We start from the raw sequence: 164247 nt of genomic DNA on the forward strand, positions 1-164247 counted from the left end.
TGCGTCGTCTGGCCGGCCGCCAAAGGGTGCCTTCATTACCAGGCCGGTGTTGACGATGGCGCGAATGGGCGTGGAGTCGCCATCGGTGGCGCTGTAGCGCACAAAGCCATGCAGGCTGCACCCGGCTTCACCCTGCCACAGCTTGCCTTCCGCCAGGGCATAGGCACCGGCGCTGCGCCGCCGCAGGGGCAGGCCGTTGGCATCCAAATCGCGCAAATCGTCCACCTGCGCGCTATAGCCCCAGGCGCCGGCTGCAAACTTGGTGTCGGAGGCCTGCCCCGGCGCGGCGCCGGGCCGCCAGCCCATTTCCACTATGCCCATGACGCCGTCGTTTGGCCCCATGACCACGTGTGTGCCCTTGGGCTGATTGGGGTCACCGGCAATGCCATCCAATACCGCGACCAGCAGGTAGTTGCTTTGGTCGTTAGAGGCCCACTTGCCGCGCACGCCAAAGGCCGATGTGTTGAAGATGGACGGGCCCCGCGTCAACGACAAGTCCCCGCTGGCGCCATGGGACGGGTGAAGGAACAGCCCCGCCGTGTCCAGCACCTGGAACTCGGTGTCTATGGGGTATAGGCCCGCCAGCACCGAGTATTGGCCGTCGGCCCATTCCTTCTTGATCCAGGCTTGGAAGAGGCGCTCGGTGTCCACCGCCACCTCGATGTTGCTGACGCCGGTGAGGCTGCCCACGCGGTCGCGGTTGAACTTGTCGCCGTGGTCGTGCAGCAGGTTGAAGAACAGCGTGCTGCCGCTCCAACCCCAGGCTCTGTCCAGGTCGATGGTGAGCTTCAGGTCCAGGTGGCCCATGGCGCTGCCCCCGGGCTGCTGGCCGCCGCTGGCCAGGCGCAGCAGGTCGAGCTTGTAGGCGCCTTCGAACGCCAGGGCCGGTGTGGGTGGGGGGGGGTTGGCGTCTGGTGCCGAGGTTTGCGCCAGCGCGCCCACGCACAGGCCCGCACAGGCGAGCAGGCCAACGACGCGTTGGGCGGCCCGTGCCACGTTACATGGCCTTGAACAGGTGGGCGTAGAGACGGCTGACGACGAACTTCTCCTTGAGTCCTTGCACCGTTAGCGATACCTTGCCGGCTTCATCGCGGGTCACTGCTTCAATGGCCAGAGCCCGCACGATGGTGCCGCGGTGGATCTGCCAGAACACGGCGGTGTCCAACTGCTCCTGCAGCTCCTTCAGGGGCGTGCGTATCAGGTACTCACGCTCGGCGGTCAGCACCCGCACATACTTGTCGGCTGCTTCGAAGCACAGCACGTCGGCCACGGGCACCATGCGTATGGTGTTGCCCACGCTGGCCTGTATGACGGTCAAGGGCGTGGCAGGTGCAGCGGCCGGTGTGGTGATAGATGCGGCAGCGCCGGAAGCCATGGGGCTGGCGATCAAACCGCGCAGCTGGCACAGCGTTGCTTCAAAATCGATAGCGGCCTGCTTAGGTTTGGCGAGGGCTAGCTGCAGTTTTTCTATAGTCTTGTGCAGGCGAGGAGCCTGCACGGGCTTGAGCAGGTAGTCCACCGCCTGGGCTTCAAAAGCCTGCACTGCGTACTGGTCGTAGGCCGTCACAAACACCAGTTGCGGAAAGGGGCGTGCGCCGGGGCCGGTGGTGGGCCATTGCTCGGCCAGTTCGGTGGCCGCTTCCAGGCCGCTCATGCCGGGCATGCGGATATCGAAGAACAACACGTCGGGCAGCAGGGCCAGGGCCTGGCGCACGGCAGACGCGCCATCGCCCACGGTGGCCAGCACCTTCAGGCCGGGCCAGGCGCGGGCCAGGTCGGCTTGCAGGGCCTGGGCCAGCAGGTGTTCGTCTTCGGCAATGAGGGCTGTGGGTGCTGTTGTCGTCATCGTCATGGCGTCATGCATGGCTGGTGGGAGAGAGCGGCAGGTGTAGCAGCGTGATGGTGCCCTGCCCGGGGGCGGAGTGCTGGTCTATGCTGCCCCGGCTTTCGTAGGCGGTGGCCAGGCGTTCGCGCACCTGCGCCACGCCAAAGCCGTTGGATGGTGTGGCTGTGCTGTCAAAGCCCACGCCGGTGTCGCGCACTTCCAGGCACAGCAAGCCATGCTCACGCCGCGCACGAACGGTGATGGTCCCGCCTTCTACCTTGGGCTCCAGCCCATGCTTGATGCTGTTTTCCACCAGGGGCTGCAGCAGCAGCGTGGGCACGTTGTGTGCTGCCAGGTCTTCCGGCAAATCCAGTTCGTAGTGCAGGCGCGGGCCCATGCGCACGGCCATCAGTTCCAGGTAGTCGCGCAGGCGGTCAAACTCCAGGCTCAGCGCATGGTTGCTGGCGCGCGATGCGCTCAGCGTGGCACGCAGGTAGGCCACCATGCGGTCCAACATGTCCTGGGCGCGCGGCGGGTCTATGGCAATCAACACCCGCAGGTTGGCCAGCGTATTGAACAGCATATGGGGTTCCAGCTGTGTTTCCAGCAGCTTGAGGCGCGATTCGGTGGCCAGGCGGTTGGCCTCGTTGACCTGTTGTTCCAGGTAGGCGCTCTTGCCGCGGCTGTGAAAATAGTAGGTGACCACGGAACCCACGACGACCGACATCACCGCCGACAGCATCAACTGCTTGCGGGATGCATTGGCCCAGGTCGAGTGACCCAGCCACCAATCTCCCAACGTGGTGCCGATGGCAAAGCCCAGCACGATGGCCACCATGGGGAAGAGCTTGCCCCACACGCCTTCGGGCCATTGATGGTCGGTGGGGGCAATGTAGTGACGGCCAAAATCAACCAAGGCCCAGGTGCTGCAGCCAATCGCCAGCGAATAGGTCAGCGGCAGTTCGTAAGGCCGGTCGGGGCGAAAGACGTACTGGAGTGCGGCAATGCCTAGGCAAAAGGCCAGCGTTTGCAGAAAGTTCTGCAGCTTCTCAATCCAGTCGATCTTCATGGCCCGCTGCGCCCGTCTTGCTCACGCTGCAGGCGCTCGCGCTCCTTCTGCACCATGCGCTCGCGCACGCTGCCGCCCGCGCCCAATAGCCAGACCGACGCGCCATGTAGTGCCAGGCCCAGGCCCCAACCCAAAAAGGGTTTGATGGACCAGGGCCGGTCGCCAAAACCGTATTGCGATATGGAAAACACAAACAGGTTGACGAGTACGAAGGCCGTGGCGTGGAAATACCAGCCCAGCTTGGCACCGGCGCGTTTACGGGCCAGGCGGTCTAGCTCTTCGGCACTGCGTGGTGTGCCAATGGGTGGTTGGTCAGCCATGGAAGGTTTTTTCTGCGGCAACGTGGCGGGCCATCAAGGGTGAGATGCGGTAGCGGTCTTCGCCGTAACTGGTGCCCAGATGGGCCAGCACGGTGCGGATAGCGGGCAAGCCCACGGCGTCGGCCCAGGCCAGCGGCCCCTTGGGGTAATTCACACCCAGGCGCATGGCTGCGTCGGCCGCTGCGGCCGAGCACACGCCCTGGTTGACGGCGTCGGCCGCCTCATTGGCCAGCATGGCCACGGTGCGCATGACGGCCAAGCCGGGCACATCGGCCAGGTGCGAGACCTGGAACTTGGCGGCTTGCAGCAGGCCGATAGCGGCATCGGCAGCCGCATCGCTGCATTGCACCGCGCGGGTCAGGGCCAGGCGGGTTGCTGCACGGTAGTCCAGCGCCAGGTCCACCAGCACGGTGTTGGCAATGCCGGCATCGGCAGCGCGTTGGGTGGCACTGTGGCCATCGGTGACAAAGAGCACGGCGCCATTTACTTGGGCAATGCGTCCATCAATGGATGGGCTCTTGTCGAAGGGAATGGCGGCCTTGGACAGGCGCTCGGCCAGGGCCCGCGCCGCGTCGGAGTCACCGCACAGCATGATGCCGGTGGGCGCTTCACGTGCCGCCTCGGTTTGGGGAGCGGGTTTGCTGGCGCCTTCGCGGTAGTCAAAGAAGCCGCGACCACTCTTCTTGCCCAGAAAGCCCGCGTCCAGCAATTCCTTTTGCACCAGCGAGGGCACAAAGCGCGGGTCGTTGTAGAAGGCATTCCACACCGAGCAGGTGACGGCGTAGTTGACGTCGTGGCCGATCATGTCCATCAGCTCGAACGGGCCCATGCGAAAGCCACCGGCCTCGCGCATCACCGCGTCCAGCGTGGCGCAGTCGGCAGCGCCCTCGGTCAGCAGGCGCAGGGCCTCGCCATAGTAGGGGCGGGCGACGCGGTTGACGATGAAACCGGGGGTGGACTTGGCATGCACAGCCGTCTTGCCCCAGGCCGTGGCCGTGGCAAAGAGCGTGGCCGCCACGGCGGGGTCGGTGGCCAGGCCGGAGACGATCTCCACCAGCGCCATGACGGGCGCCGGGTTGAAGAAGTGCAGGCCGGCCAGGCGCTGGGGGCGCTTGAGCGCGGCGCCTATGGCGGTGACGGAGATGGACGAGGTGTTGGTGCCGAAGATGCAGTCATCGCCAACGATGCCTTCCAGTTCGGCATACAGGCTTTGTTTGGCCTGCAGGTTTTCGACAATGGCTTCGATGACCAGGCTGGCACCGGCCAGGTCTGACAGCTGCTGCACGGCCATCAAGTTGGCGCAGGCTTGTGCGGCCCGCTCGGGGGGCAGTTTGCCCTTGTCGGCCAGCTTGCTGATCTGGGCCTGGATGCTGCGGATGGCATCTGCCGCTGCGCCGGGCCGGTTGTCCAGCAACTGCACGGTATAGCCCGCTACAGCAGCCACCTGCGCTATGCCGGCCCCCATGGCGCCGGCTCCGATGACGGCAATGGTGGAGGTTGTTGGCAGGGCGGCAGCGGTCACGGTGGTCGTCTTTCTTGGCACGTATGGAGGGTGGGCGACGCAATGGTAATGGGATTTGCGGGCAGTGCCGTGACGGACGAGTCAACTTTGGCTCAGGCCAGCGAGGCTTGCTGCACACCGGCGTTGGCCTGGTCCAGGGCGATGCGCCACAGCTTGGTGGAGCGGGCGATGAAGATGCCGCTGAAGGCACCATACAGGCTGCTGACGATCAACGCGAACTGGCTGTTGTGAGCCAGTGCCGGTTGCACACCCAGGCTGACGCCCACGACGTACTTGGTGAAGAAGATGCCCATGAACAGGGCCAGGGGCACGACGCTGCCGGGCATCTGGAAGCTGCGGCTGGCCACGTCATAGCGGATCTGTGTCGAGGCGGGGATTTGCAGGTTCAGTGCGAAGCTCACTGCAGCGCCAACCAACCAGGTCAGCAGGGCCCGGGGGGTGTCGCCAAAGACCGAGGTCACCCCATACAAAGACAGGCCGGTCATGGCCAGCGACAGGATGGTGATGCGGTTCAGGCCCACGCGGCCGGGCAGCATTTGCTTGACGCCCAGCCAGACCAGGCCGAAGAACAGAACAAAGACCCACTTGGGCGTGCCGGCCAGAATTTGCATGAACATGGTGTTTCTCCTTGAGGGGTGGTGGTTGCGATGGCTGGACTTTGCCAGCGCCACCCTCTGTGGAGAACACCGTTGCGACGGGAGCTGCCGCCCCTGTCGCCAAATGAACCGTATGCGGCGCGAAATGCAGTGATTAGTAACGTACTAAGCTGCGGTACACCAGCTTGGTATTGCCCTCGGCGGGCACGCTGACCTTCCAGACAGCGGTGTTGCTGGCGCCCTTGGTGTAGGGGTGGCTGCTGGACAGCACTTGCCAGTCGCCGGGCATAGGTTCCTGCACGGTCACGACCACGGGCTCTTTTTTGGCGTTTTTCAGCACCACCTCGTAGGCGCTTTCAAAGACGTAGTTGTATTTGCCGGTGCCACCGATCTTCTTAAAGTCGGTTTGCTTCTTGTCGGCGGTCACGTCAAAGGCATCGCCCAGTTTCAGGCGCACGGTCTCGTTCTTGGGTGTGTGGTCCACGCGGTCTTCGCCAATGAACTGGGCGTTGCCGGATCGGTCTTTCTTGTAGACGCGGATCACGCCCTTGGGCAGGGGCATGCCCAACTGGGCGGCTTCCTTGTTGTCGAACTCCACAAACACACCCACCTTCATCTTTTGGCCCAGGTCGCCATAGCTGCTCTGGTAGTAGTAGTCATTGCCCTTGAGCAGCAGTTCCTTGCGGGCCGGCACGCCGGAGGCCGACAGCAGCGAGACCTGCTTGGTCTGGTTTTCGGCGATGGTGGTGGGGCGGGTCAGCGTGTAAAGGTGGTATTCGAACAGGGATTCTTCGACCATTTCTTTTTTGGCCATGGCCGGGGCGGCGGCCATAGCCATAACACGCCCCGGCTTTTGCATCAGCACGTCGGCAACCTGGTTCACATCGCCCGCCACCAGTTGCAGCTTGGCATTGCGGTAGGTGGCCCCACTGGTGTTGGTCAGCGTGACCCAGCCCGAGATATCAAGCTTGTCTTCTGCCGGGTTGAGCTCCACCACGTAGTCGGCTTTCCATGCCAGGCCGCCGGTCAGGTAGCTCAGCTCCAGGTCTTGTTGTTGCGCGCCGGCATTGTCCAGCGCCATGACCAGGGTGGGGCGGTCGCGCAAGTTGGCGGGCACGTCGCCATAGATGATGCGCCCTGGGATGCCGGTCTCGATGCGGTCACCAATTTTCAGCACCACGCCGCTGTTGGCGGACAGCACCTGGGCCTGCTCGGTGGTCTCTTGCCCGGTGGCGGTGTTGGTGCGGATGATGCTGACACTGCGGCCCACATATTTCTCCAGCAGCTTTTGCGGGGTCAGCAGGTCAAAGTCGAAGTTCTGCTCCAGCACCGAGATGCTGCCCGGTGCACTGGTGCTGCGCAACAGCGCGGTCTCGGGTCGCATACGGGCGCTGACATCACGAAACGCCAGGCTGGACGCGCCGCGCTGGAGCTGCAGCTTGCGCTGGTCTTTGACCAAAGCCAGGTTTTCGTTGTAGATGGTGACGGCCACCTCCTGCTGGTCGGCCAGTGTGCTGCGCTGTTCCTGCACCTGGGCATGGGCCATGCCGGTGGCGGCGGCAACAAGGGTCAGCGTGAACAGAGAGTTACGAAAAGGGCTGTGCATGGAGAGGGTCCCGGGCAATGTGGGTAGTGGAGAATAGGGGGCTTGACTGTATGCCAAGCCATGGAGTGAGGCAATGGCAGTTACAACATGCTACAAACATGAGAGCACTCTATGCAATTCGCACGAGGGCTAGCGGCGTTTTTTACTGAAGGAGTGGGTTTTGGATATCGCTTTGCTGATCAAGGTCACCATCATGGGTATTGTGGAGGGCCTGACCGAGTTCCTGCCCATTTCGTCCACTGGGCATTTGATTCTGACCGGCGCCCTGCTGGGCTTTGACGATGACAAGGCCAAGGTGTTTGACATCGCCATCCAGACCGGGGCCATTCTGGCGGTCATCATCGTCTACTGGCAAAAGATCCGCGACACGCTGGTGGGCCTGCCCTCCAGCCGCCAGGCCCAGCGCTTTGCCATCAACGTGGTAATTGGTTTCATGCCGGCCGGCATTCTGGGTTTTACCGTCTACAAAGCCATCAAGACCCATTTGTTCAACCCGGGAGTGGTGGCCGGCGCATTCATCGTCGGGGCCTTCATCATTTTGTGGGTGGAGAAGATCGCCAAGCCCGTGCCCCGCATCCACAGTGTGGACGACATGACGCCGCTGGACGCGCTGAAGGTGGGCCTGGTGCAGTGCCTGGGCATGATCCCCGGCACCAGCCGCAGCGGCGCCACCATCATCGGCGGCATGCTGCTGGGCCTGTCGCGCAAGGCGGCGGCCGAGTTTTCGTTCTTCCTGGCCATTCCCACACTGGTGGGTGCAGGTGTCTACAGCCTGTACAAGGAGCGCAGCATCCTGTCACTGGCCGATGCGCCGATGTTTGCCGTGGGTTTTGTGGTGTCGTTCATCAGCGCTTGGCTGTGCATACGCTGGCTGCTGCGCTTCATTGCCACGCACAGCTTCGTGGGTTTTGCCTACTACCGTATTGCTTTCGGCATCGTCGTGCTGGCCACCGCCTGGACCGGCACGGTGCACTGGGTGGCTTAGTCAGGGACTGGCGGTTGGCGGCTACGCTCGGCCACCATTGATGGCCAGCACGCCACCATGCGTGTCATTGGCTGTCTTGTTGTTGGCTTCGGTGGCTGCCAAGCTGGCAACGGTGTTGGCCTGGCCGCTGACGAGGTTGCCATTGGCGTCGAACTGGCGCAGGGCTTGGACCAGTTGTTGGGTTACGTTGTGGCTGCCACCGCCGGCGCCGCCTGTCTTCAGCGTGGCGGGCGATTCATCCGTCCCAAAGACGGCCTCTTCAGTCTTGAAGCTGTGCTTGTTGCCAAAGGTGGCCAAGGCGTCCACCATGCCGGCCACACCTTGCTGCAGTTCGGTGGGTTCCACCGCCAGTATGGTGGCGGGTGACGGTGGCGCCTCTGCGGCTGCAAAGGTCGGTGCGGCTGAGGTCTTTGGCTTGTTGTCGGCCACAAACCAGACGTCGGCCATGCGGTAGGACTGCTTGTCGCTACCCGCACCCACGTCGAAGTTGGAGACCAGACCCACGGTGTTTCCATGGTCCTTGGTGTTGGTGCCCACCGCGTTGAGGTTGAAATTGACAATGCCCAGATCGGCCAGGCTGTGCAGTTCGCCATCCTCGGTCACGCCGTTGGAGTTGCTGTCGGTCCACACCTTCAACTGGGAGAAGTTGATGTCGGCGTAGTTGATGGCACCGTCGTGGTTGCTGTCCAGGTCGGCCAAGGCCTCGTAGCCGTTTTGGGCTTTTTGGCCGTTGGACAGCACGGTGGCATCGCCAAACAGCTCGGTGCCGTCGTTGATGCGGCCGTCGCCATTGCGATCAAACACCAGGAAGCCGTCGCCGGGATCAGCCCAGCCGGTGGCTGATTGCTGGCCATTGGCAAACAGGTCGAAGTGCACGCCGGCTTCTATGCCCTGTGACAAGACGCCGTTGTTGTTGAGGTCCAGCACCAGCGGCGTGCCAAAGTGCAGTGCCTGGAACTGCGGCACGCTCATGGCGTTGATCTGCGTGGGGCTGAGGCCTTCCACCTGGAAGGGCGTCAGCGCAAAGACCTGGTCCGTGGACATGGCCTGGATGTTGTCGGTGTTGAAGCCCGCGACTGACGCCGTGGGCAGCGCAGCCAGGTCAGCCGTTTCCAGTGCCAATATCTGGTTGGTTGTGAAGGCCGCCACCTGGCTGGACTTCATGCCGCTGTACTGGGTGGTGGTCATCGCCACGATCTGGTCGGTGCTCAACACGGCGATGTCGCGCGTTTCGATGGCCGCGACCTGCTTGGTGCTGAGTACGCCAACCTGGTCGGTGGTCAGGGCGCGAACGGCGTCGCTGCTCAGGGCCACGATGGCGGCCGTGCTCAAGGCAGACAGGTCGGCCGTTTCAATGGCGGCAATCTGGTCGGTGTTCAAGGCGGCAACCTGCGAGGTCTTCAGTGCCGCCACCTGGGACGAGGTCAGTGCCGCGATCTGATCGGTGGTCAGTGCGCCAATGGCGTTGGAATTGAGTGCGGCAATAGCATTGGTGCTCAGCGCGGCCACACCAGCACCCAGCACCACAACGTCAGCCGTGGTCAGCGCGCCCATTTGCGCCGTGGACAGGGCACCGATCTGCGTGGTGCCCATGGCCAGGAACTGGTCGGTGCTCAGCACGGCGATGTCGCGGGTCTCGATCGCGGCAATCTGGCTGCTGGATAGTGCGCCCACCTGGTCGGTAGTGATGGCGGTGAATGCAGCCGTGCTCAATGCCACGATGGCCGCTGTGCTCAGCGCGCCAATGTCCGCAGTCTCGATTGCGGCGAGCTGGCTGCTGGACAGCGCGACAACTTGGTTGGTCTTCAGCGCCGCTATCTGCGAAGACCCCAGAGCCACGATCTGATCGGTGGTCAGCGCCGTGATGCCTGCGGTGCTCAGCGAGGCTGCCGCGGCGGTGCTCAGCGCGCCAATGCCTGCCGTGCCCAGTGCTACCACGCTGTTGGTGCTCAGCGCTCCAGCCTGCGTGCTACCCAGGGCACCTACTTGTGCAGTGCCCAGTGCGGCGATCTGGTCGGTGTTGAGCACGGCTATATCGCGGGTCTCGATGGCCGCAATCTGCTTGGTGCCCATGGCCACCACCTGGTCGGTAGTGAGCGCGCCCACACCCTGGGTGCTCAGCGCAATGACCTGTGCCGTGGTCAGGGCGGCAACCTGGTCGGTAGACAAAGAGGCAACCTGCGCGGTGCTCAGCGCAGCGACGGTTGCCGTGGGCAGGGCTGCAATAGCCGCTGTCGTGAAACTGGTCAGTGGCAGCCCGCCAGAGATGGTCAGCGTGGTCAATTGAGCCGGTGTCAGCGCGCTGATCTGGCCCGGCGTCATGGCGGTGACCTGGGTGGAACTGAGTGCGGCCAGGTCGCGGGTTTCTATGGCCACGATCTGCTGTGTGCCAAGAGCCCTGATCTGGTCGGTATTCAGAGCTACAAAGTCTGCGGTGTTCAATGCCACGATGGCGGCCGTGCTCAGCGCGGCGATGTCGGCGGTCTCGATGGCGGCCACCTGCGCAGTGCCCAGCGCGGCAATCTGGCTGGTCTTTAGCGCTGCAATCTGGGCTGTGTTCAGCGCCACGATCTGGTCGGTGCTCAGGGCTGCCGTGGTGGCGGTGCTCAGCGCGGCAACTGCTGCCGTGCCCAGCACCCCTATGCCGGTGGTGCCCAAGGCTGCCACGCCCCCTGCACTGAGAGCGGACAACTGCGACGAGGTCAGAGCACCGATCTGGTCGGTGTTCAGTGCCGCGATCTGGTTGGTGCCCATGGCGGCCACATCACGGGTTTCGATGGCTGCTACCTGCTGTGTGCCCAGCGCACCGATCTGGTCGGTATTCAGCGCCTTGATGGCTGCGGTGCTCAGCGCGACGATGGCGGCTGTGCCCAGCGTAGCCAGATCGCCGGTCTCTATGGCGGCGGCCTGGTCACTGCCGAGTGCGCCGATTTGATTGGTTTTGAGCGCTGCGAACTGGTCCGAATTCAGCGCGACGATCTGGTCGGTGGACAGGGCTGCAATGCCAGCGGTGCTCAGTGCGCCGATGGCTGCCGTGTTGAGCACCACCATGCCGGCGGTGCCCAGCGCCTTGACGTCTGCCGTGTTCAGCGCGCTCACCTGGGTCGTGCCCAGGGCAGCCAGCTGAGAGGGGGACAGGGCGGTGATCTGGTCCGTGCTCAGCACGGCAACATCCCGTGACTCCATGGCCGCTACCTGGTCGGTCGTCAGCGCGACGATCTGGTCGGTGGTCAACGCCTTGACACCACCGGTGGTCAGGGCCACGACCTGGTTGGTGGTGAGCGCAGCAATCTGGTCGGTATTGAGCGACGCGATCTGAGCCGTCGTCATGGCGGCGATGGTGGTCGTGGACAGGCCGGCAATGGCCGACGTCGATAAATTGGCGTAGGACAGCGCGCCAAAATTGGTCAGCGCTGACATCTGCGTGGGCGTCAGCGCCGCAATCTGGTCCGAGGTCAGTGCGCCCACCTGGGTGGTGTTCCACACGATCAGGTCGCGCGTTTCGATGGCGCCGATCTGGCCGGTTGCCAGGGCGGCAATCTGGTCGGTACTGAGCACCACAAAGTCTGCCGTATTCAGCGCGACGATGGCGGCCGTGCTGAGGGCGCCGATATCGGCCGTCTCAATGGCCACCACTTGGTCAGTGGACAGCACCGCAATCTGCGCCGAGGTCAACGCACCAATCTGCGCCGCGGAAAGGCCCGCGATCTGGCTGGTGCTGAGCGCCGCAATGGTCGCGGTGCTAAGGCCGGCAATGCCGCTGGGGGGCAATTGTGTAACGGTCAGTGCGCCGCTAGCCGTCAGCGCGGCCATCTGTGCCGTGGTCAGGGCCGCCAACTGCGCGGTGGACAGCGCCGCTACCTGGGCGCTGCTGAGCGTGGCGATGTCGCGGGTTTCTATCGCTGGAATCTGCTTGGTGGTCAACGCCGCCAATTGGCTGGTGCTCAGCGATGCCACATCTTCGGTATTGAGTGCGACGATGGCCGAGGTGCTGAGCGCAGCGATGTCGGCCGTATTGATGGCGGCAATCTGGCCGGTCGTCAGTGCATCGATTTGGGCCGTGGTCAGCGCACCAGCCTGTCCGGTGGTCAGCGCGGCAATCTGCCCAGTGGACAGCGCTGCGATGGCTGCGGTGCCGAGGGACGCAATGGCCGCGGTGCTGAGCCCGCTGACGCCGGCCGTACCCAGGGCCGTGATGGCGCTGGACCCCAGTGCGCCGATTTGCCCGGTGCCCAGTGCGCCGACCTGGTTGCTGGTCAAGGCTGCGATTTGCGACGACGCCAGCACCGCGACATCGCGGGTCTCGATGGCCGCTATCTGGCGGCTGGTCAGGGCACGGATTTGCTGGCTGGTCAGCGCAGCGATATCGGCCGTGCTCAGGGCCACGATGCCAGCCGTGCTCAGCGCAGCTATGTCGGCCGTCTCCATGGCGGCTACCTGGGCCGTGCTCAAGGCGGCCACCTGCTTGGTGGTCAGTGCGGCTATCTGCTCGGAAACCAGCGCCACGATCTGGTCGGTGGACAGTGCGGCAATGGCATCGGTACTCAGGGCGGCGGTGGCCGCCGTGCTGAGTGCACCAATGCCTGCTGTGCCCAGTGCCGCGACGTCGTCAGTACCCAGCATGGCCACTTCGGCGGTCGTCAGGGCTCTGATCTGGGCGGTGCCCAAAGAGCCAATCTGGCCCGAACTCAGCGCGTTGATCTGTGCGGTGCCCAATGCGGCCACATCGCGGGTCTCCAATGCGGCCACTTGGCTGGTCTGCAGAGCGCCCAGGTCGGCGGTTTCTATGGCTTTGACCTGGCCCGTGGTCAGGGCCACGATCTGGTCGGTGGTCAGGGCCTGGATCTGGTCCGAGTTGAGCCCGGCAATGGCGCCGGTGCTCAGCACCGCGACGTCGACCAGCTCAAAGGCGGCGATCTGGCTGCTGCTCAGCACGGCGATCTGGTCACTGGTCAGGCCGCTGACCTGGGCGGTGGTCAGCGCCGCGATCTCTGCCGTGGTCATGGCCGCCAATTGCGCGGTCGTCAGGGACGAGGCGGCATTCGTTGGCGTAGTGGTCTGCGAGGTGGGGGTGGGTGTAGAACCATCCGTCTCCGGCTTTGGCGCAGACTCGCGGTTCCGCTCATTGACGGCGAGGCCAACGACAGCAAGAACGAAGAGAAGAGCGAACACGGTAGGTCAGTGGTTGGTTTGCCTGGCTGGGTTTGGCACACTGCCGGAAAGGGTGAAGTCCAGCACTGCGCCAGCCGTACTGAATTAATAGTAGCGACTTTATGGGGTAGCGTGCATCTTTCGGCGGCGCCAAAGGCCGCTAAACCGGAACTGTCCGAAAACCCGGCCTATTTCGGGCTTTTAGGCCCCCACGCTCACGCACTTCGTGTCGATCGCTGCCCCCCGAGGGGGCTAACTCGCCTTGGGGCGGCCCGGCGGCGAGTTGTCCATATTGCGCAGCGCCGCCTCAATGGCGGCCCCGGTTGCCAGGGGTTTTTCCATGGGGAACAGGTGGCTGCCGTCCAGCATCAGGATGCGGCCCTTGGTGATTTTCTCGGTCATGGCCATGCCGACCTGCTTCATCTCATGCGAAGCCAATCCGCCGAGAAAGGCTACCGGGCATTTGACCGGGTGGCGGGCCAGCAGGCGCTCCAGGTTGTCGGGTAGCGTGTTGTAGAACTGGGTTTCGATCTCCCGGTCGAAGCTCAGTACGCGCTTGCCGTCGTCGGCCTCCAGCGTTCCATGGGTCACGTAATCCATCAGCACTGCGTCATCCCATTTGGCAAACGCCTTCTTGCTGCGGAAATGTTCGTAGGCAGCCTGGACGGATGGCCAGGCGTTGCGCCGCTTGCGGCTCACGGCACCCGGCGAGAAGGAGCCGAACATCGGCGTGGTCTTCATGACACCCAGGGCCGTGGAACGCCAGCCACCCACGATGGGCGAGTCGATCAGCACGACGCCACGGGCTAGCTCGGGCTTGCGGGCGGCGGCCATCAGGCTCAGAAAGCCGCCCAGCGAGTGGCCTACGAGCCACGCGGGCTCACCGGTCTTGGCCGTGACCTCCTGCGCAAAGTCCACCAGTTGCTGCACGACATGGGGCCAGTTGTTGCTGACCGGGTAGCGCGGGTCGTGGCCGTATTTCTCGATCGCCTTGACGGCAAAGCCGCGCGAACGCAGTTCTTTGAACAGAATCTTGTAAGTGCTGGCCGGGAAGCTGTTGGCGTGCGAAAAGATGATGGTCGACATGGTGGCAGTGGGCGGCGCCGCAGGGCGGCGTTTAGATGAGCTTTTCCTGTGGTGTTGTGATCTTGCGCAGCGGCAGGCTGCGGGCCGAGCCCACCATCAAGGGCACAAAAGTCTGGCCGCCATCCCAGGTCGGGTCTTCAATGCTGTCAAACACTTCGCGCAGCTTCTGGCCCCAACTGTCGTGCAGCATCTTGAAGTACGGGTTGTTTTCGTCGATGCAGGCAATGCGGTCGGTCTGGAAGGTGTTGGCCTCATACACCACCAAGTCCATGGGTAGGCCCACCGACAGGTTGGACTTCAGTGTGGAGTCCATCGATACCATGGCGCATTTGGCGGCCTCGTCCAGTGGCGTGTTGGGGGTGATGACGCGGTCCAGCACCGGCTTGCCATACTTGGATTCACCGACCTGGAAGTAGGGCGTCTCGGAGGTGGCTTCTATGAAGTTGCCGGCCGAATACACCTGGAACAGACGCATGCCCTCGCCATTGATCTGGCCGCCGAAGATCAGCGACACGTTGAAATCCACACCGGCCTGTTGCAGAGCCACGGCGTCGCGGTCGTGCACGCGGCGGATGGCGGACCCCAGCACGCGGGCCGCATCGAACATGCTTTTGGCGTTCCAGATCGTGATGCCTTCGTCGCTATCGTTGTCCTTGAGCCGCTCGACTTGCAGGATTTCGCGCACCGATTGCGAAATGCTGAGATTCCCCGCCGACAGCAGCACCATGAAGCGGTCGCCGGGGCGCTCGTAGACGATCATCTTGCGGAAGGTGCTGATCTGGTCCAACCCGGCGTTGGTGCGCGAGTCGGAGAGGAACACCAAACCGGCGTTGAGTTTGATGGCTACACAATAGGTCATGGTCTGTGGCTGGGCTGGGGGAAATACCTAGAGTGTATCGGGCGGTACCGTGGGCATCGGTGCCCGCAGTCCTTGGCAACCGCCATTGCAGTCCTTTGGCTAGGGCTTGTCAATGGCCCCGGGCCGTGCAATTGCGTTCATAATTTTGTGGTCAGGCATTGCATCTGGCATGTCGGCAGCCCATGCACCCACACTCTTTTTCGCCATGAATGCCAGCTTTGCACGCTTGGGCTTGGCTGCGCTGGTGTGGTTGTCGCTGCAGGGCCTGGTGGTGTCGGCATCCGCCCACGCGGCCAACTGCGTGAAGACCGTGGCCTGGGTGCTGTCACCGCCGTACTCCGTGAAGGACGACCAGGGCGCCTACCGCGGCCTGCACATCGACCTGGTGCGCGAAGCCTTGGGCCGCATGCAGTGCGAGACCCGTATTGTCGACATACCCTGGGCCAGGGCCTGGCGGGAGTTGCAGACCGGCGAGCTGGACATGATCCCCGGCGCCGCCAATACGCCGGAGCGCCAGGTCTTCACGCTGTTCTCTCGGCCCACCAACAGCGCGCGCAATGTGGTGTTTGTGCGGCTGGACGGCCGCAAAAAATACAAGCTCACCAAGCTGACCGACATCATCGGAACCGATTTCAAGCTGGCTGTGCGGCGCGATGCCTCCTATGGCGCGGAGTACGACGCGCTGGTCAACAACCCCGCCTTTGCAAGCCACCTGAGCTTCGTGCCATCGGCTAACTCGGGCCTGCAGATGATGGCCGCGGGGCGCTTGGACGGTTGGGTTGCGGACGAGTTGACCGGCTTGTTGACGATCGCGCAGCTGGGCGTGAGCCACCTCGTTGGGCGCAGCCAACTCATCACCTCGGAAGAGGCAGACATGGTGGCCTTCAGCAAGGCGACCAATGACGCCGCATTCGTGCAAAGATTCAACGACGCCCTGGGCACCATGGTGACAGATGGCAGTTACAAGAAGCTGTTGGAACACTACCTGCCGTGCCCGGTCAGCCTGGAGCGGCTGGGGTGCCGCTGACGCTGGGCCTCCCTGAGTGGAAGATGCGCAACTGGCGAGAGTGAGATCACCCTCCGTTGGCCAGCGCCTTCAACTGGTACAGCGCCTCCAGCGCCTCGCGCGGGCTCAATGCATCGGGATTGATGGCTGCAAGCCTCATATCCAAAGCGGATGCAGCTATGGTTTCGATAGTGGGAGGGGCTGCAAACAAATCCACTTGAGCCTGCGATTCCGATGCTTGTAGCTCTAGCGCATCCAGCGTGTGGCGGGCTTGGTTCAGCACCGCGGCCGGCATGCCGGCCAGGCGGGCGACCTGGATGCCGTAGCTCTTGCTGGCCGGGCCGCTCTGGATTTCGTGCAGGAAGACGATGTCGCGACCCGACTCAGTGGCGCTCACATGCACGTTGAGCGCGCTGTGGTGGGTGGCCGGGAACTCGGTCAGCTCAAAGTAGTGGGTGGCGAACAGCGTGAAAGCCTGGGTCTTGTCGTGCAGCTGCGTGGCAATGGCGCTGGCCAGGGCCAAGCCGTCAAAGGTGGAAGTGCCCCGGCCAATCTCGTCCATCAGCACCAGGCTGTGCGGGGTAGCGGCGTGCAATATTTGCGCGGCCTCGGTCATTTCCAGCATGAAGGTGGACTGGGCGTTGGCCAGATCGTCGGCAGCGCCGATGCGGGTGTGGATGGCGTCGATAGGCCCCAGGCGGCAGGCGGCCGCTGGCACATAGCTGCCGATGGATGCCAGCAACACAATCAGCGCGACCTGGCGCATATAGGTGGACTTACCACCCATATTGGGGCCGGTGATGATCTGTAGCCGCTGCTTAGGCCCCAGGCGTGTGTCGTTGGCGATGAAGTTGCCGCTGGAGAGTTCGGCCAATCGTGCCTGCACCACCGGGTGGCGGCCTTGGGTGATGTCGATGCAGGGCTCCACGGCAAACTGCGGTGCGCACCAGTCCAAGGTCAGCGAGCGCTCGGCCAGCGCGCATAGTGCGTCCAGCGCTGCCAGTGCGCGCGCCGTGCGAGTCAGCATGGGTACAAAGGCCTGCAGGCGGTCCAGAACCTGCTCGAACAGCCATTTCTCGCGAGCCAGCGCGCGCTCCTGGGCACTCAAGGCCTTGTCTTCAAAGGCCTTCAGCTCGGGGGTGATGAAGCGCTCGGCATTCTTCAGCGTCTGGCGGCGGCGGTAGTCGTCGGGCACCTTGTCGGCCTGGCCCTGGGTGACCTCGATGTAGAAGCCGTGGACCTTGTTGAACTGCACCCGCAGGTTGGCAATGCCGGTGCGGGCGCGCTCGCGGCCCTCCAGGTCCAGCAGAAAATCGTCGCAGTTGGTCTGGATGGCGCGCAGCTCGTCCAGCTCGGCATCGAAACCGGTGGCGATGACGCCCCCGTCGCGCACCAGGGCGGCGGGCTCGGCCGCAATGGCCTGCAGCAGCAGGGCCGCACAGCCGGTTGGGGGCTCCAAGTCCAGAGCGATGTTGGCCAAATAGGCCTCCAGCCCTCGCAAAGTCTGCGCGAGTAGCTCCGTTTTTTGTAGCGTCACGACCAGGGCGACCAGTTCGCGGGGGCGCACCTGGCGCAGCGCGGTGCGCGCCGTGATGCGTTCCACATCCGCGCTACCCTTGAGTTGCAGGCGCAGACCCTGCCACAGCGCCAGGGAGGATGACTGCAGCGTGCCGCTGCGCAGCGTGGCAATGGCGTCCAGCCGCGCTTGTGCCTGCGCACGGTCGCGCCGGGGCGCCAGCAGCCAGCTCTTGAGCATACGGCTGCCCATGCCGGTCATGCAGGTGTCCAACAGCGAGAAGAGGGTGGGCGAATCTTCGCCGCGCAACGTCTGCACCAGCTCCAGGTTGCGCCGCGTGGTGGGCGGCAAATCGATGAGCTCGCCATCGCGCTGCACCTGCACCGCACTGATGTGGGTCAGCGCGCGGCCCTGGGTGTGCTCGGCGTAGCCCAGCAGGGCTGCGCAGGCAGCGTGGGCCAGCGGCAGGTCTTGGGCGTTCCAGCTTGCCAGACTGGCGGCTTGCAGCGCGTCCAGCAGTTTGCGTTGGCCCAAGGCGGGGTCAAACTGCCATTCGGGCCGGGCCGTGGTGTACAGCGCACTGGTGCCGCTGGTGTTCAGGCGCAGGCGCTTGAGCCGGTCTTCAAAGGCCTGGGTGGCACCAGCGCTGTAGGCCAGCTCGCTGGGGCCGACGCGGGCCACCCATTCGGCCACGGCGTCGGGCGCGCACTCGGCCAGATGCACCACGCCCTGGGTCACACTGAGCCAGGCCAGGCCGCAGCGGTTGCGCGGACCCTGGTGCACGGCCATCAGCACGGATTCGGATTTTTCGCTGAGTAGTTCGGCGTCCACCAGCGTGCCAGGGGTTACGACCCGCACCACCTTGCGCTCCACCGGGCCCTTGCCGGTGACCTCGCCCACTTGTTCGCAGATGGCCACCGACTCGCCGTGGCGTATCAGCTTGGCCAGGTAGCCTTCCATGGCATGGAAGGGCACACCGGCCATGACAACGGGTGCGCCAGCGGACTGGCCACGCTGGGTCAGCGTGATGTCCAGCAGGCGGGCGGCCTTCTCGGCATCGGCGTAAAACATCTCATAGAAGTCACCCATGCGGTAGAAGAGCAGGGTGTTGGGGTGGGCCGCCTTGAGTGCAAGGTACTGGGCCATCATCGGGGTGTGTTGCTTGTCGGCGTCGCTCATCGCAGGGAGTCTATCAACAAGCGGCCGGGCTACGCCCTGGGCGGCAGGTGTAAGAAACACGGACTCCGCGCGACCTATGTCTGTAGCCGAATGGTTTGGCTGCACCGTATACCCCAGCCAAGCCCATGCCGCATGCGCACGTGTTGGCTAGCACCCTACCAGGAGACAAGTACATGAACCCACGCCAGGCCACCATGGCCCCAGCATCCGCCGCATCCGCTACCGTTTTACTTGCTAGTTTGGTGGCGCGGGTCATTGGCCTGTGCAAGGCGATTCCCGATTCGGCAATTGCCTTGCTGGCCCGCTTCTCCATCGCGGCCGTATTCTGGAAGTCCGGCCAGACCAAGGTCCAGGGCTTTGTGGTGGACATCGTCAGTGGTGACTTCCATTTGGGCTGGCCGCGGTTGTCGGACGCGGTGGTCCCCTTGTTCCATGATGAGTACCGCCTGCCACTGCTGTCGCCCGAGGTGGCCGCGCCGCTGGCGGCCTTTGGCGAGCATTTCTTCCCGCTCTTGGTGCTGATCGGGTTTGCAACCCGCTTCTCGGCGCTGGCCTTGCTGGGCATGACGCTAGTCATCCAGTTGCTGGTCTATCCGGACGCCTATCCCACCCACGGCACCTGGGCGGCAGTGCTGCTGTTCCTGGTGGCCCATGGCCCTGGCAGGATTTCGGTGGACCACTGGTTGGCCAAGCGCGCGGCCATGTAGCAGTGGGAGCCCCCAGGGGCTCCGGGATTCTCACGGTGTCCTTTCCGTGCAATCGGTGCTACGCTAGTGCCAGCCCGCCGCCGCCCGCGGCGGTGGCGCCTTTCACAGCAGGAGCCCGCATTGAAACCCTCCACACTGCAACTGGACGATGTGCTCAAGGCCGTGCGATCTGGTAGCGAGCCATGGCGGCGCAGAGTTGGCCGGGTGACGTTGAGCTGGGACGTATTGCAGCCGCGCCGGCCCGACTGAAAGCCTGCGGTGGACGCCCTGTTCCAAGCCATCTTCCTGGAGAGCCCCGAGGCCATTGCACTGACGCGGGCGCGCGATAGCTCCATCATTGCCGTCAACGAAGAATGGCTGCGGCTGACCGGATACAGCCGGGAGGAGGTATTGGGGCGCACCGCCGTGGAGATCGGCCATTGGGCCGATGCAGAGGCCCGCGCCCAGGCCCTGGCGCCACTGCAGACCAAGGGCCGGGTGCACGATCTGGACATCACCATGGGCCTGGCCAACGGGGTGCACCGCCTGATCTGCATGAACGCGGTCTTGGTGACCGTGAAGCACGAGTCTTACATCCTGTTCTACCTGCGCGATGTCACGGCCGAGCGCATGGCCCAGGCCGCGGTGCTGGCCGGTGAGCAGGCGTTGGCGCGTACCAACGAGAGGCTCAACCGCCAGATTGCGCTCTACCAGATGACCGAGTCCATGGCCAAGGTTGGCTATGGCGTGGTCTACCCGGGAGAAGACACCGTGCATGTGTCGCATGGTTACCGCGAAATTTGCCATATGGCCGCCGACCATGTGTCCAAGGTGGGCGAACACTTGCACGGTGTGCTGCCGCAGGATCTGGCCGTGGTCAAGAACGCCTTGGCCAATATGGATGGCGGCATCGTGGAGTACCGCTGGCGCCGGCCCGATGGCAAGGTGATCTGGCTGCGCTCACGCCTGCAGCGCCAGACCGAGGGCGGGGTGGTGCGGGCCGAGATCGGCATCGTGCAAGATATCTCGGGTGAGCGCGAGGCGCTGGAGTCTGCCGCTGCGCAGTTGCAGGCGGCGCAGCAGAGCGAGGCTCGCTTTCGCAGCCTCACCGCCCTCAGTTCCGACTGGTATTGGGAGCAGGATGCCCAGTACCGCTTTGTCCGCGTAGATGGCGACCTGGCCGGCCTGAACGCCATGCCGGCGGAGGATTTCATTGGCAAGACCCGTTGGGAGTCGGGTGTGGAGGGCATCAGCGATGCCCAATGGGCCGCGCACCGTGCGGCGCTGGATGCGCGCCAGACCTTCCAGGATTTTGAAATGCTGCGCCGCCGACCCGACGGCAGCCCCATGTGGGTGTCGATCAGCGGCGCGCCCATCTTCGACAGCCAGGGCGTGTTCACTGGCTACCGTGGTACCGGGCGCGAGATCAGTGCCCGCAAGCAGGCCGAGGCCGATATCGAACGCCTGGCCTTCTACGATGCGCTGACCGGCCTGCCCAACCGGCGCCTGCTGATCGACCGCCTGTCCCAGGCCGTGGCTTCCAGCGCCCGGCGGGGCTGCTTTGGTGCCTTGTTGTTCATAGACCTGGACAATTTCAAGGTGCTCAACGACACCCGTGGTCACCATATGGGCGACGAGTTGCTCAAGCAGGTGGCCACACGGCTGACCGACTGCGTGCGCGCCATCGACACGGTGGCCCGCCTGGGTGGCGATGAGTTCGTGGTCATGCTCGAAGACTTGGGCACGGTCGAGATGGACGCCGCAGGCCAGGCCGAGAGCATTGGCAAGAAGATCCTGGTGGCCATCAACAAGCACTTCATGCTGGGCGACCAGCCCCACCACAGTTCGCCCAGCATTGGTGTCACGCTGTTTTTCAACCACCAGCAGAGCGTAGACGAGTTGCTGCAGCGGGCCGACCTGGCCATGTACCAGTCCAAGGCGGCGGGGCGCAATACCTTGCGCTTCTTTGACCCGGTGATGCAGGCGGCGGCCAGCGCCCGCGCCGTGCTGGAGATCGACCTGCGCCACGCCCTGCAGCACCACGAGTTCAGCTTGCATTACCAGCCCGTGGTCGATGAGAACAGCCACATCACCGGCGTGGAGGCCTTGCTGCGCTGGCACCACCCGCAGCGCGGCATGGTGTCGCCGGCTGAATTTATCCCTGTGGCCGAGCAGGCTGGGTTGATCATTCCGCTGGGCCAGTGGGTCTTGCAGGCGGCCTGCGCGCAACTGGTGGCTTGGAACGGCAGCGCCGCGACGCGCCAGCTGACGATGGCCGTGAACGTGAGCGCACGCCAGTTCCGCCACCCCGATTTCACGGCCCAGTTGTTGGACTTGCTGCGCGTCAGCGGCGCCAACCCTTACCGCCTGAAGCTGGAGCTGACCGAGAGCATGCTGCTGAGCGATTTTGATGATGTCATCGTCAAGATGGGGGAGTTGCGCTCCATTGGCGTCAACTTTGCGCTGGATGACTTTGGCACCGGCTACTCGTCGCTGTCCTACCTGAAGCGGCTGCCGTTGGACCAGCTCAAGATCGACCAGTCTTTTGTGCGCGACGTGCTGACCGATCCCAACGATGCAGCCATTGCCCGCACGATCTTGAGTCTGGCCAGCAGTCTGGACTTGAGTGTGGTGGCGGAGGGGGTGGAGACGGCCGGGCAGCGCGATTTCCTGTTGAAAATCGGCTGCAAGGCCTTCCAGGGCTATTTCTTTGGCCGCCCCGGGGCCGTGGAGGATTTGGCGCTACCCAGCAGTTGACGGTAGACCGTCAAGCGGCGGTTTACAGGGGGGCGCTGTCTGTCTCGGGTGCTTCGGGCGCAGCAGTTTCGCTGGCCGCGTCTTCGGCGGTGGACGCAGCGGGTGCGTGGCGTGCTTGGCGCAAGGCAGCTTTTTCACCGGCGCTGGCGAACTTGCTGTACTTGCCCAGGATGCCGATCAACTGGCCATAGATGCGGGGATTGCCGGCCAGGCATTCTTGCTGGTCCAGAAAATCGGCTTCGCCGGTGAAGTTGCCGACCAGGCCACCGGCCTCGGTCACCAGCAGTGAACCGGCGGCCACATCCCAGGGCTGCAGGCCGGTTTCAAAAAATCCTTCGGTGTAACCGGCCGCCACATAAGCCAAGTCCAGGGCCGCGGCACCCGGACGGCGCAGGCCGGCGGTGCGCTTCATGACATCGCCCATCATCGTCAGGTAGTTGGCGAAGTTGTCACCGGGACGGAAGGGGAAGCCGGTGGACAGCAGTGCGTCCTTCAGGTAGATGCGCTTGGAGACGCGGATGCGGCGGTCATTCAAGAAGGCGCCGCGGCCCTTGGTGGCGGTGAACAGGTCGTTGCGGGTGGGGTCGTAGACCACGGCATGCTCGACCTTGCCGTTGACCGCCAGCGCGATGCTGACGCAGTACACGGGCAGGCCGTGGATGAAATTGGTGGTGCCGTCCAGCGGATCGATGATCCAGACGTATTCGGAGTCTTTGGCGCCATGGCTGCGCCCGGATTCTTCGGCCCAGATGCCGTGACCGGGGTAGGCGCCCAGCAGGGTTTCTATGATCGCCTGCTCTGCAGCATGGTCCACTTCGGTGACGAAGTCGTTGGCCTTCTTTTGGGAAATGCGGACGGATTCAATATCCAGCGCGGCGCGGTTGATGATGGAACCAGCAGCGCGGGCGGCCTTGACGGCCACGTTGATCATGGGGTGCAGATTGGACGACATAGATTTTTGGAAAGAACGGGGGAGGGCCGTCGGGCGATGCCGGCGGCGACAATAGGCATATTTTAGCCGCAGGGCCCTGGTTGCGCACCCTATAGTGTTCATATTGATCTCGGTCTAAGCCCCTTTTGCCGCCCTCGTTCCCTTTTTCCCCACCATGCAGACCCGCTTCATCCTGATCAACACCAGCCATGCCGGCAATGTGGGCGCCGCCGCTCGCGCCATGAAAACCATGGGCTTTGACGACCTGGTGCTGGTGGCGCCGCGCTGGACCAACGTGCTGCGCCGTGAGGAAACCATACAGCGGGCCAGCGGCGCGCTCGATGTTCTGGACAAATGCCGCATCGTAGACACGCTGGACGAGGCGTTGGACGGCATGACCCACCTGTGTGCCACCGCCATGACGCCGCGCGACTTCGGACCACCCACAGCCACGCCCCGCTCCCATTTTGAATTGCTATCAAAAACGGAGCTACTTGCGCATAACGGACGAGGGCTAGAGGCAGATTTGCCAAATGCGGATCTGGCTGAGGCACCCCTGGCGGCGGCCCAGCAGGGCATCGCCTTCCTGTTCGGCTCCGAGCGCTTTGGCATGCGCAATGAAGACGTATACCGCTGCCACGTCTGCCTCAGTATCCCCAGCAATCCTCAATTCGGCTCACTGAACATCGGTGCGGCTTTGCAGGTGATTGCCTATGAGTGGCGCTTGGCGCTGGGGGGCTTTGGGGCGGATGCCTCCGAGGCAATTGTTGAAGCGCTCCCTGCGGCCACCATGGCCGATGCCGCCCAGGTGGCCGGCATGCTCGGCCATTTGGAACAGTCGCTGGTGGCGCTGGGTTTTCTGGACCCTGCGGCCCCGAAGAAGCTGATGCCCCGGCTGAACCAGTTGTTCAACCGGGGTGGTGTCACGCAGGAAGAGATCCACATCCTGCGGGGCATTGCCAAGGCCATCCTGCAGCAATCGGCCGACAAAAATGGTCGCTAGGTATTGCCGCTGGGCCGCCCCGAGGCAATACGCGCTCCCTCGGGGGCAGCGCAGCACACGCAGTGGCAAGCGTGGGGGCTTGGTTTAGCCTGGGTGACAACAGGCTTACAGCGCAACAGGTAGACTCCCACGCATGTTTTCACGCCTACGCTCCGACATCCAATGCATCCTGGACCGCGACCCTGCTGCGCGAACCACCTGGGAGGTACTGACGTGTTATCCGGGCCTGCATGCTCTGGTGCTGCACCGCCGTGCGCACTGGTGCTGGACACATGGCTTCAAGTGGCTGGGGCGTTTCATCTCGCACATGGGGCGCTGGTTCACGGGTATTGAGATCCACCCCGGTGCCGTCATCGGCGAGCGGGTGTTCTTCGACCACGCCATGGGCACGGTGGTGGGTGAGACTGCCGAAATCGGCGACGGCTGCACGATTTACCAGGGTGTGACGCTGGGCGGCACGTCGCTGTACAAGGGCGCTAAACGCCACCCCACCTTGGGTAAGGACGTGGTGGTGAGTGCTGGCGCCAAGGTGCTGGGCGGTTTTGTCGTGGGTGACGGTGCCAAGATCGGCAGCAATGCGGTCGTCATCAAGCCCGTGCCACCCGGCGCCACGGCGGTGGGCATTCCGGCCCGCATCATTCCCAGCAAAGAGGGTGTGAGCGCGGATGTGACCACGGCCGATCGCAAGTTCTCGGCCTATGGCATCACGCTGGAGGACGACCCTGTCAGCCAGGCGTTGCGGGGTCTGGTGGACAGCGCCTCGGGGCAGGATCATCAGATCGCCTTGCTTTGGAAGGCCATCGAGCAGTTGTCGGCCAAAGGGGGTGCGGTGGGGGATTGTGTGCCCAGCGATGCCTCGCGTAGCGAGTGTTTTGAGGCTGAGAAGCTGAATCAGCTGATTGGGAAGTAGGGTATTTTGCTATCCTTGTGATAGCGTTGTAGGTATATTCGACGAGGGCTAGTGGCGAATTTTCCACTTGCTCTCGCCCGCCCAAGGGCTGGGGTACGTGCCGCCGTTCGAGTCCCCCGGCCTTCGGCCTCCTCCGTTACCTCACTTTGGCACGCACCCCAGCCCTTGGGCTGGAGGTGCTTGTTTTATGCCGCCGCTGGCGCCGGCCGAATGGCGCTCTTGGGACGGAAAGCCTTGCAGACGCTGTCTACGGTTTCCAGGTACGGCCCGCCGATCAGGTCGATGCAATAGGGCACGGCAGCAAAGATGCCGTTGACCAATTGCTGGCCGTTGGCGTCTTTCAGGCCTTCCAGTGTTTCGGCAATGGCCTTGGGTTGGCCGGGCAGGTTGATGATCAGGCTCTTGTCGCGTATCACGGCCACCTGGCGCGAGAGGATGGCCGTTGGTACAAACTTCAGGCTGATCTGGCGCATCTGTTCGCCAAAGCCTGGCATCTCTTTGTGGGCTACGGCCAGTGTGGCCTCGGGCGTCACATCGCGCAGCGCGGGACCGGTGCCGCCGGTGGTCAGTACCAGGCTGCAGCCGGCATCTACCAGTTCGATCAACGTGGCGCTGATCGTGGCTTGTTCGTCCGGGATCAAGCGGGCTTCAAATTGCAGCGGGTTTTGCAGCGCGCGGCCCAGCCACTCCTTTAGAGCGGGCAGGCCTTTGTCCTCATAGACGCCGGTGGAGGCGCGATCACTGATCGAGACAATGCCGATCTTTACGGTGTCGGACGCACTCACGCGTCGGCTCCCGGGTTGTCGGGGAAGTCGTCTTCCGGGCCAATCGGGTCGGGCACGTCGCTACCATGCAAGAGGTGTTCGCGAACGAGTTGGAAGATGTCGCGGTAGGCACGGCCATGGCGCAGGGCTTCGCCTGGTTTTTCGGGTTTTGCGTCCTTGCGCGCCTGGCGGATCAGGGCCCGCAGTTGCTGGATGTCGGTGGCGGGGTTGATGTTGACCCACTGGCCCACGGCATCGTCGTCGGCAATCAGGCGGTCACGCCATTGCTCGGCGGCATGCAGGGCCAGCGTTTCCTTGGCAGAGGGCTCATGCTGCTCCACCAGGGCCGTGCGGATGGCGTCCAGTGTCGCGGGCTCCAGTTGTCGCATCCGCTTGCCAATGAACTGCATCAGGCGGCGCCGGCCTTCGAAGTTGGTGATGCGCTTGTATTCGGCAATGGCTTCGAGCAGTTTGTCCGGCAGTTCCAGGCGTTTTAATAGTTCCGCGCGCAGCGTCAATAGGTCTTCACCCAGCTTTTGCAGCTCGGTGCTTTCGCGTTTGAGGTCGGTGCGGCTTTTATCGTCGGTTCCCTTGAGCTCGCGCTTGAGTTCCAGGTCAAGTTCACTGCCTTCCGCCACAAATTTGCCTTTGACGAAATAGCCTTTTTTTAGTTTGCTCATATAGACAAGTATCATAGCCTCCGCTATGAAGACCCCCCTCCCAACCTCCCAATCCTCGCCCTTGAGCGCCCCATCTGCATCCAACCAAGCCGCTGGCAGCGGTTTTGCCTACAGCCGGTCCTTTTTTGAGTCCCTGGCCGATACGGCACTGGCCCATGCCAAAAAGCTGGGTGCCACCGACGCCGGTGCCGAGGTGTCGGAAGGTTGCGGCCTGAGCGTGTCCGTGCGCAATGGCGAGCTGGAGAACGTGGAGCGCAACCGTGACAAGTCCTTGGGCGTCACCGTGTATGTGGGCCAGCGCCGGGGCAATGCCAGCACTTCGGATTTTTCGGAAGACGCCATCGCGCAGACCGTGCGCGCCGCCTACGACATCGCACGCTTCACCGCCGAAGATTCCTTTGCCAGCCTGCCCGATGTGAAGGACATCGCACCTGTGGCCGATCGTGAGCGTAATCTGGACTTGTTCTTCCCCTGGGCCCTGACCAGTGAAGATGCCATGCGCCTGGCACTGGAATGCGAGGCCGCGGCCTTGGGCACCAGCAAAAAGATCACCAACAGCGAAGGCGCGGCCGTTTCGGCCCAGCAATCGCATTTCTTCAGCGCACATACCCATGGCTTTCGCGGTGGCTACGCCAGCTCGCGCCACTCCATGTCGGTGTCGCCCATTGCTGGTAAGGGCAAGGACATGCAGCGCGACAGCTGGTACAGCTCCATGCGCCACCCGGATGCGCTGGCATCCCCCCAGGCCATTGGCCGCTACGCCGCCGAGCGCGCGCTGAGCCGCCTGAAGGCCCGCAAGATCGCCACGCTGGAATGCCCGGTGCTGTTTGAATCGCCACTGGCTGCGGGCCTTGTGGGTGGCCTGGTACAGGCGCTCAGCGGTGGTGCCCTGTACCGCAAGAGCAGCTTTTTGCTGGATTCCTTGGACAAGGTGATTCTGCCCAAGCACATCGACATGCAGGAAGACCCCTTTGTGCTGCGCGGCAAGGGCAGCTCGCCGTTTGATGACGAGGGCGTCAGTGTGAAGGCCCGCAAGGTGATCGACGCTGGCCGGGTCAAAGGGTACTTCCTGAGCAGTTATTCGGCCCGCAAACTGGGCATGCAAACCACGGGCAATGCCGGTGGCTCACACAACCTGACTTTCACCTCGCGCCAGACGCGCCCCGGAGACGATCTGGATGCCATGCTGCAGAAGCTCGGTACGGGCTTGTTCGTGACCGAGCTGATGGGGCAGGGCGTCAACTATGTAACCGGTGACTATTCACGCGGGGCCAGTGGGTTCTGGGTGGAGAAGGGGCGCATTGCCTACCCCGTGCATGAGATCACGATCGCCGGGAACATGAAGGCCATGCTCAAGGGAATTGAGGCGGTGGGGGCGGATATCTACAACTACGGTGCCAAGACTGTGGGGTCTGTCCTGATCAACCGCATGAAGGTCGCAGGGTCCTAATTCTGTTTTTGGGGAGGTTTCTCCCTGCGGGGTTTTTGTAGGCCCAGCAGGGAAAGACCTAAAAATCAACCAGCCAAAGCAGCCTTAACCGCCGCAGAAACCGCTGCCATCTCCGCCTTGCCAGCCAGGCGTGTCTTCACAACCCCCATCACCTTGCCCATATCCCCAGGCCCAGCAGCTCCCAGCTCCGTCACTATGGCCTTCACCTCTGCCAGCACCTCATCCGCCGACATGCGTTGCGGCAGGTAGGCCTGCAGCACCTTCATCTCGGCCTCTTCCTTGTCTGCCAGATCGGCGCGCTCTGCCTTGCGGTAGGCCTCGATGCTGTCCTTGCGCTGCTTGATCAGCTTGTCCACCAAGGCCACAACCATGGTGTCGTCCAGCACCACACGCTCGTCCACTTCCTTTTGCTTGCAGGCGGCCAGCAGCAGGCGGATGGTGCCCAGGCGCTCGCTGTCTTTGGCGCGCATGGCGGTTTTCATGTCTTCGGTGATTTGGTCTTTGAGTGATGACATTGCAGGGTTCCTAAAGAGGGATTGGCAAAAAGTGACGCCAGAAAATAAAAAAAGCCCGCCGGAGCGTCCCCAAGCGAGCTTTTTTTTGGGCCTTGGAAGGCTGTACGTTTAGTACATCTTCTTGGGCAATTGCATGCTGCGGATGCGCTTGTAGTTACGCTTGACGGCAGCGGCCTTCTTGCGCTTGCGCTCGGCAGTGGGCTTCTCGTAGAACTCGCGGGCGCGCAAGTCAGTCAGCAAACCCAATTTTTCGATAGTGCGCTTGAAGCGACGCAGGGCGACGTCAAACGGCTCGTTTTCTTTTACACGGATGGTTGTCATTACGTAATGTTGTCCAAAATGTGCTGTCGCCAGTCACGGGGGGAAGATCGGGCCCCGCCATGCCACGTTCAGCGATTTCCCCGTCTGTAACTAGTATTTGGCCGACGGGGGTTCTGCCAGAAAAGCCTTGGATTATAGCGTTTTTGCGTGTTGTGTACTGACTTATTGCATTCCTTGCTGTCTGTGGCTATGTAATTACATTTTGCGCGCATAAAAATTCACTTGGCGAAGGTTCATCACAGGCGCACGGTAAACGTGGTGCCTTGTCCCGGTGTGCTGGCCACGCTGATCGTGCCGCCATGCAAATCCACCGCGTTCTTGACGATAGCCAGGCCAAGGCCCGTGCCTTGTATGTCCCCCACATTGCTGGCCCGGTGAAAGGACTCGAACAGGTGTGGGATTTCGTCTTGCGGAATGCCAATGCCAGTATCGGACACCGCGAACAGGGTCTGGCCTGGTTCGGAAACCACTTTGAAGTCGACGGTACCCCCTTGGGGTGAGTACTTCAGTGCGTTGGACAGCAGATTGCTGAAGATGTGGTGCAGCAGCTTTTCGTCGAACAGGCCTTCGGTTGCGGTTTGTGAGAAATCCGTTGTGATCTCGCTGCGGGTTAGTGGGTGCTGGGTGCGGGTGTCCTCGACCAGGGCTTGGCAGAACTCGCGCAGATTGACCATCTGGGGCCGAAACTCCAGCATATGGGCCTCGACCTTGCCCAAGAGCAGCACGCGGTCCAGCATGCGCTTCATGCGCTGCACGCCGTCTTCAATGGTTTTCAAAATCTCCAGTTTCTCGGACTTGGGCAGGCGCTCATCGTAGTACTTGAGTAGTTCTGCCGAGGAAAGAATGGTCGACAGCGGCGTGCGGAATTCATGGCTGGTCATCGCGACAAAGCGGGAGCGCAAGGTGTTGAGTTCCTTTTGCTGCTCCAGCGCAGCCTGTGTGTCCTGTTCAGCCTTGAGCCGCTCGGTGATGTCCAGAAAGGTCCAGATCACGCCAGCGTCGGGGTCATTCTTGTGTACGCACTGGCCTTCCATCTGCACCCAAAACAGTTCGCCATTGCGCCGCTTGAGTTGGCGCACGCTGGTGCTGGTACCTGTGGTCTTCAGTGCGGCACGCTGCTCCTGCCCCAGCTTGATCCACAACTCCCGGTCCGGGTGCAGCATGGCCGATCCAACGCCGATCAGTTCTTCGCGGCTATAGCCCACCATTTCGGCAAATTTGTCATTGACCCACTGGTTGTGCCGGTCCACCGACAGCACGATGCCCACCAATGCGTTGTGCAAAATTGCTTCTCGTTCTGACGAGGCGCGTTGCAACTCCTCATGCGCCAGCTTGCGTTCGGTGACGTCGGAGAAGTAGGTCAGCGTGGCGGGGGCGCCGCCCCAGGGCATCATGGTCACGCCGATGTCCAGCCAGCGGACCGTGCCGTTGGGTAGTTGGGTCCGCACCTCGTAGCGGTTGGGCACTTCCAGGCCCGCCAGGCGCTGTTTGCGCCGCTCCTCGATCCAGGGGCGGTCGTCAGGGTGCACGCGGTACAGATAGCCTTCGGCCATCATCTCTTCGCGGGTGGTCTGCAACAGTTCGATGGCGCGGTCGTTAGCAAAGACGAACTGGTCGTTCTGAATGACCAGCAAGCCTTCTCCGCAGCGCTCCACAATGGCGCGCAACCGGCCCAGTTCTACCTGCTCAGGATTCATGCTCGAATTGCGGTGTGTACAGACAAATGCCAGCCGCCCTCCCGACCTTCATCTTACCCATTTCCGGGTCTCGGAAGGTCGCAAACGCGAAGGTCTTCCGATCGATACACGCTCAGTACAATCCGCCCAAACACCCAGTGGAATCACCATGAATGACACCTTGCTGAGCCGACGTGCCTTTGCCACCGTTGCCACCCTGTCAACGGCGTCGTTGGCGGCCCCTTCTGTGTGGGCGCAGGCCAAGTTGGAGAAGACCAAGATTGGCATCGCGGTGGGTGGCAAGGCGGCCTTCTACTACCTGCCCTTGACCATTGCCGAGCAATTGGGCTACTTCAAGGCAGAGGGCCTGGAGGTCGAGATCAGCGACTTTTCCGGCGGTTCGCGCGCCTTGCAGGCCGTGGTCGGCGGTTCGGCTGATGTGGTGTCGGGCGCCTTTGAGCACACCATCAATCTGCAATCCAAAGGCCAAAAATTCCAGGCCTTTGTGCTGCAGGGCCGCGCGCCCCAGATTTCCATGGGTATCTCGCCCAAGACCATGGCGGACTACAAGACCGTGGCCGACCTCAAAGGCAAGAAGATCGGTGTGTCGGCACCCGGCTCGTCCACCAATATGGTGGCCAATCTGATCCTGTCGCGCGCCGGCCTCAAGCCAACCGACGTCAGCTTCATCGGTGTAGGCACAGCCGCGGGTGCACTGGCGGCCTTTCGCTCGGGACAGATTGATGCCATGAGCAATACCGACCCGGTGATGACCATGCTGGAGCAAAAGGGTGAGATTCGCATCATTGCCGACACCCGCACGCTCAAAGGCACGGCCGATGTGTTTGGTGGCTCCATGCCCGCTGGTTGCTTGTACGCACCGCTGGAATTTGTGCAAAAAAATCCCAACACCGTCCAGGCCCTGACCCATGCCATGGTGCGCAGCTTGAAGTGGCTGCAGACCGCCGGCCCCAGCGATATCGTCAAGACCGTGCCGGAGGCTTATTTGCTCGGCGACCGCGCGTTGTACCTGGAAGCTTTTGCCAAGGTGCGCGAGGCCATGTCACCCGACGGCATCATTTCTGACGAGGGCGCCCGCACGGCGTTGCGCACACTGGCCAGCTTTGATCCTGCCATCAAGGCCGACAAGATTGACCTGGCCCAGACCTATACCAACACCTTCGCCCGCAAGGCCAAAGAGCGCTTCAAGGCTTGACATGCTATTTGGCAGGACACGGACCGCATGACCGATTACGCGCTGGAGTTTCTCAATGTGTCTTGCGTATTCCGCTCGCACGATGCCGGCGCCCCGCGCTACACCGCGGTAGCCGACACCACGCTGCGCATCGCAGCCGGAGAGTTTGTCTCGGTGGTCGGCCCTACAGGCTGCGGCAAGTCCACACTGCTCAATATGGCCGCCGGGCTGCTTGCCCCTTCGGGTGGAGAGGTTCGCGTGTTCGGCCAGCCGCTGGTGGGCATCAACGCGCGCGCGGGCTATATGTTCCAGTCCGATGCGCTGATGCCTTGGAGTACTGCGCTGCAAAACGTGATGCTGGGCCTGCAATACCGCGGCCTGCCGGATGCGCAGGCGCGTGAGCAGGCACTGCAATGGTTGCAGCGCGTGGGCCTGGCTGCGTTTGCCGACAGCTACCCGCACCAGTTATCTGGCGGCATGCGCAAGCGCACGGCACTGGCCCAGGTGCTGGCGCTGGACCCGGACATCATCCTGATGGACGAGCCCTTCAGCGCTCTCGATATCCAGACTCGCCAGTTGATGGAAAACGAAGTGCTGGCACTGTGGGCTGCGCGCAAGAAGGCCGTGCTGTTCATCACCCACGACCTGGACGAGGCTATTGCGCTCAGCGACCGTGTGGTCGTGCTTTCGGCGGGGCCCGCCACCCACCCCATAGGCGAATTTGCGATCGACCTGCCGCGCCCGCGCGATGTGGCTGAGCAGCGCCTGCACCCGCGCGCCCTGGAACTGCATGCCCAGATATGGGATGTGTTGCGCGAGGAGGTCTTGAAGGCCTATGCCCAACAATTGAAGAAGGTCGCATGAATACCCTGAGGCGTCTGCTGAAATATTTGCGCCCTTCGCAGACCAATCTGCGCGCCTGGCAGATTGCGGTGTTGGCCCTGGTTTTGCTGGCATGGCAACTGGCTTCGCGTGACCAGCAGGCGGCCTTCTTCATTGGCGAGCCGGTGCAGGTGTTGGGGCGCTTGTGGTCCTGGTTTCTGCCCATCGCACAACCAGCCAATGTGCTGTTCCCCGAAGGCTTGGCGGGGCGGGCCGATATCTACATCCACCTGGGCGTGACGCTGCTGGAGACGGTGCTCGCCTTTGGCATCGGCACGGCCCTGGGCCTGGCCTGTGGCCTGTGGTTGGCGCTGGCGCCGCTGGCCAGTGCCGTGCTGGAGCCCTATATCAAGGCGGCCAATTCCATGCCGCGCGTCATCCTGGCGCCCATTTTTGCGCTGTGGTTTGGGCTGGGTATCTGGAGCAAGGTGGCGCTGGCCATCACGCTGGTGTTCTTTGTCGTGTTTTTCAATGTGTACCAAGGCGTCAAAGAGGTCAGCCCCGTCGTGCTGGCCAATGCGCGCATGCTGGGCGCCAACGCACGACAGTTGTTGCGCACGGTGTATTTGCCCAGTGCCATGGCCTGGGTGTTCTCCAGCCTGCATACCTCGGTGGGCCTGGCCTTTGTGGGCGCGGTGGTGGGGGAATACCTGGGCTCGGCTCGGGGCGTGGGCTACCTGATCCTGCAGGCAGAGGGTACTTTTGACGTCAACACCGTCTTTGCCGGCATCGTGGTGCTGACGGCTTGTGCCCTGCTGCTGGATGGCGCGGTTGGCCGTTTGGAGCGGCGCCTGATGAAGTGGCAGCCGCGCCAAGGCGAGTCGGAAAAGCTATAGGGTCTTGGCCCACTGGGCCAGTTGCTCGACGGTGGCAGTCGCACCACCGCAAACCATGATCAGCACGGTCTCAAACGGCTGCAGCACGGCAGCATTCTCATACGCCAAAGCCAGGCTAGCGCCGCAGGCAGGCTCCACCAACACGCGGTGGTCAGCCAGAAAGCGCTGGCAGGCCAAGACGGCACTTTTGTCTGACACCAGGACGCTGTGGATGGGATGCTTTTGGGACCACAGCACCGCTTGCTCGCACACCCGCTTGGCGCCTAGCGAGGTGGCGATGCTGCTGATCTGCTCCAACTGAACCGCATGCCCGGCCTGGGCCGCGGCGTTGAAGGACGCTGCACCTTCTGTCTCTACCGCAATGATGGGGATCTGGCCCCAGCCATTGCGGTGCAGTCCTTCTACTACGCCGGATAAAAGACCACCGCCGCCCACAGATAACACCACGGCGTCGGGTTTGAGCCCCGCACGGGCCACTTCGTCGACGACACTGGCATGGCCTTCCCACAGCAGCGGATCGTCAAACGGGTGCAAAAACGCATCACTGGCGCCAACCAAGGACAAAGCCTTTTCATTGGCCTCCTGCCAGCTAGCACCATGGACGATGACCTCAGCCTCTTCCAGTCGCAGCAGTTCCTTGGCCCGCTCTGACGTGGTTTGTGGCACCACCACCGTCACGGGAACGCCCAGCTTGCGGCCGGCATAGGCCACGGCCAGGCCCGCGTTACCACCGGACGAGGACACGAAGCGCCGCGCGCCGCGGCTCACATGAAGGGTGCAGGCATGGCCTATGCCACGTATCTTGAACGAGCCCGGTGCCTGCAGCGCGTCCATCTTCAACCAGACGGAACGGCCCGACAGCTGGCTCAGTTGGCGCGAGGGGATGAGTGGGGTTTCGATGTGCAGTGGCATAGGCGGCGTGTGTGCGTCAGGGCTTGGGTATGCGGATGCGGCTGATCATCAGCGAGCCCGACAGGCCGAACAGCAGGGCCAGTGGGTGCAGCGTGAAACCACCCATCTTGACGGCACCAAACCACATGTTCGCGCCAATGGCATCGCAGTTGGCGGCCACGGCCAGCAGGATGACGAGCAGGAAGGAGGTGGGTATGGGCGTGCCTTCAAAGTAGGTGACCTTGCCGGTCTCTTGCGACATCTCTTCGGCCGTGATGTTGTAGCGGGCCAGACGCGACACCCCACAGGCCACGAAATAGGCCAGCAGTATGCGGTCATACAGGCCGCGCATGCCGCAGCCATAGGCCAGTATCGCGGGGGCCACGCCAAATGAGATCACGTCGGCGAGCGAATCCAGTTCGCGCCCCATAGCCGAGGACTTGTTGCGCCAGCGGGCGATACGGCCGTCCAGAATGTCAAACACCAGTGCGGAAAACACCAAGGCCGCGGCGTAATAGATGTGCGTGATGTCACCGCTGAGCACATAGGTCATCGTGGAAAAAATGGAGCCTATGCCGCTGACCGCGTTGCCCAGGGTGAACCAGTCGGCCAAGTGGAACTCACGAATCATGGAGAAGGGTTTTGTCATAGCAATCCTTTCGGTCTACGGGTCTGCGCGGCATGGCGAGCCGCGTATGGGAATAACTGCTTATCTGCCACAGTTGTCAGCCCTTGTCTATCTGCTGGCGCGCATAGGTTGCCCCCGAGCCATTGGGGGCGAGCTCCAGGTAGGTGCTAAAGGCCTTCTTGGCGTGGTCTGTCTGGCCGGCCTTGGCGTAAGCGTCGCCCAGGTTCAGGTAGGCGATGGCACGCGAAGGGTCGATCTTGATGGTGTTCTCAAACCAGCGCGCTGCCTCGGCAAACTTGTCCTGCTTGTAGAACACAAAACCCAGGTTGTTGGCGGCCAGCGCAAAGTCGGGGCGCAGCTTCAGGGCTTCGGTGAATTGGGCCTCGGCCTGCGCGTACTGCTTTTCCTTGTAGAGCTGCAGGCCGCGGTCATTGGCGCGCTGGGCCAGTTGGCGCGCTGAGCTGGGTATGGCCACGGGTGTCACGATCTTCTGCTCCCCGCCCTGCAGGTCCTTGACGACCACGGTGGTTGTAGCGGCGGGCACGGCAGGCTTGTCCGCGCCGGCAGGGGCAGCGGCTGTAGGTCGGGTGGCGTCCAGCTTGGTATTCATGGCGATGGCATCGCCCGAGAGTTGGCTGGACGTACCACTCAAGAATTCTTCACTGGCCGCCAGTTCAAACACAAAGTCGCCGCCTTCGGAGCCCGGCAGGCTGCCAAATGCTGGTGTCTGGCGCGACACGGCGGACACGGCGGGCGCCACATACGCAGCCAGCTCGGTGGCGGTGATGATGCCGTCGCCATTGAGGTCACCTTTACCCGATAGGCCCTGCAACAGCGTCCAAGTGAACACCGAGTGGCCATTAGGCCCGCCATCGGCCACCAATTGGTCGGCGCCGCCAGCGGTCAGCATCTGGCGGCCGGTGCGCTTGGCGTTGTCGCGCAGAAAGTTGCCCGATCCGCCGCCGCGCGTCAGGCCCAGGCCGCTGTAGCAGGCATCCATCACAAACAGCACATGCTTGGCGGTCAGGCTCTCGGCGATGTTCTGTAGCTCGGTCATGGGTATGGCATCGGTGGCAATCTGATTGGGATCGGAGTCCACAGGGATGATGTAGCCCAGGTCACGGCCCGAGCTGAGTTGGCGCGTGGCGCCATGGCCGGCAAAGAACACAAACAGGCGGTCGTTCTTCTTCATGCCGCTATGGGCCAGCTTGTCGTGGAAGGCGGCCAGAATGCCTGTGCGCGTGGCCTCCTTGTTGCTGAGCGAGACCACGTGGTCGGCGGAAAAGCTGAACTTCTGGATCAAGGTCTCGCGGATCGCCTGGGCATCGCGCGCCGCGTATTGCAGCTTGGGCCATTTGGCATAGTCATCAATGCCGATGACGATGGCCCAGGAATCACTGTAGCCGGGGCTGGTAGCCACCGGTGCGGCCGTTGCCGCTGCGCCTGTCGTGCCCTTGGGCACAGTGAAGCCCGTGCCGTCCCACCCGGCAAACTGGTAGCCCTCGGCCACCAGGCGGTCCAGGATGGCGGGCAGGGCTTTGACGGTGCGTTCGTGGATGTCGTGGAACAGTACGATGCCGCGGCCTTCTTTTTCCACCGTGCGCAACACGCGGTCGGCAATGGAGCTGGGCACGGGGTCGGCCCAATCCAGCGAGTCGATATTCCACATCACCGAGCGTAGATGTGCCGCGTCCAGCACGGCCAAGCCTTCGTCATTGCGTGCACCGTAGGGGAAGCGGAAGAGCGGTGAACGGCGCGCGTCCACGGCCTTCAGCAATTCGTCCGTACCCAGGATTTCAGTTTTGAGCGCATTGCCGGTTTGCTTGGACAGTTGCGCATGCGTCATGCTGTGGTTGGCCAGTGTGTAGCCTGCATCCAGCAGCTTGCGGCTGACGTCCGCCTTGGGCAGCAGCTTGGTTTTGCCGTCTGCACCCACGGCGCCCAGGTTGGTACCCACCTGGAAGAAGATGGCCGGCGCGCTGTACTGCTTGAGGATGGCCGCGATCTCGTTGGTATATGTGCCGTGCGGGCCGTCGTCAAAGGTCAGCACAATGGTCTTGGCCGGCAGGCTGTTGCCAAAGATCTCGCCCTCGTCTTCAGACTTGGTTTTGCGCACCACTTCCTTGGGCGCAGGGTAGGGCAGCACCACGCCATAGTCCTTGAGGATCTGGTCGCGGGTATACAGTTTTTTCAGGCTGACCAGGTAGTCTTGCCAGCGTTCGCGCTTGAGGTCTATGGCCCGTGTCTCGAAGCGGCCGAACACCAGGCGGATTTCTTTCTCGTAGTTGCGCTCGATCTCGGCCAGCGCGTCCAGGTCTTCACCGATGCGCTTGTGCAGTTTGATGGCCGGCAGGGAGGAATCGCGCGCCACGGTGGCCTGCAGGCTGCGCAGCAGTTCGCGAAAGGCCAGGCGGTCGGCATCGAACAGGTCGGCGCTGCTCTCCACATAGTCCAGCAGACCGGCAATCGCTTCCAGCCGCTGGGGGCTGTTGGAGGCGATCAAGGCATCCAGACGGCCCTCCAGGTCCGCTACGCGTTGGCGGTTTTCATGGAACAGGCTTTGGCCCACCTGGTTGGCCTGCGCACGTTCGTTGGCGGCCAGCGTCTTTTCATCGGCAAACAGCACGATGATTTTGCGGTAGGCACCCAGTACATCTTTGAAACCCTGCAACAGGGCGCTGGTGTCGGTCGGCGCAGGTGTTGCGGCAGATGCGCTGACTGGGGCGGAGGGCCGTTCGGTCTTGTTGCGAAAGTAGGCGAAGCCGGCGGCGGCGCTGAGGGCGGTGGCTACGACGGCCACGGCGATGAGGGTGCGTTGCTGGGTCATGGATGGGGCTTGTTTAGGCCTTCAGTGGGACTTCCGTAGGCCTTGCATTATCTGCGGGCCAGGACGGCCTTATGTGACAGCACGGGTGATAGTCACGCCGCGCTAGAACTTGCTGCTTTCGCTTCCTTCTTTGCCGCGTTGCAGGTTTTTCTGCAGTTCCATGCAGGTGGCGGTTGGCGCCAGTTCTGGTCGCTGGCATGCGCGGAACATGCACATGGGGCGACTCAGGAAGTTGGCGTCTGCGCACAGCTTTTCCGGTGTCACCGCTGGTGCTGCTGGCTTGGGTTCCGGTGGGGGGGGCGCCACGGCGGCGGGTGCCGGTGTGCTCGCGGGCTCGGCGACAACGGGTGCACGGGGCGGCTCGGGCTTTGCGGGCTTGGACGCCGCGCTACGGGGCTTGGCGGCCGAGGCGGCTGACGCAGGCCGAGCCGGTGTGCTGCTTTCGATGACGGTCTCTACGGGCTCGCTCTTGCGGGCTGGTTCGCCCAGAGCCTGTGCGGCGCTAGCGGCTTCGCTGGCGGTCAGCGCGGGTTTGCTGGTTTCCAGTATGGTCTCTTCCGGTTGTGCCGGAGCACTTTGGGTGACGGGTGTGGCGGCTTTTCCCTTGGCCGACCAGGTGCGCCATCCCCAGGCGGCGGCGATGACAGTCAGCAAGACCAGGCCAGCCACCAGTGTCCAGATGACAGCAGGGCGCAATTGGCGTGTGCCTCCCTGTTTGGACGAGCTGCTGCGTGTGCTTTTCTTGCGCCGTGCAACGGAGTCGCGTTCCAGTGGTGCGGGGGCACTGATGGGTTCGCGCGACCGTGCGCGCCGCTCAACGGGTTTGTCGTCGGGCACACCCGGTGTGCTGTCCGGCCCCCAATTGGCCACCACGGTGGCGTCTGCATCGTCGTCGGCCCCAATGAACTGGGTGGGTGCGTACTCGGGGTTGGTGTTGCTGGGGCGCGTTCTCTCCTCGGCATTGCGGGCGCTGGACAACTGCAGCACCTCGCCCGAGGGCAGGCAACCCGGTCCCAGTTCGGCACGCCAGTCGAACGACGACATGCCGTGCGGTGTGACCAGGCCCAGGCTACGGGCGAATTCACGCACCGACTGGGGGCGGTCTTGCGGCTGGATTTGCAAGGCCCAGGCGATGGCGCTGACAAATTGCTCGGAGTACTCTTGCTTGAATTCGTTGGCGACCGTCTTGGCCACGCTGGCGAAGGCCGGCATGCGGTCGTTGACGACGCGAATCATGGCCGGCATCGGGGGCTCGTTGCACAGCATGCCGTGCACCACGGCGGCTAGCGCGTACAGGTCGGTCCACGGGCCCTGGGGTACGCCCTGGGCATCGGCGTACTGCTCAATGGGGGCGTAGTTGATCTTCAGGATGGCGGTGTGCTGCTTGGCGTTGTCGCCAATAGCCAGCCGTGCGGCGCCCAGGTCCAGCAGCACCGGTGGCCCGGTGTCCTGCAAAAAGATGTTGTCGGGTGACACGTCGCGGTGCAGGGCGCTGCCCTTGTGCAGCATCTTGAGCGCGCCCAGGATGCACCATAGCACCTTGCGCAACCAGGCCTCGTTGGGTGGCATGCGCATGCACTGGCGGGCCTGCTTGAGTGTCATGCCCCGGTACAGCGGCATGACCATATAGGCTGTGCCATTGGCCTCCCAGAAACGGAAGACGCGCACCAGTGACGGGTGCTCGAACTTGGCCAGCATGCGGGCCTCGCCCACAAAGGAGCGCAGCCCCTTTTGGAAGGTCTCTTCGTCGTTGGAGGCGCGGACCGCGATTTGCATGCCGCCGTCGGTGCGGCTGGCCAGTGCGGTGGGCATGTATTCCTTGATGGCTACGTCGCGCTGCAGGGAATGGTCGTAGGCCCGGTAGACCATGCCGAAACCGCCCACGCCGACCAGGCCCCGGATTTCGAATTCGCCCAGCCGGGTGCCGTTTGCCAATGCGTCCACATGGCTTACGTCTGGTGCAGCAACACGAATCGGCAATTCAATCATGTGTCCTAAATCTGGAAACCACCTACTGAAACCTGCCAAGCAACTCGGCCATGGAGTTTTGCATTCTAGGGCTAAGCCCTTGGACGTGGCAGATGCAAGAGGTAACAAGTTGCTGACATTTGGGCTTGCGCGACACGGGCCGGGGCCAAGCACGGGCATACATGCATGGAGAGCCTCTGCCAACTCTCCGTTCTTTTTACGCTTTGTTGAACGCTACTATATGCATAGCAGCATATTTATATTTGACAAGGGCTAGCGGCAATTTCTAAAAATCATGAACGCCCAAACAGAGCAGCGACTAGGTGAAAACCCCATATTGGGTACACGGCGGTAGGGCTGCACTTGAGGGGGGGGGGCGCTGGGGATGCGCTGTCTTGTGGAACTGCCTAACCGGGACAACTGCCGTGCATCGCAACCGCGAAAAGCGGTCTACCATGTTGTTGGATAAACCCCACTCATTCTGGCGAATGAGAGCACAGAGTGCTCTATGGTGGCGAAGAGATGGGGGGGGGGCTGACCAAATGTGTGAAAACGGTCATTTCCTTCATATTCAGTTAAGGTGCGGGCCGTGCTTTATAAAATCCCGGTATGGCGATTGATCAAGCAACCGAACCCAACCCCAAGGCGGAAGCCATCCTGGATGCCGCCGAGCGCTTGTTTGTGCGCTATGGCTTTCGCAAGTCGTCGATGGATGATGTGGCCCGAGAGGCTGGCACCGCCAAAGGCACGGTCTACCTGTACTACGCTGGCAAGGAGGCGCTGTTTCGCGCACTGCTGGAGCGCATAGGCCGCACCGTGCTGCTGGCGTCCGGCGTGGCGGCGGGGGCGCTAGACCAGCCCCTGACTGAACGCCTCTTTGGCGTGCTCAACGCCTTTTATGGCTATTTCTACGAACGCTTCGGCGAATCGGGCCATCTGCAAGAACTGGGCGAGATACGCGGTAGCCTGGGCCATGACCTCAATGAGCAGTTGCGCCACAACCACCTGCAGATACTGGTCGGTGTGCTGGAGCGGGCCGAGGCGGATGGCGAGATTCTCCTGACTGCCCTGGGGCTGACGGCGCAAGACGTAGCGGCCACGCTGATCGCCGTCGCGTTGGGGGTTAAATCCACGCTACCGGCGGGCGCTGGCAATAAGGCCTATAGCGACGCGGTGCGCAGCAGCTGCCGGGTGCTCAGCCTTGCCCTGGCGCACCCGTGATGGACTGAGCTGGTATTCAGCCAAAAAATTTCTGGAACGCACCTGAGGCCATCATGTCCACTTCCACGGCCGGCATGGACGGCTGGGCCAGATCCACAATGTGTTCGTAGGGTATGCCGTAAAAGTCACGCAGATAGAGCACGGTGCTGTCTCCCTTGGCTTGGTAAGACTGCTCGATGCGGTCCATGACCTCGCGCGCCAGTTTGAAGGCCGCTTCGGACTCCATCAGCGTCACAAACACCCGCCCGCTCTTGGAAAAGCCCGCGGCCAGCATGCTGGTTTCTATGATGGACCATAGCTGCCGGCACGGAGCGATGGGGTGGGCTTCATAGTTCAAATGCAAAATGATGGCCGTTTTCATGCTGGGGATGCCTTGCTTGAATACTGTGTTTTTGTGTATGACCCTGAGACCCAAAAAAACCAACGTTGTAGTTTAACGCCCACCGCCCACGCGTTGCAAACCCAGCACCAGGCTGACACCATCTTCGTCGTTGCGGGCGGCAATCGTGCCCCCCATCTTGGCCATATAGGTCTTGGCCACAAAAAGGCCCTGGCCGCGGCTGCCGTTGGTGCCGGATTCGGCTTGGCCCGACACGCCGTATTCAAAAATCTGGTTCAGCAGTTCTGGTGGGATGTGGGGGCCGGCGTTGTGGATGGTGACCGTGGCGTCAGTTTCCGTGGTCTGCAGCGCCAGCGTGATGGCGCTGCCCGGAATGCGGTGGCGTTCGGCATTGCGCAGCACATGGGTCACAACGTCCTCGAGTGCATACTCCTCGGCGCGCACCAGCACGGCGCCATCCTCGCTCTCATAGCGCACGTCGCCCAGGCCCACACTGGCCGCATTCGCCGCGATGTTGCGCAGGAAGCCATTGACCTCCACGGTCTGCACCGCCAGCGTCGTGGACTGGAATGCTTCGCTGGGACTGGCGTTGCCGTACAGCACGCGCACCGCCTGCTGCATGCGGTGGATGTAGCGCAGGCTGGGGTCATCCTGGGCGTTGTGCAACACCATCAGCGACTGCAGCGGTGACATGATTTCGTGGCCCACGGCGTGCCACATGTCCTTCTCCTGTTCGGCGCGGATCTGCTCGCGCTCGGCGTCTTCCTTCACGCGGCGCAGCAGGTCGTTCAAGCAATTGGCCAAAATGCCCAGCTCGTCGCTGCCGCGCAGGTCGGCCAGGTCAAACTGCTCCAGCCCGGCTGTGGTCTTGACAGTCTTCGACAACTGGGTTGAGCGCTTGGTGAGCCGTGCGATGCGGCGGATGATGCCCACTTCGATGACCAACCACGCCAGCGCAATAGCCAGCAGCATGGCGGCCACAAACCACGACAGGCGCGTGGCCACCACGCTGAGGCTCTTGTTGACGCTGCGGGCGTCACCGTGGAGTTGGATCGTGTAGTTGCCCAGCGGCGTGGCCACGTCTTCAGTGAGTTCAATCGGTGCGTCGTAGCTGTCCACCGGCAGGCGGCGGATCAGGCGGGTGAGCAGTGGCGATGACTCGTCGGCCGCAGCCTCGCTGCCGCTCAGGCGGACCAGATCGGCGCCATGGGGTTGGCCACTCTTGCGGATGCGCAGCGTTTCGCCGGGGAGTAGTTGCGCGCGCAAATCGCCTAGCGAGAAGGGCGCTACCGCGCCCTCGGCGTTGCTGTCAAACAAGGCTGCACCGTCGCCCACGGGCAGCACCTCCACCCGCACCTGCACATCGTTCAGGTCGGTTGGCGGCCAGACGGGTTTTTCCTTCTGGAACAGCGCATCGCGCAGCACGTCCACCGGCAGGCGTAAAGAGAAGAAGGATTTTTTCTCACAGTCTTCGGCAAATGGGGTTTCTTGGGGGGCAGCTGAATGGAGGCAATTGGCGTTTTGCCACACCCAACCGCGGAAGTCGCGCACGGTGCGGGCATTGGTGTAGTCGCGGCTGCCGATGTCCACATAACCGGTGAAGCGGCCCCGCACGCCTTCGCGCTGCGGGTTGCCAGGCTGCGCTGGCGTCTCAAATGGCGCAATCCAGCGGTAGGTCTGGCCGCGCATCTTCACCTCGACGCGCAGGCGGTGGGCCGTATCCAGGTATTTGTCGCCGATGGCGTGCGGCACCAGTGCCGTGCTGGCAAAGGTGCCGGCGGCGTAGATGAATCCTCCGGCCCATGGGTTGCTGCCAATGGCCACGCACAGGCTACCGTAGTGCGGGTATTGCACCAGGCAGCCGGTCATCTCTACTGCGTTGCGCACCTTGCTCTGGTCGTCGAAGTCAATCGCGGAGAAGGGCAGCAGCACGGGGTGCAGCGGCGTGGTGGGAGCGGCTGCATCGCTGGGGTTTAGCAGCGCCAACTGACCAGTGGGGTGACGCAACTGGGCCGCAATTTGCTCCTTGGTCTTGGCAAAGCTTTGCTGGTAGTTGTCGTAGCTGCGCTGCTTTTCCTCCTGCAGCACATAGACCGTCATCACCAGGGTCGCCAGCGCCAGCAGGAAAAACGCGGTGCGGAACAGCACCCGCAACCGGAACGAGGCCAGCCAGGCCAGAGCGGTGTCTACCGAAGCGCCAGCGGCATTACTCACTTGCGCACCTGCGATGCGAGGTCGTCTGACCAACGGAAGCCTCGCATGGGGATGTTTTCGATGCGCTCGAAGTGTTCGTCCAGCTCTCTAAAGGCCTCGCGGATGGTGCTGATGTGCTTACGGATGTTGTCGCGGTTGCGGCCGCTCTTGACCACTTCAAACAGTTCGTCGTAGCTCACCACTTGGCCCCGCTTCTGGTACAGCGCGGCCAGGATGCGCTGGGCCGTCAGCGGCAGGTTGACGCGCTTCCCACGCCACAGTGCACTGCGTTGGCGCAGTGGGTCGATCGAAAGCTCGTCACTCGCGGGAGCCGTCGTGGGGGCGGGGTCGCGCGCTTTGGCCGCACGCAGTATTTCCAGAAACGTATCGACGAAATCGCTTTCTTCAAACGTGGTCTTTTGCAGATAGTCCCAGGCATCCAGCGCCTTCATGATGCTGCGGTAGATGGCGGCCGGCATGGCCGACACCACCAGCACCGGCGTGCCTTTGCGGCTCTTGTTGATGGCGTTGATGATGGCAATGCCGGCATTGCGTTCGCGGCCCAGTTCGATGTCCAGCACGACCACGTCGTAGGTCTCGCGGGCGATGGCGGCTTCTGCGTCGTCACGGGTGAACCAGTTGTCCACCTGGATGCCGGGGCGGGCACCCTGGATCCACGCGGTGAGCTGCTGGCTGGTGGGCGTGTCGTCTTCGATGACGGCGACCTTGAACATAGGTGTTTCCTTGGGGCTTGTCGGGGTAGCGGTGGCCCCGAGTATCCCCTGTTCGCATGGCTATGGCGCACCCGCGGTGTGAGTGTTTCTTCACGGCCGGTGAATGCTCCTTCCCCACGGCGCCATTGTTTGCTCGTGGGGTGGGCGTGCACGATTGCACCCATCCCAACCACCAACTAGGAAGCTACCATGTCAGAACGCCTCAACACCATTGCCCGTGCCATTGCCACCCAGTTTCGCCGTATCACCCGGCGCTCGGCCAGCCAGGTGGGTGCGCTGTCCCGCAGCACCGCGGCCCGCATGCCCGGCCGCGCCAGCCTGATCGCGCTGGGCCTGCTGGCAGCTGGCGGCTACGCACTCTACACCCACCCCCCCATGCAAAGCATTGCCCGCGGCGAAGTTGGCATGCGCATGAACCAGTTGACCGGCTCTTCCACCGAAGTGCGTGATGGCGCGGTGCTCATCATCCCCGGCCTGCACGAGTTGCGCCGCTTGTCGCTGCGGGACCAGGTCTATCGCCCAACAGCCAATGCCAGCGCCAATGGCGCGGCACCTTTCCAATCGGTAGAGGGTCTGTCCATCGGTGTGGACATTTCGGTGCGCTATGCATTGGACGCCAGCAAGATTTCCACGATGGCCCGTGACCTGCCCGAAGACATTGGCCACGAAATTGTCGAACCCGTGGTGCAGGGCGTGCTGTACAAGACGCTGGCCCGCTACACCGTGCGTGAAATCTTCAGCAGCAAGCGCCCCGAAATCCAGCAAACCATAGAAGCCGAACTGAAGCCCCGCCTGGCCAAAGACGGTATCAAGCTCGAAGCCGTGACCATGGGTAAGGTCGATCTGCCCCCCGACTACAAGGCCGGCATGGAACACCTGCTGGCCGAAGAGCTGGCCACTGAGAAGATGCGCTACACGCTGGAACTGAAGGAGAAGCAGGTCAAACAAACCGAGCTGGAAGCCCAGGCCGACAAAGTGCGTCGCGAGACATCGGCCCAGGCCGCAGGCGAAGAGCAGATCATCGCCGCCAAGGCACAGGCTGAGGCCATGAAACACGTGCTGCCCTTCAAGCAAAAGCAGATCGAACAGCGCGCGCTGGAAGCCGAGGCCGAAAAGGTCTCACGCATCAAGACCGCCGAAGGTTCCGCCCAGGCCCGCCGTATTGAAGCCTCCGGCGAGGCCGATTCGCGCAAGAACCTGGCCGATGCCGAAGCCTATCGCCAAGACCGCATCGGGAAGATCACCAGCGAACAGTTGGCGCGTGACGGCGCCCTGATATCGAAGAATCCGCTGCTGATCCAGAAGACCATGGCCGACAAGTTGTCGGACAAGATCAGCGTCATCATCGCGCCGACACCGGCAGACGGTGGCTTCATAGGCGCCGCACTGCTGGGTGCGGGCAAGAACAACACCGCACAGACTGTGCAGACCGCCAAGACAGCCGAAGCGCAGGGCGAACAAGCCCAGACCGAGCAAGACAGCACCAACACTGAAGGAGGCAAATAACATGCTCGCCGCCTCCCTATTGATGATTGCCATCGTCACCCAAGACCAGTCGTCGCTGCGCTCGGCACCGCGCGATTCCGCACCCCAGCAGGCCGTGCTGGCCCAGGGCGACAGCTTGGAGATACGCGGCCAGAAGGGCGACTACTTGCAGGTCTATGACCACCGCCGCGAGCGGGCCGGCTTTATCCGCGCCACCCAGGTGCGCAGCCAATCGCTGAAGCCCGAGGCCGCGCCCGAGTTGCTATCGGTGGTGCGCTTCCTGCGCGACACGCCCGGGTCTGAATCGCTGGGCATTGGCTACGCTGCCGCCTACCTGCGGGCCGCGCCCGCTGAGGCCATCAATGGCGAAGCATTTGATGCCTTGGGTGCCATGGCCGAACGCCTGGCACGCCGCGCATCCGCCCGCCAGGGCAAACCGGGTGGCGATGCTTTGGCCGCACACCTGGAAGTGGCCGCGGCCTATGGCGTGGAGATGCTGAGCTTTGAGCGCGATGGACAGGTCCAACTCTGCTACAACGGCGACGCCCACCGGCGCGTGCTGGCTTTGCCGGCCACTGACAGCCAAAAGGCCTTGGCCGCACTGGCCCTGACCAAGCATGAATGCGTAGCCCCCAATCTGAACCCGGTCGAGCGTTTTGCCCAGGACAACTGGCGTGCGGATGTGCTGGACCGTGTGGAAATACGCGACCTGCCCGAGGTGCTGAAAAACCGCATGCACTTGCGCAAGGCCGGCGTCTGGGCCAGCATCGCCTTCCAGCGTGCACGCCGCTCTGAGTTTGCGCCCGCCACGGTGCAGGCTGCTGCAACGCGCGCTCTACAGGAGCTGGCTGCGGTGAACAAAACCGAGCTGGCCGATACCGACGCCGCCACCTACAGCGATGCCGCCATCCGCGTCGGCGCGTCGCGCTGGGGCGCAGAGCCAGCCGTAGCGGGTGGTGAATCGGCTACCCAACCCATCACCAAATTGTCTGTGCGCCTGAGCACCGGCCAGCCCGGCGAAACTTGTGTGCACGTGGTCGATGCCAAGCACGACGTCAAAAACCCGCTGTTCACCCGCTGTACCTTTGGCGTGGTGTGGGCTGCCTCTGCCACCCCCAACCGCCAAGGCACCGCAATTGCACTGGCCGTGCAACCCTTGGACACTTGGCGTGAAATGTGGGTTTTCCAGCAGGGCCCTAAGGGTTGGGGTGTTGATGTGCTGCCGCCTGCGTTGGACAATCCCAACCTGGGGTACGTGGAATTCGCCGGCTGGGTACCCGGTACTACCCAGATGCTGGCCGCCCGCGAAGCCAAGGTTGACGGCCGCTACAAGACCAGCTTTGAAGTGCTGCGCACCGGGAATCTGGAGGTGGAGAAGCAGGCGGACCAGCCCAAGAATTTGAGTGTGTTCTACCGCTGGCAAGACCCGGTCTGGAAAGGCCAGACGGTGAGCTTGCGGTAAGGGGCCAATGGCCAGCCCGGTGCGCCTTCACCCCGTCGTTTGAAAGGCGCTGCGGTATTTGACAAACCCACGTTTCGCCGAGCCCACAAAGCCGGCCCGTTCAAAGAAGCGATGGGCTTGCTCGCGTTGCAGAGAGCTCAGCAGCATGATCTTGGAGCAGTCCTCGGTCAAGCAGAATGCCTCGATGTGGCGCAGCAATGCGGCGCCCAGACCCAGATTGCGCAACTGGCTGTTGACCACTACATTTTCGACCACGGCAAAGGGCTGTGCGCCAAACATCACGTCCGCGCACAGCGAAACCAGTGCCGTGCCTTCAACCTGGCCTAGATGCTCGCAGACAAACAAACCAGTGTGTGGGTCTGCCGAGATCGTTGCAATGCGCTCGGGCAACACGGCGACGGCCGGATTGTTGACGAGCTGGTGGTATAGCGCGGCGATGCGTTCGGCGTCGCTCGGGCGTGCAGGCCTGACCGTTGGCATGGCGAGTGGCGGCCTCAGGCCATCCGTGCCTTGTCCCCTTTGGAGCGCCACTTCTGTAACGAGATGGCTTCACCCGAAACGGGGTCTTGGATCAGCAAGCGTTTGCCGTCGGCTTCCACATAAAAAATGTGCCACAGCTCCATGCGCTCAGGCCGGTTGGCGTAGACGGACACGGACCAGTAGCAGCGCCCATCCGCGCCGCGCTCCTGCTTGTCAAAGGATTCGCCAAAGGCGACCGGAAAGGCGTGGCTGCGAGACCAGGCGGCGAGTTCCGGCAGATGGCGCACCGTGTCGATGGCCTGGGCGTATCCGGCGGAATTCAGAGCCTGGGCATTGCAATTCGGATTCGCCGCGCTGGCAGCGGTTGCGGCGGCGCACAGCAGCAGGGCCATGGTGGCTTGGCGAACATCGCGGCGGGGCTTCATCAGCATGGTCATTGTCTCCTGCATGCCGAATTTTGACACGCATCCGCTGGCGATGTGTCAGCTCCGCAGCTGAACCAATTGAACATAGGCATGCGCCGCGGCGCCCAGCACCAGGCTCACAAGTGCAACCCAATCGGCCATGACCACGCGCGCCAGCTGCGGATTGGTGCCACCCGCAGACCAAGCCAGCCACAGAAACGACACAACGCTGGCGAAGCCCGCCACAAAAGCCAGGGTCTGCAGCGCGGGTTGAAAGGCGGCGTACACCAGAAACAGGCCCAGCAGGCCGAACAACACCGCGCGGTGGCGCATCAGGATGGCGAGGTTGGGCTCGTCAAATGGCATGCCATAGAGCGCGGCCAGGCGCTCAGCCCCTAGCATGCCAGACAGTGGCAGCAGGTGGATGATGCCTGCGACGATCAGTGTGGCCGTGATGAGGTAGTGCATGGTTTGTAGCCGTTGGGTAGAGTCGGTCATGTTTTATAGGAAACCTGCAGCAGGCTTGCCAAGCGGGGCCACGCAAACCGCAGTTCTGGCACGCGATTGCCATCCGGTGCGTCCCATACCGACTCTTCGACCTGGCTTGCCCCCAGACGCTGGTAGAAGCCCTGTGCCGCCGTGTTGCCTGCCAGCACCCACAGGTGCATGGCGGTAGCCGTGTGGGCGCGCGCTGACCACTGGGCTATGTGGTTCACCAGTTTTGCGCCTATGCCCAAACCCTTGTGGCCCGGTGCGACATGCAAGTTTTCCAGCAGCGTGCCCCAGTGCTCCTCGTGGTCACCAAATGCGCAGGCAAGACCCACGACATTTCCATCGATTTCCGCGACCACAATGGTCTGGTTGGCGGCGGGTGCGTTGAAGCGCTGCTGCCACAAGGCCTTGCGCTCTGCGATCAAGTCGCTATCGAGGTAGGCGTCGCTCAGAATACCCCGGTACGCAAGCCGCCAACTTTGTGCGTGCAGGTTGGCAATGGCTTCAAGGTCTAGTGGAGTGGCTTCGCGTATTTGCATCGTGGCTTGACTGTAATCAACAAAACCCCTCTTGCGATCTGCCATGTCTTACCTGGAAGGTAATGGTCCCACGCACAAAACCGTGCAGCGCGAGTACACACTTGGGGGGCGCTGTCAATCCTGGTTCGGCGTGGCTTTGGCCACAGGAAACAACTCGGGAACGCATTGCACCCACTTAGGCACCCGTTTGCGAGCCAGGGCGTTCTCGTCCTCTTCGTGCGGGTACTCGTATTCAGCCATCAAGCTATTGCTTGCGATGCGGTGCTTTTCAAAGTGCTGGAAGTTGCTGCCATGTACCGTCGTCTGGGTGAATGCCACCTGGGCAGAGTTGGGGAGAAAGCACCATTCAAATACGGCGAGCCTGACGCCGTTGAAGCGGTGCAAACGCTGGGACCCATCGAGCACAACGAGGCTTAGCGGAATGGGGTAGGACGTGCAGCAATTGGGGTACAGCGCGAGCCAGCCCACGTACTTGCCGTCAGGCGAAATCCGCGGTTTGCCAAAGCCTACCTGGTCTGCGTAGCGGGGGGCGGTGATGGTGCTACCGTCTGATGCCTGGATGGTCAGACTGGCGCGGTCAGGCGACAGCATGAGGGACTGGAATGGACCTGCAAACACCATGCTGTGAAGCAGTAGCAGGGCTAAGCACAGCAGATACTTTTTCATGAAGGGTTGTCTGCCGATTGGGTCGCAGCCTCGGGGATTGCCAGGTGATTCCATGTCCGGCCGTTCACGCCGATAGGCGCGCCGCCAGACCCTGCGCGCACGCAAACCCGCTGGCCCAGGCCCATTGGAAGTTGTAGCCGCCCAGCCAGCCGGTCACGTCTACGACTTCGCCAATGAAGTACAGGCCGGGTTGCTTGGACTCCATGGTCTGCGACGACAGGTTGCGCGTGTCGACGCCGCCGGCGGTGACTTCGGCCTTCTTGTAACCTTCGGTACCGGTGGGGGCGAGCTCCCATTGGCTCAGGCGCTCCGCCAATGCGGTCAGGGCCTTGTCCGATGCCTCGTTGATGGGCCGTGCCCAGTTGTGGCCCAGTGCAGCGCCTTGCGCGACCCAGGTGTCCGCCAGGCGCGAGGGCACGAGGGCAGCCAGCTCGTTGGCAATCAGTTTGCGGGAGCTTGTGGCTTTGGCACGGCCTAGCACTTCTGCCACATCCGTGTCCGGTGCCAGGTTCAGGCGGATGGGCGTACCCGGCTGCCAGTAGCTCGATATCTGCAGCACGCCGGGGCCGCTCAGGCCGCGGTGGGTGAACAGCAGGTCTTCCAGAAAGGCCACACGCTCTTTCTTGCTGCCGGTTTCAATCTTGACCGGCAGCGACAGGCCGGACAGCTGCGCAAACGGTGCCCAGGCGGCCTCATCAAAGGTCAGTGGCACCAGGGCTGGGCGGGGTGTGACCACCGGCAGGTCAAACTGCTTGGCCACGCGGTAGCCAAAATCCGTGGCACCCATCTTGGGAATGGACAGGCCGCCTGTGGCAATGACGACCGCTCCGCATTGGATGGTCCCACGGTCACTATCAATTTCATAGCTGCTTGGCCAATTTCCACGAGGGCTAGAGGCCAATTTGCGTATGGCCGATACGGCGCAGGGCTGCCAGCGGGTGACATTGCCCGACGCCGCGCATTCGGCCAGCAGCATCTGGATGATGTCGTCGGCGGAGTGGTCGCAGAAGAGCTGGCCCTTGTGCTTCTCGTGGAAGGGGATCTTGTGTTTTTCCACCAGCGCGATGAAGTCGCGCGCGGTGTAGCGCGACAGCGCCGAGCGGCAGAAGCGCGGGTTGTCGCTGAGGAAGTTGGCAGGGCCGGCGTCGCGGTTGGTGAAGTTGCAGCGACCACCGCCTGAGATGCGGATCTTGTCCGCAACTTTCTCGCTGTGGTCCACCACCAAGACCTTCAGGCCCAACTGGCCGGCGACCCCGGCGCAGAACAAGCCGGCGGCGCCAGCGCCTACGATGACTACATCAAAGTCTTGCAATCTGGTCAGCCTGCGTGGAAGAAGCAGAGCTTGTTGCCATCGAGGTCACGAAAGTAACCCACGTAAAACCCTTTGCCGCGCGGGCCAGCGGGGCCTTCGTCCTTGGCGCCCAAGGCGATGGCTTTTGCGTACAACTGGTCCACCTGCTCAGTGGACTTTGCGACCAGGCCGACCATGACGCCGTTGCCCACGGTTGCTGCATTGCCGTCAAACGGTTTCATCAGGGCCAGGCTGGGTTGCTCTGGTGATGTGCCCCAGCCAATGCCGCCTGCGTAATCCCACAGGCGCTTGGCGCCCAGGTCGGCCAGCAGGGCGTCATAGAAGGCCCCGGCGCGGGGTAGGTCGTTGGTTCCCAGGGTGACATAGCCGATCATGGGTGTGCTCCTTGTGTTGGGTGGTTTGAAAAACGGTTAGTGTATGGCGCAAGCCGGTCAATAATAGGCAGCAAACGACAGCCCTGGCCGCCGAGACTGTGAGTAATGGAAATACTTGAGCAAATCCCGTTCGTACAGAAGAACCGCATAGGCCGGCGTCTGATTCTGTTGATCATTGCCTTCAGCACCGCCATCACCCTGCTGATCACCGTTGCCGAACTGGTGGTGGAGTACCGCACGCTGCGCAGTGACTTGGACAAGCAGCTCGACAGCGTCAGCATCTATGTACCCAATATCGCCGGCAGTGTGTGGGACTTTGACGAACGACAGGTACGCCTGGCCCTGGAAGCCCTGACGCAGTTGCCCAATATCGACCAGGCCAGCATCACGGCCCAAAGCAGCCGCACGCGCTGGGTAGCGGGCAAACCCCATACCAGCAACACCGTGGTGCGCAGCTACACGCTGCACCACGTCGCCCGCGGCAAGGATGTAGAGATTGGCCAACTGGACGTGGTGGCCAGCCTGAACGGCATCTACCAACAGGTGATCACCCGTGCCGTGGCGATTCTGATCAGCAATGGTTTGAAGACTTTCTTCGTTGCGATGTTCATGGTGTGGCTGTTTCGCCAGTTGGTCACCAACCGGCTGGCCAAGCTCGCCACCAAGGTCAGCGGCCTGCTACCGGCGCACAAGCCCGCACGCCGTTCAGGCGACACACCGGTGCCGGCCCCACCCGGCCATCTAGACGAACTGGGCACCGTGGAATGGACGCTGGACCACACCGCCAGCAACCTGGCTACCGCCGAGGCCGGCATGGCCGCGCTGAACCAGGAGCTGCAGCAACGCGTAGCCGAGCAAGACGCGCTGCTGCAAAACGCACTGGTCGGTATTGCGATGGTGCGCAAGCGTGTGATCATCAGCTGCAACCGGCGTCTGGAAGAGATTTTCGGCTATGGCCCCGGGGAACTGGTGGGGCATGCCACCAATGACTTCTACCAGGACCAGGCTGAATTCGCCACGGTGGGCCAGGTCGCTTACGGCAAGTTCGCGCAAGGCGAGAGCTTTCGCAACACGATGAAGCTGCTCAAGCGCGATGGCAGCGCCCTGTGGGCTGAGGTGGCGGGGCGCGTGGTGGACGCCGACAAGCCGCAGGACGGCAGCATCTGGGTGTTCACCGATGTGACCGAGCGCAAGCAGGCCGAACAAAAAATCAACTTCATCGCCTATCACGATGCGCTGACGGGTTTGCCCAATTGGCAGCTGGCCCAGGACCGGTTTGCGCAGGCCGTGGCCTATGCGGAACGCGCGGGGTCCAAAGTGGCGGTGCTGTGCCTGGACCTGGACAAGTTCAAGACCGTCAACGACTCGCTGGGCCACACCATTGGCGATGCCTTGATCAAACAGGTTGCGGCCCGCTTGACGGCCTGTGTGCGCGATACTGACACCGTCAGCCGCCAGGGCGGCGATGAGTTCATCATCGTGCTGCCCAACCTTGCCACGCCCGAGGCCACGGCCCCCGTGCTGGTCAATATGATGGACCGCCTGCGGGCACCTTACGACATCGACGGCCACGAGCTCAGCACTTCGGTATCCGTGGGCGTCGCCATCTACCCCGACGATGGCACCGATGCCGACACCCTGCGCACCAAGGCCGACATGGCCATGTACCAAGCCAAGGCTGCCGGACGCAATACCTACCACTTCTTCGACGCGCAGATGAATGTGGACGCCGTGGAGCGCTTGGGCATACGCAATGGCCTGCGCCGCGCGTTGGAGCGCCAGGAGTTTGTGCTGCACTACCAGCCGCAGATCGACTTGCGCACCGGTGCGGTGGACGGGGTGGAGGCGCTGATACGCTGGCAACACCCAGAGCTGGGCATGATTTCGCCGGCCCGCTTCATACCCATTGCCGAAGAGAGCGGCCTCATTGTGCCCATAGGGCAATGGGTGCTGCGCGAAGCCTGCCGCCAGGCCGCGGTGTGGCACAAGGCCGTGGGCGCCGACATCTCGGTAGCGGTCAACTTGTCGGCGTTGCAGTTCCGCCGCGACGACCTGGAGCAGTCCGTCACCAGCGCGCTGGAGGTGTCTGGTTTGCCGGCGGAGTTGCTGGAGCTGGAGCTGACCGAATCCATTCTGATCAACGACACGCAAACCGTACTGGCTACCGTCAAGCGGCTCAAGGCATTGGGCGTGCAGTTGTCGATTGACGACTTTGGCACCGGCTATTCGAGCCTCTCTTACCTCAAGCGCTTTGAGGTGGACCGCCTCAAGATTGACCAGTCCTTTGTGCGCGACCTGGCCACCGACCGCGAGGATGCCGCCATCGTGCACGCCATCATCCAGATGGCCGGCAGCCTGGACCTGACCACGGTGGCCGAAGGGGTGGAGAACGAGGAGGCGCTGGCGCGCTTGCGCGGCTATGGCTGCAGCTTGGCCCAGGGCTATTTCTTTGCGCGGCCCATGCCGGCTGACGAACTGCTGCGCTTTCTGGTCCAGCCGGCCTACGTGTTCAAGGACTGATCAGGCGCGGCGCGGACCACAGCCCTGCTATTGGCTCCAGCCCAGTTCTCTTTCCACCTGCTGGCGGTAGGCATCGACCAGGCCCTCGGCCTTCATCTGCTTGAGCACCGCCGCCATGCGCGGCGCCAGGTCGGCATGCCGCTTGTGCAGGTACGGGTAGGTGGGAATGCTCTTGCCGATATCGATCAGCTTGCGGACGCTGGTGACACCTGCCAACTCCGGTGTGTGCAGCGCCAGCAGGATGCCCAGGCTGAAGTCGCAATACACATCGGTGCGCTGGGCCACCAGCTTCTTGACACCCTGGTCATTGGTGGCTACATCGGACAAGCGCTCGGGCGGCACGATGGGCTTGAGCGCGTTCTCGCATAGCAGGATGCCGCGCCGGTATTCCACCATCAGGCCGTTGGAGACCAGCTCATCCAGGCGCTGCAGTTGCAGCTTGGGGTTGGCCGTGTACAGGGCCAGGTTCAGCTCGATGATGGACTCTTCCACGCGTACCAGCGTGGGCTGCGTTGCGGCGTAGCCGTAGGCGCGTTTGGCCTCGCCATCGATGGCGCCGCTCTCCATCTGCATGCCCAGGCGCTTGAGCGCAAAGCTCTCCATCTGCACCGACAGACCCATGCGCTTGAACAGCTCCCGGTAAATCAGCGCGAACCACTTGAAGGAGTAGGAGTCTTCGGCTGCGTCCGAACCGATGACAAACAGCTTTTGTGCGGTCACCGCTGGCGCTGGTGCGGTCTGCGCATACGCGACGCCGCTGCAAAGGCAGATGCCGACGGCGAGCGCCAGCACACCAGCAGCGTGCCATGGCCGGCGGGCATGGGATTCATGGTGTGGCGGTGGTTTCTTGCAGGGTGATAGGGGCCATTATGTTGACATGCCCATGGCTCCACAATCCCCAGAAATCGGGCTTGCGTGTCAATCCAAATAAACTTGATGAAGTTCAAAAATGCTACTATAGTGATATCACTTTGATCTCATTTCATCCGTTTGTGAAGGCGGTCAAAGCGGCGTCCAACACTATGGTTGGAGCCAACCCCTAGGAGGATGGATATGGACAAGAAGGCTTCCAACGAATATGTGGCAACCACGGCCAATGGCTTTGTGGCGGTATTGCTGGGTCTGGGTTTGCTGTTGCTGGCCGGGTTTATGGTCACGCGTGCACCCAGTGTGACGAACCTGGTATTGGCGGGCATCGCCGTGGTGGCCGGGCTGTGGTTTCTGTCTGGCCTGTACACGCTGAACCCCAACCAGGCGGCCGTGCTGAAGCTGTTTGGCAGCTACCGCGGCACCGACCGCAACGAAGGCTTGCGCTGGGCCAACCCGTTCTTGAGCCGCAGCAAGGTGTCGACCCGAGCGCGCAACTTCAACAGCGAAAAGCTCAAGGTCAACGACCTGCGCGGCAACCCCATCGAGATTGCCGCAGCCATCGTCTGGCGGGTCAACGACACGGCACGGGCCAGCTTTGATGTCGAAGATTTCGAGTCCTACGTGTTCACACAGGCCGAGGCCGCCGTGCGCCACTTGGCCTCCAGCTATGCCTATGACAACCTGGACGACACGGCCGGAGCAGTGCACAAGGAGGTCACGCTGCGTTCCGGTGCCGAGCAGGTTGGTGAGGCTCTGTTGGATGAATTGCAGGAGCGCTTTGCGCTGGCCGGCGTGGTGGTGGTCGATGCCAAACTCACGCACTTGGCCTACGCCCCCGAGATCGCCGGCGCCATGCTGCGCCGTCAGCAGGCCCAGGCCATCATCGCCGCACGCAGCCTGATTGTGCAGGGCGCTGTGGGCATGGTGGAGCAGGCTTTGATCGGCTTGCAGGAGCGCGGCCTGGTAGATCTGGATGATGAGCGCAAAGCCGCCATGGTGACCAATCTGCTGGTGGTGCTGTGCTCCGACCACGACGCCCAACCGGTGGTGAATACGGGTACGCTGTACAACTGACAATCTCCCGCCATGGCCAGTCCCGATAAGAAGTCCTTTGCGCTGCGCATAGACCCCGTGCTGTGGGCGCAGATTGAGCGCCTGGCCGCGTCGGAATTGCGCAGTGTGAATGCCCAAGTGGAGTACCTGCTGCGAGAAGCGGTGCGGGCCCGAGTCGGTGGGCAAAACCCGCCGGCCAAGCCCGGCGAAGAGGACAAGCCCGACGGCCCCTAAGAGTCTGTGCGCCAAGGCGTTTTGCGCAGGTAAAGGAGGAGCCCGCGCAGCGGGCGGGGGACACGGAGCAAAACGCCTTGGCGCACAGACTCGCCCTCACGCGCAGGACTTTCCCCGCGTTTTATGCAGCCCGGTGTTGCAGTTGCAGACTGCTGGATTCCATGCCCGCTGCCAACAAGCCCTGCAGCACATCCCCGACAACGATGACGCTGGGGCTGGCCAGTTGTTCACGGGCAATCGTGCTTTCCAGCTCCGCCAACGTGCACACGGCCTGGCGCTGCGTGGGCAAGCTGGCGTTCTGGATGATGGCCACCGGTGTATCGCCCGGCAGGCCATGCAGCAATTCGTTCTGGATGGTGGCCGCGCCACTGACACCCATGTAGACCACCAAGGTCAACCGGGCCTGGCGTGCCGTATTGGCCAATGCGCGCCAGTCGGTGCCGGCGGAACCGGGCTTGGCATGGCCGGTGACAAACACGACACCGTGCGCGTATTCGCGGTGGGTCAGCGGTACGCCTAGCGATGTGACCGCAGCCATCCCGGCGGTGATGCCGTTGATGACGCTGACGCGCACACCCGCAGCTTGCAGAGCCTCCATCTCTTCGCCGCCACGGCCAAAGATGAAGGGGTCGCCACCCTTGAGGCGCACGACGATTTCACCTTCCAGTGCGGCGGTCACCATCAGCTTTTCGATAAAGGACTGGGGCGTTGATTTGCAACCGCCGCGTTTGCCCACGTAGACGATGCGGGCGGTGGGTGGTGCGAAGGCAACGATGGCCTCGTTCACCAGATCGTCGACCAGCACCACGCTAGCTTGCTGGATGGCTTTTAGTGCCTTGAGGGTCAGCAGCTCGGGGTCGCCCGGGCCTGCGCCCACCAGGGTGACATGGCCCCGTGCGCTGGAGTTGGAAAGATCGTGTTTCATAGTAAATCCACCAAATGCAAGATGTGGGCCACTTGCTGGGCAATCGGCGTGGGCACGGGCTGTGTGCCGTCCAGCACACTGCGGATATAGGCTGCGGTGCTGGCGGCATCCGTACTGGCGGGCAGGTCGGGCAGGCTGGTCAGCGTGCCGTCCTGGTGGTCCTGGCGGTCCACGATCTGGCCGTTGATGAAACCCTGCATCTTGGGCGTGCGCCGGGGGTCGGCCACGGCCTCGCCTTCGGTGCCGCGCAGCAGCAGCGCGTTGCCATTCATTACGGCCAAGGTCTCGGCCATCGACACGGCGTACTCGGGGTGGGTGTAGCTGCTGACCAGCAGGCTCTTGCCCTTCACCGGGCTCATCAGCTTGACCAGACTATGGGCCGGGTTGCGCAGTCCGACGACGCGGCGCACATCCAGCAGGCGCTGCAGGCCGCCGTGCATCAGCGCGGTGGGTACAAAGGCCACCGTGCCAGGTGCTATGGATTCAATAGCTGCCTGTGCAGGAATGGCGAGGGCTAGCAGCACTTCTGACGTATAGACCCGGCGCGACTCGGTGGCCGTGCCGTGCACCAGCACCGGCAGGCCTTCACGCGCCAGCAGCAGGGCCAACAAAGGTGTCAGCACCGGCAGCTTGCGCGCGCCGTTGTAGCTGGGGATGACGATGGTGGGGCGTGGGGAGCTGGCCGGCAGGCGGCACAGGCGCTGGTGGGTGGCGTCCAGAAAACCCGCCATCTCCTGTGCGGTTTCACCCTTGATGCGCATGGCCAGGCAGAAGGCGCCCACTTCCAGGTCGGTTACTGCTCCATCCAGCACCTGGCCGAACAGATCGGCCGCCTGCTCGCGGTTCAGCGGCCGGGCGCCCTGGCTGCCGCGGCCGATTTCCTTGATGTAGTGTGCGATGCCCATGCTGCCATTGTCCCGCAGGCTTGATAACTTAGGGTAATGTACTAATGCCCCCACGCTCCGCCGCTGCGCGGGTCGCTGCCCCCCAAAGGGGGCTAACTCGCCTTGGGGCGGCCCGGCGGCGAGTTGTCGCTGCATATCTGCTAGGCCTGCAAGGCTGGGACGCCAGAGTTGGTCGGCATGGCCAACCGCACGATGCGCTTCACCTCGGGCAGACACGATCCGCAATTGGTGCCGCATTTCAACGCCCCCTGCAGCTGGGCCAGGCGCTGGTCTTCGTTGCCCTTGCATTGGCCCAACTGTGTGGTGATGTCCGACTCCGTCACGTTGAAGCAGGTGCAGACCTGCTTGCCGCGCGACTGCACCGCCACCGGGGGCTTGGCGCCCGGCACCAGCAGCATGCGGCCATAGGCCTGGGCGGGCAGTTCGTCTTGCAGCAGGGTCTTGATCCAGCTTTGGGCGCTGGTGTCGCCGGCCAGCAAGAAGGCATTGAGTCGGGTCTCACCCTTGGCGGTGCCGTCTTCTCTGGCGGGCACCACTTGCACGGCGCGGCGCTGGCCGCGTTTCTTGTCGGCATAACGCAGCACGTCGGCGCCACCCATGCCCAGCAGCGTCTCGATGCGGGCCAGCACGGCATCGTCCGGCGTTTCGTACGCCGCGGCGCGGAACAGCAGGCCGCTGCGCTCACGGCCAAAGGGCGTGCAGCTGGCGAAGGCAAATTTGCCCATCAGTTCCTTCAGCTCTTCGCGCGCCGTCAGTGCCGCGTCGTCCGGCAGCCAGGCAATACCCAGCAGCGACCACGGCAGCTCGGCCTTCAGCACTTTGATGGCCGTGTGTTTGAACTCGGGCTGTTTGGATGTAGGGCAGTAGACCGGCGTGGTCAGCGCGTTGACGCCGGCCAGGCGTTCACCGCTGCTGCTGGCGCCACTCAGGAATTCTTCGCCCCAGTGCATGGCGATGAAGGTCTGCTGCGGCGCCAGCGTGGCACTGGCCAGCACCGGCACGACGATGGAGCCGCGTTTGCCCGTCACGTGGACCAGGTCGCCGTCTTTCAGCAGGCGGCGCTCCATGTCCTGCGCGTTCATCTCGATGCAGGGCTCTGCCACGTGGCCAAACAGGCGGCCCAGCGTGCCGGTGCGGCTCATGCCGTGCCACTGGTCGCGCAGGCGGCCGGTGGTCAGCGACAGCGGGTAGCGTGCCTCGCGCGGCTCGGCCACGGGTTTGTATTCGGTGTTGACAAACTTGGCCTTGCCGTCCGCGGTGGGGAAGATGCCGTCCTCGTACAGGCGCGCCTTGCCGGTGGTCTGGCCCGCGGCCAGCGGCCATTGCTGTGGGCCCCGCGCGTCCAGCATGGAGTAAGACATGCCGGTGATGTCCAGGTCGCGGCCGCGGGTGGATTCGCGGTGCTCGTTCCACACCGATTCGGGCGTTGGGTAGGGGAACAGCGTGGGCCGGGCCGGTGCCAGCAGGGCTTCGAGCCGCTGTGCAAAGTCGACGGCGATGGACCAGTCGTGGCGCGGCCCGTTGTCCAGCGGACCGGGCGCGGGCACGGCCGGGCGCACGCGGCTGATGCGGCGTTCGCTGTTGGTGACCGTTCCATCCTTCTCGCCCCAGGTGGTGGCGGGCAACAGCAGGTCGGCATAACGCGCGGTGGCGGTGGTGGAGAAAGCCTCCTGCACGATGACCAGCTCGGCCCGCTCCAGCGCGCGGCGCACGGTGGCCTGGTCGGGCATGCTCTGGGCCGGGTTGGTGCAGGCAATCCACAGGGCCTTGATCTCGCCATCGGCCGCGGCCTGGAACATGTCCACGGCCGTCTTGCCGGGTTTGTCGGGCACCGCGGGCAGGCCCCACAGCGCGGCCACTTCGGCACGGTGCTCGGGGTTGGTCATGTCGCGGTGGGCGCTGATCAGGTTGGCCAGGCCACCCACTTCTCGCCCGCCCATGGCATTGGGCTGGCCGGTCAGCGAGAAGGGGCCGGCGCCCGCCTTGCCGATCTGGCCGGTGGCCAGGTGCAGGTTGATCAGCGCGGCATTTTTGGCCGTGCCACTGCTGGATTGGTTCAGCCCCTGGCAATACAGGCTCAGTGTGGGGGTGCGGGGCGCGCCGCCACTTTGCACACCGGCAAACAGGCGCGTGGCCTGCAGCAGCGTGTCCTTGCGAATGCCGCAGGCCTGGGCCACGGTGTCGGGCGTGTAGTCGCGTACGGTGGCCTTCAGCGCATCAAAACCCGCAGTGTGCTGGTCGATGAAGGCCTGGTCCAGCCAGCCTTCCCAGGCCATGATGTGCAGCATGCCGTTGAACAGCATCACGTCGGTGCCAGGCTGTATGGCAAGGTGCAGGTCGGCAATGCTGGCCGTGTCGGTGGCACGCGGGTCGCAGACGATGATTTTCAGCCGCGGGTTGGCCTTTTTTGCGTCTTCGATGCGGCGGAACAGGATGGGGTGGGCGAACGCCGTGTTGGAGCCGGTGATGAAGATGCACTGCGCGTGGTTGACATCGTCGTAGCAAGCCGGTGGTGCGTCGGCGCCCAGCGTCTGCTTGTAGCCGGCCACGGCGCTGCTCATGCACAAGCGCGAGTTGGTATCGATGTTGTTGGTGCCGATCAAGCCCTTGGTCAGCTTGTTGAAGACGTAATAGTCCTCGGTCAGCAACTGGCCTGACACGTAAAAGCCAACCGCGTCCGGCCCATGGTCGCGGATGATGCGGGCAAAGCCCTTGGCGGCCGTGTCCAGCGCGGCATCCCAGGTGATGGCCTGTGGCGCGGCGTTGCGTGTGAGGCGCTGCATCGGCTGCAGCAGGCGAGTCTGGACAGTCACCGCGGCGCTGGCGGTCAGGTGCAGCGTGGAGCCCTTGGTGCACAGCCGCCCGAAGTTGGCCGGGTGGTCCGGGTCGCCGCGCACGCCGGTGATCTGTGTCCCGGTCGATTCAATGATGACGCCACAGCCCACACCGCAATAGGGGCAGGTCGATTTTGTTTCTTGTGTGGCCGTCATGGGTGCGGTGCGCTGCGCTGAGGGGAGAGAGGGTTTAGGCGGTTGTGCAGCTGCGGCGGGCGGGGCCAGCAATGGGCCGTGTTTCGTCAACGGCGTGGCCGGCCAGCTCAGCAGTCTTCAGCGAGACCTGGCCATCGACCACCTGCACCGCGAATTTGGGCGTGCAGCCTTCGTCGGGGGCGGATGCCTGGCCATCGCACAGGCCAATCGTCCAGTTGTGCAGCGGGCAGGCCACGCTGGTGCCAAACACGATGCCCTGGCTCAAGGGGCCGCCCTTGTGCGGGCAACGGTCCAGCAGCGCAAACACACCATCGGCGTCGTTGCGGAACACGGCCACGTCCAGGCCCTGGCTGCGGGCTACGCGGCGCGCGCCCAGTACCGGGATGTCTTCGACTTTGCAGATGGGGGTCCATTCACTCATTTTGCTATTCCTTTTGTAGCGGTATGCTCAGGTTTTACGAGGGCTACCGCCCAGTTTTCTATATGCGTTCAGGTTTTCAGGGCCGAGTACATGCCGGTCACCCTGTCCATCACGGCCAGCAGGTTCTCGCTGGCGATGAAGACCTCGCCCAACGCGCGGGCGGATCCCGCGTCGTTGGCAGAGCCCCGTTTCAGCGCCGCGTCAAAAAACACCCATTGCCCGTCGGCCAGTTGCAACTGCTCCTGGATCGCGGTTGTGGTTTGCGGTGCGTCGCGCAGAAAGGCCAGGGCGCTGACAAACTCGCCGCGCGCCTTGGTGATCTCGGCCGCCGCCACCGGGGCCTCAACCGGCAGGCGGGCCGCCAGGTAGTACATGGCCATGCGCTGGCTCAGCATGCGCTGGCGCCCGGCCACATTGACCAGCTTGCCGGTCGGCTTGCCCTGGACCGCTTCAAACTGCTGCGTACCTTGGTGGGCCAGCGCCAGCACGCCAGCGTTGAGCTGCAACATGCTGGCCGCCTGCTCACGTGACGGCGGGTTGCCGACCAGGGCCGTCTTGTATGTGCCCCACGACGCCTCCAACTTGTTGTAGGTGGCCGCAATGTCGGGCGATGTGGCAAAGGCCTTGAGCTCGACCAGCTGGCGGTCAAACAGCGCCAGCGACTTGTCCAGCACTTGCTGGGCCATGGGCTTTTCCACGCCATGGACCAGGGCCAGCCAGGCCTTGCCCATGCGCTGGCTCAGCATGCGCTGGCGACCGGCCTTGTTGATGGCGTCGCCCATGTCGCTGACCTGCGCATGCGCAGCCGTCAGCAGCGGCAGGCCGGTGGTGGCCAGCAGCAGCGTTCTACGGTTGAACAGGATTGGTTTCATCATGGCGATCTCCCCAATGTGGGCGCGTTCAGACAGGCAGGGCGGTGAACTGGCGCGTGTCCACAGCCGCTTCCTTGAAGTCGAACCACGGGTCGGGCTCACCATCCAGCGCAAACTGCAACTGTTCCCACAGCGCCTTGCGGCCTTCGTGGTCTTCCAGGATGCGTTTCTTCACATAGTCCAGGCCCACGCGGTTCACGTAGTGCACGGTGCGCTCCAGGTACCAGCCCTCTTGGCGGTACAGCTCGCAGAAGGCGCCGGTGTACTCCAGCACCTCGGCGGCCGTCTTCACTTTCACCAAAAAGTGCGCCACCTCGGTCTTGATGCCGCCATTGCCGGCGATGTACATCTCCCAACCGCTGTCCACACCAATCACACCCACGTCCTTGATGCCGGACTCAGCGCAGTTGCGCGGGCAGCCGCTTACGGCGAACTTGACCTTGTGCGGGGCATACATGCGCCACATGGCTTTTTCCAGGTCCTTGCCCATCTGGGTGCTGTCCTGCGTGCCCATGCGGCACCATTCACTGCCCACACAGGTCTTGACCGTACGCAGGGCCTTGGCATAGGCGTGGCCGGATGGCATGCCGATGTCCTTCCACACGTTTTGCAGGTCTTCCTTCTTCACGCCCAGCAGGTCCAGGCGCTGGCCGCCGGTGACCTTGACGGTGGGGATGTTGTACTTGTCCACCACGTCGGCAATGCGGCGCAGTTCGGCGGCCGTGGTCTCACCGCCCCACATGCGCGGGATCACGCTGTAGGTGCCGTCCTTCTGGATGTTGGCGTGGCTGCGTTCGTTGATGAAGCGGCTTTGCGGGTCGTCCTTGGCGGCCTTGGGCCAGGTGCTGATCAGGTAGTAGTTGACGGCCGGGCGGCACGATGCACAACCATTGGGCGTCTTCCATTCCAGGAACTTGAAGGTGTCGGCAATCGTCAGCAGCTTGTTGTTGCGAATCGCATCGCGCACGGCCTGGTGGCCATGGTCGGTACAGGCGCACATGGCCTTGGTCTTGGGCGTGGCGGAGTAGTCGCCACCGGCGGTGAACATGATGATCTGTTCCACCAGCCCGGTGCAGGAGCCGCAAGACGCGCTGGCCTTGGTGTGTTTCTTGACCTCGTCCAGCGTGAACAAACCCTTCTCGCGGATGGCCTTGCAGATCGTGCCCTTGTTGACGCCGTTGCAGCCGCAGACCTCGGCATCGTCGGGCATGGTGGCAGCCTTGCTGTGGCCTTCGTGGCCGGTGTCGCCGATATTGGATTCGCCAAACATCAGCTTGTCGCGGATGTCGGCAATGCTGCGGCCATCGCGCAAGAGCTTGAAGTACCAGCTGCCGTCCACGGTGTCACCATACAGGCAGGCGCCGACCAGCTTGTCGTCCTTGATAACCAGCTTCTTGTAGACGCCGCCATAGGGGTCGCTCATGACCAGCTCTTCGGTGCCATCACCACCGGTGAAGTCGCCCGCGCTGAACAGGTCAATGCCGGTGACCTTGAGCTTGGTCGATGTGAGCGAACCCTGGTAGCGGCCAATGCCGTACTGCGCCAGGTGGTTGGCGGCCACCTTGGCCTGTTCAAACAACGGCGCCACCAGACCGTAGGCAATGCCGCGGTGGGCCGCGCATTCACCCACGCTGTAGATGCGGGCATCGGTGGTGGTCTGCATGGTGTCGTTGACCACGATGCCCTTGTTGCAATGCAGGCGCATGCTCTCGGCCAGCTCGGTGTTGGGGCGAATGCCCACGGCCATGACGACCAGATCGGCAGCCACCTCGGTGCCGTCCTTGAACTGGATGGCCTTGACGCGACCTGCCTCATTGCCAACCAAACCTTGTGTCTGTGCACCGATCAGGAACTTCAGGCCCCGGTCTTCCAGCGACTTCTGCAGCATCTTGCCGGCCACGGTGTCCAGCTGGCGTTCCATCAGCGTGGGCATCACATGCACCACGGTCACATTCATGCCGCGCAGCATGAGGCCGTTGGCCGCTTCCAGGCCCAACAGACCGCCGCCGATGACCACGGCGTTCTTGTATTGCGTGGCCGCTTCGATCATCGCGTTGGTGTCGGCAATGTCGCGGTAGGCGATGACGCCTTGCAGGTCTTTGCCCGGCACAGGCAATATGAAGGGGTTGGAGCCAGTGCACAGCAGCAGGCGGTCGTATTCGGCCTCGGTGATGGCGCCATTGGCATCCTTGGCGCGCACGATGCGCTTGACGCGGTCCACCTCATAGACCTTCTTGCCGGCGTGCAGTGTGATGTGGTTCTCGGTGTACCACTCCCAGGAGTTCAGCACGATCTCGTCCAGCGTCTGTTCGCCGGCCAGCACGGGCGACAGCAAAATGCGGTTGTAGTTGGGGTGTGGCTCCGCGCCGAAGACGGTGATGTCGTACAGATCGGGTGCAATCTTCAGCAATTCTTCCAGCGTGCGCACGCCCGCCATGCCATTGCCTATCATTACCAACTTGGATTTTTTCATTGCCGCCACTCCTGGTATCGGAAACCTTGGCACGTGGATATGCCACCTGCCAAACAAAAGAGAAAAGGGATAGTTCAAACACGGCCATGCGGCCGGTACACCAAACTCACACACATGCATACGTCGTTGTATGCAGAACCCGCAGTGCAATCGCTAAGGTTGTGGGCGCTCCGTTACGCCCGCTTGCTCTTATGCAAGAGCTGTGCCATATCATGGTGTTTACCCTTGTTTTTATGGCTGCTGCCCGACAAGCTGGTGCGTGTCTTGCATGCCCGGCACCTGTTCTCTCTCTCAAAACCGTGTTTTTATGACGTCTGCCCTGGTCCATGTGAATGGTTTGAAAACTGCGCAAGTGCTGCACGACGACCTGGCCGCGGCCGGCATTGCTGTACTCGCCACGGTGCAAGACCGCGCCCGGCTATTGCAGGAAGTGGTGCGCCATGCACCAGATGTGCTCATTTGTGATGTGCCCGTGCCGGACGAGGCCTTGTTCAAGGCCACGGCTGCCATTGCAGAAACCGCGCCCTGCGCCGTGGTCGTGTTCACGGCCGATGCCGATGTGGGCCATATGGACCGTGCCCTGGCGTCGGGCATCCACGGCTACGAGGTGAATGGCTACGGCGCCCACCGTCTGCGCGCCCTGGTGCACCTGGCCCAGGCCCGCTTTCGCCAGCAGCAGGCCCAGGCCCAGGCGCTGGCCGATATCTCCACCCGCTTTGAAGAGCGCAAGATGGTGGAACGGGCCAAGGGCATATTGATGCAGGCCCAGCACCTGTCAGACGACGACGCCTTCCACATCCTGCGCACCGCCTCCATGCACACCAACCAAAGGCTGGGCCAGGTGTCGCAGCACATCGTGCAGTCCGCTCGCAACGCGGAAGATGTGAACCGCTGCGGCCAGCTGCGCATGCTGTCGCAGCGCCTGGTAACACTGCAGCTGCTGCAGCAGGCCTTGCCACAAGCCGGCGCGCCGTGGGCGCAGCAGTTGCAGGAGTCCGTGCAGCGCATTGATGCCAACCTGGCCTACCTGGGGAAAAGCCTGTCGCAGGCCACGTATGGCGACTTGTTGGGCCAGGTGCAGCAAACTTGGGCGGAGCTGCAGCCCGTGCTGCATGGAAGCCCCGGCGCTGGGGACGCAGCATCGGCGTATGCCCGGCTGGACGAACTGGCCGAGCACCTGCTGCAGGGTGCCGAGCGCCTGACCACCCAGCTGGAAAGCGCCAGCCCCGCGCCGCCGCTGCGCGTGCTCAACCTGGCCGGCCGCCAGCGCATGCTGTCGCAGCGCTTTGCCAAGGATGCCGTGCTGGCGCTGCTGGGCGGGGCAGCTTTGCAAGAGCGCAGCGCAACGGGCATGGCCGCATCGCGTGCTGCGTTTGAAGAGGCGTTGACTTACCTGAATGGCCTGCCGCTGAGCACGCCCGATATCCACACCGCGCTGGAGGCGGCGGGCATTGGCTGGCTGACGCTGGTGGCCGCTACCAAGGCGGCGCCAGGCGCAGGTGACGCGGCGCAGTTGCATGGCTTGGCGCAGGCCAGTGAAAGCCTGTTGACGGTGCTGGAGCAGCTTTCCGCCCACTACGAACACAGCATGCAGATGCTCACCGGTGCGTAGGAGGGGCGCAGGAGCCTGAGTCGCAAAGCGTTTTGCTCCGTGTCCCCCGGCCTGCGGCCTCCTCCTTTACCTGCGCAAAACGCTTTGCGACTCAGGCTCCTGCACCCAAAGCACTGCAATAGCGCATACCGTGCTGCAATGCACCAAATCAGGGAAAACCCACCCAAAAGCTCCCCATGCACGGGCATCGATATTGCTTACCCTTGGTGCATATGGCATTTGAACTCGACATCGGCTTCGCATCCAGCGCCGGCACCAAGGACAGCAACGAGGACTTCTGTGGCGCCCTGATGCCCGAGCCCGGGCTGGAGGGCATGGGCGTCATCGCGGCGGTGGCCGATGGCGTGAGCCGCGGCGGTATGGGCAAGGAGGCGGCGCAGACCACCGTCGTCAGCCTGCTGCGCGACTACTTTGGCACCCCCGAGACCTGGGACGCCACCGTGGCCCTGGACCGCATCATCTGCAGCCAGAACGCCTGGTTGTGCGGCATCAACCGTCGCCGCCAGCCCGCGGTGGGCATGACCACGCTGACCGCCGTGGTGTTGCGCGGCCAGTCCTATGCGCTGGCCCATGTGGGCGACTCGCGCGCCTACCTGCTGCGCGGCGGGCAGATCCAGCAGATCACCCACGACCACGTGGTCAACCACCCCGACTTCAAACACCAGCTGGTGCGCGCCGTGGGGCTGGAAGAGCGGGTGGTGGTGGACTATGTGCAAGGCGACCTGCAGGTGGGTGACGTGTTTGTGCTGCTGACGGACGGTGTGTATGGCTCCTTGTCCGACAAGCGCCTGCAGGCCATGGCCGAGGGCGACAACGCGCAAGCTGCTTGCGAAGCCCTGCTGGACGCCGCGCTCAAGGCCGGCAGCAAAGACAATGTGACCGCCCTGGTGGTGCGCGTGCTGGGCCTGCTGGACGCCACGCTGCAAGACGAAAACCGTGCCGCCCAAAGCTTGCCCGTGCCGCCACTGATGAAAGTGGGTGAGGTGATCGACGGACTGACCATCACCGCTCCCGTGGCCGACAACGGCATCAATGTTGTTTACCAAGCCAAGGTAGCGGCCCCCACAGCGGGCGCAGACCCCGACAAACGCTACATCATCAAGGCCCTGCACCCCGCCCGCGCCCATGACCGCGAAGAGCTGGCCATGCTGGCCCACGAGGCCTGGCTGGCCAAACGCATGCAGTCGTCCCGCGTGGCGGACAACCTGGTCCAGATCCACACCGAACTGCCAGGGCTGCCAGAGGGCCGGCCGCGCAGCGCCTTTTACCTGGTCTATGACTGGCATGGCGGCGAGACACTGCAGCACGCGCTGGCCCAGCAAAAGCGCTTCAAGCTGCCGCAGGCGCTGGCTGTGGGCGTGCAGGCATTGAAGGCGCTGGGCCGCCTGCACCGCCAGGGCGTCATCCACCGCGACATCAAGCCCGCCAACCTGCACCAGGGCGAAGACGGCGTGTTGCGCCTGCTGGACCTGGGCGTGGCGCTGAGCGGGCGCGAACCAGCCTCCATGCGCGAGCTGCACGCCGGCACACCCAGCTATGTGAACCCCGAGCAGTGGGGCTTCAACTGCAAGACCAGCGCCCGCAGCGGCGGCCAGCGCACCGACGTGCCGCAGGAGCTGCCCGACCCGCAGAGCGACCTGTTCGCGCTGGGCGTCACGCTGTACCAGTTGCTGACTGGCAAGCTGCCCTATGGCGAGGTGCTGCCCTACCAGGTGGGCCGCTACTACCGCGACCCGGTAGCCCCCAGCCGCCACAACCCGGAGATACCGATCTGGCTGGACCATGTGCTGCTCAAAGCCGTGGCCCGCGACAAGCGCCAGCGCTTCGAGACGGCCGAAGAGTTCCGCTTGGCGCTGGAGCGCGGCGCGTCCCGCCCGCTGTCCGCTCCCTCGGCTACGCCGCTGCTGCAGCGCGACCCCACGGCGCTGTGGAAGGTGGGGTTGGCGGTGTCGGTGTTGCTTAATCTGTTGTTGGTCTACTGGCTGCTGTTTTTGCCGAAATAGCCGATAGTCCTCGTCGAATATGAGAATGGTGCTATCGATTCAGAAGCAAGTGCATCACTGCGCAGCGGTCAGGCGCAATGGGCCGTACCAGGCGCGTGCCTGGCTTTGGGTGTTGTCGGTGTCGGTCATGATGGCGATACCGATCAAGGGGCCGGCCGGTTCGCCAAAAGCTTTTTCAAAGTCTGCACGGATGTTGCGCTCGTAGTTCAGCCAGCGGCTGAGCCCTTGCGGCCCGGACTCCACGACGATGGTGCGGATGCGGTCGGTGCGCGGGTTGACGATGACGGAGCCCGGCGCCCGCTTGTTGCACCACACGTACATCAGCGTGGCATAGGGCAGGGGCTCGCCCGTCATCGCGTGGGACAGCTCGGACAGCATGGCGTTCTTCATCGAAAACGTGGACCGGTCACCGTCAAAGGCCAGCACCACCCGCACCGGCGAGTCATCCGCCTGGCGCAGGGCCATGTCGGCCTGCTCGATCAATTGCGGCACCATCCATGAAAATTCGATCTTGCCCAAGTCGGCCGCCTCCACCCGCAGGGGCTGGCGCAACATGCTGGCCGATGCTTTGGAAACCGCCGCAGCCACCAAGCGCCCATCCTGCCGCACAAAAGAGAACTCGGTGGCCTGCTTGCCGGGCAGGGGGTAATGCTGCCAAGTGTCAAACGGTGCCGCAGAGGCGGTGGGTTTGCCGGTTGGTGCGTCCGCCGACGCGTACGGGCCCTGTGCCACCTCGGGGTCGGTAGGGGCCGGCACCGACGTGCAGGCTGTCATCAGCAACAGCACAGCGGCGCTCAGCAAGCCGTGCAAGCTGGGGCTGCGGTTGTTGAAGGGAACAAAAACGGATGAGTTCAGCATGGCTCTGTGGCGTCGCGGCGGGGGCTGGTGTGCGGATGGACAACTATGCCCGATGTATATGACAAATTCTGCTTGACGTGAACTGTTTTATTGCTCAACCTCCCGATTGCGCGCAGCTTTGCATGCGGTACCAGAAGGGACAATATGGCAAACATCAGTTGGAAAGATTCGCCGACCCTGTACGTTGCACTGTCGGACGGTGTACCCGTCTGCGAGTTGAAATCCATGGATATCGGTGGCGTTTCCGCCAACTGGCTGAACGGCCGCCTATGGCCACCTCCCGCCCATATGCCCAAGGCCGCGCCGCAACCGACCCGCTTCTTCTTCGGGCTTGCGGAGGCGAAGACGGCGGTGGAGGAGGCGATGATGCAGGGGTGAGGGGACTCTCGTGTCGTTCGTGCGCCAGTATTACGCAGTGCGTGCGCGGCCTCCTTTTTCTGCCCACGTCCGAGTCCAGCGGATCTGCATCACGCGCAGCATGACCAGCATGGCCACGGCCAGGGTGGCGAACACGAAGAAGCCGCCGGAGTAGCTACCCATGTATTGCTTGGACAAGCCCATGGCGTTAGGCACCAGGCCGCCGCCCAAGGCACCAATCTCGCCGATCATGGAGCCGGCCACCGCAGTGGCCAGCGGCCAGCGCAGCGGCACCAACTGGAATACCGCGCCGTTGCCGGCACCCAAGGCCGCGAAGCACACAATCACCAAGAGTGTGGTCACGGCCAGCGAGCCGGTGGACAGGCCGCACAGCACCAGCGTGCCCGCCACCGTGCACAGCACCAGGTTCAGTGTGTTGACACCGCCCCAGCGGTCCGATATCCAGCCGCCCAGCACGCGCACGGCCGCGCCCATGAAGGCGGCCAGCATCGTCAATTGGCCGGCCTGGACCTTGCTGACACCGAACTGGTCGTAGTAGTAGGTGGGTAAGAAGGTGGCCAAGCCGATGAAGCCACCAAAGGTGACCGCGTAGATCAGGCTGAAGGCCCAGCCGTCTTTCTCAAACAGGCAGGCAATGTGCTCCTTGAAGGAGGCATGGGAGTCGACGTCGTTGGGTTCCTTGGCAAAGATGACCATTACCACCATGGGGATGGTGATGGCCACGGCCGCAATGCCGTACACCGTGACCCAGCCAAAGGCCTGGGCCAGCGGCGGCGCAATCAGCACCGACACGGCCGTGCCCACATTGCCCGCACCCACCAGACCCATGGCCAGGCCCTTGTGCCGGGGTGGGAACGAGCCCGAGCCCAGCGACAGAGCGACGCCGAAGCTGGCGCCGGCAATGCCCAGCAGCACGCCCATGGCCAGCAGGTCGTTGAAACTCTTGACGCAGAAAAAGCCAAACAGCATCGCCACCATGATCATGCCCATCTCGACGAGCGTGGCTTTCTTGCGGCCGATGTACTGCGACAGGATACCCAGCGGAAAACGCATCAGCGCGCCGGCGATGATGGGGATGGACAGCATCAGGCCCTTTTGTGCGGGGCTGAGGTTGAACGTCTCAGAAATAAAGGGCGCCATCGCGCCATTGAGCACCCAAATGCAGCAGGAAAACGAAAAGTACAAGAAGGAGGCGAACAGCGTGGGCGCGTGGCCGCTCTTCAGAAAACTGCGAAATCCCGACATGGTGCACAAATTCCTAAAAATGGGTTGAACCCATGCACCAAAGCGAAACCCGTGCCAGACCTACTCAAAACGGTGCGTACCTAGGGACGGGACACTAAATAGTTTTTGAATTGCTCGATGGGAACCGGGCTGCCGAACAAGAAGCCTTGGTAGGCGTGGCAGCCGATGTCGGCCAGGAAGTCGCGCTGGGCCTCGGTTTCCACCCCTTCAGCAACCACGGACAGGCCCAAAGTGGTGCCCAGCGCCACAATGGTGCGCGCTATGGCCGCGTCATTGGGGTCGTTGAGTACGTCGCGCACAAAGGAGCGGTCGATCTTCAGCAGGTCTAGCGGCAACTGCTTGAGGTAGCTCAGCGACGAATAACCGGTGCCGAAATCGTCCAGCGAGAAGCCCACGCCATGGGCCTTGAGCTCGTTCATCTTGCCGATGATGTCGTCCACGCGGTGGGCCAGCACGCTCTCGGTCAGCTCGATGCGCAGCCGATTGGGCGGCACCTTCCAGATTTGCAGAAACTTCAGCACGCCGGGCACAAATCCGGGTTCCCGCAATTCGCGTGCACTGACGTTGACGGCCAGGCTCAGGTGGGCGGTCTCTGGTGATTGGGCCCAGGCAGACAACTGCTCGCAGGCCATGTTCATGACCCAGCGGCCTAGCGGCACGATCAGCCCGGTGGACTCGGCCAGTGCGATGAAGTGCTCGGGCATGACCAGGCCACGCGTGGGCTGCAGCCAGCGCACCAGGGCCTCGGCCCCGGTGATATGGCCTGTGGCGCCCACCGTGGGCTGGAAATACAGTACCAGCTCCTCGCCGCCCTGCAGGCCATCGCGCAGGTCGAACTCCATCGCCACCCAGTCTTCCAGCTCGGTCTGCATGCTGAGGTCAAAGAAGCGCAAGGTGTTGCGGCCCGCGGCCTTGGCCTGGTACATGGCCAGGTCGGCCTGCTTGAGCAGGTCGTCCACGCTGTGGCTGCGGGCATCGAACAGCGTGATGCCCATGCTGGGTGAGCTGTGGTGTTCGCGCCCCACCAGGTCATAGGGTTGGTTCAGGTTGGCCAGGATTTTCTTGCCCACGCTGTCGGCCTGCAGGGCCGCGGCATGGGGGTCGGTCTCCAGGTCTTCGAGTACCAGCACAAACTCATCGCCGCCCAGGCGGGCCACGGTATCGGCCTCGCGCACGCAGTCCGACAGGCGCTGGCCCACCTGCTGCAGCAGCAGGTCGCCCACATCGTGGCCCAGCGTGTCGTTCAGCGTCTTGAAGTTGTCCAGGTCGATGAAGAGCAGGGCGCCGTGGCGGTGGTGGCGGGCATTGGTGTGCAGCGCGCGTTTGAGCTGCTCCAGCAGCAGGCGGCGGTTGGGCAGGCCGGTCAGAGCGTCGTAGAAGGCCAGACGGTGGATTTCTTCGCCGGCCTGCTTTTGCTGCGAAATGTCGCGCCCGATGCCGTGGTAGCCGCGGAAGCGCCCATCCCCATCAAACATGGGTGAGCCGCTGACGCTGGCCCAGTGGGCGGTGTTGTCGGTGTCGGGGCTGCGGATCTCCAGGTCGCGAAAGGGCTCATGGGCGGCCAGTACCTTGCGGTGCGCGTCCCAATCGGCCTCGGTCATGTTGAGGCAAGGAATCTCCCAGCGCGTCTTGCCCCGGTGCTGGTCCATGGTCAGGCCGGTGCTGTTGTAGACCTTGCCGCCCAGTATCGTGAAGCGGAAGTTTTCGTCCTGCTCCCAGTACCAGTCGGACGACAGCTCGGTCAGTGCGCGGAAGCGGGCCTCGCTCTCGCGCAACGTGGCCTCGCTCTTCTCCCGCTCGGTCACGTCCACAAAATTGACCTGGATGGCGGGGCGCCCTTTGTGCGTGATGGGTGAGGCCTGAATTTCCACGTCGATGGAGCGGCCGTCGCGGCGTATGAATTTTTCCACCTGTACCGGCAGCGGCGCGCCGCTGGCCAGGCCCTGGGCCACGCGCGCCGCCACCAGGCTGCGGTAGCGCGGGTCCACCAGGTCCATCATGGGCAGGCCGATCAGCTCGGCCTCGGTTCGCGCCCCGAGGATGCGGATGGCCGCCGCATTGGCATAGGCAACCAGGCCGTCCTGGTGCACGCCAATGCCGATGGGGGACCACTCCACCAGGGCGCGGTAGCGGGCCTCGCTATCTTGCAGTTGGGCCTCTACCTGTTTGCGTTCGGTCAGGTCGGTGTTGGTGCCCGACAGTCGCAGCGCCTGGCCCTGGTCATTGCGCTGGATATGGGCGCGCAACAGCACGGGCACATAGTGGCCCTGCTTGTGGCGCATGCGGCATTCGGTCTGCCAGGTCTCGCCACGGCCTTGCAGCGCGGCGGTGAAGCTCTGGTCGATGGCAGTGGCGTCGTCGGGGTGGAAGAAGCTGGCCATCAGGGACGAGTTGGCGGGCAGCTCCGCATTCACATAACCCAGCATGTTCCACCATGTGGATGACAGGTAGACCTCGCCGGTGGCCAGGTCCCAATCCCATGGCGCGGCGTCCATGCCGCGCAGGATCAGCTCCCAACGCTCATGCGAAAGTTTCTGCTGCTGCAGTTGTTGTTGCCCCGCCAGGGTGTTCTCCATAGCGTGACATTATGGCGTCTCCCGTAATGGGGTTTTAGCGGCCCAGAAGGCCGCCGCATGCCTTCAGGCTGCCTTTTCGACATGGGCCTGGCGCGTGTAGAGGAAGTCAATGACGGCCTTGCGGTAGCCCAGGTACTGCGGGCTGTCGGCCAGCGCCACGCGGTTGCGCGGGCGGGGCAGGTCCACGGCCAGCACCTCGCCGATGGTGGCGGCCGGCCCATTGGTCATCATGACGATCTTGTCGGAGAGCAGCACCGCCTCGTCCACATCGTGCGTGACCATGACGACCGTGCTTTGGGTGCGGGCCACGATCTCCAGCAGCTCGTCCTGCAGCTTGGCGCGGGTCAGCGCGTCCAGGGCGCCAAAGGGCTCGTCCATCAGTAGCACCTTGGGTTCCATGGCCAGGGCGCGGGCAATGCCCACGCGCTGCTTCATGCCGCCGCTGATTTCGCCGGGGCGCTTTTGCGCGGCGGCGGTCAGGCCCACCAAGGCCAGCGCGGCGTTGGTGCGCTCCATCAATTGGGCTTTGTTCTCGCTGGGCGCTCCAGTGCTCTTGGATGCCGCGCCGAACACGCGCTCCACGCCCAGGTAGACGTTCTCAAAGCAGGTGAGCCATGGCAGCAGTGAATGGTTCTGGAACACCACCGCGCGCTCGGGGCCGGGTCCGGCGATCTCGCGGTTGGCGCACAAGAGCGTACCCTCGGTCGGTGTGGTCAGGCCGGCGATCAGGTTCAACAGCGTGGACTTGCCGCAGCCGCTGTGCCCGATCAGCGCCACGAACTCGCCCTTGGCCACGGTGAGGTTGATGTCGCGCAGGGCGGGGAACAAACCCTTCTTGGTCTTGAAGGTTTGGGCGACGTTCTGGATCTCGATGTATTTCAGGCTGCTCATGATTTGACCTCTTCAAACGTAAATGCGGTTGCGATCTTGATCAGGGCATATTCCAGAATCAGCCCGACGATGCCGATCACGAAGATGGCGATGATGATGTGCTTGACATTGAGGTTGTTCCATTCGTCCCACACCCAGAAACCAATGCCCACGCCACCGGTCAGCATCTCGGCGGCCACGATCACCAACCAGGCCGTGCCCACGGCCAGGCGCACACCGGTCAGCATGTAGGGCAACACGGCGGGGAACAAAATCTTGGTGACGATCTTCCACTCGCTGAGGTTGAGCACGCGGGCCACGTTCATGTAGTCCTGCGGTACGCGTTGCACGCCGACCGCGGTGTTGATGACCATGGGCCAGATGGAGCAGATGAAGATGGTCCAGATGGCGGCCGGGTTGGCACCCTTGAACACCAAGAGGCCAATCGGTAGCCAGGCCAGTGGCGACACCGGGCGCAGCAGGCTGATCAGCGGATTGAACATGCGCCCCAGGAAGGCGAAGCGCCCGATGGCAAAGCCAGCCGGTATGCCCACGGCCGCCGCCAGGCCAAAGCCCACGGCCACGCGCTGCAGCGACATCAGCACGTTCCAGCCCACGCCCTGGTCATTGGGCCCCTTGCGGTAGAACGGGTCGGAGAACAGCGTCAGCGCCTCCTTCCAGGTCTCCCACGGGCTGGGGATGCTGCTGGCCGTACTGATGCTGACCAGCGCCCAGATGCCGACGAGCAGCCCCAGGCCCATGACGGGTGGCAGCACGGCCAGCAGCGCGGCGCGCGCGTCGAAGCTGGCGCGGCTGGCGTCGGGTGTGGCAACCGCGGCCGGGGCGGCTGCTTGGGCCAAAGGCTCTGAAGCTTTCATGGTGGTAGCCCTCGTGGAATATGCGTGAGGCGCTTCTGTTTTGGTAGCAATCTGTTCGGCGGCTGCCGACAGGGGCGAGTGGAATACGGCACTGACCATGGTGGTGGGTTCCTTTCTAATCCGTTGAGGACAGCGCTAAAGGGCTGCCCCGCAAATCTCAGGCCTTGATCTTGAAGCTGTCGGCGTATTTCTTGGGGTCCTTGCCGTCCCAGACCACACCGTCCATGAACTTGCTGCTGCGCATGGCGTCCTTGGGGATGGGCGCCTTGGCGGCAGTAGCAGCCTGTTTGTAGATGTCGATCTGGTTGATCTGCTTGGCGACCGCCAGATAGTCGGGGTGCTCCTTCAGCAAACCCCAGCGCTTGTGCTGCGTCATGAACCACATGCCGTCGGACAGGTAGGGGAAAGTCACCGTGCCGTCGTTGAAGAACTTCATGTGGTTGGGGTCGTCCCAGGTCTTGCCCAGGCCGTTCTGGTAGCGGCCCAGGATGCGCTGGTTGATGGCGTCCACGCTGGTGTTCACGTAGCTCTTGTCGGCAATGGTCTCGGCCATCTTGTTCTTGTTGGACAGGCTGGCATCGATCCACTGGCCGGCTTCGATGATGGCGGCCGTCACGGCGCGCGCGGTGTTGGGGTATTTCTTCACAAACTCGGCCGTGGTGCCCAGCACCTTTTCCGGGTGGTCCTTCCAGATGTCCTGCGTGGTGGTGGCGGTCACGCCGATGCCATCGATGATGGCGCGGTGGTTCCAGGGCTCGCCCACGCAGTAGCCGTCCATATTGCCCACGCGCATATTGGCCACCATCTGGGGCGGCGGCACGGTGATGACCTTGGCGTCCTTCATGGGGTCTATGCCGTTGGCCGCCAGCCAGTAGTACAGCCACATGGCGTGGGTGCCGGTGGGGAAGGTCTGGGCAAAGGTGTATTCGCGCTTTTCGGCCGCCATCAGCTTGGCCAGGCCGGCGCCGTCAACGGCACCCTTGTCGGCCAGCTTTTTCGACAGCGTGATGGCCTGGCCGTTGTGGTTCAGCGTCATCAGCACGGCCATGTCTTTCTTGGGGCCGCCCAGCCCTAAGTGCACGCCGTAGATCAGGCCGTATAGCGAGTGGGCAAAGTCCAGCTCGCCATTGACCAGCTTGTCGCGCACACCGGCCCAGCTGGCTTCCTTGCTGGGCACGATCTTCACGCCGTATTTCTTGTCCAGGCCCAGCACCGAAGCCATGACCACGCTGGCGCAGTCGGTCAGCGGGATGAAGCCGATCTTGACCTCGGTCTTCTCGGGTGCATCGGAGCCCGCGGCGTAGACAGCGGCGCGTAGCGCTGGCGTGATGCCGATGGCACCTATGGCGGCGGACTGCAATACCGTGCGGCGGCTGAGTTTGTTCTGCAAAAGGTCGGTCATGGTGGCCTGGGTCCTTCAATCAAAGTGGCACAAATTGCGGGCAATAAAAAAGGCGTCCTCACCGTGCAAGAGGCTTCGCAAAAAGCCGCGTGCAGGTGGGGACGCCTTTGTCCGGGTTGACCGGCACCACCCGCCGTTGGGTGGTGCATGTCAGTCAGTGACCATCGTTGGTCTCCACACGCTATACGCAATGTGTGTGCCAACCCCCAGTGCGCGGCAATGGTGCGTGTTGCGTGTGGGTAGTTGCTTTGTTTTTGATAGCGCTACAGCTATATTCCTAGAGGGCTAGGTGCCAATTATCCGAATGCGCATGCTGTGAGCGTGTGATGTGGGTCGCACTGGCACCAAGCCTGTGCACTGCACCCAAAGGAGTGCAGGACTTAAGAAATGCACAGCGCTTGCCGATACATGCAGCATGGCTACCAAGATTGAAACCCCCTCCAAGGTGCACACCACCAACCGCAATGTTCCGGTGGAGCAATGGCCCGAGTCGCTGGAAATACTGCGGCATCTGGCCACGCAAAACCGGGCGATGTCCATCAAGGAACTGGCCCATGATGTCAGCGCCCCTGAGATATCCACCCGCAACCGACTGGCGCGGCTGGAGGTCTTGGGTGCCGTGGTCGCATCCCGCGCGGCGGCCATCCTCGGCCCTGGCCGGCAGGTCACCTGTGCGCACTATGTGATCACCCAATACGGGCGCGATTGTGCTGTGTCGCGCGGATCCGAACAGTCCAACGCCATGTCCCACCTTTGCGTCAACAGCGTGTTTGCGTTGGCGCGGGCGATGAACCTCAGCATCTGAAGATCGCCCCCACGTTCGCCCACTGCGTGTGGCTCTCTGCCCCCCGAGGGAGCTAAATCCGCTTGGGGCGGCCCGGCGCGGATTTGTGGCCCTACGCCCGCCCATCACATGGGGCTGGACCAATCAACCCAACAGGTCGATGGCGTCCAGCATGCGCTGCGACACCTCCACCACCTTCAACCCCTTGTCCATAGCGGACTTGCGCAACTTCTCATAAGCAGCTTGCTCGCTGAGACCCTGGCGCTGCATCAGCAGGCCCTTGGCACGCTCGATGGTGCGGCGGTTCTTGAGTTCGGTGCTCAGGTCTTGCAATTCGGTTTTTGCCTCCGCCAGCTCGGAGCGCAGGGCTTGGTCCTGCTCAAAGCGGGCGATGGCCACGTCCAGAATGGGGCGTATGCGTTCGGGCGACAGGCCTGCCACGATGTAGGCGGATACGCCCGCCGCCACGGCCGCCCGTGCATTGGAGCGGTCGCTGTCGTTGGTGAACATGACGATGGGGCGACGCGCATCGCGCGTGGCCATGACCACGTGCTCCAGCGCGTCGCGGGCCTCGCTCTCGGCATCCAGAATGATCAGGTCGGGCTGCAATTGCGCCAGGCGCTCATGCAAAAAGGTGTCGGCGGGCAACACGGCGATCAGGTTGAAGCCGCTTTCCAGCAAACCAATACGCAGGCTGCGCGAGCGCTCGGCCTGGTCCAGCGCCCGGGTGTCGTCCGGGTCGGCAATGTCCAGATCCGGGGCAATAACGACGATGCGCAGGGCTTCTTGCATGGCGTTTGCCACGCAAAAATCGCGCCAACTGAGTTAGTGCCCTGAGCTACGGCGCCAATAGTGGTAGCGGCTATGGGTGGCAAAGCCTGCGCGCCGGTACAGGGCCAGCGCCGCGTCGTTGTCCTCTTCCACCTGCAAAAACACGCGTTTCAGGCCGTGTGCCTGCGCGGTGTTGGCCAAGCCGGCCAGGATGCGGGCGGCCAGGCCGCGCCCGCGCTGCTGCACCACCGTGCGCATGCCATGGATGCTGGCCCAGCCCTGGCTCAGCGAGGCCGTGCCGGCGGCAACGGGCTGGCCGGCTTCTTGCACCACGGCATACACCACATGGCGGCTGCGGCTGAGCGCCTGCACCCGATTGGCGCCATCGACGGGGTCAAACCCCGGCGCGGTGTAGACCGCAGCCCAGGCGGGTAGGGGTGTTTCGCTGACCTCAGCCGGAGTCGCCTGGCAAATACTGCGCATCTGTTGCACCGTGCCCACCTGCACCAGCGTGGGTTGGTCTGGGTGGTAGCCCAGGCGCCGCAGTTCGTCGTGGATAGCGGCCAAGCCGGGCACATCAGCCACGCGAAAGGCGGCCTGCAGACCACGCTGGGCGTACAGAGTCTCAATCTGGGCGATGTCGGCTACTTGTAGGCTGTGGTGGCGTGTGGGCACGGCGCTCTTGGCGCGGCCTATCGTGGAGTTGTCAAAGGGCAGCAGCCAGCCTTCGATGGCCTGCATGGCCGGTGGGGCCACGGCGTCGAGCGTGGCGCGCTCCAGGCTTTCAATGTCGCTGTCTGACAGATGGGGGGCAGAGGAGAGGGTTGATGTTTCCATGGCGCCTATTGTGCCGAGCGCCTACAGGCGACGGCTAAACTCCGTCCCTCAGAGGGGTAAACATGCTGGTATTGGGGATAGAGTCGTCGTGCGATGAAACGGGAGTGGCCCTGGTGCAAAGCCAGGGTCAGGCTACACCCACGCTGTTGGCGCATGCCCTGTACAGCCAGATCGACATGCACCAAGCCTTTGGCGGTGTGGTGCCTGAGTTGGCTAGCCGCGACCACATCCGCCGGGTGCTGCCGTTGACCCAGGAGGTGCTGCGGGACAGCGGTCGAGCGCTGGCCGATGTGGATGTGGTGGCCTATACCCGTGGTCCTGGCCTGGCCGGTGCCTTGTTGGTGGGAGCTGGCGTGGCCTGTGCGTTGGGCGCGGCGCTGGACAAGCCTGTGCTGGGCGTGCACCATCTGGAGGGCCACCTGCTGTCGCCGTTTTTGAGCGCAGACCCGCCGCAATTTCCGTTCGTGGCTCTGCTGGTTTCCGGCGGGCACACGCAGTTGATGCGGGTGGACGGGGTGGGGCGTTACGCGCTCCTGGGCGAGACGATTGACGATGCGGCCGGAGAGGCTTTTGACAAATCCGCCAAGCTGATGGGACTGGGTTACCCCGGTGGGCCGGCGCTGGCCAAGATGGCGGAACAGGGCGACCCTGCCGCCTACAAGTTGCCGCGCCCGCTGCTGCACAGCGGTGATCTGGATTTCTCGTTCGCGGGCTTGAAGACAGCCGTGCTGGTACAGGCCCAGCGCATGGTGGCGACCGAGGCGGCACGGGCGGCCGGCTTGCCGCCTGTCATTGCGCAGTCCAATGCGGGGACGACCGAGGGCTTTGACGCGCTGCCGTTGCAGCAGCGCAGCGACCTGGCGGCCTCTACGCAGGCGGCGATTGTGGAAGTGCTATTGAAGAAGGCCATGGCGGCCTTGAAACAAACCGGCTTGCAGCGGCTGGTGGTGGCTGGTGGTGTGGGGGCCAACCGCGACCTGCGCGCACAACTCAATGCGGCCTGCGCCAAGCGCAAGGTTCGGGTGCACTACCCCGAACTGCATCTGTGCACCGACAACGGTGCCATGATTGCCATGGCGGCAGCGATGCGTTTGCAAAGCGGCCTGCAACAGGCTACGACCACGTACGCGTTTGACGTCAAGCCGCGCTGGCCGCTCGACAGCCTTTGAGACGCTCCGTGTGAGGGTTCTCCACCGGTGCGCCGCGCTCCTCTGGAGGGAGGAGCGGCGAGCTGCACGCAGTGAGGAGGTACCGCTTTACTGGATGGTCAGTTCCGCGGCGTTGCTGACCGGCACTTTCTTGACCAGCTTCAGCGTCAACACACCGTTTTCCAGCTTGGCTTCACTGGTCGTGGTGTCGATGTCCAGCGGCAGCTCGTAAGCCGCGTTGTAGCGGCGGGGTGCGCCTTCCTTGCTGCTGATGCGCACGATGGCGCCTTCGATGGAAATGCCCAGTTGGTCCTTGGCAATGCCGGGCATGTCCAGGGTCAGCGTGAAGCTGGTCTCATCCTGGGTGTAGGTTACGGCCTTGTTGGTACTGGTGCGCAGGGCTTCATCCATGAAGCGCTCCAGCGAGCGGCCATAGCTGTGGCGGTGCAGGTGGGGGTGTGTGGTAGTGGCAAAAAACATGGTGGATCTCCTAGTACACTGCGCGGCTCTCACAGCGATCGCCGCATGGATCTAAGCTGCGACTCCTCTTCGATATTTCAAGCAAAAAATCACATGTTTATTCTTCTCAGGCGGGTCTTGAAAACCCTTTCGACAGCGCTATGTGTGTTGCCCCTTGCCGGTGGCATGGCTGCTGCGCAGACTGCCGCCGCGCCGGCCATCAAGCTGGCGATGGTGGAGGCGCTGAGTGGCCCCAATGCGGCCCCCGGCGAAGCCGTGTTCCGCAACCTGGCCTGGGCGGTGGAGCGTGTCAATGCGCGCGGCGGCGTGAAACTGTCGGGTGGCGGTAGCCAGTCGCTGGTGCTGGAACGCTACGACAGCAAGGGCCAGAACGAGGAAGCCTTGTCGGCGCTGCGCTCGGCCATCGACGGCGGCGCGCGCATCGTCTTGCAAGGCAATTCGTCGGCCAATGCTGCGGCGCTGATCGATGCCATCAACAAGCACAACGAGCGCGATCCAGCGCGCCGTGTGCTGTTCCTCAATTATTCGGCGGTGGACCCAACGCTGACCAATGAGAAGTGCAGCTTCTGGCATTTCCGCTTCGACGCCCATGCCGACATGCGCATGGCGGCGCTGATGGATGTCATCAAGGACGACAAGGCGCTCAAAGGGGTTTACCTGATCGGCCAGGACTACAGTTTTGGCCAGGCGGTGCTGCGCGAGGCGCGGCGCCAGTTGGGCGTGCAACGGCCCGATGTGGCCATCGTGGCCGAAGAGCTGCACCCGATGGCGCGCATCAAGGACTTTTTGCCCTACGCCAACAAGATCAAGGCCAGCGGCGCCGGGGCTGTGATCACCGGCAACTGGGGCAATGACCTGACGCTGTTGATCAAAGCCGCGAAGGAGGTGGGTTTTGAAGGCAAGTTCTACACCTTTTACGGCAATGCGCTGGGCGCGCCGGCCGCCATTGGCGATTCCGGCATCGGCAAGGTGGTGGCGGTAGCCGATTGGCTGCCCAATGTACAGACAAGCGGAAGCGAGGCGTTTTACAAATCCTTCCGTGCCCGCTACCCACAGCCCGCGGATGACTACGTGCACATGCGCATGCAGTTGCTGATCGAAGCCCTCGCCCAGTCTCTGGAAGCGGCCAAACCGGCCGCGAGTGGTGGTGTGGATATCGCAGCCGTTGCAACCCAGATGGAAAAGGCCAAGGTCAGCCTGGCGGGGCAGGGCGGCAGTATGCGCGCCAGCGACCACCAGTTCCAGCAGCCTCTGGTGATCGGTGTTATGGACCGCCAGGGTGCGCCCGGCGTCAAGTTTGACGTGGAGGGTTCGGGCTACGGCTTCAAGGTGGTCAAGACGCTGGCTCCCGAGGCGGCCGAGTTGCCGACCAGTTGCAAGATGCAGCGTCCCTAGGGCGCAGCCCGTTCATCAAAGAAAAAGAACTGGTTGCACGTACAGCTTGTATCGGGCTATAATCGACAGGCTTTGCATCGGGCAAGGCGCACGCCAGGAGCAGTTCCAGCACCTGGCGCAAGTTCAGAAACCTGGGGCACCGTCGGTACAGAACCGGCATGCGCCCCTATCCGACAGGAAATAGACATGATCGCATCCAGCATCAAAGCAGCAGTTGTCAAAGACAACGCCCGCACCCCCAACGACACCGGTAGTCCAGAAGTGCAAGTCGCTCTGCTGACTGCCCGCATCAACGAACTGATGCCTCACTTCAAGACCCACGCCAAGGACCACCACGGCCGCCGCGGCCTGGTTCGCATGGTCAACACCCGCAAGAGCCTGCTGGCCTACCTGAACCGCGTAGACCACGACCGTTACGTTGCTCTGATCACCAAGCTGGGTCTGCGTAAGTAAGCACTGCACCAAATGACAGACGCCTGAGTTAGTTCACTAGCTCAGGCGTTTTTTACTTCGGAGACGGCAAAAACAGAGCGAAGCTGTGTCATTCCAAGGAAATTGGCGGTTTTTCTGAACCGCGTCCCCAGTTTCTCTGGAATGGCATCGTGTTCTGCGTTGTTGCCTCCGGGCTTGGCAGGTGGCCTTTACCTGCCAGCGGGTTCCCGCATCTTCAGGAGATAAAACAATGAGTATTTTCAACAAAGTCACCAAAACTTTCCAATGGGGTCAACACACCGTCACGATGGAAACCGGCGAAATCGCACGCCAATCCACCGGCGCCGTGCTGCTGGACATGGACGGCACCGTTGTGCTGGCCACCGTCGTTGGCAAGACCGAAGGCAAACCCGGCCAGGATTTCTTCCCCCTGACCGTGGACTATCTGGAAAAGTCCTACGCCGCAGGCAAGATCCCCGGCAGCTTCTTCAAGCGTGAAGGCCGCCCCAGTGAATTCGAAACACTGACGAGCCGCCTGATCGACCGCCCGATCCGCCCGCTGTTCCCCGAAGGCTTCTTCAACGAAGTGCACGTGGTCATCCACACCGTGTCCTTGAACCCTGAAGTCGACGCCGACATCGCCGCTATGATCGCGGTCAGCGCAGCACTGTCTATCTCTGGCATCCCATTCAACGGCCCCATCGGCGCAGCCCGCGTGGGTTACGTCAATGGCGAATACGTGTTGAACCCCGGCCAGACACAACGCAAGGATTCCATCATGGATCTGGTCGTTGCCGGTACCGAAGCGGCCGTGCTGATGGTCGAATCCGAAGCCCAACAACTGTCCGAAGAAATCATGCTGGGCGCGGTGGTCTATGGCCATGAGCAAGGCAATATCGCCATCAACGCCATCCACGAACTGGTGCGCGATGCGGGCAAGCCCGTCTGGGACTGGAAAGCCCCCGCCAAGGACGAAGCCTTGATCGCAAAGATCGACGGCCTGGCCAAAGCTAAGCTGGAAGCTGCTTACCAGATCCGCAACAAGCAAGCCCGTACACAAGCCTGCCGCACTGCGTATGCTGACGTCATGGCCGCCCTGAAGGCCGACGGTGCTGCATTCGACAGCGTGGCCATCGAAGGTCTGCTGTTCGAAATCGAAGCCAAGATCGTGCGCGGCCAGATTCTGGCAGGCGAGCCCCGTATCGACGGCCGCGACACACGCACTGTGCGCGCCATCGAAATCCGCAACAGCGTGCTGCCCCGTACCCACGGTTCCGCCCTGTTCACACGCGGTGAAACACAGGCTTTGGTCGTCACCACGCTGGGTACCGAGCGCGATGCACAACGTATCGACGCCTTGAGCGGCGACTACGAAGACCGTTTCATGCTGCACTACAACATGCCTCCGTTCGCCACTGGCGAAACCGGTCGCGTGGGCACGCCCAAGCGCCGCGAAATCGGCCACGGCCGTCTGGCCAAGCGCGCTCTGGTCGCAGTGCTGCCAAGCAAGGAAGACTTCCCCTACACGATGCGTGTCGTGTCCGAAATCACGGAATCCAACGGTTCTTCGTCGATGGCTTCCGTTTGCGGCGGCTGCCTGTCGCTGATGGACGCTGGCGTGCCGATGAAGGCCCACGTGGCCGGTATCGCCATGGGCCTGATCAAGGAAGACAACCGCTTCGCCGTGCTGACCGACATCCTGGGTGACGAAGACCACCTGGGTGACATGGACTTCAAGGTGGCCGGTACCACCAACGGCATTACCGCTTTGCAGATGGACATCAAGATCCAGGGCATTACCAAGGAAATCATGCAAGTCGCTCTGGCCCAGGCCAAGGAAGCACGCATGCACATCCTGGGCAAGATGCAGGAAGCGATGTCCGAAGCCAAGACCGAAGTCTCCAACTTCGCACCTCGCCTGTTCACGATGAAGATCAACCCCGAGAAGATCCGCGACGTGATCGGCAAGGGCGGCGCCGTGATCCGTGCGCTGACCGAAGAAACCGGCACCCAGATCAACATCGAGGAAGACGGCACCATCACCATTGCATCTGCTGATCCCGCCAAGGCGGAAGAGGCCAAGAAGCGCATCGAGCAGATCACGGCCGAAGTCGAAATCGGCAAGGTCTACGAAGGCCCCATCACCAAGCTGTTGGACTTCGGTGCCCTTGTCAACCTGCTGCCCGGCAAGGACGGTCTGCTGCACATCAGCCAGATCGCTCATGAGCGCGTCGAGAAGGTTACGGACTACCTGTCCGAAGGCCAGATTGTCAAGGTCAAGGTCTTGGAAACCGACGAAAAGGGCCGTATCAAGCTGTCCATGAAGGCACTGCTGGATCGTCCTGTCCAAGCCGCTGAGCAGAACTGATTTCACAACCGCTAGCAATTTGATAGCCCTCTACCCAGCGCGGACGAGGGCTATCGGTTGAATCGGCTATGAGAGCTATCGAAATCCCATCCTTTGGCGGTCCTGACGTCTTGCGTCTGGGCGACAGGCCTCTGCCTGTCGCCGGTGCTGGCGAGGTGCTGATACGCGTGCGCGCGAGCGGCATCAACCGGCCGGACGTCTTGCAGCGCGCGGGCAAGTATCCTGCGCCTGTGGGAGCGTCGGATATTCCAGGACTGGAAATCGCCGGCACCGTTGAAGGCGGTGACGCGCAGGCCATGGTGCAAGCCGGGCTGCGTGTGGGTGACCGGGTTTGCGCTTTGGTGGCCGGTGGCGGCTACGCGGAGTACTGCGTGGCACCCATAGGCCAATGTCTGCCGGTTCCGCAAGGGCTGAGCGATGTGGAGGCCGCCTCCTTGCCGGAGACGTTTTTCACCGTCTGGAGCAATGTGTTTGACCGTGGCGACCTCCAAGCTGGTGAAACCCTGCTGGTACAGGGCGGCACCAGTGGCATTGGCGTGACTGCCATCCAGATCGCCAAGGCCTTGGGCGCCCGTGTCATTGCCACGGCTGGCAGCGATGAAAAGTGCGCAGCCTGCTTGGCTCTGGGTGCGGACCATGCCATCAACTACAAGACCCAGGACTTTGAGGTCGAGGCCCTGCGTCTGACCGATGGCCGCGGCGTCGACGTGGTGCTGGACATGGTGGCTGGCAGCTACGTTGCCAAAGAGGTGCAGTGCCTGGCGGAAGACGGGCGCTTGGTCATCATCGCCGTGCAAGGCGGTGTACAGGCAGAGTTCAACGCGGCGGTGCTGATGCGCAAGCGTTTGACCGTCACCGGCTCGACGCTGCGTGCACGCTCCGTCGCGTTCAAGGCGGCCATTGCCAAGGCCTGCTTGCAGCAGGTGTGGCCCTTGCTGGCGACACGGCGCATCAAACCCGTGGTGCACAGCGTGTTCCCGGCCGTGGACGCGGATCACGCCAGCGGCAGCGGCGCATCGCGCGCCCATGCGCTGATGGAGTCCAACCAGCATGTGGGCAAGATTGTTTTGACTTGGGGAGTACAAGCATGAAGAAACAACTGATTGCGGGTAACTGGAAGATGAACGGCTCGGCGCAGTCCAACGCCGCTTTGGTGTCTGCCATTGCCGCTGGTGCTGCCAACGCCCAGTGCCAAGTAGCGGTTTGCGTGCCCGCACCGTATTTGGCGCAGGTGCAATTGTTGGTGGCCGGAACCTCAATCGGCCTGGGTGCGCAGGATGTCTCTCAGCATGAATCGGGAGCCTTCACCGGTGAGGTGTCGGCGGGCATGTTGCGTGAATTTGCAACCCGCTATTGCCTCGTGGGTCATTCGGAGCGTCGCCAATACCACGGTGAAACCGATGTTGTAGTGGCCAACAAGGCGCAGCGTGCGCTGGCGGCGGGCATCACGCCCATCGTCTGCGTGGGCGAGACCCTGGCGGAACGCGAGGCAGGGCGTACCGAAGAAGTGGTTAAACGCCAACTGGCGGCCGTGATCCACACCAATGGTCACTGCATCAGTGAAATCGTCGTGGCGTATGAACCCGTATGGGCCATCGGTACCGGCAAGACGGCTAGTCCCGAGCAAGCCCAGCAAGTGCATGCCGTGCTGCGTGCCCAATTGCAGGCCGCCACCGCCCATGCGGACCGTGTGCAGATTTTGTACGGTGGCAGCATGAATGCGGCCAACGCGGCCGAATTGCTGTCCCAGCCGGATATCGACGGTGGGCTGGTTGGGGGGGCTTCCCTGAAATCTGCAGACTTTTTATCCATCATTGCCGCGGCGCGCTGATTGCGCAGCCGCTGTAGCAAGTTTCCCTTTTTTTGGAGTATTGAGAATGAATATTGTGTTGACGATGATTTTGACGGTTCAGATGCTGTCGGCCTTGGCCATGATTGGTCTGATTCTGGTGCAGCACGGCAAGGGTGCTGACATGGGCGCGGCCTTTGGTAGTGGTAGTTCCGGCAGCTTGTTTGGCGCCAGCGGTAGTGCCAATTTCCTGTCCCGCACCACGGCCGTAGCGGCCACCGTGTTCTTTGTCTGCACCTTGGCATTGGCCTATTTTGGCAATCTGCGTACCGCCACATCCAACAGCGTTCTGGAAGGCGCCGCAGTCGTTGCGCCCGCCGTGGCCGAGGCCGCTTCGGCTCCTGCCGTCGCCGCTTCTGGCGCCGCGCAAATCCCCGCCAAGTAAACCCTGCTTTAATTGCCTTGCCCCTCGGGGGCGAGGGGTAAATTCAGGGTAAACTCTATGCTTGTCTGAAAAGCGAAATACCTTACATCTTGGATCTTAGGGTTCCTCATGCAAAGCAGACAACAAAAAGCCGCCGTCGTGGTGAAATTGGTAGACACGCTATCTTGAGGGGGTAGTGGCGAGAGCTGTGCGAGTTCGAGTCTCGCCGACGGCACCAAATTGGTATTGGACCTGCTAGGCAGTCTCAGCAGGCCTGAAATGGTGATAAGAAAAGCATAAGATGAACCTCGATCAATATCTTCCTGCACTCTTGTTCATCTTGGTTGGCGTCGGTTTTGGCGTTGCACCACAAGTCATCGGATACATCTTGGGGCCCAATCGCCCCGATCCAGCCAAAAACTCCCCTTACGAATGCGGCTTCGAGGCGTTTGAAGACGCCCGCATGAAGTTCGACGTTCGCTACTACCTGATCGCGATTCTGTTCATCCTGTTCGACCTCGAAACAGCATTCCTGTTTCCGTGGGCGGTGGCGCTCAAGGAGTTGGGCTTCTTTGGTTTCTTGATCGGTGTGGAGTTCGTGGGCGTGCTGACCATTGGTTTTGTGTACATGTGGAAAAAAGGTGCCCTGGACTGGGAGTAGCAAATGATTGAAGGTGTTCTACGAGAAGGCTTTGTCACCACCAGCTATGACTCGGTGATGAACTGGGCCAGAACCGGTTCGGTATGGCCCATGACATTTGGTCTGGCCTGCTGCGCGGTCGAGATGATGCATGCAGCCACCGCGCGCTACGACTTGGCGCGCTTTGGCGCCGAGGTGTTCCGTGCCAGCCCGCGTCAATCCGATTTGATGATCGTGGCTGGGACGTTGTGCAACAAGATGGCCCCTGCGCTGCGCAAGGTCTATGACCAGATGGCGGAGCCACGCCGCGTGATCAGCATGGGTTCGTGCGCCAATGGTGGCGGCTACTACCACTACAGCTATTCCGTCGTGCGCGGCTGCGACCGCATCGTGCCGGTGGACGTGTATGTGCCGGGCTGTCCGCCCACTGCCGAAGCACTGATCTACGGCATCATGCAATTGCAACTCAAGATTCGCCGCACCGAAACCATCGCGCGGGCCTGAAGGGGTTTATGACAACATTTTCCGTTACGCCTGAGACCATTCAGGCGGCCGTTGTTGCGGCCTTGGGCGACAAATTGAAGCGCAGCTCCATTTCGCTGGGTGAGGTTGAGGCGGTGGTGTCTGCTGAGGACTACCACGCCGCCGCGTGCATCTTGCGCGATGCATCCGGTTGCAAGTTCGAGCAAATGGTGGACCTCTGTGGCTTGGACTATTCCGACTACAAGGCCGGTGCCTACGACGGTCCGCGTTTCTGCGTAGTCCTCCAGTTGTTGTCCGTCAGCCTGAACCAACGCCTGCGTCTCAAGGTGTTCGCAACTGATGACGCCATGCCCGTATTGAAGTCGCTGACCGATGTCTGGGCAGCCGCAGACTGGTACGAGCGCGAGGCCTTTGATCTGTTCGGCATCATGTTCGACGGCCACAACGACCTGCGTCGCATCCTGACCGACTACGGTTTCATTGGCCACCCCTTCCGCAAAGACTTCCCCACCAGCGGCTATGTAGAGATGCGTTACGACGCAGCGCAAGCCCGCGTGGTGTACCAGCCCGTCACCATCGAGAGCCGCGAGATCACACCGCGCATCATCCGTGAAGACAACTACGGGGGGCTGCACTAGGTGCTTTGATCCATGGCTGAAATAAAGAACTACACCCTCAATTTTGGACCGCAACACCCGGCAGCACACGGCGTGTTGCGCCTGGTGTTGGAGCTGGATGGCGAGGTGATCCAGCGCGCCGATCCGCACATTGGCAATCTGCACCGCGCCACCGAAAAGCTGGCCGAGAGCAAGACCTACATCCAGAGTCTGCCTTACATGGACCGGCTGGACTATGTGTCCATGATGTGCAGCGAGCATGCCTATTGCCTGGCGTTGGAGCGCTTGCTGGGTATCGAAGTGCCCATCCGTGCGCAGTACATCCGTGTGATGTACGCCGAGATCACGCGTTTGCTGAACCATTTGATGTACCTGGGTTCGCATGGCAATGATTGCGGCAGTTCCACGATTCTGATCTACACCTTCCGCGAGCGCGAAGACCTGTTCGATATGTACGAGGCTGCCAGTGGCGCCCGCATGCACGCCGCGTATTTCCGACCTGGTGGCGTCTACCGCGACCTGCCGGAAACCATGAACCAGCACAAGGCCAGCAAGGTGCGCAACGCCAAGGCGGTGGAGGTGTTGAACCGCAACCGCCAGGGCTCGTTGCTGGACTTCATCGAAGACTTCACCCAGCGTTTCCCCAAGTGCCTGGAGGAATACCACACGCTGCTGACCGAAAACCGCATCTGGAAGCAGCGTTGCGTTGGTATCAGCCCCATTTCGACCGAGCGTGCGCTGAATCTGGGTTTTAGCGGCGCCATGCTGCGCGCCACCGGGCTGGCCTGGGACCTGCGCAAGCAACAGCCTTACGATGTCTACGACAAGCTGGACTTCGACATACCGGTCGGCAGCACCGGCGACGTGTACGACCGCTACCTTGTCCGCATGGAAGAGATGAAGCAGTCCAACCGCATCATCAAACAGTGCGTGGACTGGCTGCGGGTCAACCCTGGTCCGGTGATCACGGACAACCACAAGGTTGCGCCGCCATCGCGCGAGTCCATGAAGACCAGCATGGAAGAGCTGATCCACCATTTCAAGCTGTTCACCGAAGGCTTCCATGTGCCCGAGGGCCAGGCCTATTCGGCGGTTGAACACCCCAAGGGCGAATTTGGCGTCTACATCGTGAGCGACGGTGCCAACAAGCCCTATCGCCTGAAGATTCGGGCGCCCGGTTTCCCGCATCTGGCGGGTCTGAATGAACTGGCCAAGGGCCACATGATTGCCGATGTGGTGTCCATCATCGGTACCCTGGATATCGTTTTTGGAGAGATTGATCGATGATCTCTGAATCAACCAAGGCACGCTTTGCCAAAGAAGTGGCAAAGTACCCTGCCGACCAAGCGCAGTCTGCTGTGATGGCGTGCTTGGCCATCGTCCAACAAGAGTTGGGTTATGTCAGCACGGACAGCGAGAAGGTGGTCGCCGAGTATTTGGGCATGGCTCCCATGGCTGTGCACGAAGTCACAACCTTCTACAACATGTACAACCAACGCCCCGTTGGCAAGTACAAGCTCAACGTCTGCACCAATCTGCCTTGCCAATTGCGCGAAGGGCAGAGCACGCTGCATTACCTGGAAAAGAAGCTCGGCATTACCATGGGCCAAACCACGGCTGATGGCCTGTTCACCTTGCAACAAAGTGAGTGCCTGGGGGCTTGTGCAGACTCTCCTGTGATGCTGGTCAATGACCGCTCCATGTGTAGCTTCATGACACCAGAGAAGCTGGATCAACTGGTTGATGGCCTGCGTGCGGCGGGGGGCAAGTGATGACAGCCGAGCAGATCCTTTCTCAATTCCGCGCCTCTGGCGTGCAAACCTGTTTCCACGACCGCCACATCAATCCGCAAATCTTTGCTGGCTTGAATGGTTCGAATTGGCGCCTGAAAGACTACGAAGCCCGCGGCGGCTACCAGGCCCTGCGCAAGGTCCTGGGCATTGGTGGCGGCGAGCCCATGACGCAAGACCAGGTGATTGCCACGGTCAAGGAGTCGGCCCTGCGCGGACGCGGTGGCGCCGGTTTTCCGACCGGACTGAAGTGGAGCTTCATGCCCCGCCAGTTCCCGGGCCAAAAGTACTTGGTCTGCAATTCGGACGAAGGTGAACCCGGTACCTGCAAGGACCGGGACATCATGGAATACAACCCCCATATCGTCATCGAAGGCATGGCCATCGCTGCATTTGCCATGGGCATATCGGTGGGCTACAACTACATCCACGGCGAGATCTTCTCGACCTACGACCGCTTTGAAGAAGCCTTGGAAGAAGCCCGTGCGGCAGGCCTGCTGGGCAACAACATCCTGGGCAGCAATTTCAGCTTCCAGTTGCATGCTGCCCATGGTTTTGGCGCCTATATTTGCGGCGAAGAAACAGCCCTGCTGGAATCGCTGGAAGGCAAGAAGGGCCAGCCCCGCTTCAAGCCGCCGTTCCCGGCCAGTTTTGGCCTGTACGGCAAGCCCACGACCATCAACAATACGGAAACCTTTGCAGCGGTTCCATGGATCATCCGCAATGGTGGGCAAGCCTACCTGGAGTGCGGCAAACCCAACAACGGCGGTACCAAGATCTACTCGGTGAGCGGTGATGTGGAGCGCCCCGGCAACTATGAAATCCCGATGGGAACGCCCTTTGCCAAGCTGCTGGAACTGGCCGGTGGAGTGCGTGGCGGTAAAGCGCTGAAGGCAGTGATCCCTGGCGGATCTTCCTCGCCCGTGCTGCCGGCCTCCATCATGATGGAATGCACGATGGACTACGACTCCATCGCCAAGGCTGGCTCGATGCTGGGCTCTGGCGCCGTGATCGTCATGGACGAAACGCGCTGCATGGTCAAGGCACTGCAACGCCTGAGCTACTTCTACATGCACGAGTCCTGCGGCCAGTGCACCCCCTGCCGTGAAGGCACGGGATGGTTGTCGCGTGTGGTGGATCGTATCGAAACCGGCCATGGTCGGCCGGCTGACATGGATTTGCTGGACAGCGTTGCCAACGACATCATGGGCCGCACGATCTGCGCATTGGGCGACGCCGCGGCCATGCCCGTGCGCGCCATGATCAAACACTTCCGACATGAATTTGAGCACCACGTTGCGCACAAGACCTGCATGGTCCCTGCCTACGTCTAAACGAGTGACAAGATGATAGAAATCGAACTCGACGGCAAGAAGGTCGACATTGTCGAAGGCAGCATGATCATGCATGCGGCCGAAAAGGCTGGCACCTACATTCCCCACTTCTGCTACCACAAGAAGCTCAGCATTGCGGCCAATTGCCGTATGTGCCTGGTCGATGTGGAGAAGATGCCCAAACCCATGCCCGCCTGCGCAACGCCTGTTACGCAGGGCATGATTGTCCGCACCAAGAGCGACAAGGCGATCAAGGCGCAGAAGTCCGTGATGGAATTCCTGCTGATCAACCACCCGCTGGATTGCCCGATTTGCGACCAGGGTGGCGAGTGTCAATTGCAGGATTTGGCTGTGGGTTATGGTGGTTCTTCGTCGCGCTACGAGGAAGAGAAGCGTGTGGTCTTCCACAAGGACATCGGCCCGCTGATTTCCATGGAGGAAATGAGCCGCTGCATCCATTGCACACGTTGCGTGCGCTTTGGGCAGGAAATTGCTGGTGCCATGGAATTGGGCATGTCCCATCGGGGTGAGCACGCCGAGATCGAGGCCTTTGTAGGGTTGTCCGTTGATTCGGAATTGTCGGGCAACATGATCGATATCTGCCCGGTGGGTGCGCTGACCAGCAAACCGTTCCGCTACAGCGCCCGTACCTGGGAACTGTCGCGCCGCAAGTCGGTTAGCCCCCATGATTCCACGGGCTCTAACCTGGTGGTCCAGGTCAAGAACAACACCGTGATGCGGGTTGTGCCACTGGAAAATGAAGCCGTCAATGAATGCTGGATCGCCGACCGCGACCGCTTCTCGTACGAAGCTTTGAACGGTCCTGAACGCTTGACCGCGCCCATGCTCAAGCAGGGTGGCGAGTGGAAGACGGTGGACTGGCAGACGGCATTGGAATACGTGGCCCACGGTTTGCAGAGTATCAAGTCGTCACACGGTGGGGCTTCCATCGGCGCTCTGGTCAGCCCGCACAGCACGCTGGAAGAGCTTTATCTGGCTGGAGCCTTGGTGCGCGGCCTGGGTAGCGAAAACATCGACTACCGCCTGCGCAACGCCGAATTTACACGGGGCCACACAGGTGCCCGTTACCTGGGTATGCCCATTGCCGAGCTCTCCAACCTGGAGCGTGTGCTGGTGGTGGGTTCCAATCTGCGCAAAGACCATCCCCTGTTCGCCCAGCGCGTTCGCCAGGCGAACAAGCGTGGATGCGTTGTCAACACCATCAACGCCAAGTCCGCAGATTGGGGTATGCCTGTACGCAACAGCCTGCTGGCTCCTGCCGCGGAATGGGTGCAAGCCCTGGCCGATATTGCATCGGTCATTGCCACAGAGAAAGGCTCCGCTGCGCCTCTCGGCGGTCAAGCCACGGCGACAGCGAAAGAGATTGCCCAATCCCTGCTGGGTGGTGAGCGCAAAGCCATTTTGTTGGGGAATGCTGCCGCCCACCATGCACAGGCCAACCAAATTTTGGCTCTTGCGGACTGGATTGCTGCACAAACCGGTGCGAGCTTTGGCTACCTGACGGAAGCCGCCAATACCGTAGGCGCACAGTTGGCCGGAGCCCTGCCGGGTGAGAAGGGCTTGCACGCCGGTCAAATGCTGTCTGGTGGTCTGAAGGCCGCCATTCTGCTGAATACCGAACCCGAATTTGATTCGGCCGGTGCCGCGGCCTCTGTGGCGGCCTTGAAGCAGTCCGAGATGGTTGTGACGCTGAGCCCCTTCAAGGCCAATATGGAATGCAGCGATGTGCTGCTGCCCATCGCACCGTTCACAGAAACGCCGGGCACCTTTGTGAATGCTGAAGGCCGGGTGCAGAGCTTCTATGCCGTGGTGAAGCCTTTGGGCGAAGCCCGTCCAGCTTGGAAAGTGTTGCGCGCATTGGCGAATATTCTGTCTCTGCCAGGCTTTGGCTTCGAGTCCGCGCAAGAGGTCTTGCAGCACATGCATGCCGACGGCGTGCCGGCGCAGGTGCCAGCCCATCGCTTGAACAATAGCTGCGCCTTCCAGGCAGCGCCTGCGGCGAATGGAGCAGAGCCCTGTGTGGTCAGTATCTACCAGTTGGACAGCATTGTGCGACGGGCGCCATCCTTGCAAATGACAGCCGACGGCCGTGCGGGTGCCCAGTCTCAAGCGGCCCAGGAGGTGTTGGCATGATCGACGCACTGTTCAACGGGGGCCAGGGATTGATTGCTCAGGCTTGGTGGGCCGAGTTGGCTTGGCCCGTCATTTGGGCCCTGATCAAAATCATGGCGGTTGTATTGCCCTTGGTGATCGCGGTTGCCTTTACCACGCTGTGGGAGCGCAAGCTGCTGGGCTATGTGCAAGTGCGCCTTGGCCCCAACCGTGTTGGTCCCTGGGGCCTGCTACAGCCTATCGCAGACTCCTTGAAACTGATGACCAAGGAGATATTGGTTCCGACCAAGGCCAACAAGGGATTGTTCCTGTTGGGCCCTGTACTCACCATCATGCCGTCGTTGGCGGCGTGGGCCGTGATCCCGTTTGGTCCCGATGTTGCATTGGCCAACGTCAATGCCGGTCTGCTGTTTGTGATGGCGATTGCGGGTATGGAGGTCTACGGCATCATCATTTCGGGTTGGGCATCCAACTCCAAGTACGCATTCCTGGGTTCTCTGCGCGCATCCGCACAGATGGTCAGCTATGAAATCGCCATCGGCTTCTGCCTGGTGGTCGTGCTGATGATTTCCTCCAGCCTGAATTTGACGGATATCGTTGTCGGCCAAGGCAAGGGACAGTTCGCGTCCGCGGGCTTGAACTTCCTGTCGTGGAACTGGCTGCCGCTACTGCCTATTTTTGTGGTCTATGTCGTGTCCAGCTTGGCTGAAACCAATCGCCACCCTTTTGACGTCGTCGAAGGCGAGGCGGAAATTGTGGCCGGCCACATGGTGGAGTATTCGGGCATGTCCTGGGCCATGTTCCAGCTCGCCGAATACGCCAACATGTTCCTGGTGTCCTTGCTGGCAACCGTGATGTTCTTGGGCGGCTGGATGTCGCCTGTGGACTGGGCTCCCTTCAACCTGATCCCAGGTTGGATTTGGCTGGGCCTGAAGGCCTTCATGATCGTGAATTTCTTCATCTGGATCCGCGCAACCTTCCCGCGTTTCCGCTATGACCAGATCATGCGCCTGGGCTGGAAAGTATTTATCCCCGTTACCTTGGTCTGGTTGCTCGTTGTGGGTGCCTGGATGCAAACACCCCTCAACATCTGGAAGTAAGGGGCACATCTATGTCTTCAAATACCGTTGCCCACAAACCGCCAGCGTTTTCGCTGAAAGATTTTCTGCACAGTTTTCTGCTGGCGGAGTTGTTCAAGGGATTGGCCTTGACGGGGCGCTATGCCTTCCGCCGCAAAGTCACGCTGCAATACCCCGAGGAAAAAACGCCTCTGTCGCCACGCTTCCGTGGCCTGCATGCTTTGCGCCGCTATGAGAATGGTGAAGAGCGCTGCATTGCCTGCAAGCTGTGCGAGGCCGTGTGCCCGGCGATGGCCATCACCATCGAGTCCGAAATGCGCGACGACGGTTCACGCCGCACCACGCGCTATGACATCGATCTGAACAAATGCATCTTCTGCGGTTTCTGCGAAGAGAGCTGCCCGGTGGACTCGATCGTGGAAACCCACATCTTTGAATACCACGGGGAGTCCCGCGCGGATCTGTATTTCACCAAAGACATGCTGCTGGCGGTGGGTGACCGCTACGAAAGCCAGATTGCGGCCAATCGGCAGGTCGATGCCAAGTACCGCTGATCCGTCGCCAGAAAGAATTTGAACCATGAGTGTCACGACTGCACTGTTTTATGTGTTCTCCGCGATCATGCTGTTTGCGGCATTTCGCGTGATCACGGCCCGAAATCCCATCCATTCCGTACTGTTCCTGGTGCTGACGTTCTTCCAGGCCGCGATGGTCTGGATGCTGCTTAAGGCGGAATTCCTGTCCATCACCTTGGTCTTGGTCTATGTGGGCGCGGTGATGGTGCTCTTCCTCTTCGTGGTGATGATGATGGACATCAACATCGAGAACTTGCGCCGCGGCTTCTGGAAGCATTTCCCCATGGCCGCCTTCGTTGGCGTGGTGATCGCGCTGGAAATGTCTGCCGTGCTGATGGGCGGCTTTACCAAGGTCGAGGAATCCAATACAGCGGCAGTTGCCGCCCCCGTGGTGGCCAATGCGTCCAATACCAAGGACCTGGGCAAACTGCTGTACACCCAGTACCTGTACCCGCTGGAAGTCGCTGCTGCCATTTTGTTGGTCGCCATGATTGCCGCCATTGCGCTGACTTTGCGTGCCCGCAAGGATTCGAAATTCATCAGCGCGTCGGATCAGGTGCGCGTCAAGGCCAAGGATCGCCTGTCGGTGGTCAAATACGCCGCGACGACCCAGGCCCCTGTTGCAGCAGAGACTGCTGCACCCGTGGAGAAAAAAGCATGATATTGACTCTAGGCCACTTTTTGTCCCTGGGCGCAATTCTGTTTGCGCTGTCGGTAGTGGGCATATTTCTGAATCGTCGCAACCTGATCGTATTGCTGATGGCGATCGAATTGATGCTGTTAGCGGTGAACACGAACTTCGTCGCCTGCTCGCATTTCCTGCATGACATGCACGGCCAGATTTTTGTGTTTTTCATCTTGACAGTGGCTGCCGCCGAATCGGCCATTGGCTTGGCGATTCTGGTGCTGTTGTTCCGCAACAAGTCCAGCATCAGCGTGGACGAACTCAATACGCTCAAGGGTTAATAAGAATATGAGTCAAACCCTGTCTGCCTCTACTTTGCTATGGGTGCCCTTGGCACCGCTGGTGGGCTCCATCCTCGCCGGCGTACTGGGGACCCAATTCGGTGGTAATGTGATCGGTCGCCGTGCCAGCCATTCCGTCACCATCCTGGGCGTCTTGATTGCCTTCATCGTGTCGGCAATGACACTGAAGTCGGTTGCCGTGGATGGGGCACGACTGAACGAAACCCTCTACACCTGGATGGTCGTTGGCGGCCTGAAAATGGAGATTGGTTTCCTGGTCGATGGCCTGACCGCGATGATGATGTGCGTCGTCACCTTCGTGTCCTTGATGGTGCACTTGTACACCATCGGCTACATGGAAGAGGATGAGGGCTATAACCGCTTCTTCTCCTACATCTCGCTGTTCACCTTCTCCATGTTGATGCTGGTCATGAGCAACAACATGTTGCAACTGTTCTTCGGCTGGGAGGCTGTGGGCCTGGTGTCCTATCTGCTGATCGGCTTCTGGTTCAACAAGCCGACGGCGATCTTTGCCAACATGAAGGCCTTTCTGGTCAACCGCGTGGGCGACTTCGGCTTCATCCTTGGCATCGGCCTGATTGCGGCATTCGCCGGAACCCTGAACTACACCGAGGCTTTCGCCAAGTCATCTGAGTTGGCGGCCTTGCATCTGCCAGGTACGGATTGGATGCTGATCACCGTCATCTGCATTTGCCTGTTCATTGGTGCCATGGGCAAGTCGGCCCAATTCCCCTTGCACGTGTGGTTGCCGGATTCGATGGAAGGCCCAACACCGATCTCCGCGCTGATCCACGCGGCGACGATGGTGACGGCCGGCATCTTCATGGTGACCCGCATGTCGCCGTTGTTTGAACTCAGCGATACCGCCTTGAGCTTCATCATGGTCGTGGGAGCCATCACCGCTCTGTTCATGGGTTTCCTGGGCATCATCCAGAACGACATCAAGCGCGTGGTTGCGTACTCCACGCTGTCCCAGTTGGGCTATATGACCGTTGCCCTGGGCGCCTCGGCCTACTCCGTTGCGGTCTTCCACTTGATGACCCACGCGTTCTTCAAGGCCCTGTTGTTCCTCGGCGCCGGCTCAGTGATCATGGGTTGCCACCACAACCAGGACATCCGCTGGATGGGCGGCCTGCGAAAGTACATGCCCATCACTTGGATCACCTCTCTGCTCGGTTCCTTGGCACTGATCGGAACCCCCTTGTTTTCGGGTTTCTACTCCAAGGACAGCATCATCGAAGCGGTGATGGAAAGCCATCTGCCGGGCGCTGGCTTTGCAAAATTCGCCGTCTTGGCCGGTGTCTTCGTGACGGCGTTCTATTCTTTCCGCATGTACTTCCTGGTGTTCCACGGCAAGGAGCGCTTCGACCAGAACCCGGATGCGCACCACGACGATCACCATGGCGATGACCATGGACACCACGGTGATGACCACCACCATGGTCCGCATGAGTCTCCGTGGGTGGTGACCGTGCCCTTGGTGCTGCTGGCGATTCCATCGGTGCTGATTGGCTACTGGACGATTGAGCCCATGCTATTCGGTGAGTTCTTTAAGGACGCGATTGCCGTCAATGCTGAATTGCACCCGGCGATGGAAGAGTTGGGCCATGCGTTCCATACTCCTTGGCAAATGGCTGTCCACGCGCTGTTGAGCCTGCCGTTACTACTGGCCGCGTTGGGTGTCGGCTTGTCCTACGTCTTCTACATGGTCAAGCCCGAGTGGCCTGCAGCCATCAAGAAGACCTTCATGCCAATCTTCAATCTGCTGGAAAACAAGTACTACCTCGACTGGATCAACGAAAACATCCTCGCTCGTGGCGCACGCATGTTGGGTACCGGCCTGTGGAAGGGCGGCGATCAGGCCATCATCGATGGAGCCTTAGTCAATGGCTCTTGGAAGCTGGTGGGTTGGATCTCCAGCGTGGTGCGCAAGTTGCAAACCGGTTTCCTGTACCACTACGCCTTGGTCATGATCTTGGGCATGTTTGTCTTGATTTCGTATTTCGTGTCCGGCCCCTCAATCCGCGAATGGCTTAACAAATAAGGAGAAGAAGAAAATGGGATTGTTGAGCCTGGCGATTTGGACGCCTATCGCGTTCGGTCTTGTCTTGCTGGCGCTGGGGCGCGATGAGCAAGCAACGGCCGTGCGTTGGGTTGCCCTGATTGGCGCGGTGATCAGCTTCTTGATCACGATTCCGCTGTACACGCAATTCGATGCGTCGAGCGCTGCGATGCAGTTCGTGGAGAACACAGCTTGGATTGACCGCTTCAATGTGAAGTACCACCTGGGTGTCGATGGCATCTCGCTGTGGTTTGTGCTGTTGACCGCTTTCATCAACGTTATCGTGGTGATAGCCGGCTGGGAGGCCATCACGCGCCGCGTCAACCAATACATGGCTGCCTTCCTGATTCTGAGCGGTTTGATGATCGGCGTCTTTTCCACGTTGGACGGCCTGCTGTTCTATGTGTTCTTTGAAGCCACGTTGATCCCGATGTACCTGATCATCGGTATCTGGGGCGGTCCGAACAAAATCTACGCCGCTTTCAAGTTCTTCCTGTACACCTTGCTCGGCTCGCTGCTAATGTTGCTGGCCCTGATCTTCCTGTATACCAAATCCGGTGGCAGCTTTGACCTGGCTACTTGGCATGCTCTGCGCTTGGACAGCAGCAGCCAGACCCTTCTGTTCTTTGCTTTCTTTGCGGCATTTGCCGTCAAGGTGCCGATGTGGCCGGTTCACACTTGGTTGCCGGATGTTCACGTGGAGGCGCCTACCGGTGGCTCCGCCGTGCTGGCCGCCATCATGCTGAAGCTGGGGGCTTACGGTTTTCTGCGTTTCTCGTTGCCGATCGCGCCCGATGCGGCGCATGAGTGGGCATGGTTGATGATTGCCTTGTCGCTGACCGCCGTTGTCTACGTGGGCTTGGTGGCCATGGTCCAACAGGACATGAAGAAGCTGGTGGCCTACTCTTCGGTGGCACACATGGGCTTTGTGACGCTGGGCTTCTTTATCTTTATCGACCTGGGTATGTCCGGTGGTCTGGTGCAAATGATTGCCCACGGTTTTGTATCGGGTGCCATGTTCCTGTCCATTGGCGTGTTGTACGACCGCGTGCACTCGCGCGAAATTGCAAGCTACGGCGGTGTGGTCAACACCATGCCCAAATTCGCTGCATTTGCCCTGTTCTTTGCAATGGCCAATTGCGGTTTGCCAGGAACAGCCGGCTTTGTGGGGGAGTGGATGGTTATTCTGGCTGCCGTGAAGTTTAATTTCTGGGTCGGTTTTGCGGCTGCCTCTGCGCTGATTTTCGGCGCTGCTTACACGCTGTGGATGTTCAAACGGGTCTATTTGGGCCCCGTCGCTAATGACGATGTGAAGGCACTGAAAGACATCAACCCCCGCGAGTTTCTGACCATGGCGTTGCTGGCGGCGGCGGTGCTGTGGATGGGTGTGTACCCCAAAATCTTCACCGATGTCATGGACCCCTCGGTGGCGCAGTTGCTCAAGCATGTAGCAGTGTCCAAATTGAACTGATCAAACTGAATTGAGAGACGAAAGATGATTGACAAAATCAGTTGGATCACGACTTACCCTGATGCGGTTTTGCTGGCGATGGCATGTGTCATTGCCTTGCTGGACCTGGGCGTCAAGACGCCGCTGCGCGGCCTGACCTATGCCATCACGATGCTGACATTGGCCGTTGTGGCCTTGATGCAGGCCGATCTGGCAATGGGTGGTGCCACCTACTACGGCTTCGGCAATATGGTGGTCAGCGACCCCATGGGCAACTGGCTCAAGTGCTTTGCAACCGTTGCTGTCATGGTGACCCTGGTCTATGCCCGTCCCTATTCGGCACACCGGGGCATGTTGCGCGGTGGTGAACTGTTCACGCTGAGTATTTTTGCCTTGCTGGGAATGTCGGTGATGATTTCCGGCAACAACCTGCTTGTCATCTATCTGGGCCTGGAGTTGCTGACGCTGTCCAGCTATGCATTGGTTGCCTTGCGCCGTGACAATGCGACCGCCACCGAAGCAGCGATGAAATATTTCGTGCTGGGCGCCATGGCATCCGGCTTCTTGCTGTATGGCATGTCCATGCTGTATGGGGCGACCGGTTCCTTGGACATCACAGCCATCTTCAAGGCCATCGCCTCAGGGCAGGTTCGCCACCAGGTGTTGGTGTTTGGCGTGGTGTTCATCGTGGCGGGCTTGGCGTTCAAGCTGGGCGCCGTGCCTTTCCACATGTGGATTCCTGACGTCTACCAAGGCGCTCCAACAGCCATCACGCTGATGATTGGTGGCGCACCCAAGTTGGCAGCGTTTGCCATGACCATGCGTTTGCTGGTCGAAGGCATGCTCCCCTTGGCCTTAGACTGGCAACAGATGTTGCTGATGCTCTCGGTGGGGTCTTTGCTGGTCGGTAATCTGGCCGCCATTGCACAAACCAACGTCAAGCGCATGCTAGCGTTCTCCACGATTTCGCAGATGGGCTTTGTACTGCTGGGCGTGATGTCGGGCGTTGTCAGCGGAGACTCCCTGAGCTTCACGGCCAATGCCTACAGCTCGTCCATGTTCTACGTCATCACCTATGTGCTGACCACGTTGGCAAGCTTCGGCATCTTGCTGCTGCTGTCCCAAGAAGGTTTTGAAACCGAAGAGATTGCCGACTTGGCTGGCCTGAACCAACGCAGCCCTCTGTATGCCGGTGTCATGGCTGTGTGCCTGTTGTCGCTGGCCGGTATCCCCCCCTTGGTCGGTTTCTATGCCAAGCTGGCGGTGTTGCAGGCACTGGTGGCTTCCGGTCAAGCCTTCCACATGGGCATTGCGGTGTTTGCGGTGCTGATGTCGCTGATTGGCGCCTTCTACTATTTGCGTGTCATCAAGGTCATGTACTTCGATGAACCCATCACTGCTAGCAGTGTGGTGGCCCCGTTGGATGTGCGCTTGGTCCTGTGCGTCAACGGCGCTCTGGTCCTGGTGTTGGGCATGTTCCCTGGTGGCTTGTTGCTGCTCTGCGGCAATGCCATCCGCCAGATGCTGGGAACCTGATAGCGCGTTAGGGAGATTCGGTGGCCTTGCGGCAACTGTCCCCTGACTCCCTCACGATCTGAACCTATGAAAGTCCTGGACCTGCAATGCGCAACAGGCCACGTATTCGAGGGCTGGTTTGGGTCTGAGGCTGACTATGTGGATCAGAGTCAGCGCTCGCTGGTTCAGTGCCCTATTTGTGGGGATCCGTCCGTCACCAAGAAACTCAGCGCGCCGCGTCTATCTTTGTCGGGCCTGCGCGGCGCCCCAATAGCGGGTCGCGCAGAGGAGTCGTCCGCCCAGGGGCAGGGCGTGGCGGTTAACGCCCCAACTACGACGCCAGCCGAGGCATTTTTGACGATGGTGCGCAAGGTGTTGGCAGAGACCACTGATGTGGGCGGCCAGTTTGCCGAAGAGGCCCGCAAGATGCACTATGGCGAAAAAGAAGCGCAGAGTATTCGGGGAACGGCTACGCTGGAAGAAACCCATGCACTGGCTGATGAAGGTATCGACGTGCTAGCCTTCCCACTGCCTGCAGCCTTGAAGGGCCCTCTGCAATAGCCATTAACAGCTGCCCTCCGTGGTGGGTAGGGTAGCTAAGCGGTGACGTTCACAATGCGGCCCGTGCTCTGGCCTTGGATGTTGACGACGGGAGCGGCCTTGGCATCCACCTTGAGCGGGTTGCCGCTCTTGGCACGCTGCTCGCTGGTCGCAGCGTACATCTTTTCAATTAAATTCTGGACTTTCAGCGGCACCTCGGATGTACTGCTGGTTCGTGGTGCAGAGTAGGTCGCTTCGTCGCGCCGATTGCGGTCCGCCACCTTGCGCACATTCTCCTGGCTATCTTGCGCCTGGCGTTCCGCGTCATCCGCTTGCGCCCGCAAGTCTTTGGCTGCTGCCTCGGCCTGGTCCGCTTCCCGGCGCGCCTGCTCCAAGCGCGCACGTCCCAGGCTGAGCTGGAGAGATTGCGTTGTGCTGTTGGTGGCGGTGATGGCGACCATGCCCCTCGCTCCGGTCTGCGACGAATTCGGCTAAGCCGTGACGTTCAAATGGCGCCCAGTAGTATGCCCTTGGGTGTTAATTACCGGCTTGTTTTGCTGGGCCAGCGCCGCTTTGCGGGCGGATTCGTTTTCCTGAGGTTTGGCGCTGTTTTCACGCTCTGGCTTGTGCTGGGCTTCAGCCGTGCGCTTGGGCGCAGCTGCCGGCTGGACCGCTGGTTTGCTGACTGCATTGATGTCCATGGCGAACTCCCAGTGTGGATAAGTCCATTCTACGGGTGCGGTGCAGCATTTTCAAGCCCGTGGCCAAGAGGTGATCAGGCGTTGAACTGCAGGGCTGCCAGGCCCGCATAGACTCCGCCGTGGGTCACCAGTTCGGCGTGGGTGCCTTGCTCCACCAGCCGCCCATGGTCCAGCACCACGATGCGGTCGGCCTTCTGCACGGTGGCTAGCCGGTGCGCAATGACCAGCGTGGTGCGGCCCCGCATCGCGGATTCCAGTGCGGCTTGCACCATCCGTTCGCTCTCGGCATCCAAGGCGCTGGTGGCTTCGTCCAGCAGCAGCAGGGGCGGATTCTTCAGCATGGCGCGTGCGATCGCGATGCGCTGGCGCTGCCCGCCCGACAGACGCACGCCCCGTTCGCCCAGGAAGGTGTTGTAGCCCTCGGGCAGGGCGTTGATGAAATCGTCGGCAAACGCGGCCTTGGCGGCGGCTTTCACCTCGTCATCCGTTGCCAAAGGTTTGCCATAGCGAATGTTCTCCATCGCGCTGCTGGAAAAAATGACCGCGTCCTGCGGCACGATGCCGATGCGCTGGCGCAACGATTCCAGCGACATCTCCCGTGTGCTGACGCCGTCCAGCACGATGCGCCCCTGCGCTGGATCGTAGAAGCGCAGCAGCAACTGGAACACCGTGCTCTTGCCCGCACCGCTGGGGCCCACAATGGCCACGGTCTGGCCGGCCTGCACGTCCAGCGTGAAGTCAGTCAAGGCCTTTTGCAGCGGGCGCGATGGGTAGTTGAAATCGATTGCTTCGAATTTGATAGCGCTTCCAGTAGCGGGGACGAGGGCTAGCGCCGGATTCTTTGGAGAGCTTATGGGCGATTGGGTCTCCAGCAGCTCGACCAGCCGTTCGGTTGCACCAGCTGCGCGCAGCAGGTCGCCATAGACCTCGCCCAGGATCGCGAAGGCGCTGGCCAGGATGATGACGTAGACCACCGTTTGCCCCAAGTGCCCGGCCGTGATGCGCCCCGCCACAACGGCCTGCGTACCCTGAAACAAGCCCCACAGCAGCGCTGCCGAGGTGGCAATGATGATGAAGGCCACCAGCACCGAGCGTGCCCGTGCGCGACGCACGGCCGTGTCAAAGGCACTGTCAGTCGAGGCAGTAAAACGCTGCGTCTCCCGCCCTTCAGCGGTGTAACTCTGCACCACCGGAATGGCGTTGAGAATCTCGGCGGCGATGGAGCTGGAGTCGGCAATCCGGTCTTGGCTGGCTCGGGAGAGTTTGCGCACCCGCCGGCCGAACCACACGCTGGGCAGCACGATGAGCACCAACACCCCCAGCACCTGGAACATCACATAGGGGTTGGTCCAGACCAGCACGCCCAAGGCGCCGATGCCCATCACCAGGTTGCGCAAGCCCATGCTCAGGGAGGAGCCGACCACGGTCTGCACCAGCGTGGTATCGGCGCTCAGGCGCGACAACACTTCCCCGGTTTGCGTGGTTTCAAAGAATTCCGGACTTTGCTGCAGCACGTGGCTGTAGACCGCGTTGCGCAGGTCGGCTGTGACCCGCTCACCCAGCCAGCTCACCATGTAGAAGCGTGCCGCGGAAGTGATCCCCAGTGCGACCGCCACGCCGAAAAGCATGCCAAAGTGTTCGCGCATGGCCATGAGCTGATCGCCCCGGTCGCCCTGGACCAGGCCGCCATCAATGAGGCTTCGCAGGGCAATGGGAAAGGCCAGCGTTGCCATGGCGGCCAGCACCAGGAACACAAAGGCTAGTGCAATGCGGCCGCGGTAGGGGCGTAGAAAGGGGAGCAGGCCCGATAGTGATTTAGGGGTTTGCGATTTGGGGCGTTCGGTGGTCATGGCGGGGTAAGTGGGGGCTAAGGCGCAAGAGGCAAGCGAAAATGCAAGCCCGAATCATAGGCGGCGCGGGGCGTTTACCCGGCGCTTCTGCTATTCTTTACAGGTGTCGTGGTCAACCACGAAACCCCCAAGCCCGTTCAGAACTTGCGGCGCATCCGCAAGAGCACCCCACAAACCTCAAGGAAAAGACATGAAACATAGTATCTTGGCTGTTTTGACCGTCGCTGCCACGCTGGCGGCCGCCGGCCCAGCATTTGCGGATGAGGCACTGGCCAAGGCCAAGAATTGCATGGCCTGCCACGCAATCGATAAGAAAGTGGTAGGCCCCGCCTACAAAGACGTGGCCAAGAAGTATGCCGGCGATGCCAAGGCTGCCGATGCCTTGGCTGCCAAGGTTATCAAGGGCGGCTCTGGCGTATGGGGCCCCGTGCCGATGCCTGCCAATGCCCAGGTCAACGATGCCGAAGCCAAGAAGCTGGTCGCCTGGGTGCTGTCTCTGAAGTAACAGAAACCCGGTTGCTTCCCCCAAAAGCAAAAACCCGCCTCGTGCGGGTTTTTGCTTTTGGGCCTCCGGTTTACAGACGGATCGCCGCAGCGTAACCCGTCATCTCCAGGTAGCCGCGGCCCACCAGTTTCTGGTTGCTGTCCCACACCTCGCACAGCCCTTCCCAGTAGATGGCACCGGTCGAGGCGCGGCTGTCCAGCTCCTGGTTGTCCAGCATGGCGCGCACGGTGTAGAAATCCGCCGGTGTGCGCACCATCCACTCCACCGGGTAGCTGGCCCGGCTCAACGGACTTTTCCATACCCGCAGGGGTTGGAACACCACCTCGCCGCGTTTGAAGTTGAACAGCTTGTCCTTGGCTCGGAAGGAGCCTCCATCCCACAGCGCGCCACCGGTTTTGTCGCGCAGGCGAAAGGCGGTCAGCGCGCTGCCGTCGAACAGGTTGATGCCTATCCAGTCCCAACCCACCGCCTGCGGGTGCAGCATCTCCTGGCTCCATTCGTGGTCCAACCAGGCCGTGCTGCCGGCGCCCACGGCGTAGCGCTTGCCCTGTAGGGCCACGGTGCCTCCCACGTGCAAATGCGGCAGGCTGTAGTAGTAGCTGGTTTGCCGAGGGTCCGGCCCCTTGCGCGACAGGCCTTGTTCCCCTTGCAGCAGCACCGGCTGGCGGGCACCCAGCGTCAACGCCAGCGAAAAGTCCGCAGATGCCACCTCCGCGCGCAGATCGCTGCCTTGGCGTTGCAACAGCCAATCCTTCAACACCAAGCCGGTGTCTTCCAGACTGGCAGACGCCGTGTCCAATGCATTGGCACCCGGTGCCTCTCCCGATGCACGGGCCATGCGCTGGTCGTGCCAGAGTTTCTTGCCGCGCAGGTCGCTCAATGCCGCGTGGGCAAAAATCAGTTGGCGGGCTGCCAGCCGCGACTGCATGGCCTGGGTCTTGGCAATGCGGCTGCGAAAGAAGGTGACCTGGAAGCCAAACAATGGTGGCGCATCGGCACCGGCACCTTCCGCCTGGATATAGCCGGTGACATACCACCACTCGGTGGCGAATTGGGGATGTGCGCCGGCATCCCGTGGAAAGACCAGGCGGGTTGCCGCCGGTTCGGCACCCGCCAGTGGATGCAATGCCAGGCCAACGCCGCCCGCCATCGTGCTGAGAAAGCGGCGGCGTAGGAGCCGGGTAGGGGGCCAAGGCATCGCCATCTTGCTTCAGGGAACGGCTTGCGCCGGACCTTGGTTGTGCCCCTGCATGAAGGTTTCAAAAGCCTCCGCCGACATGGGTTTGGCAAACCAGTAGCCCTGGCCAAAATCACAACCGGCCGCCATCAGCAGGTCGCGCTGCTGTTCGGTTTCCACCCCTTCGGCCACCACCTGCATGCCCAGGTCGTGGGCCAGCAATATCACGGCCTTGCACAGGGCGAGATCGGTCGAGGCGGGCGTGAGGTTGCGGACAAAAGACTGGTCGATCTTGATGAAGTCGATGTCGAATTTCTGCAAATAGGTCAGCGACGCATAGCCCGTGCCAAAGTCATCCAGCGATATGGCCATGCCCGCGGCACGCAGCGCATGCAACTGCTGCCGCACGTCGTCATTGGTGTCCAGCAGCAGGCCCTCGGTGATTTCGATGGCGATGCTGGAGCCATCCAGGTCCATGGCCTGCAATTGCGCACCCCAGGCGTCCTGGCTTTTATCCAGTCTATGGAACTGCACCGGCGACTTGTTGACGCTGATCTGAAAGTCCGCCGCAAAGCGCTGGCGCCACTGCGCCACCTGCTGGGCCGCTTGCTGGAACACCCATTCACCAATCCCAATGATCAGCCCCGTGGATTCCGCAATAGGTATGAACTGCGCCGGGCTCACGGGGCCCCGGTGCGGGTGTTGCCAGCGCAGCAAGGCCTCGGCTTTGTGAACGCGGCCGCTGGCCAAGTGCACGATGGGTTGGTAGGCCAAGGCGAATTGCTGCTGGGGCAGGGCTAGCCGCAGGTCAGCCGCCAGCCGGGCCCGCAGTTGCGCCGCCTCTTGCAGGGATGGGGTGTAGCGGCTGAACCGATTGCGCCCCGCGCCCTTGGCCACATAAAGGGCCTGGTCGGCATGCTTGAGCAATTCCTCGGCAAGGGCCGCATGCTGCGGGTACAAGGCCACGCCTATGCTGGCCGATACAAAGACTTGCTCGCTCCCCAGCAGGAAGCCACTGGAGAGGCTATCCAGAATGCCGTGCAGCACTGCCTCTACCGCGTCGGATCCCTGCGCGCCGCACAGCACCACGGTGAACTCATCGCCGCCCATGCGGGCCACGGTGTCGTTAGCCCCCACGCAGGCCAGGATACGCTGGGCCGCCTGCACCAGCAGCAGGTCGCCGTTGTCGTGGCCCAGTGTGTCATTGACTTCCTTGAAATGGTCCAGGTCAATGAATAGCACCGCCAGTTCATGGCGGGTCTGCCGGCTGGCGGCGATGGCTTCGTCCAGGCGCTGGCGCAGCATGCGCCGGTTGGGCAGGCCGGTCAGCGTGTCAAAGTGGGCTTGCTTCCACACCTGAGCCTCAGCGTTCTTGCGGTCCGATATGTCAGTGTGTGTGCCTATCATGCGCAGCGGCCGGCCCTGCGTGTCGCGGCTGATGACCATGCCGCGGGTCAACACCCATTTCCAGCTACCGTCCTTGCACAGGATGCGGTGCTCGTTGGTATAGGTCTCGGTCTCGCCGTTGAAATGCGCCTCGCGGTCGCGCTGCATCTGGGCCAGGTCCTCAGGGTGGGTGCGCCCATCCAACGCGTCGGACCGGTCGGCAATCTCGTCCTCGGCAAAGCCATAGATTTCTTTGCAGCGGCGCGAGTAGAACTCCACGCCTGTCTGCACATACCAGTCCCACACGCCGTCGCCTGTGCTTTCCAGCGCCAGCTTCCATCGCTCCTCGCTGTGCGTCAGCGCCTGTTGGGCCAGGTGGTGGGCCGTGATGTCCTCTATCGTGCCCTCGTAATACAGCAAGACGCCATCCGCGTCGCGCACCGCGTGGGCGGCTTCGCGCACCCACATGCGGCCGTCGCGCCGGGCGCTGTGGACCTCGGAGACGAAATTGATGACCGCGTTGTCCCGGTCCAGCAAGTCGCGCAACTGCTGGCGTCGCGTAGGGTCCACATACCAGGCCTGGGCGTTGGCATTGATGACGGCCAGCCACTCGGCCTCGGTGGTGTAGCCATTCATGCGCACCAGGGCCGCATTGGCGCGCAGCACCACGCCCTGCGGGTTGGTACGGTAGGCGCCTATGGGCAAAAACTCAAACAGTGTGGACATGACCTTGCTTACCAATCCTCCTTGACAGCCAGCACGGCATCGCGCCCTGCGGCCGCGCGGCCTGCCAGCCAGGCCGTAAGTGTGCCAGCGACGATGACCGCCGCGCCCAGGGCCACCAGGCGCAGGCCGGGCAGTGTCAATTCCATGCTCCAGTGGAAGCTCTGCGGGTTCACCACATGCACCAACACCACGGCCACGGCCAGGCCCAGGCCTATGCCGGCCAGGGCACCCAGCGTCGTCCAGGCCATGCCCTCGGCGGCGACCACGCGCAGCACCTGGCGACGTGTCAGGCCCAGGTGGACCAGCAGGCCAAACTCCTTGCGCCGCGCCAGCACCTGGGCGCTGAAGGACGCCGCCACACCGAAGAGGCCAATGCCAATGGCCACGGCCTGCAGCCAATAGGTCACGGCAAAGCTGCGGTCAAAAATGCGCAGCGTGGTGGCGCGTATCTCGCCTGCCGAGCCAAAGTCCATCAACCGCCCGGCCTCGCCACCCGGCGTATGCGCCTGCTGGTTGGCCAGTTGGCGCAGCGCCTGCTCCAGCGCGGGCAGGTCCGTGCCGGGCTCCAGCCACAGCGACAAGTCGTTGACGCGCAGGTCCCCGGTCAGGCGCTCGAAGTCGGCCTGCTCCATGGCGATGCTGCCAAACTGCCGGGCATAGTCCCGCCATACGCCTGCTATGAAAAAAGTAGCTGTACTGTTATATTTTTCGAGGGCCAGCGCCTTGAAATGCTCAGACAGGGGTGCGTAGACCGTGCCCGGGCGGGCGCCATGCAGGTCGACCATGGCCTCGCTGACATAGATGCCGATCTGGCCGGGTGGCACGGGCAGCGGGTCGCCCACCAGCGGCAGGCCAAGCACGCCCTCCCGCTTGCCACTGCGTGTGCTGGGCTGCCCCCCAAGTGGGCCGTCCTCGCCTTGGGGTGGTCTGGCGGCGAGGGGGCGGGCGATCAGCGTGACGGCCGGTTGGGTGGGGTCGGGCAGAAACTGCTGGTTGCGCTGCGTGGCAATGCGCTGCACACCGGGCAGGCGCGCGGCGGCTTGCACAAAGGCGGGCTCGAAGTAGGCCGTGTCCTGCGTGCTGGCACTGCTGGCGCTGCGCACATACAAGGCAGCGGGCAGCACGGTGTCCAGCCACTGGGTGATCGAGGTTCGGAAGCTGGCCACCATCACCGTCAAGGCCACGGCCAGGCTCAGCGCGGCTACCACGCCGCTCACCGCCACGGCGGCGCTGCCGCGCACCCGCCGGGCCCGTTCAACCGCCAGCAAGGGCAGGGGCTGCCGGGCCACCCAGGGCGCCACGCGGTCGAGCACCACGCCCACCAGCCATGGCAGGCCCGCAATGCCGCCTACCAGGATCAGGCCCACGCTGGCATAGGCGGCCAGCGGCACACCCCACACGGGCGGCGCCATTGCCAACAGACCGCCACCAACCATCAGGACTGCTGCCAGCAGCCCATGGGTTTGCGTGGTCTGCGCGCTGCCCAGGCCTTTCAGTGTTTGCGCAGCCGGCAGGCCCTGCGCCCAACGGGCCGGCCACCAGGCGCCCACCAGCGCGGCCAGAACGCCCAAGGCCGCAAACACCACAGCCGCCCCGGGGCTCCATTGCAGGGCTGGCGTTGCGCCGGAGAAATAGCCACCCCCCAGGTCACCCCCCAGCAGGCGCAAGGCCAGGGCCGCCAGCCCGGTGCCCAGGGCAATGCCCAGCGCACTGCCAACCAATCCCAGCGCCAAGGCCTCCAGCAAGACCAGATGCAGGCGTTGGCGACCGGTCAGGCCCAGCACACCCAGCAAGGCCAACTGTGGTGCACGCCGGCTCACACTCAGTGCCAGCACCGAAAACACCAAAAAACTGCCGGTGAACAAGGCCACCAGTGCCAGCACCGTCAGGTTGACGCGGTAGGCCCGCGACAGTGTGGACATGCGTTCCAGTGTGTCGCCCGGCTCGACTAGTTGGGCATTGGCCGGCCAGTCTGAAGCCGCCTGCACTGAGCGCACAAAGGCCGCACGGTCCACGCCCGCGCGCAGGCGCAGGTCTACGCGGCTCAGGCGTCCCGCCTTTTCAAACAGATCTTGCGCGGCGGCAATGTCCATCACGGCTAGCGGCGGCCCCGCAGCCCGCACCGTACCGGCCACGCGCACGGTCTTGATCTGCAGGCCCCACTGCAATTGCACGGTGTCGCCCACGATGCGGCGGCGCGCGCTGGCATTCAGGAACACGGCGTCGGGCGCAAAGATGTCCAGGCGGTCGGCGTTGGCATCGGGCAGGGGTAACAAGTCCGGGCTGAGTTGGCCCACTTGCAGGGCATCCACGCCAACCAGGCGTAGCAGCAACCGCGGTGACGGGTTCATGCCACTGGTTGTGGCGGGCGGTGTGTTCGTGTTCAGCGCGTGGGAGCTGATTTCCAACACGGGGCTGGCCAGTGCCACATCGGGATGGTGCAGCATGCGGGCCAGCAGCGCCTGGTCCAGGCCGGCCATGGGGCCGGCGCGGGCGCGTAGCTCCAGGTCTGGCTGGCCACCGACCGAGCGCACCGCCTGCGCGAACTCGTCCAGGGCCGAGGCGTTGATGGCATGCACCGCAAATGCCAGCGCCACGCCCAGCATCACCGACACCACGGCCGCAGCGCTGCGCCACGGGTGTTGGCGCAGCTCCTGCCAGGAAAAAGTGAGCAGCAAAGGCCCTAGCGGTGAATACATGGCCTGATTGTGATGGGATTCGCCGCAGCGCCCGGCCTGTAGTGTTGGCAATTTGGAACAGGCTCTTAGAGGGACAATACAGCGATGAACGTCATGGTGTTGGGGGGCTACGGAAATTTTGGCGCGCGCATCTGCCGCGCGCTGGCCGGTGATGCACGCATCCAGTTGCTGGTGGCCGGGCGTGATGGGACGCAAGCCGCCGCCTTTGCCGCGGCGCTGCCGGGCGGCAGTGCGCGGGGTGTTGCGGTGGATATGCACGGCGTGGGCTTTGTGCGGTCGCTGCGCGACCAGGGTGTGGGCCTGCTGATCCATACGGCGGGGCCGTTCCAGGGCCAGGACTATGGTGTTGCAAAGGCCTGCGCAGAGGCTGGTGTGCACTACATCGACCTGGCCGATGGCCGGCGGTTTGTTTGTGACTTTTCTGCAGCTCTACACAGAGCCTTCACCGCAGCAGGCCGCGTCGCCATTACCGGCGCCAGCACGGTGCCAGCCCTGTCGTCGGCCGTAGTGGATGCGCTGTGCGCCGGCTGGCAGCGCATGGATACGCTAGACATCTGCATAGGCCCGGCCCAGACCGCCCCACGCGGCGTGGCCACCTTGCGCGCGGTGCTCAGCTACTGCGGTGGTCCCATCCAGGTTTGGCGGGGCGGGCAGTGGCAAACGCAGATTGGATGGGCCCGCCCGACGCGGGTGGCGTTCCAGCGCCTTCGGCCACGGCTGGCGGCGCTGTGCGATATCCCCGATCTAGAGCTGTTCCCCACGCACTACCGCGTGCGTGACCGCGTGGACTTCAGGGCCGCGCTGGAGGTTGGGCTGTCGCAGCGTGCGTTCGCCTTTTTGGCGTGGCTGCGCCGCATAGGCTTGCTGAAAAACCCTGCGGCGCTGGCGGGTGTGCTGAATGCTAGCGCCAAGCTGTTCGACCCCTTGGGCTCGGCGCTGGGCGGCATGGTGGTGCGTGTGTCGGGGTTGGATGCTGCCGGCAAAGCCGCCAAGCGCGCATGGCATATTGCGGCCGACAATGGCCACGGCCCCGAGATCCCCTGCATGGCCGCCACCCTGCTGGCACGGCGCTTGGCCGGTGGCGAGCCCATGACCAGCGGCGCCTACCCCTGCGTAAGCCTGCATGCACTGGCCGACTTTGCGCCCGAGTTTGCGAAATGGGGCATGGTGACGGACGTGGTGGAAGAAGCATGATGCCTTTGCGCCGACCCAACATGAAAAGTGGAACCCAATGAAAAAAGGAATGATTGTGTTGGTAGGCAAGGCCATCGTTGGCTTGCTGGTTGCGCTGAACGGGGCTGCAGTTCACGCTGCCGAGCTGCGCGTACTGGCCCACGCGTCCTTCGCGCTGCCCAAGCCCTTGCTGGCCCAGTTCGAGAAAGACGCCGGCGTCACACTGCGCATCACCAAGGCGGGCGATGCGGGGGAGATGCTGAACAAGCTGATACTGACCCGCGCCAACCCGATTGCCGATGTGGTGTTTGGCATCGACAACGTGCTGGCGGGCAAGGCCCTGGGCGCGCAGGTGCTGGATGCGTACGAAGGTCCGTCGGCAAAGCCTGCCCCAGGTGCCTCCAATGTCAGCCTGCCCACGGGCCTGGTGCCGGTGGACTATGGCTATGTCACGCTCAACTACGACAAGGCCTGGTTTGCGAAGAAGGGTCTGGCCCTGCCCAAATCGCTGGATGACTTGGTGCAACCTGCCTATGCCAAGTTGTTAGTCGTTCAGAACCCCGCTACTTCCAGCCCCGGCAACGCCTTTTTGCTGGCCACGGTGGGCGCCTTGGGCGAGGAAAAAGCCTTTGCCTGGTGGGCCCGCATGCGCTCCAATGGCGTCAAAGTCGCCAAGGGTTGGAGCGAGGCTTATTACACCGACTTCACCCACAGCGGCGGTGCCTATCCGCTGGTGGTCAGCTACGCCAGCAGCCCGGCCGCCGAGCTGTTCTTCAGCAAGACCAAGCTGGCCGAGCCACCCACGGCCAGCCTGTCGCTGCCTGGTGGCGTATTCCGCCAAGTGGAGGGCGTGGCTCTGGTCAAGGGTGGCAAGGAGCGCGCAGCGGCCGTCCGTTTCATTGAATTCTTGCGCTCACCCGCGGCGCAGCAGGGCCTGCAGACCGAGATGTGGATGTTTCCCGCTGACCCTGCGGTCTCGCGCGTGGATGCGCTGCGCCACGCAGTCGAGCCCAGCACCCACGACAGTCCGCCCGGGCAGGCGATGGCTGACAAGAACGTAGAGTGGGTGCAGCGCTGGACCAAAGTGGTGTTGAAGTAGCCATCGTGACCCACCGCGCACGCTGGGCTGTTGCCGCCGTTCCACTGGGCTTTTTGCTGGTGGTGCTGGTGGCGCCTGCGCTGCGCTTGCTGCTGGAGGGTGGGCAGGTCTCGCTGTTGGCGCCGCTGCAAGACGACTACCTGCGCTGGCGCCTGGGCTGGTCTTTGCTGCAGGCGGCCGTGTGCTGCGTGGCCGCATTGGCCTTGGGCCTGCCCGTGGCCTGGATCTTGGCGCGGTTTGAATTTGCCGGCCGCACCCTGGTGCTGCGCGCACTGATGCTGCCCTTTGTCGTCCCCACGCTGGTGGCTGCCATGGGTGTGCTGGCCCTGTTGGGGCCGCAAGGCCTGCTGCATACCTGGGGTGGCCCCGACCTGCAAGGCGGCCCCTGGCTACTGGTCTACGGCAACCTGTTCTTCAACCTGTGCCTGGTGGTGCGTGCGGCCACCGAAGCGCTGGGCCAGGTCAGCGCCTCCCGCATGGCTGCGGCGCGCACGCTGGGTGCTACGCCGTGGCGGGTGTTTGTGCGCATCGAGTGGCCGGCCATTGCGCCGTGGCTGGCGTCGGCTATGTGCCTGGTGTTCTTGTACTGCGCCTGCGGCTTTGGCCTGGCACTGGTGCTGGGCGGGCAGACCTATGCCACGGTGGAGGTGGAGATATACACACTGGTCGCGCACGAGTTGCAACTGGCGCAGGCCGCATCGCTGGCGCTGTGGATGGTTGGGCTGACCGGCCTGGTCGCCCTGGCCTATGCCGCCATTGAACGGCGTCTGGCCACACCGGCGCGTGCAGACACCATGGCTCGGCGCAGGCCCCAGGGTGTCTGGCAGTGGATCAGCCTGTGGGCGGCTTTGCTGGTGTTGGGATTGTTCTGCGCAGCGCCCCTGCTGGCCATCGTCTGGCGTGCTGTGGCAGCGGGTGCCATGGCCTGGAGCGTGCTGTGGGATGCGGACACGCTGGCCGCGCTGTGGAACAGCCTGCGCTTTACCACGCTGGCCGTAGCCCTGGCCACGGTGCTGGGTGTGGCCCATGCTATGGCCGCGCGACGGTCCCTGCTGCTGCGCACACTGGTGTTTTTGCCCTTCGTGGTGTCACCCGTCATGGTGGCCTTCGGCCTTTTGCTGCTGTACCCGCAGTGGACGGCCAGCCTGGGCTTGCTGGTGTGTGCCTATGCCTTGCTGGCCTATCCCTTCGTCGCCAAGTCCCTGGCCGCAGGTTTGGACAGCATGCCGGTGCATCTGGCACAGGCTGCGCGCGTGCTGGGTGCCTCGCCATGGCGTGTGTTCTGGCGCGTGACGCTGCCGCTGCTGCGCCCAGCGCTGCGTCGCGGCATGGCGTTTGCGGCGGCCACTGCCGTCGGCGAGTTTGCCGTCACGCTGTTTTTGTCGCGCCCTGAGTGGGCCACGCTGACCACGCTGGTCTATGAGCATCTGGGGCGCCCTGGCGCCACCAACCGCGATGCGGCGCTGGTGCTGTCTTGTCTGCTGATGGCGCTGGCGCTGCTGGCCTTTGTGGTGATTGAGTGGGCTGCGCCTGTGGCGGGCGACGCCAGCGATCCCGATGCCAAGGATTTTCTCCATGCTTGAGTTGCACACACTTTCCAAAAACTGGCATGCACGGGCTCTGCTGCGCGACGTCAGCCTCTGCGTTGCTCCGGGCGAGACCGTGGCCATCCTGGGGCCGTCGGGCAGCGGCAAGAGCACGCTGCTCAAGATTGTGGCGGGCTTGGAGCCCGCAGATGCGGGCCGCGTGTGCTTCGACGGGCAAGACATCACCACCCAGGCCCCTGAGCGCCGCCACTTTGCGCTGATGTTTCAGGACTTCGCGCTCTTCCCCCACTTGGACGTGCAAGACAACGTGGCCTTTGGCCTGGTGGAGCAGGGCCTTCGCAAGCCCGACGCGCGCGCGCAGGCCTGCGCCATGCTGGAACGCTTCGGCCTGCAGGCCTTTGCCCGCGCCCGTGTGACCCAGCTATCGGGCGGCGAGCAGCAGCGCGTAGCCCTGGCCCGTGCACTGATCACCCGCCCGCGCGTGCTGCTGCTGGACGAGCCCTTCTCGGCGCTAGACGCCGAGATGCGCCTGCAACTGCGTGAAGAGTTTCGCCAGCGCATTGCTGAGTTCAACATGGCCGCACTCTTGGTCACCCACGACGAGGCGGAAGCACGCGCCATGGGCACGCGGGGTTACCGGGTGGTGCAGGGCTCGCTGCAGGTGCTGTGGTGAGGGTGCACTTTAGGGAATTTGTCGCTAGCCCTCGTGAAATAAAGGGTTGGTGCTAGCTATTTGATAGTATCCAGGTAGTGCTGGCGCATCGGCCCCGTACTAGGGTGAACGCGCTCTGGGCGGCGTGAGCCATAGGTATTGGCGTAGATCCATGTGAACTCCGCGCCGATCAGAAATATCTGTGCCGAGTAGTACACCCACAACATCACGACCACCAGTGAACCCGCCGCGCCGAAGCCAGAGACCACCCAGCTATGGCCAATATAGAGTCCGATCAGGTATTTACCGATTGTGAAAAGCGTGGCCGTCACCACAGCGCCAACCCATACGTCGCCCCAGCGGATATGTACATTGGGCATGGCCTTGTAGATGAACGCAAACAACGCGGCAACCACGGCAAAGCTGCTCACCGCATTGACGGTCTGGGCCAAGACAACCCATTGGCCGAAGGCCGGCCCCCACCACCGCCCAGCCACCGCCAGAGCGGCGCTGGCCAATAGCGAGACGATCAACAGAAAGCTCAGCGCCAGCACCATGCCAAACGACAACAAGCGCGTGCGCACCAGCTTGATCCAGCCCCCCACCTTGCTGGGCACGGAAACTTTCCAGATGCGGTTGAGGCTGTCTTGCAGTTCGCCAAAGACCGTTGTCGCACCGACCAGCAACAGCCCCAGGCCCACCAGCGTCGCCGCCACACCGGGTGCCGGTCTGCGTACGCTTTTGAGCAGCTCTTGCACCGCCACGGCGCTGCCTTCGCCGACCAGGGAGCGCAGCTGCGCCTCTATCTCGCCCCGCGCGGCATCCTGGCCAAAGACGAATCCCGCTATTGCAACCACAATCAGCAGCAGCGGTGCCAGCGAAAACATGGTGTAGTAGGCTAGCGCTGCGCCCATGCTGGGCACGTAGTCATCTGACCAGGCGCGGAAGGTTTGCACGCACATCGCCGCAACCGAAGACAGCGCACCGCGCCCTGACAAGCTATTTACCATGGGGACCGATCATCTGCCAGGCGGGCACCCACCTCCGTGCTGCGGCGCACACACCGGCGATGCCGTCTTCAGCTAGCCAGAAAACAAACGGATCAGCTCCGACTGGTCTTGTCCATTGCGGCCTTGCCACCCATGGCGGCCGCAGCGCTGACCAAGGCGCCCCACACCATGTCGATCAGTGCCAGGTCCATCGGCCAGTCTTTCAGTGTGGCCAGGTTGGTCAGGTCGTAGGTTGCGTAGGTGAAGAAGCCAAATAGCGCAGCCTGTGCCATCGTCGGGCCCCAGCCCGCACCGCCCGTTTGCGGTTTGATGGCAAAGATGACCAGGCCCAACGGATACACCATGTAGAACGAGGCCGCTGCGGCAACTTTGGGCTGCCCGGCCATCAGGTGCCCAATGCCTTCTTGGTACCAGGGTTTGGCAATCAACCCCAGCCACAGCGCGTCCAGTGCCACCATCGCGACCAAGGCGCCGGCGTAAGCTGCTACATACTTAGTGCTGTTGTTCATTGCAGGTTCCTCGGTTCACCCCATTCTGGTACAACTGCGGCACCTTCGCACCACATGCCCCATGTATACCCAGCCTCTCATCATTCGCCAAGCCACACTGAACGACGTGGATGCGCTGGTGGAGTTGGCAAGCGACACCTTTCGCGATGCCTACCGCCTGCTCGACAACGCGGACGACATAGAGGCCTATGTGGCAGAGGCCTTCAGGCCGGAGACCGTCGCGCGCATGGTGCAAGACCCGGCGTCTGTATTGCTGGTGGCCTTGGCCGAGGGCGATGGGCAGTACGTGGGGTATGCACATGTCACGCGTTCCGAGCCTCCACCCTGCGTCAGCGGTCCTGCGCCCATTGAGCTAGCCCGGCTGTACCTGCGCCAAGCTGTTGTTGGTAAGGGCTATGGCGCAGCCCTGATGCGCGCCGCGCATGCGGTGGCGCGGCAGGCGGATTGCCAAACGATCTGGCTGGGTGTCTACGACCGCAACGAGGTTGCACGCAATTTTTATCAGCGCTGGGGTTTCGTGGACGTGGGCACCAAAGACTTCTGGTTTGGCGGTGTGGCGTATGCGGACCCGGTGATGGCGGCTGCGGTGCCTTTGGAGCGCTAGATATTGCCGCTTGCCGACAGCTCCATGCTGATCAACACCTGAGAACGATCAAGATGCCAACACTCACTTTGCCCACCTCTCCCATCCCAGACCTCAGCGTCATCGAGCTGTCGGCCGATCAGGCACCGCTTCTACAAACATTCTTCGACGACAACCCGGCCTACTTCCTAAGCACTTGCGGTGAGCCCGCGGGTCCGGGCGAGGCTCTGGAAGAAATCACGCGTGAGTTGCCAGCGGGGATGCAGTTCACGAAAAAATGGGTTGTCGGTTATGCGGATCGCCAAGGCGCACTGGTCGCCATGGCAAACGTCGTCACGGATCTGTTGGCCGTCTCTGTGTTTCATATCGGAACCTTAATCGTGGCGACCGCGCGCCATGGCTCCGGCGATGCGCAGACCCTTTACGCGGGGCTGGAGCAGTGGGCGGTAGAAGGCGGTGCGGCCTGGATGCGCCTGGGCGTTGTCGTGGGTAACACGCGGGCCGAGCGCTTTTGGGCGGCGCAGGGCTATGTGCCTTTGCGTGACCGGCCGGGCACGCAAATGGGCGCGCGGGTGGTCACCGTGCGGGTCATGGTGAAGCCACTTGGAGGCAACACCGTTGAAAGCTACTTGGCCCTGGTTGCCAGAGACCGGCCTGAGGGTGAGACTGTCCCTCAATCCACTGACCAAGGCAGGCCTACAACACCCACCGAGTTCCAGCGTTTCGGCGCACCGGATGCAAGCGCCCTAGAAGCCAGCATCCGAGAAATGCGCACCCAATTGGCCGCAGCTGTCGAGGCCGGTGCGTCGGTGGCTATCGTGGACCACGCGGGCGACTTGGGCGGCATGCTCACCACGGCCCGGCAAGAGGCCCAGGCGCTGCAGGTCATGCAGCAGCATTGCGCCTTGGCCGAGTCACTTCCTGCCGAGGAGCCCGCTGGCTGGTTTTGGAATGCCTACGCGACCGCTTTGCAGTACTTGGGCCGCCGGGACGAGGCCGACAATATCTTCGCCAAGGCTTTGGCGCTGAGCTGCGCGGGAGGCTGGCTGCGCCTGCAATCCTTTGTCTTGCAGCACTGGGGTCGTAGCTTGGTCGAACAAGGTCGCTGGGACCAAGCCCACGCCCACTTCTCCGAGGCGCTCAGCATCCGGCAACAGTTGAATGACCCGCGCCAAGCGTCCAGCCAGCGGGCATTGGATGGGCTTGCGCAGTTGCGCCGGCAGTCCGGTGCGTCTGAGGCCGCCAGCACGGGTGTTGGCGACGCCTGACCCGACGCGCCTACTGCACCAGCTCAGACACCTGGTACGCCCCCAGTTGGCTATCCAACAGTGCCCTCAGCTTCTGGATCGTCAGCTCAGTCTTTTCCCGGTAGTCGTCGATCTCGTACTGGTCTATGCCTCTTTGTGGGTTGACCAAGCCAGCTTGACCGGTGCGCAGGACGAGGCGGGTGCGGTGGTTGTTCAGTGTGTGGCGCACATGGTCCACCAGCTCCAGGCCGGCCCGGTCGCGTTCCATCACCACGTCTACGAGGGCCACGGCAATGTCATCGCGGTCTTCGAAAACCTGTCGGCCTTCTTCGCCAGAGAAGGCGCTGATGAATTCGAGTGATCGGCCCCGGAATTCGTAGCCGCGCAGGGCCAGTCGGGTTACGGTGTGCACGACGGCATCGTCGTCGACCATCAGCACGCACCAAGTGTCCTTGGGCCGCCAATCGGGAGAGACCAGCAGCGTGGAATCGTCTTCGTCGGCAAATAGCATCATGTTATTGCCCCCCGAGCCGTAAGCCGCACACCATCTGCCGCCGTGGCATGGTCTGCACGAGCCTACTGGATCACATTCTGCGACAGTTTTTGCCAGACTGCTACTACTTATTCTGATAGGGGAGCGCCTGCCGAAAGCAGGCGTCTATTCAGGGGTTCAGCAGGATGGCCGCTACCCCAAAAGGCACGACGGAGCCGTCGGTGATGGTCAGGTAGCCCACCTGCAGGTCCAGGCTGCCGGTGGGCGCCAGGAAGTGGTAGTCGTCGATATAGCCCTCGGCCCGGTCGTCCAGCTTGGTGCCGTCCGGCCACAGAAAGTGGATGTCGCGCGAGGCAGTCTGGGCTTCCCAATCCTCAAACTCCACCGTAGCATCGGCCCCCGTGCCACTACCGTCGGCGTACATCAGCTTTTTGGGCCCCAGGAAGGGTAGGCTGGAGCCAGTGACCTTGCCCGCCATGATGGACGGGTCGCCGCAATACATCTTGTAGCGCGCGCCGCCCAGGTGCATCGGCAGGCAGGCCTGGGCGCTGGTGAACAGCTTGGGGCAACCGTCGGCGCGGTAGCGCACGTTCCAGCGCGTGCCGTCCCAAACCGCGTAGCCATGGTTTTGCTGCACTGCACTACAGTTGCTCACACTGTCGGTCGTGAACACCATGAAGGCGCCGGGCGCGCCATCCCAGCGCCAGTCGGCCTGCGTGGGGAAGGCGACCTTGTTCTGGCGCGCATTCTTGATGCGCAAGTTGCTCACGCCGTTGGCATCACCTTCCACGCCGATCACCAGCGTGGGCGCGCAGCCGCCAGTGCTGGCGTAATCGGCGTCGGTGGCGCAGGTCAGCGCCGCGCCGCTGTTGAAGTCCTGACCCACAAAGCCGTCTTTGCTATCGATGGAAAAGATGCGTGTCTTGTTGTCACTGCCAGTCGCTTCAAAAAACAGGCGGATTTTGTTGCCCAGGTTGGCTGCCAGTGGCACGCCCTGGCCGGTGGCGATGCTGGCAATGTCGCGCGGCGCGGAAGATGCAGCCGGCGTGACCAGGCCGGAGCTACCTACTTTGCTGGTAAAGCTGAGGTAGCTGCTGGGCGTGGCGGCGGTGGCCACCGCACTGCCCACCGCGACCGACAACGAGGGGCTGGCCATGGGTCCGTAGTAGAACTGCACCCGCCCTGCATTGGCCGTGCCGGCGTCGCCGCCAATGCGCGTGGCGCTGAGGCGGGCGTTGCTGTCGGCTACCACTTTGGTCAGGCCGCCGACGCTGGCGCCGCTGCCTTGCAGTTGCCAGTATTCGGTGGCCGTGGTGGCGCTCACCGGTGCCGCGGCGCCATAGAGGCTGCAGGCGGCGTTCTGGCAGGCCCGGACCATGACGCGGTAGGCGGTGGCGGCCTTGAGCCCGGTCAGCGTGGCAGACGTGTCGCCCGCGTTGGCGCTGACACTGGTGCGTGTGCCGCCCACGGACTCCGTGCCTATGACCTCGAAGTGGTGCACGGTAAAGCCGGTAGGCGCGGTCCAGGTGGCGCTGAGCTTGCTGGACGATCCAAAGCTGAAAGCGCCCACGGTTTGCACATTGGGGTTGCTGGCGGCCACACCGGTGGGCGGGGCCAGTGTGTTGGACGTGGCCACCACGGCCACCGAGCTGGGCACCACACTCCACTGCGTCAGGTTGGTGCTGCTGAGGCTTGCGCTGTAGGCCGGGGCCAAGCCATCCACCTCTACGTAGGGAAAGGCCAGCACATAGGTGCTGCCGCTTTGCTGCAGCGTGGTGGAGTTGCTGATGCCGGCTTGCACGGCGACGGACGCGACCGAGCCCGCATCGGCGCTAAAGCTGGACAAATCGGTGGTCGTGGCCTTGGCCGTGTAGGCCTGCTTGGTGCCGCCGGGGCTGAATTCCAGGTAGGGAATCCTGAGGGTGTAGCCCGTGCTGTTCTGGATGAGGGTGGGCATTGTCTGCGCCATACCGTCTGCGCACGGAAGCAGCAGCCCAATCAGCAGCGAACGTGCGACGGTCGTATGCATGGTGAGTACCTCCGTGGCGAGGCGCGTTACGTGCCGCGCGGGTGTCTGCAGCCGAAGGCCAGTGTACGCCTGGGGCGCCACCAGGGCAACTGCGTTTTGCGCCCAGTCACATTTGGAAAACTGGCCGCTAGCCCTCGTGGAACATGCCTATTGCGCTACCTAATTGATAGCGCCTCTAAAGCCTTTGGTTATCAGGCTGCCAAGGGCAGTCGCCGCACCCTCTTGCCCGTCAGTACAAACAGCGCGTTCGCCACAGCCGGCGCCAGCGGCGGCACGCCGGGCTCGCCCACACCGGCGGGCGCGCGGGTGCTGGGGACGATCCAGGTCTCCACCACCGGGGCTTGGTCCAGCATCACCATGGGGTAGCTGGGAAAGCTGGTCTGCTGCACTGCACCGTCCTTGATGTCGATCTTGCTGTACAGCGCGGCGGTGAGGCCAAAGATGACCGCGCTTTCCATCTGCTGCGCCACGGTGTTGGGGTTGACCACGGTGCCGCAGTCCACGGCCACCACGACGCGGTGCACGCGCGGCTTGCCGTCTTGCAGCGACACCTCGGCCACCTCGGCGACGATGCTGCCGAAGGATTCGTGCAAGGCCACGCCGCGGGCGCGGCCTGCGGGCAGGGGCGTGCCCCATTGCGCTTTCTCCGCCGCCAGCTTCAGCACGGCCAGGTAGCGGGGCGCGTCCTTGAGCAGCGCGCTGCGGAAGGCCACCGGGTCCTGCTTGGTCTCGGCGGCCAGCTCGTCCATAAAGCTTTCCGAGAAGAAGGCGTTGTGCGAATGGCCGACCGAGCGCCAAAAACCCACTGGCACGCCCATGCGCGTAGCCACGTGCGACATGTGCTGGTTGGCAAAGCCATAGGGCAGGTCGAACAGGCCTTCGGACGCCGTCTTGTCCGGCATGTCGATGGGGCCGGACAGGGCGGGCAGGCCGCGCTCCATCCAGCGCGGGCTGATGGCGTCGCCGGCAGATTGGATGCGCAGGCTGCTGACGGCGCCTTGGGCATCCACCGCCGCCAGCAGCTTGGCCACATGCATGGGGCGGTAGAAGTCGTGCGTGGTGTCCTCTTCGCGCGACCAGGCCAGTTGCACCGGCTTGCCGCCGCATTCCATGGCGACGCGCACTGCCTGGGCGACAAAGTCGACATCCAGGCGGCGGCCAAAGCCGCCACCCAGCAGCGTGGTGTGCAGCGTGACCTTGTCAATGTCCACGCCTGCAACCTTGGCGGCCATGGCGCGGGCCATATTGGGGACCTGGGTCGGGGCCCATATCTCCACCTTGCCATCCTTGACCTGGGCCGTGCAGTTCATGGGCTCCATCGTGGCATGGGCCAGATAGGGCGCGTAGTAGGTGGCCTCCACCTTGCGCGCGGCCGAGGCTTCTGCATCGGCTGCCTTGCCTTTCTCAAAGAAGGTGTTGCCTGCGCCGGGTTGCAGGACGGCCAGCAGTTGGGCCTCAATCTGCGCAGTGTCGAGTGCACCTTGGGCGCGCTGCTGCCATTTGGCGTCCACCGCCTGCACGGCCTGGCGGGCATGCCAAGTGGTCTTGCCCACGATGGCAAAGCCGGCGGTGGAGCCGCCCGCCGCGTCCAACTGCACCAGGCGTTCCACACCGGGCATGGCCAGCGCGGCCTTGGAGTCGATGCTGGCCACCGTGCCACCCAGCATGGGTGCCATACGCACCTGGGCATACAGCATGCCGGGCAGGCGCACGTCCAGCCCAAATTGGGCGGTGCCGTTGGTCTTGGCGGGTATGTCGGTGCGCGGCGCGGGCTTGCCGATCAGCTTCCAATCCTTGCGGTCCTTGGGTGTAACGGTGCCGGGCGCCGTGCCGGCAGCAGCGCTCGCCAGTGCACCGTAGTGCGCAGTCTTGCCGGATGCGTGCGACACCACGCCATCCTTGATACTCAATTCCTGGGCCGGAAGCTTCCACTCTGCAGCGGCGGCGCCCACCAGGCTGGCGCGAGCGGTGGCTGCTGCGTTGCGCAGGGGCTCCCAGGCATCGGCTATCGTGGACGAGCCGCCGGTGGCGTCAATGCCCAACTCGCGGGCGATCTTGCCAACCACCCAATGGCCGACCTTGACGGTAGTGGTCTGATGACCTTCTTCGGAGTCGAGTGGATGGAAGGGCAGGCTGCCCAGCAGCATGGCCACATTGCCATAAATCTTGTCGGCACCGGCCTGCTCCAACCGCACGCGGGCCAGGGGCACATCCAGCTCCTCGGCCACCAGCATGGCCAGCGCGGTGTGCACGCCCTGGCCCATTTCGCTGCGCGGCATGGCCAGCACCACGCTGCCGTCTGCCGCAATCTTGATCCAGCCATTCAGGGCTACGTCGCCCTGCGTGGGCAGCATCATGTCGGGCGTGCCCAGGCGCGAGCGGGCGGGCAGCACGCCCCAGCCTACGACCAAGGCACTGATGCCACCAACGGCACCCAGCGCGCTCAAGAGCAGTGTGCGGCGCTTCATGCTGCGGCTCCTGTTGTTGCGCCGGCGGCGCGGTGGATGGCGGCGCGCACACGTTGGTAGGTGCCACAGCGGCAGATGTTGCGCATGGCCTCGTCGATGTCGGCATCGGTGGGTTTGGGTTTGGCCTCCAACAGCGCGGCGGCGGCCATCAGCATGCCGCTCTGGCAGTAGCCGCATTGCGGCACTTGCTCGGCGATCCATGCGGCCTGCAGTGCATGGGGTTTGTCGGGCGTGCCCAGGGATTCAATGGTCTGGATGCGTTTGCCCTCCACCGCAGACACCGGCATCACGCAGGATCGGGTGGCTTCGCCGTCTATGCGCACCGTGCAGGCGCCGCAGGCGGCCACGCCGCAGCCGAACTTGGTGCCGGTCATGTTGAGCACATCGCGCAGCACCCACAGCAAGGGCATATTGGGGTCGGCGTCCACCGGGGTGGGTTTGCCGTTGATGTTGAGTTCCATGGCGGGTCTCCGTTTTTATGGGTTTTGGGGTTTGAGTTGTTTGGGGTCGTAGAAGAATTGTTCTTCGGCAATCTGGTCACCATCCCAGCGCTGGTAGGCCAGCTCTTCCAGGCGGGTGCGGCTGCCGTCCAGGTATTCGAACTGGAAAATCCAGCGTATGACCACATGGTCGCCGTTCACGAAAACGGGGTGCACGCAGGTGGAATGCACGGAGCGGGCCTTGGCCAGGGTGGCGGCCTCGCCTGCCATCAGCGTGTCGCGGCCTACGCGCGGCGGGTTGTTGTTCTCGCGCATGGATGCATTGGGTGTGTAGAAGGCGGCAATGGCCTCGACATGGGCGTTGGATTCGACCTGGGCAATGAATCGGTTCAATGCATCCGCAGATGGCATGGTGTCTCCTGGAAACGGGCTTGGTGTTCGGCGCACGCGATGGTGCATTAAAAACCATTTCCTTGCCAGTCAGGTCTTTTGCGCGACTTGTTGTTGGATCAGGTATTTGGTGATCAGGCTCTGCAGGTAGTCTTGCATGCGGGGCAGGGTGTTGGGGCGGCTCAGGGCCTGGTTGCTGCCCACAATCGCGAGATAAAACAACAGCGCCAATTCGGTGGCCGCGTTGGTGTCGCCGGTGATGCGCTGAAACTTTTGCTGGAACAAGGACATGCGGGCCTGGTCCACCGCGCTGAGCATGGCGGCCAGGTCTGCGTCATGCCGGCCCTGCGCACGCAGCGCCATCTCAAAACGTATGTTCTCGCGGTTGGGCCCCGCGTGCGCCAGGGCCGCTTCCAGCAAACGGTCCAGATCGGCCACGGGGTCGTCGGTGGACTGGGCGCGCACGTCCTTGTCGATCTCGGTCTCACGCAGCCGCCAGCGCTCCAGCAGGGCGCGCATCAGCTCGGCATGGTCGGCGAAGTGCCAGTAGAAGCTGCCGCGTGACACGCCCAAGGTCTGGGCGAGCAGCAGCACGCGCACGCTGTCCAGGCCGCCGTCGACGACGGCGTCAAAGGCGGCGTCCAGCCAATCGTCGCGACCCAGGCGGGGCGCGGTGGCCCGCTTGCGAGTCTTCTTGGCGACAGTCATAGGCCCTCCCTTGGTTTTAAATTGCAAATCAATACACAAGTGTACTGATGCTTGAGGGCTTATGAAAAATACTTTGAAACTGGCGTGTCTGGTGATTTACGGGTTGGGCGTTGTGGCGTGGGTGGGCTTGTTGCCTCCGGGTGTTGGTACAGCGATGCAATGGCTGGCGCTAGCGTTACTGGTCGCGCACGCGGTGGAAGCGGTGCTGATGTTCCGCTACGTGCGCCGCTATGCCGGGCCGCTATGGGTCAGCGTCGTGCTGACCCTGCTATTCGGCTTGTTGCACTGGAAGCCCTTGGCACGCAAAGCAGCCCGGTAGCCTTAGGGCCTGTTCACACTATTTTTGCGAGATGCGTTGCGGATCAAAAAGGCTGTGCGCAAGGCGCGAAACGCAGCCGGGGTTTCCCCCGGCAAGGCTTCGCAACGCCGCGCACAGCCTTTTTGGCCGCAACCCGAAGGGAATGGGGGTTAAAACAGCGCCACCCGTCGTTGCGCTTCTAGCCCAGACGGCCAGTCTGGGCGTCGTCGCACGCCTAGATTGGTGCCGTTTTAACCCCATTCGCACTCGCAAAAATAGTGTGAACAGGCCCTAGCTACCAGGGCTCTCAGGCCAGCGTTCCCAGGGGCTGGAAAGCGGCCCAGTCAAATTGCGACAGCGCCTTGCGGAAGCGGAACGTGAAGTCCGGCCACAGGGCCCGGTTCTTGCCATCGGCACCCAGGTACCAGCTTTTGCAGCCGCCGGTGTTCCATACGCTGCCTTGCAAGCGTGCTTGCAGGCTGTGGTTGAAGCGCTGCTGTTTGTCGACCTTCACATCAAAGGCCGCTACGCCTTGGGTCCGCAGCGCTTGGATGGCGGCCATCACAAAGCGGGTCTGGGATTCGATGATGTAGACCATGGAGTTGTGGCCCAGGCCCGTGTTGGGGCCTGTCATCAAAAACAGATTGGGAAAGCCGTGGACCACGGTGCCCAGATAGGCCTGCGGGCCCTTGGCCCACACGGCGTTCAGGTCTGTGCCGTTGCTGCCTACGATGTCAAACGGCGTGCCCGCATCGGCCACTTGAAAGCCGGTGGCGGCAATCAGCACATCCAGTTCGTGGTGGCTGCCGTCGGCCGTTACCACGCCGGTGGGGGTGGCGCGCACCACGCCGTGGTTGACCAGGCTGACATTGGGGCGTTGCAGTGCGGGGTAGAAGTTGTCGGACAGCAGGATGCGCTTGCAGCCCAAGCGGTAACTGGGAGTCAGGTGCTGGCGCAGCGCAGGGTCTTTCACCTGGTGGGCGATGTAGCGATGTACTTTTTTCTCGGAGTGGCGCAGCAAAACCTGCGCGCGGGTGAATGCAAACATGCGCGACTCCAGCCGGATGTAGGTCAGCGCCCGGTTCAGGCGCTGGCGCCAAGGGCTGCGCCGGTACAAGGCCTGGGTCTCGGGGCTCACCGCCTCATCGTTGCGGGGGATGACCCAGGCCGCCGTGCGCTGGAACAGGCTCAGGTGCCCACAGTTGGGCGCAATGGCCGGCACGATTTGTATGCTGCTGGCACCCGTGCCGATGACGCCCACGCGCTTGCCCGTCAGTGGCACGTCGTGTCGCCAGCGCGCGGAGTGGAACACCGTGCCCTGGTATTGGTCCAGCCCCTCTATGACCGGCATTTGCGGGCGGCTCAGCCCACCCGTGCCGACGGCCAGGGTGCGGGTATGGAGCACGCTGCCGTCCTCCAGATGCACGGCCCACAGATGCTCGCGGGCCAGCCACTCGGCCCGCACCACGCGGGCATTGAACTGCATGCCGTGGCGGATATTGCCCTGGTCCGCACAGCGGTTCATATAGGCCGCTATCTCGGCTTGTGGTGGGTATAGGCGGCTCCAGTCTGGGTTGGGCATGAAGGAGAAGGAATACAGGTTGGACGGGATGTCGCAAGCGGCCCCCGGGTAGTGGTTGTCGCGCCAGGTTCCGCCCAGCGCGGGCGCTTGTTCCAGCAGCCGCCAGCGCAGGCTTTTTTGCTGCGCGTGCAAGGCCAGACACAAGCCCGAGAAGCCGCTGCCCACCACCAGAAGATCCAGCGCGGAGTGACCAGGCGCCATAGTGAAACCCCCTTAAAAATCGATTGAAACCAACAAACAATACACTAGTGTATGTTATTGCGTTATGCTCTGTCCAGTGCATTTGTTCTGCCGCGCTTTGAAACGGAGTGGATATGGAAAAAAATTTGGGTTCAGAGTTACTCGCCCGGCGTGCCGGCTGAGATTGATGTGCATGCCCTGGGCTCTATCGCCGACTACTTTGACGATGCCGTGGGCCAGCACGCATCACGTGCGGCCTTCATCAGCGGGGCCACGGGTGTGGCGATCAGTTACCAGCGCCTGGATGAACTGTCGGGCCACTTGGCGGCCTATTTCCAATCGGTACTGGGCCTGCCACAGGGCGCGCGGGTTGCATTGATGATGCCCAATGTGCTGCAGTACCCGGTGTGCCTGTTTGGCCTGTTGCGGGCCGGTTATGTGGTGGTCAACGTGAACCCCATGTACACCGCGCGTGAGTTGGAGCACCAGCTCATCGACTCGGGTGCAGAGGCCATGGTGGTCATCGAGCTGTTTGCGCATACGCTGGCCAAGGTCATCGCCAAAACGCCGGTGCGGCATGTGGTGGTTACCGGTGTGGCCGACATGATGCCCTGGGCCAAGCGCTTGCTTGGCAACTTCCTGGTACGCACCGTCAAGAAGGCCGTGCCGCCCTACCACTTGCCCGGCAGCGTGGGTCTGCTGGAGGCGCTGGAGCAGGGCGCACGGGCGCCGTTTCTGCCTGTGGACATTGCGCCTGAGGATCTGGCCTTTTTGCAGTACACGGGTGGCACCACCGGCGTGTCCAAGGGGGCCATGCTGACCCACCGCAACATCATGGCCAATGTCAAACAGGTGCAGGTCTGGAGCGAGCCGTTTCTGGACCGCAGCGTGGACCTGATCAGCATCACGGCCATTCCGCTGTACCACATCTTCGCGCTGGGCAACTGCCTGGGATTCATCGGGCTGGGTGGCACCAATGTGCTGGTGTCCGACCCGCGTGACATCCCGGGCTTTGTGCGGGTGCTGGCCAAGTACCGTTTTGTGTCGCTGCCGGCGGTCAACACGCTGTTCAATGGCCTGCTCAACGATCCGAATTTTGCGAAGGTGGATTTCAGCCAACTCAAACTGGCGGTTGGCGGCGGGGCGGCTGTGCAGCGGGCGATTGCCGAGCGCTGGCAGGCCACCACCAAGGCCCCGCTGGTGGAAGGCTATGGCTTGACCGAATGCTCGCCTACGGTCACCGTCAACCCCTTCCACCTGACGGACTACAGCGGCAGCATAGGTCTGCCTGTGCCTTCGACTGACGTATCGATACGGGATGGCCAAGGTCGGCCGCTACCGGTGGGCGAATCGGGCGAATTGTGCGTGCGCGGCCCGCAGGTGATGAAGGGCTACTGGAACCGCCCGCAAGAGACCGCCAAGGTGATGACGGCCGACGGCTTCTTGCGCACCGGTGACGTGGCCGTCATGGACGCGCGCGGTTTTCTGAAAATCGTGGACCGCTTGAAGGACATGATCCTGGTGTCCGGCTTCAACGTCTACCCCAACGAGATTGAAGACGTCGTGATGATGCACCCCGAGGTGCTGGAAGTGGCTGCAGTGGGCAAGCCCAGCGTCAGCACGGGTGAGGCGGTCAAACTCTTTGTCGTCAAGAAATCACCCACGCTGACACGGGACGCGTTGATTGCCCACTGCCGCCAGAACCTGACGGCCTACAAGGTCCCACGTGAGGTGGAGTTCATGGCCGAACTGCCCAAGAGCAATGTCGGCAAGATACTGCGCCGCGAACTGCGAGACCGCGCCTGATCAGCCGGCAAGCTGCTTGCTCTGACGCCTGCGAAGGGCCCAAGCCAGCAGTAGCAAGCCAAGGCCGACCGCATAGGGCAGGGCGGCTCTCAATTTAGGCAGGGCGTAAGCATGCAGCGCATAGCGCAAGCCGGCGGCTTGCAGGTCAAAGCCCTCGGGTATCGGCAACACGCGGTTGGCTTTGGCATAGGCGGCGTAGTCGGCCTTCAGGTCAGTCACGACATCCGGCAACTGCGCTGCCAAGTCATTGGCCTCGCCGGGGTCTTTGTCCAGGTCGTACAAGTGCCACTGGCCATCGCCCAGCGGCGCGATGTTCTTCACCAGCTTGTAGCTGCCTTTGAACACCACCTGGCAGCCCGATAGTTCATAGCCCACCGCATCCTGCGATCCGTACACGGCAGCGGTCTTGCCCTGCAGCAGCGACAGCATGCTGCGCCCATCCATGGGCTCCACTGGGCGGCCTTGGTACACACCCTGGTGGGCTGCAACACCCGCGGCTTCCAGCAGCGTGGGTACGATGTCCTTGACCTGAGTCAGCGCGCCACTCTGCTGGTCGGGCACACCGCCTGGTACGCCCGAGATGATCAGCGGCACCCGCAACCCGCCTTCGCTGCCAAAGTATTTGTAGCCGCTCAAAGGGGCGACGGTGGCGCTGGCCCAGCTGGGGCCATTGGCCGAGAACGTGCCTTTCTCACCCAGGGGGTTGGTGTCGGTGGCGTAGTTCATGCGCAGCCAGGCTTTGGCGATGGGTATGTTCAGCGGATCGGCGGGGTCGGAGCCGTTGTCGGACAAGAACACGAAAATGGTGTTGTCGAACTGCCCGTTCTTTTTCAGCTGCGCGACCAGTCGCCCGATGTGGAAGTCCATGGCTTCGGCCATGGCGGCATAGACCTCCATGTGGTGGGCCTGCTGCTGTTTCTCGGTGGGGCTTAGCGCGTTCCAGTCGGTGGTGCTGGCCAGCGTAGCCATGCCGGTTGTGGGTGGCACCAAGCCCAGCTCCACCGCCCGGTTGCGCCGTGCCGCGCGCAGGGCGTGCCAGCCCATGTCGTACTTCCCCTTGTACTTGGAGACGAATTGCGCAGGTGCTTGCAGCGGAATATGGTTGGCCTGGAAGCCGATGTAGGCGAAGAAGGGTTTGCCGTCTTGCTGGTTGGCGGCAATGTATTCCTGGGCCTTGTCGATGACGAACTTGGAAGAGTAGAAATCGTCGGGCAGCGTAGTCACCTCGCGGTCTTGATCAAACCAATAGGCCTTGTCGTACAGCATCATGTAGGTGCGGTGCTCCCAGTTGTCGGAGCCGCTGTCGGCCTGGATGAAGGAGCGCTCGAACCCGCGATTGCCCGGCAACTGGTTGGGCGCCTTGCCCAGGTGCCATTTGCCGGTGATGTAGGTGTGGTAGCCGCTGTCTTTCAGCATCGTGGCCAGCGTGACGGCGTTGTCGTTGAGCACACCTTCATAGCCGGGCTTGCCTTCCTGCTCGGCGGGCATGGTCTCGGGCATATTGCCCACGCCATTGCGGTGGTTGTCCACACCGGTCATCAGCATGGAGCGGGTGGGTGCGCAGGTGGCCGCAACATGGAAGTTGGAGAAGCGCGTGCCGCGGCGGGCCAGAGCGTCGATGGACGGTGTGGCAATCTCGCTGCCGTAGACGCCCACATCACTGAAGCCCCAGTCATCGGCTACCAGCACGACGATATTGGGGCGCGGTGCAGCCCAGGCGCAGGGCGCGGCGATCAGTAATAGTGCCGCCAGCGCGGTGGGCAGCAGGCGGTCAAACCGTTTCATCAGTGCATCTCCGCGCGGTCGGTTGGTGGGGTGCGTTGCGCGGGCCGGCGCTGCGCAGGAATTGTGCGATCTTTTCAAACGCTTCTTCAGCCTGTGGCAGTTCGGGATTGAAGATCTGCCACACATGCATCATGCCCGGCCAGGTCTGCAGCGTGACGGACGATCCTGCCGCCACCGCCTTGCTGGCGAAGCGGCGCGCGTCGTCCAGCAAGACCTCGCTCTCGCTGGCTTGTATCAGCACCGGCGGCAGTCCGTGCAGATCGGCGTAGAGCGGCGAGAGCAGCGGGTTGCTGGGCAGCATGCCATGGCGGTATAGGTTGATCAGGGGCCACGCGGCGCGCGGAAGCCACAGCAGCCGTTTGAAGATAGGCCCCAGAATAGCGTCGGTCTTCAGGTTGCTGCGCAGGCTGGGGCTGCGCAGGCACAAATCAGTCACGGGGGATAGCGCGATGGCCGCATCCGGCAGGCGCAGGCCCTGGTCGCGCAGCCAGAGCAGCAGGCCCAGAGTGAGGTTGCCGCCGGCCGAGTCACCCGCCACATAGACGGCCTGCGCAGCGGTCTTGCGGTGCTTGTCGCCAGGGCCGTTGTGCAGCATCCATTGGTAGCCCGTGCGCGTATCGGCAATGCCGTCTTGCCGGTGGTGCTCGGGCAGCAGCCGGTAGTCAATGGCCAACACCGCGCAGCCGGTCACGGCAGATAGCTTGGCGGTGATGGTGCGATGGCTTTTGGCGCTGCCGACATAAAAGCCACCGCCGTGGATGTAGAGCAGGCGACGGTTTTCGTCCGAACCGGGCGCTTGCACCCATTGCGCCGGCACGCCACCGGCATCCACCGGGCGAAACCAGGCGTCCAGTTGTCGGTCGGCAAACATGGCATCCATTTGCTGGCGTATGGCTTGCAGCCGCTGGCGGCGGGGCACATTGCGCAGTGCCTCGCGGGCGCCACGCAGCAAGGCCATGGCTTGTGCCATGCCGTGGTCTGTTGCGGTGCTGCTCAATGTAATTCTCCGGTGGCACGGCGCGGCTCGGCATCTGGCGAGGGGTGGGGAAGGGCATGGGCGACCAAGCGGTTCTCGTAGTCGGCACGGGCCTGCTTGTCCAGACCGGTCATCATGCGGTCGGCCTTGATCCAGGTGCGGAAGGCGCGCATCCAGGCCCGTGGCACGATGGCCATCCACAGGTCGTACCAAGCCAGATAGCCAGGCACTGGGATCTCGGCCTTGCGCGACTCGCAGCTGGCCAGCACGGCCCGTGCGATGGTGCGGGGCGACACCACGGGCAGGCCGCGGCCCAGCGGAATGCCGTGTATCAACTCGGTGCGCACGGCAGTCGGCAGCACCGAGGACACGCTGACACCGGTGTGGGCCACTTCGTCACGCACCACCACGCTCAGGCCCACCGCGCCAAACTTGCTGGCGGCATAGACGGCCGCGCCGGGGATGGGGAATTTGCCCGCCATGGAGGTGATGTTGACGATGTGGCCGCGCCCGCGCGCCACCATGGCCGGCAGCGCCAGGCGCATGCCGTGGATGGGGCCCCACAGGTTGACGTCAATCATGGCGCGGCTCTTGGCGTCGGTCTCTTCCATGAACGGTCCCGCGGCCATGACGCCCGCGTTGTTGACCAGGATGTCGATGGGGCCAATCTGGCGTTCTACTGCACGCAGGAATGCTGCAAACGAGGCCTTCTCGGTTACATCCACCTGGAAGGGAAATGCGGTTGCACCGATCTCCGCCGCCACCTGCGTGACCTGGTCCAAATCCAGATCGCCCATGCAGACCTTGGCCCCTTTGGCGACAAAGGCCTCGGCCGTTGCGCGCCCTATGCCACGCCCCGCACCGGTGATGACGACCACCGCGCCGTCGAGGCGGATCGCCGGAAATTTCTCTGACCCTGAAAACAAGCCCATGTCTCTCTTCGTCCTCTAACGTGTTGTTGACACCCGCGCGGCCTGGCCTGCGAACGATGTTGTGGTGGTGTGGTAGTTATGCATATCAAAACCACGCATGTGCCGCTGCAGTGCGCGCATGGACCAGGGCCAGGCAAAGGTGTTGCGGCCATGGGCGTCCATGTAGTAGCTGGCGCAGCCGCCGGCGTTGTAGACCGTGGTGGTCAAGGCCTTTTGCAGGCGCGTGTTGAAGGCGGTCTGCACGTCGGCGCGTATGTCTATGGTGGCCAGTTGTCCGTGGCGCATTTGCTGCACAGCATCGACCATGTAGCGCAACTGCGCTTCCACAACGGTGAAGGCCGAGGAGTGGCCAGTGCCCAGGTTGGGGCCGAGCATCAGGAAGAGGTTGGGATAGCCCGCGATGGTGGTTCCCAGGTAGGCGCTGGCGCCTTGCTTCCACGCATCCGACAGCTTGCGCCCTGCGCCATCGTGCAGATGCTGGGCAATGGGCAGGTCTGAGACATGGAAGCCCGTGGCGAAGATGATGGCGTCGACCTCGGCCACCGATCCATCGGCCCCCACTACGGCGTTGGGCAATATCTTGCTGACGGCAGTCGCGTGGACTTGCACATTGTCTTGTGTCAGTGCCCGCAGGTAGGTGTTGGACATCAGCATGCGCTTGCAACCCAAAGCAAACTTGGGCGTCAGCGCCGCGCGCAGTGCTGGGTCTGGCACCTGCTTGTGCAGGTAGCGCAGAGCCGAGCGCTCCAGCCGCTTGAGGATGGCCGGGTGGCGAAAGCCTATGCCTATCAGCTCAAACCAGGCTGCCTCCAAACGGCGCAAGACCTTCTGCGCCAGCGGAAAGCGCGCAAACAGACTGCGCATGCCGGGCGAGATGGCCGGGTCGGGCTTGGGCAATACCCACGACGGCGTGCGCTGGAACAAATGCAGTTGGCTCACCTCGGGCTGTATCTTGGGAATGAACTGCACGGCCGATGCACCGGTGCCCACCACGGCCACGCGTTTGCCCAGCAATGGGTAGTTGTGGTTCCAGTGGCTGGAGTGGAAGACCGTGCCCTGGAATTGCGCCAGGCCCGGCAGGTCTGGAATATTGGGCACGTGGATAGGGCCGGTGGCGCAGACCAACACCTTGGCATGGAACTGGCCCACATTGGTTTCAATGTCCCAATGCAGGGCCTTGGTATTCCATTGCGCGGCCAACAGCTCCACGCCGTAGTGGATGTGGCGACCCACGGCGTGTTGGGACGCCACTTGGCCCAGGTAGGCCAGGATCTCGGGCTGACGCGCAAAGGTGCGCGACCACTGGGGGTTGGGCGCGAACGAGTAGGAGTACAACCTTGAGGGGATGTCGCAGGCGCAGCCGGGGTAGGTGTTCTCGCGCCAGGCGCCACCCAACTGGTCGGCTTTTTCCAGAACCAGGAAGTCGGCGATGCCCGCATCTTGCAGGCGTATGGCGGCGCCAATGCCGGCCATGCCGGCGCCCACGATGATGACCTCCCAAAGCTTGGGCCCGCTGGCGGGCAGGTGGCCGTCCAGGTGGGGCATGTCGTTCATTTTCATGCAAATACGCCTTTCAAATACCATTGGTATCTGAATACTAATGGTTAAACTAAAACCCTGTCAAACGTTTTTTGTGCCTTTGCCATGCCACGCCTCAGCCGCCCCGAAAGCCAAGCCCTCACCCGCGAACGCCTCTTGGACACCGCCAAGACCCTGTTCCTGCGCGATGGCTACCACCCCACCTCCATCGAGAAAGTGGCCGATGCCGCAGGCTTCTCCAAGGGCGCCGTCTATTCCAACTTCCGCAACAAGGACGAGCTGTGCATGGCCGTGCTAGACGCCATTCGCCTGGAAGAGTCCAAGGCCTTGATGCTGGCCTTTTCCCAGGCCAAGTCGGTGGAGGGCCGCATTGAGGCCTTGCAGCGCTGGGCCGAGCAGCGCATCGGCGATGGGCAATGGACGCCACTGGAAATGGAGTTCTCGGCCCATGCCCGGCGCGACCCGGCCCTGCGCGCCGTGCTGGCCGACCACAACGCCAAGCTGATGCGCGCCGCCACGGCTTTGGTAGAGGTGCAGCTTGCCGAGCTGGATGCCAAACCCGCCATGGCCGCAGCCCAGATTGCATCCGCCATCGTCACCATGGGCATAGGCCTGGGCTTTCAGCGCAGCATCGATCCCACGGTTTCTATTGCCGGCTTCATCGCGGCCTACCGGGCTTTGCTGACTGGCACGCGTTCCGTCGAAGCGGCCCCTGGCTAAACGGGCTTGCAAGCCTGCGATAATCCAACCCCATGCAAACCCTGCGCAACGCCCACCTCCTTGCCCGCTTCGTGCTGGTGTGGTTTGCGTTGTCGATTGGCGTGGCCATCGCCTCGCCGCTGGTCAAACCGCAGAGCGTGCAACTGGTGTGCTCGGCATCGGGCGCGGTCAAGATCGTTGCCGATGGTGGTGACGATGACACCGGTGCACTGCGCAACACGCTGGATTGCCCGCTGTGCGCGGCCGTCGGAGCACCACCTCCACAGGCGCTGGTGCCGCCCATCGGCCCCATGGGCCTGGGCTATGCACTGCCCCAGCAGGTGGACGCGCCCCAGGCACAGCGCGCCGCCGCTGCGCTACCGCCGCGCGGCCCCCCTGCATCTGTTTGAAACGACCGGCCCTGGCGGCCGGTGATTTTGCGGCGAAGTCTGCGCGTGGCGCAGGCAGTGCCACACCGTTTTCTCAGAGACAGGTTTTATTCCATGAAGCATTCAAATGCTATCCATTTCATAGCGGCTTGCGCAATGTTCGCGGGAGCTAGCAGCGCTTTTTCTCACATCGTCTTGCAGGATGGCGCGGCTGCGGCCGGCGCCAGCTACCGTGCCACCTTCCGTGTCGGCCATGGCTGCGACGGCGCGGCCACCACCGGCATCGCGGTCAGCATCCCAGCCGGCTTCAACGGGGCGCAACCCATGCCCAAGGCTGGTTGGACCGTGCGCACGGTGAGCGGCAAGCTGGCCCAACCCTATACCTCCCACGGCAAGACCTTCGACGAAGGCGTAGTCGAGATCAGTTGGTCCGCCAACACCGCCGCCGATGCACTGCCCAGCGACTTTTATGACGAATTCGTGCTGCGCGGCACTACGCCGGCCAAGCCCGGCCCGCTGTGGTTCAAAGTCGTGCAGACCTGCACCCAGGGCAGCATGGCCTGGACCGAAGTGCCCACCAGCGGCATATCCACCAAGGGCCTGAAGAGCCCCGCCGCACTCTTGGAAGTGCTAGACATCCAGGCCGCAACTGGCGGCCACAACCATTGAATTCCGGAGTCACCGTATGACCACGACAAAGACACTGCACCGTTTCGCCCCTGCAACCCTGGTATCTGCCCTGATCCTTTCTCTGCTGTCCACCGCTGCCTTTGCGCAGACGGTTGTTGACGTCAAGGGTGCATGGGCCCGCGCCACCGTACAGGGCCAAAAGGCCACCGGCGCCTTCATGACCCTCACCGCCAAGGACAAGACCCAACTGGTAAGCGTCAGCTCGTCCGTGGCCGGTGTGGCCGAAGTCCATGAGATGAAGATGGACGGCGACGTCATGAAGATGCGCGCCCTGTCCAGCGGTCTGGACCTGCCCGCTGGCAAGGCCGTGGCACTCAAACCCGGCGGCTACCACGTGATGCTGATGGACCTGAAGCTGCCCTTGCAGAAAGACACCACCATCCCCCTGACGCTGGTGTTCAAAGACGCCAAGGGTGCGGTGAGCAACCTTGCCATCATGGTGCCCGTGTCCACGACAGCGCCGGCAGATGCTGGCGCGGCCGGCCACGCCGACCACAAGCACTAAGCCAGGAATCGGTTCATGAACAAGCACCCCCTGACGGTGCTGGCCGCTGCATTGGCCTGCACATCCCTACTGACCCACACCAGCGCCCACGCAACACACGAAGACGAGACCAACAAACCCGCCAAGAGCCTGGGCGTGGTCACCATCAGCACCAGCGGTGGGCAGCCCACGTCCCTACCCACGCAGATCCCCACCACCATCGAGGGCATCAGCAAGGAGCAGATCGAGCAATCTATCAACGCCACCGACAGCGAAGACGCCATCCGCTACCTGCCCAGCCTGCTGGTGCGCAAGCGCTACATCGCCGACTACAACCATGCCGTGTTGTCCAGCCGCGCATCCGGCACGGGTAACAGCGCGCGCTCGGCCGTCTATGCCGATGGCATTTTGCTCAGCAACTACCTGGGCAATGGTGCCACCTATGCGCCGCGCTGGGGGTTGGTCACGCCGGAAGAAATTGCCCGGGTTGATGTGATGTATGGTCCGTTCTCCGCCGCATACCCCGGTAACTCGGTCGGTGCGGTGGTGGACTATGTGACGCGCATGCCCAAGGAATTTGAAGCCCATGTGAAGGCGGGTTACGTCTCACAGCCCTTTGACCTCTACAACACGCACGAGACCTACAAGGCCTGGCAGACCAGTGCGTCCATGGGGAGCAGGGAAGGGGACTGGTCCTGGTTCGTCAACCTGAACCACACCAACAGCCACGGCCAGCCGCTGACCTTTCCCACTCGGCTCAAGAGCGCGGGCGTGGCCGGTAATGCTGGCACGGCCGTGACCGGCGCTGTGCTGGACGCCAACAATGCCAACCAGCCCTGGTACAACCTGGGCACGGGCACCGAATACACCACGGTGCAGGACCATGCGAAAGTCAAGGTCGCCTACGACATCACACCCAGCCTGCGCGCCAGCTACACCTATGGGTTGTGGAAGAACACCTCTGAAGGCCGGCCCACCACCTACCTGCGCGACGCCAATGGCCAGCCGGTTTATAGCGGTGCCATCAACATCGGTGGCCTGGCCTTTACCGGTGCGAACGCGCTGACGGGCGCTGACTTTCCGCTGACCAACGAAGACATCACGCACAGCATGCACGGCCTGTCGGTCAAGAGCCACAGCCAGGGCGTCTTTGACTGGGAAGTGGCCGCCAGCCAGTACGGCTATGGCAGCGACACCAACCGCCGCAACGCTGCCAACAACTTCCTGCCCGCTGCGCAGTTCGGTGGTGCCGGCACCATCGCCGATGCGGGCGGCACGGGCTGGAGCGCGTTGGCGCTCAAGGGCATCTGGCGTCCTGAAGGTGTGAAGGGGCCCCACGTGGTGGACTTCGGCCTGCAACAAGACCGCTACACCTTCCGCACGGTCACGTCCAACATCACCGGCAATTGGCTCACCGATGCACCAGGTTCGCTGGTCAACGACGTGGGCGGCAATGCGACCACGCGCGCACTGTATGTGCAAGACAGCTGGGCCTTTGCCCCACAGTGGAAGACCGTGCTGGGCGTGCGGCTGGAGAACTGGACCACCGCCGACGGTTTCACGACCTTTGGTGTGGGCAACACGGCGAACACACGTTACGCGGGTCGTGACGAAAGCTTTGCATCGCCCAAGGCGGCCCTGTCCTACCAGGCGGCGCCCGGTTTGGTACTGAAGGGCTCGCTGGGCCGCGCGGTGCGCTTCCCCACCGTGACCGAGTTGTATGGCGCCACCAGCACCACCAACTCGCAGTACATCAACGACCCGAATCTGAAGCCCGAGAAGTCGTGGACATCCGAGCTGAGCGCCGAGAAAGACTACGGCCACGCCAGCCTGCGCCTGACCTACTTTGCCGAAGACACGCAGGAGGCGCTGTATTCGCAGACCACGTTTGACGCGGTGGCGAATAAAAACATCAGCCGTGTGCAAAACGTCAACCGGATCCAGACCCAGGGGCTGGAGCTGTCCTTCAATGGCGAGGACGTGGCGGTGCATGGGCTGGATATCAACGCCAGCATCACCTACACCGACTCCACCATCAAGGCCAACGACGGCTTTGTGGTAGCTCCCGGTGACACAGTGGGCAAGCGCCAGCCCAATATCCCCGCATGGCGCGCGTCGACCCTGTTGAGCTACAAGCTGGACGACCACTGGAGCACCAGCCTGGGCCTGCGCTACAGCGGCCCCCAGTTCCGCACGCTGAACAATGCGGATGTGAATGGCTATACCTACCAGGGCGTCAGCGAGTTCTTCACCGCCGATGTGCGTGTGCGCTACAAGCAGGGCAAGAACTGGAGCGCGTCGTTTGGCATCGACAACCTCAACAACTACCAGTACTGGAATTTCCACCCCTACACGCAGCGCAGCTATGTGGCGGAGGTGAAGTTCGATCTGTAGGGAAGAGCGAAACGGGATACCATTCGCGCCACCATTCACGTTGTTGAAAGAGGTGGCAATGCGAACTCTGCTTCCGGTACTGGCCTCGGCGTTGGTGGCAGTGTCCGCTCATGCTGCGGACATCGTGACGCCCATCTATGCTTCGCCACCGAAGTTCTTTGTCTCGGGCGGTGAAGCCAAAGGCCTCTGCATCGATGTGCTCAAGGCAATTGAGAAAATCGCGCCCGATGTCCGGTTTGTGGTGCAAGGCGGCGTTCCTTTGAAGCGGGTTGAGTTGGGTGTCCGTGATGGCACCTATGACCTGCTTCTCTGCGCCACGCCCACCAAGGAGCGGGCAGCGCAACTGATGGTAGTGGACGTGCCCATCTATTCCTCGCGTGACGTGTTGATCGTGCGCGCCGACGATCCTATCAAGGACGCAACGCTGGACGACATCCGCAAGATGAAGACGGGCAATGTCATGCTGACCTATGCAGGGTCCGGTCAACACGCTTGGCTGTCCGAGCAAGACGGTCTCATGCTGGATGTGCCGGCACCCAATCCCGAGGCCAATCTCATGAAGCTGGAATCCAACAGGGGACGATTTGTTTTTTCCAGCGAGGCGGTAGGCGCCAGCACGATGGCGCAAACCAAATTTGCCGGAAAGTTTCGCATGCTGCCGACCCCCGTTCGCACCATGGGCCGGTACTTCTACTTCTCTAAGAAAACACCGCCCGACGTCGTCCTCAGTGTCGAGGCTGCGCTGCGCAAGTTGGCAGCCAGTGGCGAGCTGAAGAAAATCGCCGACCGCTATCTGGCCGATCTCGCCGCTAAGTAGTCTTTAGAGAACTGCAACTGCGCAGTGGCCTCAGCCTCGGCCGCAACGAATCACTGCTCCCGTTTTTTGTCCCGCAAATACAGCAACTGCGCCTTGGCCTCGGGCCACTCGCCACTGCGCATGCTGTACATCACGGTGTCGCGTATCGTGCCGTCGCGGCGGATAGCGTGACCGCGGATGACGCCGTCCTTCTTGGCACCCAGCCGCTCAATCGCAGCCTGGGACGCGAAGTTGAAGTTGTCCGTGCGCCAGCCGACCACATGGCAGCCCAAGGTCTCGAATGCGTGGGTCAGTAGTAGCAGCTTGCACGTGGTGTTCACATGCGTGCGCTGGCTGCTCTTGCCGTACCAGGTCCAGCCAATTTCCACGCGTTTGATGGCCGGCACGATGTCGTGGTAGCTGGTGCAACCCAGCACCTTGCCCGTGGCATCGTCTACCACGGCGAAGGCAAAGCGGTGGCCGGCCTCGCGCCCGGTTAGTGCGGTTTCGATGTAGGCGCGCATATTGTGTGGCTCGGGCACCGACGTGATGCGGATATTCCACAGTTCACCATCGGCTGCCGCGGCTTGCAGGCCGGCCTCGTGCTGCAGGCCTAAGGGTTCCAGGTGGATGCCGCGGTCGGCCAGGGTGATGGGTTCTACGAATGCCATAGGTGAAAAATCCCTTGCTTTAGTTGATTGGAGTCAAAGCCACGGTGGCATCCAGCTCCACCGCGGCGTTTTTGGGTAACTGGAAGACGCCCACCGAGGTGCGGGCATGTGGGCCGCTCTCGTTGCCCAGCACGGCCGCCAATAGGTTGGACGCGGCATCGGCCACTTCGCTCTGTTGCGTGAAGTCGGCCGCGCTTTGTGTGAACACATTGATCTTCAAGACCTTGGCAATGCGGTCCAAGCCAAATTGCTGCTCCAGTATGGCCAGTACGCGCAGCGCGCACACCTCGGCTGCGGCCTGGGCCTGCTGCAGGCTGACGGACTCTCCCACGCGCCCCGTGGCGGTCACCGTAGTGACCACACGGGGCACCTGGCCGCTGACATAGACCACACCGTTGTGCTCGGTGGCCGATACGTAGTTGCCACCAATCACCAGTGGTGCAAGCAGGTCCATGCCGTGTTTTTCGGCGAGCTGGCGGGCAATGTCGAGGCGGGAAGGTGCCATGGTATGTGTGCGTTTTGCAAGTGGAACGGAAGCGGTTTGGCTGTGACAGGTCTCCAGTCTAAAGTTAAGATTGGTTTGTTGAAAGTACCAATTAGCTTAATTTCAGGCATACCAATATAAAACGTCCCCACCATGAAGCCAGCTGCCTCCTTGCCGGAATTACGCTTGGACAAGGCGTCGAACGTGCCGCTGTTCCGCCAACTCTATGCGGCGATCAAAGATGCCATTCTGGGCGGGCAGATTCGGCCCGGCGCGCAGTTGCCACCCTCGCGCAACCTGGCCAACACGCTGGCTGTGTCTCGGCAAACCGTGGTGAATGCCTATGCCCAACTGCTGGCCGAGGGTTACTTCACCTGCACCGTGGGCAAGGGCAGTTTTGTCAGCGAAAGTCTGCCAGTGCGGGTGGAGCGCGCCCGCAAGCGCGAGCCGCAGCCAGCCGCACCGCCGGAGCCACCGCGCCTGTCGGAGCGTGCCAAGGCCTTTGTCGAACCCCGCATGGCCCTGGCTGCACAAGAGGGTGCGCCGCGCGCGTTTCGCACCGGCATGCCGGCGCTGGACGCGTTTCCGTTTGATGTGTGGACGCGGCTGAACGCACGCCGCTGGCGCCGCCCCGGTTTGCCCCTGGGCTATGGCGACCCTTCGGGCTTTGCACCGCTGCGCGAGCTGCTGGCCACGCACTTGCAGGTGTCACGCGGCATGCGCTGTGCACCCGAACAAATCATTGTGACCACGGGTGCGCAGCAGGCCCTGAGCCTGGCGGCCCTGATGCTGGGCAATGTGGGTGACAAGGTGTGGGTGGAGAGCCCGGGTTACCGGGGTGCCGCTGCCGCCTTCCATTCAGCAGGCCTGGTGACCTGCCCGGTGGTGGTGGACAGCGAAGGGCTGAGCGTGGAGCAGGGCGTGGCCCAGTACCCGGGCGCCCGGCTGGCCTATGTGACGCCCTCCCACCAGTACCCGCTGGGCGTGACCATGGGTCTGGAGCGGCGCATGGCGCTGATCGCCTGGGCGGCGCAGCACAAGGCCTGGATCGTGGAGGACGATTACGACAGCGAATACCGCTACGCCGGCCCGGTGTTGGCCTCGCTGCAAAGCCTGGACCGGTCGGGCTCGGTGCTCTACATCGGCACGCTGTCCAAGATCTTGTTCCCCGGCCTGCGCCTGGGCTATCTGGTGGTGCCGCCGGCCTTGGTGGACGCCTTTCGCCGCGGCAAGGCCGCGATGGACCGCAGCACCGCGATGATGCCCCAGGTGGTGCTGGCGGACTTCATCGCGGGCGGGCACTTCCACCGCCACATCAAGCGTACCCACGCGCTGTACGACGAACGCCGCGGCGTGCTGGTGGATGCCTTGCAGCACGAGCTGGGCCAGCAAGTCGCCATTGGCCCATCGAACGCGGGGCTGCAAATGGCGGTGGCTTTTCAGCGCACGGTGGACGACCAGGCCTTTGCCGAGCGGGCTGCGGCAAAGGGCATTGAGGTGCGTGCGCTGTCTTCGTTCTACTTGGACCATGCCCTGCAGACCAGGGCGTCGGGCTTGCTACTGGGCTACTCTTGCGTGGCCCCTGCGGATATTCGGCGCGGGGTTGCGGCGCTACGGGACCTGTTGTAGGCACCCTAGCCATACATAGATGCTATGTTTTGTATAGCGCTATGTGTATACCCGACGAGGGCTATGTGCCAATTTGATTGGCAATGACTTCCAAGATACCTGTATTGGGTATTTTTTTGGAACATTGACAGCATATTTGGTATCAGCGCCGGCTCGCCAGGTAGTCGTCCAGACGGGCCAGCGTCTGCTTGCCACCCTCCAATGCGCCGAACTCGGCCACCACATAGTTGCGATCTGCATCGGTAGGGAAAAGGCCGTGTATGGTCACCAGCGTGCCGCCTTCGACCTCGTCAAAGGTCCAGGTGGCGACAAAGCTGGCGCCCTTGGTGCCCACGCGGCTGCCGCCGTGGTTGAACACCAGGCGCTCGAAGGGCACGACGTCGCGGAAGGTGCTTTTGTTGGGGTATTGGGCGCCGTCTGGCCCGACCATGGTGTGCTTCCACACGCCGCCGGGGCGCACGTCCATGACTTCAATCGTGGTGCTGAAGCCGGTAGGCCCCCACCATTTGACGACTTGTTGGGGGTCGGTCATGGCATGCCAGACCATCTCGCGCGGGGCCTTGACGGTGCGCCGAATCAGCATGCGCCGGGATGCAAAGCCGGCTTGCGTGGCAGTCAGGGTATCCAGCTTCTCCAGGCTCTCGGACCAGCCCACCTCCATGCCCAGCTGGACCATGGCATTGCGGATGGCCATCTGCTCGAAGCGGGTGCAGACGCTGACGCGGGTGGAGTCGCCCAGGTCTTCCAGCGTGACGGTCTGCACCATGATGCCGGGCGCGTTGTGGTCGCCCGGCGCGCGGTGGGGGCGAACCATGTCGTGCCAGGCGGCGGGGTGCTCGGTGCAGTCCACAGTCATGACCAGGCGCTCTTGGGGTTGCACCTCCAGGTAGCTGCCGCGCAGGGGATAGGCCGTGCCGTCGGGCATGACCATGGTCTCGCGGTGCGTGCCGCCCACGCGCACATCCAGCGTGCATTCGCAACGCGTCAGTGCATGCGGGCCCCACCACTGGGCCAGCAACTGCGGCTCGGTCCAGGCCTGCCACACCAGCGCACGCGGCGCGTGGATGGTGCGGACGATCAGAAACTCGTTGCTGGCTGCAGCGCTCATGCCATCACTCCTTGCTGGCGCAGTTGACCATCCAGTGGATGCCGAATTTGTCGGTCAGGCTGCCAAAGTAGGCACCCCAGAACATGTCTTGCAGCGGCATGTCAACCTTGCCGCCGGCGGATAGCGCGCGGAACAGGCGGTCGGCCTCAGTGCGGGTGTCGGGCTCCAGGTTGATGTGCACGTTGTTGCCGGCGTTGACGGCGAAGCCCATGGACTCGGGCGCATCGGTGCCCATCAGTACGTGGCCGCCCAGCAGCGCCAATTCCACATGCACGACCATGTTGGCCGTGTCTGCGGGCAGTGGCGGCTGGTCGGGGCTGGCGGGCATGCTGCTGAAGCGCTGTATGCCGCCTATGAATTCACCACCAAAGACCGAGCGGTAGAACATGAATGCCTGTTCGGTGTTGCCGTTGAAATTGAGGTAGGTGCTGACGCGTGCCATGGAAGACTCCTTGTGGGGGTGAACGGGGCTATAGAAACCGCGCGGGTATGGCGCTTTGGAAGGGGTACATGTGGAAATAGGGTCTGGCCTCGGCCAGCACGCGCTGTACCGAGGGGCGGTCCATCAGCTTGTCGAAGTAGGCACGCAGGTGCACATGCTGCTCGGGGAAGGCTTCCACGATGTGGGCGTAGAACAGGGCGGGTGCGGCGGCGCAGTCGGCCATGCTGAAGGCCTGGCCCGCGGCCCAGGGCGATGTGGCCAGGTGCTGGTCCAGCAGACCGTAGGCGGTCTGTATGGTGGCCCGGGTACGGCCCATGTCGCCCTTGGCGCCGAAGATGTGGTCCAGCACGATGTCTTGCATGGGCCGGTGCACGTAATTGTCAAAGACGCGGTCCCACAGGCGGACCTCCAGCGCGGCGTTGAAGTCTTTGGGGATCAGGGGGTGTTGGACGCCCGCGACCTGGTCCAGGTACTCGATGATGATGGACGATTCCGGCACATTGCGCTGGTTGGTGTGGTCGTGCAGCACGGGGAACTTGCAAAACGGCCACAGCGCACCCAGCTCGGCCCGGTCCTTCTCGGCACCCAGGTCGATCAGGCGCGTCTCGAAGGCAACGCCGTGCTCGTAGAGGGCAACCAGCACCTTGTGGCAGAAGGATGACAGGGGGTGGTAATACAGGGTCAATGGCATAGAGAGGCCTCGCAGTGGTTTACGGTGTTTGCAGCAAAGACAGGTAGTCGTCCAGCACGTCGAAGTTGCCACTCCAGCCCTGGTTCATGCTGGCGTGGGCGGCATCGAAGGCGGCCTGCTCGTCGGCGTTGGCTTCGTAGGCGGACCACTCCAGGTGGAGCAGGGTCTGGTTGCTGCCTTGCTCGGTGAGCGTGGTCGTGGACAGGGTTTGCAGCGGCCACACGGGTGACCAGGGGTTGCGCGTGAGGCCGCCTTGGGCGTCCGAAAAGTGCTGGATTAACACGATGCGTTCGGGCGGTGTGATCTCGCGCAGCAGCCACTTGCCCCACAGCGCCATGCCGCCTTCGACCGTCATCGCGTAGTGGTAGGTACCGCCCACGCGGAAGTCCATCTGGCTGTGCGTCACCCGGCTGCCCTTGGGGCCCAGCCAGTGGGCCAAGTGCTCGGGTTGGGAATAGACATCCCACACCAGTTGGCGGGGGGCTTTGAGCAGGCGGCTGATGGTGAAGGGGGCGCTCATGGTTGGTTCTCCTTGGGTGGTTCTGAGGTATTGGCTTGCAGGGTTTCCAAATAGTCTTCCAGCCGGTCCAGGCGCTCTTCCCAGTGCTGGCGGTACTGGGCCACCCAGTCGGCGGCCTCCATCAGCGGTTGGGCCTGCAGCTTGCAGGGCCGCCACTGCGCCTGGCGGCCCTGGCTGATCAGGCCGGCGCGCTGCAAGACCTTGAGGTGCTTGGTGACGGCGGGCGCGCTCATCGCAAAGGGTTGGGACAGGTCCCCTACCGAGGCCTCACCCAGCGCCAAGCGGGCCAGTATGGCGCGGCGGGTGGGGTCCGCCAAGGCGGCAAAGGTGGTGCTCAAGGTGTCGGGCATGGGGACAACGGGTTGGGGATATTATTTATTTAACCAAATGGTGAATTAAAGCGTAAATGCGGAGGGCCGTCAAATGCTTGTGACAAAAATCGTGGGGATTGGCCCGCGTATCGGCGTAAAAAAAGGGAGCCTAAGCTCCCTTTGAGACCATCTAGGAAACAGGTCGTCGCAGCGATCAGGCCTTGTTGGCAGCCTTGCGGCGGCGGGCCACGGCGCCCATCAGGCCCAGACCGGCCAGCATCAGCGCATAGGACTCGGGTTCTGGTACGGCGGACACGTTGTGGAACACCAGGTGGTCCACATCGTGGGTTTCAGCGGAGCCGCTGAAGCTACCGGCGTGCACCGACACCTGGGTGAAGGCGGTGGTGGAGACCAAACCGAAGAAGCCACCGGTGTAGGTGTTGGCGATCTGGGGGGTGATCAATGCACCGTCTGCGAACAATTGCAGGCCTTGGCCAGCGCCGCCGGGGGTCAAATCCCAATTGGCGCCGAAAGCGTTGATCAGCGAGCCGAAGTGGTAGTTGGTGTAGCTGTCATCCAGGACGACGCGGTCGTGGAATACGCCACCAGCGATACCTGCGGTGGTGTGGCCGCTACCGACTTGCTCAATGGTGAAGCCCGTGGTACTGGTGGAATTGAAGTTTTCTTCCGAGAACGAACCACTGACAGCAGCTTCCCAGGCAGCGCGGTCGGTGTAGGTGACGAAGGATGCGTGGGCATTGGATGCCAGCACAACAGCAGTCACTGCGGCGGCTACGAGCGATTTGATTTTCATAGGATGACAGTCGTGGTTGAGGTTGCAGGATTGATTTCATTGTGAATTGGCAGTTGCTGCACCGCAATAGTCCAAATGGACTAATCCCCGGCACGAGACGGCGCCATTCCGTTCTATTACCTGCTGTTAATAAATCAACACGGCCTTGCCGCAACACGGTGCGTCGGATCAGGGCTAAGCGTCGTCCACCGACGCACTCCAACGGTCACCCCATGTCTTCTCCAGATCTCTGCGGTCCCGTTTGGTGGGGCGGCCATGCGCCATGGCCAAGGCAGGCTCGGGGCTTAGTCGGTGTTGTTCGGCCGCCTTGGCCCTTTGCTCCACGCTTTCCGGTGTCTCGGCATACAACTGCTGTGCCACCGGTGCGGGGCCGCGTTGGTCGCTGATGCCCATGACCACGACTGTGCGTGGCACCTTGGCCTGCCAGATGGTCAGCACATCGCCCACGCGCACATCGCGGGCGGGTTTGACATTCTGCTGGTCGATCTGCACATGGCCGCGGTTGACGGCCTCCGTGGCCAAGGAGCGTGTCTTGAAAAAGCGTGCGGCCCATAGCCACTTGTCGATTCGGGTCTTGTCCATTAGGGAGATGGTTTACTGATCGGGAGCGTGATACAGGCGTCCAAGCCTACAACGCCTTCGCCCTGCACTCGGTTGTTCAACTGGATGGCCCCGCCCAGGGCCTGGACAATCTCCCGCGCGATGGTCAGCCCCAACCCGGTGCCGGACTTGGCGTCGCCAGTAGCAAAGGGTTGGAACAGACGCTGGCGCATGTCTTCGCTGATACCCGTGCCGGTGTCGGCCACGACCAACTGCGCGTTGTCGCCCACAGGCGCTATGCGCACCGACAGTTGCCCACCCGCAGGGGTGTGGCGCGCGGCATTGTGCAGCAGGTTGCGGGTCAGCTCGCGCAGCATCCAGTCGTGGGCGTGTACGGTACAGGGCAGGGTGGTGAGTTCGAAATCGATGTCCTTCTCGGCGATCAGCGGCGACACATCCAGTGCCACGGCCCGCACGACCTCGGCCCAGTCGATGTGCGCAAAATCCTGCATCTGCCGCACCTGCTCCACCTTGGCCAGCGACAGCATTTGGTTGGCCAGCGCCGTGGCGCGGTCCACGGTGACCTGAATCTCTTGGAGCGCCAAGGGTGCCGCCACGTCGCCGCGCAGGGCCGATTGCACTTGTACCTTGAGTACGGCCAGCGGCGTGCGCAATTGGTGGGCTGCGTCGCGCACAAAGCGCTTCTGGTGGTCCAGCACGTGCTGCAGGCGCTGCATCACCTGGTTGGTGGCATCGGTCAGCGGCTGGATCTCGCGGGGTATGTCGGAGGCCTCGATGGGCGTCAGATCGTCCTCCGCCCGCTGGCGCAGGTTTTCGCTCAGGCGGCGCACCGGGCGGGTCACGCGGTGCACGACGACAAATACCACTGAGGTAATGACGGTGATCAGCAGTAGCTGGCGCAAGAGCGTGTCCAGCAGAATCTGCCGTGCCAGCGTGTGGCGCAGCTCCAGGGTCTCGGCCACCTGCACCGTGGCCATGGCGTGGCCGCGGGTGCTGGCCACGGGTTGCAGCAGCACGGCCACCCGTACCGCATCGCCGCGGAAGCTGTCGTCGTAAAAATCGACCAGGGCCGCATACGGCCCCTGGTTGGGCAACGTGCCGGTCCACAGCGGCAGGTCTTTGGCACCGTCTATCCATTGGCCCCGGCTGTCGGAGACGCGGTAGTTCATGCGGCTGCGGTTGTCGGCCTCAAAAGCCTCCAAGGCCAGGTAGGGGATTTGCGCCCGTATCGTGGCCTGGTCGCCCACGCCATCCACTTCGAGCTGCTCGCCAATGGCCTTGGCCGATGCCAGCAGCGTGCGGTCATAGGCCACATTCACGGCGCTCAGCGCCTGGCGGTACAGGCTGAAGGTGTCAACGACGACGAACAGCACGATGGGCAGCAGAATGCCCACCAGCAGATGGCGGCGCAACGACAGCGGGACGCGGTGCTCTGCTGGCTGGTTGACCATGTCAGGCGCTGGCCTTGAGCAGATAACCCAGGCCCCGCAGCGTCATCAGCGTGGCGCCGGTGCCCACCAGCTTCTTGCGCAGCCGGTAGACGACAACTTCAATGGCCTCGTACTGAACCTGGGCCTCACCGGGGAAGACGATTTCAAACAAGCGCTCCTTGGCCACGGCATGGCCGGGCCTGGCAAGCAATGCACCCAGCAACGCCAGTTCGCGCGGGGTCAGGTCCAGCACCTGGCTGTGGTGGTAGACGGCGCCACTGTCGCGGTCGTAGCGCAGGGCGCCGACGGCGCTGAGGTTCTCAGGCTCATCGCGCACGGCGGGCCCGGCGCGGCGGCGGTGCAGGGCGCGCACACGGGCCTCCAGCTCGTCCAGGTCAAAGGGCTTGGGCAGGTAGTCGTCGGCGCCGGCGTTAAGCCCCAGAATGCGGTCGCCTACCGTGCCCCGCGCCGTCAGTATCAGCACCGGTGTATGCAGGCCGGCCTTGCGCGCCTGCTGCAGGATGTCCAGCCCGTCCTTGCCGGGCAGGCTCAGGTCCAGCAGCACCACATCGGGCTGTAGTGCGGTCCAGGCTTGCAGCGCCTGGGCTCCATCACCACACACATCCACGCGCATGGATGCGCGCACCAAGCTGCGCTGCAGGGCCGTGCGCAGGGCCAGGTCGTCTTCAATCAGCAGCAGGTGCATGGGCTATAGGGTGGGGGTGATGCTCGGGTTTTCCCTAGGAAATTGGACAGCCGTTTGACAGCCTGTCCGCGCATCATAGGGTGGATTTCAATACCAATAGGAGACGTCCATGCGCCGCGATACCTTCCTCAAATCCATGCTGGCCCTGACCGCTACGGCCGGTCTGCCGTTGACGGCCCATGCCGGTGCCAATATCAAGATGATGATCCCCGCCAACCCCGGCGGCGGCTGGGACGGCACGGGCCGCGCCTTCGGCAAGGCCATGCTGGATGCCAAGGTGGTGGACACCGTGCAGTACGACAACAAGGGCGGTGCGGCCGGCGTCATCGGCCTGGCGCAGTTCGTCAACTCCAGCAAGGGCGACCCCAATGCGCTGATCGTCATGGGTGCCGTCATGCTGGGCGGCATCATCACCGGCAAACCCCAGGTCTCGCTGGACAAGGCCACACCGATCGCACGCCTGACCAGCGAGTACAACGTCTTCGTCGTACCCGCCAGTTCCCCGATCAAGACCATGAAGGAAGTGGTGGACATGCTGCAAAAAGACCCCGGCAGCGTGAAGTGGGGCGGCGGCTCGCGCGGCACTACCGAGCACATCTGCGCGTCTATGCTGGCCACCAAGGTTGGTGTGGACCCCAAGAAAGTCAACTACGTGGCCTTCCGCGGCGGCGGCGAGGCCACGGCGGCCATCCTGGGCGGTAACGTGACCGTGGGCGGTGGCGGCTACAGCGAGATGGCCGAATACATCACCGCCGGCAAGATGCGTCCCATCGGCGTGACATCCGAGAAGCGCCTGCCCGGCGTCAACGTGCCCACGCTGAAGGAGATGGGTTACGACGTGGTGCTGGGCAACTGGCGCGGCCTGTACGGCGGCCCAGGCCTGACGCCCGAGCAGCGCGCGGGCCTGACCGACATCGTCACCAAGGCCAGCAAGAGCAAGTCCTGGACCGAGTCCATGGAAAAAAATGGCTGGACGCCGGCCCTGCTGACCGGCAAGGCGTTTGACGATTTCGTCGATGCAGAGTTCTCCAACCTGCGCGGCATCATGCACCTGGCGGGCATGGTATGAGTGCCCAAAACAGCATGAGCCGTCTGTACCAGACTCTGGTAGGCCTGGGGGTATGCGCCGTGGCCATAGCCATGGGCGTGGGCGCAGTGGACATTCCATCGGACGCAGGCTACTCGGGCGTTGGCCCCAACTTTTTGCCCTGGCTGGTGACCACCGCCTTGATGGTGTGTGGCGCCTTCCTGGTCTATGAGGCCCGTACCGGAGGCTTTAGAGATATGGAAGAGGGCGGTGGTGACGAGACGCCCTTTTGGCCCGGCTTTGTGTGGATGTCGGCCGGCCTGTTGCTGAACGCGGCGCTGATCACCACGATTGGCTTCATCTTCAGCTGCGCCCTGTGCTTCGTGTTCGCGTCGCGCGGGCTGCGCAGCGCGCAAGGTGCCTCGGGCGTTGACCCGCGCTCTTGGGGGCTGGACGCGGTGGTGGGCTTGCTGATTGCCGCGCCGGTGTACTGGATGTTTACCAAGTTCCTGGCCATCGGCTTGCCGGGCCTGACACAAACGGGATGGCTGTGATGGAAATCTGGAACCAATTACTGCAAGGCTTTGCCACTGCTGGCACGCCGGTCAATCTGATGTGGGCCTTTGTGGGCTGCGCACTGGGCACAGCCGTGGGCGTGCTGCCCGGCATCGGCCCGGCCACTGCGGTAGCCATGCTGCTGCCCATCACCGCCAAGGTGGATGCCACCGCGTCGATGATCTTTTTTGCCGGCATCTACTACGGCGCCATGTACGGTGGTTCCACCACCTCCATTCTGCTGAACACGCCGGGCGAAACCGCCAGCATGGTGACGGCCATGGAAGGCAACAAGATGGCCAAGAGCGGGCGCGCGGGCGCGGCGTTGGCCACGTCGGCCATTGGCTCTTTCTTTGCCGGTACGGTGGCCACGGTCATGGTGACGCTGTTTGCACCCTTGGTGGCCGAGTTTGCCGTCAAGCTGGGGCCACCCGAATACTTTTGCCTGATGCTGCTGGCCTTCACCACCGTCAGCGCGGTGCTGGGCCAAAGCACGGTGCGCGGCCTGACCGCCTTGTTTGTGGGGCTGGCGGTGGGCCTGATCGGTATGGATCAGATCACCGGCCAGGCCCGCTATGCCGGCAATGTGCCGGAGCTACTGGATGGCGTGGAGATCGTGCTGGTGGCCGTGGGCTTGTTCGCTGTGTCCGAGGCACTGCATGCCGTGCTGTTCGAGGGCAAGGTGGTCGAGTCCGAGAACAAGATGAGCCGTGTGACGATGACCCGCTCCGACTGGCGCCGTTCCATCCCGGCCTGGATACGCGGCACGTTGATCGGCACGCCCTTTGGCTGCATCCCAGCCGGCGGCACCGAGATACCTACTTTCTTGAGCTACGCCACCGAGAAGAAGCTGGCCAAGGGTGAAAACCTGGCCGAGTTCGGCACCAAGGGCGCGATCGAAGGCGTGGCCGGCCCCGAGGCCGCCAACAATGCCACGGTGACCGCGGCGCTGATTCCGCTGCTGACGCTGGGCATTCCGGTGTCCAACACCACCGCCATCCTGCTGGGCGCGTTCCAGAACTACGGCATCCAGCCGGGGCCGCAGTTGTTCAGCAGCTCGGCCGCCCTGGTCTGGGCGCTGATTGCCTCGTTGTACATCGGCAATGTGATGCTGCTGGTGCTGAACCTGCCGCTGGTAGGCCTGTGGGTCAAGCTGTTGAAGGTGCCCAAGCCTCAGTTGTATGCCGGCATTTTGATCTTCGCCACGGTGGGTGCCTATGGCATGCGCCAGAGTGCGTTTGATCTGTTCCTGCTGTACGGCATTGGCGTGCTGGGGCTGGTGATGCGGCGCTTCAGCTTCCCCACGGCACCCGTCGTCGTGGGCATGATCCTGGGGCCTCTGGCCGAAGCGCAGCTGCGCAACGCCATTGCCATCGGCGAGGGCAGCCCGCTGATCTTCCTGCAGCGGCCGATGTCGGCCACGCTGCTGGTCATCGTGGTGCTGGTGCTGGTGATGCCACGCGTGGTCAAGCATTTCTCCAAGCGTTCGGAACCGGCGATGGGTTGATAAACGGTACTCACTGATAGCAATTCATCGGTGGTATATCAGGCGTACACTGTTTTCCATTGCTTGCGGGTCCAGTCGCCTGACCTGCCCTTGTCGTTGAGCAACGGGAGTTCCTGTGAACATTCGCGCTTGGCTGATGGCATGTGCTTGTGTCGCGTCCGCCGGACCCGCCCAGTCCGACACTTATGACCCTACCACAGGGCAACTGAGCATCTCGTCCATCACCGTTGCGGGAGTGACTTACCGCGCGGTGGTGACGGTGGGCACAGTGTTGGGCTTTAACACCGGTGTGCCAGGCACGGTGGATACCTACGATGTGGCGAGCAATGTATTGACGATTCCCCGCATCGTCGTGGGTGGGGTGACCTACACCAACGCCAAGGGTACGGTGGCCAATGTGGTGAGCGCCAGTGTCATCAGCCCCGGCCCAACGGGGGCGATGAAGCTCTTTTTCAACGCCGAAATACTCGGTCCCAAGGCGGCGGGCGATGCGCAGATCAATCTGCGCAGTGCCAGCTCTACCGACGGCTTCAACTTCACGTTGGACCCTGACATCTGGGCCACTTCGGACACCCTGTCAGACCCTGTCGTTTACCGTACCCGCAGCGGGCGCTGGTTTGTCGCCGGATTCAGCGAGAAGGAGGGTATTCGCGTTGCATCCCATGCCGATTCCCCTAACTTTGCGACTTCCAGTTTCACCATCGCTGTTAGCAAGGGCCAGGTGCCCGCACTGCTGGAATTTGATGATGGGCTGCGCCTGTACTACTTCGGGGACGGCGGCATCTTGAGCGCCTTTTCCAAAGACGGTTCTGTTTGGACCGCAGAAGCCGGTGTACGGGTAGGCACGCCGGCTGGCAGCAACCTGGTGTTGATCGCCGACCCCGCACCGGCACGTCGCAAAGACGGCAGCATCGTGATGTATTTCAAGGCCGCAGGCCCACCGGGGGCCAATCCCTCACCCTATGACCACATGATCTACCGCGCCACCAGCACGGACGGTCTCAACTTCACCCATGAAAACAAGCTGCTGGTGAACCATGCCAGTGTGCCGCAGGCGTTCAACGATGCGTCTGGCAGGGTGGGCGTGTATTTTTTAGACTTCCGCAAGTACCCGGCCTCCAAAGAAGTGATCGCAGCGGTCTACGAGCAGGACGATTTCAGCTTGACAGATCCGCGGGTGGTGAGCTTTGACAAATTGCCCGCCAATACCTGGGCGAATGACCCGACGCCAGTGCTGATGCCCTAGTGGCGCGAACCAAGTTTTTTTGTTGGGGTTGGCTGAAGTCGTCAGAGATTAGTCAGCCTCTAGCTCCCGTGAAATGGGCTTGTGAAGCTATCAAATAAATAGCGTATCAATAGAAGGAAATTGTTCGCTGTGGTTTGGAAATCGCGGGGTTAATATGCGTCCATGGAAAATTTGGACTCCCTGCCGCGTGATGCCCAAAGCATTCTGGAGCTGGCCGCACGCTCCATGTTTGACCTGTTTGCCAACGCCAGCGAGGGCATGATGCTGGTGGACCGCGCGGCGCGGGTGGTCTGGATCAACGACCAATACAAGCGCTTTTTGCCGGCCCTGGGTTTCGAGCGCGAAGAAGATTTTGTCGGCCATCCGGTCTCTGCAGTGGTGCACAACACGCAGATGCACCAGGTGCTGGAGACCGGCAAGCCCATCCTCATCGACCTGCTGTCCAACCGGGCGGGTACCTTTGTCGTCAGCCGCATTCCGCTGCGCGATGCGGCGGGCAATGTCATAGGCGCGTTGGGTATTGTGCTGTTCGACCATGCCGAGACCACGTTGCAGCCCTTGATCGAAAAATTCTCACTCTTGCAACGCGACCTGGACGACGCGCGGCGCGAGCTAGCCACACAGCGTCTGCGCCAGACGGCGGGGCAGCGCCAGTCCAAATACACCTTCGCCAGTTTCATCGGGCTCAGTCCCGCCGCGGTCGAGGTCAAGCGCCAGGCCCGGCGCGCGGCGCAATCCTCCAGCCCGGTGCTGCTGTTGGGCGAGACGGGCACGGGCAAGGAACTGCTGGCCCATGCCATCCATGCCGCTTCGGCGCGGGCTAGCGGCCCTTTCATTAGCGTCAACATCGCCGCTGTGCCCGATACGTTGCTGGAGGCCGAGTTCTTTGGCTTTGCGCCCGGCGCTTTCACCGGGGCCGACCGCAAGGGGCGCGACGGCAAGTTCCGCCTGGCTCACGGGGGCACGCTGTTCCTGGACGAAATTGGCGACATGCCACTGGCCCTGCAATCCAAGCTACTGCGCGCCTTGCAAGAGGGCGAGATCGAGCCCCTGGGCTCCAACAAACTCATCCCCTTTGACGTGCGGGTCATCGCCGCCACGTCGCGTGACCTGTCGCGCCTGGTGCGCGAGGGGGGCTTTCGCGAAGACTTGTTTTACCGGCTCAATGTGCTGCCCATCCGCGTGCCACCGCTACGCGAGCGCCGGGGCGACATTGCAGCCCTGCTGGAGGCCCTGGGTGAGGATGTGGCCCTGCGCAACGGCCTGCCGCCGCCCGAGCTGTCGCCCCAGGCCATGGCCCTGCTAGAGGCCCAGCCCTGGCGCGGCAATATCCGCGAACTGCGCAATGTGCTGGAGCAGGCTGCCATGCGCAGCGACTCCCCCCGTATTGAGGTGGAGCAACTGGAGGCCGTACTGCGCGAATCGGGTGTGCAGCCCGTGGCCATGGCCGAGGCGCTGGCCCGGCCAGGTTTGGCGGCTGACGCGACGGCGGCCGGTGGCGGCACCACGGATGCCCTGTTGCGACCCCTGTCGGTGCAAGTGGCGGAATTGGAGCGGCAGGCCATTGCCGCTGCGCTGCAGGCCAACCGGGGCAACAAGGCCGCCGCGGCCAAGATGCTGGGCATGGCCAGGGCTACGCTGTACGATAGGCTCGAGAGTGCCTGAAATTTATGCGATTCGTCTAAATTTTAGGCATTGTGATTTGTATTAATTTCAGGCATTTTCACCGCAATCCTCAAACGGGTGCATAAAAAGCCCAATGAAATCAATGCCATGGCGGTTGGCACGCTTTGTGCGCACCAATCTGGATTCGAATACCAATTAGGAGACAAGACAGATGTACCAACGTCGCTGGATTTTCAAGGCCACGCTGATCACCACCGGGCTGGCTGCCGCATTGGCGGGCTCTGCCGCCTTTGCCGACTCCAAGGAAGTCAAGATCGCCCACATCTACAGCAAGACCGGCCCGCTGGAAGCCTATGGCAAGCAGACGGCGGTGGGCTTCATGATGGGCCTGGACTACGCCACTGGCGGCACCATGATGGTGGCAGGCAAGAAGATCGTGGTCATTGAAAAAGACGACCAGGGCAAGCCAGACATCGGCAAGAGCCTGTTGGCCGCAGCCTATGGCGACGACAAGGTTGATCTGGCGGTAGGCCCCACGGCATCACCCGTGGCGCTGGCCATGCTGCCCGTGGCCGAAGAGTACAAAAAGATCCTGCTGGTGGAGCCCGCCGTGGCCGACTCCATCACCGGTGACAAGTGGAACAAGTACATCTTCCGCACCGGCCGCAATTCCAGCCAGGACGCCGCAGCCAATGCCGTTGCGCTGGACAAGCCGGGCAATGTGGTCGCCACGCTGGCCAATGACAATGCCTTCGGCCGCGATGGCGTCAGGGCCACCCGCGATGCGCTGAAAAACGCCAAGATCGTCCACGAGGAATACCTGCCCGTGGGTACGACCGATTTCACCGCCGGCCTGCAGCGCATCGTCGACAAACTCAAGGACCAGCCCGGCAACAAATACATCTCCGTGGGCTGGTCTGGCGCACCCACACCGTTCAGCAAGATCGCCGATCTGGATCTGAAGAAGCGCTACGGCATTGAGCTGGCCACGGGTGGCAACATCCTGCCGGCCATGGTGGCCTATAAGCAGTTTCCCGGCATGGAAGGCGCGCTGTACTACTACTTCGGCATTCCCAAGAACGCGGTCAACGAAGCCATGGTGGCGCGCCATTACAAAGAGTTCAAGGCACCACCAGACTTCTTCACCGCCGGTGGTTTCTCGGCCGCCATGGCCGTGGTGACCGCGCTGAACGCCAGCAAGGGTGACACCTCTGCCAATACGCTGATCAAGACCATGGAGGGCATGAGCTTTGACACCCCCAAGGGCAAGATGACCTTCCGCAAGGAAGACCACCAGGCCATGCAGAGCATGTACCACTTCAAGATCAAGGCCGACCCCGCATTCGCCTGGGGCGTGCCTGAGCTGGTGCGCGAGATCAAGCCGGAAGAGATGAACATCCCTATCCGGAACAAGCGCTAGACACAGCGCGGCTATTGCAGGGCTGTCATACAGCCAGTCCTGCCCCCTCCGAATTCAGTTTTTTAACCCCCGGGTACACGGGGGCCAGGGATGTTTTTCGCCCAAAAAAACCAGGAGACAAATCGTATGAACCGTTTTTCCGTTCGTGTGTGTGTATCGGCCGTGGCGCTCGCCATGGCCGGTGTGGGTGCCAGTGCCGCGGTGAACTTGCCGCAACTCAATATCGACAAGACCCAGACGACAGTCTCGGGCCTGTCATCGGGCGGCTTCATGGCCGTGCAATTGCATGTGGGCTATTCGGCCACGTTTGCCAAGGGCGCAGGCGTAGTGGCCGGTGGACCGTTTTACTGTGCCGAGGGCTCCATCACCAATGCCACGGGGCGGTGCATGGCCAGCCCGTCGGGCATACCGACCAGCAGCCTGGTCAGCACCACCAATAGCTGGGCCAACGCGGGCAGCATAGACCCGGTGGCCAATCTGCAGAATTCCAAGGTCTACCTGTTCTCGGGCTCCATTGACAGCACCGTCAAGCAGGGTGTCATGGACGCGCTCAAGACCTACTACAACAGCTTTGTGCCGGCTGCCAATGTGGTCTACAAAAACAACATCGCCGCCGAGCACGCGATGATCACCGATGACTACGGCAGCAGTTGCTCCACCAAGGGCTCGCCCTACATCAACAACTGCAATTTCGACCTGGCCGGCGCCATGCTGGCCCACCTCTACGGCACACTGAACGCCCGTAACAACGCAACACTGCCCGAGGGCAATTTTGTGGAGTTCAACCAAAGCCAGTTCATCACCAACCACGGCATGGCGCCCACCGGCTGGGCCTACATCCCACAGGCCTGCACATCCGGCACGCAATGCCGCCTGCACGTGGTGCTGCACGGCTGCCAGCAAAACGTGACGCTGGTGCAGCAGCAGTATGTGCGCAACACCGGCTACAACCGCTGGGCCGATACCAACAACATCGTCGTGCTGTACCCGCAGACCAGCACGGCCGCCACCAACAGCTGCTGGGACTGGTGGGGCTATGACAACGCCAACTACGCCAAGAAGTCCGGCCCGCAAATGGCGGCCATCAAGGCCATGGTGGACCAGGTCTCTTCCGGTAGCACCACGCCACCACCGGCATCGCTGCCCGCGCCAACCAATGTGGTGACTTCCAACGCCACGGCCAGCGCCATGACCATCAGCTGGAACGCGGTCACCGGTGCCGCCAGCTACAACGTCTACCGCAATGGCAACAAGACCAATGCACTGCCCGTCACGACCCTGAACTTTACCGACACGGGGCTTACCGCAGCCACCACCTATAGCTGGACGGTCAAAGCCGCAGACGCCAATGGTGCCGAAGGCACAGCGTCCGCTGCGGTGAATGGCACGACCACCGGCACACCGCCGCCGACTGCCACCTGCTACACCGCGTCCAACTACGCCCACACCATGGCAGGACGTGCGTACGCCCTGTATGGCTACACCTATGCCAACGGCTCCAACCAAAGCATGGGTTTGTGGAACATCTACGCTACGACTACGCTGAAAATGACTGGAACCAACTACTACGTCATCGGCACCTGCCCCTGACCGTAGCAGCCCATTGATGGATTGACTGAACCGGAGAGAACGAGATTGCTAGTAACAAAAGACCTGACCGTGCGCTTTGGCGGCCATGTGGCGGTGAACGGGGTGAGCTGCACCTTCCGGCCCGGCACGCTGACCGCGATCGTCGGCCCCAATGGGGCGGGCAAAACCACGTTTTTCAATCTCATCTCCGGCCAGATCAAGGCCACCAGTGGCGAGGTGCATCTCAATGGCAATAGTCTGGCCGGCCTGAGCCCGTCGGCCCGCACCCGTGCGGGCCTGGGCCGGGCCTTCCAGCTCACCAATTTGTTCCCCAACCTCACGGTGCTGGAGAACGTGCGCCTGGCCGTGCAGGCCGCACGCTCGGGTGCGCACCTGCGCGGGCTCAATCTGTGGAGTGTGTGGAGCGATCACAAGGCGCTGACGCAATTGGCCACCGAGGTGCTGGACGCCGTAGCCATGAACGGCCAGCACGAGACGCCCGTGGCCAGCCTGCCGCATGGCGACCAGCGCAAGCTGGAGGTAGCACTGTTGATGGCGCTGGAGCCCGATGTATTCATGTTCGACGAACCCACAGCCGGCATGTCGGCGGACGAGGCGCCCGTCATCCTCAACCTGATCCGCAAGCTCAAAGACGATAAGCGCAAGACCATCCTACTGGTGGAGCACAAGATGGACGTCGTGCGCGAGCTGGCCGACCGCATCATCGTGCTGCACAACGGAACGCTGGTGGCCGACGGCGATCCGGCCACGGTGATTGCATCGCCTGTTGTTCAGGAAGCGTATCTGGGTGTTACCCCCAAAGCTGCAGCGGTGGAGGAGGGCGCATGAACCAAAGCAGCCACACAAACGCATTGCTGACGCTGTCGGGTGTCCACACCCATATCGGCGCGTACCACATCCTCCATGGTGTCGACCTCTCCGTGCCCCGCGGGCAGCTCACCATGCTGCTGGGACGCAATGGCGCCGGCAAGACGACGACGCTGCGCACCATCATGGGTCTGTGGCGCGCGTCACAAGGCACCGTGGTGTTTGACGGCCAGGACATCACAGCCGCCGAGACCCCCAGCATTGCCGGCCTGGACATCGCCTATGTGCCCGAGAACATGGGCATCTTTGCCGACCTCACAGTGAAAGAGAACATGCTCTTGGCCGCGCGCAGCGCCAAGCGCGCGCAGCAGATGGACAGCAAGCGCCTGGAGTGGATCTTTCTGCTGTTCCCCGCAGTGGAGAAATTCTGGAACCACCCCGCAGGCAAGCTCTCGGGCGGCCAAAAGCAGATGCTGGCCGTGGCCCGCGCCATCGTGGAGCCGCGCAAGCTGCTGATCGTCGATGAGCCCAGCAAGGGCCTGGCGCCCGCCATCATCAACAACATGATCGATGCGTTCGCGCAGCTCAAGCAGACCGGAACAACCATTGTGCTGGTGGAGCAGAACATCAGCTTCGCCAAACGCCTGGGTGACCACGTGGCGGTGATGGACAACGGCAAGATCGTCCACGCTGGCACCATGCAGGCGCTAGCCGACAACGAAGACCTGCAACACGCACTGTTGGGGTTGGCGATATGAGCGCCGCCGGACCGCTCCAAGGCGCGAAGGCCCCCTTGGGGGCAGCGCAGTACGCGCAGCGACAAGCGTGGGGGGCACAAACACTATGAAAACTTTAAATTTCGACTGGAAGCCGCTGGTCTTGGTGCCCGCGCTGGCCCTGTTGGTGCTGCCCTTCATCGGCTCCACCTCCACCTGGGTGACATTGACGGTGGCCGGGCTGGCCATGGGCATGATCGTCTTCATCATCGCCTCGGGCCTGACCCTGGTGTTTGGCCTGATGGACGTGCTGAACTTTGGCCATGGCGTCTTCATTGCGTTGGGGGCCTTTGTGGCCACCACGGTCATGGGCGTGATGGGCGACTGGACCGGCTCCGACCAACTGTGGCGCAATCTGGTGGCGGTATTCCCGGCCATGCTGGTGGCTATGGCCGTGGCCGGCGCGCTGGGCCTGGTGTTTGAGCGCTTCATCGTGCGGCCGGTCTATGGCCAGCACCTCAAGCAGATCCTCATCACCATGGGCGGCATGATCATTGGCGAAGAGCTGATCAAGGTGATCTGGGGCCCGGCGCAGATTGCACTACCCCTACCTGAGGCCATGCGGGGCTCGCTCTACATGGGCGATGCAGCCGTCGAGAAATACCGCCTGATGGCGGTGGTGGTGGGGCTGGCGGTGTTTGCCGCCTTGGCCTGGGTGCTGGGGCGCACCAAGGTCGGCCTGCTGATACGCGCTGGCGTGCAAGACCGCGAGATGGTGGAGAGCCTGGGCTACCGCATCAAGCGCCTGTTCATCGGCGTGTTTGTCGTGGGCAGCGCCTTGGCAGGCCTGGGCGGCGTGATGTGGGGCCTGTACCAGCAGACGGTCACGCCGCAGATGGGCGCGCAGGTCAATGTGCTGATCTTCATCGTCATCATCATCGGAGGCCTGGGGTCCACGGGTGGCGCCTTGATCGGCGCGCTGCTGGTGGGCCTGATGGCCAACTACACCGGCTTTCTGGCACCCAAGGTGGCGCTGTTTTCCAACATCGCGCTGATGGTGGCGATATTGCTGTGGCGCCCCCAGGGCGTTTACCCCGTCACCAGCCGCTAGAGGACACGCTAAATGCTCAACAGAATCCTCTCCCACGATCTGCCGCGCAGCCGCTGGCTGGCCGGCCTGCTGGTGGTGCTGGTGCTGGCACTGGCTTTCACACCCTTCATCTTCCCCGGCGTCAAGGCACTCAATGTGGCGGCCAAGGTGCTGGTCTTCATCGTGCTGGTGGCCAGCTTCGACTTGCTGTTGGGCTACACCGGCATCGTCAGCTTTGCCCACACCATGTTCTTCGGCATCGGCGCCTACGGCATAGCCGTGGCGACGACGCGCATGGGCCCAACCTGGGAGGCCTTGGCGGTGGGCCTGGGCGGGTCCTTGCTGCTGTCCTTTGTGCTGGCCCTGGTGGTGGGGCTGTTCTCACTGCGGGTGCGGGCTATCTTCTTCGCGATGATCACGTTGGCTGTGGCCTCGGCGTTTTTGACGTTGGCCTCGCAGTTGCACGATGTCACCGGCGGTGAAGACGGCTTGTCGTTCAAGGTACCCGAGATCTTGACGCCCAGCTACGAGTTCAGCGAGCAGCCCTTCCTGGGTGTCTCGCTGGATGGCCGTTTGCTGTGCTACTACCTGCTGTTTGTAGCCGCGGTGCTGCTGTTCCTGGCGCTGCTGCGCATCGTCAACTCGCCGTTCGGCCGCGTGCTGCAGGCCATACGCGAAAACGAATTCCGTGCCGAAGCCATTGGCTACCGGGTCGTGGTGTACCGCACCGTGTCGGCCATCTTGTCGGCACTGTTTGCCAGCCTGGCCGGAGCCATGCTGGCGCTCTGGCTGCGCTACAACGGGCCGGATACATCGTTGTCCTTCGAGATCATGATGGACGTGCTGCTCATTGTCGTCATCGGTGGCATGGGCACCATGTATGGCGCCATCGTGGGTGCCGCGCTCTTCCTGTTTGCCCAGAGCTATCTGCAAGACCTGCTGCGCCTGGCCAGCGAGGCCGCCAGTGGCCTGCCCTGGCTGGCTGCACTGCTGTCACCCGACCGCTGGCTGCTGTGGCTGGGTGTGCTCTTCGTTCTGTCCGTCTATTACTTCCCCACTGGCGTGGTGGGGAGACTGCGGGCGCCCAAGGCCCCGTCATGACCCTGCCCAACTGATAGGGCTAGTACCGGCTAGCACCCACGCCCCCTCATTCGCCCATCCGAATTCCACAACAGGAGACAAGCATGCAAAAGAAGACATTCGCGCTACGACGCGGCAAACCCAACACGCTGGCAGCATCGCTGGCGTTGGCCGGCGCCACCTTGCTGGCGGGCTGTGGCGGCGCATCCATTTCATACGATGACGTGAACGTGTTGCCCAGCGGCGTGACCGACCTGGGCGCCAAGGCCTACCGGGCCACGGCCACCGGTGCGGCCAGCACCGCAGCCGGCCAAGACCTGCTGACAGCAGGCCTGGGCAAGAGCGGCATCGCCAGCACGGCTGCCGCCACACTGACCGCCTTTGCCGACCCCGCCAACCCCACGGCCGACGAGATGCGGCGCAACACCATACAGTCCAACTACCGCGGCCTGGTGGACAACACGGCCAATGGCGGCTATGGCGTGCTGTATGGTCCCAACATCGACCTGTCGGGCAAGGCCACATTGGGCGAGGGCCTGGTACCTGGCCTGGAGTACGTGGGCGTGCTCGACGATGGCACGGGCCGCAAGCGCGTGACGATGGCGGTGCAAGTGCCCGACAGCTTTGACACCAGCGCACCCTGCATCGTCGTGGGCCCATCCTCGGGTTCGCGCGGTGTGTATGGCGCCATCGCCACGGCGGGTGACTGGGGCCTCAAGCGCGGCTGCGCTGTGGCACTGACCGACGCCGGCAAGGGCATGGGCCTGTACGACCTGGGTGACGACACCGTGCACCGCATCGATGGCACCCGGGCCACGCGCACCGCGGCAGGCACGCTGTCCAACTTCGCTGCCAACATCACCGACGCGGTGCGCACGGCCTACAACACCGCCTTCCCCAACCGCGTGGCCCTCAAGCATGCCCACTCGCAGGTCAACCCCGAGAAGGACTGGGGCAATGACACGCTGAGCGCGGTGTCGTATGCGCTGTATGTGCTCAACCAGCAGTACGCCCCCAATGCCGCGGGTAGCACAGCCAAGACGCGCCGCTTCACCGCGGCCAACACCCTGGTCATAGCGGCATCGGTCTCCAACGGTGGCGCGGCTGTGCTGCGCGCCGCCGAGCAAGACACTAGCGGCCTGATCGACGGCGTGGTGGCCGGTGAGCCCAGCGCCCAGCCCAGCAGCACCGCCGGTTATGGCGTGCAACTGGGCGGTGTGCCTGTAGCAGGTTTTGGCAAATCGGTAATGGACTACTTCACGGTGGCCAACCTCTACCAACCCTGTGCTGCGCTGGCGCCGGCAGCTGCGCTGACCGAAGCCTCCATCTACAACTACATCGGCCTCACGCTGCAGACCACTACGGCCGCCAACCGCTGCACGCAGTTGGCGGCCAAGGGCCTGGTCACTGGTAGCACCACGGCCGACCAGGCCACCGACGCCCTGGCCAAGCTGCGCGCCGCGGGCTGGAGCGCCGACAACGACACCATGCACAACGCCCACTACGCGCTGGGCAATGCGGTGATCATCTCCATGATGTACACCAATGCCTATGGCCGCTTCTCGGTGGTGGACAACGTCTGCGGCATGAGTGCTGCGGCCGTGGTAGCCGGCGCACCGACTGCCATGGCGGCCAACACCAAGGCAGCCAGCTTTGCCACCGGTAATGGCACCGTCAATGGCACACCCGCTACCGTCATTTACAACGATTCGGTCGGTGGCGCCAAGGCCTGGAACCTGGGCGTGTCCCCCAGCACCGGCGTGGCCGATTTCTCGCTGGACGCGGCGCTGTGCCAGCGCGCGCTGTTAACCGGTGCGGACGCCGTGACAGGTGCCGCATTGACGGCTACCACCACGCCGACCAAGGCGCAAAGCGATGCGGTGCGCGCCGGTGTGGCCGAGGTTCTGCTCAACGGCAACCTGCGCGGCAAGCCCACGCTGATGCTGGCCGGCCGTAGCGATGCCTTGCTGCCGGTCAACAACTCGGAGCGCGCCTATGCCGCCTACAACCGCCTGGTGGAGGGCGCCAGCACCAAGCTGCGCTATATCGAGGTCGCCAATGGCCAGCACTTTGACACGTTCAACTCGCTGTCGGGCTTCGACACCCGCTTCGTGCCGCTGCACACCTATTTCGTGCAGGCCATGAATGCCATGTATGCCAACCTCAAGAGCGGCACGGCCCTGCCGCCCAGCCAGGTGGTGCGCACCACGGCGC

General features: G+C 62.8%; 148 protein-coding genes and 1 tRNA gene (1 of these 149 cut by a window edge). 72 read left to right on the forward strand and 77 right to left on the reverse strand.

The features are described 5' to 3' along the window. From AC07OO_RS18605 to AC07OO_RS18635, 7 genes are all read right to left on the reverse strand, one after another. A protein-coding gene (locus tag AC07OO_RS18605; RefSeq protein ID WP_495083628.1) for a carbohydrate porin crosses the window boundary here: on the reverse strand, nucleotides 1–996 show its 5' portion. The gene continues 231 nt to the left of window position 1, outside the view; only the first 996 of its 1227 coding nucleotides appear in the window; it begins with the start codon at nucleotides 994–996; the stop codon falls past the left edge of the window. 1 nt (nucleotide 997) lies between these two features. Then, nucleotides 998–1846, reverse strand: coding sequence for a LytR/AlgR family response regulator transcription factor (locus tag AC07OO_RS18610; RefSeq protein WP_495083776.1), 849 nt, complete (start codon nucleotides 1844–1846; stop codon nucleotides 998–1000). A gap of 10 nt (nucleotides 1847–1856) precedes the next feature. Continuing rightward, complete coding sequence (locus AC07OO_RS18615) at nucleotides 1857–2894, reverse strand: sensor histidine kinase (RefSeq protein WP_495083629.1); 1038 nt, start codon at nucleotides 2892–2894, stop codon at nucleotides 1857–1859. After that, on the reverse strand, nucleotides 2891–3214 hold the full coding sequence (locus tag AC07OO_RS18620) for a 2TM domain-containing protein (RefSeq protein WP_495083630.1): 324 nt from the start codon (nucleotides 3212–3214) through the stop codon (nucleotides 2891–2893). The genes AC07OO_RS18615 and AC07OO_RS18620 overlap by 4 nt, the downstream gene beginning before the upstream one ends. Next, nucleotides 3207–4736 (reverse strand): 3-hydroxyacyl-CoA dehydrogenase PaaH, encoded by a 1530-nt coding sequence (gene paaH, locus AC07OO_RS18625; RefSeq protein WP_495083631.1) that lies wholly within the window; start codon nucleotides 4734–4736, stop codon nucleotides 3207–3209. Before paaH ends, AC07OO_RS18620 begins: the two co-directional genes overlap by 8 nt. Before the next feature lie 92 nt (nucleotides 4737–4828). Continuing rightward, nucleotides 4829–5353: a DUF6622 family protein gene (locus AC07OO_RS18630; protein ID WP_495083632.1), complete on the reverse strand. Its 525-nt coding sequence runs from the start codon at nucleotides 5351–5353 to the stop codon at nucleotides 4829–4831. 133 nt (nucleotides 5354–5486) lie between these two features. Beyond that, a complete protein-coding gene (locus AC07OO_RS18635; protein WP_495083633.1) occupies nucleotides 5487–6938 on the reverse strand; it encodes a DUF4139 domain-containing protein in 1452 nt (483 codons plus the stop codon). A gap of 160 nt (nucleotides 6939–7098) precedes the next feature. Between AC07OO_RS18635 and AC07OO_RS18640 the strand changes: the two genes are divergently transcribed. Beyond that, the gene (locus AC07OO_RS18640; protein WP_495083634.1) at nucleotides 7099–7923 is read left to right on the forward strand and encodes an undecaprenyl-diphosphate phosphatase; all 825 of its coding nucleotides are present in this window, start codon (nucleotides 7099–7101) and stop codon (nucleotides 7921–7923) included. 21 nt (nucleotides 7924–7944) lie between these two features. On the opposite strand, the gene AC07OO_RS18645 is transcribed toward AC07OO_RS18640, so the two are convergent. The 3 genes from AC07OO_RS18645 to AC07OO_RS18655 all read right to left on the reverse strand — a co-directional run bounded on the left by AC07OO_RS18645 (nucleotide 7945) and on the right by AC07OO_RS18655 (nucleotide 15019). Then, nucleotides 7945–13095 (reverse strand): beta strand repeat-containing protein, encoded by a 5151-nt coding sequence (locus tag AC07OO_RS18645; protein ID WP_495083635.1) that lies wholly within the window; start codon nucleotides 13093–13095, stop codon nucleotides 7945–7947. A 231-nt stretch (nucleotides 13096–13326) separates the two neighbouring features. Beyond that, complete coding sequence (locus tag AC07OO_RS18650; RefSeq protein ID WP_495083636.1) at nucleotides 13327–14160, reverse strand: alpha/beta fold hydrolase; 834 nt, start codon at nucleotides 14158–14160, stop codon at nucleotides 13327–13329. A gap of 31 nt (nucleotides 14161–14191) precedes the next feature. After that, the gene (locus AC07OO_RS18655; protein WP_495083637.1) at nucleotides 14192–15019 is read right to left on the reverse strand and encodes a proteasome-type protease; all 828 of its coding nucleotides are present in this window, start codon (nucleotides 15017–15019) and stop codon (nucleotides 14192–14194) included. 205 nt (nucleotides 15020–15224) lie between these two features. Between AC07OO_RS18655 and AC07OO_RS18660 the strand changes: the two genes are divergently transcribed. Continuing rightward, a complete protein-coding gene (locus AC07OO_RS18660) occupies nucleotides 15225–16046 on the forward strand; it encodes a substrate-binding periplasmic protein (RefSeq protein WP_495083638.1) in 822 nt (273 codons plus the stop codon). 46 nt (nucleotides 16047–16092) lie between these two features. Here AC07OO_RS18660 and mutS read toward each other — a convergent pair whose 3' ends face one another. After that, complete coding sequence (gene mutS, locus AC07OO_RS18665; protein ID WP_495083639.1) at nucleotides 16093–18720, reverse strand: DNA mismatch repair protein MutS; 2628 nt, start codon at nucleotides 18718–18720, stop codon at nucleotides 16093–16095. A 194-nt stretch (nucleotides 18721–18914) separates the two neighbouring features. On the opposite strand from mutS, the gene AC07OO_RS18670 reads away from it, so the two are divergent. The 3 genes from AC07OO_RS18670 (at nucleotide 18915) to AC07OO_RS18680 (ending at nucleotide 22163) form a co-directional block, all read left to right on the forward strand. After that, complete coding sequence (locus AC07OO_RS18670) at nucleotides 18915–19427, forward strand: DoxX family protein (RefSeq protein WP_495083777.1); 513 nt, start codon at nucleotides 18915–18917, stop codon at nucleotides 19425–19427. 120 nt (nucleotides 19428–19547) lie between these two features. Beyond that, the gene (locus tag AC07OO_RS18675) at nucleotides 19548–19676 is read left to right on the forward strand and encodes a hypothetical protein (RefSeq protein WP_495083640.1); all 129 of its coding nucleotides are present in this window, start codon (nucleotides 19548–19550) and stop codon (nucleotides 19674–19676) included. Nucleotides 19677–19685: 9 nt separating this feature from the next. Continuing rightward, on the forward strand, nucleotides 19686–22163 hold the full coding sequence (locus AC07OO_RS18680; protein WP_495083641.1) for a sensor domain-containing protein: 2478 nt from the start codon (nucleotides 19686–19688) through the stop codon (nucleotides 22161–22163). Between the two features lie 22 nt (nucleotides 22164–22185). On the opposite strand, the gene AC07OO_RS18685 is transcribed toward AC07OO_RS18680, so the two are convergent. Next, nucleotides 22186–23115 carry an inositol monophosphatase family protein gene (locus tag AC07OO_RS18685; RefSeq protein WP_495083642.1) on the reverse strand — a complete coding sequence of 310 codons (930 nt, stop codon included), beginning with the start codon at nucleotides 23113–23115 and terminating at the stop codon, nucleotides 22186–22188. Nucleotides 23116–23269: 154 nt separating this feature from the next. Here AC07OO_RS18685 and AC07OO_RS18690 point away from each other — a divergent pair, with 154 nt between their 5' ends. Beyond that, nucleotides 23270–24097, forward strand: a complete 828-nt coding sequence (locus AC07OO_RS18690) for an RNA methyltransferase (RefSeq protein ID WP_495083643.1) — start codon at nucleotides 23270–23272, stop codon at nucleotides 24095–24097. A gap of 133 nt (nucleotides 24098–24230) precedes the next feature. Continuing rightward, the gene (gene cysE, locus AC07OO_RS18695; RefSeq protein WP_495083644.1) at nucleotides 24231–25007 is read left to right on the forward strand and encodes a serine O-acetyltransferase; all 777 of its coding nucleotides are present in this window, start codon (nucleotides 24231–24233) and stop codon (nucleotides 25005–25007) included. 185 nt (nucleotides 25008–25192) lie between these two features. On the opposite strand, the gene mog is transcribed toward cysE, so the two are convergent. Together mog and yjgA are read right to left on the reverse strand one after the other, a co-directional pair. Next, nucleotides 25193–25792 (reverse strand): molybdopterin adenylyltransferase, encoded by a 600-nt coding sequence (gene mog, locus AC07OO_RS18700; protein ID WP_495083645.1) that lies wholly within the window; start codon nucleotides 25790–25792, stop codon nucleotides 25193–25195. Further along, nucleotides 25789–26451, reverse strand: a complete 663-nt coding sequence (gene yjgA / locus AC07OO_RS18705; protein ID WP_495083646.1) for a ribosome biogenesis factor YjgA — start codon at nucleotides 26449–26451, stop codon at nucleotides 25789–25791. Before yjgA ends, mog begins: the two co-directional genes overlap by 4 nt. 25 nt (nucleotides 26452–26476) lie before the next feature. Between yjgA and pmbA the strand changes: the two genes are divergently transcribed. Beyond that, nucleotides 26477–27901 carry a metalloprotease PmbA gene (gene pmbA, locus AC07OO_RS18710; protein ID WP_495083647.1) on the forward strand — a complete coding sequence of 475 codons (1425 nt, stop codon included), beginning with the start codon at nucleotides 26477–26479 and terminating at the stop codon, nucleotides 27899–27901. 65 nt (nucleotides 27902–27966) lie between these two features. Here the strand turns inward: pmbA and AC07OO_RS18715 are convergent, their stop codons facing one another. The 3 genes from AC07OO_RS18715 to AC07OO_RS18725 form a co-directional block, all read right to left on the reverse strand. Beyond that, entirely contained in the window at nucleotides 27967–28416 is a 450-nt protein-coding gene (locus AC07OO_RS18715) for a GatB/YqeY domain-containing protein (protein WP_495083648.1), read from the reverse strand. Between the two features lie 108 nt (nucleotides 28417–28524). After that, nucleotides 28525–28737, reverse strand: a complete 213-nt coding sequence (gene rpsU, locus AC07OO_RS18720) for a 30S ribosomal protein S21 (RefSeq protein WP_094477962.1) — start codon at nucleotides 28735–28737, stop codon at nucleotides 28525–28527. A gap of 236 nt (nucleotides 28738–28973) precedes the next feature. After that, on the reverse strand, nucleotides 28974–30434 hold the full coding sequence (locus AC07OO_RS18725; RefSeq protein WP_495083649.1) for a sensor histidine kinase: 1461 nt from the start codon (nucleotides 30432–30434) through the stop codon (nucleotides 28974–28976). A gap of 148 nt (nucleotides 30435–30582) precedes the next feature. Between AC07OO_RS18725 and AC07OO_RS18730 the strand changes: the two genes are divergently transcribed. From AC07OO_RS18730 to AC07OO_RS18740, 3 genes are read left to right on the forward strand one after another with little or no spacing between them, the layout of a single operon-like run. Beyond that, complete coding sequence (locus AC07OO_RS18730; RefSeq protein WP_495083650.1) at nucleotides 30583–31629, forward strand: ABC transporter substrate-binding protein; 1047 nt, start codon at nucleotides 30583–30585, stop codon at nucleotides 31627–31629. Between the two features lie 27 nt (nucleotides 31630–31656). Further along, the gene (locus AC07OO_RS18735; protein ID WP_495083651.1) at nucleotides 31657–32472 is read left to right on the forward strand and encodes an ABC transporter ATP-binding protein; all 816 of its coding nucleotides are present in this window, start codon (nucleotides 31657–31659) and stop codon (nucleotides 32470–32472) included. Continuing rightward, entirely contained in the window at nucleotides 32469–33326 is an 858-nt protein-coding gene (locus AC07OO_RS18740; protein WP_495083652.1) for an ABC transporter permease, read from the forward strand. Before AC07OO_RS18735 ends, AC07OO_RS18740 begins: the two co-directional genes overlap by 4 nt. On the opposite strand, the gene AC07OO_RS18745 is transcribed toward AC07OO_RS18740, so the two are convergent. The 4 genes from AC07OO_RS18745 to AC07OO_RS18760 all read right to left on the reverse strand — a co-directional run bounded on the left by AC07OO_RS18745 (nucleotide 33321) and on the right by AC07OO_RS18760 (nucleotide 39661). Then, nucleotides 33321–34238, reverse strand: coding sequence for a pyridoxal-phosphate dependent enzyme (locus AC07OO_RS18745; protein ID WP_495083653.1), 918 nt, complete (start codon nucleotides 34236–34238; stop codon nucleotides 33321–33323). The genes AC07OO_RS18740 and AC07OO_RS18745 overlap by 6 nt on opposite strands. A 16-nt stretch (nucleotides 34239–34254) precedes the next feature. Further along, the gene (pssA, locus tag AC07OO_RS18750; RefSeq protein ID WP_495083654.1) at nucleotides 34255–34866 is read right to left on the reverse strand and encodes a CDP-diacylglycerol--serine O-phosphatidyltransferase; all 612 of its coding nucleotides are present in this window, start codon (nucleotides 34864–34866) and stop codon (nucleotides 34255–34257) included. A gap of 76 nt (nucleotides 34867–34942) precedes the next feature. Beyond that, on the reverse strand, nucleotides 34943–37672 hold the full coding sequence (locus tag AC07OO_RS18755) for a polysaccharide deacetylase family protein (protein WP_495083655.1): 2730 nt from the start codon (nucleotides 37670–37672) through the stop codon (nucleotides 34943–34945). A gap of 102 nt (nucleotides 37673–37774) precedes the next feature. Continuing rightward, complete coding sequence (locus tag AC07OO_RS18760; RefSeq protein WP_495083656.1) at nucleotides 37775–39661, reverse strand: serine/threonine protein kinase; 1887 nt, start codon at nucleotides 39659–39661, stop codon at nucleotides 37775–37777. A 588-nt stretch (nucleotides 39662–40249) separates the two neighbouring features. Between AC07OO_RS18760 and AC07OO_RS18765 the strand changes: the two genes are divergently transcribed. After that, complete coding sequence (locus tag AC07OO_RS18765; protein WP_495083657.1) at nucleotides 40250–40861, forward strand: TetR/AcrR family transcriptional regulator; 612 nt, start codon at nucleotides 40250–40252, stop codon at nucleotides 40859–40861. A 16-nt stretch (nucleotides 40862–40877) separates the two neighbouring features. On the opposite strand, the gene AC07OO_RS18770 is transcribed toward AC07OO_RS18765, so the two are convergent. The 3 genes from AC07OO_RS18770 to AC07OO_RS18780 all read right to left on the reverse strand — a co-directional run bounded on the left by AC07OO_RS18770 (nucleotide 40878) and on the right by AC07OO_RS18780 (nucleotide 44128). Continuing rightward, nucleotides 40878–41222, reverse strand: a complete 345-nt coding sequence (locus tag AC07OO_RS18770; RefSeq protein WP_495083658.1) for a hypothetical protein — start codon at nucleotides 41220–41222, stop codon at nucleotides 40878–40880. A 72-nt stretch (nucleotides 41223–41294) separates the two neighbouring features. Next, nucleotides 41295–43415 carry a sensor histidine kinase gene (locus tag AC07OO_RS18775; RefSeq protein WP_495083659.1) on the reverse strand — a complete coding sequence of 707 codons (2121 nt, stop codon included), beginning with the start codon at nucleotides 43413–43415 and terminating at the stop codon, nucleotides 41295–41297. After that, complete coding sequence (locus AC07OO_RS18780; protein ID WP_495083660.1) at nucleotides 43412–44128, reverse strand: response regulator transcription factor; 717 nt, start codon at nucleotides 44126–44128, stop codon at nucleotides 43412–43414. The genes AC07OO_RS18775 and AC07OO_RS18780 overlap by 4 nt, the downstream gene beginning before the upstream one ends. Before the next feature lie 189 nt (nucleotides 44129–44317). On the opposite strand from AC07OO_RS18780, the gene AC07OO_RS18785 reads away from it, so the two are divergent. Beyond that, a complete protein-coding gene (locus AC07OO_RS18785) occupies nucleotides 44318–45634 on the forward strand; it encodes a prohibitin family protein (RefSeq protein WP_495083661.1) in 1317 nt (438 codons plus the stop codon). Nucleotide 45635: 1 nt separating this feature from the next. After that, complete coding sequence (locus AC07OO_RS18790) at nucleotides 45636–47075, forward strand: SH3 domain-containing protein (protein ID WP_495083662.1); 1440 nt, start codon at nucleotides 45636–45638, stop codon at nucleotides 47073–47075. 27 nt (nucleotides 47076–47102) lie between these two features. Here AC07OO_RS18790 and AC07OO_RS18795 read toward each other — a convergent pair whose 3' ends face one another. The 7 genes from AC07OO_RS18795 to AC07OO_RS18825 form a co-directional block, all read right to left on the reverse strand. Then, a complete protein-coding gene (locus tag AC07OO_RS18795) occupies nucleotides 47103–47555 on the reverse strand; it encodes a GNAT family N-acetyltransferase (RefSeq protein ID WP_495083663.1) in 453 nt (150 codons plus the stop codon). 14 nt (nucleotides 47556–47569) lie between these two features. Further along, nucleotides 47570–47986 (reverse strand): hypothetical protein, encoded by a 417-nt coding sequence (locus AC07OO_RS18800; RefSeq protein WP_495083664.1) that lies wholly within the window; start codon nucleotides 47984–47986, stop codon nucleotides 47570–47572. A 51-nt stretch (nucleotides 47987–48037) separates the two neighbouring features. Next, nucleotides 48038–48457, reverse strand: coding sequence for a phosphopantetheine adenylyltransferase (locus AC07OO_RS18805; RefSeq protein ID WP_495083665.1), 420 nt, complete (start codon nucleotides 48455–48457; stop codon nucleotides 48038–48040). After that, nucleotides 48454–48990, reverse strand: a complete 537-nt coding sequence (locus tag AC07OO_RS18810) for a GNAT family N-acetyltransferase (RefSeq protein WP_495083666.1) — start codon at nucleotides 48988–48990, stop codon at nucleotides 48454–48456. Before AC07OO_RS18810 ends, AC07OO_RS18805 begins: the two co-directional genes overlap by 4 nt. 114 nt (nucleotides 48991–49104) lie before the next feature. Next, a complete protein-coding gene (locus AC07OO_RS18815; RefSeq protein ID WP_495083667.1) occupies nucleotides 49105–49656 on the reverse strand; it encodes a hypothetical protein in 552 nt (183 codons plus the stop codon). A gap of 64 nt (nucleotides 49657–49720) precedes the next feature. Then, nucleotides 49721–50968 carry a BaiN/RdsA family NAD(P)/FAD-dependent oxidoreductase gene (locus AC07OO_RS18820; RefSeq protein ID WP_495083668.1) on the reverse strand — a complete coding sequence of 416 codons (1248 nt, stop codon included), beginning with the start codon at nucleotides 50966–50968 and terminating at the stop codon, nucleotides 49721–49723. A 5-nt stretch (nucleotides 50969–50973) separates the two neighbouring features. After that, the gene (locus AC07OO_RS18825) at nucleotides 50974–51342 is read right to left on the reverse strand and encodes a VOC family protein (protein WP_495083669.1); all 369 of its coding nucleotides are present in this window, start codon (nucleotides 51340–51342) and stop codon (nucleotides 50974–50976) included. A 105-nt stretch (nucleotides 51343–51447) separates the two neighbouring features. Here AC07OO_RS18825 and AC07OO_RS18830 point away from each other — a divergent pair, with 105 nt between their 5' ends. Further along, nucleotides 51448–53862 (forward strand): bifunctional diguanylate cyclase/phosphodiesterase, encoded by a 2415-nt coding sequence (locus AC07OO_RS18830; protein ID WP_495083670.1) that lies wholly within the window; start codon nucleotides 51448–51450, stop codon nucleotides 53860–53862. A gap of 27 nt (nucleotides 53863–53889) precedes the next feature. Here AC07OO_RS18830 and AC07OO_RS18835 read toward each other — a convergent pair whose 3' ends face one another. Further along, on the reverse strand, nucleotides 53890–54582 hold the full coding sequence (locus AC07OO_RS18835; protein ID WP_495083671.1) for a hypothetical protein: 693 nt from the start codon (nucleotides 54580–54582) through the stop codon (nucleotides 53890–53892). Between the two features lie 333 nt (nucleotides 54583–54915). On the opposite strand from AC07OO_RS18835, the gene AC07OO_RS18840 reads away from it, so the two are divergent. Together AC07OO_RS18840 and AC07OO_RS18845 are read left to right on the forward strand one after the other, a co-directional pair. Continuing rightward, a complete protein-coding gene (locus AC07OO_RS18840) occupies nucleotides 54916–55806 on the forward strand; it encodes an SPFH domain-containing protein (RefSeq protein WP_495083672.1) in 891 nt (296 codons plus the stop codon). 12 nt (nucleotides 55807–55818) lie between these two features. Next, a complete protein-coding gene (locus AC07OO_RS18845) occupies nucleotides 55819–56019 on the forward strand; it encodes a type II toxin-antitoxin system antitoxin (protein WP_495083673.1) in 201 nt (66 codons plus the stop codon). 121 nt (nucleotides 56020–56140) lie between these two features. Here AC07OO_RS18845 and cobA read toward each other — a convergent pair whose 3' ends face one another. The 6 genes from cobA to nirB form a co-directional block, all read right to left on the reverse strand. Then, entirely contained in the window at nucleotides 56141–56944 is an 804-nt protein-coding gene (cobA, locus tag AC07OO_RS18850) for a uroporphyrinogen-III C-methyltransferase (RefSeq protein WP_495083674.1), read from the reverse strand. After that, complete coding sequence (ybiB, locus tag AC07OO_RS18855) at nucleotides 56941–57849, reverse strand: DNA-binding protein YbiB (protein ID WP_495083675.1); 909 nt, start codon at nucleotides 57847–57849, stop codon at nucleotides 56941–56943. Before ybiB ends, cobA begins: the two co-directional genes overlap by 4 nt. 140 nt (nucleotides 57850–57989) lie before the next feature. Then, nucleotides 57990–60839, reverse strand: coding sequence for a nitrate reductase (locus AC07OO_RS18860; RefSeq protein ID WP_495083676.1), 2850 nt, complete (start codon nucleotides 60837–60839; stop codon nucleotides 57990–57992). Between the two features lie 34 nt (nucleotides 60840–60873). Then, a complete protein-coding gene (nirD, locus tag AC07OO_RS18865; RefSeq protein ID WP_495083677.1) occupies nucleotides 60874–61260 on the reverse strand; it encodes a nitrite reductase small subunit NirD in 387 nt (128 codons plus the stop codon). Nucleotides 61261–61328: 68 nt separating this feature from the next. Then, nucleotides 61329–62135, reverse strand: a complete 807-nt coding sequence (locus AC07OO_RS18870) for a type IV pili methyl-accepting chemotaxis transducer N-terminal domain-containing protein (RefSeq protein WP_495083678.1) — start codon at nucleotides 62133–62135, stop codon at nucleotides 61329–61331. A 25-nt stretch (nucleotides 62136–62160) separates the two neighbouring features. After that, complete coding sequence (gene nirB, locus AC07OO_RS18875) at nucleotides 62161–64605, reverse strand: nitrite reductase large subunit NirB (RefSeq protein ID WP_495083679.1); 2445 nt, start codon at nucleotides 64603–64605, stop codon at nucleotides 62161–62163. A 307-nt stretch (nucleotides 64606–64912) separates the two neighbouring features. Between nirB and AC07OO_RS18880 the strand changes: the two genes are divergently transcribed. Next, nucleotides 64913–66217, forward strand: coding sequence for an ANTAR domain-containing protein (locus AC07OO_RS18880; protein WP_495083680.1), 1305 nt, complete (start codon nucleotides 64913–64915; stop codon nucleotides 66215–66217). 212 nt (nucleotides 66218–66429) lie between these two features. Then, nucleotides 66430–68220, forward strand: coding sequence for a bifunctional protein-serine/threonine kinase/phosphatase (locus AC07OO_RS18885; RefSeq protein ID WP_495083681.1), 1791 nt, complete (start codon nucleotides 66430–66432; stop codon nucleotides 68218–68220). 54 nt (nucleotides 68221–68274) lie between these two features. Here AC07OO_RS18885 and AC07OO_RS18890 read toward each other — a convergent pair whose 3' ends face one another. Next, nucleotides 68275–69078: a DUF3047 domain-containing protein gene (locus tag AC07OO_RS18890; RefSeq protein ID WP_495083682.1), complete on the reverse strand. Its 804-nt coding sequence runs from the start codon at nucleotides 69076–69078 to the stop codon at nucleotides 68275–68277. 144 nt (nucleotides 69079–69222) lie between these two features. Between AC07OO_RS18890 and AC07OO_RS18895 the strand changes: the two genes are divergently transcribed. Beyond that, nucleotides 69223–69456 carry a hypothetical protein gene (locus AC07OO_RS18895; RefSeq protein WP_495083683.1) on the forward strand — a complete coding sequence of 78 codons (234 nt, stop codon included), beginning with the start codon at nucleotides 69223–69225 and terminating at the stop codon, nucleotides 69454–69456. 30 nt (nucleotides 69457–69486) lie between these two features. Here AC07OO_RS18895 and AC07OO_RS18900 read toward each other — a convergent pair whose 3' ends face one another. The 5 genes from AC07OO_RS18900 to AC07OO_RS18920 form a co-directional block, all read right to left on the reverse strand. Continuing rightward, complete coding sequence (locus AC07OO_RS18900) at nucleotides 69487–70701, reverse strand: MFS transporter (protein ID WP_495083684.1); 1215 nt, start codon at nucleotides 70699–70701, stop codon at nucleotides 69487–69489. 80 nt (nucleotides 70702–70781) lie between these two features. After that, entirely contained in the window at nucleotides 70782–73277 is a 2496-nt protein-coding gene (locus AC07OO_RS18905; RefSeq protein ID WP_495083685.1) for a sensor domain-containing protein, read from the reverse strand. Nucleotides 73278–73340: 63 nt separating this feature from the next. Further along, the gene (locus tag AC07OO_RS18910; RefSeq protein ID WP_495083686.1) at nucleotides 73341–74168 is read right to left on the reverse strand and encodes an ABC transporter ATP-binding protein; all 828 of its coding nucleotides are present in this window, start codon (nucleotides 74166–74168) and stop codon (nucleotides 73341–73343) included. Further along, a complete protein-coding gene (ntrB, locus tag AC07OO_RS18915; protein WP_495083687.1) occupies nucleotides 74165–75124 on the reverse strand; it encodes a nitrate ABC transporter permease in 960 nt (319 codons plus the stop codon). Before ntrB ends, AC07OO_RS18910 begins: the two co-directional genes overlap by 4 nt. A gap of 58 nt (nucleotides 75125–75182) precedes the next feature. Continuing rightward, a complete protein-coding gene (locus AC07OO_RS18920; protein ID WP_495083688.1) occupies nucleotides 75183–76427 on the reverse strand; it encodes a CmpA/NrtA family ABC transporter substrate-binding protein in 1245 nt (414 codons plus the stop codon). 415 nt (nucleotides 76428–76842) lie between these two features. Between AC07OO_RS18920 and AC07OO_RS18925 the strand changes: the two genes are divergently transcribed. Continuing rightward, nucleotides 76843–77232: a helix-turn-helix domain-containing protein gene (locus tag AC07OO_RS18925; protein ID WP_495083689.1), complete on the forward strand. Its 390-nt coding sequence runs from the start codon at nucleotides 76843–76845 to the stop codon at nucleotides 77230–77232. A 123-nt stretch (nucleotides 77233–77355) separates the two neighbouring features. Here AC07OO_RS18925 and AC07OO_RS18930 read toward each other — a convergent pair whose 3' ends face one another. Beyond that, a complete protein-coding gene (locus tag AC07OO_RS18930; RefSeq protein WP_495083690.1) occupies nucleotides 77356–78003 on the reverse strand; it encodes an ANTAR domain-containing response regulator in 648 nt (215 codons plus the stop codon). Nucleotides 78004–78036: 33 nt separating this feature from the next. Continuing rightward, nucleotides 78037–78819 (reverse strand): GNAT family N-acetyltransferase, encoded by a 783-nt coding sequence (locus AC07OO_RS18935; protein ID WP_495083691.1) that lies wholly within the window; start codon nucleotides 78817–78819, stop codon nucleotides 78037–78039. A gap of 62 nt (nucleotides 78820–78881) precedes the next feature. Here AC07OO_RS18935 and tsaD point away from each other — a divergent pair, with 62 nt between their 5' ends. Beyond that, the gene (gene tsaD, locus AC07OO_RS18940; RefSeq protein ID WP_495083692.1) at nucleotides 78882–79988 is read left to right on the forward strand and encodes a tRNA (adenosine(37)-N6)-threonylcarbamoyltransferase complex transferase subunit TsaD; all 1107 of its coding nucleotides are present in this window, start codon (nucleotides 78882–78884) and stop codon (nucleotides 79986–79988) included. 87 nt (nucleotides 79989–80075) lie between these two features. Here tsaD and AC07OO_RS18945 read toward each other — a convergent pair whose 3' ends face one another. Further along, the gene (locus AC07OO_RS18945) at nucleotides 80076–80447 is read right to left on the reverse strand and encodes an Hsp20/alpha crystallin family protein (protein WP_495083693.1); all 372 of its coding nucleotides are present in this window, start codon (nucleotides 80445–80447) and stop codon (nucleotides 80076–80078) included. Between the two features lie 93 nt (nucleotides 80448–80540). On the opposite strand from AC07OO_RS18945, the gene AC07OO_RS18950 reads away from it, so the two are divergent. From AC07OO_RS18950 to AC07OO_RS19055, 22 genes are all read left to right on the forward strand, one after another. Then, nucleotides 80541–81842, forward strand: coding sequence for a branched-chain amino acid ABC transporter substrate-binding protein (locus AC07OO_RS18950; RefSeq protein ID WP_495083694.1), 1302 nt, complete (start codon nucleotides 80541–80543; stop codon nucleotides 81840–81842). A gap of 186 nt (nucleotides 81843–82028) precedes the next feature. Next, on the forward strand, nucleotides 82029–82295 hold the full coding sequence (rpsO, locus tag AC07OO_RS18955; RefSeq protein WP_495083695.1) for a 30S ribosomal protein S15: 267 nt from the start codon (nucleotides 82029–82031) through the stop codon (nucleotides 82293–82295). 229 nt (nucleotides 82296–82524) lie between these two features. Then, on the forward strand, nucleotides 82525–84642 hold the full coding sequence (gene pnp / locus AC07OO_RS18960; RefSeq protein ID WP_495083696.1) for a polyribonucleotide nucleotidyltransferase: 2118 nt from the start codon (nucleotides 82525–82527) through the stop codon (nucleotides 84640–84642). Nucleotides 84643–84710: 68 nt separating this feature from the next. Continuing rightward, nucleotides 84711–85733, forward strand: coding sequence for an NAD(P)H-quinone oxidoreductase (locus tag AC07OO_RS18965; protein WP_495083697.1), 1023 nt, complete (start codon nucleotides 84711–84713; stop codon nucleotides 85731–85733). After that, complete coding sequence (gene tpiA, locus AC07OO_RS18970) at nucleotides 85730–86473, forward strand: triose-phosphate isomerase (RefSeq protein WP_495083698.1); 744 nt, start codon at nucleotides 85730–85732, stop codon at nucleotides 86471–86473. The genes AC07OO_RS18965 and tpiA overlap by 4 nt, the downstream gene beginning before the upstream one ends. 46 nt (nucleotides 86474–86519) lie before the next feature. Next, a complete protein-coding gene (gene secG / locus AC07OO_RS18975) occupies nucleotides 86520–86876 on the forward strand; it encodes a preprotein translocase subunit SecG (RefSeq protein ID WP_495083699.1) in 357 nt (118 codons plus the stop codon). A 132-nt stretch (nucleotides 86877–87008) separates the two neighbouring features. Then, nucleotides 87009–87093, forward strand: a tRNA-Leu gene (locus AC07OO_RS18980). Nucleotides 87094–87156: 63 nt separating this feature from the next. Next, nucleotides 87157–87516, forward strand: a complete 360-nt coding sequence (locus AC07OO_RS18985) for an NADH-quinone oxidoreductase subunit A (RefSeq protein WP_495083700.1) — start codon at nucleotides 87157–87159, stop codon at nucleotides 87514–87516. A 3-nt stretch (nucleotides 87517–87519) separates the two neighbouring features. Continuing rightward, nucleotides 87520–87999 carry a NuoB/complex I 20 kDa subunit family protein gene (locus AC07OO_RS18990; RefSeq protein ID WP_495083701.1) on the forward strand — a complete coding sequence of 160 codons (480 nt, stop codon included), beginning with the start codon at nucleotides 87520–87522 and terminating at the stop codon, nucleotides 87997–87999. An 8-nt stretch (nucleotides 88000–88007) separates the two neighbouring features. Beyond that, nucleotides 88008–88616 (forward strand): NADH-quinone oxidoreductase subunit C, encoded by a 609-nt coding sequence (locus tag AC07OO_RS18995; protein WP_495083702.1) that lies wholly within the window; start codon nucleotides 88008–88010, stop codon nucleotides 88614–88616. A gap of 12 nt (nucleotides 88617–88628) precedes the next feature. Beyond that, nucleotides 88629–89882, forward strand: coding sequence for an NADH-quinone oxidoreductase subunit D (locus AC07OO_RS19000; protein ID WP_495083703.1), 1254 nt, complete (start codon nucleotides 88629–88631; stop codon nucleotides 89880–89882). Then, the gene (gene nuoE / locus AC07OO_RS19005) at nucleotides 89879–90367 is read left to right on the forward strand and encodes an NADH-quinone oxidoreductase subunit NuoE (protein ID WP_495083704.1); all 489 of its coding nucleotides are present in this window, start codon (nucleotides 89879–89881) and stop codon (nucleotides 90365–90367) included. Before AC07OO_RS19000 ends, nuoE begins: the two co-directional genes overlap by 4 nt. Further along, nucleotides 90367–91719: an NADH-quinone oxidoreductase subunit NuoF gene (gene nuoF / locus AC07OO_RS19010; RefSeq protein WP_495083705.1), complete on the forward strand. Its 1353-nt coding sequence runs from the start codon at nucleotides 90367–90369 to the stop codon at nucleotides 91717–91719. The genes nuoE and nuoF overlap by 1 nt, the downstream gene beginning before the upstream one ends. Before the next feature lie 12 nt (nucleotides 91720–91731). After that, nucleotides 91732–93873: an NADH-quinone oxidoreductase subunit NuoG gene (gene nuoG / locus AC07OO_RS19015; protein ID WP_495083706.1), complete on the forward strand. Its 2142-nt coding sequence runs from the start codon at nucleotides 91732–91734 to the stop codon at nucleotides 93871–93873. Further along, nucleotides 93870–94952, forward strand: a complete 1083-nt coding sequence (gene nuoH / locus AC07OO_RS19020) for an NADH-quinone oxidoreductase subunit NuoH (RefSeq protein WP_495083707.1) — start codon at nucleotides 93870–93872, stop codon at nucleotides 94950–94952. Before nuoG ends, nuoH begins: the two co-directional genes overlap by 4 nt. Before the next feature lie 11 nt (nucleotides 94953–94963). After that, nucleotides 94964–95485: an NADH-quinone oxidoreductase subunit NuoI gene (nuoI, locus tag AC07OO_RS19025; RefSeq protein ID WP_495083708.1), complete on the forward strand. Its 522-nt coding sequence runs from the start codon at nucleotides 94964–94966 to the stop codon at nucleotides 95483–95485. 25 nt (nucleotides 95486–95510) lie between these two features. After that, nucleotides 95511–96167 carry an NADH-quinone oxidoreductase subunit J gene (locus AC07OO_RS19030; protein ID WP_495083709.1) on the forward strand — a complete coding sequence of 219 codons (657 nt, stop codon included), beginning with the start codon at nucleotides 95511–95513 and terminating at the stop codon, nucleotides 96165–96167. After that, the gene (gene nuoK / locus AC07OO_RS19035) at nucleotides 96164–96472 is read left to right on the forward strand and encodes an NADH-quinone oxidoreductase subunit NuoK (protein WP_495083710.1); all 309 of its coding nucleotides are present in this window, start codon (nucleotides 96164–96166) and stop codon (nucleotides 96470–96472) included. The genes AC07OO_RS19030 and nuoK overlap by 4 nt, the downstream gene beginning before the upstream one ends. A gap of 7 nt (nucleotides 96473–96479) precedes the next feature. Next, nucleotides 96480–98537, forward strand: a complete 2058-nt coding sequence (nuoL, locus tag AC07OO_RS19040; protein ID WP_495083711.1) for an NADH-quinone oxidoreductase subunit L — start codon at nucleotides 96480–96482, stop codon at nucleotides 98535–98537. A 13-nt stretch (nucleotides 98538–98550) separates the two neighbouring features. Further along, nucleotides 98551–100026, forward strand: a complete 1476-nt coding sequence (locus tag AC07OO_RS19045) for an NADH-quinone oxidoreductase subunit M (RefSeq protein WP_495083712.1) — start codon at nucleotides 98551–98553, stop codon at nucleotides 100024–100026. A gap of 24 nt (nucleotides 100027–100050) precedes the next feature. Next, nucleotides 100051–101541 (forward strand): NADH-quinone oxidoreductase subunit NuoN, encoded by a 1491-nt coding sequence (gene nuoN, locus AC07OO_RS19050; protein WP_495083713.1) that lies wholly within the window; start codon nucleotides 100051–100053, stop codon nucleotides 101539–101541. 66 nt (nucleotides 101542–101607) lie between these two features. Then, nucleotides 101608–102081 (forward strand): DUF1178 family protein, encoded by a 474-nt coding sequence (locus tag AC07OO_RS19055; RefSeq protein WP_495083714.1) that lies wholly within the window; start codon nucleotides 101608–101610, stop codon nucleotides 102079–102081. Nucleotides 102082–102116: 35 nt separating this feature from the next. On the opposite strand, the gene AC07OO_RS19060 is transcribed toward AC07OO_RS19055, so the two are convergent. The 3 genes from AC07OO_RS19060 to AC07OO_RS19070 form a co-directional block, all read right to left on the reverse strand. Further along, nucleotides 102117–102521 carry a hypothetical protein gene (locus tag AC07OO_RS19060; protein WP_495083715.1) on the reverse strand — a complete coding sequence of 135 codons (405 nt, stop codon included), beginning with the start codon at nucleotides 102519–102521 and terminating at the stop codon, nucleotides 102117–102119. A gap of 30 nt (nucleotides 102522–102551) precedes the next feature. After that, nucleotides 102552–102761: a hypothetical protein gene (locus tag AC07OO_RS19065; protein ID WP_495083716.1), complete on the reverse strand. Its 210-nt coding sequence runs from the start codon at nucleotides 102759–102761 to the stop codon at nucleotides 102552–102554. A gap of 74 nt (nucleotides 102762–102835) precedes the next feature. Beyond that, a complete protein-coding gene (locus AC07OO_RS19070) occupies nucleotides 102836–104611 on the reverse strand; it encodes an ABC transporter transmembrane domain-containing protein (RefSeq protein ID WP_495083717.1) in 1776 nt (591 codons plus the stop codon). Nucleotides 104612–104801: 190 nt separating this feature from the next. Here AC07OO_RS19070 and AC07OO_RS19075 point away from each other — a divergent pair, with 190 nt between their 5' ends. Then, the gene (locus tag AC07OO_RS19075) at nucleotides 104802–105116 is read left to right on the forward strand and encodes a c-type cytochrome (protein WP_495083718.1); all 315 of its coding nucleotides are present in this window, start codon (nucleotides 104802–104804) and stop codon (nucleotides 105114–105116) included. A 70-nt stretch (nucleotides 105117–105186) separates the two neighbouring features. On the opposite strand, the gene AC07OO_RS19080 is transcribed toward AC07OO_RS19075, so the two are convergent. The 3 genes from AC07OO_RS19080 to AC07OO_RS19090 are packed head-to-tail and all read right to left on the reverse strand — an operon-like array spanning nucleotide 105187 to nucleotide 111104. Further along, entirely contained in the window at nucleotides 105187–106314 is a 1128-nt protein-coding gene (locus AC07OO_RS19080; RefSeq protein ID WP_495083719.1) for a lipocalin-like domain-containing protein, read from the reverse strand. A gap of 12 nt (nucleotides 106315–106326) precedes the next feature. Beyond that, complete coding sequence (locus AC07OO_RS19085; protein ID WP_495083720.1) at nucleotides 106327–108405, reverse strand: putative bifunctional diguanylate cyclase/phosphodiesterase; 2079 nt, start codon at nucleotides 108403–108405, stop codon at nucleotides 106327–106329. Between the two features lie 8 nt (nucleotides 108406–108413). Then, nucleotides 108414–111104, reverse strand: a complete 2691-nt coding sequence (locus AC07OO_RS19090; protein WP_495083721.1) for an FtsX-like permease family protein — start codon at nucleotides 111102–111104, stop codon at nucleotides 108414–108416. An 84-nt stretch (nucleotides 111105–111188) separates the two neighbouring features. Between AC07OO_RS19090 and AC07OO_RS19095 the strand changes: the two genes are divergently transcribed. Genes AC07OO_RS19095 through AC07OO_RS19110 form a run of 4 tightly spaced genes read left to right on the forward strand, consistent with a single transcriptional unit; the run spans nucleotide 111189 to nucleotide 115596 of the window. After that, complete coding sequence (locus tag AC07OO_RS19095; protein ID WP_495083722.1) at nucleotides 111189–112298, forward strand: saccharopine dehydrogenase family protein; 1110 nt, start codon at nucleotides 111189–111191, stop codon at nucleotides 112296–112298. A 37-nt stretch (nucleotides 112299–112335) separates the two neighbouring features. Further along, nucleotides 112336–113376, forward strand: a complete 1041-nt coding sequence (locus AC07OO_RS19100; protein ID WP_495083723.1) for a thiamine ABC transporter substrate-binding protein — start codon at nucleotides 112336–112338, stop codon at nucleotides 113374–113376. After that, on the forward strand, nucleotides 113340–114959 hold the full coding sequence (locus tag AC07OO_RS19105; protein WP_495083724.1) for an ABC transporter permease: 1620 nt from the start codon (nucleotides 113340–113342) through the stop codon (nucleotides 114957–114959). Before AC07OO_RS19100 ends, AC07OO_RS19105 begins: the two co-directional genes overlap by 37 nt. Continuing rightward, the gene (locus tag AC07OO_RS19110) at nucleotides 114952–115596 is read left to right on the forward strand and encodes an ABC transporter ATP-binding protein (protein WP_495083725.1); all 645 of its coding nucleotides are present in this window, start codon (nucleotides 114952–114954) and stop codon (nucleotides 115594–115596) included. Before AC07OO_RS19105 ends, AC07OO_RS19110 begins: the two co-directional genes overlap by 8 nt. 56 nt (nucleotides 115597–115652) lie before the next feature. On the opposite strand, the gene AC07OO_RS19115 is transcribed toward AC07OO_RS19110, so the two are convergent. Both AC07OO_RS19115 and AC07OO_RS19120 read right to left on the reverse strand, forming a co-directional pair. Continuing rightward, nucleotides 115653–116585 carry a YihY/virulence factor BrkB family protein gene (locus tag AC07OO_RS19115; RefSeq protein WP_495083726.1) on the reverse strand — a complete coding sequence of 311 codons (933 nt, stop codon included), beginning with the start codon at nucleotides 116583–116585 and terminating at the stop codon, nucleotides 115653–115655. A 92-nt stretch (nucleotides 116586–116677) separates the two neighbouring features. Next, nucleotides 116678–117094, reverse strand: coding sequence for a DUF2177 family protein (locus AC07OO_RS19120; RefSeq protein WP_495083727.1), 417 nt, complete (start codon nucleotides 117092–117094; stop codon nucleotides 116678–116680). Nucleotides 117095–117155: 61 nt separating this feature from the next. Between AC07OO_RS19120 and AC07OO_RS19125 the strand changes: the two genes are divergently transcribed. Both AC07OO_RS19125 and AC07OO_RS19130 read left to right on the forward strand, forming a co-directional pair. Then, nucleotides 117156–117698, forward strand: a complete 543-nt coding sequence (locus AC07OO_RS19125; RefSeq protein ID WP_495083728.1) for a GNAT family N-acetyltransferase — start codon at nucleotides 117156–117158, stop codon at nucleotides 117696–117698. Nucleotides 117699–117751: 53 nt separating this feature from the next. Next, complete coding sequence (locus AC07OO_RS19130; protein WP_495083729.1) at nucleotides 117752–118945, forward strand: GNAT family N-acetyltransferase; 1194 nt, start codon at nucleotides 117752–117754, stop codon at nucleotides 118943–118945. A gap of 10 nt (nucleotides 118946–118955) precedes the next feature. Here AC07OO_RS19130 and AC07OO_RS19135 read toward each other — a convergent pair whose 3' ends face one another. From AC07OO_RS19135 to AC07OO_RS19160, 6 genes are all read right to left on the reverse strand, one after another. Further along, nucleotides 118956–119438, reverse strand: a complete 483-nt coding sequence (locus AC07OO_RS19135) for a hypothetical protein (protein WP_495083730.1) — start codon at nucleotides 119436–119438, stop codon at nucleotides 118956–118958. A gap of 148 nt (nucleotides 119439–119586) precedes the next feature. Next, complete coding sequence (locus AC07OO_RS19140) at nucleotides 119587–121446, reverse strand: fibronectin type III domain-containing protein (protein ID WP_495083731.1); 1860 nt, start codon at nucleotides 121444–121446, stop codon at nucleotides 119587–119589. A 191-nt stretch (nucleotides 121447–121637) separates the two neighbouring features. Beyond that, nucleotides 121638–123914: a xanthine dehydrogenase family protein molybdopterin-binding subunit gene (locus AC07OO_RS19145; protein ID WP_495083732.1), complete on the reverse strand. Its 2277-nt coding sequence runs from the start codon at nucleotides 123912–123914 to the stop codon at nucleotides 121638–121640. Next, on the reverse strand, nucleotides 123911–124375 hold the full coding sequence (locus AC07OO_RS19150) for a (2Fe-2S)-binding protein (RefSeq protein ID WP_495083733.1): 465 nt from the start codon (nucleotides 124373–124375) through the stop codon (nucleotides 123911–123913). Before AC07OO_RS19150 ends, AC07OO_RS19145 begins: the two co-directional genes overlap by 4 nt. 15 nt (nucleotides 124376–124390) lie before the next feature. Then, a complete protein-coding gene (locus AC07OO_RS19155) occupies nucleotides 124391–124765 on the reverse strand; it encodes a nuclear transport factor 2 family protein (protein ID WP_495083734.1) in 375 nt (124 codons plus the stop codon). Between the two features lie 69 nt (nucleotides 124766–124834). Then, nucleotides 124835–125452 carry a TetR/AcrR family transcriptional regulator gene (locus AC07OO_RS19160; protein ID WP_495083735.1) on the reverse strand — a complete coding sequence of 206 codons (618 nt, stop codon included), beginning with the start codon at nucleotides 125450–125452 and terminating at the stop codon, nucleotides 124835–124837. A gap of 61 nt (nucleotides 125453–125513) precedes the next feature. Between AC07OO_RS19160 and AC07OO_RS19165 the strand changes: the two genes are divergently transcribed. Next, nucleotides 125514–125771: a hypothetical protein gene (locus tag AC07OO_RS19165; protein ID WP_495083736.1), complete on the forward strand. Its 258-nt coding sequence runs from the start codon at nucleotides 125514–125516 to the stop codon at nucleotides 125769–125771. A 286-nt stretch (nucleotides 125772–126057) separates the two neighbouring features. Here AC07OO_RS19165 and AC07OO_RS19170 read toward each other — a convergent pair whose 3' ends face one another. Continuing rightward, on the reverse strand, nucleotides 126058–127533 hold the full coding sequence (locus tag AC07OO_RS19170) for a flavin-containing monooxygenase (protein WP_495083737.1): 1476 nt from the start codon (nucleotides 127531–127533) through the stop codon (nucleotides 126058–126060). A gap of 111 nt (nucleotides 127534–127644) precedes the next feature. Here AC07OO_RS19170 and AC07OO_RS19175 point away from each other — a divergent pair, with 111 nt between their 5' ends. Next, a complete protein-coding gene (locus tag AC07OO_RS19175) occupies nucleotides 127645–129318 on the forward strand; it encodes an AMP-binding protein (protein ID WP_495083778.1) in 1674 nt (557 codons plus the stop codon). On the opposite strand, the gene AC07OO_RS19180 is transcribed toward AC07OO_RS19175, so the two are convergent. Genes AC07OO_RS19180 through AC07OO_RS19195 form a run of 4 tightly spaced genes read right to left on the reverse strand, consistent with a single transcriptional unit; the run spans nucleotide 129319 to nucleotide 134571 of the window. Beyond that, complete coding sequence (locus AC07OO_RS19180; RefSeq protein ID WP_495083738.1) at nucleotides 129319–131103, reverse strand: arylsulfatase; 1785 nt, start codon at nucleotides 131101–131103, stop codon at nucleotides 129319–129321. It abuts the gene before it with no gap. After that, nucleotides 131090–132100 carry an alpha/beta hydrolase gene (locus AC07OO_RS19185; RefSeq protein ID WP_495083739.1) on the reverse strand — a complete coding sequence of 337 codons (1011 nt, stop codon included), beginning with the start codon at nucleotides 132098–132100 and terminating at the stop codon, nucleotides 131090–131092. Before AC07OO_RS19185 ends, AC07OO_RS19180 begins: the two co-directional genes overlap by 14 nt. Further along, nucleotides 132097–133011: an SDR family oxidoreductase gene (locus AC07OO_RS19190; protein WP_495083740.1), complete on the reverse strand. Its 915-nt coding sequence runs from the start codon at nucleotides 133009–133011 to the stop codon at nucleotides 132097–132099. Before AC07OO_RS19190 ends, AC07OO_RS19185 begins: the two co-directional genes overlap by 4 nt. A gap of 15 nt (nucleotides 133012–133026) precedes the next feature. Next, nucleotides 133027–134571 (reverse strand): flavin-containing monooxygenase, encoded by a 1545-nt coding sequence (locus AC07OO_RS19195; protein WP_495083741.1) that lies wholly within the window; start codon nucleotides 134569–134571, stop codon nucleotides 133027–133029. An 84-nt stretch (nucleotides 134572–134655) separates the two neighbouring features. On the opposite strand from AC07OO_RS19195, the gene AC07OO_RS19200 reads away from it, so the two are divergent. From AC07OO_RS19200 to AC07OO_RS19225, 6 genes are all read left to right on the forward strand, one after another. Next, nucleotides 134656–135270: a TetR/AcrR family transcriptional regulator gene (locus tag AC07OO_RS19200; RefSeq protein WP_495083742.1), complete on the forward strand. Its 615-nt coding sequence runs from the start codon at nucleotides 134656–134658 to the stop codon at nucleotides 135268–135270. 32 nt (nucleotides 135271–135302) lie between these two features. After that, nucleotides 135303–135659, forward strand: coding sequence for a DUF2946 family protein (locus AC07OO_RS19205; protein WP_495083743.1), 357 nt, complete (start codon nucleotides 135303–135305; stop codon nucleotides 135657–135659). Between the two features lie 135 nt (nucleotides 135660–135794). After that, nucleotides 135795–136307, forward strand: a complete 513-nt coding sequence (locus AC07OO_RS19210) for a YcnI family copper-binding membrane protein (RefSeq protein ID WP_495083744.1) — start codon at nucleotides 135795–135797, stop codon at nucleotides 136305–136307. Nucleotides 136308–136323: 16 nt separating this feature from the next. Further along, nucleotides 136324–136833 carry a copper chaperone PCu(A)C gene (locus tag AC07OO_RS19215; RefSeq protein WP_495083745.1) on the forward strand — a complete coding sequence of 170 codons (510 nt, stop codon included), beginning with the start codon at nucleotides 136324–136326 and terminating at the stop codon, nucleotides 136831–136833. Between the two features lie 15 nt (nucleotides 136834–136848). Continuing rightward, complete coding sequence (locus AC07OO_RS19220; RefSeq protein ID WP_495083746.1) at nucleotides 136849–139206, forward strand: TonB-dependent receptor; 2358 nt, start codon at nucleotides 136849–136851, stop codon at nucleotides 139204–139206. A gap of 40 nt (nucleotides 139207–139246) precedes the next feature. Beyond that, on the forward strand, nucleotides 139247–140023 hold the full coding sequence (locus tag AC07OO_RS19225; protein ID WP_495083747.1) for a substrate-binding periplasmic protein: 777 nt from the start codon (nucleotides 139247–139249) through the stop codon (nucleotides 140021–140023). Nucleotides 140024–140073: 50 nt separating this feature from the next. Here AC07OO_RS19225 and AC07OO_RS19230 read toward each other — a convergent pair whose 3' ends face one another. Together AC07OO_RS19230 and AC07OO_RS19235 are read right to left on the reverse strand one after the other, a co-directional pair. Beyond that, the gene (locus AC07OO_RS19230; protein WP_495083748.1) at nucleotides 140074–140673 is read right to left on the reverse strand and encodes a GNAT family N-acetyltransferase; all 600 of its coding nucleotides are present in this window, start codon (nucleotides 140671–140673) and stop codon (nucleotides 140074–140076) included. Between the two features lie 19 nt (nucleotides 140674–140692). After that, nucleotides 140693–141178, reverse strand: a complete 486-nt coding sequence (locus AC07OO_RS19235; protein ID WP_495083749.1) for a RidA family protein — start codon at nucleotides 141176–141178, stop codon at nucleotides 140693–140695. Nucleotides 141179–141310: 132 nt separating this feature from the next. Between AC07OO_RS19235 and pdxR the strand changes: the two genes are divergently transcribed. Continuing rightward, nucleotides 141311–142786, forward strand: coding sequence for a MocR-like pyridoxine biosynthesis transcription factor PdxR (gene pdxR, locus AC07OO_RS19240; RefSeq protein WP_495083750.1), 1476 nt, complete (start codon nucleotides 141311–141313; stop codon nucleotides 142784–142786). 142 nt (nucleotides 142787–142928) lie between these two features. Here pdxR and AC07OO_RS19245 read toward each other — a convergent pair whose 3' ends face one another. The 9 genes from AC07OO_RS19245 to AC07OO_RS19285 all read right to left on the reverse strand — a co-directional run bounded on the left by AC07OO_RS19245 (nucleotide 142929) and on the right by AC07OO_RS19285 (nucleotide 149369). Beyond that, nucleotides 142929–143894, reverse strand: a complete 966-nt coding sequence (locus AC07OO_RS19245; RefSeq protein WP_495083751.1) for an SRPBCC domain-containing protein — start codon at nucleotides 143892–143894, stop codon at nucleotides 142929–142931. 4 nt (nucleotides 143895–143898) lie between these two features. Beyond that, nucleotides 143899–144336 (reverse strand): VOC family protein, encoded by a 438-nt coding sequence (locus AC07OO_RS19250; protein WP_495083752.1) that lies wholly within the window; start codon nucleotides 144334–144336, stop codon nucleotides 143899–143901. Between the two features lie 28 nt (nucleotides 144337–144364). Further along, a complete protein-coding gene (locus AC07OO_RS19255; RefSeq protein ID WP_495083753.1) occupies nucleotides 144365–145027 on the reverse strand; it encodes a glutathione S-transferase family protein in 663 nt (220 codons plus the stop codon). Nucleotides 145028–145046: 19 nt separating this feature from the next. Next, nucleotides 145047–145547 (reverse strand): SRPBCC family protein, encoded by a 501-nt coding sequence (locus tag AC07OO_RS19260; protein ID WP_495083754.1) that lies wholly within the window; start codon nucleotides 145545–145547, stop codon nucleotides 145047–145049. Beyond that, nucleotides 145544–145897 carry an ArsR/SmtB family transcription factor gene (locus AC07OO_RS19265; RefSeq protein ID WP_495083755.1) on the reverse strand — a complete coding sequence of 118 codons (354 nt, stop codon included), beginning with the start codon at nucleotides 145895–145897 and terminating at the stop codon, nucleotides 145544–145546. Before AC07OO_RS19265 ends, AC07OO_RS19260 begins: the two co-directional genes overlap by 4 nt. 175 nt (nucleotides 145898–146072) lie before the next feature. Continuing rightward, a complete protein-coding gene (locus AC07OO_RS19270; RefSeq protein ID WP_495083756.1) occupies nucleotides 146073–146672 on the reverse strand; it encodes a PEP-CTERM sorting domain-containing protein in 600 nt (199 codons plus the stop codon). Nucleotides 146673–146846: 174 nt separating this feature from the next. After that, nucleotides 146847–147254 (reverse strand): RNA-binding S4 domain-containing protein, encoded by a 408-nt coding sequence (locus AC07OO_RS19275; protein ID WP_495083757.1) that lies wholly within the window; start codon nucleotides 147252–147254, stop codon nucleotides 146847–146849. Then, nucleotides 147254–148684, reverse strand: a complete 1431-nt coding sequence (locus AC07OO_RS19280; RefSeq protein ID WP_495083758.1) for a sensor histidine kinase — start codon at nucleotides 148682–148684, stop codon at nucleotides 147254–147256. Before AC07OO_RS19280 ends, AC07OO_RS19275 begins: the two co-directional genes overlap by 1 nt. A gap of 1 nt (nucleotide 148685) precedes the next feature. After that, the gene (locus AC07OO_RS19285; protein WP_495083759.1) at nucleotides 148686–149369 is read right to left on the reverse strand and encodes a response regulator transcription factor; all 684 of its coding nucleotides are present in this window, start codon (nucleotides 149367–149369) and stop codon (nucleotides 148686–148688) included. A gap of 109 nt (nucleotides 149370–149478) precedes the next feature. On the opposite strand from AC07OO_RS19285, the gene AC07OO_RS19290 reads away from it, so the two are divergent. The 12 genes from AC07OO_RS19290 to AC07OO_RS19345 all read left to right on the forward strand — a co-directional run. Beyond that, nucleotides 149479–150438 (forward strand): Bug family tripartite tricarboxylate transporter substrate binding protein, encoded by a 960-nt coding sequence (locus AC07OO_RS19290; RefSeq protein ID WP_495083760.1) that lies wholly within the window; start codon nucleotides 149479–149481, stop codon nucleotides 150436–150438. After that, nucleotides 150435–150950, forward strand: a complete 516-nt coding sequence (locus AC07OO_RS19295) for a tripartite tricarboxylate transporter TctB family protein (RefSeq protein ID WP_495083761.1) — start codon at nucleotides 150435–150437, stop codon at nucleotides 150948–150950. Before AC07OO_RS19290 ends, AC07OO_RS19295 begins: the two co-directional genes overlap by 4 nt. Next, nucleotides 150950–152458, forward strand: a complete 1509-nt coding sequence (locus tag AC07OO_RS19300) for a tripartite tricarboxylate transporter permease (RefSeq protein ID WP_495083762.1) — start codon at nucleotides 150950–150952, stop codon at nucleotides 152456–152458. The genes AC07OO_RS19295 and AC07OO_RS19300 overlap by 1 nt, the downstream gene beginning before the upstream one ends. Nucleotides 152459–152573: 115 nt before the next feature. Then, nucleotides 152574–153704 (forward strand): glycoside hydrolase family protein, encoded by a 1131-nt coding sequence (locus AC07OO_RS19305; protein WP_495083763.1) that lies wholly within the window; start codon nucleotides 152574–152576, stop codon nucleotides 153702–153704. Between the two features lie 162 nt (nucleotides 153705–153866). After that, nucleotides 153867–155369 (forward strand): sigma-54 interaction domain-containing protein, encoded by a 1503-nt coding sequence (locus tag AC07OO_RS19310; RefSeq protein WP_495083764.1) that lies wholly within the window; start codon nucleotides 153867–153869, stop codon nucleotides 155367–155369. Between the two features lie 172 nt (nucleotides 155370–155541). Then, the gene (locus tag AC07OO_RS19315; protein WP_495083765.1) at nucleotides 155542–156750 is read left to right on the forward strand and encodes a substrate-binding domain-containing protein; all 1209 of its coding nucleotides are present in this window, start codon (nucleotides 155542–155544) and stop codon (nucleotides 156748–156750) included. A gap of 126 nt (nucleotides 156751–156876) precedes the next feature. After that, nucleotides 156877–158340: an extracellular catalytic domain type 2 short-chain-length polyhydroxyalkanoate depolymerase gene (locus AC07OO_RS19320; protein ID WP_495083766.1), complete on the forward strand. Its 1464-nt coding sequence runs from the start codon at nucleotides 156877–156879 to the stop codon at nucleotides 158338–158340. 45 nt (nucleotides 158341–158385) lie between these two features. Next, entirely contained in the window at nucleotides 158386–159168 is a 783-nt protein-coding gene (locus tag AC07OO_RS19325) for an ABC transporter ATP-binding protein (RefSeq protein ID WP_495083767.1), read from the forward strand. Continuing rightward, nucleotides 159165–159905 carry an ABC transporter ATP-binding protein gene (locus AC07OO_RS19330; protein ID WP_495083768.1) on the forward strand — a complete coding sequence of 247 codons (741 nt, stop codon included), beginning with the start codon at nucleotides 159165–159167 and terminating at the stop codon, nucleotides 159903–159905. Before AC07OO_RS19325 ends, AC07OO_RS19330 begins: the two co-directional genes overlap by 4 nt. 85 nt (nucleotides 159906–159990) lie before the next feature. Further along, complete coding sequence (locus AC07OO_RS19335) at nucleotides 159991–160974, forward strand: branched-chain amino acid ABC transporter permease (protein ID WP_495083769.1); 984 nt, start codon at nucleotides 159991–159993, stop codon at nucleotides 160972–160974. A 12-nt stretch (nucleotides 160975–160986) separates the two neighbouring features. After that, complete coding sequence (locus AC07OO_RS19340) at nucleotides 160987–162054, forward strand: branched-chain amino acid ABC transporter permease (RefSeq protein ID WP_495083770.1); 1068 nt, start codon at nucleotides 160987–160989, stop codon at nucleotides 162052–162054. Between the two features lie 83 nt (nucleotides 162055–162137). Continuing rightward, on the forward strand, nucleotides 162138–164247 hold a 2110-nt coding region (locus AC07OO_RS19345), incomplete at its 3' end, for a 3-hydroxybutyrate oligomer hydrolase family protein (protein WP_495083771.1).

It is taken from the genome of Rhodoferax sp. GW821-FHT07G04, from assembly GCF_059418585.1.

Coding starts and splice junctions, on each gene's coding strand:
- ybiB (WP_495083675.1), bottom strand. CDS start 57,849: ATGGGCATCGCACACTACATCAAGGAAATCGGCCGCGGCAGCCAGGGC.
- AC07OO_RS19285 (WP_495083759.1), bottom strand. CDS start 149,369: ATGCACCTGCTGCTGATTGAAGACGACCTGGCCCTGCGCACGGCCCTG.
- AC07OO_RS18950 (WP_495083694.1), top strand. CDS start 80,541: ATGTTTATTCTTCTCAGGCGGGTCTTGAAAACCCTTTCGACAGCGCTA.
- AC07OO_RS19145 (WP_495083732.1), bottom strand. CDS start 123,914: ATGAAGCGCCGCACACTGCTCTTGAGCGCGCTGGGTGCCGTTGGTGGC.
- secG (WP_495083699.1), top strand. CDS start 86,520: ATGAATATTGTGTTGACGATGATTTTGACGGTTCAGATGCTGTCGGCC.
- AC07OO_RS19280 (WP_495083758.1), bottom strand. CDS start 148,684: ATGGTCAACCAGCCAGCAGAGCACCGCGTCCCGCTGTCGTTGCGCCGC.
- AC07OO_RS19135 (WP_495083730.1), bottom strand. CDS start 119,438: ATGATGCTATTTGCCGACGAAGACGATTCCACGCTGCTGGTCTCTCCC.
- AC07OO_RS19300 (WP_495083762.1), top strand. CDS start 150,950: ATGGAAATCTGGAACCAATTACTGCAAGGCTTTGCCACTGCTGGCACG.
- AC07OO_RS19125 (WP_495083728.1), top strand. CDS start 117,156: ATGTATACCCAGCCTCTCATCATTCGCCAAGCCACACTGAACGACGTG.
- AC07OO_RS19330 (WP_495083768.1), top strand. CDS start 159,165: ATGAACCAAAGCAGCCACACAAACGCATTGCTGACGCTGTCGGGTGTC.
- AC07OO_RS18945 (WP_495083693.1), bottom strand. CDS start 80,447: ATGTTTTTTGCCACTACCACACACCCCCACCTGCACCGCCACAGCTAT.
- AC07OO_RS18800 (WP_495083664.1), bottom strand. CDS start 47,986: ATGCTGATGAAGCCCCGCCGCGATGTTCGCCAAGCCACCATGGCCCTG.
- tpiA (WP_495083698.1), top strand. CDS start 85,730: ATGAAGAAACAACTGATTGCGGGTAACTGGAAGATGAACGGCTCGGCG.
- AC07OO_RS18900 (WP_495083684.1), bottom strand. CDS start 70,701: ATGTCGGGATTTCGCAGTTTTCTGAAGAGCGGCCACGCGCCCACGCTG.
- AC07OO_RS18655 (WP_495083637.1), bottom strand. CDS start 15,019: ATGACCTATTGTGTAGCCATCAAACTCAACGCCGGTTTGGTGTTCCTC.
- AC07OO_RS18650 (WP_495083636.1), bottom strand. CDS start 14,160: ATGTCGACCATCATCTTTTCGCACGCCAACAGCTTCCCGGCCAGCACT.
- AC07OO_RS18615 (WP_495083629.1), bottom strand. CDS start 2,894: ATGAAGATCGACTGGATTGAGAAGCTGCAGAACTTTCTGCAAACGCTG.
- AC07OO_RS19295 (WP_495083761.1), top strand. CDS start 150,435: ATGAGTGCCCAAAACAGCATGAGCCGTCTGTACCAGACTCTGGTAGGC.
- tsaD (WP_495083692.1), top strand. CDS start 78,882: ATGCTGGTATTGGGGATAGAGTCGTCGTGCGATGAAACGGGAGTGGCC.
- AC07OO_RS18660 (WP_495083638.1), top strand. CDS start 15,225: ATGAATGCCAGCTTTGCACGCTTGGGCTTGGCTGCGCTGGTGTGGTTG.
- AC07OO_RS18895 (WP_495083683.1), top strand. CDS start 69,223: ATGGCAAACATCAGTTGGAAAGATTCGCCGACCCTGTACGTTGCACTG.
- AC07OO_RS19220 (WP_495083746.1), top strand. CDS start 136,849: ATGAACAAGCACCCCCTGACGGTGCTGGCCGCTGCATTGGCCTGCACA.
- AC07OO_RS18845 (WP_495083673.1), top strand. CDS start 55,819: ATGGCCAGTCCCGATAAGAAGTCCTTTGCGCTGCGCATAGACCCCGTG.
- AC07OO_RS19235 (WP_495083749.1), bottom strand. CDS start 141,178: ATGGCACCTTCCCGCCTCGACATTGCCCGCCAGCTCGCCGAAAAACAC.
- AC07OO_RS19195 (WP_495083741.1), bottom strand. CDS start 134,571: ATGAAAATGAACGACATGCCCCACCTGGACGGCCACCTGCCCGCCAGC.
- AC07OO_RS19255 (WP_495083753.1), bottom strand. CDS start 145,027: ATGCCATTGACCCTGTATTACCACCCCCTGTCATCCTTCTGCCACAAG.
- AC07OO_RS18635 (WP_495083633.1), bottom strand. CDS start 6,938: ATGCACAGCCCTTTTCGTAACTCTCTGTTCACGCTGACCCTTGTTGCC.
- AC07OO_RS19180 (WP_495083738.1), bottom strand. CDS start 131,103: ATGAAACGGTTTGACCGCCTGCTGCCCACCGCGCTGGCGGCACTATTA.
- AC07OO_RS19315 (WP_495083765.1), top strand. CDS start 155,542: ATGTACCAACGTCGCTGGATTTTCAAGGCCACGCTGATCACCACCGGG.
- AC07OO_RS19215 (WP_495083745.1), top strand. CDS start 136,324: ATGACCACGACAAAGACACTGCACCGTTTCGCCCCTGCAACCCTGGTA.
- AC07OO_RS19340 (WP_495083770.1), top strand. CDS start 160,987: ATGCTCAACAGAATCCTCTCCCACGATCTGCCGCGCAGCCGCTGGCTG.
- nuoH (WP_495083707.1), top strand. CDS start 93,870: ATGATCGACGCACTGTTCAACGGGGGCCAGGGATTGATTGCTCAGGCT.
- AC07OO_RS19085 (WP_495083720.1), bottom strand. CDS start 108,405: ATGTCCACACTGTTTGAGTTTTTGCCCATAGGCGCCTACCGTACCAAC.
- AC07OO_RS18990 (WP_495083701.1), top strand. CDS start 87,520: ATGATTGAAGGTGTTCTACGAGAAGGCTTTGTCACCACCAGCTATGAC.
- AC07OO_RS19030 (WP_495083709.1), top strand. CDS start 95,511: ATGAGTGTCACGACTGCACTGTTTTATGTGTTCTCCGCGATCATGCTG.
- AC07OO_RS19160 (WP_495083735.1), bottom strand. CDS start 125,452: ATGACTGTCGCCAAGAAGACTCGCAAGCGGGCCACCGCGCCCCGCCTG.
- AC07OO_RS18910 (WP_495083686.1), bottom strand. CDS start 74,168: ATGAGCAGCCTGAAATACATCGAGATCCAGAACGTCGCCCAAACCTTC.
- AC07OO_RS19210 (WP_495083744.1), top strand. CDS start 135,795: ATGTTCGCGGGAGCTAGCAGCGCTTTTTCTCACATCGTCTTGCAGGAT.
- AC07OO_RS19095 (WP_495083722.1), top strand. CDS start 111,189: ATGAACGTCATGGTGTTGGGGGGCTACGGAAATTTTGGCGCGCGCATC.
- AC07OO_RS18630 (WP_495083632.1), bottom strand. CDS start 5,353: ATGTTCATGCAAATTCTGGCCGGCACGCCCAAGTGGGTCTTTGTTCTG.
- AC07OO_RS18730 (WP_495083650.1), top strand. CDS start 30,583: ATGAATGACACCTTGCTGAGCCGACGTGCCTTTGCCACCGTTGCCACC.
- AC07OO_RS18790 (WP_495083662.1), top strand. CDS start 45,636: ATGCTCGCCGCCTCCCTATTGATGATTGCCATCGTCACCCAAGACCAG.
- AC07OO_RS18620 (WP_495083630.1), bottom strand. CDS start 3,214: ATGGCTGACCAACCACCCATTGGCACACCACGCAGTGCCGAAGAGCTA.
- cobA (WP_495083674.1), bottom strand. CDS start 56,944: ATGAAACACGATCTTTCCAACTCCAGCGCACGGGGCCATGTCACCCTG.
- pmbA (WP_495083647.1), top strand. CDS start 26,477: ATGAAGACCCCCCTCCCAACCTCCCAATCCTCGCCCTTGAGCGCCCCA.
- AC07OO_RS18890 (WP_495083682.1), bottom strand. CDS start 69,078: ATGCTGAACTCATCCGTTTTTGTTCCCTTCAACAACCGCAGCCCCAGC.
- pdxR (WP_495083750.1), top strand. CDS start 141,311: ATGAAGCCAGCTGCCTCCTTGCCGGAATTACGCTTGGACAAGGCGTCG.
- AC07OO_RS19200 (WP_495083742.1), top strand. CDS start 134,656: ATGCCACGCCTCAGCCGCCCCGAAAGCCAAGCCCTCACCCGCGAACGC.
- AC07OO_RS19205 (WP_495083743.1), top strand. CDS start 135,303: ATGCAAACCCTGCGCAACGCCCACCTCCTTGCCCGCTTCGTGCTGGTG.
- AC07OO_RS18860 (WP_495083676.1), bottom strand. CDS start 60,839: ATGACGGCCACACAAGAAACAAAATCGACCTGCCCCTATTGCGGTGTG.
- AC07OO_RS18805 (WP_495083665.1), bottom strand. CDS start 48,457: ATGACCGACTCTACCCAACGGCTACAAACCATGCACTACCTCATCACG.
- pnp (WP_495083696.1), top strand. CDS start 82,525: ATGAGTATTTTCAACAAAGTCACCAAAACTTTCCAATGGGGTCAACAC.
- ntrB (WP_495083687.1), bottom strand. CDS start 75,124: ATGGTCAGTGCCGTATTCCACTCGCCCCTGTCGGCAGCCGCCGAACAG.
- AC07OO_RS19000 (WP_495083703.1), top strand. CDS start 88,629: ATGGCTGAAATAAAGAACTACACCCTCAATTTTGGACCGCAACACCCG.
- nuoF (WP_495083705.1), top strand. CDS start 90,367: ATGACAGCCGAGCAGATCCTTTCTCAATTCCGCGCCTCTGGCGTGCAA.
- AC07OO_RS18610 (WP_495083776.1), bottom strand. CDS start 1,846: ATGACGACAACAGCACCCACAGCCCTCATTGCCGAAGACGAACACCTG.
- AC07OO_RS18765 (WP_495083657.1), top strand. CDS start 40,250: ATGGCGATTGATCAAGCAACCGAACCCAACCCCAAGGCGGAAGCCATC.
- AC07OO_RS19075 (WP_495083718.1), top strand. CDS start 104,802: ATGAAACATAGTATCTTGGCTGTTTTGACCGTCGCTGCCACGCTGGCG.
- AC07OO_RS19170 (WP_495083737.1), bottom strand. CDS start 127,533: ATGGCGCCTGGTCACTCCGCGCTGGATCTTCTGGTGGTGGGCAGCGGC.
- AC07OO_RS18685 (WP_495083642.1), bottom strand. CDS start 23,115: ATGTCGTCCAATCTGCACCCCATGATCAACGTGGCCGTCAAGGCCGCC.
- AC07OO_RS19150 (WP_495083733.1), bottom strand. CDS start 124,375: ATGGAACTCAACATCAACGGCAAACCCACCCCGGTGGACGCCGACCCC.
- AC07OO_RS19190 (WP_495083740.1), bottom strand. CDS start 133,011: ATGGGCTTGTTTTCAGGGTCAGAGAAATTTCCGGCGATCCGCCTCGAC.
- AC07OO_RS19275 (WP_495083757.1), bottom strand. CDS start 147,254: ATGGACAAGACCCGAATCGACAAGTGGCTATGGGCCGCACGCTTTTTC.
- AC07OO_RS18920 (WP_495083688.1), bottom strand. CDS start 76,427: ATGACCGACCTTTTGCAGAACAAACTCAGCCGCCGCACGGTATTGCAG.
- nirD (WP_495083677.1), bottom strand. CDS start 61,260: ATGAGTGAATGGACCCCCATCTGCAAAGTCGAAGACATCCCGGTACTG.
- AC07OO_RS18815 (WP_495083667.1), bottom strand. CDS start 49,656: ATGAAAAAGTATCTGCTGTGCTTAGCCCTGCTACTGCTTCACAGCATG.
- nuoI (WP_495083708.1), top strand. CDS start 94,964: ATGTCTTCAAATACCGTTGCCCACAAACCGCCAGCGTTTTCGCTGAAA.
- nirB (WP_495083679.1), bottom strand. CDS start 64,605: ATGAAAAAATCCAAGTTGGTAATGATAGGCAATGGCATGGCGGGCGTG.
- AC07OO_RS18830 (WP_495083670.1), top strand. CDS start 51,448: ATGGAAATACTTGAGCAAATCCCGTTCGTACAGAAGAACCGCATAGGC.
- AC07OO_RS19045 (WP_495083712.1), top strand. CDS start 98,551: ATGGGATTGTTGAGCCTGGCGATTTGGACGCCTATCGCGTTCGGTCTT.
- AC07OO_RS18690 (WP_495083643.1), top strand. CDS start 23,270: ATGCAGACCCGCTTCATCCTGATCAACACCAGCCATGCCGGCAATGTG.
- rpsO (WP_495083695.1), top strand. CDS start 82,029: ATGATCGCATCCAGCATCAAAGCAGCAGTTGTCAAAGACAACGCCCGC.
- AC07OO_RS19065 (WP_495083716.1), bottom strand. CDS start 102,761: ATGGACATCAATGCAGTCAGCAAACCAGCGGTCCAGCCGGCAGCTGCG.
- pssA (WP_495083654.1), bottom strand. CDS start 34,866: ATGACAAAACCCTTCTCCATGATTCGTGAGTTCCACTTGGCCGACTGG.
- AC07OO_RS18840 (WP_495083672.1), top strand. CDS start 54,916: ATGGACAAGAAGGCTTCCAACGAATATGTGGCAACCACGGCCAATGGC.
- AC07OO_RS18930 (WP_495083690.1), bottom strand. CDS start 78,003: ATGCAAGAAGCCCTGCGCATCGTCGTTATTGCCCCGGATCTGGACATT.
- AC07OO_RS19290 (WP_495083760.1), top strand. CDS start 149,479: ATGCGCCGCGATACCTTCCTCAAATCCATGCTGGCCCTGACCGCTACG.
- AC07OO_RS18745 (WP_495083653.1), bottom strand. CDS start 34,238: ATGCCACTGCACATCGAAACCCCACTCATCCCCTCGCGCCAACTGAGC.
- nuoG (WP_495083706.1), top strand. CDS start 91,732: ATGATAGAAATCGAACTCGACGGCAAGAAGGTCGACATTGTCGAAGGC.
- AC07OO_RS19270 (WP_495083756.1), bottom strand. CDS start 146,672: ATGAAAATCAAATCGCTCGTAGCCGCCGCAGTGACTGCTGTTGTGCTG.
- AC07OO_RS18735 (WP_495083651.1), top strand. CDS start 31,657: ATGACCGATTACGCGCTGGAGTTTCTCAATGTGTCTTGCGTATTCCGC.
- AC07OO_RS18780 (WP_495083660.1), bottom strand. CDS start 44,128: ATGTTCAAGGTCGCCGTCATCGAAGACGACACGCCCACCAGCCAGCAG.
- yjgA (WP_495083646.1), bottom strand. CDS start 26,451: ATGAGCAAACTAAAAAAAGGCTATTTCGTCAAAGGCAAATTTGTGGCG.
- AC07OO_RS19055 (WP_495083714.1), top strand. CDS start 101,608: ATGAAAGTCCTGGACCTGCAATGCGCAACAGGCCACGTATTCGAGGGC.
- rpsU (WP_094477962.1), bottom strand. CDS start 28,737: ATGACAACCATCCGTGTAAAAGAAAACGAGCCGTTTGACGTCGCCCTG.
- AC07OO_RS18925 (WP_495083689.1), top strand. CDS start 76,843: ATGGCTACCAAGATTGAAACCCCCTCCAAGGTGCACACCACCAACCGC.
- AC07OO_RS18715 (WP_495083648.1), bottom strand. CDS start 28,416: ATGTCATCACTCAAAGACCAAATCACCGAAGACATGAAAACCGCCATG.
- AC07OO_RS18870 (WP_495083678.1), bottom strand. CDS start 62,135: ATGATGAAACCAATCCTGTTCAACCGTAGAACGCTGCTGCTGGCCACC.
- AC07OO_RS18995 (WP_495083702.1), top strand. CDS start 88,008: ATGACAACATTTTCCGTTACGCCTGAGACCATTCAGGCGGCCGTTGTT.
- AC07OO_RS18880 (WP_495083680.1), top strand. CDS start 64,913: ATGACGTCTGCCCTGGTCCATGTGAATGGTTTGAAAACTGCGCAAGTG.
- AC07OO_RS18885 (WP_495083681.1), top strand. CDS start 66,430: ATGGCATTTGAACTCGACATCGGCTTCGCATCCAGCGCCGGCACCAAG.
- AC07OO_RS18740 (WP_495083652.1), top strand. CDS start 32,469: ATGAATACCCTGAGGCGTCTGCTGAAATATTTGCGCCCTTCGCAGACC.
- AC07OO_RS19100 (WP_495083723.1), top strand. CDS start 112,336: ATGAAAAAAGGAATGATTGTGTTGGTAGGCAAGGCCATCGTTGGCTTG.
- AC07OO_RS19115 (WP_495083726.1), bottom strand. CDS start 116,585: ATGGTAAATAGCTTGTCAGGGCGCGGTGCGCTGTCTTCGGTTGCGGCG.
- AC07OO_RS19230 (WP_495083748.1), bottom strand. CDS start 140,673: ATGGCATTCGTAGAACCCATCACCCTGGCCGACCGCGGCATCCACCTG.
- AC07OO_RS19120 (WP_495083727.1), bottom strand. CDS start 117,094: ATGAACAACAGCACTAAGTATGTAGCAGCTTACGCCGGCGCCTTGGTC.
- AC07OO_RS18670 (WP_495083777.1), top strand. CDS start 18,915: ATGGCCCCAGCATCCGCCGCATCCGCTACCGTTTTACTTGCTAGTTTG.
- AC07OO_RS18785 (WP_495083661.1), top strand. CDS start 44,318: ATGTCAGAACGCCTCAACACCATTGCCCGTGCCATTGCCACCCAGTTT.
- AC07OO_RS18825 (WP_495083669.1), bottom strand. CDS start 51,342: ATGATCGGCTATGTCACCCTGGGAACCAACGACCTACCCCGCGCCGGG.
- nuoN (WP_495083713.1), top strand. CDS start 100,051: ATGATTGACAAAATCAGTTGGATCACGACTTACCCTGATGCGGTTTTG.
- AC07OO_RS19335 (WP_495083769.1), top strand. CDS start 159,991: ATGAAAACTTTAAATTTCGACTGGAAGCCGCTGGTCTTGGTGCCCGCG.
- AC07OO_RS19140 (WP_495083731.1), bottom strand. CDS start 121,446: ATGCATACGACCGTCGCACGTTCGCTGCTGATTGGGCTGCTGCTTCCG.
- AC07OO_RS18810 (WP_495083666.1), bottom strand. CDS start 48,990: ATGCAAATACGCGAAGCCACTCCACTAGACCTTGAAGCCATTGCCAAC.
- AC07OO_RS18965 (WP_495083697.1), top strand. CDS start 84,711: ATGAGAGCTATCGAAATCCCATCCTTTGGCGGTCCTGACGTCTTGCGT.
- AC07OO_RS18755 (WP_495083655.1), bottom strand. CDS start 37,672: ATGACCCAGCAACGCACCCTCATCGCCGTGGCCGTCGTAGCCACCGCC.
- AC07OO_RS19245 (WP_495083751.1), bottom strand. CDS start 143,894: ATGAGCGCTGCAGCCAGCAACGAGTTTCTGATCGTCCGCACCATCCAC.
- nuoK (WP_495083710.1), top strand. CDS start 96,164: ATGATATTGACTCTAGGCCACTTTTTGTCCCTGGGCGCAATTCTGTTT.
- AC07OO_RS19090 (WP_495083721.1), bottom strand. CDS start 111,104: ATGTATTCACCGCTAGGGCCTTTGCTGCTCACTTTTTCCTGGCAGGAG.
- AC07OO_RS18795 (WP_495083663.1), bottom strand. CDS start 47,555: ATGCCAACGGTCAGGCCTGCACGCCCGAGCGACGCCGAACGCATCGCC.
- AC07OO_RS19110 (WP_495083725.1), top strand. CDS start 114,952: ATGCTTGAGTTGCACACACTTTCCAAAAACTGGCATGCACGGGCTCTG.
- AC07OO_RS18985 (WP_495083700.1), top strand. CDS start 87,157: ATGAACCTCGATCAATATCTTCCTGCACTCTTGTTCATCTTGGTTGGC.
- AC07OO_RS19165 (WP_495083736.1), top strand. CDS start 125,514: ATGAAAAATACTTTGAAACTGGCGTGTCTGGTGATTTACGGGTTGGGC.
- AC07OO_RS18760 (WP_495083656.1), bottom strand. CDS start 39,661: ATGATTGAATTGCCGATTCGTGTTGCTGCACCAGACGTAAGCCATGTG.
- AC07OO_RS19265 (WP_495083755.1), bottom strand. CDS start 145,897: ATGCCCGACACCTTGAGCACCACCTTTGCCGCCTTGGCGGACCCCACC.
- AC07OO_RS19060 (WP_495083715.1), bottom strand. CDS start 102,521: ATGGTCGCCATCACCGCCACCAACAGCACAACGCAATCTCTCCAGCTC.
- AC07OO_RS19260 (WP_495083754.1), bottom strand. CDS start 145,547: ATGAGCGCCCCCTTCACCATCAGCCGCCTGCTCAAAGCCCCCCGCCAA.
- AC07OO_RS18905 (WP_495083685.1), bottom strand. CDS start 73,277: ATGGAGAACACCCTGGCGGGGCAACAACAACTGCAGCAGCAGAAACTT.
- AC07OO_RS19070 (WP_495083717.1), bottom strand. CDS start 104,611: ATGACCACCGAACGCCCCAAATCGCAAACCCCTAAATCACTATCGGGC.
- AC07OO_RS19080 (WP_495083719.1), bottom strand. CDS start 106,314: ATGCCTTGGCCCCCTACCCGGCTCCTACGCCGCCGCTTTCTCAGCACG.
- nuoE (WP_495083704.1), top strand. CDS start 89,879: ATGATCTCTGAATCAACCAAGGCACGCTTTGCCAAAGAAGTGGCAAAG.
- AC07OO_RS18935 (WP_495083691.1), bottom strand. CDS start 78,819: ATGGAAACATCAACCCTCTCCTCTGCCCCCCATCTGTCAGACAGCGAC.
- mutS (WP_495083639.1), bottom strand. CDS start 18,720: ATGAGCGACGCCGACAAGCAACACACCCCGATGATGGCCCAGTACCTT.
- AC07OO_RS18770 (WP_495083658.1), bottom strand. CDS start 41,222: ATGAAAACGGCCATCATTTTGCATTTGAACTATGAAGCCCACCCCATC.
- AC07OO_RS19155 (WP_495083734.1), bottom strand. CDS start 124,765: ATGCCATCTGCGGATGCATTGAACCGATTCATTGCCCAGGTCGAATCC.
- AC07OO_RS19130 (WP_495083729.1), top strand. CDS start 117,752: ATGCCAACACTCACTTTGCCCACCTCTCCCATCCCAGACCTCAGCGTC.
- AC07OO_RS18725 (WP_495083649.1), bottom strand. CDS start 30,434: ATGAATCCTGAGCAGGTAGAACTGGGCCGGTTGCGCGCCATTGTGGAG.
- nuoL (WP_495083711.1), top strand. CDS start 96,480: ATGAGTCAAACCCTGTCTGCCTCTACTTTGCTATGGGTGCCCTTGGCA.
- AC07OO_RS19310 (WP_495083764.1), top strand. CDS start 153,867: ATGGAAAATTTGGACTCCCTGCCGCGTGATGCCCAAAGCATTCTGGAG.
- cysE (WP_495083644.1), top strand. CDS start 24,231: ATGTTTTCACGCCTACGCTCCGACATCCAATGCATCCTGGACCGCGAC.
- AC07OO_RS19250 (WP_495083752.1), bottom strand. CDS start 144,336: ATGGCACGCGTCAGCACCTACCTCAATTTCAACGGCAACACCGAACAG.
- AC07OO_RS19320 (WP_495083766.1), top strand. CDS start 156,877: ATGAACCGTTTTTCCGTTCGTGTGTGTGTATCGGCCGTGGCGCTCGCC.